Here is a 230,686-nt window from a genome sequence, read left to right as displayed (position 1 = left end):
TCCACTCCCGCAAGGCCCCGCGGGCGCTGCGCTACGCCGGCACCTTCTGGCTGATCGCCACCCTCGGCGCCACGCTGGGCTTCGGCTACCACTACGGCGCGGACATCATCGCCGGCGTGGTGTTCACGGTCACGATCGAGACGGCGCTGCGCGCGCTCGCCCGCGGCTGGGACCGGCCCGGCGCCCTGCTGACCGGCTACGGCTTCGCGGTGTTCGTCGCGTACCTGGTCTCCTACCGCTATCTGTCGACGCAGCTGGCCGCCTACCCGTGGGTGTTCGGGCCGCTGCTCCTCCTGGCGATGGGCTCGGTGATCTACGGCTACGTACGGACCACCAGGCAGTGGGAACGGCAGGACGCGGCCGCGGCGGGAACGCGGGTGCCACAACCACGACGCGAACCGCAGCCCGAACTGGTCTGAGCGCGCGCGGGGCCGACACCGCCCGACCCCGACCCCGATCGTGCCGCGGTCCCGCCGTCCCGCCGTCCCGCCGGGCGAAATCCGGTGGGGCCGATGATCTCCGCCGGATAGGGTCGGCCCGTCGTGAGGGACCGGGGGACGGGCGGGTCGGGCATGGAACGGGCGAAGGCCTCGGGGGAACTCGTGGGGGAGCGGGTCCGACTGGAGCCGCTGGAGCCGCGGCACCACGACGCGCTGTGCGAGGCGGTCCGCGACGGCAGCCTGTGGGAGCTCGCGGTCACGCTCGTCCCGCACCCGGACGACGTCCGCGGTTTCATCGAGGACGCCATGGCGGCCCGCGCCGAGGGCACGCAGATCCCCTACGCGACCGTGGACAAGGCGACGGGCCGGGTCGTCGGCTCGACCCGGCTGATGATGATCAACACCGCGCAACGGCGGCTGGAGATCGGCTGGACCTTCCTCGCGCGGTCCCGGCAGCGGACCGGCGTCAACACCGAGGCGAAGCTGCTGATGCTGACGCACGCCTTCGAGACGATGGCCATGAACCGCGTCGAGCTGCTCACCGACGTACGGAACACGACGTCACGGGCGGCGATCGCCGGGCTGGGCGCGACCCACGAGGGCGTGCTGCGCCACCACATGGTCATGCGGGACGGCTGGATCCGCGATACGGCGGTCTACAGCATCACCCGGCCGGAATGGCCGGCGGTGAAGCTCGCGCTTCAGGCACGCCGGGCGGCCCGTCCCGACGCGCGCGCCGGGGAGTGAGGGCCGGGGAGTGAGGGCCGCGCCACGGGGGTGGACGGGCCGGGCGGACGGGCCCGCCCGCCGCCCCGGGGCGTTCCCGGTACGGGTCCGGCACGATCGCGGCACGCGGACGGGGCCGACGGCAGCGCCGTCGGCCCCGTCGCTCGGCGGGAGGGATCAGCAGGTGCCGGCCGGCCGCTCCCGGACCACCAGGTCGGTGGAGCCGGTGGTCGCGTCCAGCCAGGTGACCTGGCGGCCCGCGCCGGCCGCCGGGTAGCTCTGCTCACCACGGTTGCAGGAGACCCGTTCGCGGCGGGAGCCGTCGGTGGTCAGCTGCCACAGCTTGGGCAGCGACTCGTTGCGGTAGCGCGTGTCGGGCGTCTGGGCGACGAGGGTCAGCGCGTCCTGCGAGACCGTCAGGTCGGAGGCCACGAAGGCGCCTGGCTTGTGCTCGCTGCTGACGATGAAGGCGCCGCGGCCGTCCAGGCCGGAGCTGATGACCGACGTCAGACCTTCGTCGCTCTCGTCGGTGTCGGCCAGCCAGAAGACGTTCTTGCCGTTGATACCGGTCTGGCCGAGGCTCACCGGCTCGTCGAGCTGCTCCGTCATGACCGCCTTGCCGGTGGCGAGGTCGACGACCTCCACGCCCAGCCGGTAGGAACCGGCCTCCGGGTAGAGCTTCGCGTAGGCGATCTTGTTGTCGCTGATGGAGGGGAGAGCGGTCAGGGTGTTCCACTTCTTCCCGTCGGTGAAGACCGGGGCCTTGTCGGTGGGGCGCAGGTAGCCGACGTGCCGGCCACCGATGATGTCGTACTCCTCGAACACGACCGTGTTCTTCTCCACGCGCAGGCCCGCGACGCCGGTCACGGAGCTGTACAGGGTCTTGATCGGGCCTCCCGCCACGGGGCGGGAGAGGACATCGACCGAGGTCGGGCCGTACGCCGTCCACACCACGGTCTTGCCGTCCGTCGCCGGGGCCGTGTGGTAGCGGCCGTCGTTGGGGCTGATCACCTTCGGGGCGCCCTTGCCGTCCAGGCGGCCGGCGTACACCGAGTAGGGCTCGGAGCCGTCGTCGTTGGACTTGGAGGCCGTCCACCAGCCGCCGCCCGCACCCACTCCGGAGTCGGTGGTGTTCAGCTTGCCGAAGAGGGTGTCGGTGTCGACCCCGAGGGCCTGCTCCCAACCAGGCACGATGCCATGGGCGTTGAACGACCGCTTGACCACGTTCTGCTGGCCGGCGGTCGCGCCCAGTGCCTTGGCCGCCGCGAGCACCGCGCCCCGGGCCTCGGTGAATCCGTCGATCGGCGTCATGTACTCGGTGACGGCCTTGTACACGATCTTGTCCGCCAGGGCGCCGCCCAGATCCTCGCGCATGTCCCACAGCGCGCCGGAGAAGATCGTCGAGTTCAGGTGCACGCCGCCGTTGTCGGTGGCGAACGACACGCCCAGGAAGCTCTTCGAGGTGGTGGCCCCGTCGTTGAGGTCACGTAGGGCGCAGTCGGCGGCCGTCTTCGTGCGGCACAGGTCCTCGCCGATCAGGCCGGCGGTCGGATCGCCCATCGGCGTCCCGCTCGCGGTGACGTCGATCGCGTTGCCGAAGTAGTCCGCCAGGGCCTCGTTCAGGGCGCCGGACTGGCCCGCGTAGACCAGGTTCGCCGTGTGCTCGATGACGCCGTGGGTCATCTCGTGGCCGACGACGTCCGTGTCGGCCGACATCGGCTTGAACTCCTTGTCCCCGATGCCGTAGACCATCTTGGTGCCGTCCCAGAACGCGTTGGCGTAGGGCTGGCCGTAGTACGTCACACCGACCAGGGAGTTGACGGCCCCGCCGTTCCCGTCGAGGCTGTCGCGCCCGAGGTTCTTCTTGTAGAAGTCGTAGACCTGGCCCGCGTTCCAGTGGGCGTCCACGGCTCCCGACTCCGTCGCCGCGGCGCCGAAGGAGGTGTTCGGGGAGGAGAACATCGTGATGCCGGAGGGCCACCTGCCGGAGGTCTCCGACACCGACTTGCCACGGGCGTCCCACGTGGACAGCAGGCTCTTGCTCGTGGCGCGCATACGGCCCGCGTCCGCGAGGAGGTAGCTGCCGGCCGCCGGGTCGTAGGCGATGTCCAGCGAGGCCGCGGCGCCGCTGAGCCGGGCACCGGACCCGGTTTCCGGGACCAGATTCGCGGGAGCGGCCGGCGGGCCGTCCGCCGTCGGGCTTTCGGCGACCTCACCGGCCGCCGTGACCGCGGGGGCAGCCATCGTCTTCAGTGCGCTGTACTGGAGCGCCGGGTAGCCCGAGCGGGCATCCACATACACCTCGTCCACGACCGGTGCCCCGGTGCCGGGCGCCGTACCGCGCACGGTGACGCGGTAGGCGAGGACACCGGCTCCCTTGGGCAGGACGACGAGCCCCTTGGCCTCACCGGTCATGCCGGTGGCCGCCGGATCACCGGACTCGGACCGCGGTGCCTGGCCCTTGTCGAGAGCCGCTCCCAGCCGGCGGGCCGTTGCGGCCACCGCGCGGCGGACCGCGACGTCCTCGGTGACCTGGGGGGTGACGTCGGTGCTGAGTGCGGTGAAGTAGTGCCCCGACGTGCCGGTGACCACGCGCTTGCCGTCCTGCTTCTGCATGCGCACGACGTACTGCCCGCCCAGGACGGGGACGCCGCGGTGCTTCTGCTGCAGCCTGACCGTCTCGTCCTTCGACCCGGTGGCCGTCGCCGCCAGAGGGACGAGGTCGCTGCCCGCCCGCGGGATCTTGTAGCGGCTCTTGTTCGCGGCGAGGTGCTGCCGTGCCGCGTCGGCCGGAGCGGCCTTGGCGTCCACGGGCTCCCGTAGGCCCTCGACGAGCACCGGGGTCGCGGTGTCCTGGCCGGGTAAGGCGTTCGAGGGGCCGGGGTCCGCGGCCCACGCCGGCGACGCCTGCAAGGTCATTGCGGCCGCCAGCAGAACCGCGATCGCTCCGGCGGATCGGAGGTCTTTCCGCCATATCTTTCGTGCGGCAGGGGTGGATGCCGTCGAACGTGCGCTGAGCTCGGGCAAGGGGTCTCCTCAACCATGAGTGCCTGATGCGTTGCCGTGAGTTGCCGCCATGCAAGCCGCGCGGACGGCTCCCGACCAGAGCCGGAACCCCCTCAGAAGTGGCCATGCACACTTGTGGGGGCTCTGTGAAGGCGGTCAAAATCCCCGGCATGATCGAAACCGACCCGCACGACAGGACTCCGGCCCGTACGCACGAAGACAGCCGGCCGGTGCCGCCCACGACCGCCGATCCGGCCTCCGTGCTGCGCGTACTCATCCAGCGCAGGCAAGCCCTCCTGCACCAGGAGTCGGCCGACCTCAATTCCCTGCGCTCCTACGCCGACCGGCTGGCCCACCGGCTTCCGCCGCAGCCCGCGCCACCCCCGGACGCCGCGGCCGGCATCGAGATCCTCACCGGCACCGAAGCGGCCCGGGCCCGCCTCGACAGCCTGCTCGACGCCGCGCAGACGGAGGTGTTGATCCTCGACCGCACGGAAGGAGCACCGGCGGCTCCCGGCCGGGAGGAGGCCGGGGAGGCCCGGGAGGTAGGGGCCGCCGGGGCGGTCGGCCGGGACCGCATACGTCGTCTGCTGGCGCACGGCGTCGTCGTACGCACCGTCACCGACCGGCGGGGCACGGACTTCCCGGACCGGGCGAAGGAACTGATCGCCCTCACCGGACTCGGCCTCCAGGCCCGGATCGGCCGGCGCCTGCCGACGAGCCTGGTCCTCGTGGACCGGCGTACGTGCCTACTGCCCCCGCAGCCGGGCAGCGACGACGGCGTAGACGGGGTGGACGGAGTCGGTGGAGCCGACGGGGCGGCGCTGGTGTTCGGCGACTCCCTGGTGCACCGGGCCGCGCTGCCTTTGTTCGAGTCCCTGTGGGCGCGCGCCACCCCCGTGGGTAGCCCTGGTAGCCCGCTCGTCGCGGACCAGCGGGAACTGCTCGGGCTGCTCGCCTCCGGTCTGAAGGACGAGACCATCGCCCGCCGGCTCGGTGTACACGTGCACACCGCCCGCCGACGGATCACCCGCATGCTGGAGGAACTCGGCGCCGACACCCGATTCCAGGCCGGCGTCCAGGCCGCCATCCGTGGCTGGCTGCAGCCGCACCCCGACCCGGACGGCGAGGAGAGGGAGCCGGGAGGTCACTTCACGGGGTTCGATGCCTCCGGTCCGGCCGAGGGGCCGGCCACGGGTCGGGCAGCGGGTCGGTCAGCGGGTCGGGCCGCACCCCACGATCTCCTGCTGCGCCCGCTCCACCCCGAGCCGGGCCCGTTCCGTGAGCTGTGCGGGGGCGAGACGGTGGACCCGGCACGGCGCAGCTGAGCGGAGCTCACCCACCGGGGCCGCCGCGGGAGTGGGTCAGGCCGTCGCGGTCCGGCTGCCGTCGGTGTTCCGCCGTCGACGCCGGGTCGGAGCGCCCACACCGGCCGGTGTGGCGAGCATGGCGGCGATTGCGCCTCGGACCGCCCTGGGCAGGCCGGTGGCGACGGGCTCGCCCGCGAGGACGATGCGCGCGTGCGGGTCTCGAGGCCGTGGGGCGGGGAGTGTTCCCCGGCGCGGGGATCTCTGCCGACCGACGGAACCCTACGAGGGGGTGTCCGACGGCGTCGTGGCCGGGGGTTCGGCGCGGATGCCCGTGATGACGACCGTGATGAGGCAGAACGCGATGACCGTTTCCGCCCAGAGGAAGGCGATGTAGTCGAGCAGGCAGCCGATGGGCGGAGCGCCCGGGGCCGTGTTGCGGAAGGCGGCCAGCGCGAAGAGGGTCGCGGCCATCCAGCCGAGGGCGGGCCAGGTCAGGCCCTTACGGCGGGTGACCAGGTACCAGCCGCCGATCAGGACCGAGACGGCGAGCGCCCACATGGCGAGCATCATGAAGATCGCGAAGATGAACACGCTGGTGGACCGCGCCAGGCCGATGTCGAGGACCGCGATGCCCTGCGTCGTCGAGGCGTCGACCGTCGCCGAGAAGAGGACGTCGTTGTTGGAGAGCGTGACGCGGACCGGGACCTTCTCCCCGCCGAGCACCGCACCGAATTCGACGTCCGCCGCGTAGGAGTCGAACGGGTAGTCCGTGATCGAGCCGCCCGTCAGGGCCACCGGTACGTCCGTCGTGGCGATGCGCTGGTGGGCCTTGAAGGTGAGATCGCCCCGGGTGGCCGTGGACGTCTGGATGGTGAGGTCCTCGGTGGGGGAGACCCCGTCGGCCTCGGCCAGGGCGCCCCGAGGAGTGACCAGGACGCGCAAGGTCATCTCGCGGCCCGCGGCGTCGACGCGCTGGATCGTGGCGCTGACGTCGACGCGGTCCCGGTCGGCACGCCCCGCCGTGTACACCGTGTCCAGGGCCTGGCGCTCCCCGAACTGGAGCCACGCTCCCACGGTGACCGCCGCCACGATGGCGATCAGGACCAGGCCCGGCAACAGCGGGACGCGGCGCGCGGGCCGTGCGGGGCGGTGGGAGTTCGACAAGGTGGCTCCGGTGGTGCGGGGGTGCGGGGGTGCGGGGTTACGGGGTCGTGCGGGGCGGCGCCGGGGCGTGACCGCCCGCGGACGGATCAGGCGGCGGGCTTGCCGGGCTGGTCGTGCGTCGAGCAGTGGATGCCGCCGCCGCCCGAGGCGATGGTGTCGATCTTCACCATGACGACGTCCCGCTTGGGGAAGTGCTCGCGCAGGATGCCGCGGGCGCGGTCGTCCGCCTTGCGGTCCCCGAACTGCGGCATGAACACCGAGTCGTTGGCGACGTAGAAATTGGCATAGGTGGAGACGAAGTCGTCGCCCTCACCGGTGATCCGGTTCAGGTCGGGCTGCGGCAGATCGATGACCTCGAAACGGCGGCCGCGGGCGTCCGTCGACTTCGACAGGACGGACTTCGCCTGGTCGGCGGAGCGGGACCAGGAGTCCGGCGGGGTGCTGGGGTGGGCGCGGTCCAGCAGGACCACCCCGGGGGCGGTGAAGCGTACGAGGCTGTCCACGTGCGCGTCGGTGATGTCCTCACCGCGTACGCCGGCCAGCCAGATGACCTTCTGGACGCCCAGGGTCTGCTTGAGCTCGGCCTCGATGGTGTCCCGGGACTTCCCCTTGTTGCGGTTGTCGTTGACGATCGAGCTCTCGGTGACCATCAGCGTGCCCTCGCCGTCGGTCTCGAAGGAGCCGCCCTCGGCGACCAGCGGGGCCTGGACCCGGGGGATCCCGTACTTCTGCAGCAGCAGGCGCCCCACCTGGGCGTCGTTCGGGTGCTCCTGCTTGTTGCCCCAGCCGTTGAAGTTGAAGTCGACGCCGACGACCTTGGAACCCTCCTCGACGAAGACGGGGACGGTGTCGCGGGCCCACAGGTCGTCGACGGCCAGCGGGATCACCTCGACCTGCGAGCCGACGGCCTTCTGGGCCGCGTTCACCTGGTCGGGGCGGGCCATCATGATCACTTCTTCGTAGCCGCCGACGGCCCGAGCGATCCGCGCGATGTCCTCGCGGACGTAGGGCAGGTCCTGCTCCCAGACCGAGGCGAGGGCCGGCCAGGACATGAAGGTGCGGGTGTGGCTCTCCCACTCGGCGCCGAACCGGCGCTTTCCGTCCGCGGCGGGCAGGGGCGAGCCGCCGGGGCCGGGCTGCTCACCGGACTCGGCGGGACCGCAGGCGGCCGCACCGAAGACGGCGGCGCCGATCCCGGCGAAGGTGCGGAGGACGGACCGGCGGGTGGGGGGAGTGAACGACACGAGGGGACTCCGATCGTGTGCTGGCGGAGCGAGGGGCATCCGGCCAGAGCGGGCACGGGAGGCGTGGCAGACGCCGGCGGGCCGGGCCCTATCCAAAGGGTGCACGCTTTGCACCGAGAACGTCCGGTACGCACGGGTAAGTAGTGCGGCCGGATGTCGCCCACTGTTGCACTGACTGGAATTTCAGTCAATTTACGCAGCGCGGGAACCGAGTCGCCCGATCTCGACCCCGATGGCTCCACGCATCAGGTCGCGGGCGTGTTCCACGGGCACCAGGCCGCTCAGCCAGCGGCTGCTCAGGCCTTCCAGGAGGGCGGTCAGCCGCTCGGCGGCGGCGGTGACGGCGGCGCCGGGCGCGGCCGGGCACACCGCGGCCAGCAGGTCGGCGACCTCCTCGACCCAGGCCGCTCCGGCCGTGGTGAGCTCGTCGCGCAGTTCCGGGTCGAAGATCGTGTGCGCCCGCAGTTCCCCCCAGGCCGTGCTGTTCTCGCGCACCTCGGGCAGATCCTGGAATTCGAGCAGCAGGATCCGCTCCAGGCGTCGGTGCGGCTCCATGGTCGGGGGCGCGGCGCCCACCCCGGCGGCGGTACCCGACCCGGTGGCGGCGCCCGGTTCGTCGGCGCCGCCCGGTTCGCCGGTGGCGCCCGTGTAGCGGTCGGCCCGGTCGCTGATGAAGGCCAGGGCGTGCCGCAGGATGCCGGTGCGGTCCTTGAAGTGGTAGTAGATCAGGGCGGTCGACACGTCGGCCTCGACCGCCAGATCGCTCACCCGCAGCCCGCGGACCCCGCGTCGTGCGATGACCCGGGCGGCGCCCTCCAGGATGGCTCTTCTTCGATCCGACACCGGTCGATCCCCCTTTCTGGCGATGTGCGTCTCGCATTGTCACACATTGACTGAAACTTTAGTTAGCGGCACGATGCGCCCCAGGTCATTGCGCCCCAGGTCATTGCCTCAGCGCATCGCATCGTTGAAAGAGCCACCGCATGTTCGCTCAGCTTCCCGGCGTACAGTCCGCCCTCACGGCCCTGTCCGCCGACGACCCCCACGAGATCGGTGGCTACCGCCTCCACGCCCGGCTCGGTTCCGGCGGCATGGGCGTGGTCTACCTGGCGTACACGCCAGGAGGCCGGCCCATCGCGCTGAAGGCCGTCCGGCGCGAGTTCGCCGCGGACCCCGAGTTCCGTGAGCGGTTCGCCCAGGAGGTGGCGAGCGCCCGGCGGATCCACGGGCTCTTCACGGCACAGGTGGTCGACTCGGGCGAGGACGACCACACCCCGTGGCTGGCCACGGCCTACGTCCCGGGCCCCTCGCTGCACCAGGTCGTGCAGCGGCACGGGCCGCTGCCGGTACGGACGGTGCTGCTGCTCGTCGCCGGCGTCGCCGAGGCCCTCCAGGAGATCCACCGGGTGGGCGTCGTCCACCGGGACCTCAAGCCGGCGAACGTGCTGATCGCCGGGGACGGGCCGCGAGTGATCGACTTCGGTATCGCGCGCGCCGCCGACGCCGCCGCCCTGACCGGTGTGGGTCTGCGGATCGGTACCGCCGCCTTCATGGCGCCGGAGCAGGCGCTGGGCCACCCGGTGACCTCGGCGACCGATGTCTTCGCGCTCGGGGCACTCACCGGGTTCGTGGCCGGCGGGGTCCCGCCCTTCGGCAACGGGCCGGAGTCCGGAGCCCTGTACCGGGTGGTCCACGAGCAGCCGGACCTCGGTCGGATCCCGCACGAGCTGCACGAGCTGCTGGCATGGTGCCTGGCCAAGCACCCGCAGGACCGTCCCACCACCGCCGACCTGATCGCGGCCGTCCACGCGCACCCGCTCGTGGGCCCGCGGCCGGAGTTCACCGAGGGCTGGCTTCCCCGGCCGGTGCTGGAGGAGGTCGGGGGCCGGGTGGACGCCGGCCCGGCCGGGGGGTCCGGTTCGGGTGCGGGCCACGCGGCGGCCGGCTCGGCCGCGGGGGCCGCGGGAGTCGCTCGGCCGGGCACGCCCGTACCGGAGCACCTCCAGGCGACCAGGGCGGCGGCCGCGTACCCCGCCTCCGGGCCGGGCGGGACCATGCCGTACGCCCCGAGCCCGAGGGCGACGCCGCTGCCGAGCCCGACGCCGAGCCCCGGCCCTGGCCCGCAGCAGGCCCCGGCCCCGGGCTCGGCCTCGACCCCGACCCCGCCCACCGGTCCGGTTCCGAACCCGGCGGCCCCGGTTCCCCCGGCGCGGCGCGACCGGCGGCGCGGCCGGAGCCGGCTCCCCGTGGTCGCCCTGGCCGCAGCGGCGCTGCTGGCCTGCGGCGGCGGCGCCTACTGGTTCGGCCTCCCCGCGGAGGAGGGCGACGCCCCCACCGCCGGACCCGCCACCGGCGCGTCCCGGCCGGCGGTGTCCGCGTACGTCCCCGGATATCCGCGGACCGAGCTCACCACCCCGGATTCCGGCTACGAGTTCGACCTACGCGCCGGGAAGGTGGTCCCCGTCGAGAGCGCCGCCTGGTACCTCGCACGTGGCTCCGACGCCTTCCTGCTGTCCGAGGAGTCCGACGCGTACGTGGCCGACGGAAGCGGAAAGCTGACCCCGGACGACTGCGCACGCGGCATCGAGACCCGGCCCGTGACGACCTTGCCGTTCACGTCGCTCGCGAAGGAGCGTCCCTTCTGCGTACGCAGCCCTGACCAGCGCGAACTCGCGATCGTGCGGCTCGTCGAGGCGACCTCCGCCGGTTCCGTGACGATCGCCGTCGACCACTTCCGCGCGAAGTGATCCCCGAAGCGGAATCACGTCCGCGCGCTGGCGCGACACACGGGAAAGATCGGGCGAATAGTTGACTGAATTTTCAGTTAGGGCCAGGATGCCGTTCATCCCGCCCCTCCTCATCAGGGAGTCACCATGGATATGAACCCCCGCACCTCACGACGCCGCATGCTCCAGTTCGGCGCGGCGGCCCTGCCGCTGGCGGCTCTCGGCTCCGCCCTGCCCTGGCAGGCGCAGCCGGCCTCGGCCGCGCAGAGCGGCTCCGGCACCCTGCGCATGCCCGCCGAGACCGACCGGCACATCCGTACGTACATGGCCTGGCCGGCCCTCTCGTCGGTGTGGGGCGACGGCCTCGCAGCGGTGCGCAGCGACATCGCCGAGGTGGCCCACGCGATATCGCGCTACGAGCCGGTGGTGGTGCTGGCCCGCCCCGGCCAGGCCGCCGAGGCCCGCTACCGGTGCGGAGCGGGCGCGTACCACGGCATCCAGGTCCTCGACATCCCCAACGACGACCTCTGGATCCGCGATTTCGGCCCCACCTTCGTCGTCGCCCCGGGTGCCATCGCCGGCGTGGACACCAACTTCAACGGCTGGGGCAAGGCGGGTACGAAGTACGCGCAGCCTTTCACCAACGACGCGGCTGCGGCCCGCACGCTCCTCGCCGAGTACGAGGTGAACCGGATCCGCGCGGGCTTCGTCGGCGAGGGCGGCTCGCTGGAGACCGACGGCGAGGGCACCCTGCTGGCCACGGTCAGCTCGATGGTCAACGCCAACCGGAACCCGGGCATGAGCCAGGCCCAGGTCGAGCAGGCCATGAAGGCGGCGCTCGGCATCGACAAGGTGATCTGGGTACCGGGCCTCGCTGGCCAGGACATCACCGACTGCCACATCGATTGCCTGGCCCGCTTCGTCGCCCCCGGCCGCGTGATCCTCGACAGGCCCGGCCCCGTCGCGGACAAGAAATGGGTGGCCGTCTACGAGGAGACCAAGCGGGCCCTGCAGAGCGCCACCGACGCCCGGGGTCGCCGCCTGGCCGTCACCGAACTGCCCGGACCGGACCGTCGGGAGATCCGCGGCCGGGGCGAGGAGTTCCTGTCCAGCTACACCAACTACTACACAGCCAACGGGGCCGTGATCGCACCGCAGTTCGGCGACGCCTACGCCGACGGCGTCGCCTACGCCATCCTCCGGGACGCCTACCCGTCCTACCGCGTCGAGCAGCTCCCGATCGACGGCATCGCCTCCGGCGGCGGCGGAATCCACTGCGCCACCCAGTCGCACCCGGCCGTACCGCCCGCGCTCTGATGGCCGGGCCGCCCCGGCCGGCGCGGCCGGTCCCGCCCGCCGGGGCGGCCCGCGCGCCGGCCGGCACTCCTGGTGACGGGCCGCGTACGTACGCACCCGATCATCCCGGTAGGGTGCGGAGCATGTCGTCTCGTAGTACTCAGATCCTCGAAGCCGCCGCCCGGGTGATCGCCCGGCGCGGTGTACGCGGGCTGCGCGTGGAGGAGCTCGCGGCCGAGGCCGGCGTCTCCACCGCCCTGATCTACTACCACTTCAAGGACCGCACGGGCGTGCTGCGTCAGACGCTGGAGTTCATCAACGACCGCGCCGAGCGCTACACCACCGACCGCGACCCGGACGACCCGCCGCTCACCCCGCTCGAAGAGCTGGAGGAGACCCTCCTGCTGGAACTCCAGGACACCGTGGAGGTGAGGGAGAACAGCTCGGCCTGGGGCGAACTGCGGGCCAGCGCCGTCTTCGACGAGGTCCTGCGCGAGGACCTGGCACGGGCGACCCTGGTGTGGGTCCAGGAGGTGGCCGCCCTGCTGGGCCAGGTCCGGCCGATGGTGCCCGCCTCCGCCCTCGCCGCGGCCGCCGAGCGGCTCACCGCCCTGTTGGAGGGGCTGAGCATGCGCTGGCTGAGCGGCGGCATCAAGATCGACCACGCCCGTGAGCTGATGCGGGGCGCCGTCGACGCCGAGCTGGCCGGGCTCGAGCGGGCCTGACGTACGCCGGCCGGGGCCGCTTCGCGCCCCGGCCCGCCCCGCGCGCGCCTCCTTCCCGTCTCCCACCCGTCCCCAACTCGTCTTCCGCCGGACTCCGGTGTTTCCCTGCAGACCCAGGTCTGTTCAAACTCTTGACTGAATTTTCAGTCAATGCCAGAGTGAAGATTCCGAGCAGGGAGGGCCGATCCTTCCGCCCCCTCGGACCGCCGGCCGGCCCGTGCCACCTCACGGGCCGCGCCCGGCCCGTACTCCTCGACGCATACGGCAAGGTCGGCGACGCCACCCTCCGCCGGGGCGGCGCGAACGCCGGAACCGGGCTCGTGACGCTCGACGGCGAACCTTCACACTCCGAGCCGGCCCAGCTGAACCGCCTCCACTTCCTCCGGCCGCGTCCTCCATCGCCCCCCGCTTCCTCCCTTGCCCCGCCCTTCCTCTTGACTGAATTTTCAGTCGAATGGAAGACTCCACCCACGCAAGAAATGAGACATCTGATGACCGATTTCCGTATGCCCGCCGAGTGGTCCCCGCACGACGGCTGTCTGATGGCCTGGCCCACCCGCGAGGATCTGTGGGGCAGCGTGCTCACCGAGGTGAGGGAGGAGTACGCGAGCGTCGCCCGCGCCATCGCGGCGTTCGAGCCCGTGACGATGGTCGCCCCGCCCGGCTTCGGCGACGACGCCCGCGCGCTGTGCGGTGACGGCGTCACCGTCATCGAGCTGCCGCTCGACGACTCCTGGTTCCGTGACTCCGCCCCGCTCTTCGTCCTCGACGGCGACGGCAACCGCGCCGGGGTGGACTTCCGCTTCAACGCTTGGGGCCGCAAGCACCACCCGTTCGACTCGGACGACCGGATCAGCGGCCTGCTGCTGGAGCACCTCGGCATCGAGCGCATCCCCTCCGGCATGATCCTCGAAGGCGGGGCCGTCACCGTCGACGGCGAGGGCACGCTGATCACCACCGAGCAGTGCCTCCTGCACCCCAACCGCAATCCCGGCATGAACCGCGACCAGATCGAGGCCGAGCTGAAGTCCCGGCTCGGCGTCACCAAGGTCATCTGGCTCCCGTACGGCGGCCTGCTCGACACCGAGACCGACGGTCACGTCGACGGTGTCTGCGCGTTCGCCGCCCCCGGCACGGTCGTGATCTCGCTGCCCGCCGACCCGGACCACCCCGACCACGTCCGGATGCGCGCCAACCGCGCCGTACTGGAAGCCAGTACCGACGCCCTCGGCCGTCGCCTGGAGATCATCGAGGTGCCGCAGACCGCCTTCGCGGACCTGGCCGACGGTGAGATCGAGGTGTCGTACCTCAACTACTACGTCGCCAACGGCGGCGTCGTCGTCCCGGTGGCCGGCGTGCCCCAGGACGAGGAAGCCCTCGCAGTGATCGCCACGGCCTACCCGGGCCGCAAGGTCGTCGGGGTACGGGCCCTCGCCATCGCCTTCGGCGGCGGCGGCGTCCACTGCATCACCCAGCAGATCCCCGCAGTGCGGACCACCGTCTGACCCGGGAAACCGGCCGCTCCCGGCGGACCGCTCCGGCGGTCCGCCCGCTCCTCCCTCCCGCATCCCTCACGGAATAGAGAGCGCGACGATGACCACCACCCCGCCCCGCACCGGCAGACGCTTCCGCGGCCGGCGCGACCGGCTCGGCCCCGTTGCCGTGGCCGCTACCGCCGCCCTGACCGTCGTCTGTCTGCTCGCGGCCTGCTCCGGACCGCCCAAGGAGAAGGCCGGCGGTGTCACCGACGTCAGGCTGTCGGCCTCCACGCCCGAGGCCCACGGCGAGATCGACTCCTTCACCTGGGCCGTCTACGCCGAACCGCCCACCCTCGACTACACGGTGGCCTTCGACTACCCGCAGAACACCGTCCTGTCCAACGTGTGCGAAAGCCTGATGCGCTGGACCCCGGGCCTCACCATGGAACCCGGTCTCGCCCAGAAGGCGTCCAACCCGGACCCCACCACCTGGGTCTACGACCTGCGCCCCGGCGTGCGTTTCCACGACGGCAAGGAGATGACCGCCGACGACGTGGTCTTCAGCCTCGGCCGCCAGAAGGACCCCGACAACGCGGCCGCCTGGGCCCAGGTGTTCCAGAACGTCGCCTCGATCACCAAGAGCGGCCCGCTGCAGGTCACCGTCAAGCTCGACAAGCCCGACTCGCAGTTCCCCCAGTACATGGCCACCGCCGCCGGCGTGGTCGCCTCCAAGTCGACCGTAGAGGCGGCCGGCAAGGACTACGGCACCACGGGCGGCCTCGGCTGCACCGGTCCCTTCAAGCTCGGTACGTGGAACAAGGGCCAGTCGATCGAGTTGGAGCGCTTCGACGGCTACCGGGGCACCAAGGCCAAGTCGAAGAAGGCCGTCTTCCGCGTCCTGACCGACCCCTCCGCCCGGACGAACGCCATGCTCAGCGGGGAGGCCGACGGCGGATACCTGATCCCCACCGAGAGCTACGCCCGCCTCAAGAACAGCGGCACCGGCACCCTCTACTTCGGCGAGGGCCTCAGCACGGTCAACGTCAACGTCACCGACATGCAGGGCCCGCTCGGCGACATCCGCGTCCGCCGCGCCCTGTCCCTGGCCCTGGACCGCTCCGGCTTCGTCAAGGCCGGCCTCGGCGGGGCGGGCACCGTCACCAACTCCCTCACCACCCGCGCCGCCTGGGCCGCCGCCCCCGAGCGCACCCTGAAGACCGCCTTCGACAGCCTGCCGCCCACCGGCCAGGACATCGAGAAGGCCAAGGCCTTGGTCAAGGAGGCCGGCGCCACCGGCAAGACGCTCACCGTGGCCACCAGCTCCATCGGCCAGGACGTCTCCCTCCTCGCCACCGCCGTCCAGGCGGCCGGCACGCAGATCGGCCTGGACATCCAGCTGAAGACGATCGCCCCGAACGCCTTCACCGCGCTGTTCACCGACCCCCAGGCGCGCGAGGGCATCGACATGTTCCCGCTCACCTACTACGACTCGATCACCGACCCGCTCGACCTGCTGCAGAACTTCAGGACCGGCGCGTACATGAACTTCGCCGGCTACAGCGACCCCGAGTACGACAAGCTCGTCGACCAGGCGAGCGCCGTCTACCCGGTCGAGCAGCGGATGGACATCGAGGCGAAGCTGCAGCACCACGCCTCGGAACAGCTCCTGTGGATCCCCGTCGCCGAGTGGCCCACCGCGCTGTTCATGAACAACCGCATCACCGGCGCCCCCACCACCATCTCGTACATGTACTACCCGTGGGCCGCCGACGTGGGGGCCGCGCAGTGAGTTTCGTCAGATTCGCGCTACGCAGGGTGGCGGAGATGGCCGCCACCCTGCTGACCGCCTCGTTCGTGGTCTTCGGAGCCATGTACCTGGCACCCGGCAACCCGGCGAGCTTCCTGCTCGCCGGCCGCTCGGCCTCCCCGGAGGCCCTCGCCTCGATCAACGCCCAGTACCACCTGGACGACCCCTTCCTGCTGCGCTACCTCCGGTGGCTGGGCGACATCCTGCAGGGCGACTTCGGGCGGTCGATCACCTACCGCACCGACGTCTCGCGGCTGTTGGCGGACCGGCTGCCCATCACCCTGATGCTCATCACGATGTCGCTCGCCGTGGTCGTCGCCGTCGGCCTCCTCCTCGGTCGGATCGCCGCCGTCCGCGGCGGGGCCACCGACTCCGCCGTCCTCGTCACCACGACCTTCGCCGTCGGCACCCCGTCCTTCGTGGCGGCGGTCCTGCTCCAGGGCCTCTTCGCCGTCAACCTCGGCTGGTTCCCCAGCAGCGGGGCGGGCGACGGCGGTCTCGGCGACATGCTGTGGCACCTCACGCTCCCCTCCGTCGCCCTCGCGCTCTACCTGATCGGCATGCTCGCCCGGGTCACCCGCTCCGCCATGCTCGAAGCCCTCGACAGCGACCACGTCACCGTCGCCCGCAGCCGGGGCGTCCCCGAACGCCAGGTCATCAAGCGCCACGTCTTCCGCAACGCGCTCGGCACCGTCCTGACCACCGGCGGCCTCGTCGTCTCCACGCTGCTCGTGTGCACCATCCTGGTGGAGACGGCCTTCAGCATCGGCGGGATCGGCCAGCTCCTCGAACTGTCCACCACCACCAAGGACTTCCCGACCGTCCAGGCGATCTCCCTGATCATCGTCGCCCTCTTCATGATCGTGAACCTGATCGTGGACCTCCTGCTGCCCCTGGTCGACCCCAGGGTCACCCTCGGAACGAGGAGCGCCGCCGTATGACCGCCGTCCTGACCCGCCGGCCCGGCCTCTCCCGGATCCGCGCCGCAGGCTCCCCGCTCCACCTGATCTGCCTGGTGCTCGTCGCCGTCGTCGTCCTCGCCGCCCTGCTCGCCCCCTGGCTCGTACCCCACGACCCCAACGCGGTCGACCTCGGCAACGCGTTGGCCGCACCCGACGCCGCGCATCCGCTCGGCGTGGACGCGGCCGGCCGCGACACCCTCTCCCGGCTGCTGCTCGGCGCCCGTACCTCACTGCTGGGACCGCTCGGCGTCGTCGCCTTCTCCACCGTCGCCGGCATCGCCATCGGCACGGCCGCGGCCTGGCGGGGCGGCTGGATCGACTCCGTGCTCTCCCGTAGCACCGAGCTCGTCTTCGCCTTCCCCGGCATGCTGCTCGCCATCCTGATCATCTCGGTCTACGGGGAGGGGCTGCTCGCCCCGGTCATCGCGCTCGCCGTGGCCTACCTGCCCTACGTCAGCCGGCTCACCCGCTCCCTGGTCCTGGCCGAACGAGCCCGCCCGTACGTCAGCGCCTACCAGGTCCAGGGCCACTCCGCGCTGCAGATCTGCCTGCGCCACATCCTGCCCAACATCGCCCCCGTCGTCCTCGCCCAGTCCACCATCAACTTCGGCTACGCCCTGATGGACCTGGCCGGACTGTCCTTCCTCGGGCTCGGCGTACCCGCCCTCACCCCCGACTGGGGCCGCATGGTCTTCGACGGCCAGACCGCCATCCAGCACGGCTACCCGCTGTCCGCGATCCTGCCCTGCGCCTTCATCGTGCTGACCGTGGTCGCCTTCAACGTGGTCGGCGAACGCTGGGCCGACCGTGTCGCCAGGAGGTCCCGATGAGTACGCCGCACCCCACGCCGCACCCCACGCCGCACCCCACGGAACCGGTGCACACCCTCGACGTCCAAGGGCTGCGGATCACCCTGCCCGGTACCGCCCGACCCGTCCTCGACGGCGTCGACCTCACGGTTCGCGAAGGTGAGACCGTCGCCCTCGTCGGCGAGTCCGGCTCCGGCAAGAGCCTCACCTCGCGGAGCGCCCTGAACCTGCTGCCGTCCGGAGCCGTCGTGGAAGGAGCCGTACGGGTGGCCGGCGAGGACGTCCTCACCATGAGCGCCGACCGGCTGCGTACGGTACGGGCCTCCGCCGTGGCCATGGTCTTCCAGGACCCGCGCGCCGCCGTCAACCCACTGCGCCGCATCGGGGACTTCCTCACCGAGAGCGCCACGCTGACCCGGGCCATGAGTCGGGCCGAGGCGACCGCGCGCGCCGCCGAACTCCTGCGGGCGGTCGGCCTGGAGCCGGCGGTGATGCGCAAGTATCCCGGCCAGGTCTCCGGTGGCATGCTCCAGCGCGTGGTGATCGCGGCGGCCCTCATGGGGGACCCGGTGCTCCTGCTGGCCGACGAGCCCACCACCGCGCTGGACGTCACCTCGCAGGCCGAGGTCATCGCCCTGCTGGCCGGGCTCCGCGCCCGCTTCGGCACCGGCCTGCTGTTCGTCACGCACGACCTCGACCTGGCGGCGGCCATCAGCGACCGCGTCTACGTCATGTACGCGGGCCGGATCGCCGAGAGCGGGCCCGCCGAGGCCCTCTTCGCGCGCCCCCGACACCCGTACACGGCCGCCCTGCTGGCCTCCACCCCGCGGATGGACGGCCCGCGCGGCCGGCTCGCCGCCATCGAGGGGCAGCCGCCGGACCTGCGCCAGGCCCTGCACGGCTGCGCCTTCGCCGCCCGCTGCCCGCTCGCCACCGAGGTCTGCGACCGGCAGGTCCCCCTGCCGGTGGCCGCCCCGGGCCGGCCGGGACACCTGGCCGCCTGCCACCACAGCGACCGGCTCGAAGGGAGCACCGTCGATGCCCGATAACGGACCGGGTCTTCCCGGCAACGTGCTGGAGGTCACGGGCCTACGCCGGTCCTACGGAGCGGTACGCGCCGTGGACGACGTGTCCTTCGTCCTGCCCGAAGGAGGCTCGCTGGGGATCGTGGGGGAGTCCGGTTCCGGCAAGACCACCACCGCGCGGATCATCGTGGGCCTGGAGCGTGCCGACGAGGGCGAGGTCCTGGTCGGCGGCCGGAACCGGACCGCGCGGGGCGAGGGCCGCGGCCGTGCGCGGCGCCTGGCCCGCGCCCGGGAGGTCCAGATGGTCTTCCAGGACCCGTACCTCTCCCTCGATCCGCGCACCGGGGTCGAGGCGGCCCTGCGCGAGACCCTGCGCCTGCACTTCCCGGGCCGTGACCACGGCAAGCGGATAAGGGAGTTGCTCGACCAGGTGGGTCTGGGCACCCGAGCCGCCGACGCCCTGCCGCGAGAGCTGTCCGGCGGCCAGCGTCAGCGCGTCGCCATCGCCCGCGCGCTGGCCGTCGAGCCGTCCGTGCTCGTCCTGGACGAGGCGGTCGCCGCGCTCGACGTCTCCGTACAGGCGCAGATCCTCAACCTGCTCGCGGACATCAGGGAGCAGACCGGCATCGGGTACCTCTTCATCACCCACGACCTGGGCGTCGTACGGTGCGTGACCGACGAGATCGTCGTGATGCGGCACGGCCGGATCGTCGAGGCGGGCGCCACGGCCGAGGTGCTCGCCGCACCCCGGCACCCCTACACCCGGCTCCTGCTGGAGTCGGTGCCCCGCCCGGGGTGGGACCCGGAGGCGATCGCCGCGGCCCGCCGGGCGCTCTAGGCCGTCTCTTCCGGATCTTGCCGGGCCCGCGACGCCCGGCACCGCACCCGGCCGCGTTGTCGGGGCGACCGAGTACGTCCGGTACACGGGCGCCCCTCCGCCTTGCCGGGCACGGCACCGGACGCCGCGGGCTCGGCCGCCACGATCCGAAAGAGACGGCCTGGCGGCCACCGGTCACGGCTCGGACCGGGCTCCCGCCGCGAGGGTACGGATCAGGGTCCGCAGGATCGGTTCCGTACCGCCGTCGGCGCCGAGGGAGTCCATGGCCGCCAGGCCGTCGACGGCGGCGGCCACGGCCAGTCCCAGCGGGCGCGGATCGAGGCCCTCGCCGCGCTCGTCGGCCAGGACCTGGAAGAGGGCGACGAAGCAGGCACGCCAGCGCCGGTACTCGGTTTCCAGGCTCGCCCGGACCCGGGTGTCGTTCAATGCCTGCCAGTGCAGGGCGGAATGGAGGTGGGAGAGCTCGGGGCCCTCGGGCCGACCGAGTAGCTGGACGACCCGTTCGGCACGCTCGGCGAAGGGTCCGGGTGCGCGGACCGCCGTCTCCAGCGGCGTGATCCACTCCGGGCGGATGTCCTCGATGACCGCGAGGACGAGATCGGTCCGGTCCTGGAAATGGTAGTGGCACATTCCGTGCGAAACGCCCGACAGTGCCGCGACGTTGCGCGTGGTGAAGCCCTCGCTCGCCTCACCCGCGAGCAGGGTCCGTGCGGCGGCGATCAGTCGTGCCCGGGTCTGTTCGCCTTTCGTCGAGGACCGTGGCCGGCCGGCCCTTGCAGGGGGAGTGGCCGGCCGGCCCCCGGAGTCCTTCGCGACAGCTGCCATGGCGTCACTCTAGCCGGCCTTCGGTCCGCGACCTGGGGCTTTCCACGATCCACCGGAACGACCTCGTCCAAACTATTGACCGAGCGCTTGGCCAGTTTTAGCTTTCCGGTCAACCCCGCTGTCCCCGCGGGGAGTTGAGACATCGGAGGAACCCCCACATGAACGATCACGCAGTGAACCGGCCCGCGGGCGAGGGCATGGGCATGGGCATGGGCCGACGCAGGTTCCTGGCGGCGGCGGGACTCACCGCCGCCGCGGCCGCGCTCGCGGCGACCGAAGGGCGGGCCGGGGCCGCGTCCGCACTCCGACCGACGGCGGCGGGCGCCTTCCGCGTGCCGATCGAGGACGTCCGACACACCCGTACCTGGATGGCCTGGCCCGACTCCACCTCCATCTGGGGCAACACGCTCGGCGGCGTCCAGCAGGACATCGCACTCATCGCACGCACCATCGCCAAGTACGAGCCGGTCTACCTCTGCGCCAACTCCGGCAGCGCCGCCAAGGCCCGCTCGATGTGCGGCTCCACCGTCACCGTCATCAGCACCATCCCCGTCGACGACTGCTGGATGCGCGACACAGGACCCGTCTTCCGCACGAACGGATCCGGCGGTCTCGACGCCGTCGGCCTCAACTTCAACGGCTGGGGCAAGAAGCAGACCCACTCCCGGGACAACCTCGTCGCCGGCCGGATCGCCTCCTACGTCGGGGTCCCCTTCACCGCCGCCGCCCTGGTCGGCGAGGGCGGCGCGATCGAACAGGACGGCGCCGGCACCCTGATGGCCACCCGCAGCAGCCTGATCAACAAGAACCGCAACCCCAACAAGTCGCAGGCGCAGATCGAGTCCGCCATGCTCGCCGCCTACGGCGCCTCCAAGGTCATCTGGTTCGACGGCGTCAAGGGCCAGGACATCACCGACGACCACGTCGACGCGACCTCGCGCTTCCTCGCCCCCGGCCGCGCCGCCGTCCAGATGCCCCTGGCCTCGGACAACGACGTCTACGCCAAGGATGCGCGCCAGCAGTACCAGATCCTCTCCGCCGCCACCGCCGCCAACGGCACGCGCATGACGGTCGACCAGATCCAGGGCCCCGACTACGACAAGATCCGCTCCTCCAACCCGGACTTCCTCGCCTCCTACGCCAACTACTACCTGTGCAACGGCGCCGTCATCACCGCCCACTTCGGCGACACCCGGGCCGACACCGCGGCGAAGGCCACCCTGGCCCGGCTCTACCCCGGCCGCACCGTCGAGCAGCTCAACATCGACCGGCTCGGCACCGGCGGCGGCGGGATCCACTGCGTCACCCAGCAGCAGCCCGTCCCGTAACCGACCCCCGCCCGACGAGGCAGGGACCAGGGCCGAGGCCAAGGGGTCGTTCCGGAGCGTTCCGGAACGACCCTCCACCGTCTCCGGGTGCGAACGGGTACGAGATACCGCCATTCGGGAAAAGCCTTGGACCGAGCGGAGGCCGCCACGGGACACTTCGGTTCCTGCAAGCCGTCCGCACACGAACGCACAGGGTTGTCATGGGAACGCCTGAACCGCCCGAAAAACGACCGGGCAAGGGCCCGGTACTCCTCGCACTTCGCTACTACGGACGGGAGTTGGTCCGCCTCCGATGGCTGACCGCACCCGCGATGCTGCTCCCGGCGCTGGGCAACATCGGCATCAACTACATCGCTCCCCTCATCGTCGCCAAGCTCGTCGGCCGCATCGCCGGGGGCGGCAGCAGCACCGTCGACGCGATGCTGCCGTACGTCCTCGCCTTCGCCGGCGTCCTGCTCCTCGCCGAGACGCTGTGGCGCCTCGGCCTGCACTGCCTCAACCGCCTCGACGCCCGCGGCATCGAGCACCTCTACGTCGTCGGCATGGACGAACTCTTCGCCAAGGACGCCGCGTTCTTCCACGACAACTTCGCGGGCTCGCTGACCAAGCGGGTGCTGAGCTTCGCCTCCCGCTTCGAGGAGTTCGTCGACACCCTGACCTTCTCGGTCATGGGCAGCTTCGTACCGCTGGTGTTCGCCTCCGTGGTGCTGTGGCAGTACGACCCGCTGCTCGTGGCCGGACTCCTGGTCCTGATCGCCGTGACCGCGCTGGGCGTGGCGCCGCTGATCCGACGCCGCCAAGGACTCGTCGCCCAGCGCGAGGAGGCCATCGCGCGGGTCTCAGGGCACGTCGCCGACAGCCTGATGAACATGGACACCGTCCGGGCCTTCGCCGCCGAGGAACGCGAGGCGGCCGAACACCGCTCGCGCGTCGCCGAGTCGCGCCGACTCACCCTGCGCTCCTGGGACTACGGCAACCTGCGCATCGACACGCTGGTCGCGCCGATGTCCGTACTGACCAACGCGCTGGGCCTGCTGCTCGCCGTCACGCTCGGCGGGGGAGAGCACGGCGTGGAGGCGGTCATCGTCGCCTTCACCTACTACGCCAGTGCGACGCGGATCATGTTCGAGTTCAACCAGATCTACCGACGGCTGGAGAGCTCGATGACGGAGGCCGCCCAGTTCACCGAACTGCTGCTCACCCCGCCGACCGTGGTCGACCCCGCGTCGCCCGAGCCGCTACGGCCCGGGTCCTCCGAGGTCCGCTTCGAGCGGGTCACCTTCGCCCACGGCGGCGGCAAGCCGCTCTTCGACAGCCTCGACCTGAACGTGCCCGGCGGCACGAAGATCGGCCTCGTCGGCCGGTCCGGCGGCGGCAAGACCACGCTCACCCGGCTGCTGATGCGGATGACGGACATCGAGGCCGGCCGGATCCTGATCGGCGGCCAGGACATCACCCGACTGCGCCAGGCCGACCTGCGCAGCCTGATCGCCTACGTCCCGCAGGACCCGGCGATGTTCCACCGCACCCTGCGGGAGAACATCGCCTTCGCCCGACCGGACGCCACCGAGGCCGAGATCCGCCGCGCGGCCGAGGCGGCGCACGTCACGGAGTTCACCGACGCCCTGCCCGACGGTTTCGACACCATGGTGGGCGAGCGAGGCGTCAAGCTTTCCGGCGGACAGCGCCAGCGCGTCGCGCTCGCCCGGGCGATCCTGCGCGACGCCCCGATCCTGCTGCTCGACGAGGCGACCAGCGCGCTGGACTCGGAGAGCGAGATCCTCGTCCAGGAGGCGCTGTGGCGGCTCATGGAGGGCCGGACCGCCCTCGTCGTGGCGCACAGGCTGAGCACGGTCGCGAACATGGACCAGCTCGTCGTCCTCGACCGCGGACGCATCGTCGAGCGCGGCACGCACCAGGAGTTGCTCGCCTCGGAGGGCGCCTACGCCAAGCTGTGGCAGCACCAGTCGGGAGGCTTCCTCGACGACACCTCCGCCGTGCGCTCCGACCTCCACTGACCGCGGGCCCGGCCGGGGCCGGGCCACCTCGGCGGAGGTGATCGCCCGGGACCCGTGGAAGGTGCCGGGCACGACGGCGGGGAGCGGTGCTCGGCGGCCCCCGCCGTCCACCGAGATCACCACCGCGCCGGAGGCGGCGATCCGGGCGGCCCACGAACGGTCGGTCTCCCGGCCCGAGGTGTCCATCACACGGCGGGGACGAATTCGTGCACCAGCCGCACGAATTCGTCCTCCTTCTCGAAGAAGGCGACGTGTCCGGCGTCGATCTCGGCGTAGCGGCTGCCGGTGATCGCCGCGTGCAGGGCGCGGCTGTTCTCCACCGGGACGGTGATGTCCTGGGCGCAGCCGATCACGAGCGTCTCGGCCTGGATGCGCGGCAGCAGGTCGCGGATGTCGATGCGGGTGTCGAGGTCGACGTGGCGCAGGGTGCCGGGGGTGGGCGGCATGTTGGGGATCAGCAGCTCCACCTGTTCGCGGCCGATCGCGTTGAGGAATCCGCGGCTGAAGCCGGTCATGGCGACGGCGCGACCGAAGGCGGCCGGGTCGGAGATGCCGATCCGCTTCCACAGGGTGAAGAGGTTGCGCAGGTACTCGTCGCCGTCGGTGTGGGCCCACCCGGCGACCAGGATCAACCGGCGGACGAGGTCGGGGCGCAGGGCGGCCACGGCGGCGGACACCGGGGCGCCCATGGAGAACCCCAGCAGGTCCACGGGGCCCGTGTCCGCGTCCTCGATGACGGCGATGACCTGGGCGGCCAGGCCCTCCACGGTCAGCGGGCCCCCGTCGTCGACGGTGCGCTCGGTGCCGGAGAGGTCGGGGGTGATGACGGTGTGGTCGCCGGTGAAACGAGGCAGCACCTGGCGCCAGTTCACGGCGGAGCCGCCCGATCCGGTGCCGTGGACGAGCACGAGCGCGGGGCCCGAGCCGGTGCGGTCGTAGTGGACCCGGGCCCCGGCGACCCGGACGGTCGCGGTACGGGTGGCAGCGGTGGCGGTGGCGGTGGTGGCCTCGGTGATGGTGGCGGTCATGGCGGTCGCTCCCTCTGGTGCGGTGGGCGCCGGGTCCCTCGCCCCGGCTCCGCCCACACTGCCGCCGCCGCTCCGTGCGCGGGAGAGCCCGCTCGAACCTAGGACCGCGAGTCCTGGTGGTCTCGGGCGGGTCCGGCAGAATGATCTCCATGACGATCGATCGCCGGGAACTGGCCGACTTCCTCCGCCGTTCGCGTGACCGCGTGCGCCCGTCGGACGTGGGACTGGCCGCCGGGCCGCGGCGGCGGACGGCGGGGCTGCGGCGCGAGGAGGTCGCCCAGCTCGCCGGGATGTCGGCCGACTACTACATGCGGATGGAGCAGGCCCGCGGTCCGCAGCCGTCACCGCAGATCCTCTCCTCACTGGCCCGCGCCCTGCGGCTCAGCGACGACGAACGCGACCACCTCCACCTGCTCGCCGGGCACCGGCCGCCCGCCGGCCGGGTCGGTGGCGACCAGGTCGGCGCGGGCCTGCTGCACCTGCTGGACCAACTGCCCGGCACCGCGGCCCAGGTGCTCGGAGACCTGGGTGACGTCCTGGCCCAGAACGACCTGGCACGGTCCCTGCTGGGCGGCGTGTGCACGGTCTCCGAGCACGGCCGCAACGTGATCTGGCGCTGGTTCGCCGACCCGGCCGCGCGCGAGGCGTATCCGCCCGAAGAACACGACCACTACAGCCGGTTGCACGTCGCGGACCTGCGGGCGGCCGTCGCCCGCCGGGGCGCTGCCGACCCGGTGGCCGCCCGTCTCGTGGACCGCCTGCGGGAGGTCGAGGAGTTCGCCGCCCTGTGGGACCTGCACGAGGTCGCCGTCCGCCGCCGCAGCCGGATGCGGGTCGTCCACCCGGTCGTCGGCCCCGTCGACCTCGACTGCCAGGTGCTCCTCGCCCAGGAGGAGGACCAGCGCCTCGTCCTCTTCACCCCACCGCCCGGTTCGGACACGGCCGACCGCCTCGCCCTGCTCCGGCCCGTCGGCACCCGACGATCCCACGCGGAAGCAGGAGTCTGATGTCCACGTCCCCCTCGATCCTCCTGCTGTCCGGAAGCCTGCGGACCGGTTCCTCCAACGAGTCCGTCCTGCGCACCGCCCAGGCCGTGGCCCCCGCGCACGTGCGCACCGTGCTCTACGCGGGCCTGGCCGCCCTGCCGCACTTCAACCCCGACGACGACATCGACCCGTTGCCGGCCCCGGTGGCGGAGCTGCGCGCGGCGATCGACGCCGCGACGGCGATCCTGATCTGCGCCCCGGAGTACGCGGGCACCCTGCCCGGCTCCTTCAAGAACCTGCTCGACTGGACGGTCGGCGGTACCGAGATCTGCGACAAGCCCGTGGCCTGGGTCAACGCGGCCGCCGCCGGCCGGGGCCGGGGCGCGGAGGCCACGCTGCGGACGGTAATGGGCTACACCGGCGCGGACATCGTGGAGTCGGCCTGCGTGAGCGTCCCGGTGGACCGGGGCACGGTCGGGGCGGACGGGATCATCACCGACGAAGGGGTGCGCGAGCAGCTCGGCGCGGTGCTCGGACGGCTGCTGGCACCTCGCTGAAGGGTGCCGTCCGAGAGCGGCACCCAGGCTTCCGCAGTGAATGTGCATAGTTTGTTCTGATATGAGCATCCATACGGACGGGAGCAGCGGCCCCGGGCGGCGCCGGCTGCTCCGGGTGGTACTGACCGGCACGGTCGCCCTGGCAGCCGGCCTGGTGGCCGGTTCCCCCCACCCCCCGCAGGACCCCGTCGCCGGGGGCCCAGGAAGGGTCCGGCCCGCCACCCCCGCGTCCGCGCTGCGGGAACTGGAGACGGGGAACGCGCGCTGGCGCGGCCTGCACGAGCGGCACCCCGACGAGACGCGGACCGTGCGGCAGACGCTGGTCGGCGGCCAGCACCCCTTCGCCGTCGTGCTCGGCTGCGTCGACTCCCGAGTCCCCCCGGAGCTGGTCTTCGACCAAGGCCTGGGCGACCTGCTCACGGTCCGGTCGGCCGGCGAGGTCCTGGACGAGGCGGTGCTCGGCAGCATCGCGTACGGGGTGCTCGAACTCGGCATCCCGCTGATCGTCGTCCTCGGCCATCAGTCGTGCGGGGCGGTCGCGGCGGCCGTGCGGGCCGACGAGGGCGGGCCCGCGCTGCCGGGCCACATGCAGTACCTGGTCGACCAGATCCACCCGGCGATCGACCACACCCTGCGCGGGGCCGCGCGGATCGACGCGGCGATCACCGCGAACGTGACGCTGGTGCGGGCGCGGCTCGCCGCGGAACCGGAGCTCGCCGCCAAGATCGCCGCCGGGGACCTGGCCGTCGTCGGAGCCCGCTACGAACTCACCAGCCAGCGGGTGCGCCGGATCGGCTGACCTGCCCCTTCCGGTGCGGCCCGCATCCCCGTTCGTCAGTACCGTGAGGCCCGAACCGCACGTCCGGGTGATAGTTCCCCACCCGGGCTGCTTCGGGCGCTCAAGGCACCGGCGGGCCGGGAGAGTTGATACATGATCATCGAACCCGTGCCCGCGCCCGACCCCACGCCCGGCCCCTCCGGCGAGCCCGCCCCGGAGTCCTCCCGCCGCCCCTCCCGCCGTACCGTCATCGCCGGCGCGGCCGCCGTCGCGGGAGTCGGCGCCCTGTCGGTCGCCGCCGCGTCCGCCGGGACCCCGCAGGCGCCCTCCGGTTCCGCCCGCCCCGACTGGGAGACCTGCCTGACGATCGCCCGGGCCGTCCTCGTACGCGACGAGGACGACGAGCCCTTGGTGCCCCGTTACTCCGACATCCTGCTGAAGAACGGCCTGCCCCGCTCCCGTACCCGCAAGAAGGTACTGATCGTCGGCGCCGGTCCCGCCGGGCTCACCGCCGCCCACCTGCTGCGCGAGGCCGGGCACCAGGTCACCGTCATCGAGGCCAACGGCAACCGGGTGGGAGGGCGGATCAAGACCTTCCGTACCGGTGGCCACGAGAGGGCCGCGGCCCCCTTCGCCGACCCCAAGCAGTACGCCGAGGCCGGCGCGATGCGCATCCCCGACAGCCACCCGCTGGTCACCGGCCTGATCGACAGCCTCGGCCTGAAGCGCAGGCGCTTCCACCTCGTCGATGTCGACGGCTCCGGCCGCCCCGCCTACCGTACGTGGATCTACGTCAACGGCATCCGCGTCCGCCGGGCCGACTACGCGCGCGGCCCGCAGGCCCTCAACAAGTCCTTCGGGGTCCCGGCGGCCTACGAAGGCGTGCCCGCCGCGCAGATCGTCCGCAACGCCTTCGCCCCCGTCCGCAAGGAGATCGAGGGCAAGCAGGACAAGCAGCTCGTCGAGGGCTGGGCGCGCGTCATCCAGCGCTACGGCCACATGTCGATGTACCGCTACCTGACCGAGGAGGCCAAGCTCGACGAGCGGACGATCGACCTGATCGGCACCGTCGAGAACCTCACCTCCCGCCTGCACCTCGCCTTCGTGCACAGCTTCATCGGGGCCTCGCTGATCAGCCCGGACACCGCCTTCTTCGAACTGCCCGGCGGCACCGCCACCCTGGCCGACGCCCTCTACGCCCGCGTCGACGACCTCGTCCGGCTCGACCGCCGCGCCACCCGGATCGCCCACGGCGAGGACGGGGTGAGCATCGAGACCGTCTCCGAGGGCCGCGGCGGCAGCCCCGTGCGGCGCGAGACCTTCACCGGCGACACGGCGATCATCACCGTGCCCTTCTCCGGGCTGCGCCACATCCCGGTTTCACCCGCGCTCTCGTACGGCAAGCGGCGCGCCGTCACCGAGCTGCACTACGACGCGGCGACCAAGGTGCTGCTGGAATTCAGCCGCCGCTGGTGGGAGTTCGAGGAGGCCGACTGGAAGCGCGAGCTGGAGGCGATCAAGCCCGGCCTGTACCGGGCCTACCAGCTCGGGCAGACCCCGACGGACGGCACGCTGCTGGGCGCGCACTCCTCCGTGTCCGACCGCGGCATCTCCGGCGGCCAGCGGGCGCACTACGCCGCCTGCCGTGCGGTCACCCGGGACCAGCCCGAGGCGGCCCACGTCATCGGCGGCGGCTCGGCCACCGACAACCCCAACCGCTTCATGTTCCAGCCCTCCTACCCGGTGGAGGGCAGCGCGGGCGGGGTCGTGCTCGCCTCCTACAGCTGGTCGGACGACGCCCTGAAGTGGGACTCCTTGGACGACGAGGAGCGCTACCCGCGCGCGCTCGCCGGGGTGCAGGAGGTGTTCGGGCAGCGGATCGAGGTGTTCTACACGGGCGTCGGGCGCACCCAGTCCTGGATGCGCGACCCCTACGCCTACGGCGAGGCCTCCGTGCTGCTGCCCGGCCAGCACACCGAACTCTTCCCCCACGTCCGCAAGGCCGAAGGGAAGCTGCACTTCGCCGGCTGCCACACCTCCATCAAGCCGGCGTGGATCGAGGGAGCCCTGGAGTCCGCGGTACGCACCGCCCTGGAGGTCCACTCGACGCTCTGACCTGCGGGCGGCCACCGGGCGCGGGCTCTCAGCTCTCGGCGAGCACGATCAGCCAGTCGTGCGCGCCGAAGCGGACCCGCTGCCCCTTGTCCGGATTGAGCCGCACCCCGTACGCCGGGCCTACGGCGACCTCGGCGCGCAGCCGGTAGCCGACCGCGCATTCGCGGCGCCGGCGCGCCGACTCGACGAGGGTCGCGTACGCCACCTCGCGATCGGTGCGCACGTAGTCCGCGACCGGCTTCAGGTGCAGCTCGTGGCCCTCCGCCTGGAACAACTCCTCGAAGACGGCGGCCAGATAGGGGCTCTCCGAGATCTGGGTCATGAGGAGACTGATCAGCCGGCCGCTGACGATGAAGTCGGCGCCCGCCCGGGCGGGCGCCAGCAGCCGGTTCCCGTCGTCGGACATCTCGGTGGTGAGCGACAGCTCCCGCCCCGCCGCCTCCCCGATCGCCCGCAGGTGCAGCAGGGTGACCAGCGTCCGGTCGTCCGTCTGTGTCCCGGTCTCCGGAGCGAGGCGGAGGTCGATCGCGTGGGCCGGCGGCGACGCCGGGTGGGGGACGGGCTCGTGGCCCGTCTCGCCGATGACGATCACCCTGTCGTAGGAGGGCACGTCCAGCTTGGTCAGCACCTCGGGATCGGTGATGTCCCCGCCGTGGAAGGCCACTTCGAGGCGACTGCGCGGCTTCGCGAGGCCGAATGCGCCGCGCATCCGCACGACGTCGGCCAGCGAGACGATGTCCAGCGTGCTCCCCGGGGCGACGAACTGGTCGAGCTGCTCCACGACGAGCGGCGCGCGGCGGTTCCAGCCGAGCAGCAGCAGCCGTTCGGCCTCGGGCGTCCGGGGGCGGGCCGTGACGATCGCGGCCTCGTCGACGTACGCGGACGCGTCCGCCGGGACGGCCGTGTCGTCGTCCTGGGAGATGAGGATGATCCGGTCGTCCGCGCGGATCGCCGTACCGGGGTCCGGATTGAGCGCGACAGTGCCGTCGGCGCGCAGCAGACCGACCACCGAGGACGTGGTGAACGCCGAGAGGGCCTCGCCGAAGGTGCGTCCGGCGAGGCCTTGGGCGGCGGTGGCGTAGAACTCGTCGCCCGCGAAGTCGAGCAGTTCCTGGTAGACGAGGGACAGACCGGGCTCGCGGGCGGTCTGGACGAGGAGCCGCGCGATGATGTCGTCGACGCACAGGACGTGCCCGCCGGGCCCGGCGGCCAGCCGGGCGGTGAGATGGTTGCGGGTATCGCGCACGGCGGCGACGACCACCGCCCCGTCGGGCTCGGGGACCGCCGCGTCGAGGGCGAGCAGGGTCTTCACCACCTGAGCGTCACCGGTGTCCCCCTCGGGGGGCAGGACGAGTACCGCCTTCGCGGTGCGCGGGCTCACCCGGGCCAGCTCCGCGGGGTCGGTGGTACGGCCGTTGCGGCAGATGATCCGCGTCCTGCCGGTGCCGGTGCCGGTGCCGCCCGTGGCCGTGCCGGCGACGGAGGTGGAGGTGGCGATCTCGTCCTCCATCTCCACCTTGTCCTTCGGCGCGAGGACGGCGATGGCCGACCTGCGCTGATCGGCGTTCGCGGCCACCAGTTCCCCGACCACCGGGAAGATCTGGTCCGACCAGCCCAGCAGGACCGTGTGCCCGGATTCCATCACGGTGGAGTGGCCGCGCCGAAGCAGCATGATGCGCCCGTTGATCCCGGTGGTGATCAGACCGACCAGCGTGGACACGAACAGCAGGGCGACCAGCGCGAGTGCCACCGAGGCCAGTACGTAGAGGGGAGATCCGACCGCGCCCCCGATCTTGAGGGTCTGTCCGACGCTGACCCATACGGCGGCGAGCCGGCCGGAGAGGGTCGCCGGCGCGGCCCGGTCGGCCCAGACCAGCACCGTGCTCGCCGGGACCACGACGGCGAGGCAGGCCAGGGCGAACCAGCCGATGAGCGCGGCGGTTCCCCCGGCCACCAGATTGTCGAACCGGTACCGCAGGCGCAGCCTCAAGGTCGTCGTGTGCCGCTGCGCCATGAGAACTCCCTCGTCTTCCGCGCTGCTAACCCACGGGCGCCCGCACGGTTACGGGTGAACCGCCCACGCCCGGGCGCGGGTCAGGAGTCCAGGGCCGCGATGATCTCGTCCGTGGTGCTGATCTTGCCGATGCGCGGGAAGATCTTGCCGAAGGTGTGGGCGTGGGAGTCGGCGTCGGTGTCGGCGGTGGCGTCCTCCGCGAAGACCAGGTCGTAGCTGAGCTCCCACGCCGTACGGGCGGTGGACTCGACGCCGACGCTGGTGGAGATGCCGGCCAGCACGATGCGGTGGATGCCGCGGCGGCGCAGCTGGAGGTCCAACTCGGTACCGGTGAAGGCGCCCCAGTGGCGCTTGGTGACGACCACGTCTCCGAGGGCGGCCAGTTCGGCGGGGATCTCGGAGAAGGCCGCGGGCGGGGCGGCGGCCGGGCCGGGGCGGTCCACGTTCGCGGTGGGCAGGTCACCGCCGTCCGGGGACCACGCCACCTTGACCAGCACCACGGGCAGCCGGTGGGCGCGGAACGCCTCGGCGAGCGCGATCCCCTTCCCCAGGATCTCCGGAGTGGGCTTCGCGGCGGGCCGGTCGAGGATGCCCGTCTGGAGGTCGATGAGAACCAGGGCGGTGTCCCCGCCGAGGGTGAGGCGGTGGGGTTCGGCGGTCATGAGGTCTCCTCCGGCAATGGGTGCATAGGGCCTATAGGGCGCAAACCTATAAGGCCGCCCCACCGATCCCCCGCGCTCCGGGACTGACCGTCGGCTCCGGCAACCGCGGGGCCGGCGCCCACGACAGCGCCGATCACCGGTTTCGGCGGCCCTTCGGGCAGCCGCCGGGGAGCTACATGCGCTCGTAGCGCAGCAGCACGACGCCGTTGCCGAAAGTGTGGGTGTCGGTGTGCCGCAGGGCCGTCGGACTGTAGTCGAGGGTCGGGAAGAGCGGCTTGCCCCGCCCGATCCGCACCGGGTGCACATAGATCCGGTACGCGTCCACGAGGTCCTGGCGCAGGAACGAGGTGGCGAGATCGGACCCGCTCAGCGTCAGGTCGCCGCCCGGGGCCGCCTTGAGCGCGGCGACCTCCTCGGGCACGACGTCCCGCACGACGGTGGTGTTCCACTCGGCCGACCGCAGGGTGCGCGAATACACGTACTTGGGCTTGGACCGCCAGATCTCCGCGAACTCCGCCACCGAACCGGCGTTCGCGGGATCGGCGTCCGCGGTCGGCCAGTAGTCCGCCATCAACTCGTGCGTCACACGGCCGCTGATGAAACCGCCCATCGGGCGGAGCACGTCGTTCATGTGCTGGTGCAGCTCTTCGTCGACCTGGTGCCAGCCGATGTCCCGGTCCGGTCCCTCGATGAACCCGTCGAGCGACATCCCCGCCATCAGCACGATCTTCCGCATGGCCGACCACGGTACGCCCCGGGAGCGCCCCGCGGTGGGAGCGGCGCGGGTCGCGGCGATACTGGCCGGTGTGAAGACCGAAGACGCGCACACCGTGCTGTTCCACACCGACGGCCGGACCGGGGTGGTCACCCTCAACCGCCCCAAGGCCCTCAACGCCCTCACCCACCCCATGGTGATCCGCATCGACGAGGCCCTCGCCGCGTGGGCGGACGATCCCGCCGTCCAGCAGGTCCTGATCCGCGGCGCCGGTGAGCGCGGGCTGTGCGCCGGCGGGGACATCCGCGCCATCCATGACGACGCCAAGGCCGGGAACACCGCCTCCGCCGACTTCTGGCGCGACGAGTACCGGCTCAACGCCCGCATCGCCCGCTATCCCAAGCCCTACGTCGCCCTCATGGACGGCATCACCATGGGCGGCGGCGTCGGCGTCTCCGCCCACGGCTCGGTCCGGATCGTCACCGAACGCTCCCGCGTCGCCATGCCCGAGACCGGCATCGGCTTCGTCCCCGACGTCGGCGGTACCTACCTGCTCGGCCGCGCCCCCGGCGAACTCGGCACGCACCTCGCCCTCACCGGTACCGCCGTCGGCGCCGCCGACGCGCTGCTGTGCGGGCTCGCCGACCACTTCGTACCGGCCGACCGGCTCCCGGAACTGACCGCCGACCTGGCCGGAGCGCCCGCGCACGAGGTGCTCCCGCGGTACGCCGCCACCCCCGGGCCCGGCGAACTCGCCGACCGGCGCGGCTGGATCGACCACTGTTATGCGGCCGCCACCGTCGAGGAGATCGTGGAGCGGCTGCTCGGCCAGGGGGAGCCCGCCGCCAAGGAGGCAGCCGAGACCATCCTGGCCAAGTCCCCGACCGCCCTCAAGGTCACCCTCGCCGCGCTGCGCCGGGCCGTGGCGCTCGGCCCGCTGGAGCGGGTGCTGGTCCAGGAGTTCCGGGTCTCCTGCAACGCGCTGACCGCGCCCGACCTGGTCGAGGGCATCCGGGCCCAGGTCGTCGACAAGGACCGCACTCCGCGTTGGTCCCCGGCGACCCTGGCCGAGGTGAGCGGCGCGGACGTGGAGGCCTTCTTCGCCCCGCTCGGCGAGGACCGCGAACTGCGTCCGCTGTAGGGCCCCCTCCGACGACCCTCCGACGCCCCTCCGACGACTCAGATGCGCACGAGCCGCGTCTGCAGGCCGTCCAGGACCCGCTGGAGTCCGTAGTCGAAGTTCTCCTCGCGCAGCCTTCGCGGGTCCCGGCCCTGCTTCGCCGCCTGGTCGACGCCTGCCGGCCGGGCGGCGGCCGGGCGCGGGACCGCCGGCCAGTCCCGCTCGCTCCGCCCGCCGCGGGCGAGCCGCGAGAGGTGGGCGGCCTCGCCGGTCGTGGCGCCGACCACGTAGGAGATGACCGCCCGCAGCGCGAGGTCCGCCTCGTCCGCCGGGAAGCCGCCCGCCCGCAGGAGGGCCAGCATCCGCTCCGACACGCGCGTCAGGTTCGGACCGAGGTGCGCCGGCCCCGCCCGGCCGATCACCGAGGCCACCCAGGGGTGACGCAAGGTCAGCGCGCGCAGGTCGTGGCCACTGCGCGAGACGGCCTCGCGCCACTCGGCCGGGCTCGTCGCCCCGGGCACCTCCAGCTCGCCGTACACCTCGTCCAGGACCAGCTCGATCAGCTCGTCCTTGCCGGTCACATGCCGGTACAGAGAGGTGGCCGCGGCGCCCATCCCGGCGCCGAGCTTGCGCATGCTGAGCTCCTCGATGCCCTCCGCGTCGAGGAGCCGGACGGCCGCCGCGACGATCTGGGTCCGGCTGAGCGCGGGCTGCCGCTCCTTGCGACGCGGGGGCGTCCGGACGGAGCCGTCGGCGGGCGCGGCCGGGGAGGAGGGACGGGTCTGCGGCTCGGCTGCTGACATACCGCCACCCTAACCGACCCCGCGAACACCGTACGCAGCCCGCACCCGCTCGGCCACGGGGTGTGCACGGCGTCCGACTCCGTCCCGAGAAGCGGGCATTGCCGCAGGTGACGGGTGGTCGGGGGGACCCTCTCGCCGCCGCCCGGCCCGGATATCCGCTGTCCCGCCCGACCCGGGGCAGGGCACCATGGGCCGCATGAACGACGACCGCGTCCTGCTCCTCGCCCCCCGCGCCTCCGATACGCGCCAACGCCTCACCGAGGCGGCCACGGGGCGCGGGCTGCGCGCGGTGACCGCGGAGGACTGGCGGGTGCCCGACGGAGCTCGGGACGCCGGGCGCACCCACCTCTACGGGGGGCCGCTGCTGGCCGACCGGGTGGCCCGCGCACTGGACGTCACCGCGTTGGAACCGCCCGCCGACTGGCTCGCGGAACTGCCGCTCGCGCTGACCGGGCGCCGGGTCGAGGCCGTCACCCTGGCCGAGGCGCGGCGACTGCGCCGGCCGGCCTTCGTCAAACCGCCGACCGACAAGTTCTTCCCGGCCCGGATCTATCCGGACGGCTCGCGACTGCCCGGCCCGGACGCCTTCGACGACGACCTGCCGGTGCTGGTCAGCGACATCGTCCGGTTCGACCGCGAATACCGGCTGTTCGTCCTGGACGGAGCCGTGCACGACGGCAGCCGCTACGCGGTGGGGCCCCGGCTCGACCCGGCGCCGCTCGCCGTGGACCCGTACGCGGCGGAGGTCCACGCCTTCGCCGTCGAACTGCTGGCGGCCTGCGACGGCTCGCTGCCCTCGGCCGCGGTGGTGGACGTCGGGCTGTCGGCCGAGGGCGGATGGGCGGCCGTCGAGGCCAACCCTGCCTGGTCCAGCGGAGGGTACGCCTGCGATCCCGAGCGGGTGCTGGACGTCGTCCTACGGGCCGCCGGACCCACGGCCGAAACCGCCCCGGCGGACCTGCCGTTCGCCCGGACCCTTCAGCGGTAGCCGGTGGTGTCCGCCGGGCGGTCCGGGTCCTGGACCTCGACCATGTAGCGCCAGCAGTCCGGCCGGCTGCCGTCCAGGTCCGTGAATCCGTAGACCTGCGCGAGCTGCCCGCTGGAGAGGGACGCGCCGTTCCAGCGGGCCACCTCCGGGTCCGCGGCCAGCGCCGCGACCGCCCGGCCCACGTACGACGGGGTCTCGGAGATGGCGAAGTGCGGGACCTTCGTGAGGGCGTCCCGCCAGTTCGCCTCCGTCACACCGAAGTTGTCCAGCATCATCTCCGACCGCAGCCAGCCCGGGGTCAGCGCCACCGCCGTCGCCCCGCGCGGCCCCAGCTCGTGCCCCAGCGCGAACGCCATCCGCAGGACCGAGGACTTGGCGATGTCGTAGAAGAACGACACCCGGTAGTTGGCCGCGTTGTACTCGGCGGTGCCGTCCGTCATCTCCACCACCAGCCCGCCCGGCTCGCGCAGCAGCAACGGCACCGCGAAATGGCTGGTGACGGCATGGGTCTCCACAGCCAGCCGCAGCAGCCGCAGCCCCTTGTCCAGGTCGTGCTCCCAGACCGTGCTCTCCCACTCGAAGAGCAGCTCCCCGCCCCAGATGTCGTTGACCAGGACGTCCAGGCGGCCCTGTTCCGCGTCGATCCGCCCGACCAGGGCCTCGACCTCCGCCGCCACCAGATGGTCGGCGACCACCGGGATGCCCTGGCCGCCCGCCGCCGTGACCAGCTCGGCCGTTTCCTCGATCGTCTCGGGCCGGTCGTACTCGGAGCGCCGGCCCCGGGTGCTGCGCCCCGACACGTACACCGTCGCGCCCTGTGCGCCCAACTGGACCGCGATGCCCCGGCCCGCGCCGCGCGTCGCCCCGGCCACCAGGGCCACCTTGCCTTCGAGAGTTCGCTGTGTTTCCGGCATGGCCCGACCCTACGACGGCCGGTCCGCCCGGGTCCCGCCGAACACGGCGACCGCCACCAGCGACAGCAGCAGCCCGGTCGCCGCCGGCCCCAGCGCCGCGCCCGGCCCCCACAGGGTCCAGGCCGAACCGAACAGCAGGGACCCCGCGAACCGGGCCGATGCCTGGGTGGTCTGGAGCACCGCGAGCCCGGTCGTGCGCAGCCCGGCGGGCAGCAGCGGCCCCGCGGCGGCCATCAGCACCCCGTCGGTGGCCGCGTAGAACAGGCCGAGCGCCGCGAGCACACCGACGACCAGCGGCGCCCCGGCCGGTACCGGGACCAGGAGCAACAGGTAGGCGCCGAGCAGCAGTACGTGCCCGCCGAGGAAGACCCGGCGCCGGCCCAGCCGGTCGGCGAGCCGGCCCACCGGCAGTGCGGCCGCCAGGAACACGGCCGCCGTACCGACGGGCAGCAACGGGAAGTACGCGTCGGAGAGGTCCAGCCGGCGCTGGAGCAGCAGGTAGAGGAAGCCGTCGCCGACCGTGAACAGGCCGAGCACGGCCGCGGTCGGACAGAGCCCGCGCAGGACGGGCAGGCGCAGCAGGGTCCGTACCGGAGGCGGCGCGGGACGGGCCGCCCCGACCGGCGCCGGGCCCGCCGTCGGGGCGGGCGCCGGGGCCTCCCGGACGAAGAGGGCGAGCAGCACCACGCCCAGCACGGCGACGCAGCAGCTCACGGTGAACACGGCCGCGTACCCGTCCACCGCCACCCACAGCACACCGAACGCGGCCAGTGGCCCCAGCAGGGCCCCCGCCGTGTCCAGCGCGCGGTGCACACCGAAGGCCCGGCCCTGCTCGCCGGGTGGCACGGACAACGAGATCAGCGCATCGCGCGGGGCGGTGCGCAGGCCCTTGCCGGTCCGGTCGGCGGCGAGCACCGCCGCCACCGACCAGGGGGTGGCGACGAGGAGCAGGGCCGCCTTGCAGGCGGCGGACAGCGCGTAGCCGGTGCCCGCGACGAGCTTGTGGCGCCGGGTGCGGTCGGCGATCCGCCCGCCCGCGAGGCGCAGCACCGCGGTGGCGCCCTGGTGCAGACCGTCCAGGGCGCCGAACGCGAGCGGGGACATACCGAGTCCGGCCATCAGGTACAAGGGCAGGACGGCGGTGACCATCTCCGCGGAGACGTCCGTGACCAGGCTGACCAGCCCGAGGGCGAACACCGTGCCGGGGACGGCCCGCAGGGGGCCCTTCGGGGCCGGGGTGGCCCCGGCGATGTCCGAGGCCCGGCTGGTCGACAGGTACACGGATGCCTCCGGGGTCGGCCGGTCAGAACCAGTTGACGGTGAGCGGGAACGCGGCCGTGACGGTGGTGCCCGTGGAGTCGGTGGCGGTCGCGGTGATCTGGACCGTGCCGCTGCCCCACGGTTTCCCGCTGATCCGGCCGGAGCCGGCGTCGACGGTCAGGCCCCAGGGCAGGCCGGTGGCCGCGTACCGGACCGGAGGTCTGCCGCCGGTGGCGCTGAGCTGGATGGTGCAGGACTGGTTGAACTTGCAGGTCTGCGGGCCGGGACTGGCCAGCTGCAGACCGCCTGCGGTCGGCGTGGGCGTGGGCGTGGGCGTCGGGGTCGGCGTGGGCGTCGGGGTGGGAGTGGGGGTCGGGTTCGTCGAGGTGTCGAAGACCTCGGTGATCGGCGCGACGTTCGCCGCGTTGCCCGCGTGCGTCGCCGTCCCGAAGAGGTCCTCGAAGGTCCGCAGCAGATGGTGGTGGTTGAAAGCCGTCGCGTACCTGCCCGTCTTGACCTTCGCGCCGTGGAAGACGGTGGCGATCTGGTTCGAGCCCAGGTAGTTGTCCTCGTCCCAGGTCAGCACCAGCAGGCTGTTGTTGGCCTTCGCCCACTGCGCGTAGGCGTCCAGGTTGTTCCGGGTCCAGGTGTCACCCGTGCCCACCGAGCACGAGTGCATGTCGTTGCACTGGTTGGGGACCACGAAGGAGAGGTTCGGCAGCGCCGCGAAGTTGTTCTGGGGGAACTGCGTCCAGGTCTTGCCCGTGTTCAGCGGTACGTTCTTGAAGGCGAACCACGGGTTGTGCTTCTGCGCGTACTGGCCGTTCGTGCAGGCCGTGGACCCCTCGCTCGGCAGGTCCTCGTTGTACGTCGCGAAGGTCTTGCCGGCCGCGATCAGCTCCTGGCCGAGGTTCGGCGCCGTCATCGACTGCGGGGTGTAGCAGCCGTCGCCGGTGATGCCCTGGGTGGCGCCGGAGAAGAGGTTGAAGTAGTTCGGCTGGCTGGGGTGGGTCAGCGCCTTCATACCGGTCAGGCTCGCGCCGCCGTTCGCCAACTGGTTGATGTACGGGGCGTTCGCGCTGCCGATGATCTCCCCGTACTGCTTGTTCTCGTACACGACGACCACCACGTGGTCGTACGTCGGCAGCGCGGCCGCCGCCGGCGCGGCAGCCGAACCAGGCACGGCGGCCTGGGAGTTGGCCACCGTGAAGGCGCCCAGCAGACCGAGCGCGCCGATCCCGGCCACGAGCGCCGGCCATCGGGCCCCGCGTCTCGCGCGCGCCGTCGGTGAGGGTCGAAGGGTGGGCATGGGTGTCGTCCTCCTCGGTGTCGCCCGGGGCAGGCCCCGGGGCGTGGTCATTCCTCGCGCCGGGCCGCACCGGCCACGGCGATGTTCAGGAACCGCGGTACGGGCCGCCCCCGGTCGCGGAAGTCCTCCGCCACCGCGGCCCGCACCGCCGCCGTCCGGGACGCGGGGAGCAGCACCAGCGCGCTCCGCCCCGGCTCGGGCCCCGGCCCCGGCGGCCAGGCGCTCAGTGCCCCGGCCCGGCGGGCGCAGGCGACGGCCCGCGCCAGCTCCCGAGGTCGGTCCGCGGCCTCCCCGCGTACGGCGACCAGCACCAGCCGCGCTCCCGAGGCCGCCGGGTCGAAGGCGACGTGGCGCCGGCGCCGCCCGGGCCGCGCGCTCAGCAGCAGGGCCCGGCCGGACCGGGCGAAGAGCACCGCCCGGCGCAGGCCGTCGTCCCCGTCCGGGAGCGCTCCGGCCAACAGCCGGGCCAGCCGCTCGCGGTCCGGCGACTCACCCGCCGCCGTGTGCACGTCGGCCACCGCCAGCGCCACCGCGCAGTCCGCGGGCTCGGCCGTGGCCAGCCCGGCCGCCGCCGTCAGCGAGCCCTGCACGTGCAGGTCGGTCCCGCCCAGGCCGTACCCGGCCCGGGCCAGCGCCCGCAGTACCGCGTACGGCCGGACCGCCCAGGCGGGGGCGGCGGGCGGCGGCCCCGACAGGGTCAGCGGCAGATCGCAGCTGTCCGCGGGATGACCGAGGGAGCTGAGCCGCACCAGCCCGTCCGTGCGCGGGGCCGCGGCGGCCGCCGTGGGCCAACCGGCCGCCGCGACCAGCCCGGGGGAGCCCAGGTGGAAGGCGTAGGGGGCGCTCCACACGGCGGCCGGTGGCCGCCCGTGTGCGGCCTCCAGGGCATAGGCGACCAGGCGGTACAGCGGGTCGGCCGTCGCCCGCCGGGCCAGGTCCCCGCCGGCGCGGTCCCCGGTGCCGGGGGCGGGCGGGGACCCGGCCCCGGTGGTACCGCCGGCCCCGGACCTCACCACGAGGGCGGCGGGTTCCGCGCCCGTCACGGGGCGTCCTTGCGGGCCAACATCCGGTACGCGTTCCCGCCGTCCGTACGCCGGGCCGCCGCCGCGCGCACCGTGTCGAGGGCCACCGCGGCGGCGAAGCACGGCAGCGCGACCACCCGTACGGCGTGGGCGAGCAGCCGGGCGCGCGGCGTCGGCCCCGGGCCCCACGGCCGGTCCGGATCCGGGGACAGCCGCGTCGCCGCGAGGGCGACCGCGCCGAAGAAGTCGTTGCCCTGGTGGGCCGGGCCGTGCTCCTCGGCGACCACGGTGAACCCCCGGTCGGCCAGCGCCTCGCGCAGATTGGCCGCTGGCATCAGATGCTGGTGCTGGGGCTGGAACCAGGGCAGCCAGAACGGCCCGATGAGCCGGGCCATCCGCGACTCGGGGTCGGGCAGCTCGATGGCGAGGAATCCACCGGGGGCGAGGACGGTGGCCGCCGCGTCCAGCTCGGCGAGCGGCTCCCGGGTGTGCTCCAGGTAGTGGTACATGCTGACCACCTCGTACTGGCCCGCCAACTTCGGGGCGAACTCCGGGAACTGGCCCAGGTATCCGGTCTCCACCCAGCCGCGCCGCTCCGCCTCGCGCACCCCGTCGCCCATGTCGAGCCCGTCGAACCGGGTCCGCGGCCAGACGCTCCGCGCCGCGTTGCAGAAGTGGCCGTGCCCGGTGCCGACGTCGAGCCAGGACGCCGGGTCGGCGTGCGGGAGGAGCATCTCGGCGCGCCCCCGGTAGGCGGCGCCCTGCGTGCCGAAGACGACGCCGGTGCCCTCGCCGCCGCGCCCGTCGTAGAAGTCCCGGTAGTAGAACTCCAGCCCCTCCAGGCTCAGGCGGGGATTCTGGAAGACGTGCCGGCACTCCCCGCACCGCTCCAGCGTGAACCGGCCCGGCTTGCCCTGGAGCAGGTCCGGTACCCGGACCTGGACGGTGAGCCGGTCGGACCCGCACCACGGGCAGTCCGCGCGGCGCGGTTCGAGGAACCGGTCGACGCCCGCGGCCAGGTCCGCCCGGTACGCGGCGGCCCGTGCGACCTCCTGCGCACCGCCCGAGGGGGAGTCCCGGCCGGCGGCCGCGGCCGTACGCAGGCCGGCGCCGAGGGAGCGCACCGGCCGGGCCGCCGTGGCCCGGCCCAGACCGGCCGGGCGCAGCGGAGAACGCGGACCGCCGAGGACCAGGGACGGCTGGAGCCAGTACAGCCCGGCCGCGGCGGCGCCCCACCGGCCCTGGCGCACGGCGACCCCCGCCAGAAGCGCCAGCCCACCGAGCTGCGCGGCGGCCAGCGCCCCCGGCGGCAGCCCCTGGGCCCGCAGCTCGGCGGCCCGCGCCGGCCCCCCGGGCTCCCCGACCCCACCACAGCTGAGGCCGGGGGCGATGGCCAGTCCCGTGGCGTCGGCGGCGTACTCCTTCAACCGGCGGGTCAGCGCCAGCAGTTCCGCCGGCTCCGGGCGCGGGCCGGCCGGATCCTCCCCGGCCCGGGCCAACACCTCCTCGGTGACGAGGACGGCGAATCCGGCCCCGCGGCCCGCGGCGAGCCGGTCCTGCCGGTACCGGGCCGGGTCTACCAGGCGCAGCAGCCCCAGCGCCCGCTCGGCGGGCAGGTCCGCGGGCAGCAGGTCCAGCACCCGTAGGCCCTCCGCCTCGGCGTACGCGCAGGCGGCCAGGAAGGTGGCCGCATCCGGCTCGACCCCCCGGGCGGTGAGCAGCCGCCACCCGGCGGCGCGCGACACCCCGGCCGCGGCGGGCGGGGTCGGCGGCAGCACCGGGATCGCCCGCAGTCGGCGCCTGGCGCGCACGGTGCCCGCGCCGAGGGCGACCAGTAACAGGACGGAGGTCCAGGGGACCCGCGAGAGCGGGGGAGGCGTCATAGCAGTTTCTCCAACCGGTCGGCCGCGGCGGCGGCACCGCCCGCCGCGGCGAATGAGGCCTGGATCCGCCGTGCGGCCCGGCGGGGGCCGGGGTCGTCCAGCACGGCGGTGAGCGCGTCACGTAGTTCCTCGGCCCGGGTCCGGCCGAACCGCACCCGGACGCCGGCCCCGGCCAGGGTCACCTGCCGGGCCACGATCGGCTGGTCGTCGCGGATCGGGGCGACGACCAGCGGCAGGCCGTGTGCGAGGGCCTCGCAGACGGTGTTGTGGCCCGCGTGACAGACCACCGCGTCCAGGTGGGGCAGCAGCTCCAGTTGCGGGACGCTCTCCTGGAGCAGGACATGGTCCGGTACGGCCCCCACCAGGGCAGGGGGCGCGGCCAGGACGAACTGGACGTCTTCGGCCAGCCGTTCGGCGGCGCCCAGCACCGCTCCGTAGAAGCGGGCCCCGGCCGCCTGGTTGAGGGTGCCCAAGGACACCAGCACCCGCCGCCGCGCCGGGTCCAGCCGCTGCCAGGGGAATCCGGGCGCCGCCGGACGGGCCCCGAAGGCCGGTCCCACGAAGGCGTAGTGGGGCGGGAAGTCGGCCACCGAGCCCACGAGTTCGGGAGTGGAGAAGACGAGAACCAGCCGCTCGGAGAAGCGGGGGTCCCAGCCCGGCCCCTTGCCCGGATCCCGCACCTGGTCCCGCCCGGCGCCGAACTCCGCGAGCAGCCCGGAGATCTGGCCGGCCACCCACTCCCCGACCTTCGGGAAGTCCGCGAAGGGCCGGGTCAGCTCGGCCGAGGTACTCGCCGAGGTCGCCCACGGGACACCGAGCCGCCGGGCCACCAGTGGCCCGGCCAGTGCCTGCTGGTCGGCGACCAGTACGTCCGGCCCGAAGGCACGGACGGCCCGGGCGACCCCGGGAACCATCGCCCGGGCCAGCGGCACCAACGCCTCCTCCCACAGGAACCTCAGCGCGCCCACCCCGCGCAGGTCGCGCCAGCTCTCGTGCAGCGCCGCGTACCCGCCGGCGCCAAGCTCCTCCCCGGCGGGCAGGATCCGGGCCTGCGCGGGCAGCAGCCGGGCCAGCGCCGAGGGCGGCCCCGTCCAGGCGATCTCATGTCCCCGGGCGACCAGTTCGGCGCCGACGGCCACGGTCGGATTGACGTGCCCCGCCAGCGGCGGCACGGTGAACAGCACCCTCACGGGACCAGCGCTCCCACCCGCGGCGACGCCGCCGTCGCCGCGCCCGCCCGCGTACCGGCCGTCGCGTCGGCCGTCGCGTCGAGATGGGCGAGCACGGTCTCCCTCAGGACACCGCTGCTCTCCTTCAGGACGTCGTGCCCCAGATCCGGCAGGATCCGCAGCACACCGTGCGGGGCGTGGTGTGCCAGCTCCCGCCCGCCCGAAAGGAGTTCGGAGTGCTCGCCGCAGACGACCAGGACCGGGCAGCGCAGCCGGGCGAAGTCCGCCGCGGTGAAGACACGGCTGGCCGCGATGTCGTCGATGAGCGTGGTGCGGTTGAGGAGGGCGTCGGCGATGGCCGTCAGGTTGGCGGCCTTGCGCAGCCGCAGGGTGAGCAGCTCGGTCGGCACCGTGCTGTCCTCCAGGCTCAGCGCGGCCGCCGACAGGGTGTCCACCATGTTCTCCACCCAGGCGCCGCCGAGCGGCGGTTCGAGGAGGGTGAGCCCGGTGACCAGGTCGGGCCGGGCCAGGGCGGCGTGCAGGGCGAGGGTCCCGCCGTAGCTGTTGCCGACCAGGTGGACCGGTCGGCTCCCGAGGTCCAGCGCGCCGAGCAGGGCGAAGAGGTCCCGTACGGCGCTGCGGCTGTCGTAGCCGGACCCCGGACGCTCGGTGCGGCCGTGGCCGCGCAGGTCGTACAGGACCACCTCGTGGCCGGACCGGGCCACCGGCACGGCCAAGGGGCAGTAGAAGGAGGACAGGTTGTCGACGACCAGCCCGTGCAGGAACACCACGACGGGCCGGTCGGGGGCGGCGGCGTCGGCGGTGGCCGGGAGCCGCTGGACGTGGAAGCGTAGGGAGCCCGCCTGGACGAAGGCCATGGCCGGCTCAGCCGGCCGACGCGGGTGAGGAGGACCCCGCCGCGGCCCGGGCCAGGGAGGTGTGGGTGATCCGGCCGATGTGGCCGACGAGCTCACCGACGGACATGGCCAGGATGGCGTCCATGTCCTTCTCGGCGAGGAAGCCCATCAGGTCCACGTCGGCGCCGTAGCGATGGTGGAGCAGTTCGGCGAGGGCGACGAACTCGATGCTCTCCAGAGCGAGATCCTCGTTGAAGGTCGTCTTCATCGTGACCTCCTCCGCGAGCAGGTACTCGTCGCCGACGATCTCCACGAGCATGCCGGTGATCTCGGCGAGGATGTCAGTTGCCATGACGGGCCTCCGTGAGGGGAAGGGGGACGGGTACGGGGGAGGGCGCCGCGAGGTGGTCGGTCCAGGCGACGACGTGGTCGGGCACGGTGTCGGCGGGCGATGCGGCGAGCGGTGCGGCGAGGGATGCGCTGAGCGGCGCGGTGAGTGGTGCCGTGAGTGGTGTGGTGAGCGGTGTGGTGCGGATCGGGTACGGGTCCCCGTCGGGGGAGGTCACGAGCAGCGCGCCGGAATCCGGGTCCCCGGCCACCCGCCAGTCCCGGGGCCGCCCGCCCAGCCCGACCCCGGCCGCCTTGGCCGCGGCCTCCTTGGCGCACCACAGGGCGGTGAGCGCGACGGCCAGGTCGGTGCCCCCGCGGGCGGCCAGCCCTTCGGCCAGGCACAGTTCGGCCGGCCCGAGGGCGATCCGGATCAGCGCGTCCGGGTCCGCCGTCACCTGCTCCACATCGATGCCGACCGGCCGGGCCCGGTGGGCGAGGGCGACCGCGATCCGGTCCTTGTGGGCGATCGACAGCCGGAAGCCGGCGGTCAGCGGGGACTCGGCCAGCGGGCGCCCCGCCGGGTCGTTGCCGATCGATACCTCCGCGGGGAACACCGGACCGGCTCCGCCGTCCCACAGCAGCTGCCGCAGCGCGTCCTTGGCCGCGATCCGGCCCAGCAGCCAGGGTGCCCGGGCACGCGGCGACAGCCCCTCGTAGGCCGCCCGCTCGGCAGCGCCCAGGTAGCGGCGCATGACCAGCTCCTGCGAGGCGGGATCGTTCCAGCGGCGCCGGGCCAGGCACCAGCCCTCGGGCCGGGGCTCGCCGATCCCGCACACCTCCGGGGTGAACTTCATCGGCCACACCCGCTCGTCGGCGCCGAACCGGCGGTACGTCCACCCCGTGATCCGGGCCCACACCGCACCGCCCGCCCCGCGCAGCTCGATGTCACCGCGGACGGTGACGTCCCGCACGGCGCGGATCCGGGCCGTGGCCGTCACCAACTCCCCTGCGGCGGGCGGAGGCCCGTAGAACCGGATGCGGTCCACGGTGGCCGGGAACACCAGCCGGTCGACCGGCAGGCGCAGCTGCATCCAGTGCCCGAAGAGCTGTCCGGCGGCGTCGAGCAGCGCGCCCGGGTCGGGCAGCGCGCGCAGGACCCCGTGGATGCCGTCCGAGCCGACCGACCGCACCTCGTGGACCCCGGCGAAGCGGGGGCCGTGGAACATCCACCGGTCCCGGTACAGGGCCGCGGCGCTGACCGGGGCGGGTCCGGGCTCGCGCAGCGGCGTGCCGTCGGGCGCGGGCGGCTCCCCGTAGCGCTCGCCGAGCAGCACGACCACCGAGGCGTACGCGCCGAGGGTGACCCGCATCCGGCCGGGCCCGTCACCGCGGGCGGTGACCTCGACGTCGACGGCCGGCTCGACCGCGAGCCAGCGCAGGGCCCGTACCTCCTCGTAGCCGATGACGGCGAGACCGGGTGGGGCGTGCCGCCGGGCGGCTTCGGCGGCCAGCTCCAGCATGGTGGTCATGGGCACGACGGGGAACCGGTCGGAGTCCTCCGGCCAGCCGTCCGGCTGGAGGTACACGCAGTGGTCCCGTACGTAGGGGAGCGCGGCGAGCGACAACCGCAGGGTGTGCCGGTCCGGGGCCGGAGCCGGGCTCGGGGCAGCGGCTGCCGCCGGGTCCGGGACCCCCGTCGACCAGGCCTCGGTGACGGCCCGGGCCGCCGAGCCGGCGTCGGCCAGCACCGCGTCCAGGGCGGACAGCAGCACCGGCCGGTCACCCACGGGTCCGGCCGCCGGCGCCCGGGCCGGGACGGTCGGGGGCGGTGCCAGGAGGCCGACGAGCGCGGCCCGGGCCGGCTCGTCGAGACGGACCAGCGGGGACCCGAGGTCCAGCGGCATCGCGCGCCCGGCGGGTCGCGCCGCCGCCGGTGCGGGCGCCTGCGGTGCGGGCGACGGCAGGGGCGCCGGTTCGGCCAACAGGTCCCACCGGGGCGCGTACCCCTCGGCCCAGAGCGCGGCGCAGGTACGGCGCAGCGCCGCCAGGCCCGGCAGGCGCGGGGAGGAGGTGGAGATCGAGAGGTGCGGGCGCTCGCGCAGGGTGTCCTCGACGAAGCCCGGCAGGCTGCCCGGGCCCAGCGTGACGAAACCGCGTACCCCCTCGTCCTCGTACAACCGCAGGGTCAACTCACGGAAGCGGACCGGCTCCAGCAGGTGCCGTACGACCAGGTCCCGTACGTCCCGTGGCGCGGACGGGAACGGCGCACACGTGGTGGCCGACCACACCGGGAGGCCCGCCGGTCGCAGCGGCAGCCGGTCGAAGGCGGCCCGGACCTGACCGAGATACGGCTCCCACATCGGGGTGTGGAAACCCGAACGGAACGGCAGCTCCTGGCCGAGCACCCCGTCACCGCGCAACCGCCCGACGGCGGCGGCCACCTGCGCCGGCTCCCCGCAGATCACCGACTGGTGGGGGCAGTTGTCGTGGCTGACCACCACCCGGTCCAGGTCGTGGAGCGCGGCCCGCGCACGCGTCGCGCCACAGCCGAGCGCCGCGTACACGAGATCGGGGACCCGGAGATCACCCGGCCGCAGCGAGTCGAGGAAGGTGTCGGCCGACTCCTGCGGGTACATGCCGGCGGCCACCATCGCCGCCCACTCGCCCAGACTGTGGCCGGCCAGCACATCGGCCTCGATGCCCAGTTCGGGCAGGACACGGGCGAAGAACCGGCCGGTGGCGATCGCGTCGAGGGCGCGCTCCACAAGGGACGCGCCACGGGTCAGGCGGGGCGTCGCCGACCCGAGCCGCTCCGCCACGTCGTCCAGCACGGGGGCGAACTCCGGCTCCAGGCCCGGGAACAGGAACGCCACCCGGCCGCCCAGCGGCTCCGGGGTGAACCACACGTCCCCGCGTCCCCGCCACGGCCGGCCGCGGGCCACCACCTTGGCGGCCAGCGCCAGCCGCTGGGGCGTGGGCCCGACCACCGCGACCCGGCAGGGCCCGTCGCCGCCGGACACCGGGTCGGTGGACGCCAGCCGGGCCGACAGCTGACCGGGGGTGTCCGCACCGATCAGGAGTACGTCGCCCTCCGCGGCCGGACCGACCGGCGCGGCCGTGGGGCCCAGCGGCAGGAAACGACGCACCGGGGCTCCGCGGCCGGGGCCGGGGCCGGAGGCCGGAACGGGAGCAGGCGCCGGGCGCGAGGCGGTGGGAGCCTCCTCCAGCACCACGTGGGCGTTGATCCCGCCGAAGCCGAACGCGTTGACCCCGGCCCGGCGCGGCTGCGGACCGCGCTCCCACGGCTCGGCCGCGCGCAGCGGCCGCATCCGGGTCCGGGCCAGGTCCGGGTGGGGCTCCTCGATGTGCAGCGTCGGCGGCAGCACGCCCTCGTACACGGCCAGCGCCGCCTTGATCAGCCCGGCCATGCCCGAGGCCTGCATGGTGTGCCCGAGCATCGACTTCACCGAACCGAAGCCGACCTCGGGTCCGTTCCCCGGCCCCCGTGGGCCGAACACCTGCGCCAAGGTGTCCAGTTCGGCGGCGTCCCCGACCGGGGTGCCCGTACCGTGGGCCTCCAGCAGGCCCAGCGCGCCCGGCGCCCGCGGATCCAGGCCCGCCTCCCGCCAGGCCCGCTCCAGAGCCTGCACCTGCCCCGCCACCAGCGGGCTCATCAGGCTCGCCGCACGGCCGTCCCCGGCCACGCCGGTCCCGCGGATCACCGCGTACACGCGGTCGCCGTCGCGCTCGGCGTCCGCCAGCCGCTTCAGCAGCACCACCCCGGTGCCCTCGGACAGCAGGGTCCCGTCGGCCCGGCGGTCGAAGGGCCGGATCCGCTCGCTCGGGCTGAGCGCCCGCAGCTGCGTGAACACGCTCCACAGCGTCGCGATGTGGCAGTGGTGGGCCGCCCCGGCGACCACCGCGTCGCAGCGGCCGGCGGCCAACAGCCCCACCGCCTGATCCACCGCCAACAGGGAGGAGGCGCAGGCCGCGTCCAAGGTGTAGGCGGGCCCCCGGAAGTCCAGCCGGTTCGCGGTCCGGGCGGCGGTGAAGCTCGGCACCAGCCCGATCGACGCGTCCGGCCGCTCCGGCCCCAGCGCGTCCTGGAACGCCGAGCGCACCTGCGCGATCCGCCGCTCACCCAGCTCCGGCGCCAGCTCCCGCAGGGTCTGCGCCAACTGGTGTGCCGTACGAACCCGTTGATCGAGCCGGGCGGTGGCCACGCCCATGAACCCGCCGCGCCCCAACACCACCCCGATCCGCGACCGGTCGGCCGGCAGCCGGTCCTCGCCACCCGCGTCGGCGATCGCCTCGGCCGTCGCGTGCAGGGCCAGCATCTGGTCCGGCTCGGCCCCCTCCACGGCGGCCGGCATGATCCCGAACCGGGTCGGGTCGAAGGCGGCGAGACCGTCGACGAAACCGCCGCGCCGGCAGTAGAAGCGGTCACCCGCCACCGGTCCGGCGGCCCCCTGCGGGTCGTAGTACACCTCGGGGTCCCAACGGCCCGGCGGTACCTCGCCGATGCAGTCCGTACCGGCCAGCAGATTGCGCCGGTACGCGGCCAGGTCGGCGGCCCCCGGGAACACCGCGCCCATCCCGACGATCGCGGCGTCGGTCGGGCGGGGGCCGCGCCGCTGCGCGTCACGCATCGCCCCGGCCCTCCTGCGCCATCAGGACCACCTGTACGTCGCTCCCGTACGCCAGTTCGTCGAGGAACGCGGCGGTTCCCGCGTCCGGATCGATGAGCGGGATCCCGCGCCGGACGTACGCGCGTTCCAGCTCGGGGGTGACCATCCCGCCCGCCTCCGCCGCCCAAGGGCCCCAGTCGACGGACAGCACCCGGCCCGGGAAGGACTCCGCCCAGGTGTGCGCGAGGCCGTCGAGGGCGTCGTTGGCCGCGGCGTAGTCGCACTGGCCGCGGTTGCCGTACACCCCGGCGACGCTCCCGAACAGGGCGAGGAAGCGGGGCGGGGGCCCGTCCCCGTGCTCGGCCGCCGCGGCGGCCAGGTGGCGGGCCCCGGTCACCTTCGTGCTGAACACGGCGGCGAAGTCCGCCGGTCGCTTGTCGCGCAGCAGCCCGTCCCGCAGCACGCCGGCGCCGTGCACGATGCCGTCGAGCCGTCCGTGGCGGTCCCGTACGTCGGCCACGACGGCTCGGACGGCGCTCTCGTCGGTGACGTCCGCGCAGTGGTAGCGGACGGAGGCCGCCGCGGTGCCGAGAGCGGCGAGGGTGGCTCGCACCTCGCGCTCGGCGAGGATCCGCGAGGCCGCCGCCTCGATCTCCGCGGGCGTACGCAGCCCTGCGGCGATCAGCGCGGCGCGCAGCGCGACCCGGTCCTGGGCCTGGTCGAACTCGTCGCCCTGGGCGAACGGTTCGGGGGTACGGCCGATGAGTTCCACGTGGCAGCCGGTGGTGCGGGCCAGCGCGAGCGCGGTGCGGGCGGTGATGCCGCGGGCGCCGCCGGTGAGGAGGACCACCGAGTCGCGGTCCAGGGGCGAGGGGCCGTGGGGGGTGCCGGGGGCGGCGGGGGTGTGGGGGGTCGGGAGGGGGGCCGGTACGGGGAGGCGGGTGATGCGGGTGCCCTCGGCCGTGTAGGCGACCGAGGTGATGGTGCTTCGGCTCCCGCTGCTTCCGGCTTCGCTGCTTCCGGCTTCGCCGACGCTGCTCAGTTCCGCCTTGAGTTGCTCCGCGATGCGTTCCGGGTCTTCCTTGGGGTGGATGTCCACGGCCCGGATCAGCGCGCCGGGGAATTCCAGGGCCGCGCTGCGGGCGAAGCCGTGCAGGCCCGCGCCGGCGGTGCCGGGCGCGGTGACGAGCAGCAGCCGTGGTGTACCGGTCGTCAGCGTCTCCCGTAGGCCCGGGAAGGCGTCGGGCAGCACGGGGTCGGCGGTGGGTCGTAGCGCCGAGAGGTCGACGAGGCCGTCGAAGCCCGGCTCGGCGGAGGGCAGGATCGTCGGCTCGGCGCCCATGTCCTCCAGGGCGGTCGCGAGGGTGCGGGCGATGCCCTGACCGTCGTCCACCAGGGCGATGCGCAGGCCGCGCAGGGTTTCGGGGGCGGTGTCGGCCAGGGGTGCGGGGAGCAGGTCGACGCGGAGTCGGCTCAAGCGGGCCGGTGTCGGCCGCCGTGTGGGTGTGGGTGTTGGTGTGGGTGGGGGTGTGGGGTCCGGTGTGGTGGGGGTGTGGGTCGTGATCCAGTCGACTATGCCGCGCAGGGTCTTGATCCGGGACAGTTCCTCGACCGCGGACTCGGCGGAGCCGCTGGTCGGATCCTGGGGGAGTCCGATGCGGTCGGCGAGGGCGCCGATGATCTCGACCCGCTTGATGGAGTCGATGGACAGGTCCGCCTCCAGGTCGAGCTCCGGGTCGAGCATGTCCCGGGGGTAGCCGGTGCGGATGTGGACGATCTCCAGGACGAGGTCCATGACCTCCTCGGCGGTGCGGGGGCCCTGCGGCGCGGGGGCGGGATCGGTGGGGGCGGCTTTGCCGGGGCCGGGCGCGCGCCGGGGCGTCTCCTCGGGCGCCGAACGGGGCTCGGGGTCGGAAGGTGCGGCGGCGGTGCGTTCGGCGCCCTGCGGGGATCGCCCCGACACGCTCCCGACCCCGTCGAAGCCGTGGCGGGGTCCGGCGCCCAGGAAGCCGAGCAGGACGTCCCGTTGGGCTTCGATCAACTCGCTCGTGCTGCGCAGGTATTCCAGTACGGCTTCCTCGCGTCGGTCACCCTTCTCCGCCGCCGCTTCTCGCCCGCCCGGGTGCGTGACCGGAGCCACCCGGTGGGCCGGGCGGAGGCCGCCCGGGACCGGTGCGCCGTCCGCGGTGCGGACCAGGTGGCCGTCGACCAGCCAGCCCGGCCGGCGCGGGGCGTGCTCCGGGAGGCGGGAGGTGCGGCCGTGGAACAGGGCCCGCGGGTCCACCGGAACCCCCGCCGCCATCAGTTCCGCCACCGCGGTGACCAGCCGGACCAGTCCGTGCTCGCCCGGTACGTCCAGCGGGACCACCGTGTGCGGTCGCCCGTGCAGGATCCGGCCGACCAGACCGGAGAGGACCCGGCCGGGGCCCGCCTCCACGAAGGTCCGGACACCGGCCGCGTACATGGCCTCCACCTGCTCCACGAACCGGACCGGCTCCGCGACCTGGCGTGCGGCAAGGCTTCGTACCCCTTCGGCCGTCGGCGGGTACCGGTCCGCCGTCGTGTTCGACCAGACCGGGGTGTGGGGTGGTGAGACGGGGGTCGTTGTCAGTTCTGCCGCGAGACGTCGCGCCGCCCCGGCGACCACCGTGCTGTGGAAGGCGCAGGCCACGGGGAGGGGTTCGGCCGTGAGGCCGGCTTCGCGCAGCGCCGCCACGGCCGTGGCGACCGCAGGCGTCGGGCCCGAGATCACGCACTGCCGCGGCGCGTTGTGGTTCGCCACCACGCAGCCGGCTCGGGCGGCGATCTCCCGAACCTGCTGCGGCGCGGCCGACACCGCCGCCATCGATCCCGGATCCGCGCCGGCGGCCGCCAGGATCGCCTCGGCCCGGCGCGCGCTCAGCCGCAGCAGGCTCTCCGTGTCATAGGCCCCGGCCGCCCAGAGCGCGGTGAGTTCCCCGTACGAGTGGCCGGCCACGCAGTCCGGCCGTACTCCGAGCTCGCCGAGCAGCAGATGCGCCGCCGCCCCCGCGAGGCCGAGCGCCGGCTGTGCCACGCGGGTGTCGGTGACCGCCGCCCGCTGCGCCGCCCGGCCCTCGGCGGTGAACGCCGCCGGGGGGAACATCGTCGACACCACCGGCGACGGGGCCTCGTCCAGGAGCTGCCGCAGGGCGGGGAAGGTCATGAAGAAGTCGGCCAGCATGCGCGGGCGTTGGCTGCCCTGGCCGGGGAAGAGGAAGGCCACCTCGCCCGGCTCCGCGCCCTCCTCCCGTACGTGGACCCCCGTGCCCGGGGTGAAGGCGCGGGCCTGCTCCAGGCGTACCGCCAGTTGGTCCAGGTCGGCGGCCACGATCGTGACCTGGACCGGGCCCGTGCCGGCGGCGGTCTCCGCCGCCAGGTCGCGCAGCGCCCACGGGCGTCCGGCCGCGTCGTTCTCCGCCAGCCGCGCGGACAGCCGGGCGATCGCCCGGCCCGCCGCCCGCCGGTCCTCGCCGCGGAAGCAGAACAACTCCGCCGGCCACTCCTCCAGCCCGTGCCGGGGTTCCGCCGAGCCGACGTGACCGGCGAGGACGGCGTGGTAGTTGGTGCCGCCGAAGCCGAAGGCGCTCACCCCGGCGATCCGTCGCTCCGCCGGCACCGGCCAGGGGCGGGCCTCGCTGTCGAAGGAGAACGGGCTGCTCTCGGCCCGCCAGGCCGGGTTGGGCGCGTCGATGTGCAGGGTCGGGGGCCGCACGCCCGTGTGCACCGCCCGGGCCGCCTTGATCAGCCCGGCCAGCCCTGCCGCGCACTTGGTGTGCCCGAGCTGGGATTTCACCGATCCCAGCGCGCAGGAGCCGGGTTCGGCACCGGAGGCGGTGAACAGATCGCTCAGGACCGAGAGTTCGGTGCTGTCCCCGACGACGGTGCCGGTGCCGTGCGCCTCGACCAGGCCGACCTGGTCGGGGGTGATGCCCGCTCGGGCGTACGCGCGCTCCAGGGCCCGCCGCTGCCCTTCCGGCCGGGGCGCGGTCAGACCGAGGGAACGGCCGTCGCTGGCGGCGCCGACCGCCTTGATCACGGCGTACACGCGGTCGCCGTCGCGCTCCGCGTCCGCGAGGCGCTTCAGGACGAGGGCGCCCACGCCCTCGCCGAGCGCGATCCCGTCGGCGGCCGCGTCGAAGGGTCGGCAGCGGCCGCCGGGCGACAGGGCGCGGACGGAGGCGAACATCAGGTAGTCGTTGATGCCGTTGTGCACATCGGCGCCGCCGCAGATGACCATGTCGCTGTCGTGGTCCCGGAGTTGGCGGCAGGCGAGGTCCAGGGCGGCGAGCGAGGAGGCGCAGGCGGCGTCGATCGTGCAGTTCGCCCCGCCCAGGTCGAGGCGGTTGGCGACCCGGCCCGCGATGACGTTGGCGAGGATCCCGGGGAAGGAGTCCTCGGTGAGGCGCGGCAGTTGCTCGTCCAACTCGGGCGGGAGCTCACCCAGGTAGGCGGGGTGCAGGGCGCGCAGCCCGTAGGCGCCGGCGAGCTCCGTACCGGCCTCCGCGCCGAAGACCACCGAGGTCCGGGAGCGGGCGAAGACGCGGTCCTTGCCGTAGCCGGCGTCCCCGAGGGCCCGCGCCGAGATCTCCAGGGCCAGCAGCTGCACCGGCTCGATCCCGGCGAGCGAGGCGGGCGGGATGCCGTGCGCGAGGGCGTCGAAGGGTACCGGGTCGAGGAAGCCGCCCCAGCGGGAGGGGGTGCGCTCACCGGCCCGGGCCGGGTCGGCGTCGTAGTAGAGCGCCGGGTCCCAGCGTTCGGCCGGTACCTCGGTGACGGCATCGGTGCCGGCGAGGACCATCGCCCAGTAGGCAGCGAGGTCGGGGGCGCCCGGATAGGCGCAGGCCATCCCGACGACGGCGATGTCGAGCGGGTCGGCCGCCGGCATCGCCGCCGTCGGCCCGGCGTCGGCGAGTTCCCGGGCCCGTCGCTCCAGCAGGGCGGTGGCCCCCTCGGTGACCTGCGCGTGCAGGGCCGCGATCGTGGTGGTGGCCGTGCGCAGGGTGGCGACCTGGCCCAGCATGAACAGGCCGTCCTCGTACTGCTGTTCCTCGGTGACCGGTTCCAGTCCGCTGCCGTCGGCGCTTCTGCGTAGGCCCTTGCCGGCGATCCGTAGCCGCCCGAGATTCAGCCGCTCCAGCTCCTCCCACACGGTGCGCGGCTCGATCCCGCTCTCCGTGAGCCGCCGCCGGGTCGCCTCGAAGGTCTCGGCGTACGGGGTGGCCGCGCACCGGGTGGCGTGTCCCGGCGCGGTGTGCAGCAGCACGGTGTCCGCGCACTCCACCGCCGCGCGCTGGAATCCCGGCACGACCGCGCCCGCCGTGACGGCCTCCTCGGTGAACAGGTAGGCGGTGCCCATCAGCACCCCGACCCGCGCGCCCCGATCGGCCAGCGGGGCCGCGGCCGCCACCGCCATCGCGGCGGAGCGTTCGTCGTGGATCCCGCCCGCGAACAGCAGGTCCAGGGCTTCCGGTTCGGGGCAGGTCAGGAGCCGCTCGATCTGCTCCTCCCACAGGGGGAAGGAGGCGCGCGGTCCGACGTGTCCACCGCACTCCAGCCCTTCGAAGACGAACCGCCGGGCCCCCTCGGCGAGATACCGCTCCAGCAGACCGGGCGAGGGGACGTGCAGATGGGTCCTGATGCCGACGGCCTCCAGCGGGGCCGCCTGCGCCGGGGTGCCGCCGGCGATGATCGCGTACGGCGGGCGGGCCTCGGTCACGGCCGCCAGTTGCTCCTGCCGCAGCTCGGGCGGGGCGAAACCGAGCAGGCCCACGCCCCAGGGGAGGTCTCCGAGCCGCTCGGCCGTCTCCGCCAGCAGCCGGCGTACGTCCGGGCCCGCCATCACCGCGAGCGCCAGGTACGGAACCCCGCCCGCGCCGGCCACCGCCGCGGCGAAGGACGCCTGGTCGCTCACCCGCGTCATCGGGCCCTGCGCGACGGGCAGCGGGCGCGCCAGGGGCCGGGCCCGTACGGCGGCCTCCAGGTGCCCGGCCACGGCCGCCCGAACGGCCTGCAGGACCCCGCCGGTGGTCCGGTACCGCGCGGCCAGGCGGGCGGCCGAGGCGCCGTCCTGCCCGACGGGCAGCAACTGGGTCCGTAGGTCGCGGGCGCCGAGCAGGGTGTGCACGGGCCCCTCGGGCGGGGTCAGGTCGGGCCGGGCGAACACCCGGTGCCCGGCGGCCAGTCGCGTCTCGGAGCCGTCCATCGCCCGGAGCGCGGAGGCGACCTCCTCGGGCAGTCCTGCCTCGCCCTCCGTGGTCAGGGCCAGCTGTACGTCGAGCAACACCCCGGCGGCCCCGCCCGCGACGGCCGCGGCAGCCGTGTGCGGCCCGATCCCGCCGCAGGCCAGCACGGGGACCCGTACCGCGGGGTCGTCGAGGAGCTGCTGGAGCAGGACGAAGGTGGTGGCCGTCCCCACCCGGCCGGCTCCCTCGTGCCCCTTGGCGACGAGCGCGTGCGCTCCGGCGGCAACGGCCGCCCCGGCCTCGGCCGTGTCGGTGACCTCGGCCCACACGCGGGGCCGCCCGACCGCCGCGGCCCAGGCGGCGACCTGCCCGGGCGTGTGCGAGGCGGGGTCGGCGAGCAGCACGGTGTCCACCGCGGCGGGCAGCCCGTCCGGGCCGAGCGGACAGTCGGCCGGCACCCGCACCCCGTACCGGGCGCCGCTCGCGAGCCGGCGGCCCAGCTCCGTGAATCCGCGCCGCGCGGCGTCGGCGTCCCGGCCGAGGTCGAGCAGGCCGAGGGCCCCGGCGCGTTCGGCGGCGGTCACGAAGGCCGGGTGGGGTTCCTCGAAGGGGCTGACGGCGACGACCAGGTCACGGGTGGGGGCGGGCTGCGGGTGGGGGGTCACGGGCGCTCCTCTTCCAATGCTGTGTGACATGGCGAAGTGCGGGACGGAAGAACGGGCGAGCAGGCGCACCGCCGAACGGCGAGCGGCCGAACGGCGCGAGCAACTGAACGGGCGAGCGGCTGAACGGGGCGTGCGGCCGAACGGGGACGAGCGGGCGAGCCGACGAGCCGTGCAACGGCGGTGCGGGGCAGGGCGGAAGACGGGGAGTGCGGTGGCGGTCACACGCACCGGCCGGGAACCCGCCGCGGGTACGACGGGCTTGAACCGTGGTCAAACACCCGCAATGCCGCGTTGCATCGTGCGGTGGTCGCCCTGCACTGTCAACAGCCATGCGGAATACGATGCTTCGCAGTCGCGACGTACACGTGCCACCTGAAATCGCGCCCGGACGGAGCCCAGGCACCCCCCGGCCGAGCCGGTGGCCTGCGGCGATCCCCGCCCGGCCGCGTCGTCCCCGCCGCGCCGGCCGGCGCACCGCGTTCCACACGGGCATGCCGCACCGGCATGCGTAGTCACCGACCGGGCATGACCAGCACGTCGGAAGCGGGCAGTTGTTCACCCGACGGGCCCTTACAGGTACAGCTTCACGCGGTTACCGTCCGGTCATGACCCCCACCCTGGCGCAGCTCCGCTACCTCGTCGCCGTCGCCGACTGCCGGTCCATCACCGGGGCCGCCGCCTCGGTCTTCGTCGCCCAGTCCGCGCTCTCCCGGGCCGTGCAGGCCATGGAGCGCGATCTCGGGGTCGAGCTCCTGGCCCGCCGGGGAAGGGGGGTGGACCTCACGCCGGAGGGGGCCCGGGTCGTCCGGCTGGCCCGGACCGTACTCAACGCGGTGGAGGCCATCGACGACATCGGGACCCCGCACGGCGGCGACGCCCGAGCGGTCCTGACCCTGGTCACCACGCCCACCCTCGCCCTGGACCTGGCAGCCGACCTGATCGCGGCCTTCACCGCACGGCACCCCACCGTCGACGTCCGGCTCCAGCAGCACGGCAGCAGGGAGGCGCTGGTCGAGGAGGTGACCCAAGGGCGTTCGGAACTGGCCCTGGTCGACCTGCCGGTCGACAAGGAGCTCTCCACCCACTTCATCCAGGAACGGGAGGTGGTGCTGATATCGCCGCCGGGCTCCCGGCTGCCCCACCCGATGCCCCTGCGCATGCTCGACGGACTGCCGATGGTGCTGCCCACGCCGGGGACCGGCCGGCGCACCGAGATGGAGGCCATGTTCAGCTGCCTGGGCGTGCGGCCGCTCCCCACCCTGGAAGTCGACGAACGCCTCGCCTGGGTGACGGGTGTGACGGACGGGCGGGGCTCCCTCATCTGGTACCGGGACGTGGTGTCGAGAGCTTTCGGGAGCCGGGCCGAGACCCGGTCCTTCACACCTCCGCTGCTGCGCCCGGTGGGCATCGCCCACGCCCGGCGGCCGCTCGGCCGGGCGGCCCGCGCGTTCATCGCGCAGGCCGGACACAAGGCGCCGGTCCGGGAACCGGTGCGCTGACCGGACATGCCCGCGCGGCATTGAACGATGCTCGAACGGGGCGGGATCAGGTCTGGCCGGCCGACCGATGTCCCCTCACATTGAGCGCATGTCCCGACTCCTGACACTCCCACGGGCCGCCGCCCTCGCCACCGCGGGCCTCGCCACGACCCTGGCCGCGTCCGTCTTGGTGGCCACCGCGACCGCCTCCACCCCCGACACCGTTTCGGCCCTTTCCGCCGCCCCGTCGGCCGCTGCCGCGGCCCTCGCGCCGGAGAAGAAGTGCACCCTCCCCGGCGGTCTCGCCGAACTCAGCGGCCTCGCCATGAGCCGTAGGCATCCCGGGGTCTTCTACGCCGTCAACGACAGCGGCAACTCCAACCAGGTCTTCGCCGTCGACTGCAACACCGCCACCGGCCGACTGCTGGCCACCTTCACCGTCGCCGGCGTCGGCAACACCGACTGGGAGGCGCTCGCGCTCGGCACGGACGCGGGCGGCGGCCCGGCCCTCCTCGTCGGCGACATCGGGGACAACTTCAGCGGGCGCGCGGAGATCACCGTGCACCGGTTCGCCGAACCCGACCAGCTCACGAACGCCACGGTCACGCCCGTGACGTACCGCTTCGCCTACGCCGACGGCAGGCACGACGCCGAGTCCCTGCTCGCGGATCCCGTGACCGGCCGCCTCTACGTCGCCAGCAAGCTCATCGGGGCCGCCGGGAAGCTGTACCAGGCCCCGCTCCCGCCGGTGACCGGGCAGGTCAACACCCTCGCCGAGGTCCGGCCCGGGCCCGTGTTCGCCACCGACGGAGCCTTCTCGCCGACGGGTGCCTCGTACACCCTGCGCAGTGGCGGCCCGCTGGGCGCCAACACCGCCTCCGTGTACGACACGGCCGGGGCCAAGCTCGCGGACGTGGCCCTCCCGGCCCAGTCGCAGGGCGAGACGGTGACCTACGCCGACTGCGCGAACCTGCTCGTGGGGTCGGAGAACGACACCCAGATCTGGCGGGTCCCCCTGCCACCGGAGGCCACCCCGGGCTGCGGCGGCACCCCGACCCCGACGCCCACACCGACCCCGACGCCCACTCCCACCCCGACGCCCACGCCCGGCGGGCTGAAGTTCACCGACCCCGGCCCGCAGACGTGCAGGTTCAACCAGCCCTGCACCGTCCAGCTCGCCACCACCGGGGCGAAGCCCCCCGTCCGCTACGCCGTCACCGGCCTCCCTTGGGGGCTGACCCTCGACAGCGCCTCCGGGCGGATCACCGGCAAGCCCTGGGGCAGCGGCGCCTTCCAGGTCACCGCCACCGCGAGCGATGCCACCGGAGCCACCGCGGGCACCACTTTCACCCTCACGCTCAACTGGTTCTGAGGCGGGACGGGCGCGGACTTGTCCAACCGGCCCACGAGGCCGCACTGTTGACCGAGTTCCGTCCATCAGGTCAGGAGAACCGGCTTGTCGTCCCACAGCTCACCCGTCCCGCAGGGCCCGGCCCCGCACGTGATCGACCCCGCCGGCGGCTGCCCGCACGCCCTCAACGCCCGGCTGCGCGCCGAGCACGGCGCGGTGGCGGAGGTCGTGCTCCCCGGCGGGGTTCCCGGGGCGGTCGTCCTGGGGCACGAAGCGCTGAAGGAGTTCCTGGCCCACCCCGAAGTGGCCAAGAGCGCCCGGCACTTCCCCGCACTGCGCGACGGCACCATCCCCGCCGACTGGCCGCTGCGCGTCTTCGCCGACGCCCAAGGCATGCACACCGCGGACGACGCCGACCACCGCCGCCTGCGCGGGCTCGTCGGCAAGGCGTTCACGATCCGTCAGGTGGAACGGTTGCGGCCGCGCGTCGAGGAGCTCACCGCAGAACTCCTCGACGACCTCGGTCGGGCGGCGGCCGGGTCCCCGGACGGGACCGCCGACCTGTACGAGCACTTCGCCCTCCCGCTGCCGATGAACGTCATCTGCGAACTGCTCGGTGTGGACCCCGAGCACCGGGGCCGGCTGCACCACCTGACCAACCAGGTCGTCATCGCCACCGACCTCACCCCGGCCGAGAAGATGGCCGCCCTGCGGGAACTCATGGCCCTGACCGCTACGATCGCGGCCGCCCGCGCCGCGGACCCCGGCGAGGACCTCACCAGTGCGCTGATAGCCGCCCGCGAGGACGACGGTGACCGGCTCACCGAGGTCGAACTGATCGGCACCATGCGGCTGATGCTCGTCGCGGGCCACGAGACCACCCTCAACCTCGTCGTCAACGCGGTCCGCGCCCTGTGCGCCCACCGCGACCAGCTCGCCCTGGTCCTGGAGGGCAAGGCCACCTGGTCGGACGTGGTGGACGAGACCCTGCGCTGGGACACCCCGGTCAGCTGGTTCCCCTTCCGCTACCCCACCCGCGACCTGACCGTCGGCGGGACCGTGATCCCGCAGGGCACCCCGGTGCTCGCCGGGTACAGCGCGGCGGGCCGCGACGAGACCTTCCACGGCCCGGACGCCGACCGCTTCGACCTCACCCGCCCCACCGCCGCCCGCAGCCTCGCCTTCGGTCACGGAGCCCACTACTGCACCGGGGCCCCGCTCGCCCGACTGGAGGCCACGATCGCACTGGAGCGGCTCTTCACCCGCTTCCCCGACCTCGACCTCGCCGTCCCGGACGCCGAACTCCCCTACCAGAACAGCTTCATCAGCAACAACGTCCGGTCACTGCCGGTCCGCCTGTCACCCCGCTAGGACATCGACCCGACGGGCTCGCCGACTCGCCGGACGTCGGGTCCGGCGAGCCCCTCGGCGCACGGGCCACGGCTCAGCCCAGGGCCCGGACGTCCACGTCCACCGCGTGCCATCCGGTCGCGCCGTCGGGCACGGTGCCGGTGCGGACACCCGTCTGGACGGCGCCCGTGCCGTCCGTCGCGCGGACCTCCAAGGTGTGCCGCCCGGCGGTGGCCTGCCAGGGCCAGACCCACTGGCGCCAGGTGTCCGCACCGTCCGCCGTCCCGAGCCGCGCCTCCTGCCAGGAGCCGCCGTCCACCCGTACCTGGACCCGATCGATCCCACGGTGCTGGGCCCACGCCACCCCGGCGACCGCCACCGGGCCCGGGGACAGGTCGGCGTACGAGCGGGGGGTGTCGATGCGGGCCTGCGTCTTGACCTGGGCCTGCTGCGCCCAGGATCGGCGCACCCAGTAGGCGTCGTAGGCGGCGAAGGTGGTCAGTCGCAGCTCGGCGAGCCATTTGCAGGCGGAGACGTATCCGTACAGGCCCGGTACGACCATCCGGACGGGGAAGCCGTGGGCGAAGGGCAGCGGTCGGCCGTTCATCCCCACGGCCAGCAGGGCCGCCCGGCCGTCCATGACGGCCTCGACCGGCGTCCCGATGGTCATGCCGTCCACCGACCGCGCCACCAGCTGGTCGGCGGGCCCGCCCTGGGACGGCGGCCGCACCCCCGCCTCGCGGAGCAGGTCCCCGAGGCGTACGCCGAGCCAGCGGGCGTTGCCCGCGTACGGGCCGCCGACCTCGTTGGACACGCACGTGAGGGTGATGTCGTGCTCGACCACCGGCCGGGCGAGGAGCTGACGCAGGTCCAGCTCCAGCGGCCGCGTCACCCCCTCCCCGTGGATGCGCAGCCGCCAGGTCTCGGCGTCCACGCGCGGGACGACCAGCGCGGTGTCCACCCGGTAGAAGTCCTGGTCCGGGGTGAGGAACGGGCCCAGCCCGGGCACCCGCAGATCCGCGCCGGCCGGCACCGGTGGCGCGGGCACGGTGGGGCGGGGGAGGCGGAAGCGGGCCCGGGAGGCGGTGGCGTCGGCCGAACCGTGGGCACCGAGGCGCTGTGCTCCGAGTCCGACCCCGGCCGATGCCGCCAGGACGGCGACCACCAGGCGGCCGAAGCGGCGGCGGTCCATCGAGCCGGCCCCGTCGGTCCCGTCCCGCGCGGCCCCGGCCGGGCGGGTCCGTCTCCCGGCCGTGACCAGCAGGTACAACACCCCGGCCGAGACCAGTGCGCCCACCAGCGAGGGCAGTGCGTCGCGCCAGGAGGCCTCCGGCCGGCTGAGCGCCGCCAGCGCCCCCACCAGCCCGAACCCGCCCGTGACGGCGAGCGCCGCCGGGAGGTGACGTACGGCGAGCAGCCCGGTGCCGACGGCGACCGCGGCCAGGACGACGAGGATGCCGAGACCCAGCACCAGCTTGTCGGAGGTGCCGAACAGCCGGATGGCCCACTCCCGGACGGCCACCGGTGTCAGGTCGACCACGGCCCCGCCGACGGCCGTGACCGGGGAGGCCTCGGGCCGGCCGGCCGCCGCGGCCAGCTGTGCGCACGCCAGCCCGGCGACGGCCGCGACGATCCCGCTGACGACGCCTGTCGTGCGCCGCGGCCGCGCGCCACGGCTCGGGTGTGCCTCCACACGGCCAGTGTCCCGCGCCCGGGCGGCTTCGTGTCGCCGCCGTGCCGTCGCCGCCCGGACGGCCGGCCCGGACGACGGGCCGGCCGTGCGACGGGTCAGCCGGTGGTGGCGGCCGGCGGCAGGGTGGCGGCGATCTGCGCGGCCGACCGGTACGGATCACCGTTCGGGCGGTTCGGGTGCCGGGTGGTGCGCCCGGCCCACTCCGCCTCGAAGGCGTGCCAGTCGATCTCCCGCGGCGCGGCGCTGCGCACCAGTGCCTCCTCCAGCGACGCGAAGTAGGCCGCCCACCGGGGCGCGTACAACTCCGAGATCAGGCCGCTCCACTCGCGGTTCGCGTAGTCGTGCAGGAAACCGCCCTCGCTGGTGTCGCGGCGGCCCCACACGCTCAGCAGCGAGCGCGCGTCGTACTCGTACCGGTCCTGCTCGGCCCGGTCCGCGCCCCAGGAGCGGGCCCCGGAGAGCCAGGTGCCGAGGAGGAAGGCCGGGTCGGAGCCGGTGACCGCGTCCAACATCCGCATCCCTTCCTGCCACTCGGCCGTCAGCGCGCGGAAGCGGGTCAGGTCCTCGGCCTCGTAGGCCGCCTTGATCTTCGGCAGCAGCACCCGCGAGTGGTTGGCGAGGGCCTGCCGGGCGGTGTCCACCAGGTCGAAGCGGTAGGCGCTGGAGCCGCGCAATGCCGGATCCACCTTCAACAGGTGGTCCAGGGCCCTGCGCACCGAACCGGCCGGGTAGCGCATGGACCGGGGGCTCCAGTACGCCGCCCCCGCCGCGGTCAGGCTCGGGCGGGCGGTGAACAGGCTGTCCTGCGACTCCGACCACAGGCCGGAGGAGGTGCTGTACGGCCCCTTGCGGAGCTCCTCCCAGGCCGCGGCGGCCTCGGCGTCCGGGCGGCCGTAGCGGCGGGCCGCGAAGTCGGCGAACCACGCGCGCTGGTCGATCGGCCCGCGCTCCCAGGCCAGATCGGTGAAGAGGTCGAAGGCGGCCGGGTTGGTCCCGGTGGCTTCCGGCAGGTAGGCGATCCCGGCGAGCGCGCTGTTCGCCTTGTCCCGCCAGGGCCCGAACCGTTCGATCCACACGGAGCTGTTCGCGCCGACCGTGGTGTGCCCGCCGAAGTTGTAGATGGTGCCCATCGCGTACGGGGCCCCGCCCCAACGGGACTCCCGGTCAAGCCGGTTGTACCGGTCGGAGAGCCCGTCCAGGATCAGCAGCTTCGAGGTGTCCACCCCGGCCAACAGCTCCGCGGTGGGGTCGTCCTGCCAGCCCAGCACCGCCCACAGCGCCCCCGGGTGCGCGGCGTGCAGCGCGCCCTGGATGGCGCGCGCGGCGGCGCCCACGTCGACGGAGCCGGTCCGGCCGCCCTCGTGCAGCGGGCTCATCCGGTACATCGCGCTGTCCCCGAACACCGCGCGCTGCTCGGCGTAGTACGCGGCGGCCAGCCTCCCGAACACGGGCGAGGCGGGATCCAGCCAGTCCGGGCGGTCGAAGCCCGCCCAGTCGCCCTGCGCCACCGTGACCGCACCCGGGTTGCGCGCGGCGAAGCCGGGCGGCACGGTGCCGAAGTAGCCCGGCAGTACCGGGGTCATGCCGAGCCCGCGGAGCTGTTCGGCGATCCGCCCGCCCAGCTCGGCGCGCTCGCGCATCAGCCGCTCGGTGACCGGGCCGCCGAAGTCGCTCAGGTTCTGCAACAGCCACCAGCTCTGGTGGCCGGGGCCGGGGATCCACCGCCGCAGCTCCTCGGCGGAGTAGCCGAACCCCTGGAGCGCCCGGTGGTACGGGTACTCGGCGCCGACCTGCACGAACACCTCGTTGATGCCGTGCAGGGCCATCAGGTCGATCTGCCGCCGGTGCTCCTCGAAGGAGCGGTACGGGCCGGAGTACCCGTCGTCGGTGTCGTTCAGCGCGTACCGGTGGGGCACCTGCGCGCCGCGGGTGACCGGGGCGGGGACGGCCGGGAGCCGGCCGGGCAGCATGCCGATGCTGTCGCCGGGCCAGCCGATGTCGACCCCGGCGACGTGCTGGAGGTACCAGCCGACCCCGGCGAGCAGGGTGGCTCCGGTGCTGCCCCGGACGGTGATCGCGCCGGTGGTGCCGGACACGGTGAAGGTATCGGCGTCGGCGGTTGTGTCGGGTACCAGGGTGAACTGCCCCCAGTGGCGCGGAAGCAGCCGTTGCAGGGCGGCCCGTGCGGGCGCCACGTCGAAGGTCCGGGCGCGGGCGCGGCCCGGGCTCCGGACGGCCCCCGGGTGCCCGGCCGGGTGGACCCCCGGGCGCGCGTCCGCGTCCCTCGCGACGTCGGCCCGTGCGGGCGACCCCGCGCCCGGGGCGGTGGCCCCGGGCGCGGGCCCCGCGCAGAGCAGGGCCAGCAGCGCCGCGGGAAGGGCGGCCAGGGTGAGCGGGCGCCGGGTCCTCGGCCTGCGCCCGCTGCGATGCGTCGGGTTCCTCATCCGTTCGCCCGGGCCGTCAGACCGGCAGGGCCCAGGCCTGGTCGACCCGGTGGTCGCCGCAGTCGGTCAGCCGCAGCCGCTCGGCGGGGGTGGCGGCCGCCGGAGCCGTCAGGCACATTCCGCTGACCTCCTCCACGAGGGCTCCGTCGCGGCGCTGCGACCAGGTCTGACCGGGCTGCTCCTCGGGGCGGGTCGCGCAGTCGGCCAGTTCCACGACGCGGTCCACTCCCGCCGACAGGCACTCGCCGGCCAGCTGCAGGCGCGCGTCCTTGCCCACGATCCAGCGCTGGTCGGGAGCTCCGGTGCAGGCGGCCATCACCACGGCGCCGACACCGGTGGTGTTGGCGCCGTCGGCGCACCGGGCACCGTCACCGACGATCTGCCCGGTCGGTACGGCCTCGGCGCAGCCGCGCGGGCTGAGCCGCCAGACCCCGGTGTCGTGGCCGGCCACCTTCCCGGTGAGCGTCTGGGAGATCTCGCGGCTCGTGCCGCTCCACAGGTCCTGGGCGCCGGCGGTGCAGTCGGTCAGACCGATCTCGTCGAGCGGCACGGCGATGTCCCGGGTGGTGGCGGAGCGGTTGAGCACGGCGACCGCGCGGTCGCCGTTCGCGAGCGGCCGCACCAGGATCTCGAAGGTGGCGTTGGAGGAGACCACGGAGCCCTGACGGCCCATCGGGTCTTGGTCCAGGTCGATCATCCGGGTGTTGCCGAGGGCCGTCAGACCCGCCGGGGTCAGCTTCGAGACGTCGGACGAGAGGATGAAGGGGGAGGCCATCATGGCCCACAGGGCGACCTGGCTGCGGCTCTCGGCGGCCGTGAGCCCGGGGGCGCCCGCGATCAGGAAGTCGGGGTCGTTCCAGTTGCCGGGGCCCGCGTACCGGCCGAGCCAGCGGTTGTAACCGTAGTTGCCCATGACCGCGCTCCACCGTGAGGTGGCCGGTGCGGCCGGGTTGTAGACCTTGATGTCCTTGCCCTCGCGCCACAGCTGGCCGGTCTCGCCGACCCAGTCGAGGACCTTGTGCCAGTCGGAGCCGCCCCACTCGCCCTGCTGGAAGTAGGCGGGCGCGGAGGCCGACAGGACCATGTCCCGGCCGCTGTCCCGCAGGCCCTTCGCGACGGCGTTGTAGGCGTCGCGGTAGGCCTCCTGCTTGGTCGCGCCCTCCGGGACCCAGAGGTTGCAGCCGTCCATCTTGACGTAGTCCACCTTCCAGGAGGCGAACTGCCGGGCGTCCTGCGCGTAGTGGTCCGGGCCGCCGCCCTGGGGGGCGCCACTGCCCGGGTACTTCTCGCAGGTGAGGGAGCCCGCGTCCTGGTAGATGCCGAACTTCAGTCCCTTGGCGTGCAGATACTCGCCGAGCCAGGCCATGCCGTGCGGGAACTTCGCCGTGTCGACGACCAGACTGCCCCGTGCGTCCCGGCTCTTGGTCATCCAGCAGTCGTCGACGGTCACCGTGTCGTAGCCCTTGGCGGCGAGCCCGGTGGACACGAGCGCGTCGGCGTTGGCCACCACCTTGGCCTCGTCGATGTCGCACATGTAGTGCGCCCAGTTGTTCCACCCCATGGGAGGGGTGAGCGCGAGCGGGGTGTCCGAGGTCGCCCGGGGCTCGGCCGCCACCGGGGCGGGGGAGAGCGCGACGGCGAACAGGGCGGCCGCGGTCAGGCACGGGAGCGTCGCACGCAGGCGAGGCGGCACGGAGTCTCCTTGACGTGGGGGCAGTCGTGCGCCCAGTGCAGCGAGACGATTACCCACTGTCAACACAAGTCGCTGATTGTCGGCCGATGACCAGCAATATGGCTGCAATCGATGTCACACGAAAGTGCAGATACGTCGTATGTTACGGTGTATCTCATGCCGCGAAGATCAGCCGCCCTGGACCGTGCGACCCCCGAGGCCATCGCCGTCGCCGCCCTGCGCATCCTCGACGAGCAAGGGCCCGGCCACTTGAGCTTCCGCACCCTCGCCGACCGGTTGGAGGTCTCGCACGCCACCGTCCAACGACGCTGCGCCGATCTCGCCGGCCTGCTCGACCTGTGCACCGAGCACCTCGCCGGGCAGCTCCCGGAGATCCCCGCGGGCACGGACTGGGCACAGGCCGCCGAAGCGCGGTTCCGGGCGCTGTACCAACTCCTCACCGCCCACCCGGGACTGTTGGTGCTGCGCGGCGGTCGGCCCTGGCTCGGGCGTCAGCTGCTAGCCCGGCTCGTGGAGCCCTCGCTCGCCGACAGCGTGGCCGCGGGGATGACCCCCGCCGAGGCGATGACCGCGTACCGCCGCATGTACCTGCTCACCCTGGGCAGCGCGGCCTTCGTCGACCACCGGGACCCGGCCGCGGCCACCGCCGCCTCGCGGGCGGCCCTGGCAGCGCTGGACCCCGAGGAGTTCCCCGTGCTCTCCGGCGGACTGCCCGACGTACTGCCCGCCCTGACGGACCACGAGGTCTACTACGGGGCCCTGCGCCAGCTGATCGAAGCCGCCCGGCCCGCCGCACCCGCCGGGGTCGCCGCACCCGCCGGGGTCGCCGCACCCGCCGGGGTCGCCGCCCCGGGCCAGGTCGCCGCGCCGGGTCAGGCCACCCCACCCGCCGGGGACACCCGGTCCACCACCCGCACCTGATGGGGAGACAGCCCATGCCCGCAGCACCGGCCCAGCAGCTCGACCACGCCGCCGTCCTGGCCGCCGCCGACCGGATCGCGGGCGGGATCCGCCCCGTCACGGTGGCGCCCGCGGCCGAAGCGGGGGTCTGGTACGCGCTGGAGTACCTCCAGCACACCGGCTCCTTCAAGGCGCGCGGCGCCCGCAACTTCCTCGCCGCCCACCACGAGGCCGGCGCCCTCCCGGCCGCCGGGGTCACCATCGCCTCCGGCGGCAACGCCGGACTCGCCTGCGCCTGGGCGGCCCGCGCGCTGTCCGTGCCCGCGACCGTGTTCCTGCCCGCCAACGCCCCGCGGGTGAAGGTGGAACGGCTGCGCGGGTACGGGGCCGAGGTGCGGCTCGTCGGCGACCGGTACGCCCAGGCGCTCGCCGCCTGCGAGGAGTTCGCCGCCGAGAGCGGGGCGCTCAGCAGCCACGCCTACGACCATCCGCTCATCGCGGCGGGCGCCGGAACCCTGCTGGAGGAGATCCGGGCGGCCCTGCCCGGGCTGGACACGGTGGTCGTCGCGGTCGGCGGCGGCGGGCTGTTCGCCGGGGTCGCCACGGCCGCGCGCGAGCACGGTGTACGGGTGGTCGCGGTCGAGCCGGAGAACTGCCGGGCCCTGAACGCGGCCCTGGCGGCCGGCCGGGTCGTGGACGTAACGGTGGAATCGGTCGCCGCCGACTCCCTGGGGGCCACCCGGGTCTCGGCGGACGCCTTGGCCGCCGCGCAGCAGGCGAACGTGACCTCGGTCCTCGTCCCGGACGCGGACATCGCGGCCGCCCGGCGGGCGCTGTGGGAGGAGCACCGGATCGTGGTCGAGGCGGGCGCGGCCACCGCGGCTGCGGCCCTGCGCACCGTGCCGCAGCCGCTGGGCGAGCGGGTCGCCGTCATCCTCTGCGGGGCCAACACGGACCCCCGGGACCTGGTGACCCCCGGTAGCTGAGCCGCATGCGGGCCTGCGCCGGGGCTCAGTGTGCCCGGCCGCCTCCCGCACGCGGGTCGACCGGGGTGAGGACTCCGAGCCGCTCCTCGACGGCCCGGGCCGCGGCCAGGCACAGGTCCTCCCGGAAGGCGCGCCCGACGATCTGCACCCCGCAGGGGAGCCCACCCGCCGTCCCCGTCGGTACGGCCACACCGGGTACGCCCACGAAGCTGGTCACGGTGCACAGCCGCATCGCGGACCCGACCCGGTCCCGGCCCGCCCTGTCGCGCGACTCCAACCCCGGCTCGACCGGCGGCTCGGTGAAGACCGGGCCGAGCAACAGCGGGTACCCGTCGAGGAATTCGGCCCACGAGCGACGGATGCTCATCCAGGTACCCATCAGCTTCATGAACTCCGCCGCGCTCGCGGGCGGGGTCCGCTCCATCATCATCTCGATGTAGCGGTCCCCGCCCCTGCCGAGCAGCTCGCGCACGCTCGGCCAGCTCGGGGCGAACTCGGTCACGGTGATCCGGCCGTACGCGTCGAGCGCCTCGTCCAGCCGCGGCACGTCCCCCACCTCGCGCACGTCGTACCCGGCGTCGCGGAGCGCGTCGGCGGCGCTCGTGACGGCTCCCAGCACCGTGGGGTGGACGCCGTGCCCGCCGGGATCCGCCACGACCGCGACCTTCACGCGTCCGGGGAGCGGTTCGCCGTACGTCGGCACCGGCACGGCGCGCGGATCACGGGGATCGGTCCCGGCCAACACTTCGTAGGCGAGCCGCAGATCACCCACGCTCCGGGCCAACGGGCCGTCCGTGACCAGCATCTGGGACGCCGGTCCGGGGTCGTCCGGGCCCAGGGCGCGGTGGTCGGCGGGGAACCGGCCCGTGGAGGGCTTCAGCGCGGCCACCCCGCAGAACTGGGCCGGGATGCGTACCGACCCACCCGAGTCGTTGCCGAGCCCGAGCGCCGCCATGCCGGTGGCGACGGCCACCGCGTCGCCGCCGCTGGAGCCGCCCGGGGTCCGGCCGCTGTCCCACGGGTTGACCGTGTCTCCGTACAGCTCGCTGCGCGTGTGCATCCCGGCCAGGATCAGCGTGGGGATGTTGCTGTGCCCGACGGGGATGGCTCCCGCCGCGCGTAGTCGTGCCACCGGGGGCGCGTCGGCGGTCGCCACCAGGTCGCGGAAGCGCGCCGTGCCGAAGGCGGTCGGCACGCCTTCGATCGGGGTGCTCTCCTTCACCGTGAAGGGCACGCCCGCGAGTGGTCCCAGCACGTCACCGGCCGCCCGCCGCCGGTCCAGCCGCGCCGCGGCCTCGAGCGCGCGCTCCGCGAGGAGTTGCGTGATCGCGTTCACCCTCGGGTTGACCGTGGCGATCCGATCCAGGTGGCTGTCGACCAGTTCGACGGCCGAGACCTCTCCGCCGCGCACCGCTTCCGCCTGCGCGGCGGCCGACATCCTCCACAGGTCGTCCGGCATGACGCTGACCTCCCGTTCCATGTTCCGATGCGCTTGCATCGGAACCGAACTGTACCCATGGAACCGATGCGTGCGCATCGCATAAAATCGCCGCACGCGCGGGAGTGGTGAAGTGCTGTGGACCGGGAGGAGCCGGGCATGCCCAAGCAGGTGGATCACGTGGGCCGACGACGCCTCATCGCGGAGGCCGTCTGTCATCTCGCCGACGAGCGAGGGCTGGAGGGGGTGACCCTGCGCGACGTCGCGGCCCGCGCGCAGGTGTCGATGGGCGCCGTTCAGCGGTGCTTCCGCACCAAGGAGGAGATGCTCGTGTTCGCGCTCGGGCACATCGGCGAGCAGATCATGGAGCGGGTACAGGCCCGCCTCGTCAGAAGCCCGGCCCAGTCGGCCGGCACCGCCCTGGGGCACGCGGTCACCGAGATCTCGCTGCTCCGGGAGGAGCATCGCGCCGAGGCCAGGGTCTGGCTCGCGTTCGTCGCCCAGGCGGCCGTGAGCGAGGTGCTCGCCGGGACGCTCAAGGCGAACTACGCGCTCCTGCAGGAGGCGTTCACGGGCCTGGTCGCGGAAGCCGGCAACGACGCCGCCGCGGACGGTGCCGGGCGCCTCGACGCGTCGTGCGAGGCCCGCACCCTCCTCGCCCTCGCGGACGGCCTCACCACGCACGTCCTCATCGGCCACCTCACCCCGAGGGACGCGTACGACGTCCTCCACGCCCACCTCGCCGCTCTCTGGGAGCGGAGCGCGGGCTCGGCCGGGACGCCCACAACGCGGAGGATCCGTGACTGACCGGGCCCAACCACCCGGCAGCGAGGCGGCGCGGCAGCGCTCATGACGCGGAGCGGACGCGTTGCCGGTGCGTTGCGCGGCTCCGGTCCAACTGGTCCTCACCGAGGACACGATCTTCCTCGACCCCCTGCTCGCGCAGGCGCGACGCGTGCCCGCCCGCTTCGTCGAGCACGCCGTCATCGCATCGCGGGGACGACGCCCCGACGAGACGCGTCAGTCGTTCTCGTCCTCGCCCTCGCGCACGAGGACGACCGTGCCGGCCGAGTACTGCACGACCTGCTGGCTCACCGAGCCGAGCAATGCGCCCTTGAAGCCCCCGTACCCGCGGGTCCCGACCACCATCAGGTCCGCCTCCTTCGACGCGTCGACCAGGACCTGCGCCGGGGACCCCTGCTCGACGCGCCGGAACACCGGCACCCCGGGCGAGGTGCCGACGGCGGCGGCGACCGTGTCCGCCAACTTCCGGCGGGCGGCCTCCTCGGCCGTCACCGCCTCCGCGTCGGCGGTCTCGGCGGCCGTCGGGCCGATGGTGAACGGGTTGCGGTTCCACTCCCAGGCCATGACGGCGTGCACCCGGCCGCCCGTCATCGCGGCCTGCGCCACCGCCCAGCGCAGCGCCTCCTTCGAATGGTTCGACCCGTCCACCCCTACGACGATCAGCGGCTCGATGGTCTGCTCACTCACGGTGGGATCCTCTCGCTTCGCCGGAATAGTCGATCTCCTCCCTGTATACACGGCGCACCACGTCCGACCTCGAACGACGATCGTCGTGCCGGCCGACGACTTTCGAGGACAGCCCGCGCCCCCGGCCCCTTGCGAGGGTGTGAGTGTCCAGGCGATCGCCGCCGGACACGAACGACATGGAGGAACGGGCGTGGCTCAGCGCAAGGGTTGTCTGATCGGGTGCGCGGTGGCGCTGGTGCTCGGCGTGGGCCTCCTCATAGCTGTGGTCTTCGGCATGGGGAAGATCCTCGACATGGCCGACAAGACCCTGGTCGATCCCGCGGTCTACGAGGCCGTGAAGACCGGGGACGCGGAGGGCGAGGTCCGCGGCAAGCTCCCGTCCGGGGACAGCTTCGTCAAGAGCGCCCTCAAGGAGGGCGGACCGGTCGAGCCCGAGGGCAGCACCTGCTCCTGGTACCTGTCCAGCGGCGAGGCCGAGAACGGCCAAGAGACCGTGCTCCGCTTCTGCTTCAAGGACGGCAAGCTCACGGAGAAGACCCGGTACCCGATGAAGTAGACGGGATCGGATGCCGATGCCGGGCGCCCGGCCCTCCCAGCGGCGCACCGCCCGGCGCAGCGCGCGCATGTCGCTGCAACCGACCCGGGCCGCGACCGAACGGAGCGGGGAGGCGCCGGCCGGGGACATGCCGCCCCGGTCGGCGGGGCCGTACGGACGCGTCCTGGCCGGCGCCGCGGACGTGCTCCGGCCGGCCGAGATGCGGCGGTGGGCGGTCGAGGTACCCGACAAGTGGCAGCTGAACGCGCACGGTTGGGGGCTGGGCCGGTCGCTCTACGACTGGCACGAGGTCCCGGGCTACGGCCACGACGGAGCCTCGATCGGCCAGTACGGCTACCCGCGTGCGGTCCCCGGCGCCGCCCCTCTTCTCTACGCCGACCTGATGCGCGAGCTCCTGCGCGACCTCGGCGGGGTCCACATGCCGCCCGCCACCCGCGCCACCCGCGCGGCCCCCGGTCGTCGACCGTGGGCGTGCGGCCCGACGGCGCCCCCTGCTGCTACCTCGGCAGGCGCTGCGCGCCCGAGGTGGACGCGGGCTGAACGGCCTGTCCCGCAGCGGGACGACAACTTCTCACTTCCCCTTGAGCAGTTGGTCGACCCGGGGAACGGACAGCCCGATCAGTACCGACACCTCCCGCAGCGTGCGCCCCTGACGCAGCTCGCCGACAGCGGCGGTACGTATGTCCTTGACCGCCTTCGCCACATCGGGCAGCAGCTGATCGGTGAACAGCCGCGCGGCTCGTTCCCGCACCACGGGGGCGTCGATGTCGGCGAGGCGCGCCCGGACCGCGCTCAGGTACTCGACGGTCAAGATGCGCAGGTCATCGGGCACCTGCTGATCGGAAGGGGTGCTGTCGGTCATGGGGACAGCGTAAGCAGACGTGGTAGGAATTTGAGATGACCTTCCCGCTCAGCGCGTGTCGCGCCGAGTCGAAGACGAGCCAAGTGGGCTGCCTTGAGCGGGGGTTCGGGTGGCGGTGCGGCGACCCCGCAAGCAAGTGCCCTGGAAAGGACCGTCGTTGCGAGGAGCGGTCCGGGCCCCACCATCCGCTCGCAGTCATCCCACACCAGGAGCGCCAGCATGATCCTCGAACTCGCCGTGATCTACACGAACCGGCTCGACGCCTGCCGCGACTTCTACCGGGGCATCGGCCTCACCCTCGTGCGCGAGCGGCACGGCAACGGGCCTGAGCACTACGCGGCGACGCTCGCCGACGGCGGCGTCCTGGAGCTCTACCCGGCCACGAGCCGCCCGGAGACCGGATACCTGCGCCTCGGCCTCACCGCCCCGCCGAACGGCGCCGGCTTCCTGCCGCCGGGCCGGCACACGCTGACCGACCCGGACGGCCGTACGGTCGTCCTCACCGTCGCGGAGAGCCACCCGGGCCAGGTCCCGCCGGAGCCCCGTACCGTCGCACGGCCCCCGGCGGTCGGGGCCGGCCCCCGCGCGTCGAACGGCGGGCCCGTACCTCCCGAGGGCCGCCCGGGAGTCACGTACACCGAGATAGCCGAGCACTACGGCATGAGCGCCCGCTACCTGTCGGAGAATCCCCGATGGGGACGGCATCCCGGCTGGCCGGCCGCCATCGGCAGGCGCGGCAGGACCATCGAGTTCGACCCGGAGGCCATCGCCCGGTTCTTCGGCGAGCACCACACCAGGGAGGCCGCCGCCCTCGAACCGTCCCGCCGATACACGGTCGTCGAGATCGCTGAGGCGTCCGGCCTGCAGCCCGACAGCATCCGGTCGGACATCAGCCGCGGTCGCTGGCCCGCTCCGGACGAGATGGACGGAGACCGGAAGCTGTGGCGGGGCGAGACGGTCACCACGCATCTGGCCGGCCGTCGCATCTACCGCAACAAGCCCAAGTGACCATCGGCCGGCGGCGGCGAGGCGGAGACCGGCCGGGGGCCGAGCGATCGCGGCTCCGCGCGCATCGCGGCGGGCACCCGTCCAAAGCGGTTCGCGCGTGCGGGTAAAGCGCATTAGTGCGGACCCGTCGTGAACCATCGATAAGAAGTCAAGTTTGACGCGCAAGCAGCTTCGTCGTCGAATCGGTGCCTTGCTCGAACTTCTTTGTACTAAAGCGCATCAGTACAGCTCAAAGCTGTCACGGTCGAAGCCTTCGGGACCTGTTCGGCGCGGTCGCGCCATTCGGCACCAATGCGTCACCGGCCGGCCTTCCTCCTGCCTCATTGACGAGGTCTTGCTTTCGGACGACCGTGGGCACCGCCTCCGGCGACGAGGCCGGACTTCTGCAAAGGCGGCGACGATGACCCGTTCGAACCCGACCCGTATCGCTGTGGTCCTGCTGGCGGCGGGAACCCTCCTGTCGACCACCGCGTGCGGCCTGAGCGGCGGCGCCACCGACGCGAAGGAGGCGCGGCGGACGGGCGAGGTGGCCGGTGGGATCACCTTCCGGACGCTCCAGCTGAAGCCCACCTTCACGGCCTACGTCCAAGGGGTCATCGACGCCTTCGAGAAGCGCTACCCCGAGGTGAAGGTCACCTGGGAGGACGTCCCCGGCGACGGCTACAACGAGAAACTCGTCGCCGACGCCCAGGCCGGAGCCCTCCCCGACGTGGTCAACCTCTCCACCGACTCCTTCCAGCTCCTCGGCGACCGCGGCATGCTCGCCGACGTGGCCGCCCTCGACGGCGCGTCGGCGAAGGAGTACGTGCCGGGAGCCTGGGAGCAGTTCAAGCTCCCCGGCAAGGGCGACAGCGTGTACGCGTACCCCTGGTACGTGACCCCGGAGATCCTCACCTACAACAGAGAGCTCTTCGAGAAGGCCGGTCTGGATCCGGCCGCGCCGCCGACCGGCGTGGAGCAGTTCTTCGACTACGCCGAGCGGATCGCCGCCTCGTCCGGCGGCCGGTACTCCGCCTTCATGGCCGACCCCAAGGGCCGACTGCCCGGGGACTGGCAGAAGATGGGCATTCCCCTCCTCGACGAGAAGCGGGAGCGCTTCACCTTCGACACGGACAAGGCCGTCCGGTGGGTGGAGCGGATGAAGGACCTGTACGTTAAGGGCGCCATGCCCAAGGAGTCCCTCCTCACGTCGGACGACATCAACCAGCTCTACGGCAGCGGCAAGATCGTCTTCGGTCCGGGTTCCCCGGGCTTCGTCAAGGACATCAAGAAGAACGCCCCGCAGATCTACGCCAAGACCCAGGTCGCCGGGGCCGTCACCGGCGAACTCGGCCACATCGGCATCTACGCCCAGTCGCTCGGCATCAAGAAGGACACCAAGCATGTCGACGCGGCGGCCGAGTTCGCCCGATGGGTCACCAACGGCCCCAACCAGGTGGCGTTCTCCAGGAAGGCCACCATCTACCCCTCCAACGCCCAAGGGCTCGCCGACCCGTTCTTCTCAGACAAGGGCGACGGCACGGACGCGGAGACCCTCGCCCGCGCCGTCGGCGCCGAGCAGCTGAAGACCGCCGCGCTCGACGCCAACACCCCCGTCCAGTGGACCAACCAGGTCGGCGACGCCGTCGTTCGCGAGATGCAGAAGGCCATCCAAGGCGAACAGGACCCCCGGACCGCCGTACGCAAGGCCCAGGAAGCGGCGAACAAGCTCCTCGCCGCCGCGGCCGACAAGTGATCGGCCTCGCCGCCGGCCGGCCGCGCAGCCGCACCGCGGCACACGAGCGGCGTCGCGCGGCGGCCCGCCGGCGGCGCGCCCTGCGGGCCATGGAGACCGAGACGGGACTGCTCCACCGCCGGTGGTGGACCCCCTACCTGTTCCTCGCGCCCGGCCTCGTGATGGTGACGCTGTTCAGCCTCTGGCCGTTCGTCAACACCGTCATCCTCTCCCTGACGGACGCCCAGATCCTGCGCGGCGGCAGCTTCGTCGGCCTCGACAACTACCGGCGGGCCTTCGCCGACCCCGACTTCTGGGTGGCGACCGGCAACAGCGTGCTGTACCTCGTGGTGGTCGTGCCCTGCCTGGTCCTCCTGCCGCTGGCCCTCGCGGTCCTCGTCCAGGCGAAGATCCCCGGCATCGGCTTCTTCCGCTCCGCCTTCTACACCCCGGTGATCGCCTCCGCCGTGGTCGTCGGGCTGATCTGGCAGTGGGTGCTGCGCAGCGACGGTCTCGTCAACACCGTCTTCCAGCGGCTGCATCTCGTCTCCGAGCCGATCCCCTTCCTGACGGACTCCACGATGCTGCTGGTCTCCGCGATGATCGTGACCGTGTGGAAGGGCCTCGGCTACTACATGGTCTTCTACCTCGCGGCCCTCGGGAACGTCTCCGCCACCCTTCACGAGGCGGCCGCCATCGACGGCGCCGGCCCCGTCCGCCGCTTCTTCAGCATCACCGTGCCCCAGGTGAAGCCCATGATGCTGCTGGTCGGCACGCTCTCCGCCATCTCGGCGCTGCGCGTGTTCACCGAGATCTACATACTCGGCGGCGAGAGCGGCGGCCCCGGCGGCGGTGCCCGCACCCTGCCCTTCCTGATCAGGCAGGTCGGCCTCGGCTTCTCCGGCGAGACGGGCTACGCCTCCGCCATCTCCATCCTGCTGTTCCTGCTGACCCTGGGCTTCAGCCTGGTGGGCCGCCGGCTGTCGAAGGGAGACGAGCGGTGAGCGCACCGTCATCCGCCGGGGCCGGGCGGCCGGACCGGCGTACCGTCGCCGCCCGCCGGCGCCACCGGCTCGCCCTCGCCGGGCGGTACGCCACGCTGGTGCTGATGCTGGTGGTCATGCTGGGCCCGATCGTCTGGCAGTTCCTGACCTCGATCCGGGGCCGCACCGAGAACGTGTACGACGGCGTGCTGCCCGCGCGGCCCACCCTCGACAACTACGTCCGGGTCGCCGAGTCCTTCCCGCTGGCGCAGTACGTCGGCAACACCCTCACCGTCGCCGTGCTCGCGATCACCTCGAACATGCTCTTCTCCGCGATGGGCGGCTACGCCCTGTCCCGGGCCGCCTGGAAGGGCCGTCGGATCGTCTTCACCGTGCTGGTGGCGACCCTGATGTTCCCCTTCGAGTCCGTGATGATCTCGATGTTCCTCACCGTCCGCGAGATGGGGCTTCTCGACACCCTCATCGGCGTGTGGCTGCCCGGTGCGGTCTCCGTACTCAACATCATGATCATGCGGGCGGCCTTCCTGGCCGTGCCCCGGGAGGTCGAGGAGGCCGCCGTCCTGGACGGGGCGGGCGAATGGACGCGTTTCACCCGGGTCTTCCTGCCCGCCGCCAAGGGCGCCCTGGCCGTCGTCTGCATCACCAGCTTCATGGGCGCCTGGGACGACTTCCTGTGGCCCCTGCTCGTCCTCACGAACAGCGACCACTACACCCTCCAGCTCGGCCTGAAGACCCTGGCCGGCGCCACCACCGTCAACGACCAGCGGCTGGTCGCGGCCGGCGCGATGGCCGCGCTCGTCCCGATGATGCTGCTCTTCTTCGCCCTCCAGCGTTTCTTCTTCAAGGGCGTGGGCGAGGGAGCCGTCAAGCTCTGAGCCGGCCCGCCCACCATCCCTACCGACACCGCCCGACCGGCACCCCCGTACCAGCACCGCCCGACCGGCACCCCCGTACGACACCTCCCGACCGACCACCCTCCCTGGAGCAGCCGTCATGCACGACGACCGCAGCGTCACCGAACACCGCCTCCGCCGGGTTCTCAAGGAGCGCGTCAAGCCCGCCGTCCACTCCCGCGCGGTCCCGCTGACCGTCGAGCGCTGGGAGGCCCCCGGCGAGCCCGTCCCCGTCGCCGAAGGGCTCGCGGCGACCTACGAGCCCTGCGCGATCGGCGACCCGTGGGGCCCGGCCTGGGGTACCACCTGGTTCAAGGTCACCGGTACCGTCCCCGCGGACTGGGCCGGCCGCACGGTGGAAGCCGTCCTCGACCTCGGCTTCGACCGGATGATGCCCGGATTCCAGTGCGAGGGCCTGGTCCACCGGGCCGACGGCGGCGAGGTGAAGGCCCTCAACCCGTACAACGACTGGGTCCGCGTGGCCGATCGCGCCGAAGGCGGCGAAGAGATCGAGTGGTACGTCGAGGCGGCCTCCAACCCGGTCCTGGTCGACCACGCGGTCACCTACGAGGGGGACCTGCCCACCAGCGGAGACCGACCCCTGTACCGGCTCGCCCGGATGGAGCTCACCGTCTTCGAGACCGAGGTCTGGGAGCTGGTCCAGGACCTGGAGGTGCTCTACGACCTGATGACCCAGCTCGACACCGCCGACGCCCGCCGGCACGAGATCCTGCGGGCCCTCGGCGCGGCCCTGGACACCCTCGACCTCGGCGACGTGCCCGGCACCGCGGCCGCCGCCCGCGGCTGCCTGACCGGGGTGCTCGCCGCCCCGGCCAACGCCTCCGCGCACCGGATCAGCGCGGTCGGCCACGCCCACATCGACTCCGCGTGGCTGTGGCCCCTGCGCGAGACGGTCCGCAAGGTCGCGCGCACCACCTCCAACATGGTCGACCTGATGGACCGGAACCCCGAGTTCGTCTTCGCGATGTCCCAGGCGCAGCAGCTCGACTGGATCAAGACCTACCGGCCCGAGCTCTTCGAGCGGATCAAGAAGAAGATCGCGGACGGGCAGTTCGTGCCGGTCGGCGGCATGTGGGTGGAGTCCGACACCAACATGGTCGGCGGCGAGGCCATGGCCCGCCAGTTCCTCTACGGCAAGAAGTTCTTCCTCGACGAGTTCGGCATCGAGACGCAGAACGTCTGGCTCCCCGACTCCTTCGGCTACACCGCCGCGCTGCCGCAGATCGTCAAGCTCACCGGCTCCAAGTGGTTCCTGACCCAGAAGATCTCCTGGTCCCAGGTCAACCGGTTCCCCCACCACACCTTCTGGTGGGAGGGCATCGACGGCACCCGCGTCTTCACCCACTTCCCGCCCGTCGACACCTACAACAGCGACCTGGGCGGCGCCCAACTCGCCCACGCCGCCCGCAACTACCGCGAGAAGGGCCACGGTTCGCGCTCGCTCGTCCCCTTCGGCTGGGGCGACGGCGGCGGCGGCCCCACCCGCGAACACCTCGCCCGCGCCCGCCGCCAGCGGGACCTGGAGGGTTCCCCGAAGGTCCGGATCGAGCGCCCCGACGCCTTCTTCGAGAAGGCCCACGCCGAGTACCAGGACGCTCCCGTCTGGGCCGGTGAGCTCTACCTGGAACTGCACCGCGGCACCTACACCTCCCAGGCCAAGACCAAGCAGGGCAACCGGCGCAGCGAGTCGCTGCTGCGTGAGGCCGAGCTGTGGGCGGCGACCGCCGCGGTGCGGGTCGCGGAGTACGCGTACCCGTACGAGGAACTGGAGCGGATCTGGAAGACCGTGCTGCTCCACCAGTTCCACGACATCCTGCCGGGCTCGTCCATCGCCTGGGTGCACCGCGAGGCGCGCGAGACGTACGCGGCCCTGCGCGAGGAGCTCCAGGGGATCACCCTCGCCGCGCAGCAGGCCCTCGCCGGTCAGGGCACCGAGGAGCTCGTCTTCAACTGCGCCCCGCACGCCCGCCGCGGCGTCCCGGCCGGCGGGGCGGGCCGTCCGGCCGCGGCGCGGGAGCCGGTCACGGTGGAGGAGCGGCACGGCGGCGGGCACATCCTGGCCAACGGCCGACTGCTGGTGGAGATCGACAGCCGCGGCCTGATCGTCTCCGTCTACGACCTGGAGGCGCGCCGGGAGACGATCGCCCCGGGCACGGCGGCGAACCTGCTCCAGATCCACCCCGACTTCCCGAACATGTGGGACGCCTGGGACATCGACGCGTTCTACCGCAACCGGGTCACCGACCTCGTGCAGCTGGACCGGCTGGAGGTCACCGGGAGCGGCCCGCGAGCGGCGACCGTCCGCGTGACCCGCTCCTTCGGACGGTCGGCGGCCGTCCAGCAGATCACGCTGCGGGCCGGGGCCAAAACGGTCGACATCGTCACGGACGTGGACTGGCACGAGACGGAGAAGTTCCTCAAGGCCGCCTTCCCGCTGGACGTGAAGGCCGAACGGACCGCCTCCGAGACACAGTTCGGGCACGTGTACAGGGCCACCCACACCAACACCTCCTGGGAGGCGGCGAAGTTCGAGATCTGCGCCCACCGCTGGATCCACGCGGAAGAGCCCGGCTGGGGGGTGGCGCTGCTCAACGACTCCACGTACGGGCACGACGTGACCCGGGACGTACGGGCCGACGGCGGCCAGACCACCACGGTCCGGCTCTCCCTGCTGCGCGCCCCGCGCTACCCCGACCCGGAGACCGACCAGGGCTCCCACACCCTGCGCTTCTCGCTCGCGCCCGGCGCCGGCATCGGGGACGCGGTCCGTGAGGGCCACGCGTTGAACCTGCCCGAGCGGGTGGTCCCCGGGGCCGGACCGGTCGCCCCGCTGGTCGCCGTCGACGAGGACGCGGTGGTGGTCGAGGCGGTCAAACTCGCCGAGGACCGCAGCGGGGACGTGATCGTCCGCCTCTACGAGTCCCGCGGCGGCCGCGCCCGGGCCACCCTCGCCGCCGACTTCCCGCTGGCGGAGGCCGTGGAGAGCGACCTGCTGGAGCGCCCGCTGTCGGGCACGGCGGTGGGGGTCGCCACCCCGGAGGGCCTCGTCCCGCTCACCCTGCGCCCCTTCCAGATCGTCACGGTCCGCCTGCGCCGCGCCTGACCGCCCGGAGGGACCCCGGCCCGGCCCACCGGGGCCGGGGTTCCTTTCGCTTGGACGGTGATCGCGAGCGTGCCGTATGTTCCTGGCTGCCCGCCCGCGTCGGCGGGCTTCGCCATGTCATCGTGCGCCCTGGGGGTTTCCCGTCATGTCCTTCGGTACCCGATCGCTGCCTCCGCTCGGACCGCCCCCGGTCCGTTCGTCGATCCTGTCGCCCGGGGGCCTGGCCACCGCGCTCACGGTGCTCCTCGGCGTGTGCGCCGCGACCCGCGTGCTCATGGTGGTCGCCGGGGCCGACCGGTACGGGGCACTGGACGGGGTCACGGACCCGGATCCGTCCTGGGCGCTGTACTCCGCGGTGATGGGCATGACGCTGCTGGCGATGGTTCCCACCGCCGTGGTGTTCATCATCTGGTTCCACCGGGTCCGGGTGAACGCCGGCGTCTTCGCCCCCGACATGTTCCGCCGGGGCGCGGGCTGGGCGATCGGCGTCTGGTTCATCCCCCTCGTGGGACCGACCCTCCTCGCGTACGGGATCGCCGTGCGGGTGTGGACGGCCAGTGCGTCGAAATCGGCGCCCGGCGGACCCGCGTCCGGCTCCGCCTCGATGGCTCCCGTCGCGGCCTGGTGCGCCACGTTCGGCGCGGCCATGCTGACCTCCTTGGCCACCGGCCGGGTCGCCGAGGCGCGCACCTCCGTGCTGGTCGGCATGGCGTCGGACCTGCTCTACGCCGTGGCGGCGCTCCTCGCCGTCGTCTGGGTGCGCAGGCTCTCCGCGCTGCAGTCACGGGCGTGAACTCCGCCACAGCCGCTGCCGGGCCGGCCCGCCGCCCCTGGGGAATCCCGGGCCCGCGGACCTCCACCCGATTTTGCACCTAGTTGCAAAACAGGCCTCCCCTCGCTAGAACAGGTTCATCACCCCCGCGCGAGGAGGCGCCCCTCATGAGTTCCCAGAGCCGGTACCCGCACCTGCTGAGCCCCCTGGACCTCGGCTTCACCACCCTGCCGAACCGCGTGATCATGGGCTCGATGCACACCGGCCTCGAAGAGCACCAGGGCGGCTTCGAGCGGCTCGCCGCCTTCTACGCCGAGCGCGCCCGTGGCGGCGCCGGCCTGATCGTCACCGGCGGCATCTCCCCGAACGACGCCGGCCGCCCCTTCGAGGGAGGCTCCCGCCTCACCACCGAGGACGAGGCCGCCGAGCACCGGGTGATCACCGAGGCCGTGCACGCCGAGGGCGGGAAGATCGCGATGCAGATCCTCCACTTCGGCCGCTACGCCTACCACAAGGACCTGGTGGCCCCCAGCGCCATCCAGGCCCCCATCAGCCCCTTCGTCCCGAACGAGCTCACCGACGCCGAGGTCGAGGCCACCGTCGAGGACTTCGTCCGCGCCGCCCGCCTCGCCAAGCTCGCGGGCTACGACGGCGTCGAGATCATGGGCTCCGAGGGCTACCTGGTCAACGAGTTCATCGCCGCCGCCACGAACAAGCGCACCGACCGCTGGGGCGGCGCCTACGAGAACCGCGTGCGCTTCCCGCTGGAGATCGTCCGGCGCACCAGCGAGGCCGTCGGCGAGGACTTCATCATCGTCTACCGCCTCTCGATGCTCGACCTCATCCCCGGCGGCTCCACCCTCGACGAGGTCGTGCACCTGGCCAAGGAGATCGAGGCGGCCGGCGCCACCATCATCAACACCGGCATCGGCTGGCACGAGGCGCGCATCCCCACCATCGCCACCTCCGTCCCGCGCGGCGCCTACACCTGGGTCACCAAGCGGCTGATGGGCGCGGTGAGCGTCCCCCTCGTCACCAGCAACCGCATCAACACCCCCGAGATCGCCGAGGAACTGCTCGCCGACGGCCGCGCGGACCTGGTCTCCTTGGCCCGCCCCTTCCTCGCCGACGCCGACTTCGTCGCCAAGGCCGCCGCCGGCCGCTCCGAGACCATCAACACCTGCATCGGCTGCAACCAGGCCTGCCTCGACCACACCTTCAGCGGCAAGATCACCAGCTGCCTGGTCAACCCGCGCGCCTGCCACGAGACCGAGCTCGTGCTGTCCCCGACCCGGACCAAGAAGCGCGTCGCCGTCGTCGGCGCCGGTCCGGCCGGTCTCGCCTGCTCCGTCTCCGCCGCCGGCCGCGGCCACGCCGTCACCCTCTTCGAGGCCTCCGGTCACATCGGTGGCCAGCTCGACGTCGCCCGCCGCATCCCCGGCAAGGAGGAGTTCGAGGAGACCATCCGCTACTTCGGCACCCAGCTGGTGGAGTCCGGCGTCGAGGTCCGCCTGAACACCCGCGCCGACGTGGAGACCCTCCAGGGCTACGACGAGGTCGTCGTCGCCACCGGCGTCACCCCCCGCACCCCCGACATCGAGGGCGTGGACCACGCCAACGTCGTCAGCTACCTCGACGTGCTCCGCGACGGCGTACCCGTCGGCGAGCGCGTCGCGGTCGTCGGCGCCGGCGGCATCGGCTTCGACGTCGCCGAGTTCCTCACCGACAGCGGCGAGGGCGCCTCCCAGGACCCCGACGTCTACTTCCGCCACTGGGGCGTGGACACCACCTACACCGGCCCCGGCGGGCTCACCACCCCCGAGCGCCCCGCGCCGCCCCGCCAGGTCCACCTCCTCCAGCGCAAGGCCACCAAGGTCGGCAAGGACCTCGGTACCACCACCGGCTGGATCCACCGCGCGGAGCTCAAGCACCGCGGCGTCGTCTCCGTCGCGGGGGCCACGTACGACCGCATCGACGACCAGGGCCTGCACATCACCGTCGGCGGCGAACAGCACCTCGTGCCCGCCGACACGGTGGTCCTGTGCACGGGCCAGGAACCGCGCCGCGACCTGTACGAGGCCCTGCGCGCGGCCGGCGTCGAGGCCCACCTGATCGGCGGCGCCGACGTGGCCGCCGAGCTCGACGCCAAGCGGGCCATCCGGCAGGGCACGGAACTGGCCGCCGGCCTCTGACCGAAAGGGGATTGTGGCGGTCCGCCGGGACCGCCACAATCGCCCGGTGACGATCTCACCCGCAGACGCAGACAAGATCCTGACCGACAACTTCGCCCCCTGGGTGCTCGCCCTCGGACTGACCGTCGAGGAGACCGGGGAGCGGCACGCCGTACTGCGGCTGCCCTGGTCCGACGAGCTCGCCCGGGACGGCGGCGGCCTCTCGGGCCAGGCCATGATGGCGGCCGCCGACACGGCCACCGTCATCGCGATCTCCGCCGCCCGCGGGACCTACGGACCGATGACCACCGTCCAGCAGTCCACCAGCTTCCAGCGGCCGGTGGTCGGGGCCGACGTACTGATCCACGTACGGGTCACCAAGCTCGGCAAGCGGATGGCCTTCGCCGACATCACCCTGACCCCCGAGGGCGCCACGGACCCGGCGGCCACGGCCTCCACGGTGTACGCCCTGCTCGGCTAGCGCCCCTGGGCAGCACCCCCTCCGGGACCGGCGGAGGCGGGGCGAAAACACGTTGGCGGGTGGGGTACCGGCTCGCCTACGCTCGCGCCGACGGTCGACCACGAGGGCGGCCGGCGGGCACGGGGGAGCGGGACCATCTCGGCGGCATCCACACCACATGATCTTGTTCCGCCACTGCGGCGGAACAAGGACTTCACCGTCTTCTGGCTCGGCCAGGCGCTGTCCGTGCTCGGCGGGTCCGTCTCCCTGCTCGCGCTCCCGCTGCTCGTTCTCCACGCCACCGGATCCATCGTCCAGATGGGCCTCGTCACGGTCGTCTCCGGCGCCACCGCCATCGGCACAGGGGTGTTCGCCGGATACGTGGTGGACCGGGTGGACCGCCGCCGGCTCATGATCGTCTGCGATCTGGCGCGGGCCGTGCTGCTCGGCTCGGTTCCGCTTGTCTGGTGGCTCGCGGGGCCGCAGGTCTGGCTGCTGTACGTGCTGACCGCACTCGCCGCCGTACTGAAGACGCTGTTCGACGTCGCGTACGTGACGGCCATCCCCCAACTGGTGCGTACCCAGGACCTCACGGCCGCCAACGGACGGCTGATGGGCACCTTCGCCCTCGGGAGCCTGCTCGGGCCGGTCGTGGCCGGCTTCCTGACGGCCGGAGTGGGCGCCGACTGGGCACTGGCCCTGGACGGAGCCACGTTCCTGGTCTCCGCCGCGAGCCTGGGCTGGGTGAGGTTCACCGCGCGCCCGGCCGGCGACGGCGCCGACAAGGCCGTGGACGAGGCCGGGGGCGGGGCCGTGGACGTGGACGTGGACGGGGTCGCGGCGAAGGCCGGGGCCGGCGTGCTGCGGGAGATGTTCGTGGTCGGCTTCCGCTTCCTGTGGGGACACCCGCTGCTGCGCCCGCTCACCATCCAGCTCACCCTGCTGACCTTCGTCACCATGGGCGCCACCGACCTGCTGATCTACCGGGTCCAGCACGACCTCGGCCGGGACGCGGCCACCCTCGGCTACGTGATCGCCGTCAGCGGGGCCGGGTCCGTCGCCGCGGCCCTGAGCGCGGGCCGACTGCGCCGGGTCCTCGGCTTCGGCACGTGCTGGCTCGCCTCGATCGCGATGATCGCCGTCGGCGTGACGGTGACGGGCGTCAGCCGCAGCGTGCCGGTGATCGCCGCACTGGCCGCCGTCTTCATGTTCGGGATCACCCTGGGCGGGATCTGCACCATGACCCTGCGCCAGGAGGTGACCCCGGACCATCTGCTCGGCCGGGTCACGTCCGCGTTCTGGACGGTGCACAACGCCTCGGGCCCGGTGGGCGCAGCCGTGCTCACGCTGCTGGCCGCCCGCCACGGGGTCCCCGCGGTCAGTCTCGCGGGCGGGGCGCTGTGCCTGCTGATCCTGGGCGGTGGTCTGCTGACCCCGCTGCGCGGGAGCCGCGCGGGCGTGGCCGCGGCCGAGCCCGCCGCCCCGGACCAGGAGCCGGCCGCGGGGCCGTCGGCGCGCGCGTGAGCTGCCGCTCTGCGATCGTGGTCCCCAGGTAGCCGCACCGAGGAGCACACATGTCCGGACAGTTCGAGGCGAGTGTCGAGATCGACCGACCGGTGGAGGCGGTGTTCGCCTACCTTGCCGACGGACGGCACGACCCCGAGTTCAGCCCCCGCGTCCAGGAGATCACCAAGACCCCGGACGGTCCCACGGCCCTCGGCACGGTCTTCCGCAGCACGGTCAAGGACGCCGGGATGAAGACCGGCCGCGAGTTCCGCATCGTCGGCCTGGACGCACCGCACCTGATCCGCTGGAAGGAGCAGAGCCGCAACCTCGTCACCGCGGAGGGCGGCTACGACCTCGAACCCCTCCCCGGCGACCGCACCCGGGTCCGCATCTTCAACACCCTCGAAGGCCACGGGATCGGCAAGCTGCTCGTCGGCCTGGCCGTCGGCGCGGCCCGCAAGGACGCCCCCGACTTCGGCCGGCGCATCAAGGCGGCCGCCGAGGCGTCCCTCCCTCCCCGCTGACGCTTCGCCGGCTCGCCGAACTGGACCTGTGCATCCCCCTCAGGCCACGACGGACGCCGATCCTCCCGACGACGGGACAGGGGAAACGGGTGCGAGCGGATCCGGCAGGTCCTGCGCCGAGCCGGCTTCCACACCTCGACTACCACGGCGGACGGCCTGCGGGTGTGGGCAACGCCCGAGACGGAGCGCGAGGTGCTGGAGGTCGGGTACCGGCGCGCCGGCCCCATACCCCCGCCCCCCGACGCAAAGGGCCCGCATGGTGACGACGACCGCGCCGATCTCTCCTCCGCCGACGCCGGAGCACCGGAAGATCGGACACCGGCCTGGTCGCTGCCACCCGCCCGGCTCCCGAGCCACCGGCACGGGCCGCCGGCCCGGGATCCGCCCGGTGCGAGGCCCCATCGCGGAAACGGACGCGCGATGACCGCGGCCCGTCCGGACGACGCGCCGTCGACGCCGGCCGGTGAAGAACGCGCGCGCACCGTTCTGGGGATGCTGGGCGGTCTGCTGGAAGCCAGCCATCTGATGGCATGGGAGGACCTGGCGGGGCAGGTCGCCTCCCACGCTTCCGGCGCCGGCTTCGACGACGTGGCGATCTACCTGTGCGACATCCAGGAGGACGTGCTGACGCTGCTGGACGGCCGCCGCACCGGCGGCGGAGCGGGCGCGCCGAGCGGTGAGCGCGAACTGCCGGTGGCCACGACGATGGCCGGACGCTGCTTCCAGCTCGGCCGGGCGCTGCCGCAGACGACACAGGAGCATCCCGCGGTCTGGTGGATCCCGCTGCTGGACGGCACGGAACGGCTGGGAGTACTCAGGGCCCGGACTCCCGCCGAGGGTCCGGCCACCGCGGAGGAACTCGCCCGGCTCGCCACCCTGGTGGCCCTCCTGGTGGTCAGCAAACGCGGCTCCAGCGACGACCACGCCCGTCTCGTACGGACACGGCCCATGAACGTCGCCGCCGAGATGCAATGGCATCTCATGCCGCCCACCACCTACGCCGACGCCCGGGTGGTGGTGGGAGCCGTACTCGAGCCCGCGTACGAGATCGGCGGGGACGCCTTCGACTACGCACGCGCGGGCGACATCCTCCACCTGGGCATCTTCGACGCCATGGGGCACGACACCTCGGCCGGGGTCACCGCCAATCTGGCGGTCGCGGCCTGCCGCAACCACCGACGTCAGGGGATGGGCCTGATCGAGACCTCCGTCGCGATCGAACGGAGCCTGCTCACCGAGTTCAACCGGCGGCGGTACGTGACCGCGGTCCTGGCCGACCTCGACACCACCACCGGCACCTTCTCCTGGGTCAACCGCGGCCACCACTCCCCGGTGATCATCCGCGGTGGCCGCTGGATGGCCCGGCTCCAATGTCCGCCCGGCCACCCGATGGGAACCGACCTCGATCTGGAAACGGTCCTGTGCCAGGAACAACTCGAGCCGGGGGACCGCATCGTGCTCTACACGGACGGCATCACCGAGGCCCGTAACGCCGAGGGCCGGGAATTCGGGCTCGAAGGCTTCGTCGACTTCCTCATCCGCCAACACAGCGACGGCCTGCCCGTCCCCGAGACGCTGCGCCGCCTGATGGGGGCGATCGTGACACACCACTCCGGGCGCCTCGCGGACGACGCCACCGTGCTGGTCGCCGAATGGCTGGGCCCGGAAGGCGGACGGCTGTCGGCCCACCACCGGCTGGGCCTGCCCACCGCCACGCCACGCACGGAGCCGTGATCCGCCGCGTAGGTCCGTGAGCCCGACAAAGATCCGGAAGAGACGGCCTAGCGGCGGGGGGCGGAACGGGCGCAGTGCACGCACGTGGTCGCCGCCGGACGGATCTCCAGGCGCTCGGGCGGAATCGTCCTGCCACAGCTCTCGCACCGTCCGTACTCGCCGCGTTCGAGCCGTCGCAGTGCTCGGTCGAGCTCTTCGAGGTGCTCGCGGGCCTGCACCAGCAGGGCGGCGACGTGGGCCCGCTCGAAGGCGGTGGAGGCTCCTTCGGGGTCGTGCTCGTCGTCGACCGCGATCAAGGCGTTCGCCGCGACGATCCCGTCGAAGTCGCGGCCCAGCGCCGCCGTCCGCGCGAGGGTGTCGGCGCGATCGGCAGCCAGACGCGCGCGGGCGCTCGCGAGGACCGACGGGTCGCGCTCGTCACGGTCGTGCGGGGACGCATCAGCCATGCGTGGCACAACGCCGGCCCGCGACCCCCGATTCCCTGGTGGGCCGGGGCTCACCTGTCCGCCGCGCGGGCGTTGCGGGCGGGCGTACCGCGTGGAACGGTGCAGGGGCCACCCTCTCGAAACAGCGTGGCCTTCCGTGTCAGCCCCGCCGGGACGGGGGTAGGCGCGGCATGGAACCGGTTCGTCACGGCATGCCGACGAGCGGTGACCACCACACGCCGGAGGATCGAAGATGAGCAGCGACAAGCAGTGGAGCGAAGAGGTCGTGAGGATGCGCCGGGAAGCCGAGGCACTGGAACTGAGGGCGCAGCGGGCCGACGACGCCGCGGAACGGCAGCAGCTGATGGAGAAGGCCGTGGCCATCCGCGTGAGGTGCGAGGAGCTGGGTGGCCCGGAGAGCGCCACGATGGACCCCATGTAAGGGCGCGCGACGGGCCGGCGCGACGGGCGAGCGCGACGGGCCGAGCGCGACGTGTGCCGCGCGGGCTCAGGCGACAGCGTGTTCGACGGTGGAGAGCACCCGCACCAGCGCCGGCGACGCGGGGGCCGACGCGAAGCCGAAGCGCACGGGCGGGACGACGGGAGCCAGTGCGCCGAGGTCGGTCCCACCGAAGGAGGCTCGGGCGGTCACGATCGGCCACAGGCCGCCCGCCGCGTACCACTGGCGGCATCCGGGGCGGGAGCTGCCCCGGGTGCGTACGCCGGTCATCAGGCGGGCGGGCACGTCCGTCACGGCCGCCCACAGCGGCCGCCGAGCGAGCGGCCGGGGGACGGCCCGCAGGACCAGACCGAGGGCTCCCTGGCGCCCGACCCGAAAGCGCAGGTCCAGGGGTCCCGCCGCGACGTCCCACGCGCCGTCGCCCGTCCGCACGGTCACCGGGTCCGTCCGGACCTCGTCGAAGTGGTAGGTGCCGGCGATGTACTCCGCCGTCCGGGTCGTGGGCGCCACCAGGGTGCGCCACCCGTCGGCGCGCTCCAGCATCACGTCACTGAACGGCCCGAAGGGCGACCTCGGCCAGTGGCCCACGATCACCCGTGTACCCGACCCCGTGCCGACGGCGGCGATCCAGCCGTCGAACATCAGGCGTTCGCATCCCACGCCCCACCCGTACCCGTTCCACGGCCGCGGAACCCGCCCGGGCCGATGCTCGGGCAGGTTCCGCGGGTCGACCCGCGGGTCGACCGGGTCGACGCGTGGTGCTGCCGGTTGTCAGAAGCGTCCGGGCGTGGACGGGAAGGGCAGCGGCAGCGGCTTCGTGGGCGCCACCGAGTCGCGCCGCTCGGCGGCGGCCGGCGGGTTCTGGCAGGTCACGTCCTGGGCGGGCAGCTCGCCCGTGGCCAGGTACGCGTTCACCGAGGCGTTGGCGCAGGAGGTGGGGTCGAAGAGGTACACGCCGTGGCCCTCACCGCCCGCCGCCAGCACCATCCGCGAGCCCTTGAGGGCCTTGTGCAGGCCCTGGCCGCTCACCAGCGGGGTCTGGGAGTCGAACTCGTTCTGCACCGTCAGCACGTTCGCCTTCTTGTGCATCGGCGTGGCCGCCTCGACCGGCCGGTCCCAGAAGGCGCACGGCTTGATGTTGGACGCGAAGTCCCCGTACAGCGGGTACCTGGCCTTGTCCTTCACCGCGTCCCGCTCGTACTGCTCGGTGTAGCGGGGCCAGCTGCCGGTGTCCCCGCACGCCACGGCCCAGAACACGGCGGTGCCGTTGTCCGAGGCGGGCTCGTCCGCCGCGCCGCCGGTCAGCAGCCGCTTCAGTTCCGTCGCGGTGGTGCCCGCGGGCAGCGGCTTGCCCTCGGAGGCCGCCTTCAGGGCCACGACCATGGGGGTGGCCTGCGCCGGGTAGAAGAACACCGCCCGCGTGGAGCGGATCATGTCCCCGTCGACCTTCATGCCCTCGAACTCGAACGGCTCCTTGTCGGCGCGCGCCACCAGTTGCCAGAAGGTGTCGGACACGGCCTTCGGGGTGTCGCCCAAGTGGTACTCGGCCGATCGCTGCGCCGCCCACTGCGTCCACCGCGCGAAGGCGGGCTCGGCCTCGGTGGCCCAGACCTGGATCATGCCGCGCCAGATCCGCTGCGGGTCCACGCCGCTGTCGAGCACGAAGCGGTCCGTGCGGTCCGGGAACATCTGGGAGTACACCGCGCCGAGGTAGGTCCCGTACGAGTAGCCCAGGTAGGAGAGCTTGCGCTCGCCGAGGACCGCGCGGATCGTGTCCATGTCCCGGGCCGTGTTGCGGGTGGTGATGTACGGCAGCACCGCACCGGCCTTCTCCCGGCACTTGTCGGCGACCGTGCGCGCCCAGGTCACGTCGGAGCCGAAGCTCTCCGGACGGTAGGCGCGGTCGAAGTTCTGCTCGGCGTCGGTCAGTCCGCAGGTGATCGGACTGCTGGCACCCACGCCGCGCGGGTCGAAGCCGATGAGGTCGTAGCGCTCCCGTACCTCCTTCGGCATCGCCGCGCCCACCAGCAGCGGCAGGTCGAGGCCGGGGCCGCCCGGGCCGCCCGGGTTCAGCAGCATGGCGCCGTGCCGCTTGGCCGGGTTCTCGCTCTTGATCCGGGATATGGCGAGGTCGAGCGTGGGTCCGTCGGGACGCCGGTAGTCGAGCGGGACCTTGAGCGTCGCGCACTCGTACGAGGCCGGCTGCTCGGTGCTGCAGCGGTGCCAGGCGGGTTTCTGCCGAAGGTGGTCCGCGGCCGGGGTGGCGGAGGCCTGGGTGGCGGACAACAGGGGCACGGTGGTCGCGATGAGTCCGGCGGCGGCGAGCAGCGGTGCGAAGCGTTTCAGGCGCACTGAGCCGTTCCTTTCGGTGAAGTCGCTTACGCCTCCACCCTGTTGTACGTGGCGCCCGGCCGAATCATCCCGAAGGTCCGTGCTCTGTGCGCCTCACGAACGAGCCGACAACAGGACAGGTGGCCGACACGCCGCAGTCGGCCCCCGGTCGTGCTCCGGGGGCCGACGTGTGCGCGGTTCAGGAACGGCTCAATGACCGCCTTCCTGGCCGCCGTCGTGCCCGCCCTCATGCTCACTCCCGTGCTCGCCACCTTGGGTCGCGCCGGGGGTTTCACCGGGCGCACCGCCGGGCGTCTGGCCGGGCGTCTGACCGGGCGTACCGCCGTGCGCGTCACCGTGCGTGTCGCCGGTCTCCAGGGAGCCGCCGAGACGTCCGCGGAGGGCCGTCAGGGCCTCCTCCTTCGCCGTGGTGACGACCCATCGGTCGCCGACCAGATAGAGCCCGCCGTACATCCGGGCCTCGGTCAGCCAGGAGTGCAGCCCCGACTCGGCGGCGAAGGTGACCATGCGGTAGACGACCTCTCCGGCCTGGCAACCACCCTGGCGCAACTCCTCTGCCTCTACGTTCACTTCGGCGGTGCAGCCGATAGCCGTGGCGATCTGTTCGAGGGAGGTTCCGGGCGCCGCCGCCGCGGTCTTCGAGGCCGCGGCCGAGGTGTGCTGCGCCGCCGCCTTCGAGGAGCAGCCCCCGCAGAGCAGCGCTGCGACGCACACCGCCGCGAGGGCCGGAAGCGACGGGCGAATCCGCCGGATCCGGCGGGTGCGGCGGTCGGTGGACGGCATGGCGACCTCTCTGGCTGATCGGGGAGGGATCGTGGCGCCCGGGTGGGGAGGTACCCGGGCACCACGCGTTTCGGGGGCGGATCGGCGGGCCGCTGACAGGAGTTAGCCGACGACCTTCGCTTTCTTGCCCTTGTCGGTGATGGCGAACCAGAGACCCTTGTTGTTGTGCCCGGTGGTGTCGCCCGGTTCCTTGTCACCGGTGAAGGAGTAAACGGGCCAGCAGTCGATCGTCAATTGCTCGGTCCCGTCGGGCCGCTTCACCTTTCCAATCAATTCCGGCGCGATTCCGCTCACCTTGTTCTTGTCGACAGGCTTGGCGGGCTTCCAGGTGTCCGTGCAGGCGTCCACGCAGCCGATCTTCATCGGCCAGGCGCTGTCCTTGTCGAACCGGTAGAGCGTCTTGCCCTCCGCGTCCTCGACGAGGGTTCCGAGCTCGGGGTTCTGTACGGCGGTGAGCTCGCCGTCCTTCGCCGCCTCGGCCGGCTTCTCCTCCTTCTCCTCCTTCTCGGCCCCGGCCGCCGCGCCCTTGCCCGCCTTGGCCGGCTTCCCGCCCGGGCCCAGGACGTGCCAGGTGCCGCCGACGCCTTCGCCGAGCGCGTCGCCGGCCTTGACGTCCTTCGCGTAGCGGTACACGGGCCAGCCTGCGAGGGTGAGTTGCTTGGTGCCGTCGGACCGTTCGACGGAACCGAGGAGTGCCGCGTCGATGCCCGCGCTGACCGAGGCGTCGTTCGCGGCGACCGCGGGCCAGGCCGCCGAGCAGTCACCCTCGCAGTTGGACTTGGCCGGCTTCGGCGTGTCCTTGTCGAACCGGTAGAGCGTGATGCCCGCGCTGTCGGTGACCCCGGATCCCAGGCCCTGGATCTCGCTCACCTTCAGCTCGCCGGCCGGGCCGCTCTTGTCGGCGGAGCCCGCCGGGGCGGCTCCCGAACCGCTTCCGTACGGGTCTCCGTAACCGGATCCGGCTCCGACCTGTTTGGTGTCGCCCACCGGCTGGACCGCGGGTGCCTTTCCCCCGTAATTGTCGGAGCCTCCGCATGCGGCTGTCGTCATCATCAGTACCGCGACCGCCGACCCGGCGAATATCTCACGACGCTTTATCTTCACGATCTCTCCTTCAGGTTCGGGTTCCGCGTTCCTTGCCCCCGGTAATTGATACGGGGCCGGGAGCTGCGGAAGCGGATATCGCCGGGAATTTGTCAGATCGCGCCAACATTGAACCCGGCGCATTGGTTCAGTCCTGGATGCGCAGCGCGAGGGCCGGGCAGCGGCGCACGGCGCGCAGCGCCTTCTGACGCTGCGAGCGGGGTACGACCATGGACGCCTCCGCGGGGAAGCCGTCCAGGTCCAGGCGGACCACATCGGGCAGGACGTCCACGCACAGCCCGTGGCCCCGGCAGAGGGTCCAGTCGACCAAGAGCCGCTCCGGGCTCTCCTCGTCCTCGAGCAACGGAAGGGCGCCCAGCACCCGTCTACCGCAGCCGCTGCCGAGCGCATGGTCGCGGAACTCGTCCGGGAAGGTCCTGAGCGCCGAGGCGACGAAGTTCGAGGTGCCGTCCGGATGGCTGCACGCACCGCGCTTCAGCACCGCCTTCATCCGCAGCTCCAGCATCTCCAGGGCGGCTCTGCCGCCGCCCCGGATGGCGTCGTCCAGTACGTCGGCGATGGCGGGCAGCCCGCGTACGCAGGGACCGCACTGGCCGGCCGACTCCTTGGCCAGCCAACGGGTCACGCGGGCCACTTCGCCGGCCGGGCAGGTGTCCATGGGCAGCGGCAGCACCGCTCCCGCCCCCAGCCGCGCGCCGAGCCGGTCGAGGGACTCGCGCGATATCTCGGCCGCACGTGCGTTGGTCGGAGTGAGCCATTTGCCGTGATAGCCGCCGACCAGGACGCCCTGGCCCGGATCGGTGCCGCACAGTTCCAGGATGTAGGAGAGCGCGGCACCGCTCGGCGTCTCGACGACCGTGTTGCCCGCCACTGTCAGCATGATGGTGCCCGGCTCGCTGGGCAGGCCGGTCGCACGGAAGTCCAGCGCGCCGAGCCGGGCGGCGACGGCCAGCTGGGCGAAGGTCTCGGTGTTGGAGAACAGGGTGGGCACGCCGTTCAGACCGCGGTCACTGGTGCGCACCTTCTGGCCGGAAGGCAGCGTCGGGCCGCCGTTGAGGCCGTTCACGTGCGCCGTGCTCTCGCCGGTGACGAAGCGCTCGGGGAGCCGGGTGATCTGCACCCGGCGCCCGGCCGGCCCGCGTTCCGCGACGGCCTCCCGCAGCGACTGCTCCACGTCCCCCCGGGTGACGCCCACCACGACGTCCTCGGAGTTCAGCGCGGCGGCCGCCAGCAGGGCCCCGTCGAGCACCAGATGGGGGGTGTGCAGCAGGAGAGCGGTGTCCTTGAGACAACTCGGTTCGCCCTCACTGCCGTTGACGACGACGGCGGTCTGTCCGTCCCCGGCGCGTGCCGACCGCATCACGGAGCGCAGTTTCTTGGCGAACGGGAAGCCCGCCCCGCCGCGCCCGCGGAGGTCGATGTTCTCGGCGAGGTCGACGAGCTCCTCCGGCCGGTAGCGGGGCATCTGGCCGTGCGTCGTCAAATGGGCCACGCGGTCGAGCCGCGCGGCCTGGTCGAGCCCGGCCAGCAGCCGGGGAGCGCCCACACAGCCGAGGCTGGGGCGCGTCTCACCGCTCACAGCCACTGGTCCCGGCTGATGAGCGTCTCGGCATCCGCGGCTCCGCGAGCCCGGCTCGGAGCGTAGACGGCGGTGCGCGGAGGTTCGTTGCTCAAGGGCGGTCGGTTACTCAAGGCCGGTCGGTCCGGTTGGGACGGTTGGGCCTGGTTCGCGGTCACGGCTGCCGCCGCGGGGCGTGAGCCACGCCTCTGTCGGGGCACGCCGCCCTTGACGGGTGCCGGCGCCACGGGCTGGGGGACGGGCGGCACGAAGACGGCCGCTTCCTGCATCCGGCTCCTGACCCGGAACACGAGCACACCCACGATGCCGAGCAGGGCCAGCGCGTACGCGGACGTGACCCAGGGGGCGGCCGCGCGGCCCGACTTCAGGCCGTGCACCAGGGAAGCGCCCCAGGCCGGATAGGCGGCGAAGTGCAGGACCCGCCACCACGCCGAGCCGCTCCTGGTGTTGAACACGCTGCGCACCGCGCCGGAGATGGCCACCGCGATGAAGAGGTATCCGGCCAGACTGCCGAGCCCGACCAGGACGGGCCGGGTGGCATCCGTGAACGGCACGGCCGCGGAAGCCGCGGTCGTCCGCTGTCCCGCGACCTTGATCCAGATGTGCAGGGCGAGAAAGAGGAGTCCTGACACGGCGAGGCCGCGGTGCGCGCCCTGGGCGAGCAGCCGGTGTCCCGAACCGAGGACGACCCGGTCCGTCGCGGCCAGTCCCCATAGGACGGTGGCGGTGAGCGAGACGAGCGAGAGCACGCCCGCTCCGAAATCGAGGAAGGCCCAAAGTTGGGTGAAGGCGCCCGCGCGGGCAGCCACGGCGACGAGCACGATGGCCGCGCCGACGGCACAGAGCACGCCGCGGCTCAGCCTGCCTTCCTTGGGGAGGAGGGAGGGCCGTCGGACGGCCCTCCTTCCGGCAGCCGCAGCCGCAGCCGAGGCATGGCGGTTCTTGCGGCGGGCCCTGTGTGAGCTGGGCCTTTGAGGCTGGGGCAGGGGCATCCAGGTCTCCTGTGCGCCTGGGTATACGAGCACTCCACCTGGCGCTCGTTACCCGGGGGTCGTTGTCGTCGTACCCGGCAGCGCTGTGAAACTCCGCGCCGGCCGAGGGAACTTGGGGCCGGAGTGCAGCAGCATCGTGGAGCTGCACAGCAGCTCCACAGGATTTATCGAAACGTGATAATTTCTCGCACCGCGTCTCCGACGCTACGAACAACACCGGAAGATTCCCCTCCAGCGGGGGTTGCGACAGGCCACCGCACTGACCGTCATCTACGCGTCCCAGACGGTAAAGACACGGCAAAACAACGGGACCGTAAGTGGTCGGACCTCTCCAGGAGGGAGTACGAGGGCCGCAAAACCCGCGTCAGACACGGATGTTGGCGTGAGGGGCAACCTCGGCGGGCTTGTCGCTCTTCCCCCTGACAAGCCTCACCCCGGCACGAACGAGGAAAACGATGTGTGAACTTCTGAACCGCATCTGGTCCCGCCCACGTGGCGAGTGGACGCGCGTCCTGCGTAGGGAACTGCCCTCGCTGGCCGCCGAGATAGTGGAGGAGCTTCTGCATGGAATTCCGGAATTTTCCGCACTTATCGATGACAACGATGCCATTGATGACGAGTTGTTCCGGCAGCGGGTGGAAGAGGCTCTCCTCACCGTCCTCGGCTACCAGGAACAGCCCCGGGAACAAGCACCGGACGAGCATGATGAACAGGCCGAGAGCGAGGACGAGATCGAGAACCAGGTCAAGATCCAGAGCCGGCTCGACAGCAAGGTCGAGCACGAGGTCGAGGTCGGCATCGCGGCCAGGCACGAGTGCGAGGTCACGCACGAGGGCCGACACGAAGGTCTTCGCGAGGAGACCGGCGACCAAGGCCTCCGTGGGGGCCGCCTCCGCGAGGTCCGCAACGAAGGTCTGCGCGAGGCCCGGCACGCGGGTCTGCGCGAAGCCCGGCAGGAGAGCCGGCACGAGACCCGGCACGAAGCCGTCCGCGAAATAGATCGGGCGCGGCACGACCTCTTCAAGACCCTCACCGATGACAGGGACGCCTCCGAGATGTCCCTCAGCGAGCTCGCGGAGGCGGCCGGCTGGCCTCTCCCGCTCGCCGTCCGGGCGATCGTGCCCGCCACGCCCGGCGAGACCCAGCAACTCGCCGCCGTACTGGACCACTGCCTCGTGGGCATGTTCGCGGGCCGTCCGTGCCTGCTCGTCCCCAGCCCCGAACCGGACAACCGCGCCCCGCTGGAACACCTGCTCCGCGGCCGGTTCGCGGCCGTGGGCCACGCCGTACCGCTCCGCGACACGGCCTCCTCGCTGCGCTGGGCCCTGCGCCTGGCCGCACTGACACCGGCTCGTCCCGGTGTGGAGGCCAGGCCCGTCTTCGTGGACGACCACCTCTCGACCCTGTTGCTCCTCCAGGACGAGCCCCTGGCCCACGCGCTGGCCGCCCGATGGCTGCGACCGCTGGCCGACCTGACCCCCCGCCAGAGCGAGCGGCTGGAGGTGACGCTGCTCGCCTGGCTGGAGGGCGGCGGGGCCCCCGAGGCCGCCAAGGCGCTGAGCGTCCACCCCCAGACCGTTCGGTACCGCATGCGTCAGCTGGAGAAGCTCTTCGGGACCGGCCTGCGTGACCCCCGTACCCGGTTCGAGCTCGAGATGGCGCTGCGCAGCCGCCGGCTGATGGCCCAGGTCCGGCGTCAGCACTCCCGGGTGGGCCGCAGGGCCGCCCGCGTCATCCAGGCCGACTTCACCCCCGTCGTCGTCGGACGCATGGCTCGCGTCAACGGCCTCTGAGCCACGAACAGCCCGGCCCGGCCCCGTATCACGGGGCCGGGCCGGGCTGTTGTGTGTGGATGCGTAGGTCATGGGAGCGTCGTGTCCTGTCCGCGCCGCGGGGTCGGGCGCTGCGTCGTGCGGTACGCCGTCGGTACGGGCGCCGTGTCGTGGGGTACGCGGTGCGGCCGGCGCCGTGTCGTGCGAGACGCCGGAGGATACGTCGGGGTACAGGCCATGGGGCATGTCGGGGGACAGGCCATGGGATGCGCCATGGGACACGTCGTGGGATACGCCGTGGGTCACGCCGTGCGGCCGGCGTCGTGCCGTGGGGGGCACGCCGTCCGGCCGGTCTCGTGCAATACGTACGCCGCCGGGACTCGGCGGCGGCGTACGTATACATGCGGCGGTGTCGGCCCGAAGTCGGCTTCGGGCCAACACCTGTCCCGGGCCGGACGCCGGGGATGGGGGAGTGGGCGTCCGGCCCGGGAGCTGAGGGGGAACCCCCCCGCTGCGGGGGTCAGCGGCAGTTCTGCCCGTTGTTGATGCAGTTCACGGCCTTGTTCATCAGGCCGTTCGACATCACGTTGATGAAGTCGTCGTGGTCGGTCGCCGGCTTGTGGAGCTGCTCGGGGAAGCTGTCCACGGCGAACCGGGCGCCGGGCGCCACCCCGTAGGTGAGGCGCATCACCAGCTGCGGGATGGCCTTGAAGCCCTTCTGGCATTGGCCGTTCTTGTCCGCGAAGGCCACGTGCGTCCGGTGGTTGGCGCTGTCGATGTTCTTGCCGTCCCAGCAGCTCTGGAAGTTGAAGGTGCGTACGACGTCGCTGCCCTTGGGGCAGACCGGGTACTTGTCCTTCAGCTGGCGGTTCTCGAATCCCGTGCAGCTCCACGAAGCGTTGGCGTTGGCGTTGCCGTTGGTGAAGGCCTTGGCGTCACCGGTGATGATGCGCATGAAGCGGGGCATCGCCGTGACCTTCCCGACCGGGCTGCCCTTGAAGGTGATCGACACCTGCTTCGGCTTGAGGATGGTGCCGACGTTGCCGTCCTGGCCGCCGCCGGGGGCCTTGGCGTCCTTCTCGACCTTGCCGTCGCGCAGGCGCAGCACGGGCCAGTAGTAGGCGGACTGGTCCCCGTTGCCGCACGTGGTGCCGGACGCGGCGAGGCTGCCGTTCGTGGAGAACGCGTCGGTGGTCTTGTTGCCGACGTAGTCGTGCATGTGGTGGGCGCCGTTGGAGACGCCGGGGGCGACGATGACGTTGTCGGGGTTGAAGTGGTTGTTCTCGTTGCGGCCGCACTGGGAGGTGAAGGAACCCTTGGAGGCGTTCCCGGCCTGCTGGGGGTTGCGGACGTTCGGCTTGATCTTGGTGATGTTGACGAAGTCGTTCTTCGCCGGACCACCCTTCTTCGCGGCGGCCTGGGCGACCGCGCCCTGCTCGCCCTTGCTCGCGGCGTCCACCTTGGCGTCGGCCGCGTCCGCGGCGGGTGCGTCCTTCATCGTGCACGCGCTCAACGACTTGATGTCCGCCTGAGGCTGTCCCGCCCGGCCCATCGCGTCGCTCATGCCGTTGATGGTCTGGTCGCGCTTCTGCTTCAGTTCGCCGAGGAGGGCGTTGCCCTTGGACTGGCCTGCCGCGAGCTTCTTGTACGCGTCGGCCACCTGGTCGTCCAGTTTGGCGAGGTTCGCGTCGACCTCGGGCTTGGCCTGATCGGGGACCGCGGTGAGTTTCTCTCCCACGTCGGGGCAATCGATCGTCTGAATCGCCTGACCGTCCTGGCCGGCGGACGCGTTCCCGGCGACGACGGCGACCCCGCCACCGCCCAGGACGAGCGCGGATATCACGCCCAGGACCTTGTTCGACAGCCGTGGGCGTTTGTGGCCCTTTGCACTCATGCGATCACTTCACTTCGTCGGTTGGACATTGTCAGAGAGCGCGTCGAAGTCGACGAGTCCGGTGTCTTCGAGGACCGTGATGTGGTCCAGAACCGTGTTGTTGGCGGACGTGGCGAGGGCTCGGACCATGGAGTTCTTGGTCTGTGCCCGGATTCCGGCCAGCAGGGCGAACACCTTTCCGTGCGCTCGTCGCAGCAGCTGGACGAAGAGCCGTTCGTACTCCTCCCCACGTGCGCGGTTCATCTGGCCCAGCCAGTCCTGCTGCTGGGCGGAAGGCTGGTTGGGCAGGTCGACGCCGAGGGCCTGGCCCACCTGGATGACCTGCCGGTCCAGCTCGGTGTGGCCGTCGATCAGGTGCTGGCCGGCCGTCTTGATCGCCGGTTTGGACCCGCGCTGCTGGGCCTGGCGGCCGGCGGGCAGCTCCCAGAGCCCGGCGAGCCGGACCTTGCGGACGAAGTCCCGGTCCGCGGCGGTCAGCGGTCCGTAGGCCGTGCTCAACGTTCCGCCGCCGTCGTCGTCACCTGCCGGACCCGCCACGGCGGCCGCGGGCCGGCTGCCGAAACTGTCCACGGGGATCAGAAGCGCGATCAGTGTGAGGGCAAGGGCGGTGATGACCAGGCCGCTTCCGATCGTGTATCGCGTGGCCACCGACAAACTGCTGATGGATCTCCGCCGCAATGACGGCACTGTGCCTCCTCGCTCCAAGGGCCGGGAGGGGGTGGCGGGGCAGGAGGGTCCGCACGAACTGTGCGGTGCGCACCCGCATTCCCGGGGTGTCCCGGACGCTAGTGCCGGGCGCGGCGCCGAGGCCGTAGGACATCACCATCGGACAAACATCCCGGCGACCGCGCGGAAGGCTGATATCTTGCGGCGCGCCCGCACGTTCGGCCGCGTGGTGCCGTCGTGCCCTGTTGTGCCCCGTCGTGCCCCGGTCCGGTCCGACCCTGCCCGCGTGCCCGTCATACCGCGCGCGCCGCTCGCAGGCCTCGGCGTTGCGACCGGGCAGCCCGCTGCAACTCCCGTACCGGACAAGCCTGTTCATCGTGGTGGGCCGACGCGGGAAGGCTGCGGCCGCTCACGGCGCCCGCAGCCCTCCCCTCCTATGCATACGTCCGCCGGCGCGGCCGGCGGCTCAGGCGAGCGCCGTGGCCGCCGTGAGCATGCGTTCCCCGGCCCGCTCGTGCCGCGGCGCCGGGGGCTCCGGCGCCGGCTCCGTCGTCCGGGTGTCCGTCAGGAGCGCGATCAGGGAGGTACGGGCGCGGGCGACCCGGGAGCGGACCGTACCGATCGGGCAGCCGACGGCCGTGGCCGCCTCGGCGTAGGACAGGCCCAGCAACTGGGTCAGGACCAGGGCCTCCCGGCGCTCGGACGGGATCACGGCGAGCAGTTCCGCCAGCGCGATGCCGTCCTCGAAGCCCGGCACGTCGTACGGCTGGGTCTGCTCGGCCGCCGTCTGCCAGTCGCAGCGGTCGGAGAGTCTGGGCCGGGCGGCGGCGCGGCGCAGGCTGTCCACGACCGTGCGACGGGCTATGGACAGCAGCCAGGTGCGCGCGGAGGAACGGCCCTCGAACCGGTGCAGGCTCGCCAGCGCGCGCAGGAAGACGTCCTGGGTGAGGTCGTCGGCCGCCTGGGTGTCGGCGCTGAGGTAGGCCACGTAGCGCCAGACGTCGCGGTGGAGCGCGCGCACGAACCGGTCGGTCTTGACCGGATCGCCGTCGCGGGCGTCCAGCGCCAGCCGGGTCACCGCCGCGTCGGAATCGGGGGTACGCCGAGCCGGCCGGTCGCCGGCCGTACAGGAGGGGGTCGAGGAGGTCGACGGGGTCGACGGGGTCGTCAGGGCAGCAGTCATCGCCACAAGGTCCTTACGGGCAAAGGGAGTCCGGCGCCGCGAGCGGGCGGGGCCGGTGAAGGGTGCGGCCTGCCGAACGGCATGGCCGAGGCCCGAGGCGCGGTGTGCGGGTGCGAACGCGGTCGCGGTCGCGGCTCGGGGAACCAGCTGTCAAAGGACAGCGGTTCCCGCCGGCGGACCCCGTGAGGTGATGGCGTGGACGAGGAAGAGCCGGCGCGGCGCGCGGTTGTGGCGCCGGCGGCGGATGCGGACGGGTGGTCGGTGCGCGGGCACCACCGTACGGAGCAGCAGACGCAGTGGAGTCCACAGGCGTCCGGCGACGGCGCGCACCACACGGAAGGCGGCTCGCTCGCCGTGGGCGAGCCACAGCCCGCACAGCAAGGCGGCCAGCAGGTGCGCGGCCAGCATGCCGACCGGCGACATCGCGCCGGCCTCGTGCATCCCGCCCGGCAACGGCCCGCCGGTCGCACCGGTCAGGGTGGACGCGGCGTCCGTCGCCCCGTGCATGGCGTGGTGGGTGTGGGCGGTGGCCTCGGGCGTCCCGAGGCCGGTCGGCCGCGCGGTCCGCGCCATCGGCGCCATCGAGGACATCGAGGACATCTGCCCGGATCCGCTCGGCGCGGCCGGCCCGACGAGGGACTGGGAGAGAGCGAAACCGGTGTGGAGCACCGCCTGGACGGCGACGGCCGCCGTCGTGACGGCGAGCAGCCCGCGTTCACGTCCCGCGAGGGCCCACGCCGTGGCAGCCGTGCTCGGGAAGGCGACGGTCAAGGCCCACCAGGGCACCGCCGCACCGGACATGAGCAGGTGTCCGGTCGCCGCGAGCACCACGCAGAGGGCTGCGAACACCGCAGCCCGTAGCGCTCGTAAACAGCGGACCGGGTTCATGGAGGGCTCATCCTCGCACCGGCCTCCCGAGCCGCACATCAGGGTGCGCACTTCCGGACAAGTTCCCGCGTCCCGGCCTGTCAGGGCCGGGTCGCCCGCCTCGTGTGGTGCAGGGCACAGCGGAGGGAGGGAACCTCCCCGCCGCTCCATCCGACTGCCTACCCGCTCGGTCGAAGAGTTCAACGTCCTGGGAAGGGAGACTTCGTGACGGCGCAAGGGGCGGCCAGGGAGCCGGAGAGGGGGACGGCGAGAGGAACGGCTGCGAAGGGTACGGCTGCGGGGGCGGCGACCGCGTCGCCGACCGCGAAGGACGACGGTGCCGGGCGGCAGTTGACCGCGCTGCTCACCTGCGCCATGGCGTTCTCGATGCTCCAGCTGTTCCTCCTCGGGGCGCTGGGCCCGCGCCTGGTCACCGAACTCGGGGTGTCCCCGGCCGTGCTGGGGCTGACGACCACGATCGGTTTCGGGACCGCCGCCGTCCTGTCCCCGGCCGGCGGCCGGATCGTGGACCGGATCGGACCGCGCCGCTCCCTGGTGGTCCTGCTGCTGCTCTCGGCCGCGGCCCTCGCCCTGATCGGCGCCGCGCCCGGCCCCGGTCTGCTGCTCGGCACCGTCGCCCTGGGCGGCGTACCCCAGGCGCTGGCCAACCCGGCCACCAACAAGGCCGTGCTGCGTGCCGTTCCGCCCGCCCGGCGGGGCGCGGTGACCGGGCTCAAGCAGTCCGGGGTGCAGCTCGGCGCCTTCGCCGCCGGACTGCCGCTCGCGCTGCTCGCGGGCGGCATCGGCTGGCGGGGCGCTGTCTGGACCGGCGCCGGCGCCGCCCTCCTCGCCGGGCTGTGGGCGCTGCGCGTCCTGCCCACCGACCCCGCCCCGCCGCCCTCGGGGCCCCCTACGGCTCTCGTACCGCGGGGCATGGTGGCCTGGTTGGCCGTCTTCTCGCTGTTCCTCGGCGCCGGCATCGCCTCGGTCAACACCTACCTCGCCCTCTTCGGCGCCGAGCGCCTGGGGATGGGCCCGACGGCGGCGGCCGCCCTCGTCGCCGTACTCGGTGTGGCGGGCATAGCGGGCCGGGTCGGATGGTCGAAGGCGGCCCGGCCCGGGCGGGCCGAGTGGCTCCCGGGGTGGCTGGCGTGCGGGGCGCTGGGCGCGGCGGTGCTGCTGGCGGCCGCCCTGCTGGCCGGACCGCTGGTGTGGGTCGGCGCGATCGCCGTCGGCGTCTTCGCCGTCTCCGGCAACGCCGTCTCGATGGTGCTGGTCATGCAGCGGGCCGCCCCCGGCCGCGCCGGACAGGACTCGGCGCTGGTCGCGGCCGGGTTCTTCGGCGGATTCGCGGTGGGCCCGCCCCTCTTCGGCGTGCTCGCGCAGAGCGACCGGTACGGGCCGGGCTGGCTGCTGGTCGCGGCGGAGTTCGCGGCGGCGGCGGTCGTCGCGTTCGCGTGGGCCGTCCGGGACCGGCGGGGGGGCGCGGCATGAGCGCGGGCGGCGCCGAGCCGGGCCCGGCCCTCGCGGCCGTCATGGCACGGGTGGCGGTGACCGCCGAGTCGGTCGGCCCCCGCTTCCCGCTGTACGCCGATCCGGCCGACGGCCGGTGGACGACCACCGGCCGCGGCTCGTGGACCGGCGGGTTCTGGGCCGGGCTGCTCTGGCTACGGGCCCGGTACACCGGCGACGCCGCCGACCGGCGGGCCGCCGCCGCGTGCACGGCCCGCCTCGAACCATGGGCAGGGGCCGACACCGCCACCCGTGGCCTGATCTTCTGGTACGGGACCGCTCCGGCCGGGGACGACGCCCAGGCCACCGAGCTCCAAGGCCTCGCCGCCCGGGCCGTGCTGTCGGCCTACGACCACGAACTCGGGCTCGTGCCCTGGGGGGACGCGCTCGGCGGACCCCGCCTGCTCGCCCGCGTGGACGGCGTGCCCGGGACCGTACCCCTGCTGGCCGGGGCCGGACCGCAGGGCGCCGCAGCAGCCGCGGCCCACCTGAACCGCCACCTCGAACTGTGCCTGCGCGCGAGTCCCGGTGCGCCGGCTCCAGCCCTGAGCTTCGACGCGGTCGCGGGCTGGCAACCCCGCGCCGACCCGCCACCGGGCTGGAGCCGGGGCCGCGCCTGGCTGCTCCTGGCGGTGGCCGACGCCCTGCTCCGACCGGACCTGGCCCGGCCCGGCCCGGCCGCCGCCCGGCTCGACGCGGCGGCGGAACTCCTGGCGGCCGAACTCCTGGCGGCGGGCGGCGAGTCCCCGGCCGGCGGCCTCGTCCCGGTGGCCGAGGCGGGCCGCCCGGACGGGCCGCTCGACACCTCCGCCGCCGCGATCACCGCGGTCGCCCTGCTGAAACTCGCCCGGGTGCCCGGCCCGCGGGCGGCCGGATACGCGTACCGGGCCGAGGCGACCCTCCGCCGGCTCGCGGAGCGCCACGTCACCGGCCCGGACTCCGGGCGCCCGCCGGGGATGCTGCTGGACGGCTGCTACGACGCCGGGAAGGGGTTGGCCGTCCGGCACGAGCTCGTGTGGGGCGACTTCTTCCTGGCGCTCGGCCTCGCCGCCGTGCACGGGGTCGTCGACATCACCCGCGTCTAGACCGTCTCTTCCGGATCCTGTCGGGCCCGGCCCGCCCGGCACGGCACCTCATCCCCCCCCCGGGACTCGGTCCGGGGCGACGCCCAGGTTGTCGGGGCGCCCGAGTACGTCCGGTACACGGGCGCCCCTCCACCCGGGGCCCCGACGACCTGGGCCGTCCCTTTCCGTACGTGCCGGGGCCGACATCCACGGCTGCGCCCGGGGCCGGCGCCGCTGCGCCGGGCACCCCCTACACCCCCGGCGCGACGCCGTCCCGCCCGTACCCGCGCAGGACCCGGCGGGCCACCGAGGTGATGTGCAGCTCGTCCGGGCCGTCGAGGATGCGGGCGGCCCGGCCCGTGCGGAGGAGTCCGGGCAGCGGGGTGTCCGGGCCGAGCCCGGCGGCGCCGTGGACCTGGATGGCGGAGTCCGCGACCTGTTGGAGCATGCGCGCGGCGGCGACCTTGGCGAGCCCCACCTCCGTCCGCGCGTCCCGCCCGGCGTCGAGCAGCGCCACCGCCTCGTGCACCAGCGGGCGGGTGGTGCGCAGGGCCAGCAGGGCGTCGAAGACGTGACTCTGGACCAGCTGTTGGTCGGCGAGGGGCCCACGGGATCCGCTGCGGGTGGCGGCCCGCTCGCACATGAGGTCGAAGGCCCGCCGGGCCTGCCCGAGCCAGCGCAGGCAGCGCAGCGTACGGCCGAGCTGCAGCCGCTCACCGGCGATGGTGAGCGCGTCCCCGGGCTCACCGAGGAGATGGTCCGCCGGCACCCGTACCCGGTCCAGTTCGATCTCGTACTGGCCGCCCGCGCCGAGGACGGGGAGCTCGCGCACGACGCGGAATCCGGCCGACGCGGTGGGCACGAGCAGCAGCGACAGCCCCTCGCGGTCACCGGCGCTCCCACCGGTGCGGGCCATGACCGTCACCAGGTCGGCGCCCGCGGCGCCCGAGGTGAACCATTTGCGGCCGGTGACGAGCCAACTGCCGTCCGGCCCGCGCTCGGCCCGGGTAACGGTCCGCAGGGGATCGGTACCGGGGACGTCCGGCTCGGTCATGGCGTAGCAGGTCCGTATCTCCCCGGCGACCAGCCGCTTCAGGTACGCCTCGCGGACGGCGGTGCCCGCGTGCCGCGCCAGCATCGTCACGTCGAGCAGTGGGGCGGATCCCAGCGCGGCCGGACCGTGATCACTGGCCCCCTCCGCCTCGGCCAGTTCGGCGTACGCGCGGAACCCGAGCCCGCCGCCGCCCAGTTCCTCCGGGAGCGGCAGTGCCCACAAGCCCTCCTCCTGCGCCTGGCCGCGCAGTTCGGCCAGGGCCTCGGCCGCCGCGGGCCCACCCCCGTCCAGCACCGCCTCGCGGGGGATCACCCGGGAGCGGACGAACCGGTCGATCCTTCCTCTCAAGTCGGATGAACCCATGGCCTGTTGTGCGTCCAAGGGGTGGCCCGCGCCTGGATCCGTCACTTCTTTCCTCCTCGTTCGGGAACTCGCGGGAACCTCCGACCGACTCCCTGTCCGTGGAACTGGTCGGGCGCGGACGCTCCCGGGTTCCCCACATTCGGTAAGACCCGGGCGCAGGCCACCGCCGCGCCAGGAGAGGAGAGGCATGGCGTCACCAGCAACCACGCAGACGGTCCGGCCGCTCGACACACTGCGCTTCGACACCTCGGGGCCCCCGCAGATCACGAGCGTCATCGCCGACCACCTGAGGCTGCTCGGCGCACGGACGGACCGCCCCGCACAGGAGGGCGCGACCGCCGGCACCGTCGCCATCACCGACGGCACCCTACCCACCGGCGGCACCACGCTCACGGGCGGCGGTTTCGATCCGGCGCACGCGACCGCCACCTGGGCGGATCCCGCGAGCGGGCTCGTCGACGAGGCCACGGTGCAGGCCGCCACCGGCATCATGGCCGTGCACGGCCGGCGCGACGGCGGCCCGCGCGGCCTCGCCGTCGACTACGCGGCCACCGCCACCGGGATCCTGGCCGTACAGGGGCTGCTCGCGGCCCTCGTGGGCCAGGCCCGTGGCGGGGTGGCCCGCGCGGTCACCACGGGTGCGGACCGGGCGGGCCTGCTCGCGGTCTCCCAGTACCTCGCCGCCGCCGGGGCGGACGAGGGGGAGGCCGCCGAACTGGCCCCCGGAGGGCCGCCGTTCACCTCGGCCGACGGTGTCCTCTTCGAGCTGGAGACACTCGACCCGGGCGCCTGGGCGGCCTTCTGGAAGGCCCTGGACGCGCCCGCGGACGCCTTGCGGGCCGGCTGGCGGCCCTTCCAGTTCCGCTACGCCACCGCCTGCGCCCCCTTCCCGGCCGCCCTCCACCTCACCGCCCGGTCCCACTCCTGGGAGCGGATCCGGCGGGCCGCGGCCGCCTACGGCACCGAGGTGTGCGCCCTGCGCCCGCTCGCGGAACGGGCAGCCGAACGGGCGGCCGAACGCGGCGGCGCCGCCCCCTGGTCCCTGGCCCCGTCGGCCACCGGCCGCCTCACCGCCCGGTCGCACCGGCTGCCCGGCGCGGCACATTCCGGCGGGCCGTTGGCCGGGCTGACCGTACTGGAGGCGGGCCGCCGCATCCAGGCGCCGCTCGCCGCGCACCTGCTCGGGAGCCTCGGCGCCGACGTGATCCGGATCGAACCCCCGGGCGGCGACCCGCTGCGCGGCATGCCCCCGGCCTGCTCCGGTATCTCGGCGCGCTGGCTCGCCCTCAACCGGGGCAAGCGGGCCGTCGAGATCGACATCAAACGGGAGGGCGACCGCCGGCGGCTGCGGGAGTTGGCGGCCGGGGCCGACGTCTTCCTGCACAACTGGGCACCGGGCAAGGCCGCCGAGCTCGGCCTCGACTCCGCGGACCTCGCACGGGTCAATCCCGCGCTCGTCTACGCGTACACCAGCGGCTGGGCCGATCGGATCGAGGACGCCCCCATGGGCACGGACTTCATGGTCCAGGCCCGTACCGGCGTCGGCGAGGCCGTCCGTCCCGAGGGCGAGGCCCCGGCGCCCTCGCTGATGACCCTGCTCGACGTACTGGGCGGACTGCTCGGTGCCGAGGCCGTCCTCGCCGGGTTGTTGCTGCGCGAACGCACCGGTCACGGAGTACGGGTGGACTCCTCCCTGCTCGGCGCGGCCGACACGCTGTCCGCCCCCGCGCTGCGCCGGGCGGCCCGCGGTGAGAATCCCCGGCGGCCGGCCGGATTCCGCCTCCCGCGGGCCACGGCGGACGGCTGGCTCGCGCCGGCCGACGCCGACGCCCACGCCGTGGCCGCCCACGACCTGGGCGGTCTGTCCACGGCCGAGGCCCTGACCCGGCTGCGCGAGCACGGGCTGGCCGCGACCGCGGTCACCACCGAGCTGTCCGACCTGCACCACGACCCGCGCTTCACCGGCTCGATCAGCCGCGACGCGCACGGCGCCCCCGCAGTCCCCGACCCCTGGAGCTTCGTATGACCGCCGACAGGCTCGTACTGCACGACCTGCTGCCCGCCGAACTCCGCCGGTCCTGGGTGGTGGACGGGACCTGCCCCGACCTCGACCTCTACAGCCTCTTCCGGGCCCGCCAGATCGCCGACCTGCACCGCACGGCCGTCCTCGATGCCAAGGGCAAGCTCTGCTACACCGCGCTGGACCGCAAGGTCCGATGTCTGGCCACCGGCCTGCGGGAACTGGGGATCGGCCCGGGCGACGTGGTCGGTGTGCAACTCCCCAACGACCGCTTCGCCGTCATCGCCGATCTCGCGCTCGCCGCGCTCGGCGCGATCGCGCTCCCCTTCCCGGTGGGCCGGGGGGTCCTCGAAGCCGAGTGCCTGCTGCGCCGCGCCGAGGCCGTCGCCGTCATCGCGGCCACCGAGTACCGGGAACTGCGGCACGCGGCGGACCTCAGCACGCTCTCCGGGTCCCTCCCGGCCCTGCGCCATGTCATCGCCGCGGGGCCGGTCGCACCCGAAAGAACGATTCACCTGGCCGGGCTGCTGCGCTCCGACCCCAGCGGATTCGTCCCCGCCCGACCCGACCCCGACAGCGCCGCACGCATCCTGGTGTCCTCCGGTTCCGAGGCCGAGCCGAAGATGATCGCGTACTCGCACAACGCGCTGGCCGGCGGACGCGGGAACTTCCTCGCCTCCCTCATCCCGGACCGCACCCCGCCGAGCTGCCTGTTCCTCGTACCGCTGGCCTCCGCCTTCGGGTCCAACGGCACCGCGGTCACCCTCGCCCGGCACGGCGGCACCCTCGTCCTGCTCGACCGCTTCACCCCCGAGGCGGCGATCGAGGCGGTACGTGAACACCGGCCGACCCACATCCTCGGCGTGCCCACGATGGTCCGCATGATGCTCGAACGCCTCGACGGGACGGACGAGGAGCTGCCCACCCCCACCGCACTGGTCCTGGGCGGGGCCCCGCTCGACGAGACCACCGCGGCCGCCGCCGCGAAGGCCTTCGGCTGCCCCGTGGTGAACCTCTACGGCTCCGCCGACGGCGTCAACTGCCACACCGGGCTCGGCAACACGGTGCCGCCGACCGACGGATCCGGGGTCGTCGCCGGCCACCCCGACCCCCGGGTCGCCGAGATCCGCATCGCCGACCCGGACACGCACGAACCGCTGCCCGACGGCGCCGTCGGGGAGATCATCTCGCGCGGCCCGATGACCCCGCTGTGCTACGTGGGCGCGCCCGAGCTGGACGCCCGCTACCGCACGCCCGACGGCTGGGTCCGCACCGGTGACCTCGGGTACCTCGACTCCGACAGCGTCCTGCACATCGTCGGCCGCCTCAAGGACATCGTCATCCGCGGCGGTGCCAACATCAGCCCGGCGGAGGTGGAACGCGAACTGACCGCGCACCCCCAGGTCCGCGACGTGGCCTGCGTCGGCGTCCCGGACCCGTTGATGGGGGAGCGGCTGGCGGCCTGCGTGGTGTCGCGCGGCGGGCAGCCGCTCACCCTCGCCTCGCTCGGCGAACACCTCACCCGGCGCGGGCTGGAACGGAACAAGCACCCCGAGCGGCTGCTCCTGCTCGCCGAACTGCCGCTGACGGCGGCCGGCAAACCGGACCGCGCGGCCCTGCGCGAGCGCCTCGCGGCGACCGGCGAGGCGGCGCCGCCGCTCGCACAGGCGGGCTGAGGGAAGAGGGCCCGGCGGCAGGCTCCTGCCGCCGGGCCCCACGGACGGACGAAGCCCGCCTCACGGCCCGGGCCGCAGGTACCGGTCCCAGATCAGGGCCTTGCGGTACGGGCCTTCCCCGTTCCCGTCGTACTGCGACTCGTCGAAGGTGACCCAGTACGCCAGCTCGCCCGCCCGGGCATGAGGGTGCTCGACGGGCTCCGGCGCGCCCATGTCGTCGATCGTGCCCAGGAACTCGTTCCGCCAGGGTCCGTCCCAGTCCGGATCACGGACCACGACGACCCGACTGCCCGCGGGCAGTGCATCGGACGGCCGGTCCTGCGGCAACGGCCGCCCCATCAGCTGCTCGACGGCCGCCCGGTCACCCACGCACGCCGCGCCGGAGGAAGAGGAAGAGGAAGAGGAAGAGGAAGAAGGGGAGGAAGAGGAGGAAGTACCCATCCGCCCACCCTCCCCACGCACGGCCGCCGCCGCCACCGGTTAACGGCAGTCATGGGCCGGAGGCAGTGGCTCGGGTCGATGATGATCACGACCTCCGGCACCGCCCATGGTGGCGGAGCGCCCCGCGGAACGGCGAACCGGTGCACCGGGAAATGGCCGGTTCTCGTCTGGGCTCGCGCGAGCCGCGGGGCGACTCCTCAGCAGCTGATCATCAAGCGCCCATGGCCTTTTTCAGCTCGGCCGCGGCGTTGCGGTAGACCGTCAGCAGGTCCAGGTCCTCCCCCGGGTAGTTGACGATTTTCACCTGCTTGGCGCCGGAGTCGGGCAGCACCGTGCCGGTCGACATGTGTGCGTTGTCCAGCACCAGCTCCGGCTTCTTGGCGGAGAGCTCGGCCAGCTGCGCGGGGGTCACGGCCTCGGGCCCGTACGTGCCCACCGGGGTGGCGCCGGCGAGCTTCGCCGACCACGCGGTGAAGACCTGGGTCACGACCGACGGGCTGCGGCCACCGGGCCACCCGGCCTGAACCTCCTTGTTCAGCTTCGTGTACTCGGTGTCGAAGCCGGTCTTCCACTGCGCGGCCGCGTCCGCCGTGCCGAAGAGCGCGCCCAGCTTGTCGACCTCGGCCTTGACCTTGTCGGGGTCGTTGTCCAGGTCGACCTCGACCAGCTTCGCCTTGGAGCCCGCCGCCTCCTTGATCTTCGCGGCGTACGGCTCGAAGGGCGCGTACAGCACGAAGTCGGCCTTGGCCACGGCGGCGAGGTCCGACGGCTTGGGGTCGTAGTCCGGGGCATGGTGGACGGACTGCGGCACGATGACCTTGACGTCCTCGGCGCCCGCCGCCTTCGCGAAGGCACCCTCCCAGGTGGTGGTGACGACCACGACCGGCTTCTTGCCCTGCGGCCGCGGGCCGTTCTCGGACTTCGTGTCCTGGGGTGAGGGATCGTTCCCGCACGCGGCGGTCAGGAGGAGGGCCGCGCTCAGTGCGACGAGGGAAGAGATACGGACGCGGGTGCGCGCCATGAGCTGATTCTCCGTTCGGGTATGAAATGCACCGCGAGGACCAGTGCCCCCGCGGTCAGGACGAGGACCGGGCCGGGCGGCCAGTCCAGCCACAGGGCCAGCAGGAACCCCGTCAGATTCACCGCCACGCCGATGCCGACCGCCCAGAGGGTGATCGACTTCAGGGAGCTGCCCAGGCGGCGGGCGGCGAGTGCGGGCAGCAGGGTCAGGGCGTCGACGAGCAGGGCGCCGGTCAGTTTGATCGCCCCGGCGACCGCGATGGCGACCAGGACCAGCAGTGCGGACGTCAGCGCCCGCACCGGTACGCCGGAACACTGGGCGAGCTCGCGGTCGTAGAGCAGGAGGCCGATCTCGCGCCGCCGCCACCAGAACAGGCCCGGTACGACGACGGCCAGCACCCCCAGGACCACGAGGTCGGCCGAGCCCACCGACAGGATCGACCCCCACAACAGGGCGAAGGCTCCGGAGGCGTTGACTCCCGACACGGCGAGCAGCAGCAGCGCCGCCGCGATGGCCAGGCTCATCAGCAGGCCCATCGCCCCGGACAGGCCGTCCGGGGTCCGGGCGAGCGGGGCCACGCCCGCGCCGGCCAGCGCGCAGGCCACCAGCGCGCACAGCATGGGGTCGAGTCCGGTGAGCAGGCCGACGGCGATGCCCAGCAGGGCCACGTGCATCATCGCGAACCGCACCGGCATGATGTCGAGTCCGACGATGACCACCCCGATGACCGGCAGGCCGATCGCGGCCAGCAGCAGGGCCACGCCGGCCCGTTGCACGGGGAGCAGTTGCAGCAGCTCGCCGAGGTCGGCGCCGGCCAGGTTCACCGGACCTCCCGCAGGTGGCCGGCGGCCATCTCCAGTACGCGGTCGCACCGGTCGGCGAGCGCCCTGTCGTGCGTCACCACGATGAGGGTCACCGGCAGGGAGGTGAGGACGTCCGCGGCCTCCGACTGTCCGTCGAAGTCGAGGGCGGCGGTCGGCTCGTCCGCCAGGAGCAGCTCGGCTCCCGCCGCGATGCATCCGATCGCCCGGGCGAGGTACATCCGCTGCAATTGGCCGCCGGAGAGGGTGTGCAGGGGCCGCCCGACGAGCCGGCCCACACCGAGCCGCTCGGCGGCCTCGGCCGCCTCCGCCGGAGCGTTGCTGGCGGCCAGCAGTTCGGCGCCGAGCAGCGGGAAGCGGCCGGCGGCCGGCTTCTGCGGGATCCAGGCGCAGGCCCGACGCCGCCAGGCCCACTCCGCGGGTGACCGGCCCTCGCGGCCGCCGACGCGGATCGAGCCCGTCGTCTGGCGGTGCAGACCGAGGACGGCGCGCAGCAGTGTCGTCTTGCCCGAGCCGTTGGTACCGGTCAGGGCCACGCGCTCACCGGCGGCGATCTCCAGATCGACGGCGGAGACGGCCTCCACCCGGCCGTGCCGGCACACGACCTCCCGCATGCGCACATCCAGCCCGCCCATCCGTTGCCTCCTCCGCCACGCGGGAAGGCGAGGATCCGCCTCCCACGGGGGAGTAGTCGGATGGGGAAGGCCCCGGGTTCCCGGCGGTCCGGGGTCGATCTCGTGCGCTTTGATCGGCCGGAACGGACGGGGCGCCGCGGGCGATGGCCGGGAGGGACTCAGACCGGGTGGCCGGCGGCGTCCGTGTGGTCCTTCTGGCCGGAGAACTTGTTCAGGAACACGTCGTAACGGCCGTCGGGGCGCCGGGTCATGGTCGCGCCGTCCTGCCAGATGCCGTTCTCGGGCCACCACTGGCTGCCGTAGGCGTCGCCCTGGTTCTGGTGGACGTTGTGCACGCCCAGCCCGGTGTCGAAGGGCTCGCCGAAGACCAGGATCGACCGTCCGACGGTGAGGATCGGCTCGAAGGCGGTGGCGGCTTCGAGATTGGAGCCCGAGGTCCAGGGCGGGGACGACCCCAGCAGCCGGTCGAGGAGTTCGCCGAGCGGCGCGGGCAGCCATCCGGGCCGGTTCCAGCGCCTGCGCAGGGCGGGATGGCGGATGTAGTCCAGGGCTCCGGATCCGGGCGTGCGGGCGAGTTCGTGGTAGCCGGGTGCCAGTGCGGCCACCGGGCCCAGGGCCGCCGCGTCCACGGTGAAGACCTTCCACTGCACGCCGGTGTCCGAGTCGTGGCTGTCCACGTCGACCGCGCACTTGTACCGCCCGTCCGGGGCGTCGACCCGGAGGTTGACGTGGAACCAGGCGCCTTCGTCGTCCGGGGTGTCGCGGAAGTGTTCGTGCAGGGTTCCGGCCAGTACGCCGTAGCGGTCGAATGGCATGTTCTCCAGTGAAGCACCGGGCCGGCCGGTCGGGTGGTTCTGGCGCGCGGGCGCGTGGAGGATCGCTGCCGGCCGGATCGGGTGGCCCTACGGTCGGTCCCGTGCGGCTCTTTCGGACCGCGCGAGGCGTCTACGTAAGAGGTCGACCATGAGTCTCAGCATCCGCAACCAACTCGCGGGCACCGTCACCGCCGTCACCGTCGGCGAGGCCATGGCGACGGTCAAGGTCCGGCTGGACGGAGGCCAGGAGATCACCGCCGCCATCACCGCCGACGCCGTCAAGGACCTCGGCATCACCTCGGGATCCGCGGTGAAGGCGCTCGTCAAGGCCACCGAGGTGGCCCTGGCCACCGGTCCGGTCGAGAACATCTCCATCCGCAACCAGATCACGGGCACGGTGTCCGAGGTGGCCGTCGGCCCGGCCATGGCCGCCGTGAAGATCAACGTGAACGGGGGCGGACTGACCGCGGCCGTCACCGCCGACGGCGTCCAGGCGCTGGGTCTGGTCCCCGGCTCCTCCGTCGTCGCGCTGATCAAGTCGACCGAGATCTCCCTCGCCGGCGCCTGAACGGGGAGCGCCGGCCCGGCGGTGCTCAGAGGCCCGGTGGTGCTCGGAGGCCGGCGGTGCTCGGAGGCCGGCGGTGCTCAGAGGTCCGGCGTCGCCAGGGCACCGAACCACACGTGCGTGACCGCGCTGACGTAGCGCGCCCCGCACCGGTCCGACGGGACCACCAGCTGGGCCCCGGACTCGTCCAGGTCCGTCCCGTCCAGGCGGGTGGCCAGCAGCACCGGACTGCCCCCGAAGTCGGCGTCCAGTTCGGCCCAGGCGAGGACGCTGTGGTGGCCGTCCCCGCCGCTGACGGCCAGGAGGAAGCGCGACCGGTCCTTGCGGCGCCGGGCGTCGAAGGCCGGCCCCGCGCTCGCGACCACGTCACGCAGCAGCACGCCCTCGAAGACGTGGTGCTGCGGGCCGTTCGTCGCGCAGTCGAACACCACCTTGGCCCGGTGCTGCTTCCATTCGCGCAGGTCGGCGACGCTGAGCAGGGCAGGGCGGTCGAGATCGCCGTGCAGCATGAGTTCGGCCATACGAGTCCGATTTCCAGATCTCGTGGTCCCGGAAACGTATCTGCCATCCTTATCTCACTATGTGAGTCGCATATGAGCCTCCCTACTCCCTTGCGGCTTGCATTTTCTGCCAGACGACATCCCTCGTCACGGGCATCTCGGTGAACCGCACCCCGGTCGCGTCCCGCAGGGCGTTGGCGAAGGCCGGACCCACCGGGTTGAAGGGGCTCTCGCTCATGGACTTCGCGCCGAGCGGGCCGATCGAGTCCGAGGTCTCCATGAAGTGCACCTCCGTGCGCGGGATGTCCGCGTACTGCGGGAGCCGGTAGCGGCGGAACGCCGCCGTGGTGACCTCGCCGCGCTCGTTCACCCGTACCGTCTCGAAGAGGGTGGCGCCCAGCGCCTGGGCCACACCGCCCTCCACCTGGCCGCGGCACTGCATCGGGTTCATGACCTTGCCGGCGTCCGCCGCGTGCACACTGCGCAGGATCTTCATCTCGCCGGTGTGCGGGTCCACGGCGAGGCGGAACCACTGGGCGTTGAAGGCCACCGAGCGGGGGGAGCCGGTCCAGTGGCCGTCCGCGGCCGTCTCCTCCAGCTTGCCCTTGTCGTACGCGGCCTCGTACAACTCCTTGAGGGTGACGACCCGGCCCGCGCAGTCGAAGGCCTCGGGCCCCAGCTTGCACAGGTGGCGGGCCACGCCCGTGTGGCGGGCCGCGAAGGTCAGCAGGCGCTCGGCCAGCGAGTTCGCCGCCAGCATCACGGCCTTGCCCGCCACCACCGTGCCGGCCGAGCCGAACGCGCCGGTGTCGTGCCGGACGACGTCCGTGTCCGACTGGCGGATCGCGATCCGGTCCACCGTCGTGTTCAGGGCGCCTGCCGTGATCTGCTTGTGGACGGTGGTCGTGCCGTTGCCGAACTCCGCCGTGCCGACGGCGATGTCGTACGTGCCGTCGCGCAGCAGCGAGACCCGGGCGTCGGCGAAGTGGCCGCCCGGCGGGCCGGTCGCGATCATGGCGACGGCCGATCCGGTGCCGGTGAGCCAGCCCTCCGGTACGTCCTCGTGGCTGCGGTCCTCGGCGATGGCCTTGCGGACCACGTCCATGCACTGCTTCATCCCGTACGAGGCGATGAACAGGTCCTCCTCGTGGCCGATCGGGGTGACCAGGTGGTCGCCGGCGCCGATGACGTTCTTCTCGCGCAGTTCGAGCGGGTCCATGCCGAGCCGGATGGCGAGCTCGTCCATCACCGATTCGAGGGCGAAGAGGACCTGGCCGAGGCCGTAGCCGCGGAAGGCGCCGGCCGGGACCCCGTTGGTGTAGACGGAGTAGGCCTCCACCTCCTTGTTCGGCGCCTTGTAGACGGCGAAGGACTCGCCCACGCTGTGGAACATGACCGCCGGGCCGTGGTTGCCGTAGGCCCCGGTGTTGGAGACCACGCGGATGCGCAGCGCGGTCAGGGTGCCGTCGGCCTTGGCGCCGATCTTGACGGTGATCTTGAAGGGGTGGCGGGTGGTGGCCCCGTAGAACTGCTCGGCCCGGGTGAATTCGAGTTTCACCGGCCGACGCAGCTTCAGGGCGGCGAGGACCACGATGTCCTCGGTGAGCATCTCCTGCTTGCCGCCGAACCCGCCGCCCACGCGGCCCGCGACGACACGGACCTCGTCCTCGTTCAGGTCGTAGAGCGCGCACAGCGCCCGCCGGGTCAGGAACGGGGCCTGGGTGGAGGAGCGGACGGTGATGCGCTCGCCGTCGCCGTCCTCCTTGGGTTCGAAGTACGCGACGCTGCCGTGGGTCTCCAGGCTGGCGTGCTGCACGCGCTGGGTCTGGAAGGTCTCCTCGTGGACGACGTCCGCCTGCGCGTACCCCTCCTCCATGTCGCCGATCGTGTTGTGGACCTCGCCGCACAGGTTGTTCTCGGCGCGGAAGATCCCCGACTCGGGACCCTTGGGGTGGAGGACGGGTGCGCCCGGAAGCATGGCCTCCTCCGGGTCGATGACGTACGGGAGCTCCTCGTAGGTGACCACCACGCGGCGGCAGCCCTCCTCGGCGGCCTGCTCGCTGTCGGCGACGACGGCCGCCACGCGCTGCCCGACGAAGCGGACCACGTCGTCCAGGACGCGGGTGTCCATCGGGTCCTCGGTCGGATGCTCGTGCCGGGCGGACGAGTAGAGCCGGTCGGGGGAGTCGTGGTGGGTGAGGACCGCGTGGACACCCGGGACCTGAAGGGCGTCCCGGGTGTCGATGTCGACGATCCGGGCGTGCGGGTGCGGCGAGCGCAGCAGCTTCATGTGCAGCAGCCCGGGCACCTCGACGTCGAAGGTGTAGCGGGCAGTACCGGTGACGACGAGGGGTCCGGCGGGCGCGCCCAGGGACCTGCCCACCGCCTGACCGGCCTCCGGGGCCTCGGTGTGCTTGACCCCGCGCACGGCGTCCTCAATGGCCCGGTAGCCCGTACAGCGGCAGATGTTGCCCTTGAAGGCGCGCGGCAGGTCCTGGAGTTTGCCGTCGTCGTGAGCGGTGCCCTCCTCCGCCTGGAGGGCGGCGGTGGTCATCAGGAACCCGGCGGTGCAGAAGCCGCACTGGAAGCCCTGGGCGTCCAGGAACTGCTGCTGCGCCGGGTGGAGTTCGCCGCCGGAGCAGGCGAGGCCCTCCACGGTGGTGACGGAGCGGCCCTCGGCGCGGACGGCCGGGTAGAGGCAGCTGTGCACGGGCTGTCCGTCGACGTGGACCGTGCAGGCCCCGCAGTCGCCCTGGTCGCAGCCCTTCTTCACGCCGAACCAGCCGCGTTCGCGCAGGTAGGTGCGCAGGCACTGACCGGCGCGCGGCTCGGTGTCGAAACGCCGCTTGTTGATCTCGATCTCGTACGTCATCGGTGGTCCTCGGTGGTGAGCTCGCGGCGGATCTCCTCGGCCAGGCGCAGGGCCATGTGGCGACGCCATTCGGGCAGTCCGTGGATGTCGTCGTACCACTCGTCCGGCCGGACGGCGCCGTCGATCGTCTCGCGCAGTTCGGCGGCCGTGGGCGGCAGCGCGAACCAGAACCGGAAGGGGCGGACGGTGGCGGCGGACACCGTCACGGCGAGGGAGCCGTCGGCGGGGTCGCAGGCACCGATGACCAGCGCGCCGGAGCGCCCCAGTCCGTACAGGGAGGCCTGGCGGAAGGCCGTACGGGAGTCCAGCGCGTTCGGGGGCAGGCGCACGGACCGCAGCAGCTCACCGTCGCGCAGGTTCTTCACGCCGGCGCCGAGGATGAACTCGGTGACGGGCATCCGGCGGGTGGCGCCGTCCTGGCCCTGGAGGAAGACCGTGCCGTCGAGGCCGGCCGTGAGGGAGACCATCGGGCCGGCGGGCAGGCCGTTGCACAGGTTCCCGCCGACGGTCGCCATGTTCCAGATCTTGAAGCTGGCCAGGAAGGCCCGGCAGCACTGCTCGAAGAGCGGGGCGGCCGTGGTCGGCAGGGTCCGGGCGAACCGCGAGAGCTCGGTGATCGTGCAGGTCGCGGCGATGTCCAGGGAGCCGTCGGGCTGCCAGGACAGGGGCGGCCAGCCCATGCGGGAGAGGTCGACCAGGCGGCGGATGTGCGGCTGGGGCTCGGAGAAGAGGTACGTACCGCCGCCGAGCCAGGCGTCACCGGGACGCCAGGGTTCGCGGCGGCGCGCGTCGCGCACGTCGAGCACCGTGTTGAGATCCAATTCGCGCCACCAGCCTTTCCGGCCTGACAGGGGGTTTCGGCCAGTGAAGCAACGGGAGCGGGTACGAAACGACTGGTCCCGGCCACGGAATCGAACGAGGCCGCAGCCCTGCTTCCTGGAGGATCAACCAAGAGGCATACCGGGTGCTTCACCTAGCATTTACGATGACTCAGCCTCTATTCGCCTCGCGAATGTGGGCATCCGCCCACCGCAAGGAGCCCCCGCCATGCACGTCCTCGACCTGCTCCAGCTCGACAGCCTCGGCCTCAGCCTGCTCTGGGGCGAGGAAACCCTTCTCGGCCAAGAGGTCGCCGGTGTCACCGCCACCGACCTGGAGGAGCCCGGCCGATTCCTGGGGCCCGGGGAGCTCGTGCTGAGCGGACTCGTGTGGTGGGCCGAGGGGGACGTGGGCAAGGCGGACCGCTTCGTCGGCGCGCTCGCCGACGCCGGAGCCACGGCGCTGCTGGCCGGGGAGGAGACCCACGGCAGGGTCCCCGACGAGGTCGTCGACGCCTGCCGCAGCCACCGGGTGCCGCTCGTGGCCGTCCCCGCGCGCACCAGCTTCCGGGCGGTCACCGAGGCCGTCTACCTACGGCAGTGGGGCGACCTGAGCCGTCGCCCGACCCGGCTCTTCGCCCTCCCGGAGAACGTGCGCGGCGAGCTGAGCCGGCTCGTCGAGGCGGGGGCGGGCCCGGACGAACTCCTGGACCGCGCGTGCGCGCACCTCGGCCGGGTGTCCTGCTACCTGCTGACCGCCGGCGGCCGCACGGTGGCCCGTACCCCGTCCGCCCCGGAGCTGCCCGCCCGGCAGGCGTCGGCCGGCTCCGCGCGCGGCGGGGTCTGGCTGCGGATCGAGACCGAGAGCTCCCCGTACGACGCCTGGCAGCTGCACGTGCCCGACCCCGACGCGGCGCCCCCGCGGGTGCTCCACGAGATCGCCGAGGTGCTCGCCCAGGGCCGGGGCGCGCAGAACCGCCGGCTCGCCGCGGAGCGGCTGGCCGGGCAGGAGCTGATCGGCGTACTGGAGGGGGCCCTCGCGGGCCCCGCCCCCGCCGACACCGGAGCCCTGGAGGAGGCGCTCGCGGGCGCCGGGCTGCCCGTCGCAGGGGCGTACCGGGTCCTGGCGTCGACCTCGGGCGACGCCCTGGCGGAGGGCCTGCGCCACCTGGAGAACGCGGTGTACGCGGTGGGGCGGTCGGTGGCGGTGCTGCACGAGGACCCAGCCTCGGACACCGACGCGACCGGCGCGCTCCGGGCGGTGTGGCCGCTGCTCCAGCAGTGCGGGGGACCGGAGGCGGAGCTGCGGCTGGGCATCGGCGCGCGGGCCGAGGGCCTGGAGGGGCTGCGTGCCTCGCTCGGCCAGGCCCGGTTCGCGCTGACCTCGGCCGACGAGGCGGTCCCGGTGCGCGGGGTCGAGCAGGTGGACACCCTCGGGGAGCTGATGGCGGGGATCCCGCCGGAGGTGCGGACGGTCTACGGGACGCGGCTCCTGGGGGCGCTCGGGGACGGGATGCTGCGGGACACCCTGGAGGTCTTCCTGGCCAACAACTGCTCCTGGGCCCGCACGGCCGAGGCACTCCACCTCCACGTGAACACGGTGCACTACCGGATCGAGCGGGTGGAGGTCCTGACGGGCCGTGACCTGTCGCGCCTGGACCACAAGCTGGACCTGTACGCGGCGCTGCGCTGCGCCTGACCGCGCGCGCCGGGCGCCGGAGGCGACCTGCCCCTACGGCAGTTCGATGTGGACCTCGGTGGACTTCACCCGGGCCGTCACGGTCGAGCCGACCCCGATGCCGAGCTGCTCGACCGACTCCCGGGTCACCACGGACACCACGTGGTGCGGTCCCGACTGGATCTCCACCCGGGCGGCCACGTCGTCGAGCCGTACGGCGGTGACGATCCCGGCGAAGGAGTTCCGTACGGAGGTCAGCGCGGTGCCGGGCGGCAACGGGTGCATGCCGGCGGCCCGTCTCCGTCCACCGGCGGACGGTTTCGGGGCTCACGCGCAGCAGTTGGGCGGCGAGGCCCATGGAGTACGACGGCACGACCGCAGCATAGGCGCTGCCGCTGCGACCCCGAACGGCGAGGCACCGCCGGCCGCCACCGCTGTCGGCGGATCCGGTGACGTGGCCCCGGCCGAGGCCGCGGCCCGCGTCGGTCACGGGTGATCGACTCCAGGTCCGGGTCTTTTGTCCGCTCGTGAGGTTTTTCCAATCCCTCGTCCTGCTCGCGGCGAATCCCTGATGAGGCTCCTGAGGTCGAAGGGGCCGCTGGACCGACTGTCCGACGAAGGGAAGGAGGTGAGTGCGATGACCGGTTCGCTGCGCACGCGGCGCCTGCTCGTGGGGGCCGCGTCCGTCGGCCTGCTGGCCGGCGGGTCGCTGCTGGGCCTCTCCGGCACGGCGAACGCCGCCCCGGCGGCGTCCGCCACGGTGAGCTCGACGCCCACCCATGACCGCGACCGTGATCGTGATCACCGCCAGGACCGCGACGACCGCCACAACCGGTGGGACCGCCACGAGCGGTGCACCTGGGTGAAGGGCCACTGGGAATCCAAGTGGCAGCACGGCACCTGGCATCAGGGCTACCGCGACCACCACGGCAACTGGCACGACGGCTGGTGGGGCAAGGGCTACTCGAAGCACTGGACGCCCGGCCACTGGAACTGCCACAGCAAGTGGTAGCTCCGCCGCGACGTAGCGCCGACCTGGCACCAAGGGGTTCCGGGGTCATCGCCCCGGAACCCCGTCCGTTCCCGGCTACCGGTCCGGACCGGCCCTCGGGCCGTCTCTTCCGGATCCTGCCGGGCCACCGGAGGAACAGTCATGGACACCGCAATCGCATCCACGGCACGGCCGAGGACCGTGCACCACCCCCTGCCGTCAGGACCGCAGGCCGCCGGGGAGGCCCGCCGTAGCGCCGCGCGCACCCTCGCCCTGCACCCCGTGCGCTGCCCGCAGGAGACCGCCTGCGACATCCTGCTGATCGCCTCCGAGCTCGTCACCAACGCGGTCCGGCACGCCCTGCCCCCGTACGCGCTCACGATCAGCCTGGACCGCGGCCGAGCGGGGATCTGCGTCAGCGACGGCTCCCTCTCGCTGCCCCGGCGGGGCGACCGCCGAGGGACCGACACGACCCGGGGTCGCGGGCTGCAGATCGTCCTGGCGCTCGGCGCGGACCTCTTCGTCAGCCGCTCGCCGCACGGCAAGCAGGTCATCGCCGTGATCACCTGGCAGGACGGCTGACCGGGCGGTTCCCTCGAACGAGGGAACCGTGCACCGTCACGGAGCGCGAACGCCCTCCCATCCGTCCGTGCCTCCGCTACGAAGAACCATCAGACCCAACCCCCTGGACCTGTGGCCGACACCGCCTCCGCGCGCCGGTCCGGCCACCGCTCTCCGGACAAGGACCACCATGCGATGGACAACCCGCCCCCGGCCGGACACCCCCGGCCGACCCTGCGTCTGGTCCCCACGGCCGGAGCCCGCCCCGTGAACCGACCGAGCCCCTTCGCCCCCGACCCCGCCGAAGGGCCCGCCGACCGCACCGACCTCTCCCAGGTCATGCGGCAGGTGGCCCACGGCGACAAGGAGGCGTTCTCCGTCCTGTACGACGCCCTCGCCCCCCTGGTCATCGGGATCGTGATCAAAGTCGTACGCGACCGGGCCCAGTCGGAGGAGGTCGCCCAGGAGGTCATGATCGACCTGTGGCGGCAGGCCGCCCGCTACCGACCCGACTCGGGCAGTGTCATCACGTGGGCCGCGACCATCGCCCACCGCCGGGCCGTGGACCGGGTCCGCTCCGCCCAGGCGTCCACCGATCGGGAACACGCGCAGGCCGCCCGCGAGCACCGCACCGCATTCGACGAGGTCGCCGAACAGGTCGAGACCCGCCTGGACAGCGAACAGGTCCGCCGCTGCCTGCGCGGTCTCACCGAACTCCAGCGCCAGGCGGTGACGCTGGCCTACTACCAGGGGTTGACCTACCGCGAGGTCGCCGAAGCCCTTCACACGCCGCTTCCCACCGTCAAGACACGCATGCGCGACGGACTGATCCGGCTCCGCGACTGCATGGGGGTGACCACATGAACCAGCACCGGTCCGACAGCCACGCCCTCGCCGCCGCCTACGCGCTCGACGCCCTGGACCCCGGCGAACACGAGCCGTTCACCGACCACCTCTCCCGGTGCGAGGAGTGCCGGCAGGAAGTGGCCGAGTTCCAGGCCACCGCCGCCCGGCTGGCCGCCGCCGTGGCCCTGCCGCCACCGCCCTCCATGAAGGAGCGGACCCTGGCGGCCGTCGACGGCGTGCGCCAACTCCCGCCCCGCGGCTCCACCCCCGTGTCCCCGATCCCGCCGCGCGGCGCGCTACGCCGCAAGGCCGGACGGTTCGTCGTCGCCGCGAGCGTGGCCGCCGCGGCCCTGTTCGCGGGGCTGGCCGCCTGGCAGCACCAGGAGATTCGGCACTACGAACAGCAGGCCCGACAGATCGAGCAGCGCCTGGACGACGTCAGTACGGTCCTGGCGGCTCCCGACGCCCGCGCGGCCCACGGCCGCACCAGCAACGGAGCCACGGCCACCGTCGTCTCCTCGGCGGTCCGCAACAAGGCCGTCTTCACCGCCGGTGGACTGCCCGCGCCCGTCCCCGGCACGACCTACCAGCTGTGGCTGGACCACGACGGCACCATGCGCCCGGCCGGTTTCATCCACCAGGACGGCAGCGTCCTCGTCGACGGCGACACCGCCGACGCCGCCGCGATCGGCCTCACCCTCGAACCCACCGGAGGATCCCGGCAACCCACCACGGAGCCCCTGCTCCTGATGGACCTGCCCGCCTGACCCGGAAGCGGGGCCGAGCACCTTCAGCGCGGATCCACCCAGTCCGGTACCCAGGTCCCGGCGGCGGCGGGGCCGGCCGTCGAGGCGGCGAGGTAGGCGCGCAGGGTGGCCAGGGCCGGGTGGGGATTGTCGCGGTGCCACAGGAGCGAGTGCGGGTACACGGGCGTCGGATCGGTCACCGGAATGCGGCGCAGGCCGTGGTCGGCCGGCCAGATGAGGCGGGTGTGCTCGCCCATGAAGGTGGCCAGGGCCGGGGTGTCGGCGATGGTGTCGAGGAGCGCGTCGGAGCCGAAGTTGGGGCCCGTGGCCTCGATGGTGAGGCCGAACTCGGCGACGAGGTCGTCGTAGTAGGCGCCCCACTCGGTACCGGGGACGATGCCGGGCATCCAGATCCGGTGCCCGGCGAGCTGCGCGACGGTCACCGATCGGGCGCCCGCGAGCGCGTGGGCGGGGCCGGTGAGGAGCTGGAGCGGCTCGTCGAGCACCCGCACGGACTCGATGTCCTCGGGCAGCGGCCGACCGGGAGCGGTGACGGCGCGGAAGGACGCGTCGATGGACCCGGACCGGATCGCCGCGAGGGCCGTCTCGATCTCGAACAGCATCACCACGTCGAGGTCGATGTCCGGGTAGGCGCGGTGGAAGCCGCGCATCAGGCCCGACTGCGCGCCGCGCGAGGCGATCACGTCGACACGTAGCGGACGGTGGCCGGGGCGCACGGACGCCACCGCGCGCTCGGCGACGCGCAGCACCTCGTGCGCGTGCGGCAGGAACGCCTGGCCGTCGATGGTGAGCTCGGCGCCGCGGGGCGCGCGGGTGAACAGCCGCACGCCGAGGACGCGCTCCAGCGCGGCGACGCGCTTGGAGACGGCCTGCTGGGTGATGGACAGGTCGGCGGCGGCCTTCTGGAATCGGCCGGCCTCCGCGACGGCGACGAAGGTGCGTACTGCTTCGAGATCCACGTCGATCCACCTTAGTGAACAACCGATGGTTGTGCACATGTGGCCGTGCGGTTGTTTGACCTGCGGGTCTACCGCTCGCTTAGCTCTCTCCGGTCAACAGCGGTTTGTTCGGGGAGGGGGAGTGGTGGGCGGGACGGGTGAGCCGGGCAGGACGGGCAGGAGGTCGCTGGGTCGGTCGTTCGGCCTGCTGTGGACGGCGTACGCGGTGAGCGCCTACGGGTCCGGGCTGGGGTTCGGCGCGTTGCCGCTGATCGCCGTGCTGGCCTTGGACGCCGGTCCCGGTGAGGTGTCCGTACTGGCCGCGGTGGGGCCCGCGGTCGGCGTGCTGATCGCGCTGCCGCTCGCGCCGTGGGTGGAGTTCCGACGCAAGCGCCCGGTCATGATCGCGATGGACCTGACACGGTTCGCGGTCCTGGCCACGATCCCGGTCGCCTACGTCCTCGGGTGGCTCGGTATCGGACAGCTGCTCGTGGTCTCGGCGGTGGTCGCCGCGGCCAAGATCGCCTTCAACGCCGCCGGCGGCGCGTACCTCAAGGCCCTCGTCCGACCGGACGACCTGCTCGTGGCCAACGCGCGGTTCGAGTCCACGAACTGGAGCTCCATCGCGGTCGGACCACCCCTGGGCGGGGCGGCGATCGGCCTGTTCGGGCCGGTCGTCACCGTGGCGGCCGACGCGCTCAGCCACCTGTTCTCCGCGCTGGCCCTCAGCGCGATCCGCGGGCGGGACCGGGACCGGGACCGAGCGCCGCGACCTGCCGGAGGGACCGCGAGCCGGGCGGGCGCCCTGCTCGACGGCTGGCGCCACCTCCTGGGCCGTCCCGACCTGCGGGCGCTCTACCTCAACAACCTGCTCGTCTCCGGTCTGATCATGGCAACCGAGCCGTTGCTGGCCGTGCTCCTGCTCCGCGGACTGGGCTTCCCGCCCTGGCAGTACGCACTCGCCTTCGCCGTACCCTGTCTCGGCGGGCTGGTCGGCTCCCGGCTGGCCCGCCGGGTCGTGGCCCGCCACGGCCGGCACCGGGTCCTGCGGACCGTCGGTACCCTGCGCGCCGTCTGGCTGATCGGGCTGGCCTTCGTCCGGCCCGGCGTCGTCGGCCTCGTCACCGTGATGGCCGTCGAGCTGGCGATCATCGTCAACATGAGCCTCTACACCCCGGTGCTCGCCACCTACCGGCTCGAACACACCCCGGATCACCTCGTCGCCCGCACCCTGTCGGCCTGGTCGATCGGTCAGCAGGCGTCCATCGCCGTCCTCACCGCGCTCGCCGGTCTGCTCGCCGAGGTGACCGGCCCCCGTACCGCCCTCACCGTCGCGGGGCTGCTGATGCTGACCACCCCGCTCCTGCTGCCCCGGCGTGACCGGGCGCCCGGTCAGGGGGAGGAGGCGCCGGTGCGGACGGGGTTCAGGGGGTCATGTCGTAGGTGACCCACATGGTCCGCGTGGCGACCTGGTCGTACTTGGCGCGGGCGCGGTGGTTGTCATCGGCGGTGATCCAGCGGACCACGCTCCAGCCCCGCTCGGCCGCGAGCTCGCGCAGCGCGCCGAGCAGCAGATCGGCGGCGCCGGAACCGCGGTGCTGCGGGGCCACGAACAGGTCGTCGAGGAAGCAGCCGACCGTCGCGGAGAGCGGGCGCGCGAACGGACGGTAGTGGGCGAGGCCCAACAGTCGACCCTCGGCGTCCTCGGCCACCAAGGCGTTGACCTCGTGTCCGGGGTCGGTCACCCAGGACCACACCGTGGCGGCCGCCTCCTCGGTCTGCTCCACACCGTAGAAGTCGGCGTAGCCGCGGTACAGGACGCGCCACCGGTCGAAGTCGCCGTCCCGGACGGAACGCACGCTGATGTCGGGCATGAGGCTGGACTCCCGTGATCGGAGGAAGGCGGAACATCGATCATGCGGGAGTCCGGCCGGCTCGGCAGGTGCCGGGGTGTCGAAACGCGGGCCGTCGCAGCGCCACGATGTACGGGTGCGATCGGCGAAGCCCCGCGCGCCGAACACCGCTGTCGCCGCGCGGGGGCTTCCTGGACCAGGTCACTCCGTGACCGCGAGAGCCGCCAAGCGGTCCGCAGGGTGGTGGCCACGGCCAGTCAACCAGGGGTGCCCCCGGGGCGGCACCTGGCTCGGGGCACGGAATCGAGCCGTTCGATCGGATGCCGTCACGGTTGATCATCCAAGAGGTGAATCGGTCGTCGGGATGGATATCTGCCAGGTGGACGGCCTGATGGGCATGTATATGCCGGTCGTGTCCCTTCCGGGGTCGCCCGCGCGCGGACGAGAGACCCCTCGCGGCGCCCGGCGTGCCCGCGCGGCGGGTCCGGACGATGATGTGGGGAGAACGGCGTGCGGAAGGGGACGTCTCGTGCCAACGGCTCGGCCGGGGGGCGAGGGGACCCACGGCCCGATCTGGTCCGAGCCCGGGTCGTTGCTGGAGCGCGTGCCCGTGGCCGTCCTCGGCATCGACGAGCACGACCACGTCTGCTACTGGGGGCCCGGCGCCCGCGACCTCTTCGGGTACGAACCCGACGCCGTCCTCACCCGACCCGGCGCCCTCCTCTTCGCCGATGCCGCACGCGGCACCTCCGCGTCGTGCGCGCGGCTCACGGAACAAGGTCGCATCCAGGGTTACTGGCGGGGCAGACTGACGGCCCGGCACCGCGACGGCACGGCCTTCGACTGCGGCTTCCGCTCCTTCTCCGTGACCGGATCCGGCCCTTCCGTGGTGATGGTTTTGACGAGCCGCAGTGACGAACTCGACCGGGTCAAGACCAACCTCGCCTTCCTCGACGCCCTCTTCGAGACCTGCCCCATCGGCCTCGTCATGGTCGACGAGGACCTGCGCTACATCCACCTCAACCAGGCGCTCGCCGACATGGACGGCCTGCCGATCCGGGCCCACCTGGGGCGGCGCATGGACGAGATCATGGTCATGTCCGACGGCGGTGAGTACGAGCGCATGGTGCGTGCGGTCGCCCGGGGCGGAGCGCCCGTCGTGGGGACCCTCGTCGGTGTCCGCCCCCGCGGGTATCCCGACCGCGACCAGGTCCGGTCCGTGAGCTTCTTCCCGCTGAGCCGGGCCGTCGGTACGCACGCCGGCGTGGGCGGGCTGATGATCGACGTGACGGACCGGGAACGGGCCATCCTGGAGGCCACCGCCGCCCGGCGCCGGCTGGCCCTCCTCGACGGGGCCTCCACCCGGATCGGGACCACCCTGGACGTCAACCTCACCGCCCAGGAACTCGTCGACGCGTCGATGCCGGACTTCTGCGACGGCTCCGTCGTCGAGATCGTGGAATGGATGGACGAGACCGAGGACTTTGATCCGGGGCGGCCCCTGTTCACCCGGCGCATCGCCTCCGGGACGACCCTGCCCGCTCCGGCCGTCGAACTCGTGAGCGGGGTGGAGAAGGTGCGCTATCCGCCGGGCTCCGTCATCCACGACATGCTGAGCACCGGCCGTGCCATCTCCGCCGTGGTGGACGAGGCGTTCCTGGCCCGTACCGTCGTCACCGAGTCACGGACGAAGATCATGGGCGAGAGCGGGGTGGCCTGCATCCTCGTCGCCCCGCTCATCGCCCGGGGGACCGTCCAGGGCATCGCCATGTTCGGCCGGTCCGCCGCCCGTCCACCCTTCTCCGAGGAGGACGTCAGCCTGGCCGGCGAACTCGCCTCGCGCGCCGCGATCTGCCTGGACAACGCCCGCCTCTACAGCCGGGTCCAGGACATCGCCCTCACCCTGCAGCGGGCCCTGCTGCCGTCGGCGCTCGCGGCCTCCCCGTACGTGGAGGTGGCCCACCGGTACGTGCCCGGCAGCAGGATCACCGAGGTCGGTGGGGACTGGTACGACGTGATCAACCTGCCCGACGGCCGGGTCGTCCTCGTCGTGGGCGACGTGATGGGGCACGGGGTGACCGCGGCCGCCGCCATGGGCCACCTCCGGATCACCACCAAGGCTCTGGCCCGCCACGACCACGAGCCCGCCGACCTCCTCGCCGAACTCGACGCGTGTGCCCAGGAGGCCGGCATCGAGCTCGCGACCTGCCTGTACCTCGTCTACGACCCGCGCAGCGGACGCGCCCGTATCGCCAGCGCAGGCCACCCCCCGCTCCTGGTGCTCCGGCCGGACGGCACGGTGCGGACCGTCGACGAGGTCCTCGGCGTCCCGCTGGGCGTCGGCGGCTGCCCGTTCCGGACCACCGAGATCGAACTGCCCGAGAACGCGACGCTCGCCCTCTACACCGACGGACTCATCGAAGCCCGGGGACGCGACATCGAGGTCGGACTGGACGCCTTGCGCACCGAACTGGGCACCCGAGCGCAGTCGTTGGAGGACCTGGCGGACCGTGTTCTGGCCGGGCTGCTGCCCGAACCGCCGACCGACGACACGGTCCTGATCCTCGCCCGCGTCCACCGCCACGCCCCGTGAGCCCGACCGGCTCAGCCGCGGTGGCACACCCCCGCCGTGTCGAGCGCGGCGCCCGCCAGCGCGGCCAGTGCGATCGCCACCGAGCGGGCGTCCTCGGGCGGCAGGCGGTGCCCGGGGAACGGGTCGAGGAGGAAGCGGCCGTAGTAGTGGCCGCCCCCGACGACCCGCAGCTCCGTCTCGCCGTCCGGCCAGTCGGCGTACCCCGTGACCTCGCCGCCACGACGCAGCCACAGGCCGCCGTCGTGCTCCAGCCGTGGTCGGTGCCCGATCAGGGACCCGTACTCGAAACGGCAGCCGCGCAGCCCCAGCAGGCCGATGAGCTCTCGGCGGACGAACTCGACCACCACGTCCGGTGAGCCGCCCCGCTCGGTCAGTCGGGCGGTGCCCTGGAGGCTGGACAGGTGCGCGGCCCCGGTGACCACCACCGCCTCCAACCTGCGCGCACGAACGGCCAATTGGGCGACGATCAGCCCGACGGCCAGCAGCAGGACGGCCGTCTGGATCTCGTCCCGGTCGGCGATGGTGGACCGCTGGTAGGGCCTGGAGAGGAGAAGGAGGCCGAACCAGGCCGCCGCGGAGAGTGCGGCCAAGGCCGCCGCGGACCGCGTGCCCGAGGCGGCGATCGCGACCACGGCGACGACCAGGAACAGGGCCTCGTTCGCCGGGGAGAGGTGGGCGCGGAAGGGAACGAGCGCGAGTGCCACGAGCAGGGGTACCACCAGGGCCCCGAACAGCGCGGCACGGTCATGGAGTCGGTACCCGGGCATGTGATGCCTCCAGTCCGGACGTGACAGGACCAGCCGACCGATCGGCTGTCGCCACGTGCAGCCTGCCCACGGCGGGGGGAGGAGCCACCCGCCCTGGTGAGGTCTTGACGTACCGCATACGGATTCCGCACCCGGCCGTGGTCGCCACCGCATCCGCGCGGAACACGGCCCCCGCGCGCAGGCCGGCCGGCCTGCGCGCGAGGGCGCGGAGACGGGCTCCGCGAGTTACCGCCCGCTGTCCGCGAGCAACGACGGCGACGCGTCCCGCTGATGCGGGACCGGCGGGACCGGCGGGTGCGGCGCCGGCGCCCCCTGGACCTCGTCCTGTCGGAGCGCGACCGTACGCGTCGGCGCGGGGATCGAGATGCCCTCCGCCCGGAACCGCTCGTGCAGGCGCTTGATGAACTCGTGCTTGATCCGGTACTGGTCGCTGAACTCGCCGACGCCCAGGATCACCGTGAAGTTGATCCGGGAGTCCGCGAACGTGTGGAAGCGGACGGCCCCCTCGTGCGCGGGGTCGGCGCCGTCCACGTGCGCCATCACCTTGCCGACCACGTCGAGGGTCACCCGCTCGACGTGCTCCAGGTCGCTCTCGTAGCCCACGCCCACCTGGACCAGGATCGAGAACTGCGCCTCCGGCTGGGTGAAGTTGGTCATGTTGGTCCGGGCGAGACGCCCGTTGGGGATGATGACCAGGTTGTTCGACAGGTTGCGGACCACGGTGTTGCGCCAGTTGATGTCGACGACGTAGCCCTCCTCACCGCTCGTGAGGCGTATGTAGTCACCCGGCTGCACGGTCTTCGAGGCGAGGATGTGTACGCCGGCGAAGAGGTTGGCGAGGGTGTCCTGGAGGGCCAGGGCCACCGCCAGACCACCCACACCGAGGGCGGTGACCAGCGGCGCGATGGACACGCCCAGGGTCTCCAGGGCGACGAGGACGCCCATCACGAGGACCACGATGCGCGTGATGTTGACGAAGATGGTCGCCGACCCGGCCACGCCGGTACGCGCCCCCGCCACGGACTGCACCAGGCCCGCGACGACCCGCGCCGCGCTCAGCGTGGCGATGAGGATGAGCAGCGCGGTCAGCGACTGGTTCACGAACCCCGAGACGCGCGCGGTGAGCGGCAGGGTGGTGCCGGCCACGGCCGCCCCGGCGATCAGGGCGGCTCCGGGCGCGATGGTGCGCAACGCGTCGACGATGATGTCGTCCCCCTGCCACCGGGTCCGCGCGGCGTGCCCGCCCAGCCACCGCAGGAGGGCGCGCAGCAGCAGCCCGGCCGCGGCACCCGCCGCCAGGGCGATCCCGGCGACCAGCCAGTCGTGCAGGACGAGATCCCGGGTCAACGGACCCCCTCCGGTGCGCCGCGCCGGCCCGGGGGAGTGGCGACGGGCGCTGCCGGCCGTCGTACGGGGTGTGGGTGTGTCGTCACCTTGTCACCTGTCAGTTCGTCGTGCCTGAAGCCGCGTTCGGGCGTGTGTACGCATCCGGAACGGGCTGCCATCCTGCCCCATGGCAGCAGGACGCACCGCAGGCGGGGCTGCCGCTACCGCCGCACGGCGGCGTGTTCGAGGACCGCGCGGACCTCCGCGGTGATCGCCCTCTCGTTGCGTTCGAACTCGGCGTCGGTCAGCTGCTGGGGGTCGGCGGGCAGGCCGGTGAGCACCGGGGTGTGGAGATGTCCGCCGGGCAGGCGGGGGGCGAGTTCGCCGCGCAGCCGGTTGGAGCGGTAGGCCACCTCGTTGGAGAGGTAGCCGCCCCCGCCGCCCGCCACGGCCCGCGAGCCCGGGGTCGGACCGTCGGTCCGGTCGACGGGGGCCGTGCCGCCCGCCGGGATCTCGGTCACGTCGCTGTTGAGGAGGACCGGGTACGGGCTCTGCACGGCGTCGGTGACGGCCCCCGCGGGGAGCGTGGTGCGGATGAACTCCGGGCCCGGCCCGAGGCCGGGGGCGGTCACCGGGTGCTCGCGGGTGCCGCCCGACAGGGCCCGCACGTTGTCGGGGTAGGGGTCGGCGGACCGTGCCCGCCCCGCCCAGTCCTCCAGCGTGAAGATGCCGGGGTAGCCCTGGCTGACGGTGGTGATGATGTCGGCGGAGGCGGGGCCGCCGGCCATGCGCGGGGCGAACGCCCGCTCCACCATGCCGGCGTCGAAGTCGGCGTAGCGCACCGGGAGGACGACGGCGCGGATCTCGGCCGGGCTGCCGTCGGCGAGGGTGACGCGCCGTCCGTTGAGCTGGAGGGCGGCCGAACCAGACGGGTTGGCACGGCGTATCTCGGCGTCGAGCCCGAAGGGGTCGAACCCGCTGATGAAGACGCGTCGTACGCCCGGCGCGGTCCGGAAGGCGTTGTTCGACAGGCCCCGGGAGGCGTCCTCGAAGCGGGCGCGGAGCGCGGCCCGGTCGACGGTGAACGCCGGCTGCCAGTCGGCGAGTGCGGCGGTCATGGCGAGCCGGGCCCAGTACAGCGGCCGGTCGTCCCCCGGGGCGAGGTCGCCGCCGGGCCGCTGCCCCTGGGCCCGCCGTACGGAGGCCTGCCACACGGCCTCGCCCCAGGCGTCGACCAGCCGGTCGGCCTCGGCGGGGCCGCGGGTCGAGCACAGCGCGGCCGGGAAGCGCCGGACGAAGTCCCCGAGCCCGCCGCGCTCGACGAGGGCCGTGGTGCGGGCGTCCGAGAGCCGCGCCTGTTCGGCGTCCAGCGGTACGGAGGCGTCGGCGCGGCAGGCGGCCGGGCCGTCGGCCGCCTGTGCGGGTGAGGCGAGCGACAGGGGAAGGACGGTGACGAGAAGGGCAGCGGCCGACGCCGCACGCCGTAAGAGCATCATGCGATGTGACATTACATAGTGGTCACCACCCCCACCAGCGGCACCGGCCGCCGCGGCTATGACTGGCTCAACTCCGCCGCCACCGAGGCCGGTTCACCGTGCCGCAAAGGCTCCCCGCCCGTTCGGCGGACGCCCTACGCCCCTACGCCCCACGCCCCGCCCTACGCCGCCCGCTCCGGAGCCAGGCCGCGCGCGGCGACCGTTCGCTCGTAGGCGTGGCCCGCGCGCAGCACCACGGCCTCGCCGAAGGGCCTCCCCATCAGCTGCATGCCGATCGGCAGGCCCGCCGAGTCCAGGCCGACGGGCACGGTCAGGGCGGGAACGCCCGTGAGGTTGGCCGGGGCCGACAGCCGGACGTACGCGTCGGCGACGCTCTCCTCGCTGCCGTCACCCCAGGTCACACTCGTCCGGTCGGACCGGACGGCGGTCAGCGGCACGGTCGGCGCGGCGATCAGGTCGACCGACTCCGACATGTGCTGCCAGGCCCGCCCCATCAGGGTGCGGGCGCGCTGGGCCCGCAGGTAGTCGCCCGCGGTCATGAGCTCGCCCGCCTCCAGGAGGACCCGTACGTCGGCCCCGTACAGGTCGGGCACCGCCCGCAGCGTCCGCTCGTGGTAGGCGGTGGCCTCGGGCACCATCAGGCCCCAGTGGGTCGCCCGGATGTAGCGCGTCATCGGGATCTCGACGTCGACGAGCCGGGCGCCGAGCTCCTCCAGCCTCCCGATCGCCCGCCGGACGGCGGCCTCGACGTCCGGATCCACGTGGTCGAAGTAGTAGTTGACCGGCACGCCGACCCGCAGTCCCGTCAGATCCGTGTCGGGGCCCGGTCGGTGGACCGCGGCCGGAGCCGTGACGGACGCCGGGTCGCGCGGGTCGTGCCCGACCAGGGCGGTCAGCACCAGCGCCGCGTCCTCGACGGTTCGGGTGAGGGGGCCCACGTGGTCGAGCGACCAGGCCAGCGAGGTCACGCCGTGCCGCGGCACCAGGCCGTACGTCGGTTTCAGCCCGACCACCCCGTTCAGGGCGGCGGGCACCCGGATCGATCCGCCGGTGTCGGTCCCCAGGGCGAAGGCGGCCGCCCCCGTGGCGACGGCGACGGCGGACCCGCCGCTGGAGCCGCCGGCCACCCGGTCCGGGTCCCAGGCGTTGGCCGTCTGAGGAGTGGTCAACCCGTAGGCGAACTCGTGCGTGTGGGTCTTGCCCACCACCGCCGCTCCGGCCGAGACCAGCCGCGCCGTCACGGCGCTGTCGGTCGGTGCCCGGTGTCCCGTCCGCACCCGGGAGCTCGCCGTGGTCGCCGTCCCGGCCACGTCGATGAGGTCCTTCAGGGCGGCCGGCGTGCCGTGCAACGGCCCCCGGTACGTACCGTCGGAGATCTCGGTCTCCGCCCGGCGGGCCGCGTCGCGCGCGAGGTCGGCCGTCACGGTGGTGAAGGCGTTGAGGTGTGGTTCGACCCGTGCGATGCGCTCCAGCGTGGAGTCCACCAGTTCCACCGGCGAGAGCCGCCGGGTGCCCACGGCCTCGGCCGCCTCGGCCAGGGTCAGCTCATACGGCCGCATCGTGCCGCTCCCCTCCCGCGCGGTACACCGCCGAGGGCGGTGTCTCGCCGAAGTCCAGTTCCCGCAGGAGCGATACGACGGCGTGGATGTGCTCGGCGGTGACCGCCACCGGAACATGGCGGTCCTGGGTCAGTGGAAGTCCCGACCGTGCGGCCCAGCGGGCGGCTTCGGGAGGAGTGAGGTCCGAGGCGGACATGTGCTGCCTTCCTTCAGAGGGGTGGCGGAAACCAGCGCCGCCACCTTAAAGCTAACGACTTGCGTTAGCCCACGGTAGGACCTACGGTCGCTAAAAGCGAATGAATCGCTTTTGTTGTCGGCCGGTCCTCTGCAGACGAAGGAACACGCCCATGCGCACCGCACAGTTCACCGAGCCGGCCCCCTCCTCACCCCGGGCCCTCGCCCACTGGTCCGTCGGGGAGATCGCGGTCCACCGCGTCGACGAGGTGCCCCTGCCGCCCGCGACCGGGCCGTGGCTGTTGCCGGCCGCCACCCCGGACGTGGTCGCCGAACACGAGTGGCTGCGGCCCGACTTCGCCGGCGCGGACGGCGTCCTGCACCTCGACAGCCACAGCTTCGCGCTGGTCGTGGACGGTCTGCGGGTCCTTGTGGACACCGGGATCGGCAACGGCAAGACGAGGGCCAACCCCGCGTGGCACGACCTGCGGACCGACTACCTCGCTCGCCTCGCCGACATCGGATTCACCCCCGAGAACGTCGACCTGGTGATCCTCACCCATCTGCACACCGACCACGTCGGATGGAACACCCGGGAGGTCGACGGTGCGTGGGCGCCGACCTTCCCGAACGCCCGCTACCTGACGTCGAAGGCGGAGTACGAGTTCTGGGCCGCCTACGAGATGGACGACGCGCGGCGCGGCATGTTCCGCGACTCCGTGGTGCCGGTCGAGGAGGCGGGTCTGCTCGACCTGGTCGCCGTACCGGCCGAGGGGATCGACGTGGCCGACGGGCTGCGCCTGCTGTCCACCCCGGGGCACACCCCCGGGCAGATCGCCGTACAGGTGAGCAGCGCGGGCGCGACGGCCCTCGTCACCGGGGACGCCGTCCACCATCCGGTGCAGTTGGCGCATCCGGAGATCGGCAGCTGCGTGGACATCGACCCCGTGCGGGCCGAGGCCACCCGGCGCGCGCTGCTCGCCCGGCTCGCCGACACCGGCGGCCTGCTGCTCGGTACGCACTTCCCCGCGCCGACCGCCGGTCGTGTGGTCGCCGAAGGGGACGGCTACCTACTCGAACCCGTGGTCGCCGCACCGGCCGGCCGCTGACCGGCGACGGCCGCATCGCGGATCGGCCCGCGGGCACGGGTCGGGCCGCGGGCACGGGTCGGTCAGCGGGATGCGCCGAAGCCCTCCACGGCCTCGCGGACCAGGCGTTGCGCGTACGCGTCGGTCAGGCCCTCGGGTCGGAACAGGATGCGGTACATCATCGGCGCCACGACCCGGTCGAGCACCGTCTCGACGTCCGGGGCGCCCTCGCCGCGCTCCGTGGCGCGGGCGAGCACGACGGCGACCTGATCCGCCGCGTACGCCGAACACTGCCCCGCGTTGTCGCCGGCGGGGTCCCCCAGCAGCGCGTCGCGGATGTACGCGCGTCCGGTGGGCGAGGCCATCTCCTCCAGGAACTGCTCGGCCCAGCCCCGCAGGTCCGCCGACAGGTCTCCGTGGTCCGCCGGCGGAGCGTCGGGGCGCAGGTGCTCGACGGCCACGTCCGAGAGCAGTTCCTGCAGGTCGCCCCAGCGGCGGTAGATCGTCGACGGAGTGACGCCGGCCCGCGCCGCGATCATCGGGATCGTCAGCTCCGGACGCCCCAGCTCGGTCTGGAGCTCGCGCACGGCGGTGTGGACCGCCTCCTGGACCCGCGCGCTGCGGCCTCCCGGGCGGACCATCGCTTTTCGGCTCATGCGGACAGCTTAAAGCAAATTTCTTGCATCAGGCTCGGTGGTGGCCGTCGCCCCGGACTCCGCCCCGGACTCCGCGGCCGTGCCGGACGCGGAGTCCGGAGCGAGACGAACGCTCGCGCCGGGCGTTACTTCCCGATGAAGGCGAGGAGGGCGCGGTTGACCTCTTCGGCATGGGTCCACAGGAGACCGTGCGGGGCGCCGTCGACGGACACGAAGTCGGCGTGCGGGAGGGCCTTGTGGAAGGGCTCCGCGGTGGCCTCGATCGGGAGGATGCGGTCCGCGGTGCCGTGCAGGATCAGGGTGGGTACGTCGATCTTGGGGATATCGGCCCGGAAGTCGGTCGTCCAGGTGAGGACGGCGGCGCGGGAGGCGTACGCGGAGGCGCCGGCGGCGGTGGCCCAGCTCGCCCGGACCGCCTCCTCGCTGATGCGCGTGCCGAGGTTCTCGTCGAGGTTGTAGAAGGCCTGGTAGAAGTCGGTGAAGTAGGCGTAGCGGTCCTTCGTCACGGCGGCGAGGATGCCCTCGAAGACGCTGCCGTCGACGCCGGTGGGGTTGTCGTCGGTCTTGAGGAGGTAGGGCTCCAGGCCGGCGAGGAAGGCGGCCTTGGCCACGCGTCCGGAACCGCGGGTGCCGAGGTAGTGGCCGACCTCGCCGGTGCCCATGGAGAAGCCGACGAGGATCGTGTCGGTGAGGTCGAGGGCCTCCATCAGCGTGTGCAGGTCGTTGGTGAAGGTGTCGTAGTCGTAGCCGGTGGTGGGCTGGGAGGACCGCCCGAAGCCGCGCCGGTCGTAGGTGATGACGCGGTGGCCGGCGTCGAGCAGGGCGGGGAGCTGCTTCTCCCAGGAATGCCCGTCCAGCGGATAGCCGTGGATGAGGACGACGGGCTGCCCGCTGCCGTGGTCCTCGTAGTAGAGGTCGATGTCGGTGCTGTTCTCCTGGCCGACGGTGATGAAGGGCATGGTGCCTCCTGAGGCGATCTCGGTTCGGTCCGCGCCAGCAGTGTCCCGCCCCGAGGCCCCCGAACGGCGTCGGAACACGGCCTTCAGCGAGGACTTACGCAGGTCGTCCACAGCTCCTGTCACGTGAACAGGGGACCGGAAACAGGCGACTTCACCCGAATCGATGCGCTTCCTAGGCTGGACGGGCAAGCAAGCGGAGCATGCGTCGCGGGCCGGTCACCGGTGCGGCGCCGAGGGAGTTGTCTTGGCCAGTCACGATCCGATCGAACGCCCTGCGGAGCCGTCGTTCAGCGCGTTCCGCGCGTCCGGAGCGCAGCAGCGGATGTACTTCCTCCAGCAGGTGGAGGAGGGCAGGCCGACCTACCACATGCCCGTCTTCTACGGCCTCGAAGGCCCGGTGGACGAGGCCGCGCTCCGCGCCTGCGCCCAGGGTCTGGTCGACCGGCACGAGGCGCTGCGCACCCGCTTCGTCCTGCGGGACGGCGAGCTGTGGCAGCACGTCGACACCGAGGCAGCGCTCGTCTGGTCCGCCGCCGTGGCGCGCGGAGCCGCGGACGTCGAGGAGTGGATGGCCGCCGAACACCACCGGCCCTTCGACCTGGAGGCCGGACCGCTCTTCCGGGCGGCCGTGCTGCACACCCCCGAGGGGGCGGTCCTCGCGCTCGCCATGCACCACATCGTCGCCGACGGCTGGTCCGTCGGGATCCTCGCCCGCGAGCTCCTCGCCGCCTACGCCCACCACGGCGAGGGGATCGGCGGCCCTGACGGCTCCGACGGCTCCGACGGCTCCGACGGCTCCGACGGCCGGCGCTCGGCCGGCACCGCGGCCCCGGAGGCCCCCGAGTACCAGTACGCGGACTTCTCCGACTGGCAGGAGGAATGGCTCGGCGGAGCCACCGCCGAGCGCCAGCTCGCCTACTGGGAGAAGCAGCTCGGCGGCGAACTGCCCGACGCGCCCCTGCCCCGCGACGGCCGGCCCGCCTCCGGCGCGGCCCGCGGCGCGGCGGCACTGCACTCCTTCGAGGTGCCGGCCCCGGTGTACGCCCGGGTGGAGCGCCTGTGCCGTGACACCCGCAGCACCCCCTACACGCTGATGCTGGCGGCTTTCCAGATCGTGCTGGGCCGCTACACCGGCACCGACGACGTACTGGTCGGGACGCCGGTGGCGGGCCGGGTCCGCAAGGAATTCCAGGACACCGTCGGCCTGTTCGTCAACACGCTGGTGATCCGCGCGGACCTGTCCGACGACCCCACCTTCCGGGTCCACCTGAAGCGCGTACGGGACACCGTGCTCGACGCCCAGGACCACCAGGACCTGCCCTTCGAACGCGTCGTCGACCGGATCGCCCCCGGACGCACCGGCGAGGAGGCGTCCCCGTTCCAGGTCATGTTCGGCCTGCACGACGAGGACGGCATGACCGAGGGCCTGCCCGGCCCGAAGGCCACGCTGCTCGAAGGACCCGCCGGAACCGCCAAGTTCGACCTGACCTTCGACGTCGTCCGCACCGGTGGCACGCTGAGCTGCCGGCTGGAGTACCGGGCGGACCTGTTCGAGGCCGCCACCGTCCGAGCGTTCGGCCGGCACTTCGCCCGCCTCCTGGACGCCGCCACCGAGAACCCCGAACTGCCGATCGGCGGCCTGCCGATGCTGTCGGCCGACGAGCGGACCGGCATCGGCTCGCCGCTCCCGGACCGCGCCGCCCTCCCGCACACCCCGGGCGAGCTGCCTTGCGTCCACGAGATCTTCGCCGGCCACGCCGCCCGCACCCCCGACGCGGTCGCCCTCGTCCACGAGGGCACGACCCTCACCTACCGCGAGCTCGACACCCGGGCCAACCGGCTGGCGCACCGGCTGCGCGCCCTCGGTGTAGGTCCCGACACCCTCGTCGGACTGTGCCTGCCCCGCTCCGCCGACCTCGTCGTCGCGCTGCTCGGCATCCTCAAGGCCGGCGGCGCCTACCTGCCGCTCGACCCCGACAACCCGCCCGAGCGGCTGCGCCACATCGTCCAGGACGCCCGCCTGGAGCACGTCGTCGGCACCACCGACACCCGCGCCCTGTGGGACGCCCCCGGCCTGCACACCGTCGACCTGCTCGCCGACGCCCCGCTCCTGGCCGCCGAACCGGACACCGCCCCCGACACCGGCGTGACCCCGGACCACCTGGCCTACGTCATCTACACCTCCGGGTCCACCGGCCTCCCCAAGGGCACCCTGGTGCCCCACGCCAACGTCACCCGGCTGTTCTCCGCCACCGACCACTGGTTCGGCTTCGGCCCCGACGACGTGTGGACCCTCTTCCACTCCATCGCCTTCGACTTCTCCGTCTGGGAGCTGTGGGGAGCCCTCGCCCACGGCGGCCGCCTCGTCGTGGTCCCGTACGGGACCAGCCGCTCGCCCGAGGAGTTCCACCGACTGCTGCGCGCCGAGCGGGTCACCGTCCTCAACCAGACCCCCTCCGCCTTCTACCAGTTGGCCCGGGCCGACGAGGAACACCACCGCACGGCCGGACCGGCCGACTCCGGGCTCGGCCTGCGCCATGTCGTCTTCGGCGGGGAGGCACTCGACGTCGCCGCCCTCGCCGGGTGGTTCGCCCGGCACGGCGACACCGCACCCCGCCTGGTCAACATGTACGGCATCACCGAGACGACCGTGCACGTCACCTACCGGCCGCTGACCGCCCGCGACGCCGAGGAGGGCCGCGGCAGCGTCATCGGCGTGCCCATCCCCGACCTGCGCCTGCACCTGCTCGACGCGCGCGGCCGGACCGTCCCGCGCGGCGCCGTCGGGGAGCTGTACGTCGCCGGTGCGGGCCTGGCCCGCGGCTACCTGCGCCGGCCCGAACTCACCGCCGAGCGCTTCCCCACCGGACTCGGCGACGCTGCCGAGGGCCGTGTCGCCGACGCACCCGCCGGGCTCTCGGCCGGCGAGCGGCTCTACCGCACCGGAGACCTGGCGCGGGCCCTGCCCGACGGGGACCTGGAGTACCTCGGCCGCATCGACCACCAGGTCAAACTGCGCGGCTTCCGGATAGAACTGGGCGAGGTCGAGGCCGCCCTGGCCGCCCACCCCCTCGTCGACGCCGCGGTCGCACTCGTCGCACCGGATCCGGCGGGGAACGACGTCCTGGTCGGCTACCTGGCCGTGACCGGGGCCGAGGACGGGGCGGGCCCCACCGTCGAGGACATGCGCGAGCACCTCGCGCGGCGGCTGCCCGGCTACATGATCCCCGGCGCGTTCGTCACCCTGCCCGCCTTCCCGCTGACCGCCAACGGCAAGACCGACCGACGCCGGCTGCCCGCGCCCGGCTCGGTGGCCCGTACCCCCACCGCCGCCTACGAGGCACCCCGAGGGCCGGTCGAGACCGCGCTCACCGAGGTCTTCGCCCAGGTCCTGGGGCACGAACGGGTCGGCGCCCTGGACAACTGGTTCGCCCTCGGCGGGGACTCCATCCGCTCCCTCCAGGTGCTCGCCCGGGTCCGCGAGCGAGGCCTCGACCTCACCGTCGCCGACCTCATGAGCTCCTCGACGGCCCGCGCCCTCGCCCCGCTCGTCACCTCACGGGACCGGGCCGCGGCCGCGGCCGTTGCCCCGTACGAGCCGTTCGCACTGCTGAGCTCCGCGGACCGCGCCGCCCTGCCCGAAGGGCTGGAGGACGCCTACCCGATGACCCGGCTGCAGGCCGGCATGCTCTACCACAGCGACCTGCCGTCGGCCGGCGGACGCGTCTACCACAACGTGGCCTCCTACCTGATCGAAGTGCCCTTCTCCGAGGAAGCCTGGCGGACCACCGTCGAGGTCCTCGCCGCCCGGCACGAGATGCTGCGCACCTCCTTCGACCCGCACGGATTCACCGAGCCCCTCCAACTCGTGCACCGCGGCGCCCGCCCGGAGCTCACCTTCGAGGACCTGCACGGACTCGACGCCGAGGCGCAGCGCACCGCCGTCGCCGCGCGCTACGCCGCCGAGCGGGACCGGCCCTTCGACTGGGACCGGCCCCCGCTGATCCGGTTCCACGTCCAGCGGCTCTCCGACACCCGGCTCCAACTGTTCGTCGCCGAGCACCACGCCGTTCTCGACGGCTGGAGCGAACGTTCGCTCCTCACCGAACTCGCCTCCTGCTACACCGAGGCGCTCGCCGCCCGGACCCCCGCGGACGGCCCCTCCCCGCAGGCCGGCCCGCGCTCCCGGCTCGCCTCCTTCGTCGCCCTCGAACGGGCCGCGCTGGCCGACCCCGAGCAGCGCGCCTTCTGGACCGGCAAGGCCACCGACGCCCCCGCGACCCGGCTGCCCCGCCCCGCGGCGACCGGCGGACCCGCCCGGATGTCCTGGTACCTCGCGCCCCTGCCCGAGGAACTGCACGCCCGGCTCACCGACCTGGCCGCCGCATGCGGCGTACCGCTGCGCACCGTCCTGCTCGCCGCGCACCTGAGGGCCATGGCCCTGCTGGGCGGCGGCGACGCGGTCACCACCGGAGTGGTCCACAACGGCCGCGCCGAGGAGACCGACGGCGACAAGGTCGTCGGCGTCTTCCTGAACACCCTGCCGTTGAGTCTCGCGATCACCGGGCTCAGCTGGCGCGGCCTCGTCGGGCACGTGGCCGCCGCGGAGGCGCAGCTGCACGCGCACCGCCGCTTCCCGCTCGCCGAGATCCAGCGCCTGTCCGGGGGCGGCCCGCTCTTCGAGACCTTCTTCAACTACACCCACTTCCACGTGGAACAGGACGGGCCGGCCGACGGCGCGTTCACCGTGCTGGAGGAGATCGGAGAGGCCGGGACCGACTTCGCCTTCGGCGCGGAGTTCTCCCGCAGCCCCGACGGCGCCCTGCTCGAACTCGGACTGCGCTTCGACGCGGCCCAGTTCTCCGAGGAGCAGATGGCGAGCGCCCACGCCTCCTACACGGCCGCCCTGCACGACCTCGCCGAGTTCCCGGACCGTGACTGCACGGCCGCCGACCTGCTGCCGCAGGCCGAACACCGCCGCTACGCCGACTGGAACCGCACCGCCGTCGATCACCCGCGGCCGTACGTCCTGACCCGGCTGATCGACGAGCAGCGGGACCTGACGCCCGACGCCCCCGCCGTCCGCTTCGAGGGCGCCGAGCTGACCTACCGCGAGCTCGACACCGAGGCCGAGCGGCTGTGCGCGGCGCTGCGGGAACGGGGCGCCGGCCCCGGCACCTTCGTCGGCCTGCTGCTGGAACGCTCCCTGGCCCTGCCCGTCGTACTCCTCGCCGTCCTCAAGTCCGGCGCCGCCTACGTCCCGCTGGACCCCGAGCACCCGGCGCCGCGCGTACGGTCGTTGCTCGCCGAGTCCGGCATCGGCCTGGTGGTCTCCGAGGGCGCGTGGGCCCGGCGGCTGGAGGATTCCGGGGTCACCGTCCTGCGGCCGGACGAGGCCGCGACGGGCACCGCGGGTCCTGCCCGGGCGCCCGAGCCGTCCGATCCGGCGTACATGATCTTCACCTCGGGATCCACGGGCAAGCCCAAGGGGGTCGTGGTCTCGCACCGCGCCATCGCCAACCGGCTGCTGTGGATGCAGGACGAGTACGGGCTGACCCCGGGGGAGCGGGTGCTGCACAAGACGCCGTACACCTTCGACGTCTCCGTCTGGGAGCTGTTCTGGCCGCTGTTGACGGGCGCCACCCTGGTCCTCGCCCGCCCCGGCGGCCAGCGCGACCCCGGCTACCTCGCCGGCCTGATCCAGGCCGACGGGGTCAGCACGGTGCACTTCGTCCCGTCGATGCTCAGCGTGTTCCTCGACGACCCCGCGGCCGTGGCCGGCGCGGCCGGCCTGACCCGGGTGGTCTGCAGCGGCGAGGCCCTGCCGTACGAGGTCCAGCGCAGGTTCTTCGAGCGGCTGCCCGGCGTCGAACTGCACAACCTCTACGGGCCCACCGAGGCGGCCGTCGACGTCACCTACTGGCAGTGCCGGCCGGACGGCGGCGACACCGTGCCCATCGGCCGGCCCATCGCCAACATGCGCACCCACGTCCTGGACCGCCGCCTGGCCGAGGTCCCCCTCGGCGTCACCGGTGAGCTCTTCCTCGAAGGCGTCGGCCTCGCCGACGGGTACCACGGACGACCCGAGCTCACCGCCGAGCGGTTCATCGAACACACCGGCCCCGACGGCACCACCCGTCGCCTCTACCGGACCGGTGACCTGGCCCGACACCGCCCGGACGGAGCCCTGGAGTACGCGGGCCGCACCGACCACCAGCTCAAGATCCGCGGCTTCCGCGTCGAGCCCGGGGAGATCGAGGCCGTCCTCGCCGAACACCCCGGCGTGCGCGACTGCGCGGTCCTGCCCCGCGGCGAACGCCTGGTCGGCTACTTCGTCCCCGAGGCGGTCGGCCCGGACACCGCCACCGCCCCCGAACCGGGCGAACTGGTCCGCCACGCCCGGGAGCGGCTCCCCGAGTACATGGTCCCCTCCGCCTGGGTGTGCCTGACGGCCCTCCCGCTGACCGCCAACGGCAAGCTGGACCGCGCCGCCCTGCCCGACCCGGACCCCGCCGACCTGCGCGGCGGTGTCGAGCCGACCCCGCCCCGCGACGCCCTCGAAGCCCGCCTCGCCGGGATCTGGGAGCACCTCCTGGCCGCCGGCCCGGTCGGCGTCCACGACGACTTCTTCGAGTCGGGCGGGCACTCCATCGACGCCCTGCGCCTGATCGGCCGGATCAACCAGGCCTTCGGCGAACGCCTCGGCGTCTCGGCCGTCCTGGAGCACCCGACCGTCGCCCGGCAGGCCGATCTGCTGCGCGGCCGCCATGGCGAGGCGCTCCCGGACCCGGTGGTGCGCCTGCGGACCGAGGGCACGCTCGACCCGCTCGTCCTGGTCCACCCGATCGGCGGCAACGTCTTGTGCTACCGCGCCCTGGCCGCCGAACTGGGCTCCGATCGACCGGTGTTCGGCCTGACCGCGCCCGGGCTGACCGACCCCGACCCGACATCCGACCCGGCATCCGACCCGACATCCGACGCCACGCCCGACACCACGTCCGGACCGGCGCCCGACGCCACCGTCGAGGAGCTGGCCGCCGCCCACCTGGAGACCCTGCGCCGGATCCGCCCCACCGGCCCCTACCACCTGGCCGGCTGGTCCTTCGGCGGGCTCCTCGCCTACGAGATGGCGGTCCAACTACGCGCCGCCGGACAGGAGGTGGCGACCCTCGCGCTGCTGGACACCGGCCACCCGGAGCCCGGCCACGTCCCCGCCGACGAGAACGAGCTGCTGGAGTGGTTCCACGAGGACCTGGCCCGCTCCGCGGGGTTCGACCCCACCGACGAGAGCCTGTCCGTGCTGCGGAGCGCCCTGCGGAGCGTCGCCGACACCCCCGCCCGGCTCGCCGTCCTCGCCGAGCAGGTGGAACGCGAGGGCTTCGCCCCCGGCCTGGACCCGCGGGACCTCGCCCGGCACTACGCGGTGTTCCGCACCGGGATCCGCGCCGCCGCCGCGTACGAGCCCTCGGCCGCGCCGTGCCCCGTCCTGTTCCTCCAGAGCACGACCGGGGCCCGGGAGCACGCGGCCGAACGATGGGCGGGCCGGGCCCGGGCGGGCTTCACCCGCCACGACGCCGCCACCGACCACTACGGGCTGATGCGGCCGCCGCACAGCACCCAGGCCGCCGCCCTGCTGCGTACCGCCCTCGCCGAGGCCGACCAGCGCTGACCGGGCGCCCCGGCCCGCCCGGGGCGCCCGTAGGGGGGTCCTGCCGATCAGGACGGCTCGCCCCGAGCGACGAGACACCCCCTGGCCCTTCCACCCCGCCCCAGCCCTTCGCGCGCCGTGCGCCGACGAGGCGTGCCCCGGCATGCCCGCGCGCCCCGCACCAGAACAGGAAACGGAACACACCACGTGACGAGTGACACCCCGGGGCCCGCCCCCGAGCTGAGCGGCCGGATCCGCGGCGGACCCGCCGAACTCCTCCACGACGAAGTGCTCGCCCCGCAGTTCGGGTTCGAGTCCCGCCACCTGCTGCGCCACTATGTCGCCATCGAGAAGACCCTGGCCGCCGAGTACGTCCGCATGGACCTGATCACCGCCGAGGAGGCCCACCGGATCGCCGCCCTGCTGGACGCCGTCGGGTCCGACACCCTCAGCGCGCAGCCCGGCGCCAACATGTCGGACATCGCCTTCGCCCTCGAACGGCACGTCGAGGCGGGCCTGCCCGCCCCGGTCACGCACTGGCACGCCGACCGCAGCCGCAACGACCTCCAGGCCTGCGCCCAGGTGATGTACGGCCGGGACCAGCTCACCCGCTTCGCCGACGCCCTCCTCGAACTCGGTTCGGTCGTGCACGAGTTGGCTCGGACGACCTGTGACCTGCCCATGCCGGGCTACACCCACTTCCAGGCCGCCCAGATCATCACCCCCGGCTTCCACCTCGCCGCACTCTCCGAGCACCTGCTGCACACCCACGCCCGGCTGCTGAACGCGTACGACGGCATCGACGCCTGCCCGCTCGGCGCCGGCGCCATGGCCGGACAGGAACTGCCCTGGGACCGCGACCGGATGGCCAGGCTGCTCGGTTTCTCCCGGCCGCAGCCCCACGCCCTGACCGCCGTGGCCTCGCGCCGCTGGAGCGCCGAACTGACCGCGGAACTCAGCCTGCTGGGCACCGCGCTGAGCCGCTTCACCACCGACCTGCTCACCTGGGGCGGCAGCGAGTACGGGTTCATCGAACTGCCCGACGAACTGTCCGGCATCTCCTCCGCCATGCCGCAGAAGAAGAACTACCCGGTCCTGGAGCGCATCCGGGGACGCACCGCCCACCTGACCGCCTTCCACTTCGACGTGCTCCTGGGCCAGCGCAACACCCCCTTCTGCAACCTCGTCGAGGTGTCCAAGGAAGCCGGCACCCACCTGCTGAACGCCTTCGACTCGGCCCACGGCACCGTCCGCCTCCTCACCGAGGTGCTGCGCAGGCTGACCTTCCGCGCCGACCGCATGCGCACGGTCTGCGAGCGCGAGTTCCTCGGCGGCTTCAGCCTCGCCAACGCCCTCTGCCTCACCGAAGGGGTGCCCTGGCGCACCGCCCAGGTCGTCGCCGGGAAGTACGTCGTGCTCGCCGCGACGGCGGGCGCCGCCCCCGCCCCGGGCGAACCCGCCCTGCTGGCCGAGGCGGCCGCCGGACACGGCATCACCCTCGCCGACCCCGCCCGGCTCCTCGCCGAGGCCTTCGACGTCGACCGGGGCCTGGAGCGCATGGTGTCCGCCGGTTCGGCCCGCCCCGACGCCGTCCGCGCGGTCCTGCGTACCCAGCAGGAGACCTACGCACAGCTGCGCGCCGACTGGGAGGCGCGCGCCGACGCGCTCCGCGCGGGCGCCGAGGAGGGCGACCGCGCCCTGTACGGAGCGCCCGACGACACGATCCAGGAGGAGGCCGGCGATGGCACCCGCACCCGCGTACAGCACGCCCACTGACACCGTCGCGGGGGCGAGCGCCGCCCCCGTCGGCCCCGGCTCCGGCAGCGCCTTCGGCACCTTCGGTGAACTGCTCCAGGGCGCCCTGCCCCACCCGCAGGGGGACTTCCTGGTCACCTTCCCCCTCGCCCGCTGGGCCACCGCCGTGTTCCACCCCGAGCCCGGCCGCCGCGAGGTCCGGGTGCGCCCGGCGCACAAGGCCAAGTCCCGTCGTGTCGCCGAGGCGGTCCTGGCCGCCCTCGGCACGGCGGACGGCGGCCTGCTGGAGGTCGCCGGGGACCTGCCCGAGGGCAAGGGCCTCGCCAGCTCCTCCGCCGACCTGGTCGCCACCGTACGAGCCGTCGGGGCGGCCCACGGGCGCGCCTTCACCCCCGCCGAGACGGAGGACTTCCTGCGCGGCATCGAACCGGCCGACGGGGTCATGTACGACGAGATCGTCGCCTTCCACCACCGAGAGGTGCGCCTCGGCCGCCGGCTCGGGGTGCTGCCGCCGCTCACCGTCGTCGCCCACGACGAGGGCGGCCAGGTCGACACCGTCGCGCACAACAGGGGCGCCCGGGCCATCGACGCCGCCGACCGGGCGGAGTACGCACGCCTGTTGGACCGGCTCACCGACGCCGTGGCCCGCGGCGACCTCGCCGAGGTCGGCGCGGTCGCCACCCGCAGCGCCGAGATGAACGCCCACCGCCGCCGGCGCGCCGGATTCGCCGAACTGCACGCCCTGTGCCGCGAGGTCGACGGACTGGGCCTGGTCCTCGCCCACAGCGGCACCATGCTCGGCGTCCTCCTGGAGGCGAACGACCCCGCCCTCGCCGGCAAAACCGAGCACATCCGGGCCGGCTGCGCCGCTCTCGGCGGCGAGGTGTCCGTCCACCGTTCCCTCGGCGCCGACGACAGCTGGAGCCCGAAGGCCCCGCCCGCCCACCCCACCGAGCTGGAGATCTGAGCATGCTGTTCGACACCGTGACGGACGCGATCGGCGGGACCCCGCTGGTCCGGCTGCGTCTGGGCGAGGCCCGAGGCGTGGAGGTCTACGCCAAGCTGGAACTGCAGAACCTGTTCGCGATGAAGGACCGCGTCGCCCGCAACATCCTGCTGGAGGCCCGACGGCTGGGCACCCTGAAGCCGGGCGCGCCCGTCATCGAGAGCTCCTCGGGGACCATGGCCCTCGGCGTCGCCCTCGTCGGCCGCTCGCTCGGCCACGAGGTGCACATCGTCACCGACCCGCGCATCGACCCCGTCACCCTCGCCAAACTCCGCGCCCTGGGCTGCCGGGTGCACATCGTCGCGGCCATGACCAGCCACGGCTGGCAGAGCGCCCGCCTGGAGCGGCTCGCGGAATTGCTCGACGAACTGCCTGGAGCCTTCTGGCCGCAGCAGTACACCAACCCCGACAACCCCGGCGCCTACCGCACCCTCGCCGGTGAACTCCTCGCGGACCTGGGGCGGTTCGACACCCTCGTCGGAGCCGTCGGCAGCGGCGGCTCCCTGTGCGGCACCGCCCGGGCGCTGCGCGAGCGACTGCCCGACCTGCACGTCGTCGGCGTCGACTGCGTGGGCAGCGCCCTCTTCGGCCAGCCCGACGTACCGCAGCGGCTGCAGAGCGGGCTGGGCAACAGCCTGCTGCCCAAGAACCTGGACCGCACCCTCGTCGACGAGGTGCACTGGCTCAACGACCACGAAGCCTTCGCCGCGACCTGGGACCTCGCCCGCGAGCAGCAGATCTTCGGCGGCAACACCTCGGGCTCCGTCTACCGGGTCCTCACCGGCCTCGCCGAGCGCGCCGAGCCGGGGACCCGGATCGTCGGCATCCTCCCCGACCGCGGCGACCGCTACGCCGACACCGTCTACAACGACGAGCACTGGGACACGAACCGGCTGCGCGAGGTGCCCACCGCCACCGCGCCGGCCGCCCTCGGACCCGACGGGACCGCCCGCACCTGGTCCACCGTCGCCTACAGCCCACCCGCCGGAATCGGCCGGCACCTGCTGTTCGTGGAGTCCAACACCACCGGCACCGGCATGCTCGCGCTGGACCGGGCGCGCGAACTGGGCACCGTACCCGTCCTGCTGACCGGCGACCCCGACCGCTACCGGGGACTCGCCGAGACCGGCGCCGAGGTGGTGCGCTGCGACACCAACTCCGACGCCGCCCTGCGCGCCGCCGTACAGGAGCGGTTCCGCCGCGAGGAGATCGCCGGGGTCACCACCACCAGCGACTTCTACGTACCGGCCGCAGCCCGGATCGCCCAGTGGCTCGGCCTGCCCGGCAACGCGCCCGAGGCGGTGGCCGTCTGCCGCGACAAGTCCGCCCTGCGCGAGAGGCTGCGGGCCGCCGGCGTCCGCCAGCCCCGGTACTCCCTCGTCCGCGAGCCGGCCGAAGCCGCGGCCGCCGTCGCCCGTACCGGACTGCCCTGCGTGGTCAAGCCGGCCGACGACTCGGGCTCCACCAACGTCCTGCTCTGCGCCGACGAGGCCGAGGTCCGCGCCCAGATCGAGCGGATCCTCGCGATCGACACCAACGTACGGGGCATGCCCACCGCCCGCACCGTCCTCGTCGAGGAGTACCTGGACGGGCCGGAGTACAGCGTCGAGATGTTCGGTGGGGACGGGCAGGCCGTGTGCGTCGGCATCACCGCCAAGTCCGTGACCGCCGGCCCGCATTTCGTCGAGCACCGCCACCTCTTCCCCGCCCCGCTGCCCGCCGCCACCGCTCAGGCGATCACCGACACGGTGACGGCGGCCCTGGACGCGGCCGGGATCCGGCTGGGCGCCACCCACACCGAGGTCAAGCTGACCGCCGACGGGCCCGCCCTCGTCGAGATCAACCCGCGCCCGGCCGGCGGCATGATCCCCGAACTGATCCGACTCGCCACCGGCGTCGACCTCCTCGACGCGCAGCTGCGCGCCGCCCTCGGCCTGCCCCCGCAGCTCAAGGCCGAGGAGGCCGGCCACGCCGGGATCCAGTTCCTCCTCGCCGACACCGACGGCACCCTCACGGCCGTCCACGGCGCCGAGGCCGCGGCGGCCCTCGCGGGAGTCGAGTCGGTACTGGTCACCGCCGCCCCCGGCGCTCCCGTACGCAGGCCCCGCAGCGCCTCCGACCGGCTCGGGCACGTGATCGCCCGCCACGCGGAACCCGACGGCGTGCACGCCGCCCTCGACGCGGCGCGCGCCCTGGTCCGCCTCGACATCGAGGCCGCGCCCCGCTCCTGATCCTCCGCCGTACCTGATCCTCCGCCGTACCCGTCCCGACGAAGCGCCGTACGACCCGTACGGCCGCACCCGACCCGAAAGGTGAACCGCCATGAGTAACCCCTTCGAGAACGAGACCGCCTCCTACGTCGTGGTCCGCAACGACGAGCTCCAGCACTCCCTGTGGCCCGCCACCCACCCCGTCCCGGCCGGCTGGACCGTCGTGCACGGCCCCGACGGCCGCCAGGCCTGCCTGGACCACGTCGAGCGGGTCTGGACCGACATGCGCCCCGCCTCCCTGGTGGCCGCCCTCGCGGGGAACGCGCCCCGTGGCTGAGCCCGTCCACCGCACCGAGCACCCCGCCGGCCCCGACCCCGTACGGACCCTGCGCACCCTCTTCGCCGAGGTCCTCGGCCGCGCCGAGGTCGACGCGGGCCACAGCTTCACCGGGCTGGGCGGCGACAGCATCCAGGCGATCCAGGTCGTCAGCCGCGCCCGCGCGGCCGGCCTGGTCGTCAGCACCCGCGACGTGCTCCGCGCGGAGAGCGTGAGCGCGCTCGCCGCCACCACCGTCGCCCAGGGCCGGATGCGCGAGGACGCCGGACCGGCCACGCCCCCGCGCCGCCTGGGCCCGCTGGTGCCCACCCCCATCATGGGCTGGCTCGCCGAACTCGGCGGTCCCGTCGACACGTACAACCAGTCGCTCGTCCTGCGCACCCCGCCGGGCTTCGGGGCGGCCGCCGCCGAACGCACCGTCCAGGCCCTCCTGGACACCCACGAGATGCTGCGACTGCGGCTGCCCGACGGGATCGGGGCCACCGGCGCCGAACCGGTCGTACCGCCCGCGGGCTCCGTCGCCGCGGCGGACCTGCTGGAGCACGTGGACGCCCGAGGGACCGGCGAGGCGCAACTCCCCGCCCTGACCCGGGAGCGGATGCGGGCCGCGCGGCGGCTGCTCTCGCCCCGCGACGGCCACATGCTGCGCGCCGTACTCCTGGACCGGGGAGCCGGACAGCAGGGTCGGCTCGCGCTCGTCATCCACCACCTCGTGGTCGACGGGGTCTCCTGGCGGATCCTCCAGGACGACCTGCGCAGCTGCTGGACGGCCCTCGCCGAGGGCCGTGAGCCCGTCCTGGAACCGGCGGCGACCCCCTTCGCGCACTGGGCCGACCTGCTGCGCGCGGAGGCCACCTCAGGCCGCCGGACCACCGAGGCCGACCGCTGGGCCGCCGCCCTGCGCGAGGCCCCGCAGCCCCTGGCCGGGGTCCGCGCGCCCGGTGGCCTGGACCCCGAGAGCCCGGAGAACACCCTCACCCTGACCCTCGGGCCGGACGTGACGGGCCCCCTGCTCACCACCGCGCCCGGCCTGGTCAACGGTACCGTCAACGACGTGCTGCTGACGGCCCTGGCCCTCGCCGTGCTCGGCCGGCGCGGCGCCGATGGCGAGGACCCGCAGGACATGGAGGGCGCCGTCCTCGTCGACGTCGAGGGCCACGGCCGGGAGGACGTCGCCGACGGCACCGACCTGTCCCGCACCGTCGGCTGGTTCACCACCGTGTTCCCCGTCCGCCTCGCGCTGGGCCGCCCGGACCTCGACGAGGCCCGCGCGGGCGGACCCGCGGTCGGCGCCGCCCTGCGGCTGGTCAAGGAGGAACTGCGCGCCGTACCCGACAAGGGCATCGGCTTCGGGCTGCTGCGCCACCTCAACTCCCGTACCGGGCCCGATCTCGCCGCGCGCGGCATCCCCCAGATCGGCTTCAACTACCTCGGCCGGTTCCCGATGGGCGGCGACGCCCCCTGGGACGCCGCGCCCGGCCACGACTTCGCCCTCGACGACGCCGACGAAGGCCTCCCGATGGCCCACGCCGTGGAGGTCAACGCGGCCGCCCACGAGGGCCCGGACGGCCTCACCCTCAGCGCCACCTGGACCTGGGCGGGCAATGCCTTCCCCGGGCCGTGGGTCCACGACCTCGCGCACGAATGGTTCACCATGCTCCGCGCCGTCGTCACCCACGCCGCCCGCCCCGACGCCGGTGGGCTGACCCCCTCCGACGTGTCCCTCGCACAGGTCAGCCAGGCCGACCTCGACACCTTCGAATCCCAGCTCGGAGCCCTGCTGTGATCCCTCTGTCCCACGCCCAGCAGCGGCTGTGGTTCCACGCCCGGGACGGCGCCGACGGCGCGCTCTACCACATCCCCGTCGGACTGCGGCTGCGCGGCGCCCTCGACCGCCCGGCCCTGCGCGGCGCGCTCGCGGACGTGAGCGGCCGCCACGAGGCGCTGCGCACCGTCTTCCCCGACGAGGCGGGCCGCCCCCACCAGCGGGTCCTGGACCCGACCGACGCCGCCCCGGTGCTCACCGTCTCCGACTGCCCGCCCGCCGAACGCCCCCGGCGGGCCGAGGAGGCCTCGTCCCGGCCCTTCGACCTCCGCGTCGAACCACCGCTGCGCGCCACCCTGTTCACCGACGACGCCGAGGACCACTACCTGCTCCTGGTCCTGCACCACATCGCGGGCGACGGCCACTCCGTGAACATCCTCGTCCGCGACCTCGCCGCCGCCTACACCGCCCGGTGCGTCGGCCGGTCGCCCGAATGGCCCGAACTGCCCGTCCAGTACCCGGACTACGCGCTCTGGCAGCGCGAACTCCTCGGCCCGGGCCAGGACCCCGACTCCCTGCACGGCCGGCTGCTCACCCACTGGGCGGGCGTCCTCGACGGCCTGCCCGAGGAACTGGCCCTGCCCGCCGACCGGCCACGTCCGGCGGTGGCCGGCCACCGGGGCGCACTGGTGGAGGCACGGACCGACGCCGCCGCGCACGCCGCACTGGCGGCGCTGGCCCAAGGCGTCCGCGCCACCTCGTTCATGGCCGTCCAGGCCGCCTTCGCGGTCCTGCTCACCCGTCTCGGCGCCGGCACCGACCTGCCGCTGGGCTGCCCCGTGGACGGCCGGGACGACGAAGCCCTCACCGACCTCGTGGGTCTCTTCGTCAACACCCTGATCGTGCGCGCCGACACCTCGGGCGACCCCACCTTCACGCAGGTGCTGGGCCGGGTGCGCACGGCTGCCCTGGAGACGTACGCCCACCAGGAACTGCCCTTCGAGTCGCTGGTCGAACGCCTCAACCCGGCCCGCTCGCCCGCCCGCCACCCGCTCTTCCAGGTCGCCGTCTCCGCGCAGCGGACCGAGCCGCAGACCCCCGCCTTCGCGGGACTGCGGGCCGAGGTGGAGGCGGTACGCACCGACACCGCCAAGTTCGATCTCACCCTGGAGGTGGAGGAGCTCCACGACCCGGCCACCGGGCAACCCTCGGGCCTGGTCCTCGGACTGGAGTACGCGAGCGACCTGTTCGACGGGGCGACGGCCCGGCGCCTGCTGGACCGCCTCGTCCACCTCATCGGCGCCGTCGTCCGCGAGCCCGACGCCCCGCTCTCCGCACTCGACGTCCTGCTGCCCGGGGAGCGCGCCGATCTGCTGGAGCACTGGCAGGGCGCACCCGTCGCCCCCGACGCCCGAACCGTCCACGGCGCCTTCGAGGAGCGGGCCGCCGCCCACCCCACCCGCCCCGCCGTGGTCTGCGCCGGCCGGGAGACCACGTACGGCGAACTCGACGCCCGGGCCGACGAGATCGCCGGACGGCTGCGCGCCGCCGGCGTCCGACCGGGCGAGTCCGTCGCCGTACTGATGGACCGCTCCGCCGACCTCGTCGCCGCCTGCCTGGGCATCCTCAAGGCCGGCGCCGCCTACCTGCCGCTGGACGCGCGGGCCCCGCGGGCCCGTACCGAGGCCGTGCTCACCGCGGCAGGAGCCGCCGTCCTGGTCACCGACGTACCGGAGGGCGCTCCCGTACCGGAGGGCCCGCGCCACGTGCTCCGCCCGGACGGCCGGCCCTTCGAAGGGGACCCGGCGGACGGGCCGAGCGGCCACGCCGACGCGCTCGCCTACCTGATGTACACCTCCGGCTCCACCGGCACCCCCAAGGGCGTGGCCGTCTCCCACCGCGAGGTCGTCGCCCTCGCCACCGACCGGCGCTGGCGCGGCGGCGCGCACGAGCGGGTGCTGCTGCGTTCCCCGCACGCCTTCGACGCCTCCACCTACGAGATGTGGGTGCCGCTCCTGAACGGCGGCCTGGTCGTCGTCGCGCCGCCCGGCGAACTCGACGTCGACGCGCTGGCCCGGCTGATGGCCGAGGAGCAGGTCACCGGGACCTTCCTCACCGCCACCCTCTTCAACGTCCTCGCCGACCGCTGCCTGCCCGCGCTCGGCACGCTGCAGGAGGTGATGACCGGAGGCGAGGCCGCCTCGCCGTCCATGGTCCGCCGGGTCCGCGAGGCCTGCCCCGGCACCACCGTGACCAACGCCTACGGCCCCACCGAGACCACCACCTTCGCGGCGACCTTCGCCGTCGGCCCGGGCCAGGAGGCCCCCGCCGGACAGGTCCCGATCGGCCGCCCCCTCGACGGCACGCAGCTGCACGTCCTGGACGAGCGGCTCGGCCTGGTGGCACCCGGCGTCATCGGCGAGCTCTACATCGCGGGCGCCGGACTCGCACAGGGCTACCTCGGCCGGGCCGCGCTGACCGCCGAACGCTTCGTCGCCTGCCCGTACGGCCCCCCGGGCACCCGGATGTACCGCACCGGCGACCTGGCCCGCTGGAGCGCCGGCGGCCAGGTCGAGTACCTCGGCCGCGCCGACCGGCAGGTCAAGATCCGCGGACTGCGCATCGAACCCGCCGAGATCGAGCACGTCCTGGCCGGCCACCCGGCGGTGGGCCAGGCCGCCGTCACCGTCGTGGACACGGCCGCCGGTCCCGCGCTCGCCGGCTACGCCGTCCCCGCCGAGGGGACCACCGCACCCGACCCGCGGGAACTGCGCGAGCACCTGCGCGCCCGGCTGCCCGACTACATGGTGCCCGCCACCCTGACCCTGCTCGACGCCTTCCCCGTGACCGCCAACGGCAAGACCGACCTGGCCGCCCTGCCCGTGCCGGGCCCGGCGACGGCCGGCGCCGCGGAGTCCCACCAGGAGCCGCGCACCGACGACGAGCGCGCCCTGTGCGCGATCTGGGAGCAGGTCCTGGGCGTGCCGCACATCGGCGTCCACGACAGCTTCTTCGACCTCGGCGGCCACTCCCTGCTCGCCACCCAGCTGCTCGCCGAGGTCCGGGACCGGTTCGGCGGTGCCGTCGGCATCCGCCAGTTCTTCACCGGCCCCACCGTCGCCGAACTGGCCGCCGCCCTGCCCGCCGCCACGGCCGCCGGCGCCGGCGCCGAGGACCCGCCGATCGTCCGCCGGGCCCGCCGCACCCAGACCGCCTGACCACCGAAGGAACACCACCGTGAACCACTCGCCGTCCACCCCCGCCACCGCCGCTCCCACCGCCGCGCCGGCCGCCCGCTCCCTGGTCGAGGACGTCCTGCCGCTGTCCCCGCTCCAGGACGGCATCCTCTTCCACGCCCTCTTCGACGAGGAGGAACGCGACGTCTACGTGGCCCAGCTGCTCCTCGACCTCGACGGCCCCCTCGACGCGGACCGGCTGCGGGCCGCCGCCGACACCGTCCTGAACAGGCACGCCAACCTCCGCGCCGGTTTCCTGCGCCGCGCCACCGGTGAACCCGCCCAGGTCGTCCAGCGCGGCGTACGGGCCCCCTGGCAGGAGATGGACCTGTCCGGGCTCGGCGAGAGCGAGCGCACCGTCGCCGTCGACACCCTCCTCGCCGAGGACCGGGCCACCCGCTTCGACCTCGCCCGGCCGCCGCTCCTGCGCTTCACCCTCGTCCGTACCGGCCCGCTGTCCCACCGACTGCTGCTGACCTACCACCACATCGTGATGGACGGCTGGTCCTGGCCGGTCCTGGTCCGCGAACTCCTCGCCCTGCACCACGCCGACGACGCCCCGCTGGGGCCCGTCACCCCCTACTCCGCCTTCCTGAGCCGGCTCCACAGCCGCGACACGGCCGCCGCCCAGGACGCCTGGACCCGCGCTCTGGACGGCCTGCCCGGCGGCACCCGTACCGCGCCCGTGTCCCCGCCGCCCGGCTCGGTGCTGCCCGACCGCGTGGAGACGTACCTCCCCGAGTCCCTCACCGAACGGCTCGCCGCCCTCGCCCGCGGTCACCGGATCACCTCCGGAACCCTGCTCCAGGGCGCGTGGGCGCTCCTGCTCGGCCGGCAGATCCGCTCCGAGGACGTGGTCTTCGGCGCCATCGTCAGCGGACGGGACCCCGAACTGCCCGGCGTCGCCGACATCGTGGGCCTGTGCATCAACACCGTGCCGGTCCGCGTACGGATCGACCCGACCGAGTCCCTCGTCGCGCTGTTCGAGCGGCTCCAGGACGAGCAGGCGCGCCTGATCGACCACCACCACCTGGGTCTGGTCGAGATCCAGCGGCTCGCCGGAGCGGGCGAGCTCTTCGACTCCTGCGTCGCCTTCCAGAACTACCCCGTCGACGCGGCCGGCCTCGCCGCCCTCGGCGCGGGCGGGCTCCAGGTCACCGCGGTGGACCCGTACGACGCCGCCCACTACCCGCTCTGCCTGACCGCCATCCCCGGCGAGCGGCTGCGGCTGCAGATCGACTACCGGCCGGACGTCTTCGAACGCGACACCGCCCAGGCCCTGATCGAACGCCTCGCCCGGCTCCTGGAAGCCGTCGCCGAGGACCCCTCGTGCCCGGTGGGCACCGTGGACCTGCTCTCGCCCGCCGAACGCCACCGCGTCCTGGTCGAATGGAACGACACCGCCCGCGACGAGGAGTACGCGGAAGTCGTCGAGCGCGTCCGGCAGCAGGCCGGGCGCCGCCCCGACGCCGTCGCCACCACCGACGACACCGGCCGCGAACTGAGCTACGCGGACCTCGTGGCCCGCGCCGACGCCCTCGCCCTGGCCCTGCTCGCCGACGGGGTGCGCCCCGGCGACCTGGTCGCCGTACTCAGCGAGCCCACCGCCCGCGTCCCCGTCGCGATGCTCGGCATCCTCGGCTCCGGTGCGGCCTACGTCCCCCTCGACCCCGAGGGGCCGGTCACCCGTACCGCCGACCTCTTGGCGAGCGGGGGGATCGCCCGCCTGCTGGCCGCCCCCGAACAGCGCGCCCGCGCCGAGGAGATCGCCGCCGCCGTCCCCGGCGGGCTGCCCGTCCTGGTGATCGACGACGCGGTGGCCGCGGTCCCGGGCGAGCGCCCGGCGCCGGCCGGCGGGCCCGACGCCCTCGCCTACGTCTGCTTCACCTCGGGCTCCACCGGCAAGCCCAAGGGCGCCATGGTCCACCGCCGGGGCATGAACAACCACCTCCTGGCCAAGGTCGAGGACCTCGGTCTCGGCGACGGTGACCGCGTGGTGATGAACGCCCCGCTCACCTTCGACATCTCCGTGTGGCAGATGCTCGCCCCGCTGATCACCGGCGGACAGGTCCATCTGGTCACCCGGGACACCGCCCGTGACCCGGCCGCCCTCTTCGACGACGCCGCCCGCCGGGGGATCACCGTCCTGGAGACCGTGCCCTCCTTCGTCCGCGCCGCCGTCGACCTGTGGGACACCGGTGTGCTGCCGCCGGCCCTGCCCGAGCTGCGCTGGTTCATCGTCAACGGGGAGGTGCTGCCGCCCGAACTGTGCACCCGCTGGTACGCACGCCACCCGCAGGCCGCGATCGTCAACGCCTACGGCCTCACCGAGTGCTCCGACGACAACACCCACGCCTTCATCGGCCCGGACGTGCACGCCCAGCTGGAACACGGCCGGCTGCCCGTCGGACGCCCGCTGCGCAACAACGCCCTCTACCTGCTGGACGCCGCGCTCGCCCCCGTACCGCCCGGTGTGCCCGGCGAACTCTTCATCGGTGGCACCGGCGTGGGCCCCGGATATCTGCGCGACCCGCGCCGCTCCAGCGAGCGCTACGTCCCCGACCCGTTCTCCGCCGTGCCCGGCAGCCGCATGTACCGCACCGGCGACCTCGCCCGGATGCGGGCCGACGGCCAGCTCGACTTCCTCGGCCGCCAGGACCACCAGGTCAAGGTCCGCGGCAACCGCATCGAACTGGGCGAGGTGGAGACCGCGCTGCGCGCCGTGCCGGGCGTCGGCGAGGCCGTCGTCGCCGTCGACCGCGACCACGCGGGCCAGCAGCGGCTCATCTGCTACTTCACCGGCACGCCCACCGCCGAGGAGGTCCGCACCGAACTGGGCCGCAACCTCCCCAACTACATGGTCCCGTCGCTGTTCCTGCACCTGCCGCGGTTCCCGCTCACCGTCAACGGCAAGCTCGACCGCAAGGCGCTCCCCGACCCGGCCACCGTGCACCGCCCGGCCGGACGGCTGCCCGCCACCCCCGCCGAGAAGACCGTCTGCGAGATCTTCGCCTCCGTCCTCGGCCTCCAGGAGGCCGGGATGGACGACGACTTCTTCGCCCACGGCGGCCACTCGCTGCTGGCCACCCGGCTGGCCGGCCGCATCGGCACCGAGCTGGGCGTACGGCTGAACATCCGCGATCTCTTCGAGACACCCACCCCCGCGGGCATCGCCGCCCGCCTGGCCGAGGCCACCGCAGCCCCCGCCCGCCCCGCGCTGCGCCCCCGCTCCCGTGAGCAGGCCTGACCGGGCCTGACCCGGGCCTGACCAGGTCCGACCGCGCCTGACCAAGTCCGACTGCGCCGTGAAGAGCCCGACCGCACCCCCAGGAGACACCACCACCATGAGTCCGACCGAGACCACCCCCGTGCCCCTGCGCATCGCGCACCGGGCGGCACTCACCCCCGAGGCCACCGCGGTCCGCGCACCCGAGGGCGAGCTGACGTACCGCCAGTTCGACCGGCGGGCGCGCGCGGTGGCCGAGGAGCTGCGCGCGGCCGGCGCCGGGCCGGAGGACACCGTGCTCCTGGGGGTGCGCCGGGGCGTCCACTGGGCGGTGGGGCTGTTGGGCATCTGGTACGCCGGCGCCGCCCCCCTCCTGGTGGACCTCGACGCCCCCGACGAACGGCTGCGCACCCTGCTGCGGGCCGCCGGCACCCGGCACGCGGTCGCACCCGACACCCATGCCGCCGCGATGCTCCAACGCCGCACCGGGAGCGAACTGTTCTGGGCGTCCACCACGACCGCTGCCCCCACGTCGGCGGCCCCGCCCGCCGACATCGCACCGGGGTCCCTCGCCTACGTGCTCTTCACCTCCGGATCCACCGGGCAGCCCAAGCCCGTGGCGGTCGGTCACGCCGGACTCGCCGCACAGGTCACCACCCTGGCCGAACGCTACGGGCTGACCGACCAGGACGCGGTCCTGCAGTTCGCGGCCCCCGCCTTCGACGTCAGCCTGGAGGAGGCCCTGCCCACCTGGTGCGCGGGCGGCGCGGCCGTCTTCGTCAAGGACAACGTCCTCTCGCCCGCCGAGCTGGAGCCGTTCCTCGCCGCGGAGCGGATCAGCGTCGTCAACCTGCCCACCCCGTACTGGTCGCAGTGGGTCAAGGACCTGGAGCGCGCCCCCCGGCCGCTGCCGTCCGCACTGCGCCGCGTGGTGATCGGCAGCGACGCGGGCCGCACCGCGGACCTCACGCGCTGGACCACGGCCGGCCACCCCCCGGTGATCAGCTGCTACGGCCTCACCGAGTCCACGATCACCGCCACCTCCTACGAGCCTGCGCCGGCCGAACTGGCCGGCTTCACGGGCGACGAGCTGATCCCGCTCGGCGAACCCCTGGCCGGCGTACGGGCGTACGTCCTCGACGAGGCGCTGCGCGAGGCACCCCCCGGCGCCGCGGGCGAGCTGTACCTGGCGGGTTCCTGCCTGGCGCGCGGCTACCACGGCCGGCCGGGCCTGACCTCCGAGCGGTTCGTCGCCGACCCCTTCGCCGACGCCCCGGGCGAGCGCATGTACCGCACGGGCGACCGGGTCACCCGCGCCCCCGGCGGCCCGCTCGTCTTCCTCGGGCGCGCCGACGACCAGGTCAAGATCCGAGGCCACCGCGTCGAACTCAAGGAGGTGGAGGCGGCCGTGGCCGCCCACCCCGACGTCGTCGACGTGGTCGTCCGCGCCGTCGCGGCGGCCGACGGACCCCAGCTCGCCGCCTGGGCCGCCGTCACGGTCGGCAGCCCCCTCACCCCGGACGAACTGCGCCGTCACCTTCTGGCCACCACGCCCGGGTACCTCGTACCGGCCGTGGTGACACTGATGGAGCGGCTGCCCCGTACCCCGGGCGGCAAGCTCGACCCCAAGGCGCTCCCCGCTCCCGCCCTCCGATGAACCCGCACCCCGCGGACCCCGTCCGCGACCAGACAAGGAACGCACCCGTGTCCGTCACCACCGACGAATCCACCGAGACCGGTCAGGCCGTGGAGCGCCGGCAGCGCAGGGACTTCCGTCTCTTCATGTCCTCGCACATCTGCAACGAGCTGGGCGGCAGCATCACCTACGTGGCGCTGCCGCTGATGGCGGTGCTCACCCTCGACGCCTCGGCGATGCAGGCGGGTCTGCTGTCCGCCGCGGAACACGCGGCGTTCCTGCTGCTGGGCCTGCCCGCCGGGGCCTGGGTGGACCGGATGCGCAAGCGCCGCGTGATGATGGCCGCGGACCTCGCGCGCGCCGTCCTGCTGACGGCACTGCCGGTGGCCTACCTGCTGGACCTGCACTCGATGCCGCTGTTGTACGTGGTCGCCCTGCTGCTGGGCTGCGCCCGGCTGTTCGGCGACGTCGCCGATCAGAGTTATCTGCCGACCCTCATCGGCAAGGACACCCTGATCGCGGGCAACTCGAAGCTGGAGACGGTGCGTTCGGGGGCCGAGTTCGCGGGGCCCGGCATCGCCGGATTCCTGGTGCAACTGCTGGGAGCGGCCGGGACGCTGGCCGGCCAGGCCGTCACCTCACTGGTCTCCGTGGTCCTGCTGGGTCGGATCGGGGCCCGGGAGGAGGAGCCGGAACCGGCCCCGCGCCGGCACCTGCTGCGTGACATCCGCGAGGGGCTGAGCTACGTCCTGAGCCACCGGATCCTGCGGCTCATCGCCCTGAACACGGCCGCCGTGAACCTGTTCCTCAGCGCGGTGATGGCCATCGAGGTGCTCTTCCTGACCCGGACCGTGGGGCTGCCGCCCGCGGCCGTCGGATGGGTGCTGACGACGGCCACGATCGGCTCGGTGCTGGCCGCCACCGCCGCGGACCGGGTGACCCGGACCGTCGGCGCGGCTCGGCTCACGTGGCTGTCCCTGCTGGTGACCATGCCCTTCGGGTTGCTGCTCCCGTTGGCCGACAAGGACTGGCGGATCGGCCTGTTCGTGCTCGGGTCGCTCGTCCAGTCGGCCGGCGTCACCCTCTACAACATCTGCCAGGTCACCTACCGGCAGACGGTCTGCCCGCCGCACCTGCTCGGCCGGATGACCGCCACCATGCGCTTCCTGGTGTGGGGCGTACTGCCCCTGAGCGGTCTGCTGGCGGGACTCCTCGGTGAACTCCTGGGCGTGCGGGACGCGCTGTGGGTGTGCGCGGCGGCCCTGTCGGCGGCCCCGCTGGTCCTGCTCTGCTCCCCGCTGCGGCGGATGCGTACGTTCGAGGACGATGCCCCGGTGGTCGGGGCCGAGGCCGAGGCCGAGGCCACGGGCGCGCGGCCGGCTCAGTAGCCCATCCGGAAGGCGATGTGGGTGAGCTGGGTCCGGTTCACCGCGCCGGTCTTGCTGCGCAGCCGGCGCAGGTAGGTGTCGACCGTGTGCGGGCTCAGCCCCATCCGGCACGCGATCATCCGGTAGGTGTCGCCCTGCGCGAGGTAGGCCAGGACCTCCTGCTCACGGGGGGTCAGGGCGGGCAGCTCGGGCGCGCGGGCGGTGAGCGTGGTGTGCAGCATGTGAGGCTCCGGATTCCGGATCGAAGGAGAAGGGGAGCGGCGGGGCTCGGCACCCCGGGTGGCGGTGCGATCACTTTGGGTGTGATCGCACCGTTTCGGACGTCCGGGGCCTGAAGTGGCCGGACACCCGCTGTTGTTCGTGGGGTCCAGCCTTTCGCCCTGCTTATCCTGGCGCCAGGGGGCGGGCACCTCACCAAAGTGCCTGGCAGTAAAGCGACCAGGGGCGAAAAAGGCAAAGTGGGGCAATGCAAACATCTGACGTGGTGCCGGATCCGAACAACGCCGATGTTGACATCGATGTCTACGGCTGGGTGCTCGAACACCGCACGGTGGACGTGGACGCGGTGGCCGCCGGTACGGGGCGCGAGGCGGACGAGGTCCGGAGCAGCGTGTCCCGCCTGCGCGCCTCCCGCCTGCTGCACGTGAGCCCGATCGACCCGACGGTCGCCTTCGCGGTGGCCCCGGACACGGCCGCCGAGCAACTCGTCGCGCCGCTGGAGGCGCAGATCCGCGACCAGCAGCGGGCGATCAGCGGGATCCGCGAGGGCCTGGGTCGCTTCCTGCCGCACTATCTGGGCCGCCGCTCCACGGGGGAGTCGCTGGAGGTCCTGGAGAGCCTGGAGGACGTGCGCGGGGCACTCAACCGGGCCTCCCTCAACTGCACGACCGAGATGCTCAGCTCGCAGCCCGGGGGCGGCGGCAGGGTGCCGGAGGCGATGCAGGAGGCCCTGCGGCGGGACGAGACGATGCTGCAGCGGGGGATCTCGATCCGGACCCTCTACCACCACACGGCCCGCTTCAACGGGCCGAGCCAGGCCTACGTCGCTGCCACCTCCGTGTGGGGGGCGCAGTACCGCACCGCGCACGAACTGTTCGGCCGGCTCATCGCCTTCGACCGGGAATTGGCCTTCATCCCGGTCTCCGACGGCAGTTGGGGCGCCGTGGTGATCCGCGAGCCGTCGACCGTCGCCTACCTGTGCAACATCTTCGACCAGACCTGGGACCTGGCATCGCCGTTCTCGGCCGCCGCGGGCCAGGGGCTCGAGGAGGTGGCCCGGGAGATCCACGAGACGATCATCCGGCTGCTCGCGGCCGGGCTGAAGGACGAGGCCATCGCCCGGCGCCTGGGCATGTCGCTGCGCACCGCCCGGCGCCATATCGCCGACATCATGCAGGAGCTGGGTGCGGGCAGCCGCTTCCAGGCCGGCGTGGCCGCCGCAGCGCGCGGACTGCTGGACCTGGAGGGCGAGGCGGACGGCGAACCGGTACAGCCTTCCTGACCTGGTGTCACGCGTTTTCGTGTCTGTCGCGGTCGGCGGGCGTGTCGCATGCTGCTGGGATGGGAGCTGTGGAGCCGCCGAACAAGAGGGGCACGTGATGGACATGCCGGATGGAGCCTGGGAACGGGAGGCCCCGCACCTGCGGGAGATCGCCCTGTTCCTCTCGGTCCACCTGGACCGGGCGCCGGGTGTGCTGTGGCCCGAGTACGACAACCCGGCGTTCGGTGACGTCGACGACATCGACGACGGTGACGACACCGGCGAAGCCGAGGAGGTCGGCGCGGTCGACGAGGTCGAGGACGCCGACGACACCGGGGCGGGCTCGGCGGGCGACGGTGTGTGCCCGGCGCAGGTGGAGCGGTTCACCGCGGAACTGGCCCTGCTGACGGGCCTGTCGGTCCGGCTGGACCGGGTGGAGACGGCCGGGGTCGCCCCGGGCGTCGGCGTGGACACGGCCTGGACCGGGCAACCCGACGGCCTGGAGCACCTGCTGATCCACCAGATCGCCGGCGCCGTCACCTGGCAGCTGACCGGGACCGACGGGAGCGGTCGGTCGGAGTCCTTCCAGTGCCGGCTGCTGCCCGGCGAGCTGCTGTACGTACCGGCCGGCTGGTCGCGTCGCTGCGTCGGCGCACCGCAGGCCCGGTACGCGGTCGTCTGCCTCGGCAGCAAGGGCGATTGACGGCGCGGAAGGTGGAACGGGGTGAGGGAGGATCGCGTCGCGATCCTCCCTCACCCCGTTCCGGCGGCCCTCACGGGCCGGTGGGATCAGCCACCCCAGGAGCTGTCGGCCGTGTCGCGGTTCCGGCCGCCCAGCGTGGTGCCGACGGTCACCACCCGGCCGTCGGGCAGGACGATCTGGCGCGGCGTCGGGGTGGTGGTGGTGCCCTCGCCCCCGGTGGTGGTGGTCGTCACGGTGGTCGTGGCCGTGTCGCCGTCGGCGGCCTGAGCGGCGCCGGCTGCGGGCAGCAGCAGCGCGGACGCGGCTACGGACAGGGCGAAGACGTAACGCTTGAGCATGGGATCCCCAGGAGTACGAGCGGTCTGGTCGGGGCGCGGACCACTTCGTGGGCCGTCCGCGCCGGTCGGTGCAGGACCAACCTTGCCGTGCCCCGGACCCCTCGGTGATCGATCAGGCTGCTCATCAAGCTGCCTGGCGCGATGGTGAGGGGCCGCAAAAGCGCAGGAATCCACGCTATTCGGTCATGATTCCCGCGCCTACGGGGGCCGGAGTGCCCTGCTCCCGCCGGGCCGGCGGCTCCGCGTGCTCCGCCGGGGCCCGGGTGTCGAGCTCGCGCCACACGGGGAAGACCAGCGGGGCCAGGGTGACCGTGAGATACAGCGCCCCCGTCCCCAGCAGCGCCGACACCAGGCCCGCGGCGTCCAGGGCCAGCCCCGCACCGAGCATGCCCAGCGGCGTCGCCGCCAGCGCGGCGGCGACCAGCAGGCCGAACACCCGCCCCCGCACCGCCTCGGGCACCCGCTCGTAGGCGACCGACATCATCAGCGGGCCCACGATCCCCGACCCGATGCCGGACAGGGCCAGTACGGCCAGCAGCACCGCCGTCCGGGGCTCGGCGGCCAGCGCGGCACACCGCACCGCCCCGACCAGGACGAAGGCCCCGACGAACACCGCGCGCCGCGGCAGCCGGTGCCCTGCCCAGCCGTACAGGGCCGCCCCGAGCAGCGCGCCGGCCCCCATGGCGGTCACCATCGCCCCGAACAGGGCGCTGCTGCGCAGCACCTGGGCCCCGTACGCCGGGTAGAGCACCCCGTTCAGCGCCCCGTCCAGGGCGTTGGTCAGCATCAGGACGCCCACCATCGCGCCCAGGAGCCGGTCTCTGCGCAACTGGCCGATTCCGAAGCGCAGTTCTTGCGTGTAGGAACCGCGTGGCTGCCCGGCGCCGGCCGGGCGCGGACGGGCCGTCGCCGGTACCAGCGTCGCCACGAGGAGGGCGCACGACGCCATCGCCGCCAGGTCCGCGTACAAGGTGCGTACGGGGCCGACGGTCGAGATGAGCAGGCCGGCCAGCGGCGCGCCCGCCATCATGCCGATCCGGCGGGCCCCCTCGACCGCTCCGGTGGCCCGCTCCGCCGTGACGCCCGCGCGTTCCATCGCGCCGGGCAGGAGCAGTTGCTTGGCGGTGTCGGACGGGCCGCGGGCCGCCCCGACCAGGAAGACCAGGACGATCAGGACGGGCAGCGGCAGGGCGCCCCAGGCGTGCAGGAGCGGGATCAGGCCGATCGTCGCGGCCGTCAGCAGGTCGGCTCCGACGCTGGTCGCGCGGACGGGCAGTCGGTCGACCACCGGACCCGCGAGCACGGCGGAACACAGCAGGCCCAGCACCTCGGCGGTGGCGACGAGCCCGGTCCGGGTGCCGCTGCCGGTGCTGTGCAGGACGAACCAGGGCACGGCGACCAGGGTCGCCGCCATGCCGAGCGAGGAGATCCCGGAGGCCGCCACCAGGGCGGCCAGCGGGGTGCGGCGGCGCGATGACGCGGAGCCGCCGGGGTACGAGCTGGTCATACGGGGTTCCTTCCGGCACCGCCGCGCCGCCCGGCAGCCCGCACAGGGGTCTGCCGGGCGGCGTGGTGCCCGGGGATCGTCGGGTCAGCCGGCCATGCTCACGCGGAGGCTGAGCGGGCGCATGTCCGTCCACACCCGCTCGATGTGCGCGAGGCACTCCTCCTTGGTGCCGCGTACGTCCTGGTCGTGCCAGCCGAGCGGGACGGGCCGGCCGGCCTCCCAGAGGGAGTACTGCTCCTCGTCGTTGGCCACGACCAGGTACTGCTGCGGGGACGCGTCGTTCATGGTGTTCTCCTCAAGGGATCAGGGATGCGGAAGGGGGGCGGGGTGGAGCGGGGTGGAGCGGGTCAGGAGGGCAGGGCCGCGGCCAGCAGCTCGGCCAGGGCGGCGCAGTGCGGGGGGTCCACCAGGTCGTGGTGGTTGCCCGGCACCGCCGCCCGCAGGACGTCGCCCGCGGTGCGCGCACGCCAGGCCGCCGGGTCCACCAGCGGGGTCGCGAGCTCCGGGTGCCGCTCGTCGACGGTGAAGAGGTGCAGCTCGACGGCGAGGACGGCGTCGGTGCGGTAGGCGGCGGAGGCCGCTCCGTTCGCCTCGGCGACCCGCAACACTCTGCGCAGGGCCTCCGTGGGGGCGGTACGGGGGAGGGTGCCCTGCGCGCGGCCCCGGCGTACCAGGACGTCGAGCAGTTCCTCCTCGTCCAGTTCGCGCGCCGAGTCGGCGTCGATCCCGGCGGCGATGCCGTACCGCAGCAGGTCCGGATCGCCCGGGCCGGCAACCGCAGCGGACCTGCTCGCGGCAGTCGCTCCCGGCGCGGCCGCGTCGATCAGGCCGAGGAAGGCGACCTCCTCGCCGGCGGCCTCCAGCCGGGCGGCCATCTCGTAGGCCACCGTCCCGCCGAACGACCAGCCGGCCAGCAGGTACGGGCCGTGCGGCTGCTCCTCGCGCAGGGCGGCCAGGTAGCGCTCGGCCATCGCGGGCACCGTCTCCAGCGGCCTCTCGTCGGTGTTGTAGCCCACCGACTCCAGGCCGAGGATCCGCCGGTCGCCCCCGGGTCGGGCGGACAGGTCCCGCACCAGGTCCCGGTAGCAGACGACATCGCCGCCCCGCGGGTGGACGAGGACCAGCGGCGGCCTGGAGGTGTCACCGTCGGCCAGCGGGACCAGCAGCCTGGCGGCGGCCGCCCCCGCGTCCGGCAGCGCCTCGCACAGCAGCTCCACGGTGCGCCGACGGAACACCAGGTTCAGCGGCAGCTCCACCCCGAACTCCCGGCGCACGGCCGCCATCAGGGCGAACGCCTTGAGCGAGTGGCCGCCGAGCGCGAAGAAGTCGTCACGCACCCCGATCGGGGCCGTGCCCAGGGTCTGCTCCCACAGCCGGGCCATCCGCAGCTCGGTCGTGTCGCGCGGGGCGATCCGCCCCGCGCCCCCGCCGCGCGCCGCGTCCGCCGACGGCGCCGGCAGCGCCTTGCGGTCGAGCTTGCCGTTCGGGGTGAGCGGGAGCCGTTCCAGCGCGGTGAGGACCGCCGGGACCATGTACTCGGGGAGGTCCTGGCGCAGGAAGTCGCCGAGCTCGCGCACGTCGCCCTCCTCGTCCCGCCAGGTCACGTAGCCGGCCAGGACGGCGTCCACCCCCGTGCCGTGGACGGCCACGGCCGCCGCCAGCACCCGCGGGTGGCGGGCGAGCGCGGACTCGATCTCGCCGAGCTCCATGCGGTGGCCGCGCACCTTCACCTGTCCGTCGGCCCGGCCCCGGTACTCCAGCGTGCCGTCCGCGAGTCGGCGTACGAGGTCACCGGTGCGGTACAGCCGCTCGCCCACCCCGTACGGATCGGGTACGAACCGGTCCGCGGTCAGCCCCGGCCGCCGGTGGTAGCCGCGGGCCACCCCGTCACCGCCGATGTAGAGCTCGCCGAACACACCCACCGGCACCGGGCGCAGCCCCGCGTCCAGTACGTGCAGCCGGGTGTTGGCGAGCGCCGTGCCGATCGGCACCGGCCCGTCGCCGACGGGGCCGGACAGCCGGTGCGCCGTGGACCAGACGGTGGTCTCCGTCGGCCCGTACACGTTCCGGACGGTGCCCAGCGCCGTCCGCATCCGCTCGGCCAGGGCCGAGGGCAGCGCCTCGCCGCCGCACAGCGCCCGTACGTGCGGCGCCTGCCAACCCGACTCCATCAGCTGGTGCCAGGTGGCCGGGGTGGCCTGGACGACCGTGACCGGCGCCGCGTCCAGCTCCTTCGCGAGCAGGGTGCCGTCCCGCGCGGTGTCCCGGTCGACGACCCGTACGGTCGCTCCGCACACGAGCGGCACCAGCAGCTCCAGCACGGCGATGTCGAAGGAGGCCGTGGTGACGGCCGCGACCGTGTCACCTGCCGTCAGTTCCAGCCTGCGGACCATGTCCCGGGTGAAGTTGGCCAGCGCCCGGTGCGGGACGACGACCCCCTTGGGGCGTCCCGTCGAGCCCGAGGTGTACAGGGCGTACGCCGACTGCTCCGGCTCCAGCCGCACGGGTGCGAGGTCGGCCCGCGCGTCGCCGTCCGCGGCCAGGGCGTCGAGGTCGACCACGGCGACCCCGTCCGGGGCCTGCGCGGTGTCCGGGAGCCCCGACACCACCATGACCCGGGCGCCGCTGTCCGCGAGCATGTAGCCGATGCGGTCGGCCGGATAGCCGGGGTCCACGGGCACGTACATGCCGCCGGAGCGCAGCACGCCCAGCAGCGCCGCCGGGAGCAGTACGGAGCGCTCCGCGCAGACCGCCACCGCGGCCTCCGGACCGACACCGAGGCGGGCCAGCTCCCGGGCCAGCCGGCCCGAGACCTCCCACAGCCCGGCGTAGCTCAGGCTCCGGTCGCCGTCGTCCACGGCGACCGCACCCGGCGTACGGGAGGCCTGCTCTCCGACGAGCACGGGCAGCGGCCGGTCGGCGGCCGGCTCGGCGGACCCGACACCCGCGCGCAGGATCCGCCGCTCCTCGGCCGGACCCATCAGGGGCAGGGCGCCCAGCGGGGTCGTGGGATCGGCCACCGCGGCCGTGAGCAGTTCGCTCAGCGCCGAGGTCATGCCCTCGACGGTCGCCCGGTCGAAGAGGTCGGTGGCGAACACGGCCTCGCCACGCAGCGCGCCCTCCTCCTCGACGAAGTACAGCGAGAGGTCGAACTTCGAGGCACCGCTGGCCAGCGAGAGCGGTTCGACGTCCAAGCCGGCCGGCGCGGGCGGCGCGGCGGCCTCCTCGTCGAGCACGAGCATCACCTGGAACAGCGGGTTGCGGCTCAGGTCGCGCTCCGGCCGCACCTCCTCCACGAGACGCTCGAACGGCACCTCCTGGTGGGCGTAGGCCCCCAGCGCCGTCTCCCGGGCCCGGTCCAGCAGCTCGCCGAAGGCCGGGTCGCCGGAAAGGTCGGTGCGCAGCACCAGGTTGTTGACGAAGAAGCCGATGAGCGGCTCCAGTTCGGTGCGGTCGCGGCCGGCGATGGGGGAGCCCACGGCCACGTCCTCGCCGCCCGACCAGCGGGCCAGCAGGGCCTGGAAACCCGCCAGCAGCACCATGAACAAGGTGGCGTCGTGCTTGCGCCCCAGGTCACGCAGCTGCCTCAGCAGCGGCTCGGGCAGCTCGAAGGAGAACTGCTCGCCGCGCCCGGACGGGGTGGCCGGCCGCGGTCGGTCGGTGGGCAGGTCCAGCGGGGCGAGGCCGCCGAGGCGCCCGCGCCAGTACGCCAGGGTGTCCGCGAGGGCGTCGTCGCCGAGGCGGTCGCGCTGCCACGAGGCGAACTCGCGGTAGGAGACGGCCAGTTCCGGCAGCGGCTCGGCCCCCTCGACGGTGCGGGCCCGGTAGGCGGCGAAGAACTCCCGCCAGAACACCCCCACCGACCAGCCGTCGAAGGCGATGTGGTGGGCGACGATCACCAGCAGGTGCTCCCGCTCCGCGATCCGCACCAGCCGGGCCCGCAGCGGGCCCGCGGCCGTCAGGTCGAAGGGCAGCGCGGCGTCGAGCGCGGCCAGCTCCCGCGCCCGCTCCTCGGCCTTCGGCGCACCGAGCCGCGAGAGGTCGGTGAAATCGGCGGCGAACAGGGAGGCCGGACCAGGCACGACGCGGGCCGCGAAGGCCGCTTCGTCGCCGCCGTCCCCGGTCTCCTCGATCCGGGAGCGCAGTACCTCGTGCCGGGCGACGACGTCCGTCAGCGCGCCCAGGGCGGCGGCGGTGTCGAGCTCCCCGGTCAGCCGCAGCGCACCGGGCATGTTGTAGTCGGGCCGGCCCGGCTGGAGCCGGTCCAGCAGCCACAGCCGCTGCTGCCCGAAGGACAGCGGGCCGGGCCCCTCGGGCAGCGTGGGGATCATCGCTCGCGTCGCGTCCGCCGCGACCGGTGAGGCCAGCGCCCGGGCCAGGTCCTCGGCCACCGGGTGCCGGAAGATCAGCTGCATCGGGATGTCCAGGTCCAGCAGGGCGCGCAGCCGGGAGATGACCCGGGTGGCGCGCAGGGAGTGCCCGCCGCGCTCGAAGAAGTGGTCTCGGACCCCGATCGGGCCCTCGCCGAGCACCTCCTCCCAGACCTCGACGACCGTCCGCTCCAACGGGGTGCGCGGGGCCACGTGCGCCCGGTGTCCGCCGGTCGTGCCGGGCTCCGGCGCGGGCAGCGCCCGGCGGTCGGTCTTCCCGTTCGGGGTCAGGGGCAGCGCGTCCAGCACCACCAGCGCGGACGGCACCATCGCCGCCGGCAGGGCCGCGCGGACGAAGTCCAGCACGGCGGCCGGATCGCCGCCGTCCTCCCGCCACACCACGTACCCGGCGAGCAGCCGGTCGGCGCCCTCGCCGTGCGCGGCGGCCACGGCCCGGGCGACGTCCGGGTGGCGCAGCAAGGCGGCCTCCACCTCGCCCAGTTCGATCCGGTGGCCCCGGACCTTGACCTGGTTGTCGCGGCGGCCGTGGAACTCCAGCACCCCGTCGGACCGCAGTCGCGCCAGGTCGCCGGTGCGGTACATGCGCGCGCCGGGCGGCCCGTACGGGTCCGGCGGATAGGCCTCGGCGGTGCGGGCCGGATCGCCGAGGTAGCCGCGGGCCACCCCGCGTCCGGCGATGAACAACTCACCGATCGCGCCTCGGGGGAGCGGTTCGAGGTGCTCGCCGAGCACGAGGACCCGGGCGCCGGGCAGCGGGCGCCCGATGGGGATGCGGCCCGCCTCGATGTCGGCGTCCGTCACCACGTGGTAGGTGGTGGTGTTGGTGCACTCCGTCGGACCGTACTGGTTGACCAGCCGCAGCCGGCCGGGCAGGCCCAAGGTGTGGGCGGCGCGGGCCAGTCCGGGCGTCAGTGCCTCGCCGGTGGTCATCACCAGCCGCAGCGCGGCCGCGGGTTCGGTGACGGCGGCGACCAGCGGCTCCAGCATCGACGGGACGATCGACAGCAGCGCCGTCACACCCTCGGCGTGCAGCAGCCGGGCCAGCGCCTCCGGGTCCCCGGCCTCGTCCTGCGAGGCCAGCACGATCCGCCCGCCCGTGGTCAGCGGGGCGAACAGGTCACGTACCGAGGGGTCGAAGGTCAGCGCTGTACGGGCGAGCACCGCGTCCTCACCGCCGAGACCGAAGGTGGTGGTCAACGCGGCCAGGTAGCCGGTGATCGCGGCGTGCGTGACGGCCACGCCCTTGGGGCGGCCGGTGGACCCGGAGGTGTACAGCAGATAGGCGAGGTGCGCGGGGGAGTCCGCGACGGGCGGCTCCGTGGCGGGCAGGGCGTCCACCAGGTGCTGCTCGGCGTCCAGGTCCAGGACGGGTACGTCGCCGGTCAGCTCCGCGGGCGGCCCGGCGGGCAGGCCCGCCGTCAGCACCAGGTGGGCGCCGCTGTCGGCGAGGACCGTACGGACCCGCTCGGCGGGGTGTCCCGCGTCGAGCGGTACGTAGGCGCCGCCGGCCTTCAGCACGGCGAGGACACACACCAGCATCCGCGGGTCACGGCCGGCCAGTACGGCCACCCGGGTCTCGGGGCCGGTCCCGAGCTCCCGCAGACGGTGGGCCAGCCGGTTGGCGGCCGCGTCGAGCTCCGCGTAACCGATGGTGCGGCCCTCGCAGGTCACGGCCGGGGCGTCCGGCCGCAGCCGGGCCTGTTCCGCCACCAGGGAGTGCAGGGTCCGGGCGGTCGGCGCCTCCGCCCGGGGACCGGGGTCCTCCCCGAGCAGGGCGGCGTGCTCCTGCGGGGACAGGACGTCCAGCCGGGACAGCGGCGCTTCGGGGGTCTCGGCCGCACCGGCCAGCAGCCGCAGGTAGTGGGCGCCGAACCGCTCGACGGTGGCCCGGTCGAAGAGGTCCGTCGCGTACTGGACGGTGCCGGTCAGACCGTCGGGGTGCTCGGTCATCGCGAGACTGAGGTCGAACTTGGCCGTCCCGTTGGAGGTGTCCAGGCTCTCGACCTCCACACCGTCCAGCGGCAGGACGGCGAGCTGCTCGGGATGGAGCTGGAACAGCACGTCGAAGAGCGGGTTGCGGCTGAGGTCGCGCTCCGGCCGCAGCTCCTCCACCAGCCGGTCGAAGGGAACGTCCTGGTGCTCGTACGCGGCCAGCGCGGTCCGACGCACCCGCCCCAGCAGTTCGCCGAAGGCCGGGTCGCCCGACAGGTCGGTGCGCAGCACGAGGGTGTTCACGAAGAAGCCGACGAGCGGCTCCAGTTCGGTGCGGTCGCGGCCCGCGATCGGCGAGCCCACCGCGATGTCGACCTGGCCCGTGTAGCGGGCCAGCAGCGCCTGGAAACCGGCCAGCAGCACCATGAACAGGGTGGCGCCGCGCTCGCGGGCCAGCGCGCCGAGCCGCTGGGCGAGCTCGGCCGGGACCTCGAAGACGAAGGCGTCGCCCGCGCCGGAGCGCACCTGCGGCCGCGGCCGGTCGGTGGGCAGCTCCAGGGCCGGGAGCCCGCCGAGGGCCGCCCGCCAGTGGGCGATGCCCGCGTCGGCCTCGCCGCTCGCCAGCCGGCGCTGCTGCCAGTACGCGAAGTCCCCGTACTGGACCGGCAGTTCCGGCAGCACCGGACGCTCGCCGCGGCGCAGGGCCGCGTAGGCCCCGGACAGCTCCCGCCACAGCACCGGCATCGACCAGCCGTCGCCGACGGTGTGGTGCAGGACCAGGACGAGGAGGTGCTCGTCGTCGGCGACCCGCACCACGCGGGCCCGCAACAGGGGCGCCGAGCCCAGGTCGAAGGGGGCGGCGGCATCGGCGTGGGCGAGGCCCAGCGCCCGCGAACGGGCCTCCTCGCGAGGCAGGTCCCCCAGGTCGCTGCGGACGGGGACGAAGACCTCCGGCGCCTCCACGACCTGTACCGGGCCTGAGGGGCCTTCGGCGATCCGCGAGCGCAGCACCTCGTGCCGGGTCACCACCGCGCACAGCGCGGCGGCCAGCGCGTCGGCGTCCAGCGCGCCCCGCAGCCGGGCCGCGACGGGAATGTTGTAGTCGGGCCGGCCGGGCTGGAGCTGGTCCAGGAACCACAGCCGCTGCTGCGCGAACGACAGCGGCGCGCTCTCCCCGGCCGGCCGGGCGCCGATCGCGGTCACGGGGGTCGCCGGCGCCGCGGCGCCCTGGCCGTCGCCGCGCAGGGCGTCCAGCGCCGACGCGAACCGCTCCAGCGTCGGGTGCTCGAACAGCAGCCGCAGCGGTACGCCCGTGCCCAGGCGGGCGCCGAGCCGCGACACGGCGCGGGTGGCCCGCAGCGAGTGACCGCCGAGGGCGAAGAAGTCGTCGTGGCGGCCGATCCGCCCGGTGCCCAGCACCTCGCCCCACACGGCCGCGGCGAGCTCCTCGGTCGCGGTCGCCGGCGCCGCGAACTCGGCCCGGAGCACCCCCTCCTCGGGGGGCGCGGGCAGCGCGCGCCGGTCCAGCTTGCCGTTCGGCGTCACCGGCAGCGCCGCGAGCGACACGACCGCCGAGGGCAGCATGTAGGCGGGCAGCCGGTCGGCGAGCGCCCGGCGCAGCTCGGCCGGGTCCGCCACCTGGCCCTCCGAGGGCACCACGTAGGCGACCAGGCGCTGCTCGCCGGGGGTGTCCTCGCGGACCACCACCGCGGCGTGCCCGACCCGCGGGCTGCGGGCCAGCTCGGCCTCGATCTCGCCCGGCTCGATCCGGTGGCCGCGGATCTTGACCTGCTGGTCGCTGCGGCCGAGGTAGTCGACGGTGCCGTCGGGGCGCCGCCGGGCCAGGTCGCCCGTGCGGTACATCCGGGCGCCCGGAGCGCCGTACGGGTCGGGGGTGAACTGTCGTGCGGTCAGGCAGGGTCGGCCGAGGTAGCCACGGGCCACCCCGGTGCCGCCGACGCACAGTTCGCCGACGGCGCCCTGCGGCACCGGGCGGCCGCGCCCGTCCAGCACGTACAGGCGGGTGTCGTCCAGGGCGGTGCCGATGGGGACCCGGCCGTCCACGACGGCGCCGGCGCGGGGGTCCAGCCGGTGGCGCGTGGCGAAGGTGGTGGTCTCGGTGGGCCCGTAGACGTTGACGAGGACGGTGTCCGGAGCCTGCTCCAGGGCCCGGGCGAAGGAGTGCGGGGAGGCGGCCTCGCCACCCGTCCACACCTCCCGCACCCGCGTCAGCAGCTCCACGCACTCCTCGACCACCAGGTTGAACAGGGCGGCCGTGAGGAACATCGAGGTGATCCGGTGCTCCTCCACCAGCCGGGCCAGGGCGGCGGTGTCCACCCGGCCGGGCGGCGCCATGACCACCAGCCCGCCGGACAGCAGCGGCGCCCACAGTTCGTACGTCGAGGCGTCGAACGACAGCGGGGAGTGGGCCAGCACCCGCCGGTGCGCGACACCGAAGGCGGAGTCACGGGCGAGCGCCGCGACATTGGCGTGAGTGACGCCGATGCCCTTCGGCTCGCCCGTGGAACCGGAGGTGTACATCACGTACGCCAACTGGTCCGGCGAGCACGGCGGGTAGGGGACCGGTGCGGCGGCCGGAGCCGTCGCGTCCGCCGGAGCCCCGTCCGCCGGGGCGGTCGCGTTCAGCACCGGAACGGGCGAGGTACGGACCGCCTCGTGGCCGGCCGTCGCCGGATCGGCGAGGAGCAGGCGGGCGCCGGTCCGCTCCAGCATCCAGTGCAGCCGGGCGACGGGGAACCCCTCACCGAGCGGGACGTAGAGTCCGCCGGCCTTCAGGACGGCCAGGATCGCCACGGGGAGGTGGACCGAGCGCTCCATCAGCAGGGCGACCGGGGTTTCGCGCTCCACCCCGGCGGCGGCCAGCCGAGCCGCCAGCAGGTCCGACCGGGAGTCGAGTTCGGCGAAGCTCAGGCGCTCGGAGCCGCAGACCACGGCCTCGGCGCCGGGGGTGCGTCGGACCTGCTCGGCGAACAGCTCCACCAGGGAGGCCGGGGCCAGGTCCGGGCGGACCGTACCGTGCCCCTCGGCCGCGAGCCGGGCCGCGGTCGGCGCGGAGGGCAGCAGCTCGGCCACGGGACGGTCGGGTTCCTCGGCGGCGGAGCCCAGCAGCTCCAGGTAGTGGCCGAGGACGAGTTCGGCCGTGGCCCGGTCGAACAGGTCGGTGTCGAAGACCAGCGAGCCGGAGCAGGTCTCGGCGCCCTCGGAGACGAAGACGCTCAGGTCGAAGAGGGAACCACCGAAGTCGGTCCGCACCACTTGCGCGTCCAGGCCCGGCAGCCGCAGTCCGGCCGTCTCGTCCGGGGCCGACGCGAACATCACCTGCACGAGCGGGTTGCGGTCGCCGACCCGCTCGGGGCTCAGGTGCTCCACCAGCCGGTCGAAGGGCACCTCCTGGTGGTCGTACGCGTCCACCGTCGCCCGGCGGACCCGGCCGAGCAGCTCACGGAAGCCCACCTCGCCCGACAGATCGGCGCGCAGCACCACGGTGTTGACGAAGAACCCGACGAGGGGCTCCAGTTCCACCCGGTCGCGTCCGGCCACCGGGGTGCCGACGGCGATGTCCGTGCTGCCGGCGTAGCGGGCCAGGGCGGCCTGGAAGCCGGCCAGGAGCGTCATGAAGAGGGTCGCGCCGGCGCCCTCGGCGATCTCGCGCAGCCGGGTGGTGAGGTGGGCGTCCAGGGTGAACTCCAGGCTCGCGCCGTCGCCGCTGCGACGGGTGGGCCGGGGCCGGTCCGCGGGCAGTTCGAGAGCCTCCAGCCCCGCGAGGGACTTCTCCCACCAGCGCAGCCGGCCGTCCATCGCGCCGCTCGCGAACCGCTCGCGCTGGGTACGGGCGTACGCCTGGTAGTCCAGGGGCAGCGGCGCCTGCGCCAGGGGTCGCTCCGCGAGAAGCGCCGCGTAGCCCTCGGACAGCTCCTGCCACAGCAGGCCCATGGACCAGCCGTCGGTGGCGATGTGGTGGACCACCAGCACCAGCAGGTGGTCCTCGGCGCCGACCCGGATCAGCAGGGCGCGCAGCAGCGGCCCGGCCGCGAGGTCGAAGGGTCTGCGGACCTCCTCCCGGGCCAGGGCGTGGGCCCGCTCCTCCAGTTCGGCGAGCGGGGCCTCGCCCAGGTCCAGCACCGGCAGCGGGACGGCCGCAGGCGCCGGCAGGACCACCGGGTGCGGGGCGCCGTCGCGCTCCTCGAAGACGGTGCGCAGCGGTGCGTGGCGGGCCACGACGGCCGTCAGGGCGCGGCGCAGCGGCTCCGGGTGGAGGGGGCCGCGCAGCCGCACGACCTCGGGGATCGCGTAGCCGGGGGTGCCGTCCGCCATCCGGTCCACCAGCCACATCCGCTCCTGGGCGAACGAGGCGACGGGCTCGGTGTCCGGCCCGTCGGCGGCCGGAGCGGGGACCGGCGCCGGCGCGGCGGCCGGACCGGCCGCCGTGTCCTCCAGTGCGGCGCGCACCCGGCGGCGCAGCAGTTCACGGGCGGCGGCCAGGCGGCTGTCCGTGCCGGTGGCCGGCAGGCTCTCCTGGGTGGTCACGAGGTCTCTCCCTGAAGTACGAGTGAAGGAACGGCGGCGTCGGTGGCGGTGAACGGGTCCGGTTCGGCCCCCAGTTCGGCCAGCAGCACCGTTTCGACGGCGATGGCGAGGGCGGCGACGGTCCGCTGCTCGAAGAGGGTGTGCAGGGGCAGGTCCAGGCCGAGGGACTGGCGCAGCCGGGCCGCCACCCGGGTGGCGCTCAGCGAGTGCCCCCCGAGGGCGAAGAAGTCGTCGTGGCGGCCGATCCGCGGCGCGTCCAGTACGGAGGCCCACACCATGGCGACCAGTTCCTCGGTCTCCCCGGCGGGCGGCTCGTACCCGGTGGCGGCGGCCGCGGCGGGCGCCGGGAGCGCCCTGCGGTCCAGCTTGCCGTTCGGCGTGACGGGCAGCCCGTCCACGACGACCAGCACCGGCACCATGTACTCCGGCAGGGAGCGGGCCAGTTCGGCGAGCATCGGCCCGGTGTCCGGGGCCGGGTCGGCCCCGGCCTGCGGGACGAGGTACCCGACGAGCCTGCGCTCGCCCGGGACGTCCTCGCGGACCACGACCGCGGCCCGGCCGACGCCGTCGAGGTGGCCGAGCGCCGTCTCGATCTCGCCGAGTTCGATCCGGAAGCCGTGGATCTTCACCTGGTCGTCGGTGCGGCCCAGGTACTCCACCGAGCCGTCGGCCCGGTGGCGGGCCAGGTCCCCGGTGCGGTACATGCGCGAGCCGGGCGGGCCGAACGGGTCGAGCGGGAAGCGCTCGGCGGTCAGTGCCGGGCGCCGCAGGTATCCGCGGGCCAGGCCCGCGCCCGCAAGGAACAGCTCGCCGGCGACCCCGACCGGGACGGGCCGGCCCCGCGGGTCGAGCACGTACAGCGCGGTGTTCCAGATGGGCCGGCCGATCGGCACGGGCCCGGCGTCCTCGCGGCGGCAGTCCCAGTGCGTGACGTCCACGGCCGCCTCCGTGGGCCCGTAGAGGTTGTGCAGGGGCACGTCGAGCACATCGAGGAACCGGTTCTTCAGCTCCTCCGGAAGGGCCTCGCCACTGCACACGACCCGCCGCAGCGAGCGGCAGCGGCCCGCCTCGGGATCCTCGACGAACGCCGCCAGCATGGACGGGACGAAGTGGACGGTGGTGATCGACTCCTCCTGGATCACCCGGGTGAGATAGGCGGGGTCCTTGTGCCCGCCGGGCTCGGCGACCACCAGGGCCGCGCCGGTGATCAGCGGCCAGAAGAACTCCCACACCGACACGTCGAAGCCGAACGGGGTCTTCTGGAGCACCCGGTCGTCCGCGCCCAGCCGGTACCGGTCCTGCATCCACAGCAGCCGGTTGACGATGGCCGCGTGCTCCACGACGACGGCCTTGGGCCGTCCCGTCGACCCGGACGTGTAGATCACGTACGCGGGGTGCGCGGGCAGTGGCGCCGGCCCCACCGCGCCGGGGTCCTCGTCGAGGACGGCCCCCGGATCCAGCCGGGGCAGGTCGGCCGCGGCGGGCAGCGCCGCCGCCACCTCCTCGTCCGCGAGCAGCAGCACCGGCTCGGCGTCGGACAGCAGGTACGCGATCCGGTCCGCCGGCAGCGAGGGGTCCACCGGCAGGTAGGCCGCCCCCGACTTCAGCACGGCCAGCAGCGAGACCACCATCTCCGTGGAGCGGTGCAGGGCGACCGCGACGATCTCCTCCGGACCGGCGCCCCGGGCGCGCAGGACCCGGGCCAACCGCTCGGCACGCGCGTCGAGTTCGGCGTACGTCAGGCGCTCGCCCCGGAAGACGGTCGCGGAGGCGTCCGGCGTCCGGGCCGCCTGCTGCTCGAACAGCTCCACCAGTGTGGTGTCGGGGACGGGCACGGCGGTGCCGTTCCACTCCCGGATCAGCCGGTGCTGCTCCGCGGACAGCAGGTCCACCTCTCCGACCGCGGTGGCGGGGGCGTCGGCGACGGCCGAGAGCAGCCGCTCCAGCGCCTCGCCCAGGCTGCTCGCCGTCCGGGCGTCGAGGACGTCCGTGCGGTGGTCGAGGTGCAGCCGCAGCCGCTCCCCGGGCAGCACGATGAGGTTGACGGTGTAGTGGGTGGCGTCCGAGCCCTCCACCCCGGTCAGCCGCGGTCCGCCGGCCAGCTCCCGCATCGACTCCAGGTCGAGCGGGTAGTTCTCGACGACGACCGTGGTGTCGAAGAGGGCGCCCAGCCCGGCCGCCCGCTGGATGCCGGCGAGCCCGACGTGCTGGTGGTCCATCAGCTCCGCCTGCTCGTCCTGGAATCGGGCGAGTGCGGCCAGCAGCGGCTCGTCCTCGCGGATCCGGAACCGCACGGGCAAGGTGTTGATCAGCAGGCCGACCATGTCCTCGATGCCGGCGACGTCCGCGGTCCGGCCGGAGACGGTCCCGCCGAACACCACGTCGTCCCGCCCGGTCACCCGGCCCAGCAGCATCGCCCAGACGCCCTGGACCACGCTGTTGAGGGTCACGCCCGCACTGCGGGCCCGCGCGGTGAGCCGGGCCGTCAGCTCGGCCGACAGCTCCACCGTGACCCGCTCGGGCAGTGCGTCGATCCGGTTCGGATCGGCCGCGCCCAACAGGGTCGGCTCCGCCAGCCCGGCCAGCGCGGTGTTCCACGCGGTCTCGGCGGCGCCGTCGTCCTGGCGGGCCAGCCAGTCCAGGTGCGAGCGGTACGGGACCCCTTCGCCGACCGGACCGGCCGAGTCCGAGCCGCCGGGGTAGCCGGGGTTGCCGCATTCCGCGTATCCGGTGAGCAGTTCGCGCAGCAGGACCGCCGAGGACCAGCCGTCCCAGACGATGTGGTGGTTCGTCATGACGAGGCGGTGCTCGGCGGCGCCGAACCGGACCAGGGTGAAGCGCACCAGCGGCGGCCGCTCCAGGTCGAAGCGGCGGGCCCGGTCGGCCGAGAGCAGCCGCTGCCACTCCCGCTCCCGGTCCGCGGGGTCGAGTCCGCCCAGGTCCACGGCCTCCCACGGCACCTCGACGGACTCGACGACGATCTGCGCCGGTCCGCCCAGACCCTGGTCGGTGAAGGCGGAGCGCAGCGCGGTGTGACGGCGCAGCAGCCGGTCGCAGGACGTCCGCAGGGTGCCCTCGTCCAGGGGGCCGTCCAGGGTGAGGACGATCTGGCCGGTGTAGGCGTCCATCGCGCCGGTGTCGAAGGCGGAGTGGAAGAAGAGCCCCTCCTGGAGCGGCGAGAGCGGCAGTACGTCGCAGAGCCCGGCGTAGCGCACGGCCAGGGCGTCCGTCTCCGGCTGCGTCAGCCGGACCAGCGGCAGGTCACGGGGGGTGAGGCGGCGCGCTCGGGGGGCGCCCGTCCAGCCGGCCAGCAGGCGCAGGGCCTCGCCCCAGGCCGCCACCAGGGCGTCGGCCTCGGCCTCGGTCAGCAGGGCCGCGGGATGGGTGACGACCGCGGTGAAGGCGGGGCCGTCGGCGCCGTCCACGGCCATGGCGTCGATCTGCAGGGCGTGTTCGACGGGCATCGCCGGATCCACCTCGGCCCGCAGGCCGCCCGCCTCGGGGGCGGGGCTCCACGGCGTCCCGCCGCCGCCGGCGAACCTGCCCAGGTAGTTGAACAGGATCCGGGGGCGCGGAAGTCCGGACAGTTCGGCGGCGGTTCGAGGATCGAGCCTGCTCAGGAGTCCGAAGCCCGTGCCGTGGTCCGGTACGGAGGCGACCGTGGAGTGGATCCGCGCGACCAGCTCGGCGAGCGAGTCCCCGCCCCGGGCCGCCGCGTCCAGGTCGAGGCCGGCCAGGTCGAAGCGGACCGGGTACTGGGTGGTGAACCAGCCCACCGTGCGCGCCAGGTCGTGCCGGCCGGTGCGGTCGACGCGGCCGTGGCCCTCCAGGTCGACCAGCAGCGACCCCGGGGCGCTGCCGGGGGAGCGCAGGCGGTGCGCCGCGAGGACCAGTCCCGCGAGCAGCACCTCGGCCGGGCCGGTGCGCAGCGCGCCGGGCACCCCGGCCAGCAGCGGGCCGGCGACCTCGGCGGGCAGGCCGAGCGTCACCGTGCGCGTGTCGCCGGCGGTGTCCCGCACCGGGTCGGGGATCCGCTGCCACGGCTCCCGCGGGTCCGGGGCGTCCTCGGAGCTCTCCAGCGTCGAGCGCCAGAAGGGCAGCTCGGCCTGCACCTCCGGAGAACGTGCCTGGAGTTCGAGATGGTGGGCCCACGCGCGGAACGGGACCTCCCCGTCCGCGGCCGGCAGCGGACGCCCGGCGACCGCGGCCTCCCAGGCCGCGGCCAGGTCGGCCGTCAGGATCCGCCACGACACCCCGTCCACCGCCAGGTGGTGCACGCACAGCAGCAGCCGGTCCGGCGCCGCCCCACCGGTGTCGAAGCGGACCGCGCGCAGCATCACCGAGGCCGCGGGGTCCAGTTGCCCGGCCGCCTCCCGGGCCGCGTCCGCCATGATCGCGGCGCGGGCGGAGTCGTCCGACCCGGCCACGTCGACGGTGCGGTACAGCCGGGACACGTCGACCGAACCGGGCTCGCCGACCGTGCACAGCCGGCCCTCGGGGCCGAAGGTCACGCCGAGGCGCAGCGCCCCGTGCCGGTCCACGACCGACTGCAGGACCCGTACGAGCGTCGCGTCGTCCGCGCCCTCGGGCAGGGTCAGCACCATGGACTGGCTGAACCGGCCGATGGGGCCCGGCCCGTCGAGGAGCCAGCGCATGACCGGCGTCGGGGGAAGCGGACCGCACTCCGCGACGGCCGGACCGGCGGCGGCCGGGGAGGACGCGTCGCCGGGCTCGCCGACGGCCGCGGCGAGGGCGGCCGGGGTCTTGTGCGCGAACACCTCGCGCAAGGTGAAGGAGAAGCCCCGAGCCCGCGCCCGGCTGGTCAGGCCGAGGGCGGTGATGCTGTCGCCGCCGAGCTCGAAGAAGTTGTCGTCCGGGGTCGCGGTGACGCCCAGGGCCTCGGAGAACAGGTCCGCGAGGGTCTGCTCGGTGGCGCCGTACGCCCGGTCGGGGTGCTCCGCACGGGCCGCGGCCTCGGGTACGTGGAGCCGCGCGCGGTCGACCTTGCCGCCCGGCGTGAGGGGCAGCCGGTCCACCGCCACGAAGGTGCGGGGCACCATGTAGCCAGGCAGGACCCGGCCCAACTCCGCTGCCAGCAGATCCGGTTCGGGCGCCGGGCCGCCGTCGGCGGACGGTGCCACGAAGGCGACGAGTCGGCGGGCCCCGCCCGCGGGGGCGTGCACGACGACCGCGGCCTGCCCCACCGAGGGCTGCCGGCCGAGCACCGCCTCGATCTCGCCCAGTTCGATCCGGTGGCCGTTGATCTTGACCTGGCGGTCCACCCGCCCCAGGAACTCCAGTTCGCCGCGCGCCGTCCAGCGCACGAGGTCGCCCGTCCGGTACATCCGCGCACCGGGCACACCGCAGAAGGGGTCCGGCACGAAACGGTCGGCGGTCATGGCCGCGCGCCCCGCGTACCCCTGGGCGAGACCCGCACCGGCCACGCACAGCTCGCCGGTCGCTCCCGGCGGCAGCAGCCGCAGTCCCCGGTCGACCACGTACGCGCGGTGGTTGACCATCGGGCGCCCGATCGGCGGGATCCGGCCGTGCGAGGGCGGAACCACCCGGTGCATGGTCACGGACACGGCCGCCTCGGTGGGCCCGTACGCGTTCCAGACCTCGCGGGCGTCCGTCGCCCAGCGGTCCACGGCGTCCCCGGACGGGGCCTCACCGCCCGTGGACAGGAACCGCAGCTCGGGCAGTCCCGCCGGGTCCAGCAGCGGCAGGAGCGCCGGCGGCAGGTCGGCGACCGTCACCGCGTGCTCGGCGAGCAGCGCCTGGAGCCGGTCGACGTCGCCCCGCTCGGCGTCGGTGGCGAGGACCAGGGTGGAACCGCTCAGCAGGGAACCGAACACGTCCAGGACCGACACGTCGAAGGACAGCGAGGCGAACCCGAGGAACCGCTCGGTGCGCCCGGACCCACCCCGACCGCCGCCGTCGCCCGCGCCGCACAGCGCGAGGTGGCCGCGTACGAAGTCGACGGCGGCCGCGTGCGGGACGACGACGCCCTTCGGCTCGCCCGTACTGCCCGAGGTGTACAGCAGGTACGCGGCGGACGCGCCCGGCACCGGTACGGACCTCCGGCCGGAGCGGGACCCATCGGTCGGCGCGCTCGCGTCGACCACGCTCGGCAGGTCGTGCGGCAGCCGGTCGCGGCTGCCCGGCCCGGCCACCACCGTGCGCAGTCCGGCGTCGCGCACGATGTACGCGATGCGCTCGGGCGGCAGGCCGGGATCGAGCGGTACGTAGCAGCCACCCGCCTTCAGGACGCCGAGCAGGGCCGCGACCATCGACGGCGAGCGCTCCACGCACACGCCGACCGGTGTGCCCGGTTCGACGGCCGGCCGCAGCCGGTCCGCGATGTCCTCGGCCCAGGCGTCGAGTTCCCCGTACGTGACCTCCTGGCCCGCGCAGATCACGGCGGCCTGCTCGGGGGTGCGCCCCGCCACCTCCTCGAAGAGCGTGTGCAGCGACGCGTCCCCGAGTACGGGGTCCACGCCGCCCTCGGCGAAGGCGGCGAGCCGCTCCTCGTCCTCGGCGGTCAGGAAGGGCAGCGAGCCGACCGGGGCTTCGTCCTCGGCCGAGGCGAGGGCGACCAGGAAGCGGGTGAAACGCACCCGCAGCGCGTCGAGTTCCACCCGGCCGAGGTCGGCGGCGTCGCCCTCGGCCTGCACGGTCAGCGGGCTGTCGCCGCCGCGGTCGTAGACGTTCAGGGAGACGTGCTCCACCGGGCCGACCGAGAGGTTGTGCGCGGAGGCGGGAGCACCGGCGAAGGACAGCTCGTAGTCGAAGGACATGAGGTTGACGGCGGCGTCCCACAGCCGGGGTCCGGTCCCGGTGAACTCCTCGATGCGGTACCGCTGGTGGCGCAGGGCCTCCTTGATACCGGCCGAGGTGCCCCGCAGCAGTTCGCCGACCGTGGTGTCCGCGGTGACCGTCAGCCGCAGCGGCAGCACCTTGGAGAACATGCCGGGTGTCCGGCGGGCGTCCGGGGTGGTGCGGCCGGTGACCGGCAGACCCAGGACCACGTCCTCGGTGCCGCCCGCGCGGTGCAGGTGGGCCGCGGCCGCGGCCATCACCAGCGCCGACCAGCGTGTGCCGTGCCGGCGCGCGGCCTCGCGCAGGGTGCGGGCGTCGGCGGGATCGAGGTCGCCGCTCACCCGCACCGTCGTACCCGAGGCGGGCGCCGGGACACTGCCGGTGAAGGAGACCGGCTCGGGGGCTCCGTCCAGCCGGGCCCGCCAGAACTCCCGGTCGGTCGCGCACCGTTCGGAGCCGGCGTACTCCTCCTCCTCGGCCACGATCCCTTGCCACGGCGCGACCTCGGCGGCCGGCACGGGCTCGCCCGCGACCAGCGCCGAGTACACCTCCGCGGTCCGCCGAGCGAGGATCGAGCCGGTGACCCCGTCCGCGACGAGGTGGTGGTAGCCCTGCATCCAGCGGTAGGTCGCCGGACCGGTCCGCACCAGCAGCTGCCGGCACACGTCCCCGGACGCCAGGTCCGTCGGCCGGGCCAGCTCGGCGCGCATCAGCCGCTCGGACTCGGCCTCCGGGTCCGCATGGTCGCTGACGTCGACCGTCTCCATCCGCAGCGGCGGCGGCCCGGCGGGTATCTGGTGCACCACCGCGTCCACCTCGGCGAAGCGGACGCACAGCGTCTCGGTTCCGGCCACCGTCGTGCGCACCGCCTCGGCGAGCAGCTCCGGATCCACCGCCCCGCGGATCTCCAGGTACTCGGCGATGGTGTAGTCGAGGCGGGTGGGGTCGAGCTGCTGTGCGAACCAGACGCCGTTCTGCGGCGGGGTCAGGGGCAGCGGCCCGCGGTCGTGAGTGGCCATGCGGTGGTCAGTCTCCTCAGTCGGATCGGTCGATCAACGACGACGTGAGGCCACTGTCCGCGACGGCCGGACGGTCCCGAAAGTCCCACTAATACGCCTCTTGACGACGCCCGATCCGCTCGGAGAAATCCCCGGTACCGCGATCCCGTGACAGGTGGATCCAGGTGCTGCGGTGCGCACGCATGGATCCCGAGCGACCGGCCGGCCCCGCGCGCCGGGTCCGCACGGGTCGCACCGGCCGCCGGGGTCGGCCGCGCGGCTCAGTCGTCCGCCGGGTGGACCACCTCGACCCCCTGGTCGCGCAGCGCCTCGATCGCGGGGGAGTCCGCGGGGGCGTCCGTGACCACGAGGGCGATCTCCTCCATGGCGCAGATGCGCCCCAGCGCCGCTCGGCCGATCTTGTCGGCGGTCGCGACGAGGATCACGCGCTGCGCAGCGGCGACGGCCGCCCGCTTCACCTCCACGTCGTCGAGGTTGTAGGCGGTGGCGCCCTGGACGGGGTCGACCCCGCAGCATCCCAGGACGAACGTGTCGAAGCACAGGTCCTTGAAGGTCTGCACGGGGGTGGAGCCGTAGAAGGACAACTCCTCGGGGCGCACCTGCCCGCCCGGCATCACCAGTCGGATGCCCGGGTGTGCGGACAGGGCGAAGGCCGCGTGCAGGGAGAGAGGGGCGACGGTGAGTTGGCGGTGCGCCATGGCCTTGGCGATGGCCACGGCGGTGGTGCCGGTGTCCAGGGCCACGGTCTCGCCGTCGGTGAGCAGGTCGACGACGGTGCGCGCGAGCCGCTCCTTGGCCTGCGATCCGGACATGGCCCGGATCGCGTAGGGAGGCTCGACGCCGCCGGGCAGGCTGCTCACCGCGCCGCCGCGCACGCGGCGCAGGGCTCCGCGGGATTCCAGTACCTCCAGGTCCCGGCGGACGGTCATCTCCGACGCCCCGGTGGCCTCGGCCAGCTCGGCCACCGTCGCGCGGTTCTGTCGCATGAGCAGTCCTACGACGAACTTGTGCCTTTCCATCACGTTCATGTGTCTGCTTTTAGCACAGACGGCGGCGGAGGATGGCTGGGATGTGCGTTTCGAACATTCAAACTGTTGAAATGAACATTCCTCGTGTGTAGCGTGTGCGAAGTGGTGGGAACTTCTCGCCGCTCCGCACATTGATCGTGTTCATTCGGCCGTGACCGATGAGGAGAGCCATGACCGCCATCCATGAGGCCGAACTGCCGGAAGGGGGGAAGCCGCTCCTCACCACCGTCGCGATCGGCGCCTCGTGCCTGGCTTTCGTCGTGATCGGCGCGCTCCAGGCGCTCTACGGTCCGGCGATCCCGGCCCTGCGCGACGAGTTCGGCATCAGTCCGGCCGTGGCCGGGCTCAGCCTCAGCGCCCACTTCGTCGGCGCCCTCCTCGGCGTGCTGATCTACCACCTGCTGCGGGGCCGCCTGAACAACCGGGTGCTGCTCGGCGGCTCGTACGCGCTGATGGCCGCCGGCGCTGCCGCCTTCGCGTTCTCCCCGAGCTGGGCCCTCGCTCTCGCCGGTACGTTCGTCATCGGCCTGGGCTTCGGCGGCATCGACTACGGCCTCAACCAGCTCTTCGCCGTCGGCTTCGGCCACCGCAGCACCGCCATGCTCAACCTGCTGAACGGGCACTTCGGCATCGGCGCGATCGCCGGCCCCGCCCTGATCGGATGGCTCGGGGCGGACAGCTATCCGGAGATCTTCATCGGCACCGGCGTGATCAGCCTGCTGATCCTCGTCACCCTCGGCGGGGTCGCCGCCAGGGAGCCCGCCCCCGGCCCCGCGGCGGTCACCCCGGCCGGCGGTGCCCGGGTGCTTCCGATCATCGGGGTTTTCATCGGCGTCTACGTCCTGCACGTCGCCATCGAGACCGGCGTCGGCGGCTGGGAGCCCACCCACCTCGAAGCCGTCGGATACGGCGCCGCCACCGCCGCGACCGCCACCTCCGCCTACTGGGCCGCCATGACCATCGGCCGGTTCGTCGCCGCGCCGATCAGCCTGCGCTGGTCCGCGCCGTCGATCCTGCTCGTCTGCTGCGTCGGTATGGCGGGCTTCCTCCTCCTGGCGACGGTCCCGGCCCTCGCCCCGTACGCGTACTTCGGCGTCGGCCTGATGATCGCGCCGATCTTCCCGACCTGCCTGCCCTGGCTCAACCGCGCCGTGCCCGGCGTGGGAGCCGCCGGTGCCTACGTGATCGCCGCCTCGATGATCGGCGGTGTGGCGTTCCCGCCCCTGCTGGGCGGCGTCATCGAAACGATGGACGTGAAGACGGTGCCGCTGTTGCTGTTCCTGCTCGCCGTCGTCTGCGGTGCGCTGAGCCTGTGGCTGCGCCGCAACGCCCCCGACCCCGGTGGCGTGTCCCGTTCGCGCGACTGCGGACGTACGGACGCCGTCACCACACTCTGAACCCGTGGAACGCGAGGAACCGAAGGATGAAAGCCGTCCTCTTCGCCTGCTCGGCCTGCCTGCCTGCCTGCCGGCCGGCAGCGCCAAGCCCGAACCCGCCGCCTACGCGTGGCGCATCCGCGAGCTCGGACTGCCGCCCGAGGAGATCCTCTCCTCCAGGACTTGAGGTGGGCAAGGCGCACTCCGAGGCCCAGCGAGCGGGAGTTGACCCTCCCCTTACGTCAGGCCTGAGGCTGTGTACCGACGAAAGGGCAGGTGGATGAGCTACTCCGTGGGGCAGGTCTCGGCCTTCGCCGGGGTGACGGTGCGGACACTGCATCACTACGACAAGGCGGGGCTGCTCTCGCCCGGCGACCGGAGCCACGCCGGATACCGGCTCTACAGTGAGGCTGACCTGGTCCGTCTCCAGCAGATCCTCTTCTACCGTGAGCTCGGCTTCCCTCTCGACGAGATCGCCGCGATCTTCAAGGATCCGCAGGTGAACCCCTTGGAGCGGCTCCGGGCGCGGCAATGGCAGCTGAGTGAGGAGATCGCCAGGCTGCAGCGGCTGGCCGAGGTGGCGGAACGGGCGATCGAGGTCCAGGAGACCGGGGTGCCCCTGACTCCTCAAGAACGCTTCGAGGTCTTCGGTGAGATCACCTTCGACCTGAGCTATGCCACCGAGGCAGAACTGAAGTGGGCGCACTCGGATGGGCAGCGCGAGGCGATGGCGCGCGCGGCTGCTCACACCAAAGCGGATTGGCGTCGGCTCATGGGCGAGGCCGCCGCCTGGCGCGCGGAGCTGCTCGCGGTCTTCGACGAGGGGGAGCCGAGCAACGGCGAGCGGGCCATGGACCTCGCCGAGGAGCACCGCTTGCACATCTCACGATGGTTCACTTCCTGCCCGCCCGACATGCACCGGCGCATCGCGGACGACTTCGTCGCCGATCCGCGCGCATTCGCTCTGGTCATTCCGCCGTCGCAGCAGCGCCCGGGCCTGGCCGCCTATACGCGCAAGGCGGTGCACGCCAACGCGGGCCGCCACGCAGTAGGCCGTACCGATTTGGAGGAGGACCGATGAGAGTCCTGATCGCCGCAGCCGGATCGCGCGGCGATGTCGCGCCGTACACGGGTCTGGGTGCCGAACTGTGCCGGGCCGGATACGACGTCACCCTCGCCACCACAGACACCTTCGCACCCCTCGTACGCGAGGCAGGGCTGGAATTTCGCAGCCTCCCCGCCGACACACGGGTGCGTGGCAGCGTCACAGGCAAACGTGAACTCATGCGCACTGCCGCCGAGTTCATCACCGAACTGGGTCAGGGTTTCGCCGACGTGATGGACGGTGGCACGGACCTGCTCCTGCTGTCGACCACCACGGCTCCGCTCGGCTGGCACCTCACCGAGGCCACGGGCACACCGAGCCTCGGCGTGTACCTCCAACCCACAGCGGCGACAGGCGACTTCCCGCCCGTCGTCACAGGCTCCCGCTCACTGGGCCGTCTCGCCAACAGAGCCACCGGACGCTTCGCACTGCGCATGGCCGACCGCATCTACGAACAGGCTGTCGCACAGCTGCGCCGCCGCCTCCAGCTGCCCCCGGCCTCGCCTTCCGAGGTGCGTCGACGACAGGGACAGGCGAATTGGCCCGTCTTGCACGGCTTCAGCACGGCCCTGGTGCCTCGTCCCGCCGACTGGCCCTCCGGCCTGGAGGTCGTGGGCAACTGGTGGCCCCATCATGAGGCGGCCGAACAGCTGCCTACTGATCTGGAGGACTTCCTGCGTGCCGGACCCCGCCCCGTCCTCATCGGCTTCGGAAGCATGGCGGCCGGTGACGGGGAGCGGCTGAGCGAAATCGCTGTGCAAGCCCTGCGCCGCGCCGGACTGCGCGGCATCCTCCAAGCCGGCACTGCCGGGCTTGCCGCCGACGGAAACGACGTGCTCACGATCGGGGAAGTACCACACGCCGTGCTGTTTCCACGGCTGGCCGCGGTTGTCCATCATGGCGGGGCCGGCACCTCGGCCGCCGCGTTGCGCGCCGGAGTGCCCGCGGTCACCGTACCGGTGACTGCGGACCAGCCGTTCTGGGCGGGTCGGCTCGCCGCGATCGGCGCGGCCACCGACCCGATCCCCTTCCGATCCCTTACCGCCGAACGGCTTGCCGCATCACTTCACCAAGTAGTGAGGCAGCAGACACACAGTCGAGCCGCCGCAAGAGCGGCACAACATCTGATGACCGAGAACGGAGCAGGTCGGACGCTCAAGACCATCCAGCAGCTGACCGATGGATGACGCCAGTCCGTTCCTCGTCCTCGTCCGAGCCGCCTGAGACCCCGGGCGGCGGGGAAGCGTACCTGACAGCGCGCCCCCCGCCGCCCGGCTTCGCCTCCGTGCGCGCCCCACGTCCCCGGACCGCGACAGCCCGCCGGGGCTCAGTGCGAGACGTCCTTGGCCCAGTTGCGGTTGACGGTCTCGCGGGCCTTCTCCCGCTGCCCCTCCGTCGGGAACGTCGGCGTGCCCTCGACCGTCGGCAGATTCTCCGCGGCGGCCTTGTCGAGGGTGCCGTCCTCCGCCATGGCGTCCATGAGGACGGGGCGCGCGTAGGCGCCGAGCCGGAGGTTCTGGCCCTCCGGGCTGAAGAGGTACTCCTGCCACAGACGGGCCGCCGCGGGGTGCGGGGCATCCCTGTTCACCCCGTTCGCGTAGTACTCCGCGAAGCTGCCGTCGAAGGGGATGGCGGTCCGCCAGTCGACGTCCAGGCCCTTCTCCCGGAACTGGTCGGCGTATCCGAGGTTGAGGAAGTCCCAGTCGATGCTGATCGGGGTCTGCCCCTTCGCGATCGTCTCCGGTGAGGACTCGACCGGGATGAAATTGCCGTTCTTGCTGAGCTCGGCGAAGAAGTCGATGCCGGGCTGGATGTTGTCGAAGGACCCCCCGTTCGCCAGGGCCGCCGCGTACACCCCGGCGAAGGCGGAGCCGGACTGGAGGGGATTGCCGTTGAGGGAGATCTGGCCCTTGTACTCGGGCTTGCGCAGGTCGGCGAAGGTCGACGGGCAGGTCTTCACCCGCTTGGCGTCACAGCCGATCGAGACGTAGCCGCCGTAGTTGTTGTACCAGCGGGCGTGCTTGTCCTTCTGTTCCTCGGGGATCTGGTCGAAGTCCGCGACCTCGTACGGAGCGAGCAGGCCCTGCCGGGCCGCCGACTGGGCGAACGAGTCCCCCACGTCGATCACGTCGGGGGCGCGGCCGTCCCGCCTGTGCTCCTTCAGGGCGTTGATCTCGTCCTGGCTGGTACCGTCCGGGTTCTCCACTTCGACCTTGATCCCGTACTTCTTCTCGAAGCCGTCGATCAGCGCGCCGTAGTTGGCCCAGTCGCGCGGCAGGGCGATCGCGTTGAGCGTGCCCTCCTTCTTCGCCGCCGCGGTCAGCGCCGCCATACCGCCGGCGTCCGCGGCGGAGGTGGCCACCGCGGGGGAGCTGGGCTCGGCGACAGGCTTGTCGCCGCAGGCGCCGAGGGGCGCCCCTGCGAGGGCCAGGAGGGCGGCGAGGAAGGCTGTCCGGAGACGGGGTGAGGGCACAAAGGCTCCATAACGGGCTAACGCGTACCGATCGATGCCAGCGTACGTTCGGCAGCCTCGGCGGCGCAGTCCCGGACCGTGGTGTCCGCCGTCTTCCCTGCGGCTGCCGTAGCGGCGGAGCCTCAGAACCCCTCGTCGTCCCACCCGGCCAGGAGCGCCTCCCCGAGATCCATCGAGGCCGGCGTGTCCCCGCCGTGGAGCGCCTGCTCGCTCCAGATGATCTTGCCGCGGGCCGTGTAGCGGGTGCCCCAGCGCTCGGCGAACTGCGCCACGAGGAACAGTCCGCGGCCGCCCTCGTCGGTGTCCGCGGCCCGGCGCAGGTGCGGGGAGGTACTGGACCCGTCGGACACCTCGCAGACCAGGCAGCGGTCGTACAGCAGCCGCACCCGGATGGGCTCGGTGCCGTAGCGGATGGCATTGGTCATCAGCTCGCTGAGGATGAGCTCCGTGGTGAAGGAAAGGTCCTCCAGACCCCACTCCACCAGTCGGCGCGCGCAGGCGTTGCGCACCGGGGACACCGCCGCCGGGTCGGGCTCCACGTCCCACTCGGCGATCCGCGCCGGATCCAGCAGCCGGGTGCGGGCCACCAGCAGCGCGACGTCGTCGCTGGGCCTGGAGGGCAGCATGGCGTCGATCACCGCGGTGCAGGTCTCGTCCGGGGTACGGGCCGGCCCGGACAGGGCGGCGCGCAGCGCTGCCAGACCGGCGTCCGGATCCTGGTCGCGGCTCTCGATCAGCCCGTCGGTGAAGAGCGCCAGCCGGGAGCCCTCGGGCAGGGTGAGCGACATGGTCTCCATGGGCAGACCCGCGCCCAGCCCCAGCGGCGGGGAGACCGGCACCTCGGGGAAGGACACGGTCCCGTCGGGGTCGACCAGAGCGGGGCCCGGATGCCCGGCGCTGGCCGCCGTCACCTGCCCCGAGACGGGATCGTAGATGGCGCACAGGCAGGTGGCCCCGGTGATCCCCTGCCACTCCTGCTCGTCGGTGTCGATGTGCGCGACCAGCTCGTCCAGGTGGCTCAGGAGCTCGTCCGGGGGCAGGTCGAGCGTGGAGAAGTTGTACACGGCGGTCCGCAGCCGGCCCATGGTGGCGGCGGCGTAGAGACCGTGCCCGACGACGTCGCCGACCACCAGCGCCACCCGGGTCCCCGGCAGCGGGATGACGTCGAACCAGTCACCGCCCACCCCCGCCTTGGCGGCCAGGTAGCGGTGCGCGACCTCGACGGCGGACTGCTCGGGTACGCCCCGGGGCAGCAGACTGCGCTGCAAGGTCACGGCCATGTCGTGCTCGCGCGTGTAGCGGCGGGCATTGTCGACGGACAGCGCCGCCCGGGCGGTCAGCTCCTCGACGAACGACACGTCCTCCCCGTCGAACGGCGGGGAGTCCTGCCCCCGCCAGTAGCCGACCATGCCCAGGACCACGCCCCGCGCCCGCAAGGGCACGACGATCAGGGAGTGGATGCCGCGGTCCAGGATCTGCGCGGCGTTCGCCTGGTGCTGGGCCCGCCAGCGGTGGGTGACCCGCAGGTCCGCCTCCAGGACCGCCCGCCCGCCGGCCAGCCCGGCCGCCATCGGGCCGGTGGGCCCGAACCTGATCACCTCGCCGACGGGGGAGAGCGGGTGGTCGCCCCGCATGCCGACGACGGCGGTGCGGCGCATCTCGGTGATCACCTCGGGCGGCTCCTCACCGCGCAGCACCGGGTCCAACAGATCGACCGTGACCACGTCGGCGAACCGCGGGACCGCCACCTCCGCCAGTTCCTCCGCGGTGCGCTCCACGTTCAGCGTCGTACCGACCTGCACCCCCGCGTCGTACAGCAGCTTCAGCCGCTCGCGGGCCACCTCGGCCCGGCCGGCGAGCGCCCGCAGCTCCGTGGTGTCGCGCAGCGTGACGACGGTCCCGGCCTTCCCGTAGGGGGCGGTGGGCCGGATGTTCACCGCCAGCAGCCGATCGGCCGCCATGTGCAGCTCGTCGGTCGCGGAACGGCCCGACGCGATCGGATCGGCGATCCCCTCCTCCAGACCCAGATCCGCGACCGGGCGCCCCTCCGCGTCCGCCGGCAGGTCCAGCAGGCGACGCGCCTCGTCGTTGGCCAGCAGCAGCCGTCCACCGCCGCCGATGATCAGTACGCCTTCCCGTACGGCGTGCAGCACCGCGTCGTGGTGCTCGTACATGCTCGTCATCTCGGCCGGACCCAGGCCGTGGGTCCGGCGCAGCAGCCGACGGCTCACCAGAGCCGTCCCGCCCGCGGACAGGGCGAGCACCCCGGCCGCGGTACCGAGGACGACCGGCAGCTGCCCGTTCACCATGCTCTGCACGTTCTGGACCGTGACGGGGGAGGAGACGACGGCGACGACCTTGCCGTCGTCGTCCTTGACGGGGACCACCGAGACCACGGACTGCCCCAGGGACCCGGCGAACGTCTCGGTGAAGGAGGTACCGGCCGCCGCCTTGGAGAAGGGGCCGACGACGCGCTTGCCGATCTGCCCCTGGTCGCTGTGGGCGAGGGTGACTCCGTCGAGCGTGTACACGTTGATGCCGTCGACCCCGGCGATCTTCGCGGCCGCCTTGGCGCTGGGCTGCAGCACCGCGCTCGGATCGGGGCTGCGCACGGCGGCGACGATCCCCGGCGACTCCGCGAACGCCCCGGCGGCGGCGAGCGTACGGTGCCGGGCGTCCAGCATCGCGGAACTCCGGGCCTGCACCACGAGCGCCACGACCGCGGCGGCGACGAGCAGGACCACGACGGCCAGCTGGAGGAGGAACACCTCGCCGGCCACGCTGCGCGCACTCAGCAGCGAGGAAAGACGCTGCGGCCGCCGGGCCGACCCTCCCGTGGGCGGCGGGGCGTGCTCCTGGCGCTCCCGGTCGTCTCCTGAGCGGGGGCGACGAGGGGGAGCGGAGGGGCTCGTGACCGAGCTGAGCAGCCGGCGCCGCAGGCTGCCCAGATAGTTGCTCACCCGTCCATCTTCCAACCTCCGCGCGTCGTCGGCAGCGGGGCGGCGCAGCCCCGGCGGGGAGCCGAGCGGGACCGGGCCGTCGTGCACCGGCCCGGAGGGACGGGGCGCGCCCCGGCGTAGGTGCCACGCGAGGCCTAGGCCGTCGGCTCCGGTGCGCCGACAACCCACCCGACCGTGACCGCGCACTCACGACGCGTTCCGTTCCGCGGGGCGCCGGATCGGCTGGTAGCGTCGATTGCGTGCGTTCCATCCGTACCGTCGCAGCGTCGCCCCGAGGGGCAGCCGTTGATCGGCAGAGGAGCGGGATCACATGGCGAAGCCCAGCTTTCGTATCGGGGCAGCAGCGGCCGCGACCGCTCTGGGCCTTCTGACGGCACTGGCCCCGCGTGCGGCCGGCGCCGCACCGCCCCCCACCGGCCCCACCCCGATCACCGGTGACACCGGGCCCGACCCGGCCGCCGTGTCACGTTTCGTGCCGGGCCCCTGCCCCCGCACACCTGAGCCGATCGAAGTGCTGGCCACCGCCCGGTGCGGATACCTGGAGGTCCCCGAGAACCGGGCCCGTCCCGGCGGCCGCACCATCCGGCTGGCGGTGGCGGTCATCCCGGCCGCCTCGGCGAAACCCGGCCAGGATCCCGTGGTGTTCATGTCGGGCGGCCCGGGCGGCGAGACCTTCGACGACATCCCGTACCTGGTCTCCTCCGGCCTGAACCGGGACCGCGAACTGATCGTCATGGCCCAGCGCGGCAATCTCTACGACAAGCCCGACCTGGCCTGCCCGGAGCTGGACCGCTTCTACGCCACCTCCGTCGGACTCCCCTCCTACGCACCGTCGACGCGGCGGCTCATGCTCGACGCCGTGAAGCAGTGTCGGGACCGCCTCACGGCGGACGGAACCGACCTGAGCGCCTACAACAGCACCGAGAACGCCGCCGACTTCGCCGACCTGCGCACCGCGCTCGGCATCGAGCGGTGGAACGTCTACGGCCACTCCTACGGCAGCAACCTGGCCCTGACCTACCTGCGCCTGCACCCCCAAGGGGTCCGAGCGGTGGCGCTCGACTCGATCGCTCCCGCGCACTACGTCTCCCTGCCGTTCGCCTGGGCCGGCGCCGAGGAGGGGCTCGACCACCTCTACCGGGCCTGCGCGGCGGAGCCCGCCTGCAAGAGCCGCTACCCGGACCTCGAACGCACCCTGAACGAGCAGGTGCGCAGGTTGGAGGCCCATCCGCTGACGCTGGACGTCAGGCCCCCGCAGGGCGGGGACCCGGTGAAGGTCGTGCTCGACGGCGGCGCGCTGGTGAACCTGCTCGTCGCCAAGGCGATCCCGTTCAAGGATGTCCCGGCGGCGATCGACGAACTCGCCCACGGCCGTCCGGAGCGCTTCGCCCGGGCCCGCGCCGCCGGTTCGGTCCAGGTCGTCGGCCAGACCGCCCACGGTCTGACGAACTCGGTGGTGTGCGGCGAGTGGATACCGGACCACTCGGCGTCCGACGTGCTGAAGGCGGGACGCGAGGCGTTCCCCGACTGGCCGGACGCGGTCCTGGCCCAGGCGCCCCAACTGGCCTTCCAGGAAGAGGTGTGCCGCGTCTGGAACGTCCCGGACCGCACCGCCGCGATGCGCGTGGCCCCCACCGCCTCGGTGCCGACGCTCTTCCTCAACGGGACGTTCGACATGAAGACCGGGGCGAGTTGGGCGCAGAAGACCGCCCGCACGCTGCCCCGGTCGACCACCGTTCGGATCCCCGGCATCGGCCACTGGGTGGTCCCGCAGTCGCCCTGCGCCCAGCAGGTGCTGGCGTCCTTCCTCACCCGTCCGACCGCGCCCGACACCGGCTGCGTGGCGGGCCTGACATGGGAACCGTTCACGATCACCCCCAAGTGACCGGAAGAAGGTGGTGTCCGTGAGTCGGACGGTGTCGTGGTGCGCCGTGCGGGGCGCCGTGGTCGCCCTGGTACTCGCAGGCGTCGCAGCCCCGCAGGCTCACGCGTCCGGCGACGACCGCGACGAACGCAGCGCCGAGGTTCTGCGGCAGCTGGTGCCCTCTCCTGACGGACCTGGCTGCGCGGCAGCCGTCGGCAAGCGGGGCAGCGTCGTCTGGGAGGCGGGGCAGCGTCGTCTGGGAGGCGGGGCGAGGAAAGGCCGATCTGACGACCGGGCGCCCCATCACCTCGAAGACGGTCTTCGACATGGCGTCCAACTCCAAGCAGTTCACCGCGGACGCCGTCCTCCTGCTCGCCGGGCGGCACCGACTCGCGCTGACCGACCCCCTGTCCGACTTCCTGGACGACCCGCCCGCCTGGGCGCGGGACGTCACCGTGGGCGACCTGATGCGCCACACCAGCGGCATCACCGACTACCAAGACCTGCTGGAGGCCGAGGGCACCGAACTGACGGACCCGGCCGGACAGGAGGAAGCGATCGCGGCCATCCTCGCCTCGCAGCCGCAAGAGCCCCCGGGAAAGCGCTTCTCCTACTCCAACTCCAACTACGTCCTTCTGGCGCACGTCGTCGAGAAGGTCACCGGCAAGCCCTTCCCGACCTTCCTCCAACAGGAATTCTTCACCCCGCTGCACCTGCGCATGGTGTTGTCCCCGGCGGTGGACGTTCCGGGCAAGGCGAAATCGTACGACGAGAAGGACGGCTCCTTCACGCCCGATTCCTCTCCCTGGAAACAGTACGGAGACGGGTCCGTCCAGACCACGCCCGGGGAATTCGTCCGCTGGGCCGACAACTACCGCACCGGTCGTATCGGCGGAACGCATCTGCTCACCGGCGTCACGGAGGGAGCGGTGAGCGTGGGTGACGTCCTGCGTGGGCGCGGCATCGAAGAAGGGCGGTACGGGGCCGGAATCCTCCAGCTCCCCGACAAGAGCCTGGTGCACCGCGGTGACTGGGAGGGATTCCACAGTACCTTCAAGGTGAGCCCGGACCGCAACACCGCCGTGACCGTCGTGTGCAATGTGGATTCGCCCGACCATTTCCGAGCCGCCGATCAGCTGCTGGACATCTGGACCGAGTGACGGGTGGACATCCCGCACGGTCGCCCCCGACCGACGGTTCGGACGCTGACTACGATGCCGTCGCATGACGACTGTTGACTGGTCCGGTGTTCGTGACAGGGTGCTCGAACTGGGGGAGCGGCCGGGAGCGGCCGAGGTGTTCGGGGCGCGCGGCCATGGATGGGTTCTCGAGGAGCCGCTCTCGCGCGCGCAGTTGGACGAGGTGGAGACCCAGACAGGTGTGACGCTACCGGCCGACTATCGAAGCTTCCTGCTCGACGTGGGCGCCGGCGGCGCGGGCCCTTCGTACGGGATCTTCGTGCTGCGGAGGACGCCGGACGGGTGGCGCTGGTTCGACGACGCGCGGACGGCCGTCGATCACGCACTCATCGGCAGGGAGTTCCCCAATCCCCTGCACGACTCGGCCGAAGCCCTCCGGGCGGCCTTGGACGCCGACCACCCCGATGAGCACCCTGGGCAGTACCCGGATCCGGACAGTGAGGCGAAGAAGAACGCGAAGCGGGCGTGGGGGGCACGGCGCCGTCAACTGGCTCAAGACCTCAAGACCACCGGGGCCCTACCCCTGTGCCATCACGGTGGCGGGTCCCGGGCGTGGCTCGCGGTGACGGGCGCGGAGCGCGGCACGATGTGGTGCGACCCGGAGGGCAGCGGGGTGTCGTTGGTCCCGGACCATCTTGACGCGGACCCCGAGAGGAGCCGCATCGGGTTCGGCCGGTTCTACCTCTCGTGGCTCGAGGAAGCGACCCGAATCGTCTCGATGCCCGCCTGAACCTTCGGGTGCCCACGGGCGGCCGATCGAGCACCCGATCGAGCACGCGATCGAGCACCGGATTGAGTAGCCCATGCTCATGTCGCCCGGGAGCGGGCCTGCGAGTCTCGACACCACTTGCAGGCTCCACCCCACCCGAGGGATACATGCCCACACGCTCTCTGCCGTCGAACGCGCCCCGTACCGCGGGTCCTCAGAACCCCGCGCCCGGATCGGCCGTCATCGAGACCCGCTCCATCGACTGGATCCCCACCGCCGAACGCCACGGCACGGTACGCCACCTGGGCGCGTTCTGGTTCGTCGGCAACATCAACCTCACCGCGATGGCCACCGGCGTCACCGCGCTGAGCATCGGCACCGGTCTGATGTGGACCTTCGTCGCCACCGTGCTGGGCTCGCTGTTCGGCACGTTCTTCATGGCATTCCACTCGGCACAGGGGCCGCAGCTCGGACTTCCCCAACTCGTGCAGTCGCGTGCCCAGTTCGGATATCTCGGCGCCGCCTTGACCGTGTGGGTGTTCGCGCTGGTCAACTATCTGGCCTTCAACGCCTCGGACGCGATCCTCGCGGGCGACGCCGTGCACATCCTGTTCGGCATCGACGAGAACCTCGGCTATCTCGTCTCCGCGTCCGTCGCCGCGGTCGTCGCGCTGCTCGGATATCGATGGATCCACCGGTTGAACCGGTGGCTGGCCTGGCCGATGGCCGTCCTGATGTCCGTGCTCACCCTGGCCGTCGTCACCGACGAGGGAATCCCCTCCCGGGCTCTCGCGTTCGGCGACTTCGACATGGCGGCCTTCGTGACCGTCTTCGTGATCGTGACGGGATTCCAGCTCGGCTGGGCGCCCTACGTCTCGGACTATTCGCGCTACCTGCCGGCCGAGACCTCGGTGCGGTCCGCCTTCTGGTGGACGTACGCGCCCAGCGGTCTGTCGGCGATCTGGGTGTTCGGCATCGGCGCCGCCGCCGCGTCCGCCGCTCCGGACGCCACCCCCGTGGCAGCCTTCCAGCAGCTGGCCGACAGCCTGCTGGGCGGCCTGGGACAGGTGGTGGTCGGCGCACTCCTGGTCGGCCTGCTGTCCGTCATGGCGGTCAACCAGTACGGCGGGATGATGGCCATCATCTCGATCCGGGACAGCTTCGCCCCTGTGCGGCCGACCCGCCGCATCCGCGCGATCTGCATCGGCATCATGTTCGTTCTGGTGTGGGCGATCGCCCAGTTCGTGGGCGTGGACAGCTTCAACTCATTCTACAGCAACGTGCTCATCTTCCTCACCTACCTCTTCACACCGTGGACCGCGATCAACCTGATCGACTACTTCTTCGTACGCAAGGGTGCCTACGCGATCGCGGAGCTCTTCGACCCGAAGGGGATGTACGGACGCTGGGGGTGGCGCGGGAACCTCGCCTATCTCATCTGCCTCGTGGTGATGGTCCCCTTCATGGTCACCGTCCCCTACACCGGCTTCGCGGCGCAGGCCTTGGGTGGAGCCGACTACTCCGTCTTCGTCGGCCTGCCCGTCGCAGGTCTGACGTATCTGCTGTTCTGCCGATCGATCGACCTCACGGAGGAACGGCGCGTGGTGGCGGAGGAAGGCGTGCTGGATCTCGACCTCGCCCACTGAAGCGGCCCGGCGACGCGCGGGGCGGGATCACCGCCCCGACGATCGCCTAGGGAGCGCGGTGTCAGCCGCCCTGCCGAGGGGCCAGCCTGGTGGCCAGGTCGCGGCGGGACATGATCCCCAACTTGGTATAGACCCGCTGAAGATGGTTCTCCACCGTTCGAGTGGAGAGGTGAAGTTCGTCCGCGATCTGCTTGTTGGTGATGCCGGTCGTCGCGAGGGAAGCGATCTCCCGCTCCCGCGCGCTGAGGGAAGCGGCCGACCCGAGGCAGAGCAACCCCGGTGTGACGGCTCCTTGGCAGGAGCGCGCCAGCTCGGCCGACAGGTGCAGAGCCGAGGTCGCGCGCCGCGGATCTCCCGCGCGATGAAAGGCGTTCGCCGCCGCCGCGGCTGCCTCCGCCGCCATCAGAAGAGCACCGATCTCCTTCATCTCGCCGGCCGCCCGGAGCAGCCCCTGCCCGTCCTGCGCGGCGTGCGCGCGTGCGAACCGCACGCTCGGCGAGGCGAACGCTCCCTCGCACCGCTGCTCCAGCCGCACCAGCCCGGCCAGCACCTGCGACGCGGCGCCGAGGCGGGCGGCGTCCGTGAGGAGCAGCAACTCGCAGGAGGCCGCACCGGCCTCCCGGGCCTGATCCGCCGCCCCGGACAGGACGGCACATGCCGCCGTGGTGTGTCCTCGGGCCGCGAGCGCCCAGGCCTGCCCCAGCGCGTGCTCACCCGGGAGGAAGAACACGTCCGGGTAGCCGGCCAGGTCCGCGACCAGGGCATCGGCCTCGTCCGTACGACCGAGTACGGCGTTGGCCGCCGCGAGGCCGGCGGCGGCCGGTCGCAGCGGGACGAGGATGCCGTCGCCCAGGGACAACTCCAGCGTCTCGGCGAACCAGCGGCGCGCGTCACCGATCCTGCCCTGCAACCAGGCCGTGCGCCCCAGGTCGTACGAAAGCCAGGCCGCGGGCTGCGTGGCGTTGTCGGCCAGCGCTTCCCGATGTCCCCGCTCCGCCGCACGTTGCGCGCCCGCGAGGTCTCCGTCGGCCATGCGGGACAGGGACAGCACGGAGAGCGCGGCTGCCGGATGCTGGATGATGATCCGCTTACTCGCCTCGGCGTGCTCCGCGTACGTTCGGCCGGCCAAGGCGACCGCTTCGCCCGTCCGACCCGCGGCACTCAGCCCCAGAGCTTTCATGGCGCAGGCGTACAGACGCACCCGCTCGTCGGACATCCCGTCGACCTCGTCGACCTCGTCGAGCAGGCCGAGGCCTTCGTCGGTGCGACCGGAGAACACCAGCATCGCGCCCTCGTTCGCACGCAGCGAGGCCCGCGCCCGCGCGTCGGTCGTCGACTCGAACGCCTGCCGATTGACCCGCAGGGCATCGGCCACGCGGGCCGCCCCCCAGAAGAGGTTCTGCGTCCTCTCGATGGCCAGGCGCAGGCGTTCGGCTTCCGTGCCCGCCGTGGTGTACGCCCGTTCCAGCAGACGTTCGGAGTCGTCGAAGCGATGCAGCAGGTAGTAGGCCTCGCCCAGCTGCAGCATCGTCTCCTCGGTCACCGAGGAAGGGGGAAGCGCCTCCAGCAGATCCACGACCTGGACGTAGTCGTGGCTGTGCCGCGCGAGCATCGCGGCCTCCACGATCAGGTGCGGGTCCGCCGTACCGCGCGCACCCAACTGCCACGTCGCGATCCGCAACACGTCCTCCAGGCGTTTGGCGCCGTGGGCGAGGACGCTCCGTTCACACTCGCCGAGAATGTGCACCCGTCGACTCACGGGCACGCTCTCCAGGAGGACTTCGCCGTAGAGCGGGTGCGCCAAGGTGGCGGTCATGCGACGCCGGGAGACATGGACGTGGATCAGGTCCGCCTCTTCCAGCGCGAAGAACGCTTCCGCCGAGGTCGCCCCGATGAGATCCGGCACCCCCATCGGTCCGGCGACCGCGAGCGTTTCGAGCGTCCGAGTGCCCTGCGTGCCGTAGCGCTTGAGCCGGGTACGGATCAGCTGGCTCAGGCGGGCCGTACGGAGCGGCCCCGTCGCCTGACCGGGAGCCCTCCACACACCGCCGCTGGGGACCAGCGCGCGGGAGCCCAGCATCCCCAACACCAGCTCCCGCAGAAAGAGGAGGTTGCCTTCGCTCAGACGGTGCAGTTCGCACACGACCTTCCGCTCGACGACCCCTCCCAGGACCGTGGTCAGGACGCCCTCCACCTCGTCCTCGGCGAGGGCGTGCAGGTCCACGTGGGCCATTCCCTCGGTGCGGTCGATGGCGAGCACCGCATCGGACACCAGCACATCGGAACGCAGGGTCGCGACCAGGAATATCGACTCCATGTCCAGCAGCTGCCCGATGAGCGTGGCCGAGCTGGCGTCGAGCAGGTTCACGTCGTCGACGAACAGGGCGAAGGTGCGGCCACTTCGGTCCACGAAAGCCGCCCGCGCCGCGCGGAAGGCGGCGGGTGCATCGCCGAAATCGAGACTGTCGGGGAGCAGGTGCGCGAGAGCGCCGAACGGAATGGTGCCCGCCGCTGCCGTCGCTGTCGCCCGGCTCCCTTGATGGCCCGCCGCCAGCGCCCTCTCCCACACGTGGGTGGCCAGACGGGTCTTGCCGACCCCTGCCGAGCCCCGGATCACAACGCCGTTGCAGGCCGGGTCGGACAGGGCGGCCTCACAGGCCTCCTTCTCCGCTTCCCTGCCGACGAGAGGCCAGGCGCGCTGGACATCACGCTTCGTGTACGGAGAATGCAAGGCAGCCACCTGAGCTCTGAACCGGTGCCGACACCCGGCATGGACCGCCGATACGGACAGGGGCCGGCGGCTCGCAGGACGACCTTGCACTTCCACCGGCCGACTCGGCTTGAGTAGATGCTACTCACGCGGCTCTCCGCCCGGTGGGCTCCGAGCGGCGAGGATGGAGTAGTGACTGCTCTGGGCCCCGGTCGGCGCCGGATGAGAACGTCCGGCACACGCACCCACCGCACCCACCAGGGAGACATTCCTGTGTCGCAAGGCATCTACTTCCACCTGCGCCTTCGCTTCCCCGCCCACGAGAGCCTCTCCCACTGGAAGGAACACGTCCTGCTCGCACAACGGGAGCAGCTCGAACCCGTGCCGGGCTTCGGCGGCATCGACATGGGCGACGACGACCTCTTGGGCGAAGAGCCGAGAGCGCTGCCAGGGAACGCCACGGTCGGCGATCTGCTGGCCCATATGCAGTCGGAACTCGCGAACGAGCGGGGCTTCGTGGAGATCCTGCAGAACGGCGCAGATGCAGATGCCGATGCCGATGCAGGGGCGGTCGTCGCGATGCACGGCTTCCTTCCCGACTACGACAGCTACCGGGACCACCGCCTCCCCATGATCTACGCGGGAGCCGCCGCGAGCCGACTGGGAGGCGAGGGAAGCGTCTCGTTCCTCGGGCCCGCCGAGGGCGAGTGGGTGGTGACGTTCGCGGACTTCACGGACTCGGCCGTACGCATCAGCGAGCCCGACCTCCAGGACCTCAGGGAACAGGAACTCACGGAACGCTTCGGCGGAATCGCCGTCGACGACGTGTACCGCGCCTGGAAACCCGCACGAGCCTGAAAGACCTGGAGAGGGACCTGGAGAGGGCTGACCGGGCAGGCGATTGGTTGTAATCTGCGGAGACCGCACTTGACCTGCGTAAAGCAGGCAGGTAGCCGACAATCCGGGAGTTTTCCGATGCTTCGTACCATGTTCAAGTCCAAGATCCACCGGGCTACCGTCACCCAGGCCGACCTGCACTACGTCGGCTCCGTGACCGTCGACGCCGACCTGCTCGACGCGGCCGATCTGCTGCCCGGGGAGCTCGTCCACATCGTGGACATCACCAACGGTGCGCGGCTCGAGACCTACGTCATCGAGGGCGAGCGCGGATCCGGGGTCATCGGGATCAACGGAGCCGCCGCGCACCTGGTGCACCCCGGGGACCTGGTCATCCTCATCAGCTACGCGCAGGTCGAGGACGCCGAGGCCCGGGTGCTGAAGCCCCGCGTCGTGCACGTGGACGGCGACAACCGGATCATTGAGCTGGGTGCGGACCCGTCCGCCCCGGTGCCGGACACGGACCAGCGGCGCAGCCCGCACGCCGTGGCCTTCTGAGGGGAGTGAAGGGACGATGTCGATGGAGTTCCAGGACGACCGCGAGGCCGGACGGCTGCTCGCCGTCGAGGACGGGACGACGGTCGGCCACATCGCGTACTTCGTGCTCGCCGACGCGCCCCACGCCCTGGTCGCGGTGCACACCATCGTCGAGCAGGGGCACGAGGGCCGCGGTATCGCGGGCGGGCTGGTGAAGACCTTCTACGGGATCGCCGCAGCCGAGGGAGTACCCGTGGTGCCGCTCTGCCCCTATGCGGCGAGCTGGGCCGCCAAACATCCCGACGAGGCGCCCGAGCCGGCCGCCGAGGTCGTGTCGGCGGCCAAGGCGCAGCTCGCCGCGGCTCGCGACGCCCGGTGACCGATCTGCTCCTGCTGCACACCTCGCCCGTGCACGTCCCGGTCTTCGACGCGCTGCGTGACCGGAACCATCCGGGGGCCGCACTGCGGCACCTGGTGGTCCCGGCGCTGCTGGACCGGGCCCGTGCCGAAGGGCCGGAGTCGGTGACTTCGGCCCTTCGGGGCTTGCTCGCCGAGGCCGGGACGCCCGTGCTGGTCACCTGCTCGACCATCGGGGCGACCGCGGAGTCCCTGGCTCCGGCGCTGGGCGTCCCGGTGCTCCGGGTGGACCGGCCGATGGCCGCCGCCGCGGTACGGGCGGGGGCGCGGATCGCCGTACTCGCCGCCCTGGAGTCCACCCTCGCCCCGACCCGGGAGCTGCTGGCCGAGGAGGCGGGCGAGCGGCCCGTGTCGATCCGTACGCACCTGGTTGCCGGGGCCTGGGACCGCTTCGAGGCCGGGGACACCGCCGGCTACCTCGCCCGGATCGTCGAGGCGGCCGACTCCGTCACCGGCGCGGACGTCATCGTGCTGGCCCAGGCCTCCATGGCCGAAGCCGCGGACCTGGCCACGAGCCCGATCCCGGTACTCTCCAGCCCCGCTCCGGGCCTTGCCGCGGGCCTGGCCCTGCGCTCGGCCGCCAGGGGTGTCGCGTAGGCATACGGGCCGCAATCGCGGGAAGGTGGCCCATATGGTGCGAAAGCAAGTTGTAGAAGAGACGCAGCCGCCTCCCCCGGGGCCCGACCCCTTCCCCGACCCCGAGCCCATGCCGCGGCCCGTGCCGCCCGTGCCCGGACCCGTCCCCGAGCCGGACCCGATCCCGCCGCCCCCGGGGCCCGCGCCGATCCCGCAGCCCGGGCCCCTGAGCTGACGACCGCGGCTACGAGGTGCGGACCTCGGAGCGGTCGCCGCTCCAGAGCGTGTGGAACGAGCCCTCGCGGTCCGTCCGCCGGTAGGTGTGCGCCCCGAAGAAGTCCCGCTGCCCCTGGGTGAGGGCCGCGGGCAGCCGCTCCGTGCGCAGGGCGTCGTAGTAGGCCAGTGAGGCCGCGAACGCGGGTACCGGGATCCCCTGGCGCACCGCCGCCACCAGGACGGACCGCCACCCTTCCTGGGCGGCCGCGATCTCCTCGGCGAAGTGCGTGTCCGCCAGCAGGCTCGGCAGCTCCGGCCGGGCGTCGTACGCCGCCCGGATCCGGTCGAGGAACGCGGCCCGGATGATGCAGCCGCCGCGCCACAGCGAGGCCACGGCGCCCAGGTCCACGTTCCAGCCGTACTCCTCGCTGCCGGCCCGGATCTGGTGGAAGCCCTGGGTGTAGGAGACGATCTTCGACGCGTACAGCGCCTGCTCCACCTGGGCGGCGAAGGCCTCCGCCTCCTCGGGGGCGAGTGCGGTGGCCGTCGGGCCCGCGAGCCCCCGCGCGGCCGTGCGCAGGTCCGCGTGGCCGGAGACCGCGCGGGCGAAGACCGCCTCGGCGATCCCCGACACCGGCACCCCGAGGTCGAGGGCGATCTGCACCGTCCAACGGCCGGTGCCCTTCTGCTCGGCGGCGTCGGCCACGACATCGACGTACGGGCGCCCGGTCGAGGCGTCCGTGTGCGCGAGCACCTCCGCCGTGATCTCGATCAGGTACGAGTCCAGGCGCCCCCGGTTCCACGCCCGGAAGGTCTCCGCGATCTTCGCGGGGGAGTAGCCCGCGACCTCGCGCAGCAGGTGGTAGGCCTCGGCGATGAGTTGCATGTCGGCGTACTCGATGCCGTTGTGCACCATCTTGACGAAGTGTCCGGCGCCGTCGGGTCCCACGTGCGAGGTGCAGGGCGTACCGTCGGCGGCCTTCGCGGAGATCTTCTCCAGCAGCGGTCCGAGGGAGGCGTACGACTCCGTCGAACCGCCGGGCATGATGCTCGGGCCGAGCAGCGCGCCCTCCTCGCCGCCGGAGATGCCGACACCCACGAAGTGCAGTCCCCGCTCGCGCAGTTCACGCTCGCGGCGCCGGGTGTCCTCGAAGTGCGCGTTGCCGCCGTCGATGATGACGTCGCCCTCCTCCAGGAGAGGCGCGAACTCGCGGATCACGGCATCGGTCGGCTCCCCGGCCTTGACCATGACGACGATGCGCCGGGGGCGCTCCAGCGCGTCGACGAACTCCTTCGCCGACCCGGCCGCCACGAAGGTGCCCTCGTGCCCGAACTCCTCGACCAGCGCGGTGGTCCTGGCCTCCGTCCGGTTGTGGACGGCCACGGTGAATCCGTTGCGGGCGAAGTTGCGGGCGAGGTTGCTGCCCATGACAGCGAGTCCGGTGACGCCGATCTGGGCTGTGCTGGTGCTCATCGGTGCGCTCCTGCTTGCTTCGGTGTGCCTTCGGTGGGCGGGGAGCACCGAAGCTACCCCCACGCGGACCCCGGTGGATCTTTTACTCATCGAGATACAGTCAAGTTCCTCCGGCATGCGCCCCGTTGCGCCTCTTGTCACGCTCTGATCGCACCGTTAAGTTGTGCGGTTCCTGATGTCTTCGATGGGGGCTCCCATGGGTGTACGGGGCCGGCACCGCCGGTATCAGCCGAGCAGCATCAATCGGGCCTCACTGGCCGTCACCGCCGGCGGCGCCGGGATCGCGCTCCCGCTCATCGGGGCCGGAGTCGCCCAAGCGGCCTCCGTGGACACCTGGAACAAGGTCGCGTCCTGCGAGTCGACGAACGACTGGCGCATCAACACGGGCAACGGCTACTACGGCGGCCTCCAGTTCAGCCAGAGCACCTGGCGGGCCTTCGGCGGTACGGCCTACGCCCCGCGCGCCGACCTGGCCACCAAGGACCAGCAGATCGCGGTCGCCGAGAAGGTGCTGAAGGGTCAGGGGCCCGGCGCCTGGCCCGACTGCGGGAAGCGGGCCGGCCTCACACGCAGCGGCCCGGCCCCCGCCGTCACCCCGCAGACGCAGGGGCGGTCCCCGGCGGCGCCCGTGGTGCCCGTGGCGCGGACGGCCCCGGAGCAGGGTGGCGCGGCGGTCCCGACGGGTACCTCCGTCCTGCCGAACCCGTACGTCGTCGCACCCGGGGACTCACTCTCGGCGATCGCCACCGACCAGCACGTCGAGGGCGGCTGGCAGGCGCTGTACGAGACCAACCGGACCACCATCGGCGGCAACCCCAACCTGATCTTCCCGGGCCAGCGGCTCACCCTGCGGATCACCACAGGGCCGGCCTTACCGCCGCCGCCCAGGCAGGACCCCGAGAAGCCGCCGCGGACCGCCGACCCGGTGACCCCCGTGGAGCCGGCCGCCGAGAAGCCGGCCGAGAAGCCCGCGCCCAAGCCGGTGGAGAAGCCGGTCGAGAAGCCCGCCGAGAAGCCGGCGCCGGAGCCCGCCTCAGCGCAGCAGAAGCCGGTCGCGGGCGGCTTCTCCGCCCCCGTCGACGCGGCCCTCGGCACCGCGTACCGCGTCTCGGGATCCTCCTGGTCCAGCGGCTACCACACCGGCGTCGACTTCCCGGTGGCGACCGGCACCACCGTCAAGTCGGTGGGACCCGGCGCGGTCGTCTCCGCCGGCTGGGCCGGGGCCTACGGCTACCAGGTCGTCATCCGGCACACCGACGGCCGGTACTCCCAGTACGCCCACCTCTCCGCCCTCGGCGTCAAGGCCGGTCAGCAGGTGTCCGGAGGGCAGCGCATCGGCCGTTCCGGCTCGACCGGCAACACCACGGGACCGCACCTGCACTTCGAGATGCGCACGGGACCCGGATACGGCTCCGACATCGACCCGCTCAAGTACCTCCGAGGCCACGGGGTCCGCATCTGACCCGCGCACGTGCGAGGGCACGACGGTGAGCAGGATCAAGCCGGCCGCGGCGAGCGTCGCGCTGGCCACCGCCGCCGTCGCGCCCGCGGCCCCGTACCGGAAACCCTCGTCGAACAGCGTGATGCCGACCGTCGCCGCCACCACCGGGTTGATCACCGTCAGCGTGGCCAGCGGCGCGGTCAGCCCGGCCCCCCGGTAGGCCGCCTGCGACAGCAGCAGCCCGCCCGCCGCCAGGACCGCGATCGCGACGAGGTCGGGCCACAGGCCGGCGGGCGCACCCGACCCGAAGTCCTCGGCCATCGACTTGGTGAACACCGACGCCATACCGAAGGCCGTACCCGCGGCCGCGGCCAGCAGCACACTGTGCAGCACCGCCCGGTGCATCCGGTGCGCCGCCAGGAACAGCGCCAGCATCAACGCCGCGGTCACGATCAGCAGCATCCGCCGCTCGTCCTGCCCCAGCGACTGCTCCGCCCGCCCGTTCCCACCGGTCAGCGCCAGCAGCCCCGCCAGGCCGACCGTGGCCAGCACCGCCCCCCGCCAGGCGGCCGCGCCCGCCCGGCGCCGTACGAACACGGCGGCCATCGGCAGCGCGAAGACGATGGTCAGGGCGCCCAACGGCTGGACCAGGCTGAGCGGCCCGTACGCGAGGGCCACCACGTGCAGCAGCGCACCGAGGCCGTTCAGCCCCACCGCCACCCACCAGACACCCCGGCGCAGCGGGGCGTAGCGGCGGTCCGGCGTGGTCGCCGCGACCCGTTCCTGGACGATCGCGCCGCCCGCGTACGCCAGGGCGGACACGAGGCAGAGCAGGACCGACAGCGCCAGTGCACTCATAAGCTCCACAATGCCCGACCCACCTGCGCTATTCCTCCGTCCACAGGTGGTGATCAGTCATACTCCCGACGTAGTACGGGAGTACGCAGCGTGGTCCTTCAGGCAGCGCAAAGCGACCCCGGCCGTGCCTCGACGTCACCGATCGACCGCACACGGTGACGCTCCGCTCGCGATGCGTGAGGGTGCCAGGAGCAGGTTTGTCTCCGAGCGTGTGGCATCCGTACAGTTGCCCTTTTGAGGACTTCCGCAGCAGGCGGATGCGGACGAGTGATCAAGGAACGGCAGCGGCGATGACGGTGACCGAAGACAGCCAGGACTACGGCCACGAGTACGGGCACGCCTTCGGGCCCGGTATCGACCCCGACCGGCTGGCCCTCTGCCTCAGCGTGCTCGACGAGCTGGACAAGCTCGACGTCGACCACCCCGACGCGATCACCGTACGCCGCGCCACCGCCGGCCTCTACCGCACGGTCAAGCAGCGCCGCCGCCAGGAGCGTCGCGCCGCCAAGACCGCCAACGACAAGGCCGTCACCGAGGCCACCGCCACCGGCTCCGCCGAGCGCATCGACGACGAGACCGAGGGCATCCTGCCCTCCTCGGTCACGGAGGCCGGCCGGATCGCCGGGATACTCCAGCGCCCGCGCTCCTGCTACGTCTGCAAGACGCGCTACGTCGAGGTCGACTACTTCTACCACCAGCTCTGCCCGGCCTGCGCCACCGAGAACCGGATGAGGCGGGAGGCCCGCGCCGACCTGACCGGCAAGCGCGCGCTGCTCACCGGCGGCCGAGCCAAGATCGGCATGTACATCGCGCTGCGGCTGCTGCGCGACGGCGCCCACACCACGATCACCACCCGCTTCCCCAAGGACGCCATCCGCCGCTTCAAGGCGATGGAGGACTCCGCGGACTGGATGCACCGCCTGGAGGTCGTCGGCATCGACCTGCGCGACCCGGCCCAGTCCGTGGCCCTCGCCGAGCAGGTGGCCGCGGCCGGTCCGCTCGACATCCTGATCAACAACGCGACGCAGACCGTGCGCCGCCTGCCCAGCGCCTACGCGGCGCTGGTCGAGGGCGAGGGCGCCCCGCTGCCCGCCGGTGAGCTCCCCGCCCACCACGTCATCGGCGCCTTCAACTCCGGCGCGGTCGACGGCCTGGCGGCGCTGCCCGTCGGCGTGAGCGGGCTCGAGGCGCAGAAGGTCGCCGACCTCGCCCTCGTCGCGGGCAACGCCAGCCTGGAGCGGCACCTCGCCGGCACCGCCATCGACGCGGGCGGCCTGCTGCCCGACGTCGTCGAGAGCAACACCTGGGTGCAGACCATCGACCAGATCTCCCCGGTGGAGCTGCTCGAGACCCAGCTGTGCAACTACACGTCGCCGTTCATCCTGATCAGCGCACTTCGGCCGGCCATGGCGGAGGCCGCCCGCAAGGCCGCCACCGGCCGGGCCTACATCGTCAACGTCTCCGCGATGGAGGGCGTCTTCAGCCGCGGCTACAAGGGCGCGGGACACCCGAACACCAATGCCGCCAAGGCCGCGATGAACATGGTGACGCGGACCAGCGGCCAGGAGATGTTCCAGAGCGACCGGATCCTGATGACCTCGGTCGACACCGGCTGGATCACCGACGAGCGCCCGCACTTCGACAAGCTGCGCCTGGCCGAGGAGGGCTTCCACGCCCCGCTCGACCTGGTCGACGGCGCGGCCCGCGTCTACGACCCGATCGTCCGCGGCGAAGCCGGCGAGGACCTGTTCGGCGTCTTCCTCAAGGACTACGCCCCGGCGAACTGGTAACCACTCCGGAACCACTCCGGACCGGCTCCTACCGGTACGGCCTGCTCGACCCCCTCGGCGAACCGAGGGGGTCGAGTGCGTTCGCGGGGGCCCCGGCCCGGCAGGCACCGGCCGCGACCAGTTCCAGCAGCGGCTGCCAGTCCTCCAGTACGCCCGCGTCCAGGCCGGCCGCGGCGGCCGCGTCCCGGGCCTGACACAGGGTGGCCACCGCCTCCGCGTCGTCGCCGGCGCGGTGTCCGGCGTACCGGTCGGCGGACCGGTGCGGCGCCTGCAGCCGTACCAGGAGGGCCACCCGCTCACCCAGCAGCGGGCGGATCGACTCCGCCGCCACCCCGACCGTAACCGCTCCGTCACTCAGACGGAGCAAACTTCCGAGGCAGTGCACCAAGCCCGCGATCTGCAGTTCTTTGTCGAAGGGGTGTGAGCGACGCAGGAGGGCCGCGGTGCGCAGGCCCCGGTCGTCGGGGTCGGCGCGCAACAGCTCCATCAGCTCCAGCACGCTTGTGACGTAAGGGACTTGAGCCTCGGGCACTTCGGACCTCGTCACCATCGACCCCCTCCGTCACGCCCCGCGCGTCCGGGGTCGAGCAGATCACCCTTCACGTACCCGCAGCACCACGACTTGCTGAACCAGGAGCGAAAGTAAGAGGGCGCAGCGGATTTTGCCTTCCTATCGAGCGGAGGTCCGCTCATATGTGTACTCTGGGGCATCAAGACGGCCCCCATCCGGGCCGCGCTCCACTAAGGCGCCACCGCGTCCGGAAACCTTTCATCCCTTGCCCGGCGCGCGGTCCGCTTGCCGGGTTGCGCGACACGAAGGAGTGCGCGGTGACTGAGAAGACGAAGCCCGAACCGACGGCGATGGAGCGGACGGGTACGAGGGTGAAGCCCCGGACCGACGAACTCGGAAGCCTCGAGGTCTGGGCCCGATCCGCCCCGATCCGGCTGGCCGGCTACGAGGACGACCTGGCGGAGGCGCACATCCTGCCCGGTATCGACTAGTCCGCACAGCGGTGCCAAGCGCCCCCTCGTGCCCACGAGCACCGGGGGCGCTGCCCTGCCCGGACGAAGGCCGGGGCGCCGGCCCCGGTGAGGTTCCCGGACCGGCTACGCCCTGAGCGTCATCGCCCACGGCGATCACCGCTTCCGCCGCCCCGCCCGCCCCGGCAGGCTGACGGGCATGAAGCTGCTGATGCTGGGTGGTACCGAATTCGTCGGACGTGCGATCACCGAGGACGCCCTGACCCGGGGCTGGGAGGTGACCGTCTTCCACCGCGGACACCACGCGCCCCCGCCGGGCACCTCCGCCCTCCATGGGGACCGCACCGCCCCGGGCGGGCAGGCCGCCCTGGGCGCGGGGGAGTGGGACCTGGTCGTCGACACCTGGGGCGGCGCCCCCACGGCCGTACGCGACAGCGCCCGCCTGCTGCGCGACCGGGCCGCGCGGTACGCGTACATCTCCACCCGCTCGGTGTACACCTACCCCGCCCCCGCCGGTCTCGCCGAGGACGGGGCCCTGGTCGAGGGCTCGCCGGACGCCGGGTCGACCGGCTACGCCGAGGACAAGCGGGGCGGTGAACTCGCCGTCCTCGACGCCTTCGGGGACCGCGCCCTGCTCGTACGCGCCGGGCTGATCCTCGGCCCGTACGAGAACGTCGGCCGGCTGCCGTGGTGGCTGAACCGCGCCGCCCGCGGTGGACCGGTGCTCGCCCCCGGCCCGCGCGAACTCCCGATCCAGTACATCGACGTACGCGACCTGGCCCGCTGGACCCTGGACGCCGCCGAGGCGGGGCGCTCGGGTGCCTACAACCTGGTCGCGCCGCCCGGACACGCAACGATGGGCGCTCTCCTCGACGCCTGCGCCGCCACCACCGGGGGCGGAGCCGAACTGCGCTGGACCGACCCGGCCCGGATCCTGGAGGCGGGCGTCGAGCCCTGGACCGAGCTCCCGGTCTGGGTGCCCGAGGGGGAGGCCTACGACCACATGCACCGCGGGGACGTCTCCAAGGCACTGGCCGCCGGCCTGCGGTGCCGGCCGGTCGAGGAGACCGTGGCCGACACCTGGGCCTGGCTGCGCAGCCTCGGCGGAGCCGCCCCGCAGCGCCCCGACGTACCGGCCAAGGGCATCTCCGCGGAGCGGGAGGCCGCGCTACTCGGGCTCTGAGCGGTGCGCGTCCGCGAGGCGGGTCGGCGGAAGGTACTCGCGCACGAGCGTGCGATGCCACCAGGCCCCCGTCTCGCGACGCTCCCGCCAGGTGGTGAACCGGTAGCGGTACAGCAGGGCGCGGACATGGACGGGCGGGGCGTCCGGGAACGGGTTGGCGCGCAGCAGCCTCAGGGTGTCTCGGTCACCCGCCAGCAGCCGCTCCACGAACGGCCCGAACCAGTCCCGCGCGTAGTCGGGGGAGATCGCGGCGAACCACATCAACCAGTCCAGTCGCAGGTGGTAGGGGGCGAACTGGCGGGGCAGCCGGTCCGGTTCACCCGGCTTGCCCTTGAAGCCGTACTCGCGCCAGTCCCCGTCCGCGCGCGGCACCCGGTCAGCGGTGCCCTCCACGGCCACCTCCATCCGGACCCGACCGACCGAGCCGAAGGCCCCGTAGGTGTTGACCAGGTGCAGCGCGTCGAAGGAGCGGTTCATCACCTGGCGGCGCGAGACCATGTTGAGCACCGGGTGCCGGCTGAGGAACAGCACCAGCGCGGTCACCGCGCACACCAGGACCACGAACCACACCGGACCCGTGCGCGAGGCGGCCGCCGGTGGCGCGCCCACCAGGTCGGTGAAGTCCACGGCCGAGACGGCCAGGATGATCGTCAACCAGTTCAGCCAGGCGAAATTGCCCGAGAGCACCAACCACAGCTGTGTCGCGATGATGATCCCGGCGGCGTACGAGGCCACCGGCTGCGGGGTGAACAGCAGCACCGGGACGATCAGTTGGGTCACGTGGTTGGCCGCGCACTCCACCCGGTGCAGCGGTTTCGGCAGACGGTGGAAGAACCAGCTCAGCGGCCCGGCCATCGGCTGCGTCTCGTGGTGGAAGTACAGGCAGGTCAGCTTGCGCCAGCAGGGGTCCCCGCGCATCTTGATCAGCCCGGCCCCGAATTCCACGCGGAAGAGCACCCAGCGCAGCAGCCACAGCACCAGCACGGGCGGACCGGCGCGCGCGTTGCCGAGGAAGACGGCGAGGAAGCCCACCTCCAGCAGCAGCGACTCCCAGCCGAAGGAGTACCAGGTCTGCCCCACGTTCACGATCGAGAGGTAGAGCAGCCACAGCACGGCCCACATCGTCATGGCCACGGCCAGGGGCACCTCGTCGCCGGCCCCGGCGGCCAGGGCCGCGGCCAGCGCCGCGCCGACCCAGGCGCAGCCGGCGAAGAGCCGGTCGGAGTAGCGCAGTTGGAAGAGGCTGGGGGCGCGCCGGAAGGGCACGTACCGTACGTAGCGCGGTACGGGCGTCATGCCGTGCGCCCCGATCAGGGCCCGGAACTGCAGGGCGGCCCCGAGGAAGGCGACGAGGTAGACCCCGGCCAGGGCCCGCTGGAAGACCAGCCGGGCGAGCCAGTATCCGGGCGCCGTGAACCAGTCCATCCCCTCCAGTATCGGACCGGTCAGCCGCTGGTGGCCAGCTTGCCCAGGTGGTGACCGAGCAGGCGGGCGTAGCTCAGCTGGAGGAAGGGGATCACCGGGCCGGCGAGGCGGGTGTACCAGGTGTTCGGGCGGCTGAAGGCGGTGACCGTGAACCACACCGTGCCGTCCGGGTCCATGTCCACGACGAAGGACTCCTCGCCGCACTCCGGGTGGCCGGCCAGGGTTCCGTAGGCGAAGCCGATGCGGGCGGGCTCGTACGAGGTCCAGATCACCTCGCACGGCGCGTCGATGCGCAGCGGCCCGAGGCCGATTCCGACGATCACCCGGCCGCCCGGTCGGACCGTGCCGTCCTCGGCCTGCACGCGCATGCCGGAGGTCCGGTGGGCGTGGAAGGTGGTGACGGCGGTTCCGGCGGCCTCGAAGACGGCCCGGCCGTGTCCGAGGCGGGTGCGGTGGTGCAGGTGGTTGTAGCCGGCGGGCAGCGGTCGGTGGGCCGTCGCGCCCCGGTCGGGGTAGTTGACGGTCTCCCGGCCGGCGCTGATGAGGCGGGTCATGGCGAGATCTCCACTCGGTCGGAGGTGGTACGTGGTCGGGGCTCGGGGCGGTCGCCGGTCCGGCGGTCCGGACGGTCGGCCGCTCAGGTCTCGGCCGTGCGGGCGTCGGTGGTGCGGGCGTCGGTGGTGCGGGCGTCGACGACGCTGCTCTCGACGGCGCTGGTGTCGACGACGCTGCTCTCGGCGGTCAGCCGGCGCCAGGCGAGTACCGAGCACAGGGCGAATCCGAGGGCGTTGCCGAGGCCGTGGGTGGCGGCCATCCAGGTCAGGGTGGGGTGGGTGATCCCGGTGGCCTCGCCTACCGCCCACCACAGGGCGAGCAGCATGGTGGCCACGAGCACGGCCGCCGAGGTGGCGAGCAGGATCCGTGTGGTGCGGTCCGGGCCGGCGGGTCGGATCTCCCGCCAGGTGAGCAGGGCCACGGCCCACATCCCACCGGTCAGGACCACCGCGCCCAGCAGCTCGGCCCAGTCGTCGACGAAGTAGCCGAGGAGGACGAGCAGGGTGCCCGCGGGGACGCTGCAGGCGGCTCCGCGGGCGAGGCCGCCGGTCCCGGCGCGGCCGTTCGCGGCGCGGCACACCAGCCCGGCGACCAGGGCGGCGGTGAACCCGGCGAAGTGGAAGTGCGGCACGGTCAGCGCCAGGATGTCGAGGTCGAAGCCGAACAGCCGGTACCCGGCACGCTCGGCGACCAGGGCGGTGGCGGCGATCGACGGGGATATCAGCGCGGTGGCGACGGCGATCGCGGGCGGGGTGAAGGAGCGGGTGCGCCACAGCCGGATCACCGCTGCGACGGCGAGCGCCAGGCAGGCGGCCGCGTACGGCGCGGCGAGCGCGGTGGCGGGCAGTCCGCGCGGCAGCCACAGGCACAGCGCACCGGGTACGGCCGCGAGCGGCCAGCGGCGGGCCGTGCGCAGGAACCGGACGGGGTCGACGAGCCGTAGGCCCGCCGGGACGACGTAGAGCATGCCCAGGGTGACGATCACGTTCACCAATACCGTCACCCTGGACTCCCCCCAATGCCGCGGCCAACGCCTTGAACGCGTTCAACTCGCATCGGCGAGCCTACGGCGTTCTTTGAACATGTTCAAGGCGTGCTCCGGTTGCGACGCCGGCGTGGATACGGCAGACAAGAGGGAGCAATCGGGGCGAACAGGGAGATTCAAGTGAACGGATCGTCACTTCCGACACCACGTCAGGCGTCGCGTCGTCATGCACCCGCAGGAGCAGCCCTCTTCGCCCTCCTCGGCCTCCTCGCCGTGGCGTGCGGCAGCCCGGAGGAGCCGAAGGGTGCACCGGGGGCCGAGAGCCAGGAGGTCTACCTCCAGCCCGTGGTGTCGGCCGGTCCCGACCCCTTCACCCCCTCCTCGGCCACCGCCGAGTCCGCCCCCGTACAGCCCCCGCTGCCCAACGCGACCGGCCAGGGCATCCGCACCGTCAACGCGGCCACCCCCGGCCTGTACGGAGGCACCCAGCGGCTCGGCAGCTGCGACGTGGAACAGCAGGTCGGCTTCCTGACCGGCGACGAGGCCAAGGCCCGCGCCTTCGCCGAGGCCGCGAACATCCAAGAGGAGAAGATCCCCGAATTCCTGCGCGGCCTGACTCCCGTCGTCCTGCGCGCCGACACCCGGGTCACCAACCACGCCTTCCGCGACGGCGCCGCCGACGGCTTCCAGTCCGTCCTCCAGGCCGGCACCGCCGTTCTCGTGGACGAGCACGGCATGCCCCGGGTCCGCTGCGGCTGCGGAAACCCGCTGGCCGCCCCGCGCACCGCCAAGGGGTCCCCCCTGCACAAGGGCGACCCGTGGAGCGGCTACCAGGCCAACCAGGTCGTCGTCATCGAACCCACCGCCCACGTGATCAACAGCCTGGTGATCGTCAACATCGCCGACAACACCTGGATCGAGCGCAAGCGGGGCGACGACGGAGCACAGGACCGGACCCCGAACGCGCTGCCCCCGTACGACCCGTCCGCCGGCATCCCGGACGGCCCGATCACCCCGTCCGGGGCCGCGTCCGGCGAGCCCTGCCCGCCGAACCAGGCCGCACCGAACGCACCGGCCGCACCGAACGCCCCCGCGGCGCCGGCGCCCGGGGCGACGGACTGCGCGCAGGACCCGCAGGCCTCGCAGAACTCCGCCGGCGGGAACCAGCCGCAGAAGCCGGGCACACCGTCGAACCCGTCCACCCGGCCGCGACAGCCGGAGCAGCCGCAGCGTCCGCCGTCCGGCAACCCCTGGGACGGCACGACCGACATGCCGCCCCTGGACCCCGGTGAGCAAGCCCTTCAGCCTGCTCCCGACGGATCGGGCGCGCTGCCCGGCGACCCGGCCGATCCGTTCGGCCCGGACATCACCTCCGACCCCAACGCCCCTTACGACCCGAACGCGATCGTTCCCGACGCGACGGCGGACCCGGCCCTGCAGCCGCAGTCCTCGGACGGGAGCCTTCCGCTGGAGAGCGCCTGACCGGCCCGTGTGTCATGGTGGATCGGTGCCGACCACCGTATCGCTGCCGGACGACTGGCCCGCACACCCGGACCGGTCGCTCTCGCTGAACCGCATGGGCAGTTTCGACTGGGACCTGGTCACCGGTCTCATGCACATGGACGAAGCCGCCCTCGACGTTTTCGACACGCCTCCCGACGAGTACGACGGCCGGCCGGAGTCGCTCGACCCACGCGTCCCCACCGCCGAGGCGGCCCGACTGGACGCCCTCGTCTCCTCCGCCCTCAAGAGCGGCGAGGACAGCTACGGGGCCTACTTCCGTATCCGCTGCCACGACGGGCGGCTGCGCTGGACGCACACCCAGGGCCGGGTCATGCGCAACCAGGACGGCCGCCCGTACCGGATCATCGGCATCGTCCGGGACGCCACCGAAGAGCTCAGCCACTCGGCGGAGCGACTCGGCCTGGACGAGGAGCGGCGCCGCCAGACATCGGTGGTCGAATCCACCACCGCCGCCCTGGCGCACGCCCGTACCGTGCGGGACGTCATCGACGTCATCGGCGACGCCCACGGACTGGAACGGCTCGGCTCGATGGGCATGGTGATGGGCCTCGTCGAAGCCGGCCGGATCCACCTGGTCGCCGAGGGCCCGGAGGACAGCTTCGTGCCCGGCACCCGCTACACGCGCATCGACGAGCAGTACCCGATGAGCGAGGTCGTCCGCTCGCTGGAGCCGCGCTTCCTCGACTCGGCGCAGGAATTCGCCCGGGACTACCCCGGGCTCTGGTCGAGGATCTCGTACATGCGGATCTCGGCCGCCGCGTACCTTCCGCTCATCGCCCAGGCCCGGCCGATCGGCGCGATCGGACTGCTCTACCAGGACAAGGACGGTTTCACCCAGGAGGAGCGCAACCTGCTCGTGGCCCTCGGCAGCAGCATCGCGCAGAGCCTCCAGCGGGCCATGCTGCTGGAGCAGGAGCACGACCTGGCCGAAGGCCTCCAGCAGGCCATGCTGCCGCGACGGATCCCCTCGGTGGCCGGCGGTGAGATCGCCGTACGCTACCGGTCCGCCCGGATGGGCCAGGACATCGGCGGCGACTGGTACGACGTCATCCCGCTGCCGGGCGGCCGGGTCGGCGCCGTCATCGGTGACGTCCAGGGCCATGACACGCACGCGGCGGCCGTCATGGGCCAGCTGCGGATCGTGCTGCGCGCGTACGCCGCCGAGGGCCACTCGCCCGGCACGGTCATGGCCCGGGCCTCCGTCTTCCTGCACGAGCTGGACACCGACAGGTTCGCGACCTGCACCTACGTGGAGGCCGACCTCGCGACGGGCGTCCTCCAGGTGGTCCGGGCCGGCCATATCGACCCCCTGCTGCGCACCCGCGACGGGGACTGCCATCGGCTCCCGGTGGCGGGCGGGATGCCACTGGGCCTCTCGGCGGAGTTCGGCCGCCTGGAGTACCCGGTGACCACGGTGGAGCTGGACCCGGGAGAAACGGTCCTGCTGTGCACCGACGGCCTCGTGGAACAGCCCGGCGCCGATCTCGACGACGGAATCCAGCTCCTGACCTCCCACATCCGCCGCGGACCGGCGGACCTGCAGCTCCTGGCGGACCTGCTGTGCGAGATCGTCGACGAACGGGGCGGGGACGACGACATGGCGCTGCTCCTGCTGCGCCGCCACGTGGTGGCCGCCCAGGAAGGCGGCGGCCGCCTCCAGCAGCACGTGGCACCGGGCGACCCGGAAGCCCTGGTGGCCGCCCGGCACATGATCGGGGCGGCGGTACGGGCCTGGGGCGCGCGGGAACGGGCCGACGAGATCGAACTGGTCGCGGACGAGCTGATCGTGAACGCCCTGATGCACACCGACGGCCCGGCGATCGTGACCCTACGGGTCCTGGCGGGCCCCCAGCGTCGCCTCCGGGTGGAGGTCGAGGACCGTTCCAGCGCGCTGCCGCGCCGCCGCGAGGCGGGGGAGTCGGGCGTCTCGGGGCGGGGCCTGATGCTGGTGGACCGCCTGGCGGACGTCTGGGGCGTGGAGCCGCGGGGCGGCGGCAAGTGCGTCTGGTGCGAGTTCGTGATGGGCTGAGCGCGGCCTGCCGCCCTGCTGCCCTGCCGGCTCCGCCCCGCCCCGCGCGTGCCGGCGCCGCGACGAAGTCACCCGCCGTTGTCGGTGCTCTCCGGCAGGATCACCACCATGTCCGATCCCACCCGTGCCATCACCGAGTACTGGGACGCCGCCGCGCCGGCGTTCGACGACGAGCCCGATCACGGCCTGCGCCAGGAGCACACCCGTGCCGCGTGGTCCCGGCTGCTGAGATCCTGGCTGCCCGAGGGGCCCGCCGACGTCCTCGACGTCGGCTGCGGTACCGCATCGCTGTCCCTGCTGCTGGCCGAGGCCGGACACCGGGTGACCGGGGTCGACCTCGCGCCCCGGATGGCCGAGCGGGCCCAGGGCAAACTCGCGGCCGCGGGCCTGGCCGGACGGTTCCTCGTCGGTGACGCGGCGGATCCGCCGACCGGGCAGCAACGGTACGACGTGCTGCTCTGCCGGCACCTGCTGTGGACCCTGCCCGATCCCGGCGCCGCGCTCCGCGCCTGGGTCGCACGGCTCGGCCCGGGAGGGCGGCTGGTCCTCGTCGAGGGGCGGTGGCGGGAAGCCGGCGATAGCAGCGTCCCCTACGTCGCCGGAGCCGAGTCGCTCCCCTGGTACGGCGGGATCACCGCCGAGGACCTGGCCGCCGCGGTCCGGCCCCTGGTGTCCGGCCTGAGCATCGAACCGCTCAGCGGCGAGGCCGAGTTGTGGGGCGGACCCGTCGCCGACGAGCGCTACGCGCTGATCGCCCGGACCTGACCCGCCCGGGGCCACCGGGCGTGCCCGGTGGCCCCGGAAAGTCCGTTGCGGACCGGGCGTGGCTCCGTGAGGATCGGGGGCGATGACCAACGCCACGGATGAAGTACGCCGGTTCCTGAAGAAGAACGACCTGCCCGGAGCGGTCCGGTCGCTGCGACCGCACGCCGAGACGGCATCGATCACCGAACTCGCCAAGGCCACCCGGGCCCTGGCCGACGCCGCCGGGTTCAAGGACCTGGCCGGCGCCGCCAAGGCCGCCGCCGAACGGCCCGGCGAGCCCCAGGCCCTCTACGACTTCGGCTACGCCTGCGTCGAGCGCGGCATCGCCTTCCTCGCCGTCGCACCGCTGCGCGAGGGGCTCCGGCTGCTCCCCGACTCGCGGGCGCTGCTCACCGAGTTGGTGTCCGCCCTGGAGGACGAGAACCGGCACGCCGAGGTCGTCGACCTGCTCTCCGGTCGTGGCCCGGGGCTGCCCGCCTGGCCCGAGACGTACCTCCTCGTGCACCACACCCTGCTGGCCGGGGACCTGGACACCGCCACGCGGATCAGTGGCGCCCTCCCCGCCCCCGAGGACCCGCAGTGGTCCGGCGCCCACGCCCGCCAGCGGAACCGGCTGCACCGCACCGACCGGGCGCGCCGGGCCCAGAGCGCGGCCGGCCATGGCGATCCGCTGGGCCGCACCGACCTGCGCGGCTGGCACTACGGCCTGACCGGCGGACTCCTGGGCATCCTCTCCGGGTACGGCTGGGACGCCGGGATGACCGGCCGGTTCGCCTACCTCGGGGACACCCCCGAGACCTGCCGTCACGGGCTGTCCCGTCTGGCACTCGCCCTGGAGGCCGCCGGGCGCCGCCCCGCCACGGTCTCCCTGCTGCCCGGCCGGTCCGACCGGATCCTCGGGCTCGCCGCCGCACAGGTGCTCGGGCTGCCCGCCGTACCGTACGAGCCCGCACGTACGGACACCCTCGTCGTCGCCTACGACCTGAACGCGACCGACCCGGACGTCCTGCGCACCCTGCACGCGCGTGCCGACGGCCAGATCCTGTCCGAGCACGCCACCTGCTGGACCGATCCGCCCGCGGTGAGCGCGGACTTCAGCGCGCTGCTGTGCCAGTTCGTCGTCCCGCTGTGGAAGGACGACGAGCGGCCCGAGGCGGAGATCGCCCAGGACATCGTGCGGGCCGCCGCCGGCCCGGACGGGGGCGACGGCGCCACCCCGCCCGATCCGGACGAGGCCTTCCGGGCCTTCGTGAGCGCCGTCCACGACGGCTGGCTCACCTCGCCCCGCGACCGCGTCGCCTCGCCCGGACCGGTGCCCAGCTCGCGCTTCGCCTGAGCCGGCGGCAGGCTGGGACCATGCCGGAGCTGCCCGAGGTCGAGGCCCTACGGGAATACCTCGACGAGCACCTCACCGGGCGGGTGGTCGAGCGCGTCCTCCCGCTCGCGGTGAGCGTGCTCAAGACCTACGACCCGCCGCTGACCGCCCTCGAAGGGCAGTCGGCCGGCGCCCCCGCCCGGTACGGCAAGTTCCTGGCCCTGCCGGTCGGCGAGCTCCACCTCGTCACGCACCTGGCCCGGGCCGGCTGGCTGCGCTGGCAGGACACCCTGCCCGCGCAGCCGCCACGCCCCGGCAAGGGCCCGCTCGCCCTGCGCGTCGGCCTCGTCGGCGGCGGAGGCTTCGACCTCACCGAGGCCGGGACGCAAAAACGCCTCGCCGTGTACGTGGTCCACGACCCGCAGGAGGTGCCCGGCATCGCCCGCCTCGGCCCCGATCCGCTCGCCGAGGGCTTCGACCGGGACGCCTTCGCCGCGCTTCTCGCGGGGGAGCGGCGGCAGATCAAGGGCGTGCTGCGGGACCAGAGCGTGCTCGCGGGCATCGGCAACGCCTACAGCGACGAGATCCTGCACGCCGCCAAGGTCTCGCCGTTCAAGCTCGCCGCCTCCTTCACCGAGGAGCAGCTCACCCAGCTCTACGAGGCCGTGCGGAGCACCCTGGGCGAGGCCGTCGGCCGGGCCCACGGGGTGGCCGCGGGCGAACTCAAGGCCGAGAAGAAGAGCGGCCTACGGGTGCACGGCCGGGCCGGTGAACCGTGCCCGGTCTGCGGGGACACCGTACGCTCGGTGTCCTTCGCCGACTCCTCGCTGGAGTACTGCCCCACGTGCCAGACCGGCGGGAAGCCGCTGGCCGACCGGCGGCTCTCGCGCCTCCTCAAATAGGTGGTGGCTGCGTAGACTCCGGCACCATGGCCGAGGAGCAGCAGCAGTCGCCGCCCCGGCGCGAGATCGTCACCGGGGTCCCCCGGGGCGCCCGTCGCCGGCCGCCCGCGCACACCCCGGCCCGCTCGGAGATATCCGAGCAGACCACCCTCGGGGCCACCTACGTCCGAGCCCTCATGCGCAGCCAACTGCGCGTGGCGCTCGGGTCGTTGGCCGGGCTCGTGGCACTGATCGGGACCCTGCCGCTGGTGTTCGCGCTCTGCCACGACCCGTCGGCGCCGCTGATCTGGGTGGCACTCGGCGTGCTGGTCTACCCGGTGATGTGGCTCATCGCCCGGTGGTACGTCACCCGGGCGGAGCGCAACGAGGCCGATTTCACGGGCCTGGTGATGGATCCGGCGGACCGCGGCTAGGCCGTCGGCCCAGGCCGTCGACCCAGGCCGTCGACCCGGCTTCGTCAGAACAGGTGCATCGCCAAGTGACCCAGCGGCAGTCCGAGTTGCCAGGCGGGGGTCCATACGCGCGCGTTCTCGTCCAGTCCCGGCGGGAGGTCGGTGTGGTCGGGCCGCCCGGGGTCGAGGTTGGTGGCGAACAGCTCGGTGTTGTCCAGCCAACGCCAGGCCGCCCGGGCCAGTTCCAGGTCGGGGTCCCCGCCGTCGCCGCGCTCCCGGGCCTCCTCGCCGAGCGCGAGGAAACGGGTGTGCACCCAGTCGCGCCACGGGTGTCCGTACGCGGTGAGCGACAACCACTCGTCGAGCTGCGAGACCACCCGGATGCCGGAGAGCTCGCCGGCCGCGTCCGAGAGGTAGATCGTCAGGGCGAGCGTGTCCCGTCCGGCCCTGAACTCCAGGGTGCTGACCGGGATGAGCCGGCCCGTACGCAGCAGTTCGTCCGCGATGTACTCGGCGTACAGCCAGGCCATGGGCACCGCGAGCCCGCCGTCACTGGTGCCGTTACTACCCTCGGGCTGCACCGTTCCACCTTCTCCCGCGCTTCGAGCGTCCCGTCGTCGGTCCTGAGCCTTCACCGAGCGACTCGCGGAGCGGGGGATGTTTACTCAACTTGCACGCTCTGATGCCGAAATCGGCGCGTTTTATGTCCGATCCGCGTCTATTCACGGCGTTACCCGATCCGTCGCCGTGCCACCGGCTCAGGCGCCGAGGCCGTACCCGTACCCCTGGAGGCCTTTCTTCAGGGCACGCAGGGCGTAGTACGTGCGGGACTTGACGGTCCCGGCCGGGATGCCGAGCTCGACGGCGGCCTCGGCCACCGACCGGTCGCGGAAGTAGACCTGCATCAGCACCTCGCGGTGCTCGGGCCCCAGGGATCCCACGGCCCGCCGGACGTCGATCGCCGTGACCGATCCGGCCACCGCGTCCTGCGGCTCGGGCGCGTGTTCCAGCCCCTCCGGATCCACCTCCAGCGGCCGTGACAGGCGGGCCCGCCGGGCGTCGATCGCGAGCCGCCGGGCCACCGTGAACAGCCAGGGCCGCATGGAGTCGTGCCCGCTGGACAGGGCCTCCGGATGCTGCCAGACCCGTACGAGCGTCTCCTGTACGAGGTCCTCCGCGCGCTGGGCGTCCCCTGCCGTCAGGCCGAGCAGGAAGCCGAACAGGGCCCGCCCGTGGTCGCGCTGGAGTTCGGCGAGTGCCTCGGGGTCCGTACGCGGGAGGGTGGGGGAGAGCGGCACGAGGGGCTCCTTCCGGGGTGCGTGGGGGCCGTGGAGGCGGCGACACGTCCACCCTGACCTGCACGGAGCCGAGCTGGAACCGTCCGGCCCCGGCGGTGCGCCCAAGCACCCGGGTCGTCCGCCGGGCGGCCGTGCCGGTCGGTGAACGGTCGAACGGCGCGGCGAACGGCACGTGGCGCCCTCGCCCATCGCGGTGTCCGCCGTTCAGGTGGGCCTGTGCCCGCGCGGCGGATCCGTCTCTTGACTTACGGCGTGTAGTTATGTGGATTGCAGGTGATCACATGTCAGATAATCGTATTAACGAGAGCAGGGCGCATGACCACGCGAATCCGGCCGCAGGTGCTCGCCCTCCTGTCGGCCGTACTGCTGACCGCCGCCGCCGGATGTTCGGCGACCGGGAGCTCCGCACCGGCCCGCCTCGGGGACTCCGGCGGACCGCCCGCCCCCTCCAGTGCCGCCGGATCGCCCGCCGCCGAGGGCTTCACCCTGGTCGCGAGCGGCGACGTACTGCCGCACAACTCCGTCATCCAGCGCGCGGCGAACGACGCGGACGGCGACGGATACGACTTCAGGCCGATGTTCTCCGGGGTCAAGGCCGTGGTCTCGGCTGCCGACCTCGCCCTCTGCCATATGGAGACCATCTACGGGGAGGAGGGCGGCCCCTTCACCGGCTATCCCGCCTTCACCTCTCCGCCGGAGGTCGCGGACGGCCTGAAGGACGCCGGGTACGACGGCTGCTCCACGGCCTCGAACCACACCCTCGACGACGGGAGCGCGGGCCTGCGCCGCACGCTGGACCGCTTCGACAAGGTCGGCCTGAAGCACGCCGGCTCGGCCCGTACGGCCGCCGAGGCGGCCACCGTGACCACCTACACGGTGGGCTCCGCCAAGGTGGCGCACCTCGCCTACACCTACGACACCAACGGCTATCCGATGCCGGAGGGGCAGCCGTGGGCGGTCAACCTGATGAAGCAGGACAAGATCGTCGCCGATGCGCGGGCGGCCCGGAAGGCGGGCGCGGACGTGGTGCTGGTGAGCGTGCACTGGGGCACGGAATGGGAGACCGAACCGGACGACACCCAGCTCTCGCTCGGCAAGGCGCTGACCGCCTCGCAGACCGGGGGTCGCCCCGACATCGACATGATCCTCGGCACGCACGCGCACATCCCGCAGCCGTACGAGAAGGTCAACGGGACCTGGATCGTCTACGGCATGGGCGACCAGGTCGCGGGCGAGATGTTCAACTACTCGGGCGCGCGCGACATGCGGGGCAACTACGGCTCGATCGGCCGGTTCACCTTCGCCCCACCGGCCGCCGCCGGGCAGCGTTGGCAGGTCACCAAGGCCGAGTTCGTGCCGCAGATGATGGACCTGTCCGTGGGCCGGGTCGTCCACCTGCCCGACGCCCTCGCCAAGGACCCGGGCCGCGAGGACTACGAGAGCGCCCGGGACGCCATCGGTGAGGCGGTCCTCAGCCGCGGCGCCGCCAAGGACGGCCTGACCATGGGCAGGTAGCCCCGGCCCCGGACCCAGGGGTCCTACGGCACCACCGTGACGGGCCAGCGCCCCGCCTTGACCAGGCGGATCGCCACCGACCCCACGATGCGGTGGCCCGCCTGCTCGGAGGCGCCGACCACCACCGCGTCGGCCATCAGCTCGTCCGCCGCGCTCACCAGACCGGCGTACGGGTCGCCGCGGAAGGTGTGGAACTGCCAGCGCATGTCGTAGATGCCCTTGAGGCGTTCCGCCGAGGCGCGGATCTCGGCCACCAGCCCCTCCGCGATCTCCCCGGTGGTGTCCGCCACCGGTGCGCCCAGCGCGGCGCCGGCCGGGATCACCGGCTGGACGTACACCAGGGCCAGCAGGGCGTTCTGCCGCCGGGCCAGCCCCGCCGCGTAGGCCGCGGCCCGCAGCGAGGACTCCGATCCGTCGACCCCGGCCAGGATCACCTTCGGGCCGTCGGTACCGCGTTCGAATTCCGTATTCACGTGCTCCGTCACCCTGCCGAGGATAGGCCGTGCTCCGCGACGCCCGGAGCGCGGGCCGGCGAGCGCACCTCCCGCTCGGCGCGCGCCCGGGCGCCGCCCTCCCTACAGTGCGAACCATGAGTGCCACCAGTGCGGCAAGTGCCATCGTGGAGGAGAAGCACGGAACCCGGAACCGCTTCCTGAACCGGGTACCCGACGGGTTCGGCGCGTTCTTCGGAGCGCTCGGCCTGTTGTGCGCCCTGCTCGCACTTTCTCCCACGCTGCGGCGGCTCCTGCGGCACGTCGTACGCTTCCTCGACCTGATCGTCGTCCCGGTCAGCGCGAACCTCGCCTACGCCGTCTTCCTCTTCCTCCTCGCGGCGGCCCTCGGCACCCGCAAGAAGGTCGCCTGGTGGATCGTCATCACCTATTTGGCCCTGCTGATCGTCGACGACGTGCTGGAGATGGCCGTCGGCGAGTACTGGATCGGCGTCCCTTCCATGGTCATCGCCGTCGCCGCGATGGCCGTACTGATCGCCGCCCGCGACGAGTTCTACGCCGCCTCCCGCCCCGGGGCCCTGTGGCACGCCCTGCTCGTGCTCGGCCTCGGCCTGCTCGCCGCCGTACTCGTGGGCTGGGCGCTCGTCGCCCTCTTCCCCGGCAGCCTGCCCAAGGGCCAGTGGCTGGACTGGGCCGCCAAGGAGGTCTTCGGCGGCCTCTTCTCCGCCCGCGAGTTCGACGGCCACCCACCCCGCCCGCTGTCCTTCCTGCTCGGCCTCTTCGGCGCCGCCGCCCTGCTGAACGCGGCCATGACCCTCTTCCGCTCCCAGCGCCTGACCGCCGCCCTGCACGGAGACGAGGAGCCCCGGATCCGCGCCCTCCTCGGTGCCTACGGACGGGGCGACTCCCTCGGCTACTTCGCCACCCGGCGCGACAAGGCCGTCGTCTTCGCCCCCAACGGCAGGGCCGGCGTCACCTACCGCGTCGAGGCCGGCGTCTGCCTCGCCAGCGGGGACCCGGTCGGCGACCCCGCCTCCTGGACCGCGGCCATCGACGCCTGGCTGGCCGTGGCCCGCCGCTACGGCTGGCAGCCCGCCGTCATGGGCGCCTCCGAGGACGGCGCCACGGCCTACGGCCGCTCCGGTCTCGGCGCCCTGCAACTGGGCGACGAGGCCATCCTGCACGTGGCCCACTTCGACCTCGACGGCCGCGAGATGCGCGTCACCCGCCAGGCCGTCAACCGGGTCCGGCGCACCGGCGCCACCACCGTCATCCGCCGCCACTCCGCCCTCTCCCAGGACGAGATGCAAAGGATCGTGGAGAGCGCCGACAGATGGCGCGACACCGAGACCGAACGCGGCTTCTCCATGGCCCTGGACCGGCTCGGCGACCGCGAGGACGGGGACTGCCTGCTGGTCGAGGCCTTCGACGACCAGGGCGAGCTGATCGCCCTGCTCTCCTTCGTCCCCTGGGGCAAGGACGGGATCTCCCTCGACCTGATGCGCCGCGACCGAACCGCGCCCAACGGCGTCATGGAGTTCATGGTCGCCCAGCTCTGCGCCGCCGCCCCCGGTCTCGGCGTACGCCGGATCTCCCTCAACTTCGCCGTCTTCCGCTCCGCCTTCGAGGAGGGCGGCCGGATCGGCGCCGGCCCCGTCCTGAAGCTGTGGCGCAAACTGCTCCTCTTCTTCTCCCGCTGGTGGCAGCTGGAGGCCCTGTACCGCTCGAACGTCAAATACGGCCCCGAGTGGTACCCGCGCTTCCTCTGCTACCAGGACGCCGGCTCGCTCGCCCGGGTCAGCCTCGCCTCCGGCATCGCCGAGGGCTTCGTCTCCGTACCCAGCCTGCGCACCCTGTGGGGCAACGGCCATCCCAAGGGCCTCACCGCCATCGCCTCCACCGAGGGACTGCCCGCCATCGAAGCCCTCGGCCTGGACACGGTCGAGCAGGGGGACGGGGGCGCTCCGGCCGAGCGGCTGCCCGAGCAGGTCCGCGTACGCCACGCCAAACTGGACCGCATCCGTGCGGCCGGCACCGACCCGTACCCGGTGGGGATCCGCCCGCGCACCCACACCGTCGCGGAACTGAAGGCCACCCACCAGGGTTCCCCCGGCCGGCCCACCCTCGCGCCCGGCGCCCGGACCGGCGAACAGGCCACGCTCGCCGGCCGCGTGATGGTCGTACGCGACCTCGGCGGTGTGGTCTTCGCCGTCCTGCGCGACTGGTCCGGCGACATCCAGCTCATGCTGACCCGCGACGAGGCCGGGGCCGAGGTACTGGACTCCTTCACCTCCCAGGTCGACTTCGGCGACCACGTCCTCGTCAGCGGCGAGACCGGCGCCAGCAAGGCGGGCGAGCTCTCCCTCGTGGTCCGGTCCTGGCAGCTCACCGGCAAGTGCCTGCGCCCCCTGCCGGACAAGCGCAAAGGCCTCGCCGACCCCGAGGCCCGGGTCCGGCGCCGCTACCTCGACCTCGTCGCGAGCCCCGAGGCCCGGGACGTCGTACGGGCCCGCTCCAGCGCGGTCCAGGCCCTGCGCCAGGGGCTGCTGGAGCGCGGCTATCTGGAGGTCGAGACCCCGATGCTCCAGCAGATCCACGGCGGCGCCAACGCCCGGCCCTTCCGCACCCACATCAACGCCTACGACCTCGACCTGTACCTGCGCATCGCGCCCGAGCTCTACCTCAAGCGGCTCTGCGTCGGCGGTATGGAGAAGGTCTTCGAGATGGGCCGCACCTTCCGCAACGAGGGCGTCTCCTACAAGCACAACCCCGAGTTCACCATGCTGGAGGCCTACCAGGCCTTCGCCGACTACGACGTGATGCTCGACCTCACCCGCGAACTGATCCAGGGAGCGGCCACCGCCGCCTTCGGCTCACCCATCGCCCACAAGGCGGGACCGGACGGGAAGCTCGTCGTCCACGACATCTCCGGAACCTGGCCGGTCAAGACCATGTACGGGGCCATCAGCGAGGCGCTCGGCGAGGAGGTCGACGCCGACACCGAGGAGCAGGTGCTGCGCCGGCTGTGCGACCGGGCATCGGTCCCGCACGCCCCCGAGGACACCCGCGGCGACGTGGTGCTGGAGATGTACGAGCGCCTCGTCGAGGAGCGCACCGAGCTGCCCACCTTCTACAAGGACTTCCCGACCGACGTCTCCCCGCTCACCCGCCAGCACCGCCGGGACCCCCGGCTCGCCGAACGCTGGGACCTGGTCGCCTTCGGCACCGAACTGGGCACCGCCTACTCGGAGCTGACCGACCCGGTGGAACAGCGCCGCCGACTCACCGCCCAGTCCCTGCTCGCGGCGGGCGGCGACCCGGAGGCGATGGAGCTCGACAACGACTTCCTGGACGCCCTGGAGTACGCGATGCCGCCCACCGGCGGCCTCGGCATCGGCGTGGACCGCCTCGTCATGTTCCTCACGGGCCTGACGATCCGCGAGACCCTCCCCTTCCCGTTGGTCCGCCGCAGCTGACCGCCCCGAGGCGTGACCTCGTCGTCGCCGTGGGAAGGTGCCCTCATTGCCTCGGCATCCGCCGTTCCAGGCGCGCCGCCAGCTCCCGCAGCCCCGTGGACCAACTGTGGCCGGGCGGCGGAGCGGCCATGCCCGCGGCGGACACCTGTACGTCCTCGCGAGCGCCGTCCGGGTCAGCACCGAGCCGCTCCCAGTCCACCCGGATCCCGGCCCGCTCCGCGAGCACGACCACGGTGGCGGTGAAGCCCTCCGAGAGCGCGAGCACGATGGCGTGACTCGTCCTGCGGTGCTGTACCAGCAGGGCGTCGACGAAGTCCGCGAAGGCGATCGGGTCGATCTGGCACTCGTCGTTCTCCATCGGCCCGATGCCCGAACCGAGCCCCAGCTCCGCCTCGAAGACCGGCACCTGGCGCCGGAACATCCGGGAGGCCCCGTTGGACGGGTTCCACAGCGTCACGTCACCCATGTCGAAGTACTGACTCATCGCCGCCCCCGGATCATCCCGACGGACCAGTGTAGACAGCATGATCGACACTGCGGGCGTGGGCCGAGCGGGTGAGGGGGACAGGGTGCCTCCGCGCCTCTCGACAACTTCGGCGATGTCGTTGATACGTAGTAATAATGAAAAATGACGAGCCGACAGTAGGGCGGCGCACGGTCCTGCGTACCGCCGTCTTCCTCGGGGTCGCGGCCGCCTCCGGACTGCTCACCGTCAGTGGTGAGAGCGGCAGCGGAACTCCGGGGCCGGGACCGGGCGGGTCCGGGGCACCGGCCGGGCCGGGGGCGCCACCCGCGGCGGGTGCGCCACCCGCGGCGGGTGCGCCGGGGTTGCGGGCGCGGGCGCTGCCCGAGAAGGCGTACCGCCTGCAGCCGATGACCGCCGACGCGCCGGTGCGCGCCGCCGCCGTGAAGCCGGCCGTACGGACCCGGCCCATCCTGGAACTCCCCGCCGAGGCCGCCGCGTCGCGCGGCATGGTGCTCACCTTCGACGACGGCCCGGACCCCCGCTACACCCCCGCCATCCTCGACACCCTCGCCCGGTACGGCGTGCGCGCCATGTTCTTCGTCTGCGGGGAGATGGCCACCGAGAACCGGAACCTGCTGCGCCGGATGGTCGACGAGGGCCACGTCATCGGCAACCACACCTGGACCCACCCGCTCATCCCGCAGCTCAGCCGGCCCGCCCTCGCCTCCGAGATCGGCCGTACGAGCGAGGTAGTGCAGCAGGCCGTCGGCGAGGCGCCGCTGTGGTTCCGGGCCCCCTACGGGGCCTGGAACCGGGCCGCCTTCGAGATCGGGGCGGAGCTCGGCATGGAGCCGCTCGCCTGGACCGTGGACAGCCTGGACTGGACGGAACCGGGGACCCCGACGATCATCTCCCGGATCCTGGACGGCGCCGCCCCCGGCGTGGTCGTCCTCTCGCACGACGCCGGGGGCAACCGGTCGCAGAGCGTCCAGGCGCTCTCCTCGTACCTTCCCCAACTGCTCGCGCGGGGCTACCGGATGACCCTCCCGGTGCTGCCGCCCCGCTGAACCGGGAGCCGGCCGCGGCGGATGCTCCCGGGCCCAGGGGGTGTCTTGCCGGTCGGGGCGGATCGACAGGACACCCCCTAGGTCGTCTCTTCCGGATCTTGTCGGGCCCGGCCCGCCCGGCACGGCACCTCGCCGCGTTGTCGGGGCGCCCGAGTACGTCCAGTACACGGGCGCCCCTCCGCCTTGCGAGGCACCGCACCGGACGACCCGGGCTCACCCGACAAGATCCGAAAGAGACGACCTAGCGGGCCTCCACCATGCGGGCGAAGACGACCACGTTGCCGTCGTAGCCGCGGGCCTTCGAGTATCCGCCGCCGCAGGTGATCACCCGGAGCTCCGGGTGCCCGGTGTCCCCGTACACCCGGGCCCCGGGGAAGGCCTCCTTGGAGAACACCTCCACGCCGTAGACCTCGAACACCGCCGTGCGGCCGTCGTACCGCTCCACCTCGATGTGGTTGCCCGGCTTGACCGAGCCCAGGCCGTAGAAGACCGCGGGTCCCTGCGCGTTGTCCACGTGACCCACGATCACCGCGGAGCCCCGCTGGCCCGGCGAGATGCCGTTGAGGTACCAGCCGGCGAGATTGCGGTCCTGCGGGGGTGGCGCGTCGATCCAGCCCTCCGCGTCCAGCCCGACCGTCATCACCGGCGCGTCCACGCTGATCGTGGGAATCCGGATGCGCTGGACCGACGAGTGCTCCAGCACCTCCATGTCCGCCGGGGGTGTGGGCGGATTCGCCGGCAACTGGTCGGACGTCACCGCGACGGCCGAGGCCGCGGTGGGCTGCGGAGGCCCGTCGCCGACATCCACACCGTTTCGCACCATGGCGAGGCCGGTGAGCATGACCAGGGCGAGTACGCCCCACGGCGAGTGTCTGCGTTTCTGCCCGGTCTCGTCCTCGCCCATCGTTCTCCCTTCCCGACGCGGGGGTCCCGACCCGCGTTCCTGTCCCGCCCCTGTACGCCCTACTTCACGCACGCTAAGGCCGGGCCGGCGGGACGGCGAGAGGGGAAGGGCGAACGGGTGGTCGCCACCCGGAGGGGGCCGGAAGGGGTGCGCCCATCCAGGTAATCGTCACATAAATGCCTGACGGGTCGTGACCTGCGGATCCGTCAGCCACGTCGCGTGCGCTTCGGCGTGTCGCTCAACCGGGCGGCCCAAAGCCGGAAATGCGGAGGTTGCGGGACGACCTGAGGGTTCGACGTGGGAGGCGTTCTCGTCGATCATCCGGGGCCGACGCTCCGGGGCGCTTTCCGCTGGAGGTTCCACCATGCGTGTCTTGCGCGCTCTTACCGTGGCGGCGGCAGCCTGCGCCGCGATCGGCCTCAGTGCCCCATTCGCCTCCGCGAACCAGGATCCCGGGGGCCGGGGTGGGAACGGGGGTGGGAACGGGAACGGCCCCAGCAACATTTCCGTCAACCCGTACTCCGTCCACCAGGGATCCACGATGCAGGTGAGCGCGGCGGGCTGTGGACACGGCGGTACCGTCGCCTCGCCCGGCAACTTTCCGCCGGCCAACCTGTCCGCCGGGTCGATCGGCTTCGCGACCGTCCGGGTCTTCAACCACGCCTCGCCGGGCCACCACACGCTCTCGGTCAAGTGCAACGACAGCAACCTGGTCGCCACGCACCGCTTCACGATCCTCGAAGGCAACCCCTCGCAGGGCGGCATCGGCGGATCGTTCGGCCCGTCCACCGCCGAGACCGCCATCGGCGCGGGCCTCGTCGGCGCCGCGGCCCTGGGTGCCGGAGCCCACGTGGTGCGTCGTCGCCGCCCGCTGCGCAGCCGGGCCTGACGGCTCTCCCCGGACGCAGATCCCCCGCTACCGCCGATCGCCCCGAGTCCTCGTCAGGACTCGGGGCGATCGGCGGTAGCGGGGGATGGCCGGCGCATTCAATGGCTACCGTCGGAGCCCCTACGGCGCAGGGCGAACACGGCGCCGCCCGCGGCGGCGAGGAACAGACCGGCGCCGGCGCCGAGCTCCAGCGGATCCATGCCGGCGATGCTGCCACCCAGTCCGCCGCGGACACCGAGGGCGGAGGACGGGGTGGGGAAGAGGGTCGTGCCGGTGCTGGTGCCGGTGCCGGTGCCGGTGCCGGTGCCGGTCCGCGTGGAGCTCGTGGTGGGTGCGGTATTGCCGCCGGCGATCGTCAGATCGGCGGAGCCGGTCTCCCCGTTGCAGGTGAAGGAGACGGAGTAGACGGCTCCGCGCCGGGCGTCCCGGTCCACGGTGACCCGCACGGTCTGGCCGCGGGCGATGCTCACGGTGTCGAAGACCCCGGAGGAGGCGGTGGCGTAGGCGGCGTTGCAGCGGCTGACCGCGAGGACCGTCTGCCCCCCGGGGGCGACGGTCGAGGGCGTGAGGGTGAAGCCGAACGAGGTGATCGTGGGCCGGGCCTCGGACGCGGTCGCGGCGGACATGCCGAAGGCGCCGAGCGCGAGTACGGCGCCCGTGGCGCCGACGCTCAGCAGGGCGGTGGCGGAGGTACGTATCGCACCCATGGTTGATTCTCCGGATCCCCGAGGAGCAGCCGCGGAACGGTTTTCCGCACGTGGGGGGTCGTGCGCCTCGATGTCCGACACGCTAGGTCGGGGTGCGGTGACCCGCGATCAGGAACGGGCGAATGGGGCACGGTCATAGGCCGAACCGGGGACGGGAGGCCCGTCCCCGGTTTGCGGACGGCAGGGTCGGCAAGCTCCGAAAGAGACGGCCTAAAGGTTGTTGCAGAAGGCTCAGTTTTGGGCATTTTGCCTGTATGGGTGGGGTGTTGAGGGCTGAGCCGGTGTGGGTGGAGACGTTCACGGGC

167 protein-coding genes and 2 pseudogenes (1 of these 169 cut by a window edge) are annotated in these 230,686 nt (G+C 73.2%); 91 read left to right on the top strand and 78 right to left on the bottom strand.

The window, feature by feature from the left end; genetic code table 11:
• Both BCL76_RS00860 and BCL76_RS00855 read left to right on the top strand, forming a co-directional pair.
• Positions 1–419, top strand: partial view of a DUF5933 domain-containing protein gene (locus tag BCL76_RS00860; RefSeq protein ID WP_375137882.1) — the final stretch only. 874 nt of this gene lie to the left of the window's left edge; the window shows 419 of its 1,293 coding nt (coding positions 875–1,293); its start codon lies beyond the left edge, outside the window; it ends in the stop codon at positions 417–419.
• A gap of 153 nt (positions 420–572) precedes the next feature.
• On the top strand, positions 573–1,187 hold the full coding sequence (locus BCL76_RS00855; RefSeq protein ID WP_109777316.1) for a GNAT family N-acetyltransferase: 615 nt from the start codon (positions 573–575) through the stop codon (positions 1,185–1,187).
• A 156-nt stretch (positions 1,188–1,343) separates the two neighbouring features.
• Here BCL76_RS00855 and BCL76_RS00850 read toward each other — a convergent pair whose 3' ends face one another.
• A complete protein-coding gene (locus BCL76_RS00850; RefSeq protein ID WP_109777315.1) occupies positions 1,344–4,085 on the bottom strand; it encodes a M4 family metallopeptidase in 2,742 nt (913 codons plus the stop codon).
• Between the two features lie 257 nt (positions 4,086–4,342).
• On the opposite strand from BCL76_RS00850, the gene BCL76_RS00845 reads away from it, so the two are divergent.
• Positions 4,343–5,500: a helix-turn-helix domain-containing protein gene (locus BCL76_RS00845; protein WP_146228287.1), complete on the top strand. Its 1,158-nt coding sequence runs from the start codon at positions 4,343–4,345 to the stop codon at positions 5,498–5,500.
• Positions 5,501–5,761: 261 nt separating this feature from the next.
• Here BCL76_RS00845 and BCL76_RS00840 read toward each other — a convergent pair whose 3' ends face one another.
• The 3 genes from BCL76_RS00840 to BCL76_RS00830 form a co-directional block, all read right to left on the bottom strand.
• Entirely contained in the window at positions 5,762–6,646 is an 885-nt protein-coding gene (locus BCL76_RS00840) for a DUF4436 domain-containing protein (RefSeq protein ID WP_258309174.1), read from the bottom strand.
• Positions 6,647–6,732: 86 nt separating this feature from the next.
• Positions 6,733–7,890, bottom strand: coding sequence for an agmatine deiminase family protein (locus BCL76_RS00835; RefSeq protein ID WP_109777313.1), 1,158 nt, complete (start codon positions 7,888–7,890; stop codon positions 6,733–6,735).
• Between the two features lie 192 nt (positions 7,891–8,082).
• On the bottom strand, positions 8,083–8,733 hold the full coding sequence (locus tag BCL76_RS00830) for a TetR/AcrR family transcriptional regulator (protein WP_109777312.1): 651 nt from the start codon (positions 8,731–8,733) through the stop codon (positions 8,083–8,085).
• A gap of 140 nt (positions 8,734–8,873) precedes the next feature.
• Between BCL76_RS00830 and BCL76_RS39515 the strand changes: the two genes are divergently transcribed.
• The 9 genes from BCL76_RS39515 to BCL76_RS00785 all read left to right on the top strand — a co-directional run bounded on the left by BCL76_RS39515 (position 8,874) and on the right by BCL76_RS00785 (position 19,556).
• Positions 8,874–10,637 carry a serine/threonine-protein kinase gene (locus BCL76_RS39515; RefSeq protein WP_258309173.1) on the top strand — a complete coding sequence of 588 codons (1,764 nt, stop codon included), beginning with the start codon at positions 8,874–8,876 and terminating at the stop codon, positions 10,635–10,637.
• Positions 10,638–10,763: 126 nt separating this feature from the next.
• Positions 10,764–11,933, top strand: a complete 1,170-nt coding sequence (locus BCL76_RS00820) for an agmatine deiminase family protein (protein WP_109777311.1) — start codon at positions 10,764–10,766, stop codon at positions 11,931–11,933.
• A gap of 122 nt (positions 11,934–12,055) precedes the next feature.
• The gene (locus BCL76_RS00815; protein WP_181382385.1) at positions 12,056–12,637 is read left to right on the top strand and encodes a TetR/AcrR family transcriptional regulator; all 582 of its coding nucleotides are present in this window, start codon (positions 12,056–12,058) and stop codon (positions 12,635–12,637) included.
• A 491-nt stretch (positions 12,638–13,128) separates the two neighbouring features.
• Positions 13,129–14,142, top strand: coding sequence for an agmatine deiminase family protein (locus tag BCL76_RS00810; protein WP_109777309.1), 1,014 nt, complete (start codon positions 13,129–13,131; stop codon positions 14,140–14,142).
• Between the two features lie 88 nt (positions 14,143–14,230).
• A complete protein-coding gene (locus tag BCL76_RS00805; protein WP_109777308.1) occupies positions 14,231–15,904 on the top strand; it encodes an ABC transporter substrate-binding protein in 1,674 nt (557 codons plus the stop codon).
• On the top strand, positions 15,901–16,863 hold the full coding sequence (locus BCL76_RS00800) for an ABC transporter permease (RefSeq protein ID WP_109777307.1): 963 nt from the start codon (positions 15,901–15,903) through the stop codon (positions 16,861–16,863). The genes BCL76_RS00805 and BCL76_RS00800 overlap by 4 nt, the downstream gene beginning before the upstream one ends.
• Positions 16,860–17,714, top strand: coding sequence for an ABC transporter permease (locus BCL76_RS00795; protein WP_109777306.1), 855 nt, complete (start codon positions 16,860–16,862; stop codon positions 17,712–17,714). The genes BCL76_RS00800 and BCL76_RS00795 overlap by 4 nt, the downstream gene beginning before the upstream one ends.
• Positions 17,711–18,742: an ABC transporter ATP-binding protein gene (locus BCL76_RS00790; RefSeq protein ID WP_109777305.1), complete on the top strand. Its 1,032-nt coding sequence runs from the start codon at positions 17,711–17,713 to the stop codon at positions 18,740–18,742. Before BCL76_RS00795 ends, BCL76_RS00790 begins: the two co-directional genes overlap by 4 nt.
• On the top strand, positions 18,732–19,556 hold the full coding sequence (locus tag BCL76_RS00785) for an ABC transporter ATP-binding protein (protein WP_109777304.1): 825 nt from the start codon (positions 18,732–18,734) through the stop codon (positions 19,554–19,556). Before BCL76_RS00790 ends, BCL76_RS00785 begins: the two co-directional genes overlap by 11 nt.
• A 174-nt stretch (positions 19,557–19,730) precedes the next feature.
• Here BCL76_RS00785 and BCL76_RS00780 read toward each other — a convergent pair whose 3' ends face one another.
• Positions 19,731–20,381, bottom strand: coding sequence for a TetR/AcrR family transcriptional regulator (locus BCL76_RS00780; protein ID WP_109777303.1), 651 nt, complete (start codon positions 20,379–20,381; stop codon positions 19,731–19,733).
• A gap of 158 nt (positions 20,382–20,539) precedes the next feature.
• On the opposite strand from BCL76_RS00780, the gene BCL76_RS00775 reads away from it, so the two are divergent.
• On the top strand, positions 20,540–21,709 hold the full coding sequence (locus BCL76_RS00775; protein WP_109777302.1) for an agmatine deiminase family protein: 1,170 nt from the start codon (positions 20,540–20,542) through the stop codon (positions 21,707–21,709).
• 200 nt (positions 21,710–21,909) lie between these two features.
• A complete protein-coding gene (locus BCL76_RS00770; RefSeq protein WP_109777301.1) occupies positions 21,910–23,727 on the top strand; it encodes an ABC transporter ATP-binding protein in 1,818 nt (605 codons plus the stop codon).
• 185 nt (positions 23,728–23,912) lie between these two features.
• Here the strand turns inward: BCL76_RS00770 and BCL76_RS00765 are convergent, their stop codons facing one another.
• The gene (locus BCL76_RS00765; protein ID WP_109777300.1) at positions 23,913–24,755 is read right to left on the bottom strand and encodes an alpha/beta fold hydrolase; all 843 of its coding nucleotides are present in this window, start codon (positions 24,753–24,755) and stop codon (positions 23,913–23,915) included.
• A gap of 140 nt (positions 24,756–24,895) precedes the next feature.
• On the opposite strand from BCL76_RS00765, the gene BCL76_RS00760 reads away from it, so the two are divergent.
• The 4 genes from BCL76_RS00760 to BCL76_RS00745 all read left to right on the top strand — a co-directional run bounded on the left by BCL76_RS00760 (position 24,896) and on the right by BCL76_RS00745 (position 29,191).
• Positions 24,896–25,762 (top strand): helix-turn-helix transcriptional regulator, encoded by an 867-nt coding sequence (locus BCL76_RS00760; protein WP_219933922.1) that lies wholly within the window; start codon positions 24,896–24,898, stop codon positions 25,760–25,762.
• Positions 25,762–26,298: an NADPH-dependent FMN reductase gene (locus BCL76_RS00755; protein WP_109777298.1), complete on the top strand. Its 537-nt coding sequence runs from the start codon at positions 25,762–25,764 to the stop codon at positions 26,296–26,298. The genes BCL76_RS00760 and BCL76_RS00755 overlap by 1 nt, the downstream gene beginning before the upstream one ends.
• 61 nt (positions 26,299–26,359) lie before the next feature.
• On the top strand, positions 26,360–27,097 hold the full coding sequence (locus BCL76_RS00750) for a carbonic anhydrase (protein WP_258309167.1): 738 nt from the start codon (positions 26,360–26,362) through the stop codon (positions 27,095–27,097).
• 132 nt (positions 27,098–27,229) lie between these two features.
• Positions 27,230–29,191, top strand: coding sequence for a flavin monoamine oxidase family protein (locus tag BCL76_RS00745; protein ID WP_109777296.1), 1,962 nt, complete (start codon positions 27,230–27,232; stop codon positions 29,189–29,191).
• 28 nt (positions 29,192–29,219) lie between these two features.
• Here BCL76_RS00745 and BCL76_RS00740 read toward each other — a convergent pair whose 3' ends face one another.
• From BCL76_RS00740 to BCL76_RS00730, 3 genes are all read right to left on the bottom strand, one after another.
• A complete protein-coding gene (locus tag BCL76_RS00740) occupies positions 29,220–31,205 on the bottom strand; it encodes a CASTOR/POLLUX-related putative ion channel (protein WP_109777295.1) in 1,986 nt (661 codons plus the stop codon).
• Between the two features lie 80 nt (positions 31,206–31,285).
• Positions 31,286–31,867 (bottom strand): hydrolase, encoded by a 582-nt coding sequence (locus BCL76_RS00735; protein WP_109777294.1) that lies wholly within the window; start codon positions 31,865–31,867, stop codon positions 31,286–31,288.
• Positions 31,868–32,039: 172 nt separating this feature from the next.
• Positions 32,040–32,603, bottom strand: a complete 564-nt coding sequence (locus tag BCL76_RS00730) for a dihydrofolate reductase family protein (RefSeq protein WP_109777293.1) — start codon at positions 32,601–32,603, stop codon at positions 32,040–32,042.
• Between BCL76_RS00730 and BCL76_RS00725 the strand changes: the two genes are divergently transcribed.
• On the top strand, positions 32,602–33,723 hold the full coding sequence (locus BCL76_RS00725; protein WP_181382384.1) for an enoyl-CoA hydratase/isomerase family protein: 1,122 nt from the start codon (positions 32,602–32,604) through the stop codon (positions 33,721–33,723). The two genes, BCL76_RS00730 and BCL76_RS00725, sit on opposite strands and share 2 nt — an antisense overlap.
• Positions 33,724–33,761: 38 nt before the next feature.
• Here BCL76_RS00725 and BCL76_RS00720 read toward each other — a convergent pair whose 3' ends face one another.
• Entirely contained in the window at positions 33,762–34,505 is a 744-nt protein-coding gene (locus BCL76_RS00720) for a TetR/AcrR family transcriptional regulator (RefSeq protein ID WP_109777291.1), read from the bottom strand.
• Between the two features lie 196 nt (positions 34,506–34,701).
• Between BCL76_RS00720 and BCL76_RS00715 the strand changes: the two genes are divergently transcribed.
• Positions 34,702–35,493 carry an ATP-grasp domain-containing protein gene (locus tag BCL76_RS00715; RefSeq protein WP_109778271.1) on the top strand — a complete coding sequence of 264 codons (792 nt, stop codon included), beginning with the start codon at positions 34,702–34,704 and terminating at the stop codon, positions 35,491–35,493.
• Here the strand turns inward: BCL76_RS00715 and BCL76_RS00710 are convergent.
• The 10 genes from BCL76_RS00710 to BCL76_RS00665 are packed head-to-tail and all read right to left on the bottom strand — an operon-like array spanning position 35,484 to position 55,733.
• Complete coding sequence (locus BCL76_RS00710; protein WP_109777290.1) at positions 35,484–36,407, bottom strand: SDR family oxidoreductase; 924 nt, start codon at positions 36,405–36,407, stop codon at positions 35,484–35,486. The two genes, BCL76_RS00715 and BCL76_RS00710, sit on opposite strands and share 10 nt — an antisense overlap.
• Before the next feature lie 9 nt (positions 36,408–36,416).
• Positions 36,417–37,688 carry an MFS transporter gene (locus BCL76_RS00705; protein WP_375137866.1) on the bottom strand — a complete coding sequence of 424 codons (1,272 nt, stop codon included), beginning with the start codon at positions 37,686–37,688 and terminating at the stop codon, positions 36,417–36,419.
• Positions 37,689–37,710: 22 nt separating this feature from the next.
• Complete coding sequence (locus BCL76_RS00700) at positions 37,711–38,976, bottom strand: alkaline phosphatase family protein (RefSeq protein ID WP_109777289.1); 1,266 nt, start codon at positions 38,974–38,976, stop codon at positions 37,711–37,713.
• A gap of 47 nt (positions 38,977–39,023) precedes the next feature.
• Positions 39,024–40,019: a galactokinase gene (locus BCL76_RS00695; RefSeq protein ID WP_258309166.1), complete on the bottom strand. Its 996-nt coding sequence runs from the start codon at positions 40,017–40,019 to the stop codon at positions 39,024–39,026.
• Positions 40,016–41,881, bottom strand: coding sequence for a class I SAM-dependent methyltransferase (locus BCL76_RS00690; RefSeq protein ID WP_219933921.1), 1,866 nt, complete (start codon positions 41,879–41,881; stop codon positions 40,016–40,018). Before BCL76_RS00690 ends, BCL76_RS00695 begins: the two co-directional genes overlap by 4 nt.
• The gene (locus tag BCL76_RS00685; RefSeq protein ID WP_109777288.1) at positions 41,878–43,065 is read right to left on the bottom strand and encodes a glycosyltransferase; all 1,188 of its coding nucleotides are present in this window, start codon (positions 43,063–43,065) and stop codon (positions 41,878–41,880) included. The genes BCL76_RS00690 and BCL76_RS00685 overlap by 4 nt, the downstream gene beginning before the upstream one ends.
• Before the next feature lie 2 nt (positions 43,066–43,067).
• Entirely contained in the window at positions 43,068–43,928 is an 861-nt protein-coding gene (locus tag BCL76_RS00680) for an alpha/beta fold hydrolase (protein ID WP_109777287.1), read from the bottom strand.
• 7 nt (positions 43,929–43,935) lie between these two features.
• Positions 43,936–44,259, bottom strand: a complete 324-nt coding sequence (locus BCL76_RS00675; RefSeq protein WP_109777286.1) for a hypothetical protein — start codon at positions 44,257–44,259, stop codon at positions 43,936–43,938.
• The gene (locus tag BCL76_RS00670; protein ID WP_109777285.1) at positions 44,249–48,886 is read right to left on the bottom strand and encodes a type I polyketide synthase; all 4,638 of its coding nucleotides are present in this window, start codon (positions 48,884–48,886) and stop codon (positions 44,249–44,251) included. The genes BCL76_RS00675 and BCL76_RS00670 overlap by 11 nt, the downstream gene beginning before the upstream one ends.
• Positions 48,879–55,733 (bottom strand): type I polyketide synthase, encoded by a 6,855-nt coding sequence (locus tag BCL76_RS00665; RefSeq protein WP_258309164.1) that lies wholly within the window; start codon positions 55,731–55,733, stop codon positions 48,879–48,881. Before BCL76_RS00665 ends, BCL76_RS00670 begins: the two co-directional genes overlap by 8 nt.
• A 605-nt stretch (positions 55,734–56,338) precedes the next feature.
• Between BCL76_RS00665 and BCL76_RS00660 the strand changes: the two genes are divergently transcribed.
• The 3 genes from BCL76_RS00660 to BCL76_RS00650 all read left to right on the top strand — a co-directional run bounded on the left by BCL76_RS00660 (position 56,339) and on the right by BCL76_RS00650 (position 59,933).
• A complete protein-coding gene (locus BCL76_RS00660; RefSeq protein WP_109777284.1) occupies positions 56,339–57,232 on the top strand; it encodes a LysR family transcriptional regulator in 894 nt (297 codons plus the stop codon).
• Between the two features lie 88 nt (positions 57,233–57,320).
• Entirely contained in the window at positions 57,321–58,583 is a 1,263-nt protein-coding gene (locus BCL76_RS00655) for a putative Ig domain-containing protein (RefSeq protein ID WP_258309163.1), read from the top strand.
• An 84-nt stretch (positions 58,584–58,667) separates the two neighbouring features.
• Positions 58,668–59,933 (top strand): cytochrome P450 family protein, encoded by a 1,266-nt coding sequence (locus BCL76_RS00650; protein WP_258309162.1) that lies wholly within the window; start codon positions 58,668–58,670, stop codon positions 59,931–59,933.
• Positions 59,934–60,006: 73 nt separating this feature from the next.
• Here the strand turns inward: BCL76_RS00650 and BCL76_RS00645 are convergent, their stop codons facing one another.
• From BCL76_RS00645 to BCL76_RS00635, 3 genes are all read right to left on the bottom strand, one after another.
• The gene (locus tag BCL76_RS00645; RefSeq protein ID WP_258309161.1) at positions 60,007–61,605 is read right to left on the bottom strand and encodes a molybdopterin-dependent oxidoreductase; all 1,599 of its coding nucleotides are present in this window, start codon (positions 61,603–61,605) and stop codon (positions 60,007–60,009) included.
• Positions 61,606–61,700: 95 nt separating this feature from the next.
• Positions 61,701–64,049 carry an alpha-N-acetylglucosaminidase gene (locus BCL76_RS00640; protein ID WP_109777283.1) on the bottom strand — a complete coding sequence of 783 codons (2,349 nt, stop codon included), beginning with the start codon at positions 64,047–64,049 and terminating at the stop codon, positions 61,701–61,703.
• Positions 64,050–64,065: 16 nt separating this feature from the next.
• Complete coding sequence (locus BCL76_RS00635) at positions 64,066–65,742, bottom strand: alpha-galactosidase (protein ID WP_258309160.1); 1,677 nt, start codon at positions 65,740–65,742, stop codon at positions 64,066–64,068.
• 156 nt (positions 65,743–65,898) lie between these two features.
• Between BCL76_RS00635 and BCL76_RS00630 the strand changes: the two genes are divergently transcribed.
• Together BCL76_RS00630 and BCL76_RS00625 are read left to right on the top strand one after the other, a co-directional pair.
• On the top strand, positions 65,899–66,663 hold the full coding sequence (locus BCL76_RS00630; RefSeq protein WP_109777282.1) for a TetR/AcrR family transcriptional regulator: 765 nt from the start codon (positions 65,899–65,901) through the stop codon (positions 66,661–66,663).
• 14 nt (positions 66,664–66,677) lie between these two features.
• Positions 66,678–67,628 (top strand): serine/threonine dehydratase, encoded by a 951-nt coding sequence (locus BCL76_RS00625; protein WP_109777281.1) that lies wholly within the window; start codon positions 66,678–66,680, stop codon positions 67,626–67,628.
• A 25-nt stretch (positions 67,629–67,653) separates the two neighbouring features.
• Here BCL76_RS00625 and BCL76_RS00620 read toward each other — a convergent pair whose 3' ends face one another.
• Positions 67,654–69,087 (bottom strand): amidase, encoded by a 1,434-nt coding sequence (locus BCL76_RS00620; RefSeq protein WP_109778262.1) that lies wholly within the window; start codon positions 69,085–69,087, stop codon positions 67,654–67,656.
• A 138-nt stretch (positions 69,088–69,225) separates the two neighbouring features.
• Between BCL76_RS00620 and BCL76_RS00615 the strand changes: the two genes are divergently transcribed.
• Positions 69,226–69,873, top strand: coding sequence for a TetR/AcrR family transcriptional regulator (locus BCL76_RS00615; protein WP_109777280.1), 648 nt, complete (start codon positions 69,226–69,228; stop codon positions 69,871–69,873).
• A gap of 213 nt (positions 69,874–70,086) precedes the next feature.
• On the opposite strand, the gene BCL76_RS00610 is transcribed toward BCL76_RS00615, so the two are convergent.
• Positions 70,087–70,557, bottom strand: coding sequence for a universal stress protein (locus BCL76_RS00610; protein ID WP_109777279.1), 471 nt, complete (start codon positions 70,555–70,557; stop codon positions 70,087–70,089).
• Positions 70,558–70,747: 190 nt separating this feature from the next.
• Here BCL76_RS00610 and BCL76_RS00605 point away from each other — a divergent pair, with 190 nt between their 5' ends.
• Positions 70,748–71,113: a hypothetical protein gene (locus BCL76_RS00605; protein ID WP_109777278.1), complete on the top strand. Its 366-nt coding sequence runs from the start codon at positions 70,748–70,750 to the stop codon at positions 71,111–71,113.
• A gap of 571 nt (positions 71,114–71,684) precedes the next feature.
• On the opposite strand, the gene BCL76_RS00600 is transcribed toward BCL76_RS00605, so the two are convergent.
• Entirely contained in the window at positions 71,685–71,975 is a 291-nt protein-coding gene (locus BCL76_RS00600) for a hypothetical protein (RefSeq protein ID WP_109777277.1), read from the bottom strand.
• A gap of 219 nt (positions 71,976–72,194) precedes the next feature.
• On the opposite strand from BCL76_RS00600, the gene BCL76_RS40270 reads away from it, so the two are divergent.
• From BCL76_RS40270 to BCL76_RS00545, 11 genes are all read left to right on the top strand, one after another.
• Positions 72,195–72,983: a VOC family protein gene (locus BCL76_RS40270; protein ID WP_309136785.1), complete on the top strand. Its 789-nt coding sequence runs from the start codon at positions 72,195–72,197 to the stop codon at positions 72,981–72,983.
• A gap of 400 nt (positions 72,984–73,383) precedes the next feature.
• Positions 73,384–74,718 carry an ABC transporter substrate-binding protein gene (locus BCL76_RS00590; protein WP_258309157.1) on the top strand — a complete coding sequence of 445 codons (1,335 nt, stop codon included), beginning with the start codon at positions 73,384–73,386 and terminating at the stop codon, positions 74,716–74,718.
• Positions 74,719–74,807: 89 nt separating this feature from the next.
• Positions 74,808–75,701, top strand: a complete 894-nt coding sequence (locus BCL76_RS00585) for a carbohydrate ABC transporter permease (RefSeq protein WP_109778261.1) — start codon at positions 74,808–74,810, stop codon at positions 75,699–75,701.
• Positions 75,698–76,576, top strand: coding sequence for a carbohydrate ABC transporter permease (locus BCL76_RS00580; protein ID WP_109777276.1), 879 nt, complete (start codon positions 75,698–75,700; stop codon positions 76,574–76,576). The genes BCL76_RS00585 and BCL76_RS00580 overlap by 4 nt, the downstream gene beginning before the upstream one ends.
• A 118-nt stretch (positions 76,577–76,694) precedes the next feature.
• Positions 76,695–79,718 (top strand): alpha-mannosidase, encoded by a 3,024-nt coding sequence (locus tag BCL76_RS00575; RefSeq protein ID WP_109777275.1) that lies wholly within the window; start codon positions 76,695–76,697, stop codon positions 79,716–79,718.
• Between the two features lie 145 nt (positions 79,719–79,863).
• Complete coding sequence (locus tag BCL76_RS00570) at positions 79,864–80,511, top strand: DUF4328 domain-containing protein (RefSeq protein WP_181382383.1); 648 nt, start codon at positions 79,864–79,866, stop codon at positions 80,509–80,511.
• Between the two features lie 146 nt (positions 80,512–80,657).
• Entirely contained in the window at positions 80,658–82,682 is a 2,025-nt protein-coding gene (locus BCL76_RS00565; protein ID WP_109777273.1) for an NADPH-dependent 2,4-dienoyl-CoA reductase, read from the top strand.
• 46 nt (positions 82,683–82,728) lie between these two features.
• Entirely contained in the window at positions 82,729–83,142 is a 414-nt protein-coding gene (locus BCL76_RS00560) for a PaaI family thioesterase (RefSeq protein WP_109778259.1), read from the top strand.
• Between the two features lie 135 nt (positions 83,143–83,277).
• Positions 83,278–84,645 (top strand): MFS transporter, encoded by a 1,368-nt coding sequence (locus tag BCL76_RS00555; RefSeq protein ID WP_109777272.1) that lies wholly within the window; start codon positions 83,278–83,280, stop codon positions 84,643–84,645.
• 50 nt (positions 84,646–84,695) lie between these two features.
• Entirely contained in the window at positions 84,696–85,151 is a 456-nt protein-coding gene (locus BCL76_RS00550; protein ID WP_109777271.1) for an SRPBCC family protein, read from the top strand.
• Positions 85,152–85,643: 492 nt separating this feature from the next.
• Complete coding sequence (locus BCL76_RS00545; protein ID WP_109778258.1) at positions 85,644–86,885, top strand: PP2C family protein-serine/threonine phosphatase; 1,242 nt, start codon at positions 85,644–85,646, stop codon at positions 86,883–86,885.
• Positions 86,886–86,932: 47 nt separating this feature from the next.
• Here BCL76_RS00545 and BCL76_RS00540 read toward each other — a convergent pair whose 3' ends face one another.
• A complete protein-coding gene (locus BCL76_RS00540; RefSeq protein WP_109777270.1) occupies positions 86,933–87,331 on the bottom strand; it encodes a TraR/DksA family transcriptional regulator in 399 nt (132 codons plus the stop codon).
• A 232-nt stretch (positions 87,332–87,563) separates the two neighbouring features.
• Between BCL76_RS00540 and BCL76_RS00535 the strand changes: the two genes are divergently transcribed.
• Entirely contained in the window at positions 87,564–87,752 is a 189-nt protein-coding gene (locus tag BCL76_RS00535; protein WP_109777269.1) for a DUF6381 family protein, read from the top strand.
• Positions 87,753–87,818: 66 nt separating this feature from the next.
• Here the strand turns inward: BCL76_RS00535 and BCL76_RS00530 are convergent, their stop codons facing one another.
• The 6 genes from BCL76_RS00530 to BCL76_RS00505 form a co-directional block, all read right to left on the bottom strand.
• A complete protein-coding gene (locus BCL76_RS00530; protein WP_375137881.1) occupies positions 87,819–88,412 on the bottom strand; it encodes a hypothetical protein in 594 nt (197 codons plus the stop codon).
• 129 nt (positions 88,413–88,541) lie between these two features.
• Positions 88,542–90,122, bottom strand: a complete 1,581-nt coding sequence (locus BCL76_RS00525; protein WP_109777267.1) for an alpha/beta hydrolase — start codon at positions 90,120–90,122, stop codon at positions 88,542–88,544.
• A gap of 189 nt (positions 90,123–90,311) precedes the next feature.
• Positions 90,312–90,905 carry a hypothetical protein gene (locus tag BCL76_RS00520; RefSeq protein WP_109777266.1) on the bottom strand — a complete coding sequence of 198 codons (594 nt, stop codon included), beginning with the start codon at positions 90,903–90,905 and terminating at the stop codon, positions 90,312–90,314.
• 102 nt (positions 90,906–91,007) lie between these two features.
• Positions 91,008–92,009 (bottom strand): SCO0930 family lipoprotein, encoded by a 1,002-nt coding sequence (locus BCL76_RS00515; RefSeq protein ID WP_258309155.1) that lies wholly within the window; start codon positions 92,007–92,009, stop codon positions 91,008–91,010.
• 127 nt (positions 92,010–92,136) lie between these two features.
• The gene (locus BCL76_RS00510; RefSeq protein WP_234313990.1) at positions 92,137–93,588 is read right to left on the bottom strand and encodes an NADH-quinone oxidoreductase subunit NuoF family protein; all 1,452 of its coding nucleotides are present in this window, start codon (positions 93,586–93,588) and stop codon (positions 92,137–92,139) included.
• Complete coding sequence (locus tag BCL76_RS00505; RefSeq protein ID WP_063755731.1) at positions 93,585–94,436, bottom strand: hypothetical protein; 852 nt, start codon at positions 94,434–94,436, stop codon at positions 93,585–93,587. The genes BCL76_RS00510 and BCL76_RS00505 overlap by 4 nt, the downstream gene beginning before the upstream one ends.
• A 599-nt stretch (positions 94,437–95,035) precedes the next feature.
• On the opposite strand from BCL76_RS00505, the gene BCL76_RS39510 reads away from it, so the two are divergent.
• On the top strand, positions 95,036–96,373 hold the full coding sequence (locus tag BCL76_RS39510) for a PucR family transcriptional regulator (RefSeq protein WP_258309154.1): 1,338 nt from the start codon (positions 95,036–95,038) through the stop codon (positions 96,371–96,373).
• Positions 96,374–96,872: 499 nt separating this feature from the next.
• On the opposite strand, the gene BCL76_RS00490 is transcribed toward BCL76_RS39510, so the two are convergent.
• The 4 genes from BCL76_RS00490 to BCL76_RS00475 all read right to left on the bottom strand — a co-directional run bounded on the left by BCL76_RS00490 (position 96,873) and on the right by BCL76_RS00475 (position 100,983).
• Positions 96,873–98,246: a DUF1996 domain-containing protein gene (locus BCL76_RS00490; RefSeq protein WP_109777265.1), complete on the bottom strand. Its 1,374-nt coding sequence runs from the start codon at positions 98,244–98,246 to the stop codon at positions 96,873–96,875.
• 9 nt (positions 98,247–98,255) lie between these two features.
• Positions 98,256–98,894, bottom strand: a complete 639-nt coding sequence (locus BCL76_RS00485; RefSeq protein WP_234313988.1) for a DUF4142 domain-containing protein — start codon at positions 98,892–98,894, stop codon at positions 98,256–98,258.
• A 484-nt stretch (positions 98,895–99,378) separates the two neighbouring features.
• Entirely contained in the window at positions 99,379–100,095 is a 717-nt protein-coding gene (locus tag BCL76_RS00480; RefSeq protein WP_109777264.1) for a sigma-70 family RNA polymerase sigma factor, read from the bottom strand.
• 150 nt (positions 100,096–100,245) lie between these two features.
• Positions 100,246–100,983, bottom strand: coding sequence for a hypothetical protein (locus BCL76_RS00475; RefSeq protein WP_109777263.1), 738 nt, complete (start codon positions 100,981–100,983; stop codon positions 100,246–100,248).
• A gap of 330 nt (positions 100,984–101,313) precedes the next feature.
• Here BCL76_RS00475 and BCL76_RS00470 point away from each other — a divergent pair, with 330 nt between their 5' ends.
• Positions 101,314–102,456: an MFS transporter gene (locus tag BCL76_RS00470; RefSeq protein ID WP_258309151.1), complete on the top strand. Its 1,143-nt coding sequence runs from the start codon at positions 101,314–101,316 to the stop codon at positions 102,454–102,456.
• Positions 102,453–103,559 carry a sugar ABC transporter permease gene (locus tag BCL76_RS00465; RefSeq protein WP_109778255.1) on the top strand — a complete coding sequence of 369 codons (1,107 nt, stop codon included), beginning with the start codon at positions 102,453–102,455 and terminating at the stop codon, positions 103,557–103,559. Before BCL76_RS00470 ends, BCL76_RS00465 begins: the two co-directional genes overlap by 4 nt.
• A 229-nt stretch (positions 103,560–103,788) precedes the next feature.
• Here the strand turns inward: BCL76_RS00465 and BCL76_RS00460 are convergent, their stop codons facing one another.
• Positions 103,789–104,955, bottom strand: coding sequence for an acyl-CoA dehydrogenase family protein (locus BCL76_RS00460; RefSeq protein WP_109778253.1), 1,167 nt, complete (start codon positions 104,953–104,955; stop codon positions 103,789–103,791).
• Between the two features lie 187 nt (positions 104,956–105,142).
• On the opposite strand from BCL76_RS00460, the gene BCL76_RS00455 reads away from it, so the two are divergent.
• A complete protein-coding gene (locus BCL76_RS00455) occupies positions 105,143–106,981 on the top strand; it encodes a CoA transferase (RefSeq protein ID WP_109777262.1) in 1,839 nt (612 codons plus the stop codon).
• On the top strand, positions 106,978–108,651 hold the full coding sequence (locus BCL76_RS00450) for a class I adenylate-forming enzyme family protein (protein ID WP_109777261.1): 1,674 nt from the start codon (positions 106,978–106,980) through the stop codon (positions 108,649–108,651). Before BCL76_RS00455 ends, BCL76_RS00450 begins: the two co-directional genes overlap by 4 nt.
• A 60-nt stretch (positions 108,652–108,711) precedes the next feature.
• Here the strand turns inward: BCL76_RS00450 and BCL76_RS00445 are convergent, their stop codons facing one another.
• The 5 genes from BCL76_RS00445 to BCL76_RS00420 all read right to left on the bottom strand — a co-directional run bounded on the left by BCL76_RS00445 (position 108,712) and on the right by BCL76_RS00420 (position 112,384).
• A complete protein-coding gene (locus tag BCL76_RS00445; RefSeq protein WP_258309150.1) occupies positions 108,712–109,020 on the bottom strand; it encodes a ferrous iron transport protein A in 309 nt (102 codons plus the stop codon).
• Positions 109,021–109,303: 283 nt separating this feature from the next.
• Positions 109,304–110,113, bottom strand: a complete 810-nt coding sequence (locus BCL76_RS00435) for a metal ABC transporter solute-binding protein, Zn/Mn family (protein WP_109777260.1) — start codon at positions 110,111–110,113, stop codon at positions 109,304–109,306.
• Positions 110,071–110,937, bottom strand: a complete 867-nt coding sequence (locus tag BCL76_RS00430; protein ID WP_109777259.1) for a metal ABC transporter permease — start codon at positions 110,935–110,937, stop codon at positions 110,071–110,073. The genes BCL76_RS00435 and BCL76_RS00430 overlap by 43 nt, the downstream gene beginning before the upstream one ends.
• The gene (locus tag BCL76_RS00425; protein ID WP_109777258.1) at positions 110,934–111,569 is read right to left on the bottom strand and encodes an ATP-binding cassette domain-containing protein; all 636 of its coding nucleotides are present in this window, start codon (positions 111,567–111,569) and stop codon (positions 110,934–110,936) included. The genes BCL76_RS00430 and BCL76_RS00425 overlap by 4 nt, the downstream gene beginning before the upstream one ends.
• Before the next feature lie 158 nt (positions 111,570–111,727).
• Entirely contained in the window at positions 111,728–112,384 is a 657-nt protein-coding gene (locus BCL76_RS00420; RefSeq protein WP_109777257.1) for a DUF2278 family protein, read from the bottom strand.
• Between the two features lie 148 nt (positions 112,385–112,532).
• On the opposite strand from BCL76_RS00420, the gene BCL76_RS00415 reads away from it, so the two are divergent.
• Positions 112,533–112,952 (top strand): TOBE domain-containing protein, encoded by a 420-nt coding sequence (locus tag BCL76_RS00415; RefSeq protein WP_109777256.1) that lies wholly within the window; start codon positions 112,533–112,535, stop codon positions 112,950–112,952.
• Positions 112,953–113,029: 77 nt separating this feature from the next.
• On the opposite strand, the gene BCL76_RS00410 is transcribed toward BCL76_RS00415, so the two are convergent.
• The 3 genes from BCL76_RS00410 to BCL76_RS00400 form a co-directional block, all read right to left on the bottom strand.
• Positions 113,030–113,470 carry a molybdopterin-dependent oxidoreductase gene (locus tag BCL76_RS00410; protein WP_109777255.1) on the bottom strand — a complete coding sequence of 147 codons (441 nt, stop codon included), beginning with the start codon at positions 113,468–113,470 and terminating at the stop codon, positions 113,030–113,032.
• 82 nt (positions 113,471–113,552) lie between these two features.
• On the bottom strand, positions 113,553–116,321 hold the full coding sequence (locus BCL76_RS00405; protein WP_109777254.1) for a molybdopterin-dependent oxidoreductase: 2,769 nt from the start codon (positions 116,319–116,321) through the stop codon (positions 113,553–113,555).
• Positions 116,318–117,142, bottom strand: a complete 825-nt coding sequence (locus BCL76_RS00400; protein ID WP_109777253.1) for an FAD binding domain-containing protein — start codon at positions 117,140–117,142, stop codon at positions 116,318–116,320. Before BCL76_RS00400 ends, BCL76_RS00405 begins: the two co-directional genes overlap by 4 nt.
• 226 nt (positions 117,143–117,368) lie before the next feature.
• Here BCL76_RS00400 and BCL76_RS00395 point away from each other — a divergent pair, with 226 nt between their 5' ends.
• Complete coding sequence (locus BCL76_RS00395; protein WP_109777252.1) at positions 117,369–118,838, top strand: PucR family transcriptional regulator; 1,470 nt, start codon at positions 117,369–117,371, stop codon at positions 118,836–118,838.
• A gap of 33 nt (positions 118,839–118,871) precedes the next feature.
• On the opposite strand, the pseudogene BCL76_RS00390 reads toward BCL76_RS00395, so the two are convergent.
• Positions 118,872–119,190, bottom strand: a pseudogene (locus BCL76_RS00390) (TOBE domain-containing protein).
• Between the two features lie 264 nt (positions 119,191–119,454).
• Here BCL76_RS00390 and BCL76_RS00385 point away from each other — a divergent pair.
• From BCL76_RS00385 to BCL76_RS00370, 4 genes are all read left to right on the top strand, one after another.
• Positions 119,455–119,829, top strand: coding sequence for a hypothetical protein (locus tag BCL76_RS00385; RefSeq protein ID WP_109777250.1), 375 nt, complete (start codon positions 119,455–119,457; stop codon positions 119,827–119,829).
• A 141-nt stretch (positions 119,830–119,970) separates the two neighbouring features.
• Positions 119,971–120,390: an ATP-binding protein gene (locus BCL76_RS00380; RefSeq protein WP_109777249.1), complete on the top strand. Its 420-nt coding sequence runs from the start codon at positions 119,971–119,973 to the stop codon at positions 120,388–120,390.
• Between the two features lie 174 nt (positions 120,391–120,564).
• On the top strand, positions 120,565–121,233 hold the full coding sequence (gene sigK / locus BCL76_RS00375) for an ECF RNA polymerase sigma factor SigK (protein WP_109778251.1): 669 nt from the start codon (positions 120,565–120,567) through the stop codon (positions 121,231–121,233).
• Positions 121,230–121,982, top strand: a complete 753-nt coding sequence (locus tag BCL76_RS00370; protein ID WP_109777248.1) for an anti-sigma factor — start codon at positions 121,230–121,232, stop codon at positions 121,980–121,982. Before sigK ends, BCL76_RS00370 begins: the two co-directional genes overlap by 4 nt.
• Positions 121,983–122,005: 23 nt before the next feature.
• Here BCL76_RS00370 and BCL76_RS00365 read toward each other — a convergent pair whose 3' ends face one another.
• The gene (locus BCL76_RS00365; RefSeq protein ID WP_109777247.1) at positions 122,006–122,941 is read right to left on the bottom strand and encodes a LysR family transcriptional regulator; all 936 of its coding nucleotides are present in this window, start codon (positions 122,939–122,941) and stop codon (positions 122,006–122,008) included.
• Positions 122,942–123,128: 187 nt separating this feature from the next.
• Here BCL76_RS00365 and BCL76_RS00360 point away from each other — a divergent pair, with 187 nt between their 5' ends.
• Positions 123,129–124,367 (top strand): MFS transporter, encoded by a 1,239-nt coding sequence (locus tag BCL76_RS00360; RefSeq protein WP_258309308.1) that lies wholly within the window; start codon positions 123,129–123,131, stop codon positions 124,365–124,367.
• Here BCL76_RS00360 and BCL76_RS00355 read toward each other — a convergent pair.
• Complete coding sequence (locus BCL76_RS00355; protein WP_109777245.1) at positions 124,345–124,794, bottom strand: GNAT family N-acetyltransferase; 450 nt, start codon at positions 124,792–124,794, stop codon at positions 124,345–124,347. The two genes, BCL76_RS00360 and BCL76_RS00355, sit on opposite strands and share 23 nt — an antisense overlap.
• Positions 124,795–125,302: 508 nt before the next feature.
• Here BCL76_RS00355 and BCL76_RS00350 point away from each other — a divergent pair.
• On the top strand, positions 125,303–127,366 hold the full coding sequence (locus tag BCL76_RS00350; protein ID WP_181382382.1) for a SpoIIE family protein phosphatase: 2,064 nt from the start codon (positions 125,303–125,305) through the stop codon (positions 127,364–127,366).
• A gap of 11 nt (positions 127,367–127,377) precedes the next feature.
• On the opposite strand, the gene BCL76_RS00345 is transcribed toward BCL76_RS00350, so the two are convergent.
• The 5 genes from BCL76_RS00345 to BCL76_RS00325 all read right to left on the bottom strand — a co-directional run bounded on the left by BCL76_RS00345 (position 127,378) and on the right by BCL76_RS00325 (position 132,710).
• Positions 127,378–128,133: a DUF4118 domain-containing protein gene (locus tag BCL76_RS00345; RefSeq protein WP_109777244.1), complete on the bottom strand. Its 756-nt coding sequence runs from the start codon at positions 128,131–128,133 to the stop codon at positions 127,378–127,380.
• Positions 128,134–128,358: 225 nt separating this feature from the next.
• Positions 128,359–129,480 carry a mechanosensitive ion channel family protein gene (locus BCL76_RS00340; protein ID WP_109777243.1) on the bottom strand — a complete coding sequence of 374 codons (1,122 nt, stop codon included), beginning with the start codon at positions 129,478–129,480 and terminating at the stop codon, positions 128,359–128,361.
• Between the two features lie 200 nt (positions 129,481–129,680).
• Positions 129,681–130,955, bottom strand: coding sequence for a pyroglutamyl peptidase (locus tag BCL76_RS00335; RefSeq protein WP_109777242.1), 1,275 nt, complete (start codon positions 130,953–130,955; stop codon positions 129,681–129,683).
• 161 nt (positions 130,956–131,116) lie between these two features.
• Positions 131,117–132,514 carry an amidase gene (locus BCL76_RS00330; protein ID WP_109777241.1) on the bottom strand — a complete coding sequence of 466 codons (1,398 nt, stop codon included), beginning with the start codon at positions 132,512–132,514 and terminating at the stop codon, positions 131,117–131,119.
• Positions 132,501–132,710 (bottom strand): hypothetical protein, encoded by a 210-nt coding sequence (locus tag BCL76_RS00325; RefSeq protein WP_109777240.1) that lies wholly within the window; start codon positions 132,708–132,710, stop codon positions 132,501–132,503. The genes BCL76_RS00330 and BCL76_RS00325 overlap by 14 nt, the downstream gene beginning before the upstream one ends.
• 151 nt (positions 132,711–132,861) lie before the next feature.
• Here BCL76_RS00325 and BCL76_RS00320 point away from each other — a divergent pair, with 151 nt between their 5' ends.
• Positions 132,862–133,797, top strand: a complete 936-nt coding sequence (locus BCL76_RS00320; protein WP_109777239.1) for an MBL fold metallo-hydrolase — start codon at positions 132,862–132,864, stop codon at positions 133,795–133,797.
• 62 nt (positions 133,798–133,859) lie between these two features.
• Here the strand turns inward: BCL76_RS00320 and BCL76_RS00315 are convergent, their stop codons facing one another.
• Positions 133,860–134,432 (bottom strand): TetR/AcrR family transcriptional regulator, encoded by a 573-nt coding sequence (locus tag BCL76_RS00315; RefSeq protein ID WP_109777238.1) that lies wholly within the window; start codon positions 134,430–134,432, stop codon positions 133,860–133,862.
• 125 nt (positions 134,433–134,557) lie between these two features.
• Entirely contained in the window at positions 134,558–135,391 is an 834-nt protein-coding gene (locus BCL76_RS00310) for an alpha/beta fold hydrolase (protein WP_109777237.1), read from the bottom strand.
• A gap of 244 nt (positions 135,392–135,635) precedes the next feature.
• Between BCL76_RS00310 and BCL76_RS00305 the strand changes: the two genes are divergently transcribed.
• The 10 genes from BCL76_RS00305 to BCL76_RS00260 all read left to right on the top strand — a co-directional run bounded on the left by BCL76_RS00305 (position 135,636) and on the right by BCL76_RS00260 (position 159,598).
• Positions 135,636–143,060, top strand: a complete 7,425-nt coding sequence (locus BCL76_RS00305) for an amino acid adenylation domain-containing protein (RefSeq protein WP_181382381.1) — start codon at positions 135,636–135,638, stop codon at positions 143,058–143,060.
• Between the two features lie 186 nt (positions 143,061–143,246).
• A complete protein-coding gene (locus tag BCL76_RS00300) occupies positions 143,247–144,815 on the top strand; it encodes an argininosuccinate lyase (protein WP_109777235.1) in 1,569 nt (522 codons plus the stop codon).
• Positions 144,781–145,761 carry a GHMP family kinase ATP-binding protein gene (locus BCL76_RS00295; RefSeq protein ID WP_109777234.1) on the top strand — a complete coding sequence of 327 codons (981 nt, stop codon included), beginning with the start codon at positions 144,781–144,783 and terminating at the stop codon, positions 145,759–145,761. Before BCL76_RS00300 ends, BCL76_RS00295 begins: the two co-directional genes overlap by 35 nt.
• Before the next feature lie 2 nt (positions 145,762–145,763).
• Positions 145,764–148,031: a pyridoxal-phosphate dependent enzyme gene (locus tag BCL76_RS00290; RefSeq protein WP_109777233.1), complete on the top strand. Its 2,268-nt coding sequence runs from the start codon at positions 145,764–145,766 to the stop codon at positions 148,029–148,031.
• 91 nt (positions 148,032–148,122) lie between these two features.
• A complete protein-coding gene (locus BCL76_RS00285; RefSeq protein WP_109777232.1) occupies positions 148,123–148,347 on the top strand; it encodes an MbtH family protein in 225 nt (74 codons plus the stop codon).
• Positions 148,340–150,133, top strand: coding sequence for a condensation domain-containing protein (locus BCL76_RS00280; protein ID WP_109777231.1), 1,794 nt, complete (start codon positions 148,340–148,342; stop codon positions 150,131–150,133). Before BCL76_RS00285 ends, BCL76_RS00280 begins: the two co-directional genes overlap by 8 nt.
• Positions 150,130–153,330, top strand: a complete 3,201-nt coding sequence (locus BCL76_RS00275) for a non-ribosomal peptide synthetase (RefSeq protein ID WP_181382380.1) — start codon at positions 150,130–150,132, stop codon at positions 153,328–153,330. The genes BCL76_RS00280 and BCL76_RS00275 overlap by 4 nt, the downstream gene beginning before the upstream one ends.
• 19 nt (positions 153,331–153,349) lie before the next feature.
• Complete coding sequence (locus tag BCL76_RS00270) at positions 153,350–156,595, top strand: non-ribosomal peptide synthetase (protein WP_146228286.1); 3,246 nt, start codon at positions 153,350–153,352, stop codon at positions 156,593–156,595.
• A 97-nt stretch (positions 156,596–156,692) separates the two neighbouring features.
• Positions 156,693–158,231 carry an amino acid adenylation domain-containing protein gene (locus tag BCL76_RS00265; protein ID WP_109777228.1) on the top strand — a complete coding sequence of 513 codons (1,539 nt, stop codon included), beginning with the start codon at positions 156,693–156,695 and terminating at the stop codon, positions 158,229–158,231.
• Positions 158,232–158,278: 47 nt separating this feature from the next.
• Complete coding sequence (locus BCL76_RS00260) at positions 158,279–159,598, top strand: MFS transporter (RefSeq protein WP_219933920.1); 1,320 nt, start codon at positions 158,279–158,281, stop codon at positions 159,596–159,598.
• Here the strand turns inward: BCL76_RS00260 and BCL76_RS00255 are convergent.
• Positions 159,592–159,819, bottom strand: a complete 228-nt coding sequence (locus BCL76_RS00255) for a response regulator transcription factor (RefSeq protein WP_030716619.1) — start codon at positions 159,817–159,819, stop codon at positions 159,592–159,594. The two genes, BCL76_RS00260 and BCL76_RS00255, sit on opposite strands and share 7 nt — an antisense overlap.
• Positions 159,820–160,064: 245 nt before the next feature.
• Here BCL76_RS00255 and BCL76_RS00250 point away from each other — a divergent pair, with 245 nt between their 5' ends.
• Together BCL76_RS00250 and BCL76_RS00245 are read left to right on the top strand one after the other, a co-directional pair.
• Positions 160,065–161,099: a helix-turn-helix domain-containing protein gene (locus BCL76_RS00250; RefSeq protein WP_109777226.1), complete on the top strand. Its 1,035-nt coding sequence runs from the start codon at positions 160,065–160,067 to the stop codon at positions 161,097–161,099.
• Positions 161,100–161,196: 97 nt separating this feature from the next.
• Positions 161,197–161,781: a hypothetical protein gene (locus BCL76_RS00245; RefSeq protein WP_109777225.1), complete on the top strand. Its 585-nt coding sequence runs from the start codon at positions 161,197–161,199 to the stop codon at positions 161,779–161,781.
• Positions 161,782–161,867: 86 nt separating this feature from the next.
• On the opposite strand, the gene BCL76_RS00240 is transcribed toward BCL76_RS00245, so the two are convergent.
• From BCL76_RS00240 to BCL76_RS00215, 6 genes are all read right to left on the bottom strand, one after another.
• Positions 161,868–162,119 (bottom strand): hypothetical protein, encoded by a 252-nt coding sequence (locus BCL76_RS00240; protein WP_109777224.1) that lies wholly within the window; start codon positions 162,117–162,119, stop codon positions 161,868–161,870.
• A gap of 175 nt (positions 162,120–162,294) precedes the next feature.
• A complete protein-coding gene (locus tag BCL76_RS00235; RefSeq protein ID WP_109777223.1) occupies positions 162,295–163,626 on the bottom strand; it encodes an MFS transporter in 1,332 nt (443 codons plus the stop codon).
• An 84-nt stretch (positions 163,627–163,710) separates the two neighbouring features.
• Positions 163,711–163,911 carry an MbtH family protein gene (locus tag BCL76_RS00230; protein WP_030756641.1) on the bottom strand — a complete coding sequence of 67 codons (201 nt, stop codon included), beginning with the start codon at positions 163,909–163,911 and terminating at the stop codon, positions 163,711–163,713.
• Positions 163,912–163,973: 62 nt separating this feature from the next.
• Positions 163,974–174,497, bottom strand: coding sequence for an amino acid adenylation domain-containing protein (locus BCL76_RS00225; protein WP_109777222.1), 10,524 nt, complete (start codon positions 174,495–174,497; stop codon positions 163,974–163,976).
• Positions 174,494–182,335: a non-ribosomal peptide synthetase gene (locus tag BCL76_RS00220; protein WP_109777221.1), complete on the bottom strand. Its 7,842-nt coding sequence runs from the start codon at positions 182,333–182,335 to the stop codon at positions 174,494–174,496. Before BCL76_RS00220 ends, BCL76_RS00225 begins: the two co-directional genes overlap by 4 nt.
• A gap of 260 nt (positions 182,336–182,595) precedes the next feature.
• Positions 182,596–183,363 (bottom strand): DeoR/GlpR family DNA-binding transcription regulator, encoded by a 768-nt coding sequence (locus BCL76_RS00215; RefSeq protein ID WP_109777220.1) that lies wholly within the window; start codon positions 183,361–183,363, stop codon positions 182,596–182,598.
• Positions 183,364–183,533: 170 nt separating this feature from the next.
• On the opposite strand from BCL76_RS00215, the gene BCL76_RS00210 reads away from it, so the two are divergent.
• From BCL76_RS00210 to BCL76_RS00200, 4 genes are all read left to right on the top strand, one after another.
• Positions 183,534–184,760 (top strand): MFS transporter, encoded by a 1,227-nt coding sequence (locus tag BCL76_RS00210; protein WP_109777219.1) that lies wholly within the window; start codon positions 183,534–183,536, stop codon positions 184,758–184,760.
• Positions 184,761–184,764: 4 nt separating this feature from the next.
• Entirely contained in the window at positions 184,765–184,926 is a 162-nt protein-coding gene (locus BCL76_RS38730; RefSeq protein WP_181382379.1) for a hypothetical protein, read from the top strand.
• 93 nt (positions 184,927–185,019) lie between these two features.
• Positions 185,020–185,820: a MerR family transcriptional regulator gene (locus BCL76_RS00205; RefSeq protein WP_109777218.1), complete on the top strand. Its 801-nt coding sequence runs from the start codon at positions 185,020–185,022 to the stop codon at positions 185,818–185,820.
• Positions 185,817–187,031, top strand: coding sequence for a glycosyltransferase (locus BCL76_RS00200; RefSeq protein ID WP_109777217.1), 1,215 nt, complete (start codon positions 185,817–185,819; stop codon positions 187,029–187,031). Before BCL76_RS00205 ends, BCL76_RS00200 begins: the two co-directional genes overlap by 4 nt.
• Positions 187,032–187,171: 140 nt before the next feature.
• Here the strand turns inward: BCL76_RS00200 and BCL76_RS00195 are convergent, their stop codons facing one another.
• Both BCL76_RS00195 and BCL76_RS00190 read right to left on the bottom strand, forming a co-directional pair.
• Positions 187,172–188,317, bottom strand: coding sequence for an ABC transporter substrate-binding protein (locus tag BCL76_RS00195; RefSeq protein WP_258309144.1), 1,146 nt, complete (start codon positions 188,315–188,317; stop codon positions 187,172–187,174).
• 122 nt (positions 188,318–188,439) lie between these two features.
• Positions 188,440–191,115: a SpoIIE family protein phosphatase/ATP-binding protein gene (locus BCL76_RS00190; RefSeq protein ID WP_109778248.1), complete on the bottom strand. Its 2,676-nt coding sequence runs from the start codon at positions 191,113–191,115 to the stop codon at positions 188,440–188,442.
• 472 nt (positions 191,116–191,587) lie between these two features.
• Between BCL76_RS00190 and BCL76_RS00185 the strand changes: the two genes are divergently transcribed.
• From BCL76_RS00185 to BCL76_RS00170, 4 genes are all read left to right on the top strand, one after another.
• Complete coding sequence (locus BCL76_RS00185; RefSeq protein WP_109777216.1) at positions 191,588–193,162, top strand: alpha/beta fold hydrolase; 1,575 nt, start codon at positions 191,588–191,590, stop codon at positions 193,160–193,162.
• 164 nt (positions 193,163–193,326) lie between these two features.
• Positions 193,327–194,301: a serine hydrolase domain-containing protein gene (locus BCL76_RS00180; RefSeq protein WP_109777215.1), complete on the top strand. Its 975-nt coding sequence runs from the start codon at positions 193,327–193,329 to the stop codon at positions 194,299–194,301.
• A gap of 64 nt (positions 194,302–194,365) precedes the next feature.
• Positions 194,366–195,070: an SMI1/KNR4 family protein gene (locus BCL76_RS00175; RefSeq protein WP_146228285.1), complete on the top strand. Its 705-nt coding sequence runs from the start codon at positions 194,366–194,368 to the stop codon at positions 195,068–195,070.
• A gap of 146 nt (positions 195,071–195,216) precedes the next feature.
• A complete protein-coding gene (locus BCL76_RS00170) occupies positions 195,217–196,695 on the top strand; it encodes a purine-cytosine permease family protein (protein WP_109777213.1) in 1,479 nt (492 codons plus the stop codon).
• Between the two features lie 61 nt (positions 196,696–196,756).
• Here the strand turns inward: BCL76_RS00170 and BCL76_RS00165 are convergent, their stop codons facing one another.
• Positions 196,757–199,426, bottom strand: coding sequence for a helix-turn-helix transcriptional regulator (locus tag BCL76_RS00165; RefSeq protein ID WP_181382378.1), 2,670 nt, complete (start codon positions 199,424–199,426; stop codon positions 196,757–196,759).
• 252 nt (positions 199,427–199,678) lie between these two features.
• Between BCL76_RS00165 and BCL76_RS00155 the strand changes: the two genes are divergently transcribed.
• The 4 genes from BCL76_RS00155 (at position 199,679) to BCL76_RS00140 (ending at position 201,793) form a co-directional block, all read left to right on the top strand.
• The gene (locus tag BCL76_RS00155; protein ID WP_146228284.1) at positions 199,679–200,263 is read left to right on the top strand and encodes a hypothetical protein; all 585 of its coding nucleotides are present in this window, start codon (positions 199,679–199,681) and stop codon (positions 200,261–200,263) included.
• A gap of 117 nt (positions 200,264–200,380) precedes the next feature.
• Entirely contained in the window at positions 200,381–200,800 is a 420-nt protein-coding gene (panD, locus tag BCL76_RS00150; RefSeq protein WP_109777209.1) for an aspartate 1-decarboxylase, read from the top strand.
• A gap of 16 nt (positions 200,801–200,816) precedes the next feature.
• Positions 200,817–201,158, top strand: a complete 342-nt coding sequence (locus tag BCL76_RS00145) for a GNAT family N-acetyltransferase (protein WP_258309143.1) — start codon at positions 200,817–200,819, stop codon at positions 201,156–201,158.
• Positions 201,155–201,793 carry an aspartate/glutamate racemase family protein gene (locus BCL76_RS00140; RefSeq protein WP_181382377.1) on the top strand — a complete coding sequence of 213 codons (639 nt, stop codon included), beginning with the start codon at positions 201,155–201,157 and terminating at the stop codon, positions 201,791–201,793. Before BCL76_RS00145 ends, BCL76_RS00140 begins: the two co-directional genes overlap by 4 nt.
• Positions 201,794–202,016: 223 nt before the next feature.
• Here BCL76_RS00140 and gndA read toward each other — a convergent pair whose 3' ends face one another.
• Positions 202,017–203,462 (bottom strand): NADP-dependent phosphogluconate dehydrogenase, encoded by a 1,446-nt coding sequence (gene gndA, locus BCL76_RS00130; RefSeq protein ID WP_109777207.1) that lies wholly within the window; start codon positions 203,460–203,462, stop codon positions 202,017–202,019.
• A 196-nt stretch (positions 203,463–203,658) separates the two neighbouring features.
• Between gndA and BCL76_RS39505 the strand changes: the two genes are divergently transcribed.
• Positions 203,659–204,924, top strand: coding sequence for a transglycosylase family protein (locus BCL76_RS39505; protein WP_109777206.1), 1,266 nt, complete (start codon positions 203,659–203,661; stop codon positions 204,922–204,924).
• A gap of 24 nt (positions 204,925–204,948) precedes the next feature.
• Here the strand turns inward: BCL76_RS39505 and BCL76_RS39500 are convergent.
• Positions 204,949–205,761: pseudogene (locus tag BCL76_RS39500) on the bottom strand (DMT family transporter); the annotation flags it as partial.
• Between the two features lie 290 nt (positions 205,762–206,051).
• Between BCL76_RS39500 and BCL76_RS00115 the strand changes: the two are divergent.
• Positions 206,052–207,551 carry an SDR family NAD(P)-dependent oxidoreductase gene (locus tag BCL76_RS00115; protein WP_109777204.1) on the top strand — a complete coding sequence of 500 codons (1,500 nt, stop codon included), beginning with the start codon at positions 206,052–206,054 and terminating at the stop codon, positions 207,549–207,551.
• A 28-nt stretch (positions 207,552–207,579) separates the two neighbouring features.
• On the opposite strand, the gene BCL76_RS00110 is transcribed toward BCL76_RS00115, so the two are convergent.
• Positions 207,580–208,050, bottom strand: a complete 471-nt coding sequence (locus tag BCL76_RS00110; protein ID WP_181382376.1) for a hypothetical protein — start codon at positions 208,048–208,050, stop codon at positions 207,580–207,582.
• Positions 208,051–208,379: 329 nt separating this feature from the next.
• Between BCL76_RS00110 and BCL76_RS00105 the strand changes: the two genes are divergently transcribed.
• Both BCL76_RS00105 and BCL76_RS00100 read left to right on the top strand, forming a co-directional pair.
• On the top strand, positions 208,380–208,553 hold the full coding sequence (locus tag BCL76_RS00105; protein WP_181382439.1) for a hypothetical protein: 174 nt from the start codon (positions 208,380–208,382) through the stop codon (positions 208,551–208,553).
• 178 nt (positions 208,554–208,731) lie between these two features.
• Positions 208,732–209,715 (top strand): NAD-dependent epimerase/dehydratase family protein, encoded by a 984-nt coding sequence (locus tag BCL76_RS00100; RefSeq protein WP_109777203.1) that lies wholly within the window; start codon positions 208,732–208,734, stop codon positions 209,713–209,715.
• On the opposite strand, the gene BCL76_RS00095 is transcribed toward BCL76_RS00100, so the two are convergent.
• From BCL76_RS00095 to BCL76_RS00085, 3 genes are all read right to left on the bottom strand, one after another.
• A complete protein-coding gene (locus tag BCL76_RS00095; RefSeq protein ID WP_109777202.1) occupies positions 209,701–211,140 on the bottom strand; it encodes a lipase maturation factor family protein in 1,440 nt (479 codons plus the stop codon). The genes BCL76_RS00100 and BCL76_RS00095 overlap by 15 nt on opposite strands.
• Positions 211,141–211,160: 20 nt before the next feature.
• The gene (locus BCL76_RS00090) at positions 211,161–211,694 is read right to left on the bottom strand and encodes a DUF1990 family protein (protein WP_109777201.1); all 534 of its coding nucleotides are present in this window, start codon (positions 211,692–211,694) and stop codon (positions 211,161–211,163) included.
• 83 nt (positions 211,695–211,777) lie between these two features.
• Positions 211,778–212,698 carry a YndJ family protein gene (locus tag BCL76_RS00085; RefSeq protein ID WP_109777200.1) on the bottom strand — a complete coding sequence of 307 codons (921 nt, stop codon included), beginning with the start codon at positions 212,696–212,698 and terminating at the stop codon, positions 211,778–211,780.
• Between the two features lie 162 nt (positions 212,699–212,860).
• On the opposite strand from BCL76_RS00085, the gene BCL76_RS00080 reads away from it, so the two are divergent.
• The 6 genes from BCL76_RS00080 (at position 212,861) to BCL76_RS00055 (ending at position 219,628) form a co-directional block, all read left to right on the top strand.
• On the top strand, positions 212,861–214,162 hold the full coding sequence (locus BCL76_RS00080) for a DUF6777 domain-containing protein (RefSeq protein ID WP_146228283.1): 1,302 nt from the start codon (positions 212,861–212,863) through the stop codon (positions 214,160–214,162).
• Between the two features lie 7 nt (positions 214,163–214,169).
• Positions 214,170–216,233 carry a SpoIIE family protein phosphatase gene (locus BCL76_RS00075; RefSeq protein WP_109777198.1) on the top strand — a complete coding sequence of 688 codons (2,064 nt, stop codon included), beginning with the start codon at positions 214,170–214,172 and terminating at the stop codon, positions 216,231–216,233.
• A 108-nt stretch (positions 216,234–216,341) separates the two neighbouring features.
• Positions 216,342–216,998, top strand: coding sequence for a class I SAM-dependent methyltransferase (locus BCL76_RS00070; protein WP_109778244.1), 657 nt, complete (start codon positions 216,342–216,344; stop codon positions 216,996–216,998).
• An 82-nt stretch (positions 216,999–217,080) separates the two neighbouring features.
• A complete protein-coding gene (locus BCL76_RS00065) occupies positions 217,081–218,334 on the top strand; it encodes a hypothetical protein (protein ID WP_109777197.1) in 1,254 nt (417 codons plus the stop codon).
• 20 nt (positions 218,335–218,354) lie between these two features.
• On the top strand, positions 218,355–219,215 hold the full coding sequence (locus BCL76_RS00060; RefSeq protein ID WP_109777196.1) for an Fpg/Nei family DNA glycosylase: 861 nt from the start codon (positions 218,355–218,357) through the stop codon (positions 219,213–219,215).
• A gap of 26 nt (positions 219,216–219,241) precedes the next feature.
• Complete coding sequence (locus BCL76_RS00055; RefSeq protein ID WP_109777195.1) at positions 219,242–219,628, top strand: hypothetical protein; 387 nt, start codon at positions 219,242–219,244, stop codon at positions 219,626–219,628.
• Positions 219,629–219,672: 44 nt separating this feature from the next.
• On the opposite strand, the gene BCL76_RS00050 is transcribed toward BCL76_RS00055, so the two are convergent.
• Together BCL76_RS00050 and BCL76_RS00045 are read right to left on the bottom strand one after the other, a co-directional pair.
• Positions 219,673–220,137, bottom strand: coding sequence for a hypothetical protein (locus tag BCL76_RS00050; protein WP_181382428.1), 465 nt, complete (start codon positions 220,135–220,137; stop codon positions 219,673–219,675).
• Positions 220,138–220,365: 228 nt separating this feature from the next.
• A complete protein-coding gene (locus BCL76_RS00045) occupies positions 220,366–220,905 on the bottom strand; it encodes a sigma-70 family RNA polymerase sigma factor (RefSeq protein ID WP_109777193.1) in 540 nt (179 codons plus the stop codon).
• A 315-nt stretch (positions 220,906–221,220) separates the two neighbouring features.
• Between BCL76_RS00045 and BCL76_RS00040 the strand changes: the two genes are divergently transcribed.
• Complete coding sequence (locus BCL76_RS00040; RefSeq protein ID WP_109777192.1) at positions 221,221–222,420, top strand: CapA family protein; 1,200 nt, start codon at positions 221,221–221,223, stop codon at positions 222,418–222,420.
• 23 nt (positions 222,421–222,443) lie between these two features.
• Here the strand turns inward: BCL76_RS00040 and BCL76_RS00035 are convergent, their stop codons facing one another.
• On the bottom strand, positions 222,444–222,905 hold the full coding sequence (locus BCL76_RS00035) for a universal stress protein (RefSeq protein ID WP_030756409.1): 462 nt from the start codon (positions 222,903–222,905) through the stop codon (positions 222,444–222,446).
• 104 nt (positions 222,906–223,009) lie between these two features.
• Here BCL76_RS00035 and lysX point away from each other — a divergent pair, with 104 nt between their 5' ends.
• Positions 223,010–226,348 (top strand): bifunctional lysylphosphatidylglycerol synthetase/lysine--tRNA ligase LysX, encoded by a 3,339-nt coding sequence (gene lysX, locus BCL76_RS00030; protein WP_109777191.1) that lies wholly within the window; start codon positions 223,010–223,012, stop codon positions 226,346–226,348.
• Positions 226,349–226,391: 43 nt separating this feature from the next.
• Here lysX and BCL76_RS00025 read toward each other — a convergent pair whose 3' ends face one another.
• Complete coding sequence (locus BCL76_RS00025) at positions 226,392–226,832, bottom strand: DUF6086 family protein (RefSeq protein ID WP_109777190.1); 441 nt, start codon at positions 226,830–226,832, stop codon at positions 226,392–226,394.
• Positions 226,833–226,969: 137 nt separating this feature from the next.
• Between BCL76_RS00025 and BCL76_RS00020 the strand changes: the two genes are divergently transcribed.
• Positions 226,970–227,881: a polysaccharide deacetylase family protein gene (locus tag BCL76_RS00020; RefSeq protein ID WP_109777189.1), complete on the top strand. Its 912-nt coding sequence runs from the start codon at positions 226,970–226,972 to the stop codon at positions 227,879–227,881.
• 241 nt (positions 227,882–228,122) lie between these two features.
• On the opposite strand, the gene BCL76_RS00015 is transcribed toward BCL76_RS00020, so the two are convergent.
• Positions 228,123–228,785: a class F sortase gene (locus BCL76_RS00015; RefSeq protein WP_109777188.1), complete on the bottom strand. Its 663-nt coding sequence runs from the start codon at positions 228,783–228,785 to the stop codon at positions 228,123–228,125.
• A 364-nt stretch (positions 228,786–229,149) separates the two neighbouring features.
• Here BCL76_RS00015 and BCL76_RS00010 point away from each other — a divergent pair, with 364 nt between their 5' ends.
• On the top strand, positions 229,150–229,674 hold the full coding sequence (locus BCL76_RS00010) for a hypothetical protein (RefSeq protein WP_109777187.1): 525 nt from the start codon (positions 229,150–229,152) through the stop codon (positions 229,672–229,674).
• A 98-nt stretch (positions 229,675–229,772) separates the two neighbouring features.
• On the opposite strand, the gene BCL76_RS00005 is transcribed toward BCL76_RS00010, so the two are convergent.
• On the bottom strand, positions 229,773–230,381 hold the full coding sequence (locus BCL76_RS00005; protein WP_109777186.1) for a hypothetical protein: 609 nt from the start codon (positions 230,379–230,381) through the stop codon (positions 229,773–229,775).
• Between the last annotated feature and the right edge of the window lie 305 nt (positions 230,382–230,686).

It is taken from the genome of Streptomyces sp. CG 926 (genome assembly GCF_003148825.1).
Taxonomy (GTDB): Bacteria; Actinomycetota; Actinomycetes; order Streptomycetales; family Streptomycetaceae; genus Streptomyces.
Note: the sequence above shows the minus strand (reverse complement) of the source record. Positions and strands in the feature narration are given on the sequence as shown.

What these genes read in the sequence shown, in the direction of transcription:
- BCL76_RS00855 (WP_109777316.1), top strand. Translation starts at nt 573, where the DNA reads ATGGAACGGGCGAAGGCCTCGGGGGAACTCGTGGGGGAGCGGGTCCGA.
- BCL76_RS00850 (WP_109777315.1), bottom strand. Translation starts at nt 4,085, where the DNA reads ATGACCTTGCAGGCGTCGCCGGCGTGGGCCGCGGACCCCGGCCCCTCG.
- BCL76_RS00845 (WP_146228287.1), top strand. Translation starts at nt 4,343, where the DNA reads ATGATCGAAACCGACCCGCACGACAGGACTCCGGCCCGTACGCACGAA.
- BCL76_RS39515 (WP_258309173.1), top strand. Translation starts at nt 8,874, where the DNA reads ATGTTCGCTCAGCTTCCCGGCGTACAGTCCGCCCTCACGGCCCTGTCC.
- BCL76_RS00820 (WP_109777311.1), top strand. Translation starts at nt 10,764, where the DNA reads ATGGATATGAACCCCCGCACCTCACGACGCCGCATGCTCCAGTTCGGC.
- BCL76_RS00815 (WP_181382385.1), top strand. Translation starts at nt 12,056, where the DNA reads ATGTCGTCTCGTAGTACTCAGATCCTCGAAGCCGCCGCCCGGGTGATC.
- BCL76_RS00810 (WP_109777309.1), top strand. Translation starts at nt 13,129, where the DNA reads ATGACCGATTTCCGTATGCCCGCCGAGTGGTCCCCGCACGACGGCTGT.
- BCL76_RS00805 (WP_109777308.1), top strand. Translation starts at nt 14,231, where the DNA reads ATGACCACCACCCCGCCCCGCACCGGCAGACGCTTCCGCGGCCGGCGC.
- BCL76_RS00795 (WP_109777306.1), top strand. Translation starts at nt 16,860, where the DNA reads ATGACCGCCGTCCTGACCCGCCGGCCCGGCCTCTCCCGGATCCGCGCC.
- BCL76_RS00790 (WP_109777305.1), top strand. Translation starts at nt 17,711, where the DNA reads ATGAGTACGCCGCACCCCACGCCGCACCCCACGCCGCACCCCACGGAA.
- BCL76_RS00785 (WP_109777304.1), top strand. Translation starts at nt 18,732, where the DNA reads ATGCCCGATAACGGACCGGGTCTTCCCGGCAACGTGCTGGAGGTCACG.
- BCL76_RS00780 (WP_109777303.1), bottom strand. Translation starts at nt 20,381, where the DNA reads ATGGCAGCTGTCGCGAAGGACTCCGGGGGCCGGCCGGCCACTCCCCCT.
- BCL76_RS00775 (WP_109777302.1), top strand. Translation starts at nt 20,540, where the DNA reads ATGAACGATCACGCAGTGAACCGGCCCGCGGGCGAGGGCATGGGCATG.
- BCL76_RS00770 (WP_109777301.1), top strand. Translation starts at nt 21,910, where the DNA reads ATGGGAACGCCTGAACCGCCCGAAAAACGACCGGGCAAGGGCCCGGTA.
- BCL76_RS00765 (WP_109777300.1), bottom strand. Translation starts at nt 24,755, where the DNA reads ATGACCGCCACCATCACCGAGGCCACCACCGCCACCGCCACCGCTGCC.
- BCL76_RS00760 (WP_219933922.1), top strand. Translation starts at nt 24,896, where the DNA reads ATGATCTCCATGACGATCGATCGCCGGGAACTGGCCGACTTCCTCCGC.
- BCL76_RS00755 (WP_109777298.1), top strand. Translation starts at nt 25,762, where the DNA reads ATGTCCACGTCCCCCTCGATCCTCCTGCTGTCCGGAAGCCTGCGGACC.
- BCL76_RS00750 (WP_258309167.1), top strand. Translation starts at nt 26,360, where the DNA reads ATGAGCATCCATACGGACGGGAGCAGCGGCCCCGGGCGGCGCCGGCTG.
- BCL76_RS00745 (WP_109777296.1), top strand. Translation starts at nt 27,230, where the DNA reads ATGATCATCGAACCCGTGCCCGCGCCCGACCCCACGCCCGGCCCCTCC.
- BCL76_RS00740 (WP_109777295.1), bottom strand. Translation starts at nt 31,205, where the DNA reads ATGGCGCAGCGGCACACGACGACCTTGAGGCTGCGCCTGCGGTACCGG.
- BCL76_RS00735 (WP_109777294.1), bottom strand. Translation starts at nt 31,867, where the DNA reads ATGACCGCCGAACCCCACCGCCTCACCCTCGGCGGGGACACCGCCCTG.
- BCL76_RS00725 (WP_181382384.1), top strand. Translation starts at nt 32,602, where the DNA reads ATGGCCGACCACGGTACGCCCCGGGAGCGCCCCGCGGTGGGAGCGGCG.
- BCL76_RS00730 (WP_109777293.1), bottom strand. Translation starts at nt 32,603, where the DNA reads ATGCGGAAGATCGTGCTGATGGCGGGGATGTCGCTCGACGGGTTCATC.
- BCL76_RS00720 (WP_109777291.1), bottom strand. Translation starts at nt 34,505, where the DNA reads ATGTCAGCAGCCGAGCCGCAGACCCGTCCCTCCTCCCCGGCCGCGCCC.
- BCL76_RS00715 (WP_109778271.1), top strand. Translation starts at nt 34,702, where the DNA reads ATGAACGACGACCGCGTCCTGCTCCTCGCCCCCCGCGCCTCCGATACG.
- BCL76_RS00710 (WP_109777290.1), bottom strand. Translation starts at nt 36,407, where the DNA reads ATGCCGGAAACACAGCGAACTCTCGAAGGCAAGGTGGCCCTGGTGGCC.
- BCL76_RS00700 (WP_109777289.1), bottom strand. Translation starts at nt 38,976, where the DNA reads ATGCCCACCCTTCGACCCTCACCGACGGCGCGCGCGAGACGCGGGGCC.
- BCL76_RS00690 (WP_219933921.1), bottom strand. Translation starts at nt 41,881, where the DNA reads ATGACGCCTCCCCCGCTCTCGCGGGTCCCCTGGACCTCCGTCCTGTTA.
- BCL76_RS00680 (WP_109777287.1), bottom strand. Translation starts at nt 43,928, where the DNA reads ATGGCCTTCGTCCAGGCGGGCTCCCTACGCTTCCACGTCCAGCGGCTC.
- BCL76_RS00675 (WP_109777286.1), bottom strand. Translation starts at nt 44,259, where the DNA reads ATGGCAACTGACATCCTCGCCGAGATCACCGGCATGCTCGTGGAGATC.
- BCL76_RS00670 (WP_109777285.1), bottom strand. Translation starts at nt 48,886, where the DNA reads ATGCGTGACGCGCAGCGGCGCGGCCCCCGCCCGACCGACGCCGCGATC.
- BCL76_RS00660 (WP_109777284.1), top strand. Translation starts at nt 56,339, where the DNA reads ATGACCCCCACCCTGGCGCAGCTCCGCTACCTCGTCGCCGTCGCCGAC.
- BCL76_RS00655 (WP_258309163.1), top strand. Translation starts at nt 57,321, where the DNA reads ATGTCCCGACTCCTGACACTCCCACGGGCCGCCGCCCTCGCCACCGCG.
- BCL76_RS00640 (WP_109777283.1), bottom strand. Translation starts at nt 64,049, where the DNA reads ATGAGGAACCCGACGCATCGCAGCGGGCGCAGGCCGAGGACCCGGCGC.
- BCL76_RS00630 (WP_109777282.1), top strand. Translation starts at nt 65,899, where the DNA reads ATGCCGCGAAGATCAGCCGCCCTGGACCGTGCGACCCCCGAGGCCATC.
- BCL76_RS00625 (WP_109777281.1), top strand. Translation starts at nt 66,678, where the DNA reads ATGCCCGCAGCACCGGCCCAGCAGCTCGACCACGCCGCCGTCCTGGCC.
- BCL76_RS00620 (WP_109778262.1), bottom strand. Translation starts at nt 69,087, where the DNA reads ATGCCGGACGACCTGTGGAGGATGTCGGCCGCCGCGCAGGCGGAAGCG.
- BCL76_RS00615 (WP_109777280.1), top strand. Translation starts at nt 69,226, where the DNA reads ATGCCCAAGCAGGTGGATCACGTGGGCCGACGACGCCTCATCGCGGAG.
- BCL76_RS00600 (WP_109777277.1), bottom strand. Translation starts at nt 71,975, where the DNA reads ATGACCGACAGCACCCCTTCCGATCAGCAGGTGCCCGATGACCTGCGC.
- BCL76_RS40270 (WP_309136785.1), top strand. Translation starts at nt 72,195, where the DNA reads ATGATCCTCGAACTCGCCGTGATCTACACGAACCGGCTCGACGCCTGC.
- BCL76_RS00590 (WP_258309157.1), top strand. Translation starts at nt 73,384, where the DNA reads ATGACCCGTTCGAACCCGACCCGTATCGCTGTGGTCCTGCTGGCGGCG.
- BCL76_RS00585 (WP_109778261.1), top strand. Translation starts at nt 74,808, where the DNA reads ATGGAGACCGAGACGGGACTGCTCCACCGCCGGTGGTGGACCCCCTAC.
- BCL76_RS00575 (WP_109777275.1), top strand. Translation starts at nt 76,695, where the DNA reads ATGCACGACGACCGCAGCGTCACCGAACACCGCCTCCGCCGGGTTCTC.
- BCL76_RS00570 (WP_181382383.1), top strand. Translation starts at nt 79,864, where the DNA reads ATGTCCTTCGGTACCCGATCGCTGCCTCCGCTCGGACCGCCCCCGGTC.
- BCL76_RS00565 (WP_109777273.1), top strand. Translation starts at nt 80,658, where the DNA reads ATGAGTTCCCAGAGCCGGTACCCGCACCTGCTGAGCCCCCTGGACCTC.
- BCL76_RS00550 (WP_109777271.1), top strand. Translation starts at nt 84,696, where the DNA reads ATGTCCGGACAGTTCGAGGCGAGTGTCGAGATCGACCGACCGGTGGAG.
- BCL76_RS00545 (WP_109778258.1), top strand. Translation starts at nt 85,644, where the DNA reads ATGCTGGGCGGTCTGCTGGAAGCCAGCCATCTGATGGCATGGGAGGAC.
- BCL76_RS00540 (WP_109777270.1), bottom strand. Translation starts at nt 87,331, where the DNA reads ATGGCTGATGCGTCCCCGCACGACCGTGACGAGCGCGACCCGTCGGTC.
- BCL76_RS00535 (WP_109777269.1), top strand. Translation starts at nt 87,564, where the DNA reads ATGAGCAGCGACAAGCAGTGGAGCGAAGAGGTCGTGAGGATGCGCCGG.
- BCL76_RS00530 (WP_375137881.1), bottom strand. Translation starts at nt 88,412, where the DNA reads ATGTTCGACGGCTGGATCGCCGCCGTCGGCACGGGGTCGGGTACACGG.
- BCL76_RS00520 (WP_109777266.1), bottom strand. Translation starts at nt 90,905, where the DNA reads ATGCCGTCCACCGACCGCCGCACCCGCCGGATCCGGCGGATTCGCCCG.
- BCL76_RS39510 (WP_258309154.1), top strand. Translation starts at nt 95,036, where the DNA reads ATGTGTGAACTTCTGAACCGCATCTGGTCCCGCCCACGTGGCGAGTGG.
- BCL76_RS00490 (WP_109777265.1), bottom strand. Translation starts at nt 98,246, where the DNA reads ATGAGTGCAAAGGGCCACAAACGCCCACGGCTGTCGAACAAGGTCCTG.
- BCL76_RS00480 (WP_109777264.1), bottom strand. Translation starts at nt 100,095, where the DNA reads ATGACTGCTGCCCTGACGACCCCGTCGACCCCGTCGACCTCCTCGACC.
- BCL76_RS00475 (WP_109777263.1), bottom strand. Translation starts at nt 100,983, where the DNA reads ATGAACCCGGTCCGCTGTTTACGAGCGCTACGGGCTGCGGTGTTCGCA.
- BCL76_RS00465 (WP_109778255.1), top strand. Translation starts at nt 102,453, where the DNA reads ATGAGCGCGGGCGGCGCCGAGCCGGGCCCGGCCCTCGCGGCCGTCATG.
- BCL76_RS00460 (WP_109778253.1), bottom strand. Translation starts at nt 104,955, where the DNA reads ATGGGTTCATCCGACTTGAGAGGAAGGATCGACCGGTTCGTCCGCTCC.
- BCL76_RS00455 (WP_109777262.1), top strand. Translation starts at nt 105,143, where the DNA reads ATGGCGTCACCAGCAACCACGCAGACGGTCCGGCCGCTCGACACACTG.
- BCL76_RS00450 (WP_109777261.1), top strand. Translation starts at nt 106,978, where the DNA reads ATGACCGCCGACAGGCTCGTACTGCACGACCTGCTGCCCGCCGAACTC.
- BCL76_RS00435 (WP_109777260.1), bottom strand. Translation starts at nt 110,113, where the DNA reads ATGGCGCGCACCCGCGTCCGTATCTCTTCCCTCGTCGCACTGAGCGCG.
- BCL76_RS00425 (WP_109777258.1), bottom strand. Translation starts at nt 111,569, where the DNA reads ATGGGCGGGCTGGATGTGCGCATGCGGGAGGTCGTGTGCCGGCACGGC.
- BCL76_RS00420 (WP_109777257.1), bottom strand. Translation starts at nt 112,384, where the DNA reads ATGCCATTCGACCGCTACGGCGTACTGGCCGGAACCCTGCACGAACAC.
- BCL76_RS00415 (WP_109777256.1), top strand. Translation starts at nt 112,533, where the DNA reads ATGAGTCTCAGCATCCGCAACCAACTCGCGGGCACCGTCACCGCCGTC.
- BCL76_RS00410 (WP_109777255.1), bottom strand. Translation starts at nt 113,470, where the DNA reads ATGGCCGAACTCATGCTGCACGGCGATCTCGACCGCCCTGCCCTGCTC.
- BCL76_RS00405 (WP_109777254.1), bottom strand. Translation starts at nt 116,321, where the DNA reads ATGACGTACGAGATCGAGATCAACAAGCGGCGTTTCGACACCGAGCCG.
- BCL76_RS00395 (WP_109777252.1), top strand. Translation starts at nt 117,369, where the DNA reads ATGCACGTCCTCGACCTGCTCCAGCTCGACAGCCTCGGCCTCAGCCTG.
- BCL76_RS00385 (WP_109777250.1), top strand. Translation starts at nt 119,455, where the DNA reads ATGACCGGTTCGCTGCGCACGCGGCGCCTGCTCGTGGGGGCCGCGTCC.
- BCL76_RS00380 (WP_109777249.1), top strand. Translation starts at nt 119,971, where the DNA reads ATGGACACCGCAATCGCATCCACGGCACGGCCGAGGACCGTGCACCAC.
- sigK (WP_109778251.1), top strand. Translation starts at nt 120,565, where the DNA reads ATGGACAACCCGCCCCCGGCCGGACACCCCCGGCCGACCCTGCGTCTG.
- BCL76_RS00370 (WP_109777248.1), top strand. Translation starts at nt 121,230, where the DNA reads ATGAACCAGCACCGGTCCGACAGCCACGCCCTCGCCGCCGCCTACGCG.
- BCL76_RS00355 (WP_109777245.1), bottom strand. Translation starts at nt 124,794, where the DNA reads ATGCCCGACATCAGCGTGCGTTCCGTCCGGGACGGCGACTTCGACCGG.
- BCL76_RS00345 (WP_109777244.1), bottom strand. Translation starts at nt 128,133, where the DNA reads ATGCCCGGGTACCGACTCCATGACCGTGCCGCGCTGTTCGGGGCCCTG.
- BCL76_RS00335 (WP_109777242.1), bottom strand. Translation starts at nt 130,955, where the DNA reads ATGATGCTCTTACGGCGTGCGGCGTCGGCCGCTGCCCTTCTCGTCACC.
- BCL76_RS00330 (WP_109777241.1), bottom strand. Translation starts at nt 132,514, where the DNA reads ATGCGGCCGTATGAGCTGACCCTGGCCGAGGCGGCCGAGGCCGTGGGC.
- BCL76_RS00325 (WP_109777240.1), bottom strand. Translation starts at nt 132,710, where the DNA reads ATGTCCGCCTCGGACCTCACTCCTCCCGAAGCCGCCCGCTGGGCCGCA.
- BCL76_RS00320 (WP_109777239.1), top strand. Translation starts at nt 132,862, where the DNA reads ATGCGCACCGCACAGTTCACCGAGCCGGCCCCCTCCTCACCCCGGGCC.
- BCL76_RS00315 (WP_109777238.1), bottom strand. Translation starts at nt 134,432, where the DNA reads ATGAGCCGAAAAGCGATGGTCCGCCCGGGAGGCCGCAGCGCGCGGGTC.
- BCL76_RS00310 (WP_109777237.1), bottom strand. Translation starts at nt 135,391, where the DNA reads ATGCCCTTCATCACCGTCGGCCAGGAGAACAGCACCGACATCGACCTC.
- BCL76_RS00295 (WP_109777234.1), top strand. Translation starts at nt 144,781, where the DNA reads ATGGCACCCGCACCCGCGTACAGCACGCCCACTGACACCGTCGCGGGG.
- BCL76_RS00290 (WP_109777233.1), top strand. Translation starts at nt 145,764, where the DNA reads ATGCTGTTCGACACCGTGACGGACGCGATCGGCGGGACCCCGCTGGTC.
- BCL76_RS00285 (WP_109777232.1), top strand. Translation starts at nt 148,123, where the DNA reads ATGAGTAACCCCTTCGAGAACGAGACCGCCTCCTACGTCGTGGTCCGC.
- BCL76_RS00265 (WP_109777228.1), top strand. Translation starts at nt 156,693, where the DNA reads ATGAGTCCGACCGAGACCACCCCCGTGCCCCTGCGCATCGCGCACCGG.
- BCL76_RS00255 (WP_030716619.1), bottom strand. Translation starts at nt 159,819, where the DNA reads ATGCTGCACACCACGCTCACCGCCCGCGCGCCCGAGCTGCCCGCCCTG.
- BCL76_RS00250 (WP_109777226.1), top strand. Translation starts at nt 160,065, where the DNA reads ATGCAAACATCTGACGTGGTGCCGGATCCGAACAACGCCGATGTTGAC.
- BCL76_RS00245 (WP_109777225.1), top strand. Translation starts at nt 161,197, where the DNA reads ATGGACATGCCGGATGGAGCCTGGGAACGGGAGGCCCCGCACCTGCGG.
- BCL76_RS00240 (WP_109777224.1), bottom strand. Translation starts at nt 162,119, where the DNA reads ATGCTCAAGCGTTACGTCTTCGCCCTGTCCGTAGCCGCGTCCGCGCTG.
- BCL76_RS00235 (WP_109777223.1), bottom strand. Translation starts at nt 163,626, where the DNA reads ATGACCAGCTCGTACCCCGGCGGCTCCGCGTCATCGCGCCGCCGCACC.
- BCL76_RS00230 (WP_030756641.1), bottom strand. Translation starts at nt 163,911, where the DNA reads ATGAACGACGCGTCCCCGCAGCAGTACCTGGTCGTGGCCAACGACGAG.
- BCL76_RS00220 (WP_109777221.1), bottom strand. Translation starts at nt 182,335, where the DNA reads ATGGCCACTCACGACCGCGGGCCGCTGCCCCTGACCCCGCCGCAGAAC.
- BCL76_RS00215 (WP_109777220.1), bottom strand. Translation starts at nt 183,363, where the DNA reads ATGAACGTGATGGAAAGGCACAAGTTCGTCGTAGGACTGCTCATGCGA.
- BCL76_RS00210 (WP_109777219.1), top strand. Translation starts at nt 183,534, where the DNA reads ATGACCGCCATCCATGAGGCCGAACTGCCGGAAGGGGGGAAGCCGCTC.
- BCL76_RS00205 (WP_109777218.1), top strand. Translation starts at nt 185,020, where the DNA reads ATGAGCTACTCCGTGGGGCAGGTCTCGGCCTTCGCCGGGGTGACGGTG.
- BCL76_RS00200 (WP_109777217.1), top strand. Translation starts at nt 185,817, where the DNA reads ATGAGAGTCCTGATCGCCGCAGCCGGATCGCGCGGCGATGTCGCGCCG.
- BCL76_RS00185 (WP_109777216.1), top strand. Translation starts at nt 191,588, where the DNA reads ATGGCGAAGCCCAGCTTTCGTATCGGGGCAGCAGCGGCCGCGACCGCT.
- BCL76_RS00175 (WP_146228285.1), top strand. Translation starts at nt 194,366, where the DNA reads ATGACGACTGTTGACTGGTCCGGTGTTCGTGACAGGGTGCTCGAACTG.
- BCL76_RS00170 (WP_109777213.1), top strand. Translation starts at nt 195,217, where the DNA reads ATGCCCACACGCTCTCTGCCGTCGAACGCGCCCCGTACCGCGGGTCCT.
- panD (WP_109777209.1), top strand. Translation starts at nt 200,381, where the DNA reads ATGCTTCGTACCATGTTCAAGTCCAAGATCCACCGGGCTACCGTCACC.
- BCL76_RS00145 (WP_258309143.1), top strand. Translation starts at nt 200,817, where the DNA reads ATGTCGATGGAGTTCCAGGACGACCGCGAGGCCGGACGGCTGCTCGCC.
- gndA (WP_109777207.1), bottom strand. Translation starts at nt 203,462, where the DNA reads ATGAGCACCAGCACAGCCCAGATCGGCGTCACCGGACTCGCTGTCATG.
- BCL76_RS39505 (WP_109777206.1), top strand. Translation starts at nt 203,659, where the DNA reads ATGGGTGTACGGGGCCGGCACCGCCGGTATCAGCCGAGCAGCATCAAT.
- BCL76_RS00115 (WP_109777204.1), top strand. Translation starts at nt 206,052, where the DNA reads ATGACGGTGACCGAAGACAGCCAGGACTACGGCCACGAGTACGGGCAC.
- BCL76_RS00100 (WP_109777203.1), top strand. Translation starts at nt 208,732, where the DNA reads ATGAAGCTGCTGATGCTGGGTGGTACCGAATTCGTCGGACGTGCGATC.
- BCL76_RS00095 (WP_109777202.1), bottom strand. Translation starts at nt 211,140, where the DNA reads ATGGACTGGTTCACGGCGCCCGGATACTGGCTCGCCCGGCTGGTCTTC.
- BCL76_RS00090 (WP_109777201.1), bottom strand. Translation starts at nt 211,694, where the DNA reads ATGACCCGCCTCATCAGCGCCGGCCGGGAGACCGTCAACTACCCCGAC.
- BCL76_RS00070 (WP_109778244.1), top strand. Translation starts at nt 216,342, where the DNA reads ATGTCCGATCCCACCCGTGCCATCACCGAGTACTGGGACGCCGCCGCG.
- BCL76_RS00065 (WP_109777197.1), top strand. Translation starts at nt 217,081, where the DNA reads ATGACCAACGCCACGGATGAAGTACGCCGGTTCCTGAAGAAGAACGAC.
- BCL76_RS00060 (WP_109777196.1), top strand. Translation starts at nt 218,355, where the DNA reads ATGCCGGAGCTGCCCGAGGTCGAGGCCCTACGGGAATACCTCGACGAG.
- BCL76_RS00055 (WP_109777195.1), top strand. Translation starts at nt 219,242, where the DNA reads ATGGCCGAGGAGCAGCAGCAGTCGCCGCCCCGGCGCGAGATCGTCACC.
- BCL76_RS00050 (WP_181382428.1), bottom strand. Translation starts at nt 220,137, where the DNA reads ATGGCCTGGCTGTACGCCGAGTACATCGCGGACGAACTGCTGCGTACG.
- BCL76_RS00040 (WP_109777192.1), top strand. Translation starts at nt 221,221, where the DNA reads ATGACCACGCGAATCCGGCCGCAGGTGCTCGCCCTCCTGTCGGCCGTA.
- lysX (WP_109777191.1), top strand. Translation starts at nt 223,010, where the DNA reads ATGAGTGCCACCAGTGCGGCAAGTGCCATCGTGGAGGAGAAGCACGGA.
- BCL76_RS00025 (WP_109777190.1), bottom strand. Translation starts at nt 226,832, where the DNA reads ATGAGTCAGTACTTCGACATGGGTGACGTGACGCTGTGGAACCCGTCC.
- BCL76_RS00020 (WP_109777189.1), top strand. Translation starts at nt 226,970, where the DNA reads ATGAAAAATGACGAGCCGACAGTAGGGCGGCGCACGGTCCTGCGTACC.
- BCL76_RS00015 (WP_109777188.1), bottom strand. Translation starts at nt 228,785, where the DNA reads ATGGGCGAGGACGAGACCGGGCAGAAACGCAGACACTCGCCGTGGGGC.
- BCL76_RS00010 (WP_109777187.1), top strand. Translation starts at nt 229,150, where the DNA reads ATGCGTGTCTTGCGCGCTCTTACCGTGGCGGCGGCAGCCTGCGCCGCG.
- BCL76_RS00005 (WP_109777186.1), bottom strand. Translation starts at nt 230,381, where the DNA reads ATGGGTGCGATACGTACCTCCGCCACCGCCCTGCTGAGCGTCGGCGCC.